This window comes from Serratia sp. HRI (assembly GCF_010119335.3).
Classification (GTDB): domain Bacteria; phylum Pseudomonadota; class Gammaproteobacteria; order Enterobacterales; family Enterobacteriaceae; genus Serratia; species Serratia nevei.
Genome location: NZ_CP083690.1, coordinates 2,060,541 through 2,290,472 on the forward strand (window position 1 = coordinate 2,060,541; position 229,932 = coordinate 2,290,472).

Here is a 229,932-nt window from a genome sequence, read left to right on the forward strand (position 1 = left end):
GTGCTGCCTGCCGCTCATCCCGGCGTTCCCCAACGGTTTCACCGCCGCCCGCACCGCCCGCAGCGGCCCCGCCGCCTCGCCGGCGCGCAAGCTGTGCGCCGTGCTGGCGGTGCTGACCTTTTACATCAGCCTGAGCGCGGTCTGGACCTTTATCGGCGGCATCGCCGCCGGCGCCGGGCTGTCGCCGGCCCACAGCGGCCAGGTGCTGGCCGTCGCCACCTTGCTCGGCATCGCCGGCGCGGGGGCTGCGGCGCTGATCGGCGTGCGCTTCGGCGGCGCACGCCTGATCGTGCTGGGGTACGCCCTGCTGCTGGCCAGCGTGGCGCTGCTGACAGGCCAACCCCTGCTGCTGCGCTTCGCCCTGGCCGCTCTACTGTTCAAATTCACCTGGACCTTCGTGCTGCCGTTCATTCTGGCGCGGGTCGCCGGGTTGGATAACGACGGCAAGCTGATGAACGGCATCAACCTGGTGATCGGCGGCGGCATGGCCATCGGCCCGACGCTGGCCGGCTCTCTGATCGAATTTTCCGGCGGTTTCAACGCCTTGCTGTTCGGCGCGCTGGGCTGCGCGCTGCTGTCGCTGCTGTTGATTTCGCTGGCTTCACCGCGCGGACCGCGCCGTATAACAGGAGGAGAAAGGTGAAAAGAACAACCGGTTTCTTGTTTGATGAGCGCTGTTTCTGGCACAGCACCGGCCTGCACGCCACCACCCTGCCGGTCGGCGGCTGGGTGCAACCGCCTTCGGGCGCCGGCCACGCCGAGTCGCCGGAAACCAAACGGCGCATGAAGAACCTGATGGACGTGTCCGGCCTGTCGCGCCGGCTCACCCTGCTGAGCGCCGAACCGGCGACGGAAGAAGACCTGCTGCGCATTCACCCCGCCCACTACCTGCAGCGTTTCAAACAGGTGAGCGACAGCGGCGGCGGCCTGCTGGGAGAGGAAGCGCCGCTGGGGCCGGGCAGCTATGAAATCGCCAAGCTCTCCGCCGGGCTGGCCTGCGCGGCGGTGGAGGCGGTGCTGCAGGGCGAGCTGGATAACGCCTATGCGCTGTCGCGTCCGCCGGGCCACCACTGCCTGCCGGATCAATCGATGGGCTTCTGCTTCCTGGCCAATATTCCCATCGCTATCGAGCGCGCCAAGGCCCGCCATGGCCTCGGCAAGGTGGCGGTACTCGACTGGGACGTGCACCACGGCAACGGCACCCAGCACATCTATTGGCAGCGCGGCGACGTGCTGACGCTGTCGCTGCATCAGGACGGCTGCTTCCCGGCGGGCTATTCCGGCGAACGGGATCGCGGTGAAGGCGCCGGGGCAGGCTGCAACGTTAATGTGCCGATGCTGGCCGGCGCCGGCGACGACGGCTACCTGCACGCCATGCGGCGCATCATCATCCCGGCGCTGGAAAAATTCGAGCCGGAGCTGATCATCGTCGCCTGCGGCTACGATGCCAACGCCCTCGATCCGCTGGCGCGCATGCAGCTGCACAGCGACAGCTTCCGCGCCATGACCGCGCTGGTGCAGGACGCCGCCGACCGGCTGTGCGGCGGCAAGCTGGTGATGGTGCACGAAGGCGGCTACGCCGAATCCTACGTGCCGTTCTGCGGGCTGGCGGTGATGGAACAGCTGAGCGGCGTGCGCACTGAAGTGCAGGATCCGCTGCTGGCGTTTATCCAGCAACAGCAGCCGCGCGACGCCTTCAACCGCTTCCAGCGCGAAGCGCTCGACGAGCTGGCGCGCCAGTTCGGTTTGTAACCTCCTCTCTGCGGGCGCCGCACCCGGCGCCCCTGACAACCTCGCCGCCAGCCGCTACGCTGAAGGGCAACCCTACCACCATGAGAACAATAACATGTCCGAACAAACCGTCAGCTTTATCAAAGGCCGTCACGGCGACATCGCCGTGCACGACTGGGGAAATGACCAGCCGCGCTATCTGGCGCTGCTGATACACGGCTACGGCGAGCATCTCGGCCGTTACCAATACGTGGCGCGCACGCTGCAGGCGCAGGGCGCGCGGGTGTTTGGCCCCGACCATCTCGGCCACGGCCTGTCGCAGGGCGAACGCGTGCTGATCGAGGATTATGACGCCGTGGTCGACGACGTGCAGCGCGTGGTCAGCCATTTCCGGCAGCAATACTCCACCTTGCCGCTGGTGGTGATCGGCCACTCGATGGGCGGCATGATCGCCACCCGCTACGTGCAGCGGTACGGCGAGGAGGTGCGTGCGCTGGTGCTGTCCGGCCCGCTGCTTGGCGACAGAACGGCGATCTCCGATCTGGCCGAACTGCCGACGCTCCCCGACGCGCCGCTGGATACCGCCACCCTGGCGCGCGATCCGGCGGTCGGCGCGGCGTATCAGGAAGATACGCTGGTGTGGCACGGGCCGTTCAAGCGCCCCACCCTGCGCGCCATGCAGCGGATCCTCGCCGCCATCAACGCCGGGCCGAGCTTCGGCGCGCTACCCACGCTGTGGATCCACGGCGACGACGATCGGCTGGTGCTGATGAGCGAAACGCAAACCGCGCTCGATCGTCTGCGCGGCGACGATTTCGAGCGGATGATCAATGCGGGCGGGCGGCACGAGAGCTTTAACGAAACCAATAAGGATCAAATCCTCAAGCGGGTGACCGATTTTATTGCGCGGGCGTTAGGCTAAGGCGTTCCCCCTCAGCGGGCCGAGGGGGGCATGACGGCGTCAGCCTTCGACGATGGCGAGGTAGTGTTTGACGAAGCGATCCGAGGTGATGTCCCAGCGCACCGGGGTGCCCTTCTCGACGAACCAGGAATCGCCTGCCTGATACTGCACCGATTCGCCGGTGCGTTCGTTGGTCAGGGTCGCGCAGCCTTCCCACACCGTGGCGTGCTCGGCAAACGGATACTCCATCACGAAGCTGCCGCGGGTGCAGCTGAACACGCCGCAGTTCAGGTTGTCGGTCGGTTCGCCGAAAATGCTGGCCACGCCGACGTTTGGCGTGCCAGCGATCACCGTGGCGCCCAGGTTGCTGACGCTGCCGATCTCCAGCAGTTCCGGCAGCGGTTGTTTAAGCAGTAACGGTTTCATGTGATTCTCCTCTGAGGGTTAACGGCGGCCTTTCCAGTAGCCGGATGTCTGGTGCCAAACCTTACCGGCGGTGGTCATCACCCGCCGCAGCTTGTCCTTGCCGAAGATGTTGACGTGCGGGATCGAGCTCATCAGATCGTAACGATCGGATCCTTCGCTCATGCCCTCCGCCAACACCTTGCACACGATGTGGCTCGGCGTCACGCCGAAGCCGGAGTAGCCCTGTACGTAAAACACATTATCGCGATCCGGCAGCGTGCCAATCTGCGGGAACAGGTTGGCGCTGCAGCACAGCGGGCCGCCCCAGGCCAGATCGATCTTCACGTCTTTCAGGTACGGGAACACCTTCAGCATCAGGTTGCGGTTCCAGGCCTTGAGATCCGACGGGAAATATTCGATCAAGCGGGTGGCGCTGCCGAACAGCAGCCGGTTTTCGTTGGTCACCCGGTAATAGTCGATCACCGGGCGGATGTCGCTGTAGGCGCCGCGGATCGGGCTGATCTGGCGGATCAGATCGTCAGACAGCGGCTCGGTGGCCAGCTGGAAGGCGTAGGTATTGATGGTCTTGCGGTAGATCTGCGGCTCCATGCCGTTGAGGAAGCCGTTGCAGGCCCACAGCATCTTGTTGGCGCGTACCGAGCCCATGGCGGTACGCACCGTGATGCGCGGGCCATACTCCACGTTGAGCACGCTGCTGTTCTCGAAGATTTTCACCCCGTAGCCGCTCAGCGCCTTGGCCTCGCCCAGCAGCAGGTTGAGCGAATGCACGTGGCCGCCGCCCATGTGTTTCAGCGCGCAGGTGTAAGCGTCGGAGCCCACCACCTGCTTCACCTCCGCCCCTGTGTAGAGCTCAATCTCCTCCTGCGGCGCTACCGCCTTGAACTCCTTCAGCCAGCCGCGCAGGGTCTTCTCCTGGCGCGCGTTGCTGCCGAGATAGCCGTAGCCGAAGCAGAAGTCGGCGTCGATGTCATATTTCTTGATGCGCTCGCGGATAATGCCGGCGCCGAGGTTGCTGATTTTGAAGATGGTTTCCAGCCCGGCCGGGCCAACGTGGCGCTTGATCTTCTCCAGATCGTGGCCGATGCCGGCCATCACCTGGCCGCCGTTGCGCCCGGTACCGCCGTAGCCCAGATAGCGGCCTTCGAGAATGGCGATGTTGGTGATGCCCCTCTCAGCCAGCTCCAGCGCGGTGTTGATGCCGGAGAAGCCGCCGCCGATGATCACCACGTCGACGTCCAGATCCTCTTCCAGCGTCGGGAAGCGCAGATCGTATTTTTTGGTCGCCGCGTAGTAGGTTAAGGACTCGATTTCGTTGTTCACTGCCGCACTCCCGATTGCCTATGCCATGACATCAGATTATCGGGAGGCGGCAGCCGTGCCGCTATGTCCCCTTAGGGACATTCGTCCCCTTCATCTTTCAAACTACAGCGTTGTTGGCTGCTGACGTTCACCCCAGTCACTTACCTAAGTAAGCTCCTGGGGACGCTCGTCCTGGCCGCCTGGCTGTAGCTTGAAAGCTATAGGGGATAGATCGATACATTCACGCGCTGCGGCGCTGCGGGGCGGTCAGCAACAGGCTGAACAGTTCGGCCTGCGAGCCGATGTTCAGCTTGCCGTAGATGTTCTTGCGGTGATTTTTTACCGTGCCGAGGCTGATGAACAGCCGGTCGGCAATCTGCTGCGAACCGCAGCCGGCGAGGATCAGATCGACGATCTCGCGCTCGCGCGGCGTCAGCAGATAACGCGCCTGCGCGCCATCGTCGTTCCCCGTGTCGGCCTCGGCCGGTGCCGCCACCACTTCGCCATGCAGCCGCGCCACGCTTTTCACCAGCGTCAGCGCGCTGCGCAGATCCGCCCGCTGCGGGTAGCGCACCGCCACCGTGCGGCGCGCCGAGCCGAAGAACACCCCCAGCCCGCGTTCCGGCGTCAGCTGCAGCAGCACGCCGGCCTCATCGTGCCAGCCGGTCTTGCGATAAAAATTACGGTAATAGTCGCTGTGATAAAACCCGCAGGGCGCCAGCTGGCGCAGCGTCAGCACCTCGCCTTCGCCGCCGTCGTTCAGCGCGCGGTAAAACGGATCCTGCAGATAGGCGCCCTGTTGGTAGATCTGGTTAACCGCATCGCTGTTTTCCCGCTCGGTTTTGATCAGGCAGCGCGGCGGCCGGCCGCGTTCGAAGGCATAGACGATAGCGTTGTCGAAGGCGAAAAACCCTTCCAGCCAATTCAATAGGCTGGGATAAAAGCGCGGGCTGGCCACCGCATCGATCACCGCAGACAAGCGTTCAAGCTGAATATCCATACCCGCCTCGCCATTATTAATACATTAACAATCTACCGATTTCGGATGGGGTTGGCCGCACGACGGCCGGTACTGTTAAAAAAAGCATCCAGCGCGCCGAAATGCAAGAACGCGATCGTTTACATGTTAAACAACTCACAAGTTGCCGCAGCGGGGAAAGCGGTGGCCGCTCCGCGCCCGCTGGCTTATGCTGTGGCATCGCGCCCTGCAACGCCGTCAAGGAGACCTCATGTCCGTCAGCCACATCATCGCCAACCGCCAGACCTGGTTCGGCCACGGCAGCATCCAACAGCTGCCGCCGTTGCTGCTTGCCGATCCGCAGCCGACGCTGCTGTTCAGCTGCCGATCTTTTCTCAACGGTCCGGTGTACGCCGGCCTGCGCGAATCGCTGACGCCGCTGCTCATCGGCACCGAGATCGTCAGCCACGAGGCGTCGCCGCAGGAAATAGACGCCTGGGTAGCGCGCTGGCGCGGCCAGGCACGGCGCGTGGTGGCCATCGGCGGCGGCAGCGTGCTGGATGCCGCCAAGGCGTTCTCCGCGCTGGTGGAGCATCCGCTGCCGACGCTGCGCTATATGGAAAAAGTGGGCGACAGCAAAATCAGCGGCGCCACCCTGCCGCTGATCGCCATTCCTACCACCGCCGGTACCGGCAGCGAGGTGACGCAGAACGCGGTGATCACCGACACCCAGGTCAGCAAAGTGAAGGCCTCGCTGCGCCACAATAACTTCGTGCCGCACACCGCCATTCTCGATCCGCAGCTGCTGGCGGGCGCACCGGACAAGGTGCTGGCCTACTGCGCCATCGACGCCTTCACCCACCTGTTCGAGGCCTATCTGTCGAAAACCGCCGGCGCCATGACGCGCGACATGTCGCTGAGCGGCATCCGCCACTTCCTCGCCGCCTGGCCGGCGCTCAACCGCAGCGACGCGGCGCGCGAAGCGATTATGCAAGCTTCGTACCTTGGGGGGCTGACGCTGAGCGCCGCCGGGCTGGGGGTGATCCACGGCATCGCCGGCGAGATCGGCGCGCTGCGCGACTACCACCACGGCCAGGTCTGCGGCCGCCTGCTGCTGCCGTTCCTTGCCCTGCTGGAAAGCAGCGAACAGCCGCAGCAACGCGCGCTGATGGCCGAGCTGGCCGCGCGCCTGTACCCGCACTGGCAGGGCAGCCCGGAGAGCTACCTGACCGATTTCATCACCCGCCACGCCATCGCGCCGTTCTGGCAGAACGATTTGCCGATTTCCCGCCAGGAACTGGCGGTGGCGCTGGAGAAATCCAACAGCAAGAATTCCTGGATCGACTATGCGCCGGCACAGCGGCAACGGATGATCGAAGAGGCGTTTCGCGTCGAATGATGATATCTACCCTAAATAGTTGGCGCGGCATCCCGGCGGCAAGAGGTGGCTCGCCAGGAGCTTACTCAAGTCAGTGACTGGCGTACGCACTCGCAGCCAACACAGATGCAGTTTCAAGTATGACGGGTATAATCAGATCAACGCACTAGCAGGAGTTAAGGAAATGGGCATCATCGGCTGGATCTTCGCCGGCATCGCGGTCGGCATCCTGGTCGGCGCGCTGATCAGAATCTTCGGCAAGAAGAAAGAGCAGTAAGCGTCACGCTGTTCCGTGGGCCGCCAGCAGGCACTCATGGAACAGCTTCACCACCCGCTGCGGCACCGGCGAGCGGCGCAGCACGCTGGAGTATTCGCAGTGATAGCGGAACAGCGCCGGTTTGATCGCCCGCATCATATTCTGCGCCACGAAAAACGCCGCGTAGTGATCCGGCAAAAAGCCGACGTATTTGCCGGACAGGATCAGCGTGGCGATCGACTCCTGCGCGAACCCCGTTGCCTTGCGATGCAAATGTTGCTGCAGGCTCAGTTCCATATTCGGCGAATGGTAGCCTAATCCGGCGAAGGCATAATTGTGCAGCAGATCCCAATTTAACGTTTCATGGGGGGCGGAAAATAATTCATGCTGCGCGCCGCAATATAAGAACATCCTCTCACTGAATAACGAATGATAAGATAAACTTTCCGCGCTGCGGTGCATGGGAATAACGCCAACCTGAAATTGCCCGTCAATGACGCCGCGTTCAATGGTATTAATCGGCTCCACGTACATTTGCAAAGAAACCTCCGGCGCACGCTCACTGAATAACGCAATGGCCCGGCCGATCTGCGCCTGTGGATTGCTGACCGTATGGTCGAATATCGCCACGTGCAGCTGCCCGCCCATGCGCTGGTGCACCTCGTCCACCCCGCGCCGAAACGCCTCAGTGGCCGCCAGCAGGTTGACCGTTTCCTGGTAGATCAACAGCCCCTCGTCGGTGACCGCAAAGCCCTCGCGCCCGCGCTGGCACAGCGTCAGGCCCAGCCGCTGCTCCAGATCCTTGATGTGCTTGCTGATGGTCGACAGGCTGATGTTCAGCTCCAGTTCGGCGGCGCTCATGCCGCCGCAGTCGACCACGGCCTTGAATACCCGCAGCAAACGCAGATCCATATCCGACAATTGCCCTAACAGCGCGCGCTTTTTTACTTGCATAAAACCTTAAGTAAGTTTCGACATATGATTATTCACAGTAGAGAACAAGCGGTACATAGTCAATTTCGCACAACAATTCGTTAACAACTCGGTTTATTTCATTAATCGCTCTTATTTTCCTGTTCGGAGGAAAACATGGCCGCTGAAAATCACCCGCTAAATAGTCTCGATGCCGAAGGGTTAGAGGCCCATTGGATGCCTTTTACCGGCAACCGTAATTTTAAAGCGCAGCCGCGCATCATTACTCAAGCCGCGGGAGCGTATTACACCAGCCATGACGGCAGAAAGATTTTCGACGGCCTGTCCGGACTGTGGTGTTGCGGATTGGGGCACGGCCGGCAGGAAATCACCGACGCCGCCCAGCGCCAGCTGGCGACGCTGGATTACTCACCGGCGTTTCAGTTCGGCCACCCGCTGTCGTTCGAACTGGCCAACAAGATCAAGGCACTGACGCCGGCGGGGCTGGATTACGTGTTCTTCACCGGCTCCGGATCGGAAGCGGCGGACACCTCGCTGAAAATGGCGCGCGCTTACTGGCGCGCCAAAGGCCAGGCGGGCAAAACCTGCTTTATCGGCCGGGAAAAGGGCTATCACGGCGTTAACTTCGGCGGTATCTCGGTCGGCGGCATCGCCGGCAACCGCAAGACGTTCGGCGCCGGCGCCGAAGCGGACCACCTGCCGCACACCCTGCTGGCCGGCAACGCCTTTTCGCGCGGCATGCCGCAACAGGGGGCGGAGCTGGCGGAAGAGCTCAACCGCATCATCGCGCTGCGCGACGCCTCAACGATCGCCGCGGTGATCGTCGAACCCTTCTCCGGCTCCGCCGGGGTGATCGTGCCGCCGGTCGGCTACCTGCAGCGCCTGCGCGAAATCTGTACCCAGCATGACATCCTGCTGATCTTCGACGAAGTGATCACCGCCTTCGGCCGCTGCGGCGCGATGACCGGCGCCGAGGCGTTCGGCGTCACGCCGGACATCATGAACATCGCCAAACAGGTGACCAACGGCGCGCAGCCGATGGGCGCGGTGGTGGTGCGGCCGGAGATCTACCACACCTTCATGAACGGCGGCGAGCCGGACTACCAGCTCGAATTCCCGCACGGCTACACCTACTCCGCCCACCCGGTCAGCTGCGCGGTCGCGCTGGCGACGCTGGACATCCTACAGCGCGAACAGATGGTGGAGCGCGTACAGGCGCTGGCGCCCTACTTCGAGCGCGCGGTGCACAGCCTGCAGGGAGCCAAACACGTCGCCGACATTCGCAACATCGGCCTGGCGGCCGGCATTACGCTGGCGGCGCGGCCGGGCGAACCGGCGCGGCGCCCCTTCGACGCGGCGATGCGCTGCTGGGAAAGCGGATTTTACGTGCGCTACGGCGGCGACACCCTGCAGCTGGCGCCGCCGTTCATCAGCAGCGAAGCGCAGATCGATGCGCTGATCAACGCCGTGGGCGACGCCCTCAACGCCACCGAATAAGGAGAGAACCATGACCATTACCCATTGGATCAACGGCGAGCCCGCCGTCGGCGGCGAACGCAGCCAGCCGGTTTACGACCCGGCCACCGGCCAATCGGCGCAGGAGGTGCAGCTGGCCGACCGCGCCACGGTGGAGCGCGCCATCGCCGCCGCCGAACAGGCCTATCCCGCCTGGCGCGACACCCCGCCGCTGAAGCGCGCACGCATCATGATGAAGCTCAAGGATCTGCTGGAGCAGCACGCCGATGCCATCTGCCAACTGATCACCGCCGAGCACGGCAAGGTGCTCAGCGACGCCCTGGGCGAACTGCAGCGCGGCATCGAGAATATCGAATACGCCGGCTATGTGCCGGAACTGCTGAAGGGCGAACACAGCAAAGAGGCCGGCCCGGGCATCGACAGCTGGAGCGAGTTTCAACCGCTGGGGGTGGTGGCGGGCATCACGCCGTTCAACTTCCCGGCGATGGTGCCGCTGTGGATGTGGCCGATGGCGGTGGCGTGCGGCAACACTTTCGTGCTGAAGCCTTCCGAGCGCGTGCCTTCCGCCGCGCTGTATATCGCACGGCTGGCGGCGGAAGCCGGGCTGCCGCCGGGGGTGCTCAACGTGGTCAACGGCGATCGCGAAGCGGTGGAGACGCTGCTGCATGACGGGCGCGTCAAAGCGATAAGCTTCGTCGGTTCGACGCCGGTGGCGGAACACATCTATCACACCGGCTGCGCGCAAAACAAACGGGTGCAGGCGCTGGGCGGCGCCAAGAACCACGCGGTGGTGCTGCCGGACGCCGATATCCCCGGCGCGGTCGGCGCGCTGATGGGTGCCGCCTTCGGCTCCTGCGGCCAGCGTTGCATGGCCATCCCGCTGGTGGTGGCGGTGGGCGACGGCACCGCCGACGCGCTGATCGCCGGGCTGCGGCAACAGATGGCCGCCATGCGCGTCGGCCCCGGCAGCGACAACCGCAACGACATGGGGCCGCTGGTGACCCAACAGCATTATCAGAAGGTAAAAGGCTATATCGATCAGGGCGTGGCCGAAGGCGCCGAGCTGCTGGTGGACGGCCGCGAGCTGAGCGTGATCGGCGCCGACGGCCGCCCCAGCCAGGGGTATTTCCTCGGCCCGACGCTGTTCGATCGCGTAACGCCCGGCATGCGCATCTATCAGGAGGAGATCTTCGGCCCGGTGCTCGGCGTGGTGCGCGCGGCGTCGCTGCCGGAGGCGATGGCCTTGATCGACGCCCACGAATACGGCAACGGCACCTGTCTGTTCACCCGCGACGGCGAAGCGGCGCGCTACTTCTCCAGCCGCATTCAGGTCGGCATGGTGGGGATCAACGTGGCGCTGCCGGTGCCGGTGGCCTACCACTCGTTCGGCGGCTGGAAGCGCTCGCTGTTCGGCGATCTGCACGCCTACGGCCCGGACGCCGTCAGGTTCTACACCAAACGCAAGACCGTGACCCAGCGCTGGCCGGCCTCCGGCGATGCCCGGCGCGCCAGCTTCAGCTTCCCGTCGGGACAGGGGTAATCCCAGCATAACGAAAAGTCCCTTCCGGGGAAGTTCGCTTCCCCGGTATTTCCACGCGCTCCATTTCATCTTTACGCAGGACAACAGAGTCGCCCTTCTGGCGGCAACAACAATTCACCCAAGCGTTAATGGAGTAGTTCCCAATGAAAGAGTCCGCCCCTGAACACACCTTCAAAGGCAATCTCAGCGTCCTCGACGTGGTGATGATCACCGCGTCCGGCGTGACGCCGGCCAGCTCCATCTTCGTCATCGCCCCGCTGGCGATCGCCAGCGCCGGCAGCGGCGCCTTTCTGTCGTTTCTGATCGCCGCCTGCGTCGCCGCCGCCATCGCGCTGTGCTATGCCGAGCTCGGCGCCGCACACCCCAGCGCCGGCGGTGAGTACAGCATCATCAAGCGCCTGTTCGGCACCCTGTGCGGGTTGCAGACCTACCTGTTTATCCTCAGCGCCTCGCTGTTCGTGCCGGCGGTGCTGGCCACCGGCGCGGTGCCCTACCTGAACACCGCGCTGGGCACTCAGTTCGACGCCTCGACCGCCGGCATGCTCACCGTGCTGGTCGGCGGCATCTGCGCCATTTTCAACATCAAGGCCAACGCCCTGCTGACCGGCGCCTTTCTGGTGGTGGAAGTGGCGGTGCTGGCGCTGATCGCCTGGCTCGGCTTCAGCCACCCGCATCAGAGCACGGAGATCCTCACCGCGCCGGTGATGCTGGACGCGCAGGGCAGCCTGGCGCCGGTGTCGCTGCCGCCGATCGTCGCCATGGTCGGGGTCGCGCTGTTCTCCTACAACGGCTACGGCGCGGCGGTGTACATGGCAGAAGACATGCGCGAACAGGGTAGGCCGATGGCGATCGCGATCATGCTGACGCTGGTCATCGTAGTGCTGGTGGAACTGGTGCCGTTCACCGCCCTGCTGATCGGCTCGCCGTCGCTGACCGAGATGGCCAAACAGGCCGATCCGGTCGGCTATGTGGTCACCCAGCTCGGCGGCCCGACGCTGGCGCGGGTGGTAAGCGGCGCGATTTATCTGTCGGTGTTCAACGCCATCATCGCCATCGTGGCGCAGTTCAGCCGCATGATGTTCGCCAGCGGGCGCGACGGTTTCTGGCTGCCGACGTTTAACCGTGCGCTGAAAATCATCCACCCGCGCTTCGGCACCCCCTGGATCGCCACCCTGCTGTTCGGCGTGCCGTCGGCGCTGCTGGCGTTTTGCTCCGATCTCGAATCGCTGACCTCGTTCACCGTGATCCTGCTGCTGCTGGTGTACATCATCATGGCGGTGGCGGCGCTGATCAGCCGCCGTCGCCGCCACTTCCACCACCCGTACCTGATGCCGCTGTGGCCGCTGCCGGTGGTGGTGGCGCTGCTGTGCTGCCTGTACGTGCTGTGGACGATTTTGATCGCCAGCAGCCTGAAAGACTTTATTATCATTGCCGGCATTATCGGCTTCGGGCTGGCGCTGAACCATCTGCGCGGCCGCCAGACGGCGCCCCTCGCCGCCCCCTCAATAGAAGGAGAATAACCATGACGCAGCGCGCTCAGGATCTGGGCATTATCATCGGACAGGGCACGCCCGGCCCGCTGAACGCCATCACCGACGTGCCCGGCGTGCGCGTTGGCCATGCCAGCATTCATGCCGATTTGGCGGACGGGCGCAGCGTGCGCACCGGCGTGACGGTGATCGAACCGCGCCCCGGCTCCGCCCGCCACGCCCCCTGCTTTGCCGGCGTGCACGTGCTGAACGGCAACGGTGACGCCACCGGCCTGGAATGGGTGCGCGAAGCGGGCCTGCTGACCAGCCCGATCGCCTTCACCAACACCCACAGCGTGGGCGTGGTGCGCGATGCGCTGATCGCGCTGGAGCGTGAAACGCTGCCCGCAGGCGACAACGCGGTGTATTGGAATATGCCGGTGGTGATGGAAACCTTCGACGGCCTGCTCAACGACATCAACGGCTTTCACGTCAAGGCCGAGCACGTGCGCCAGGCGCAGCAGGCGGCCAGGGGCGGCTTGCCGCAGGAAGGCGCGGTCGGCGGCGGCAGCGGCATGATCTGCCATGAATTCAAAGGCGGCAGCGGCACCGCGTCGCGTCGCCTGCCCGCCGATCAGGGCGGCTGGACGGTGGGCGCCATCGTGCAGGCCAACCACGGCAAGCGCGAGTCGCTGCTGGTCGGCGGTTACCCGGTAGGCCGGCATCTGGGCCATCTCCCCTCGCCGTTCACGCCGCAGTTACCGCATCCCGGCATGGGCTCCATCGTGGTGGCGCTGGCGACCGACGCGCCGCTGCTGCCGCACCAGTGTGCGCGGCTGGCGCAGCGCGCCAGCATCGGCATCGCCCGCACCGGCGGCGGCACCGAGGATTCGAGCGGCGACATTTTCATCGCCTTCGCTACCGGCAACGACGGCCTGCCGCCCGCCGACTACGCCAATAAAGGCGCTTTCACCACGCCGCTGCACATGGTGAACAACGACTACATTTCGGCGCTGTTCGCCGCAGCAGCGGAAGCGGTGGAGGAAGCGATCGTGAATGCGTTGCTGGCAGCCAATAGCGTGAGCGGCAACGGCCACCGGGCGGAAGGGTTGAGCGCCGAGCAGCTGGTGACGGCGCTGGAGAAGGCCGGCTGGCGTCGGTAAAAACACAGGGCACGGGGATTAACCGCGCCCTGCTTATCAGGATTCGCCGCCCGGCTTGGGCGTCGGGTAGTCGTAATCCAGCCGCAACGGTTCGGCGTAGACGCTGTTCCACAGCTGTTGGTACAGCTGGTCCAACCGCCCGCTCATCGCCGCACTGTGCATCACCAGCTCCAGATTGCGCGAGTTGTCCAGATAGCCGCCGGTCCAGTTGCTGGTGCCCACCCAGGCAATCTCATCGTCGATGGTCATCAGCTTGCTGTGGATCACGCGGGCAAACGGAATGAAGCCGCTGCTGGCCGGTGGTATGGTCACCACTTTGATCTGCACGTTCGGCACCAGCGCCAGGCTCTTCAGCCAGGCGATATCCGGCTTTTTGGTGTTCCAGTTGGCCACCATCAGTTCGATCTGCACCCCGCGCGCCGCCGCGCTGCGCAGCGCGTTGTCGATCACCGCGTAGAAGGGGCGACTGCGCTCCGGGCCGAACGACAGCGGCGCGTAGTCCATCACCTGCACCCGCACCCGCCGTTTGGCGCCGGCCAGCAAGCGCGGCAGCTCGGCCTGCGAGTCGATCACCCCCGCCGGGTTGTAGGCGCGCGGGCTGGCCACCAGATAGTTGCCCTGCGGCGGCGCCGTCGTCGGCGAATCGGGCAGCGGCGCCACCGGCTTATCCTGCGCCAGCAGCGCCTGCGCCTGCCAATCCTGCTCGAAGATCGCCTGGATCTGCCCCACCACCTTGGCGTCGCTGATGCGCAGCCCGGTTTCGTGAATATGCTCCAGCGCGCGCCAGTCGAAGTTCTGGCTGCCGACGAACGCCTGCTCGCCGTCCACCAGCAGATACTTGGCGTGCAGGATGCCGCCGCTCAGCTTCTGGTAAGGAATAATGCGCAGCTCCAGATTGGGGATCGCCTTCAGCTGTTCCAGCGTCTCGGCGGTAGAAATGCGAATGCCCTTATCTTCCACCAAAAAGCGGATTTTCACCCCGCGTTCGCCGGCCGCCTTCAGGTGCTGCAGCACGCCGTCCAGCAGCGAACCGTCCTGATTCGCCACGTAGAACTGCCCCAGATCGATACGGGTTTTCGCCGCGTCGAACATCTCGCGCCACACCTCGGCGGTGTTGCGCAGGTCGTCGGCCTGCAGCGCGGTTTCCACCGGTGCGGTGTACACCAGCTCATAGCCGGGAATCGCAAAACGCGCCGCAGCGCTCTGGCTCAACATCAACAAACAACCGCCCCACAATGCCGTATAAAGGCGGCCGAGCGGCCGCCGTACTGGATGGCCATTAGGCATAGCGCGGCGCTCCGCTGTCAACCCATTGTTCGCCGCTGCCGCTCTCCGGGCGGCTGGCCGGTTGGCCGGCGCGGATCAACAGCACCTTCAGCAGTTCGTTGATGCGCTCCATGCGGCTCTGCAGGAAGTTGTTGGCCACCAGGCACAGCAGCGCGATGGCGATGCCGAGGCCAGTGGCATACAGCGCGGTGCCCATCCCGGCCGACACCAGGCTCGGCTCGGACACCCCCGAGGCGGCCAGCGCCTTGAAGGTTTCGATGATCCCCATCACGGTGCCCAGCAGCCCCAGCAACGGCGCGGCGGTGACCACGGTTTCCAGCAGCCACAGGCCGCGCGCCATCGGCGGCTTGCTCAGCAGGTACTGGGCGTCGATCAGATCGCCGATCGCCTCGCGGTCGCCGGCGCGGTGCTTCTGCGCCAATACCGGCGCGATCACCGCCATCGGCAGGCTGTTGCGCTGGGTCAGCTCGTCAGGCAGATCGGCGGCGCGACGCACGTCCGGCGTCAGCGCCTGCTCCAGCCGGCGCGCCTGGCGCTGGGTATAGGCGAAGTACAGCGTGCGTTCGATGATGATCACCAGCGCGATCGCCAGCGCGGCGTACATCACGTAGAAAATAATGTCGTGCAACAGATTGGCGTCCATACAGGGCTCCTCTTCCCCGCCGCCCGTCAGGCGGCGGGATATTCAGTTAAAAGGTGGCTTCCAGCGAGACGCTGAAGGTGCGTTCTTCGCCGACGTTGTAATACGGCGTGCTGGCCTTCACGCCGCCGTAAGGCGCCGCGTTAAAGGTGGTAGTGCGCACCGAGGTCAGGTATTCCTTGTCAAACAGGTTGCTGATGCCAAAGCGCAGCGCGGCGCTTTTGACGATTTTCTTGTCCACCGGCAGATGCACCCCCGCCGCCAGATCGAACACCGTGCGGCCGCCGATCTTCTCGTCGTTGGTCAGATCGCCGTAGAACGAACTGACGTACTTGCCGCTGACGCTGCCGTAATACAGCCCGTCGTCATAACCCAGCGTCATGTTCAGCAGGTTTTTCGGCACGTTCGGCACCTCTTTGCCGGAGGTCGGCAGCGGCAGCCCGCCGTTGCTGACAATGTCGCTCTTCTGCTTCGACTCGGTGTAGGTATAAGAGGTGTAGTAGTTGAAGTTATGCGGCAGTTGGCCGCTCCACTCCAGCTCCAGCCCTTTGTTCTCCACGTTGCCGATGTTCATCATCTCGTAGTCGCCGGCCGAGTTGGTGGTGGAGATTTGGCGATCGCTGTAGCGCATGTAAAACAGCGTGGCGCTCAGCAGCATGTCTTCCTGCTGGAAACGCCAGCCCAGTTCGTGGTTCCAGCTCAGTTCCGGCTTGGTGCTGAGCGAGTCGCCGACGTTGTACAGCACGTAGTTTGGCGGCGTGCGCATGTTGCGCGTCAGGTTGTAGAACACCTGGTTTTCCTGATTCACCTTATAGCTGGCGCTGAAGTTCGGCAGGAATTCATGATAGGTGGCTTTGCGCTTCTCCGGCACGTTGTACAGGCTGCCGCGGTTGTCCCCTTTGCGCTCCACGTACTGATAGGCCAGGCCGCCGACGAAGGTCCAGTCCGGCGTGGCGAACCAGGTGTCCTGCAGCCACACCTTCTGCGCTGGGGTGATGGTGTACTGGTTGCGCCCCTGAACGGTGTTGCCGTTGGCGTCCTTCACCTGATCGGATCCGCCCGGCTGGCCCCAAATCTGCGACGGGTTACCGTCGCCCTTGATGCTGATGAACGGCTGGGTCTGCAGCTGACGCGCGCGCTCATACCAGTAGCCGACGTCCAGGCTGTGCTGCTCGTTGATGTCCCACTTCAGCTTGGTGGTGATGCCCGGCCGCCAGGTTTGGGTCCACGACGGGCGGTAATAGGTGTTGGATTTCAGGTTGCTGAGATCGTACTGCCCGGCCTTGCTGGAGGTGTTGGACAGCACCGACGCCGTCTGGCCGTTGAAGCTGCCGCCGTTGCCCCAGTAGTAATACGGCTGCAGAGTCAGCGACAGGTTATCGCGCAGCTGCAGCTTCTGGGTGAACGACAGCGTGAAGTTTTCGAACGGGTTGCGTTCAATCTTGTAATACTTGTTCAACTGCCCTTTGTTGTTGTACTCCGGCGTGGTGGCATAGTCGGTGTCACGGCCGTCGTTTTCGAACTGCGCCTTGCTCAGGGTGTTGTAGTTGGTGTTGTTCTGGCGGTTGTACTTCATCACCAGATTGCTGCTGTTGCCGTTGCCGTCTTCATACAGCGAGTTCATCTCGAACTTGTCGGAGTACAGCCGCCCCTCGCCGCGCCACTTCTTCGCTTCGGTGTGCGAATAGGAGAGCCAGTTGCTGAAGCCGTTGTACTCGCCGGTGTCCAGGCGGGCGAAGGTTTTGCTCAGGCTGTTGCTGCCCAGCGTTTGCTTGACGAAACCGCCGAAGTCTTTCGCCGGGCGGCGCGTTACCAGGCCGATGTTGCCGCCGCTGGAGCCGATATGCGGGCCGTCCGCTTCGGAAGACCCCTGGGTGACGAACACCTCTTCCAGGTTTTCCGCATCGCCGAGCAGGTTCGGGTACACCGCGTAGTTGCCGGAGTCGTTGATCGGAATGCCGTCCATCGACAGGCCGATCTGATCCGAGTTCATGCCGCGCATGGTGTAGTCCACGCCGCTCAGGCCGCTGGCGTCATTGCTGTTGACGTTCAGGCCCGGCGTGTATTTCAGCTTGTCGATGGCGTTGGCCGCCGACGGCATTTTGTCCATCGCCTCTTTGGTGACGGTGGAGCGCGCCTTGGCGCTGTCATCCTGCACCATCATGCCGCCGCCGAGCGACTGCCCCTTGACGCTGATGGTGCCGACATCGGTGGCGTCGGCCGCCAGCGCGACACCCGGCAGCATCGCCGACATCACCGCCAGATAGATCCCAGAACGATTAAACGATTTCATTGTGTGCATCCCATAAAAATCAAACGATTAACCCTTGCGCTAAGGCGCCTGATAATTGAACGTTGCGGTAAATCTTTTGGTTGTTTGCCCGGCGAACGCCTCGCTCGGGAACGGCTTCACTGAACTGATGCTTTGCAGGCTGCTCATCGCCGCGCGGTTCAGCAGCATGCTGGCGGCTTTGTTGGCGATGCCGGAAGAGAGCACCCGCCCGCTGCGATCGACCTCCAGCCACACTTCGACGTTGCCCTGCGGGCGCTCGAGCGAGGCCTGGCGACCGCTCGGGTAGCGCTTGCGCTGTTCCAGCTCGCGGCGCAAGGCCAGCAGATAGCCGTTTTCAATCGCCTGCGCGTTCACCTTCGGCGCCACCGGGGCGGCCGGGGCGGGCTGCGCCGCCGGTTTGCTGACCAGCGCGCGCGGGGCGGCAGGCGCCGGCGTCGCTTTAGGCTTCTCTACCGGTTTGGTTTTCTCCTTCACCGGTTTGGGTTTGGGCTTCGGCTGCGGTTTCGGCACCGGCTTGGCTTCCACGATCGGTTCCGGCGCCGGCACCACCGGTTCGGGGATCGGCTCCGGCTCGGGCGGAGGCGGTTCGGGCTGGGGGTCCGGCGGCGTTTGCGGTTGAGGTTCAGGCGCCGGTTCAGGCTCCACCAGCGCCAGTTCGATGGCGGTTTCGTCGTAGCGCGGCTGGATCTTCAGCGCCGCCTGCTGGCTGGCGAACAGCAGGCAACCGGCGACAATCAGCGCCGGCAGCCAGCTGAAAAGATGACGTGAGCGATAGAGCAGATACATGTCACAGCTTCCGTGTCGCGATGGAGACGGAGAGAAAACCGCCCTGGCGCAGGTTGTCCATGACCGCCACCAGCCGCTCGACCGCCACGCCCTTGTCGCTGTTGACGATGATGGTGGTGGTCTGGTTGGCCTGCTGCTGTTGCTTCAGCGTATTAACCAACGCGCCGAGCGCGATCGGCTGGCCATCCAGCTGCAGCTGCTCGTCGGCCCCCAGCGTGACGATCGCTTTTTTCTGCGGTTTCAGCTGCTGCGCGCTGCCGGCAGACGGCAGCTGCGTTTTCAGCCCGAGCGCCGGAATGACGTTCAGGCTGATCAAGACGAAAAACACCAATAAAAACATCATCACGTCGATCATCGGGATCAGCTCGATGTGCGCTTTATTCTTTTTCGGTTCGTTCCAGTTACGCATGACACTCCCTCCCAAAAGCGAAGCAGCCAATATAGGAGGGGTTTGTTTACCTTTTGTTACGCTTGTGTGATCTTATTTTCACAGTGTGGATTTTTTGCGAGAATTCTTTCAATGACGGGAGCCGAGCGCGGAGATATAACCCATTAATTAGTTATAGTTTTTAATGGAATAATCACAGGGCGGACGCATTCGCCTAACGGGTAGCAGAGCCTGAAATGTGAAAATAGTGACAGCCACAGCGGGCCCACGGCAACGACAAGAGGAAATCGCCTCAGCCCGTCCGCAATAAGGGCATGATGGGTTCTCCAGTGATATCGCCTTTTTTAACCAAGAACATTCTCAACCCCTGTCATAAAAATATCGACAAAAAATAAATATTCGCATATATAACCAAACAATATTTCTCATTGGATATATTATTGCCAACAGATTATCAGCTGTTATATTTTTAAAGTGAAATAGCGCTACGGCGTTATTTTCGAATTTAATCAAACCCACTAAGTCACCCTTTTATTTATAAGGATTGTATATGAAAGTACTTAGTCAATATGAAGAACAGTACGTTAGCGGTGGCGATCTGAACGCGGCCTGGGATGGGCTGCTGGACGGCGCTATGACCGGCGCGCTGATTGCAGGCAAATCCGCAGGCGCAGGTGGCTTTATTGCCGGTGCCGTCGGCCAACTGGTCGGCACCCTCATCGGCGGCGTTGCAGGCGGTGTGGGGCTGGGGCTTTATGGCCTGACGCATACGCAGCAGGAAGTGGCGGACTACGCAAAACATTTCCGTGAAACTATCGGCTCCACCTCGACCTCAGTCGGCGGCAGCCTGTAATAGAAATAAAATGGCCGCCGACACGGCGGCTATTTTATTTCTGACGCGCGGGGAATAAAAAAACCGTTAATCACGGTGACGCGCCCGGCGTAAATATCCTGACAGCACTTCAGGCCATAAAAAAGACGCCCGCAGGCGTCTTCTTGGCATTGTCACTGAAGCCCGAGGCGATCAGTTCACTTTCACCGGCATACCGGAACGGGCCTTGATCGCCGCGTCCACTTCGCTCTGGTTGACGCCGGCGTCCATCAGCACTTTGCCGACCGGCGCGGAGATGGTCAGCGGCACCGGATCTTTCGATTGCAGCTGCTCTTCGTTGGCCGACAGCGGGTTGTGCACTTCCACGTAGCGCGAGCCGTCCGGTTCGACGGTGGCTTTCATCGGTTCGTTGATGAACTGCACGCGGGTGCCGACCGGCACTTTCTCGAACAGGTACTTGATGTCGTCGGCGCGCAGACGCACGCAGCCGTGGCTCACGCGCAGGCCGATGCCGAAGTTGGCGTTGGTGCCGTGAATGGCATACAGGCGGCCGACATACAGCGCATACAGCCCCATCGGGTTATCCGGGCCGGCCGGGAACACCGCAGGCAGGATTTCACCGTCGGCTGCATATTCGGCGCGCATCTTGGCGGTCGGCGTCCAGGTCGGGCCGTCTTTCTTGCGTTGTACGGTGGTGGTCCAGTTCAGCGGGGTGTCTTTACCCAGCTGGCCGATACCGATCGGCAGCACCACCACGGTGTTGGACCCTTTCGGGTAGTAGTACAGACGCATCTCGGCGCTGTTGATGATGATGCCTTCACGCGGCGCGTCCGGCAGGATCAGCTGCTGCGGGATGGTCAGGGTGCTGCCGGCCTTCGGCAGGAACGGATCCACGCCCGGGTTGGCCTCCAGCATGTTGCTCAGCCCCATCTGATACTGGGCGGCGAAGCTTTCCAGCGGCAGTTTGCTGTCTTCCGGTACGGTGATTTGGATATTCTCGCCCACCAAACGGCTGTCTTTTGGCGGCAGCGGGTAGACGACGGCGAAGGCAGCCTGGCTGAATGCAACCAGTGCCGTAAACAGGGTTAATAACGCGCGAATGCTCATTTTCATCTTCGTGTTGGTCAAGGCCACTGGCGATTATGGATATCGGTTTCTACGGCCACTTTACCCCGTTGCATTTCAGCCGGCAGCCAACGGCGCTGCGGCCTGAAAAACCAGGGGGGATTTGACCGGATGCGCATTATATGTGCACATCAATCAAAGTGTGAACCATTACCGATGTAATATCGCAATTTTTTGTAACCTGACGCGCCACGAAGGCGACTTTTTGCGAGAACCGCCGCCTAACCGGCGGCGGCCAACGCTTCCACCCGCCGAATAGGGATCAGATATTCGCAGCGGATCGCCGCGCCGCCGAGCGGGCAGCTGCCCTCCTGCGCCGGGTAGAAACGCTCGATATCCTGCCCCGGCCGGCGGACGGCGTTCATCTGCGGCATCGCGGTGTCGTACAGCCGCACGATAAAGTTTTGTAACCCTTCCGCCTGCCCTTGATAGGTGAAGCGGGCATACTCCCCCTGTTCGATAGTCACCCGCTCCCCCATCGCCCCTTCGTCCGGCAGAGCGGCGGTATAGGCCATGCGCGGATTACCCCGGCGTTGCCTGTCAACCTCCAGACTGGTGAGGCCGTATACCACCTCCGGCAGCGCCTGCGGCTGCAGCAGCTGCCGCCAGGCGTGGCGGCGCAGCTCGCACTTGGAAGCCGCCAGCTGCCCCAGCGTAAAGCTGCGGCGCTGGGTGTTGCCCACCAGCTGCATGGCGGGCAGCGTCACGATGTCGGCCTGCGGCAACGGCGTTTCGGTCAGCCGCAGCGGCGGCTGCAAGCCGTAGCTCGACCAATCCTGGCTGCGGCGATAGCTGGCCGGCGGCAGACCGAACTGTTTGCGGAAGCAACGGGTGAAGGTCTGCTGCGAATCGAACTGGTAAGTATCGGCGATGCAGGCCACGCTGGTGCCGGTCAGGCGCAGTTCGCGCGCGGCGGCGGTCAGCCTTCTGCGGCGGGCGTAAGTGCCGAGAATATGGCCGGTATGTTGCTTGAACATCCGCTGCAAATGCCACTTGGAGTAGCCGGACTTGGCGGCAATGTCGTCCAGCGTCAGCGGCTGATCCAGGCTCTGCTCGATCCAGGCCAGCAGCTGTTCAATCACCTGTTGCTGGTGCATGGTATTCCCCTTATTTTAACAATAACGTCTGCGCCAATACCCGCCCTGCGGCTGCATCGGCGGCCACCAGCACCGGATAACCCCAGAACTTGGCGCCGTATTCGGCGAATTCTTCCGCCGCCGCGCGTTTGGCGTCGTCCGGTTCCAGCATGATCATGCCTTTCACCCACAGCTTCAGCGCCTCGCGGTTATCGCGTTTCCACAGCGCGACCTGGGTGCGGGCATCGCGGTCATGTTCTTGTTCTTCATCGCCGACGCTGCGGTCGGTCATCAGGACAAAGGGTTCGGCGCGCGCCAGCAGCGCGCTGAATTCGGCCAGTTCGGCCTGGGTATCGCGCCCGTTTTGGCGCATCCATACCAGCGGAAAATCGGCGGTATCCAATGACATAATCAGTTTCCTCAGGAAAGGGTGTAGGACTGGCGCTTACTTTATCGGCACCGGCGCTAGACCACATTGCGCAATCAGGACATAATACTTTTCAATTCCGCCAAATTGAGAATTATTCTCATGAAAGTACAGATCCCCCGCCACTGTCTGGATATCGATCAGGTGCCACGCCCGCTGTTTGCCCTGCAAGGTTCGACCCTCGAACAGGACTGGGAAGTGGAGCCGCACCGCCATCAGAAGGCGCAGCTGATCTACACGGTACGCGGCATGATCCGCTGCGAAGTGGAAAACGGGCTGTGGCTGGTGCCGCCGCAGTGCGCGCTGTGGATGCCGGGCAACGTGTTGCACAACGCCCAGGGGGCCGGCTCCACCGAGGCCTACTGCCTGTTCGTCGATCAACATGCCGCCGCCGGTCTGCCGCAAAACTGTTGCACGCTGTCGGTCTCGCCGCTGCTGCGCGAGCTGCTGCTGCAGGCCAGCACCTTCGAGCCGCTCTACGACGAACAGGGCGCCGAGGGGCGCCTGACGGCGGTATTGCTGGACCAGCTGGCGGCCGCGCCGATCGAGAACCTGCATCTGCCGGTGTCCGACGACGCGCGCATTCGGCAGTTGACCGAAGGCATGCTGAGCAGCCCGGCGGACAAATCCACCCTCGGGCAGTGGGCGCAGCGCATCGGCATGAGCGAGCGTTCCCTCAGCCGCACCTTGCAACAGCAGATGGGCATGAGCTTCGGCCACTGGCGGCGCCAGCTGCACGTGATGCTGGCGCTGCAGCGCCTGACGCAGGGCGAGAGCGTACAGACGGTGGCGCTGGATCTGGGCTACGAGAGCGCCAGCGGCTTCGTCACCATGTTCAGAAAGGCGGTAGGCAAACCGCCGGCGCGCTACCTGGCAGAGCGCAACGCCTCTGGAGAGACCCTGGGCGGCACAATTACCATGTGAAAAAGCCGGCGCAGACGCCGGCTTGAAGCAGGTGAGAATCAGAAGTCGTAGAACACCGTAATCCAGGTGGAGTCCGGCTCATTGTCGCTGCTGTTGGCCAGCGTGCGCTCCACATACACCGACAGACCATAACCGATGGTGGTGCCCGCGCCGAGGTAAACGTGGTTGGCATGATACGCCTCGTCCCCCTTCAGCCGCAGCGAGTCCGCCGCCACGTAAGGCTGGATCGATTTGAGGAACGGCTTGTCGATATTGAAGGTGTAACCGACGAAGCCTTCCAGCCCGTAGCCGTCACCGGCGAAGAAGTGCGACAGCGTGCGCTGGCGGGTGCTCGGCACATAGTCTTTGTAGTAGCTGGCGGTGCCGACGATGTACCAGTTGTTCGGCTGCCAGGTTAACGCGGTGCCGGACAGCTGCTGGTGATAATCCTTTTCGCTGTACAGATTGTCTTTGATCTTCGCGTCGGTATAACTGTAGGCCGCGCTGAAGGTGAAATCCTTCGTCACCTTGTAATCGAAGCCCAACCCGCCCCCGCCCTTGCGGCGATAAATCAGATTATCCGCGGTGTGCAGATCGTCTTCCGGTAATAAATAGTTGGCGTACAGCGTTACCGGCCCGAAATCATTGGTGTACTTGATGCTGTTTTTCGGTTTATTGCCGCCGTCGTAGTCGCCGGAAATACCGATGCCGGTGCCGCCCGCATGGCCATCGTTATCCCAGACGTCGCTTTTTATGCCGACCACCGAATAATAGATGCCGTATTGATGGCCGTAGGTCAGGGTGCCGTAACGATCGTCTTTGAAACCGGCGTACAGCTGGCGCTGATAGTCGCGCTTGCCGTCTTCGTTATAGTGCCCGTCCCAGCTGAGCGCGTGCGCCAGATCGACGCCCCACTCGTAATAGCCGATGATCGAAGTGTCCTGCGTCAGCGCATAGTCGCCGCTGAAGCGAAAACGCGTGCCGCCGTCGTGGCCGTTTTTGTCATAGCCCGGCTCCGGGCCGTTATTGAAGATCCACTCGGGGCGAATGCTGCCGCCCACTTTTATACTGAGCGGCGCCAGCAACACATTGGCAGGAAATAACGACGGAGCGCGTTGCGCGCTCCGAGAGAGAATTCACTACTGCGCCAGCCAACCGCCGTCCATGTTCCAGGCGGCGCCGCGTACCTGCGCCGCCGCATCGCTGCACAGGAACAGCGCCAGCTCGCCGAGCTGCTCTGGCGTGACGAACGCTTGCGAAGGCTGCTTCTCCGCCAACAGCTCATCGCGCGCCCGCTGCGGGTCGGTCCCGGCGGCAATGCGTTTGTCGATCTGCTGCTGCACCAACGGCGTCAGCACCCAGCCGGGGCAAATGGCGTTGCAGGTGACGGGCGTGCGCGCGGTCTCCAGCGCCAGCGTCTTGGTCAACCCCACCACGCCATGCTTGGCCGCCACATAGGCCGACTTGTCTTTCGACGCCACCAGCCCGTGCACCGACGCCACGTTGATGATGCGCCCCCAGTTGCGCTCGCGCATCCCCGGCAGCGCCAATCGGCAGGTGTGGAACACCGCCGACAGGTTGATGGCGAGGATGGCGTCCCATTTCTCCACCGGGAACTGATCCAGCGGCGCCACGTGCTGAATGCCGGCGTTGTTTATCAGAATGTCCACGCCGCCGAACTCGCGTTCTGCATAGTCCATCATGTCCGCTATCTGGGCCGCATCGCCGAGATCGGCGCAGTGATACCCCGGCGGGGCGCCCAGCCGCGCGACCTGCGCCTTCGCCGCTTCCACATCGCCGAAGCCGTTGAGGATCACGCGCGCGCCGGCGGCGGCCAGCACGGACGCAATCCCGAGGCCGATGCCGCTGGTCGAGCCGGTCACCAGCGCGGTTTTGCCTTGTACACTCATGGTATCGCTCCTTTAAACAATGCCGGTCAGGTAGAACACGCCGACAACGAACAGCACTGCGGCGCTCTTGATCAGGGTGATGGCGAAGATGCCGCCATAGGCCTGCCGGTGGCTAAGGCCAGTGATCGCCAGCAGGGTGATCACCGCGCCGTTGTGCGGCAAGGTGTCCATGCCGCCGCTGGCCATCGAGGCCACCCGGTGCAGCACCTCCAGCGGAATCTGTGCCGCATGGGCGGCGGCGATAAAGCTGTCGGACATCGCCGCCAGCGCGATGCTCATGCCGCCGGAGGCCGATCCGGTGATGCCGGCCAACAGGGTGACGCTGATCGCTTCGTTCAGCAGCGGGTTGGGGATCGCCGACAGCGCCTGCGACAGCACCAAAAAGCCCGGCAGCGCGGCGATCACCGCGCCGAAGCCGTATTCAGAGGCGGTGTTCATCGCCGCCAGAATTGCGCCGCCGACCGCCGTCTTGCTGCCTTCCGCCAGCCGGCCGCGAATATTGCGAAAGCCGAACGCCACCACCAGCAGAATACCCGACACCAGCGCCGCTTCCACCGCCCAGATGGCGGTGATCTTCGCCACGTCGGTGGTGATCGGCTTGGCCAGCCCCGGCAGCGTCAGCTCGTGGCTGGCGCCGTACCACTGCGGGATCCAATGGGTGAAGCCAAGGTTGAATACCCCGACCAAAATCAACGGCAGGATAGCGATCAGCGGGTTCGGCAAGTTGATGTCGTCCGGGGTTTCCGGCTCGTTCAGCAGATCGGTACCGTACCCTTCTCCCTTCAGCTGCGCCTTGCGCCGCTGGCGTTCAAGATACAGCAGACCGACCGCGATGATGAACAGCGAGCCGATCAGCCCCAGCCAGGGCGCGGCCCAGGCATTGGTGCCGAAGAAGCTGGTCGGGATGATGTTTTGGATCTGCGGCGTGCCCGGCAAGGCGTCCATGGTGAAGGAAAAGGCGCCGAGCGCCACGGTGGCCGGGATCAGCCGCTTGGGGATACCGCTCTGGCGGAACAGCTCGGCGGCGAACGGATAGACCGCGAACGCCACCACGAACAGCGACACCCCGCCGTAGGTCAGCAGCGCGCACACCAGCACGATCACCGGAATGGCGTGACGCCGGCCGAGAATGCGGATCGCCGCCGCGACGATCGAACGGGAGAAGCCGGACAGCTCGATCAGCTTGCCGAACACCGCCCCCAGCAGGAACACCGGGAAGTATAGCTTCACGAAGCCGACCATCTTCTCCATAAACAGCCCGGTGAAGGTCGGCGCCACCGCGCCGGGATCGGTCAACAGCACCGCGCCCAGCGCGGCGATCGGGGCGAACAAAATCACGCTGTAGCCGCGGTAGGCGGCCAGCATCAGTAATCCCAGTGCTGCCAGGGCAATCAAAACGCTCATCGGTCACCTCTTTCCCCTGCGTCTTTCGTGCCGCAGCGTTGTTGCCAGCGTGCGTTCTCCCCTGTCACTTACTTAAGTAAGCTCCTGGGAATTCACGCGCTTGCCGCCTAGCTGCAACCCGAAATCCATTGGGGTGGTTGTTGTTATTGTCAGGTACGGCGTGCGAAATTACGGTTTCAGCGCAAAGCGCAGCTGATGCGCCCGTCGCCGTTGAATGCGTTCCCTGCGTGCGTCATCCCAAAGATAAAATCCCCGGCCGCTGCGCTGGCCGGTATCGCCGCGCTGCAGCCGCTGTTCCACCAGCGCCATCATCTCGTCGCCGGTCGCCAGTTCCGGGAACAGGTGGCGAGCGATGTCCGCCACCGTCGGCAGCCCGGTCATGTCGGCGGCCTCCAGCGGGCCGACCATGGCGTAGCGCCGCCCCAACGAGGCGCGCATCACCTGATCCACCACCTCGGCGCTGGCGATGCCGGTGTGGACGATGTGCAGCGCCTCACGCAACACCGCAAACTGCAGCCGGTTACCGACAAACCCCGGCGCGGCGCGCTCCAGCAGCACCGCCTCCAGCGCCATCCCGCCGAGCAGCGCCTGCACCGCCGCCAGATGGCGCGGATCGGTGGCACGGCCGGGCACAATCTCCACCAGCGGGATCAGGTGCGGCGGGTGCCAGAAGTGGGCGATCAGCAGGCGCTGCGGATAGATCATGCGCGCCGCCAGCTCGTCCGGCGGCAGGCCGCTGGTGTTGCTGGCAATCACCGCGTCGTCGGCGATCAGCCCTTCCAACTGCTCATACAGCGCGTGCTTCAGCTCGAGCCGTTCCGGGATCGCCTCGATAAGCAGCCGGGCGCGCGCTACCGCGTTCAGATCGCCGGTCACGCGCAGCCGCGCCAGCGCCGCTTCGCGTTCGCCGCGATCGAACTGCCCGACGTCGCTCAGCTCGGCCAGAATGCCGCTCGCCACTGCCGACGCTTCCTCCCGGCGCTGCGGATCCGGTTCATACAGCAGCACCTCATGGCCGTGGCGAATAAAGTGGGTGGCGATGCCCACCCCCATCAGCCCGGCGCCCAGTACCGCATAGTCAGATGACTGCATCGTGCCTTCCTCGGTTGTTTACGGGCGCTCTACCGCCAGCGCCACGCCCTGCCCGCCGCCGATGCACAGCATCGCCAGCCCCTTGTTCACCTCGCGGCGCTGCATTTCGTACAGCAGCGACACCAAAATGCGGCAGCCGGACGCGCCGATCGGATGCCCCAGCGCGATCGCTCCGCCGTTGACGTTCACCCGCTCCGCCTCCCAGCCCAGTTCTTTGCCCACCGCCAGCGCCTGCGCGGCGAAGGCTTCGTTGGCTTCGATCAGATCGACCTCCTCCAGCCGCCAACCGGCTTTTTCCAGGCAGCGGCGCGCGGCCGGCGCCGGGCCGATGCCCATGATCGCCGGATCGACGCCCGACGAGGCGTAACCGGCGATGCGCGCCAGCACCGGCAAACGCAGCGCGGCGGCTTTTTCCGCGCTCATCAGCAGCACCACGGCGGCGCCGTCGTTGAGCGACGAGGCGTTGCCGGCGGTCACCGTCCCCTCCTTGCGAAACGCCGGGCGCAGCCGCGCCAGCGCCTCCAGGCTGGTGTCGCGCGGCTGTTCGTCGCGCTCTACCCGCAGCGCTTCGCCCTTCGGCTGCGGCACCGTCACCGGCGTGATCTCCTGCGCGAAACGCCCGGCCAGCTGCGCCGCCTGCGCCTTCTGCTGCGAGCGCAGCGCGAACCGGTCTTGTTCTTCTCTGCTGATGGCGTATTTCTCCGCCAGGTTCTCGGCGGTGATGCCCATGTGGTAGTCGTTGAACGCGTCCCACAGGCCATCGTGGATCACGCTGTCCACCATCTGCGCGTGACCGAGACGCAGACCGGCGCGCGCGCCGGTCATCAGGTAAGGCGACCGGCTCATGCTCTCCTGGCCGCCGGCGATCACCGCCTCGGCGTCACCGCTGCGGATCGCCTGCACCGCCAGATGCACCGCCTTCAAACCGGAGCCGCACACCTTGTTGATGGTCAGCCCCGGCGTCGTAGAGGGCAGCCCGGCATTCAGCGCGGTCTGGCGCGCCGGGTTCTGCCCGCAGCCGGCGGTCAGCACCTGGCCGAGGATCACTTCATCGATCTGCTGCGGCGCCACCCCGCTTTGTGCCAGCAGCCCTTGCACCGCCGCCGTGCCCAGTTCCACCGCCGTCAGCGGCGCCAGCGCGCCGTGAAAACTGCCGACCGGCGTGCGCGTCGCCGCCACAATCACCACTTCACGTTGTTGCACATTCACCTCCCGTTTCAGAAACGCATTTCCGGCACTTGCTCCGGCACGATCAGCCGGCCGGCGGTTTTGGCGACAATCTCCGCCACGCTGACGCCCGGCGCGCGTTCGCGCAGCACGAAGGCGCCGTCTTCAATTTCCAGATAGGCCAGATCGGTCAATACCTTGCGGATGCAGTTGGCGCCGGTCAGCGGCAGCGTGCAGCGCGGCAGCAGCTTGGACTCGCCGCCTTTCGCGGCGTGGGTCATCACCACGATGATGTTCTCCGCCCCCGCCACCAAATCCATCGCGCCGCCCATGCCCTTGACCATCTTGCCGGGGATCATCCACGAGGCGATGTTGCCCTCGACGTCCACTTCAAACGCCCCCAGCACGGTCAGATCGACGTGGCCGCCGCGGATCATGGCGAACGACTGCGCCGAATCGAAGATCGACGCGCCGAGGCGCGCGGTGACCGTCTGCTTGCCGGCGTTGATCATGTCGGCGTCCAGCTGCTGCTCGGTCGGGAACTCGCCCATCCCCAGCAGGCCATTTTCCGACTGCAGCATCACGTCCATGCCCGCCGGCACGTAGTTGGCCACCAGCGTCGGGATGCCGATGCCCAGGTTGACGTAGTAACCGTCCCTCAGCTCTTGCGCCACGCGCTGCGCCATTTGTTCACGGGTAAGCATGCGAATTCTCCTTATGCCCGCAGGGTGCGTTGTTCGATACGCTTTTCGAAGGTGCCCTGGATCAGCCGATCGACATAGATGCCGGGGGTGTGGATCGCCGCCGGATCCAGCTCGCCCGGCGCGACGATCTCTTCCACTTCCACCACCGTGATGCGCCCGGCGGTCGCCATCAGCGGATTGAAGTTCTGTGCGGTGTGGCGGTAGATGACGTTGCCGAAGTGATCGGCCTTCCAGCCTTTCACGATGGCGAAATCGCCGGTGATGGCGGTTTCCATGATGTAAGGGCGGCCGTTGAACTCGCGCACCTCTTTGCCTTCGGCGATCGGCGTGCCGTAACCGGTGGCGGTGAAGAACGCCGGGATACCGGCGCCGCCGGCGCGGATCTTCTCCGCCAGCGTGCCCTGCGGCGTGAGATCCACCTCCAGTTCGCCGCTGAGCGCCTGCTGCTCGAACAGCGCGTTTTCGCCGACGTAAGATCCCACCACCTTGCGGATCTGATGGGTTTCCAGCAGCCGCCCGAGGCCGAACCCGTCGACGCCGCAGTTGTTGGAGACCACCGTCAACCCGCGCACGCCGCGCCGGCGGATCTCTTCGATCAGGTTTTCCGGGATGCCGCACAGGCCAAAGCCGCCCGCCAGCACCGTCATGTTGTCCGTCAGGCCTGCCAGCGCTTCCTGGTAGCTGCCGACGCGTTTGTCGAGCCCTGCCATATCGTTGCCCCTGCATGTTGCGGCGCAGGGCGAAATGCCCTGGCTTGCGTGAGGGCATCTTCAGGTCACAAAAATGATTTGTTAATTTTGTTTTTATGCCACATTCATTTAGAATTTTTATCAATCATTCGTTAACCGACAATTAACAAAGAGTTAACGCCAGCCAAAATGAAAATGAGCATCAAACAGTTACGCGCGTTTTTAGCGGTAGCTCACACTCTGAACTTCGCCCAGGCCAGCGAGCGGCTGAATATTTCTCAGCCGGCGCTCAGCCTGGCGATCCGTGGATTGGAGGAGGCGCTTGGCGGGCCGCTGCTGCTGCGCACCACCCGCCGGGTGACGCTGACGCCGGAGGGCGAAAGCTTCTTCCCGATGGCGCGCCAGCTGCTGGCGGATTGGGACAACGCGGAAGAGGCGATGCGCCAGCGCTTCACCCTGCAGATGGGCAAGGTGGCGATCGCCGCCATGCCGTCGTTCGCCGGCAACCCGCTGCCGCCTATCCTCAAGGCGTTTCGCGATCGCTACGCCGGCATCAACGTGGCGGTGCACGACGTCATCAACGAGCAGGTGTTTGAAATGATCCGCGAAGGGCGGGTGGAGATGGGCATCGCCTTCGAGCCGGAGCCGAGCGACACCCTGCACTTCACCCCGCTGTGCCGCGATCGCTTTCTGGCGGTGGTGCCGAAGGATTCGGCGCTGGCGCGCAAGGCGCAGGTAAGCTGGAAGGAGCTGCTGACGCTGGATTTCATCACCCTGCAGCGGCCATCGGCGGTGCGGCTGCTGCTGGAGCAGGAGCTGGCCCGCAGCGGGCGAACGCTGGAGGTGGCGTTTGAAAGCCACCAGCTGGTGACGGTCGGGCGCATGGTGGCCAACGGCCTCGGGGCCAGCGCGGTGCCGGCGCTGTGCGAGAAACAGATGGATGAGCTGGGGGCGGTCTGCGTGCCGCTGATCGGCCCGATTATCGAACGGCGCGTGGGCCTGATCCGCCTGGCGCAGCACCAACTCTCTTCCGCCGCGCAGGCGCTGGCGACGGTAATCGAACGGGAGATGGCGGGGAGTGGCGGGCAGCCTGCGCTTAAACCGTAAACCCGACGTGCTTGCCGCCCGGCAGTTCAATGTCCAGGCGCAGCGTGCCGCCCATCGCTTCCACGTAGCGTTTCAGGGTCGAAATTTTCAGCTCATTACCGCGCCCTTCGATGGCCGCGACCGAAGGCTGAGAAATGCCCAGCGTTTTCGCCAGTTCCTGTTGGGAAATATTCAACGCTTCCCGCAGCTGATGCAGGTGCGTTTCAAACAGCATCTCTTCGGCCATTTCTTCGATACGCCGGCGGCTCTCCGGGGAGCGGGAGGCCAGCAGTTGCTTTAGGGTGCTCATGGGTTACTCCTTGAAAACTCTTTACGTTGTCATTACCGTCCACATGGCATCGCCAGATTATAGATTGAAATCTATATAAACGATAGACTGGAATATATAATTCTCTCCAGACCGCCATTGGCGTTTTGCCTAGCAGCTGGCAAAAGAAAGTGGTTATTGCCTTACGGCTTGAACAGGGGATGCAACGAGAGACGGGAACAGCGACATCAGCATCGGAAAGAGATGAAAACATGCGGGTTTGGCGAGGTAATAAAGCACGCAACCCGGTTTTTTATTTATGAATGAATATAAAAATAATAAAGTCATTCCCCATATCAATCAATTAATTACGCCAAACACACTTTTGCCTTTCCGTCTTGTGAGCGAACGCAAAAGATTGTGACAAAGTGGGTTAATCATGTCTGAACTTTCGTTATGGTGTTTTTTCATGTTTTAACGGATTAAAACCATGGCCACAACTCACGGAAAGTCAAGAAAGCTTACGGCCGGTGAAATCACATTGGCCAGGCAGCTCTACAAAAATGCTGTCGATTACTCACGCGTTCGCGTCCATAACGGCAGTTATTTCCCCTTCGGCTTACAGCATGAAGATACGGCCGTAACACCAAATGGCACGCTCTATTTTATGCCCAAACACTTCAAAGAAGACTTTGCCACGGCAAACGCCTACGATCAGCATTGGTTTATCCATGAAATGGCGCATGTCTGGCAATATCAATTAGGCATGAACGTACGCCTGCGCGGGTTGGCTAGTTGGGCGGTGTCCTATCAGTATTCCTTGCCCAATTATCATCTTCTATCCGATTATGGAATGGAGGCGCAGGCAAGTATCATTGCAGACTATTTCTATCTCACTAAATTCGGGCGCAATGGCTTTCAAGTAATCACCAACTACAGCGGCATTATTGGGCCAGACATCAAAAAACGTTATGAATGGGTATTGCGAGCTTTCCTGAACAATCCAAAGAACCGGAACACCTTGCTATGACAAAACTTTATCTCTCTTTACTGTGCGCACTGCTACTGAACGGCTGCCAATCCACTCAGCCCTGGTACCATCCGTTGGATGTCTCGCTCAAAGACAACCAACCTTGCTTTGCCGTGCCTATCAACAGCGTTCGCCGCGGCGACAGCCTGCAAAACCGGGGGGTGATCGTCTCACGACAGGAACAACAGCAATGGCATATCGTCTGGGCCTCACCAGAAGTCACTCCGTTGCCCGACCTGAAACCGGGACAATGCGCCACTTATCCGCAGGTAAACTGGGCTGCGGGAGAATACTCGGTCTTGCTCGGCGTCTCGATGAATAACGACACGGAAAGGCGTAAATACATGAGAACCTTTACTTTAAACATCGAGCGTAATGGAAAGGCACAATTACATAGCAATCATTAAGCTACCCATCATTGCATTTTCAGATGATACTTCGGCCGTGAACAGGAGTGCGCCAAGATCGCGGTGAAGGGATACAGTCATTTTGCGGCAAGTACTGCGGCGGGGATTTGGGTAGGGAATGCAGGTGCAGGTCTTGCGATTGCAGCCTGTTCAATTGTGTTAGGTGCAGCAACAGCAGGAACAGGTGCGATCGTTTGTGGTATCGCTGGAGCCGCTATAGGCGGCGCAGCAGGATCCACACTGGGTGGCATGGGTTCCGATTATTTGACGACGTTAGTGGTAGGTGAATGATGAAATTTATCGTCATATCGTGTTTGATATTGCTGGTTTTAAGCGCCTTCATCCAGTTCATTGGTTACCGTCGCCATAAAAAAGAGTTTGATGCTTTCTATCAACGTTACGCTGGCAGCGGACATTTTATTCCGCCCTACGTCGCCTTTGCCGATAGCCTCGGCATGCTTGGAACCTCATTGAAAGCACAGTGGTTTCTTTGGATTCTGAAAAGGAAAAAAATAAAAATAAGGGATCAAGTTTGGCTCGATGCGAAAACCTACGATTTCGTGCAAAAAACCGCCTCTCCTGAGCTACAGAAGTGGCTGGCGATGGACTTTATACTTTTGCTCGTAGAAGCCATTATTACCACCGTGGGCTGTATTTTTATTTATCTCATCAAAATCAGCGTATAAAAATGATCAATTATATTGAGCCTTACATAAAAGAGATAAAACTCTTAGTGGTATTACTATTCTTTCTTTTCCTTCTTATCGCTATTATCCAATTTATTTACTATCGACTTCATAAAAAAGAGTTTGATCTCTTTTATCAACACTATGTGGTGAGTAAACACCCTGTTCCACTTTTTGTCGTGATAGCGGACAACCTTAACTTCATCGGTGTTTCACTAAAAGCCCAGTGGTTTCGTTGGATTTTGAACAACCGGAAATTAAAACTGACTCGCAACGTTTGGCTAAGTCCCAAAACCTACGATTTCGTTCGAGCAGCTACATCACCAAGGTTAAAAAATTGGATCCGTAATGATTTCAGATTATTAATGTTACAAGGAGCACTCTTAATCATCATGTGTCTCCTGAACTATCTCCTGAAGTCGGTCTAATCCCCCTCCATCGCCTGCACCGCCGCCTTCTGCGTGGCGCGCTGATATAAGCACAGCTCCCTGCCCGGCTGGTTTTTCATAAACGGCTGCGGGTAGAGCCCGCCGATAAACAGCGCCGAATAGCCGACGTCATCGCCGTAGTGAACGATCGCCCCTTCCACCCTGGCGTTTTTTAGCCCGCTGGCTTTCAGGCAGGCGGCGCGCATCGCCCTTTCGCTCTCGGCCCACGCCTGTGGGGAAGACGCGGTGGCGTTGAATGCGGCCAGCGCGGCGATAAGCAGCCCTATTTTCTTCATCGTTATCTCTCCTTCAACGGCCCGTCTCGCCAGTATAGACCGTGCCGGCGCGGCCAACCCGCCAACGCCGCCGCACTCTTTACGGCATTTTTATTCCGCGCCCCGTTAACGTTACGGCGTTTTTACAGACAGTTTTTGCCGCCGCAGATACCCTTTTCACATCGCCGCTATGGCCTCACAAGAGAGTTGTCTCATGCGTTTATCCCTGCCTCTGGCCGTGACCGGTCTTCGTTCTGGAGCGCGCCATGCATGCTAATATCATCGGCTTCAATCCGCTGCTGGCGGAGCTGCCCGCTTCGCCAACGCGCGCCTTCCACAAAGAGCTGGAACACTACCTGCAGCGTTATCCACAGACCGAACAGCTGGATATTTATCTGCACGATCTGAACGGCCAGCTGCGCGGCAAGCGGCTGCCAATCGCCGAAGCCTTTGGGCTGGAAAAAGGCTGCTACTTCCCGCTGTCGATCTACGCCCTGGATCTGCACGGCCGGGTGATTGAAGAAAGCGGGCTGGGACAACGGGCGGGCGAGCCGGATCGGCTGTGCCTGCCGGTGCCCGGCACGCTGCGCCCCTGCGCGCGCGATCCCGAACGCCACGCTCAGCTGCTGCTGACGATGCAAAACGCCGACGGCGGCGCCTGCGAGCTGGAGCCGCGCGTGGTGCTGCAACGGGTGCTGAAGCGCCTGCACGAGCGCAACTGCTTCCCGGTGGTGGCGGCCGAACTGGAGTTCTACCTGCAGGATCCGCAGCGCCCCGCCGAGGCGGAAACCTGCCCGACGCAGAGCTTCGCGGTGGATGCGCCCGAGCGCCACCATGCGCTGCTGAGCGACATCGAACGGCACGCGCGCCTGCAAAACCTGCCGTTGACCGGCGTGGTGGCCGAAGCCGCCTCCGGCCAATACGAGCTGAACCTGCATCACAGCCGGCGCGTGCTGGAAGCCTGCGACCAGATCATGGCGCTGAAGCGCCTGACGCGGCAGATTGCCGAGCAGCATCATCAGCACGCCTGCTTTATGGCCAAGCCCTGCGCCCACGCCGCCGGCAGCGGGCTGCATTTTCACATCAGCCTGCAGAACGAGCACGGCGAGAACCTGCTGACCGGCGCGCCGGGTGAACTGAGCGACAACATGCAGCAGGCGATGGCGGGCATGCTGGCGCTGATGCCGGCGTCGATGGCGATCCTGGCGCCCAACATCAACGCGTTTCGCCGCTTCCGCCCCGGCATGCACGTGCCGCTGCGCGCCTCCTGGGGCCACAACAACCGCACGGTGGCGCTGCGCCTGCCCTGCGCCGACAGCGCCAACCAGCGCATCGAATACCGCCTGGCCGGCGCCGACGCCAACCCCTATCTGGCGCTGGCGGTGATGCTCGGCGGCCTGCTGCACGGGCTGGAACAGCCGCTGCCGCTGCCGCCCGCCGCCAACGGCTGCGAGAGCGACAACGCCGCGCCCTTGCCGCTCGGCCAGCAGGAGGCGCTGGCGCTGTTCCGCCACAGCGATCCGCTGCGCGAGCTGCTCGGTCCGGCGTTCTGCACCCTGTGGCATACCTGCAAAAGCGCCGAACTGCGCCGCTTCGAGGAACAGGTCACCGCCGCCGAACTCGGCTGGATGCTGTAACCACCCGGTTCATTAACCTAAGGATAATCATGAATATGCAACCGCAACGGGCGCCCGTGCAGCCGCTGCTCTGCTGGCGCAAAGGCGTTTTTCATATCAGCACCGATCGGCAGTTGTTGGATATCGAGGCGATCCAGCGTTTCCTCAGCCTGCCGGATCGGGCGGCGGCCGAGCGCCTGGTGCACCACGGCCTGTGCTTTGGCCTGTACCGCAAGCGCCACCTGCTCGGTTTCGCCCGCATGGTGACCGATTACGCCACCTTCGCGTCGGTGAGTGAACTGTTCGTCAGCGCCGAATACCGCGGCATCGGGCTGGGAAGCTGGCTGACGCGCTGCTGCCTGGCGCATCCGGCCTTGCGCGGCCTGCGCGTCACGCTGCCCGCTCTGCAAGCGCCCTGGCGCGCCGATGGTTCGGCGCACGCCCTGCGCGCCCTTCACTGATAAGGAGGCCCCCATGTCTCGTTTGGTGCTGATTTCCAACAAGCAGTGCGACGGTAAGGATCTGGCCTGCGCCGGCCAGACGCTGGCGGCCGACGCCGAGCCAGGGCTGTGGCTCGGCTGGAACGGCGACGTGCAGAATTTCGCGCAGCGCCCGATCAGTTGCCGCCAACGCGCCGGTTACGATCAGGTGACCTTTCCGCTGTCGATCGAGGAGTTTCGCCGCCACTATCAGGGCTATTACCACGACGGCCTGTGGCCGGTGTTCCACAACCAGCCGGAGAAGGCGCATTTCACGCCGGAAAACTACCGCGCCTACCGGCAGCTGAACCGCCGGTTTGCCGATATCGCCTGCGAGCACCTGTGCCCCGGCGACACCGTCTGCATCGACGACTACCAGCTGCTGCCCTGCGCCCAGGCGCTGAAGGAGCAAGGGCTGCTGAACGCCTGCGCGTTCTTCTTCCACCTGCCGTTCCCGTCGGCGGCGCTGCTGCGGCGCATCCCGGAACATCGCCAGCTGATCGCCTCGCTGCTGTTCTACGATCTGATCGGCTTTACCACCACCGACGATCGCAACGCCTTTCTCAGCTGCCTGGCGGCCGAGTTCCCGCTGGAGATGCTGCCCGACGATCAGATCCAGGCCAACGGGCATCTGTTCGCCACCGGTATTTTCCCCGCCGGCATCAACGGCAGGCAGGTTTATTGATTTACGGCGGCGCGCCCCCTTCAGGCGCGCCGTTTTATTTCGCCGCGATTTATTTTTACCGCCTTTATTGCCATCACCATGCGTTATTTCATTTTCCGGATATAGCGATTAAAAAATGAATATTTATCCTGTTACACATCAACCGTAAAAACCCTATTCCGCCAATTGCTTTTTATTGGCGAAACACATTACCCTCTCCCTGCCATATTTAAACCGAGGAGGGCCCCATGGGCGATGAAAGTTTTAGTTTTACGCTAATGCTATTGGGCGTCTTTCAGTAATGCCATCCAGGTTGCATTCTGAAAGACACGGAATGCGGCAACCGCTCCCCTTCTGACGGCCTTTCCCGCTCTGCCGGCCCACCCATCGCCCCGCTGCGAAAACAACGTCTGTCTCAACCGCTACGGCGGTATTTATCTGGTGTCGCCGGGCCTATTACCCGAGCGCCGACGGATTTCTTATGGGAAAAATAAGGTATTGCGTTATGCAAAATAACCGGGGTACATCTATTTTCAGAAAGTCTTATTTAAACGACTTTATCGTTATCGCCATCGGTGTTTTTTTCATTGCCTTTTTTATTCGTGCCTGGGGTGACATGCACGGTGACTTCAATGAACAAAACGTCTCTGCCATCAGTCTTGATGCCTGGAACCTGCTTTATTATTCGCTCAGAACCAGCATGCGCTTTCTCCTCGGCATGGCCTGGTCGCTGCTGTTTTCTGTGGTATTCGCCGTGCTGGCCGCGCGCTATACGCCGCTGCGCCGGGTGATCCTGCCCTTCGTCAACTTTATGGAGTCGGTGCCGCTGGTGGGGTTCCTGACCTTCACGACCGTGTATTTTCTCAACCTCTACCCGCACAGCGTGATGGGGCTGGAGTGCACCGCCATCTTCGCGGTGTTTACCGGCCAAGCCTGGAACATGATGCTGACGCTGTATCAGACGCTGCGCATCGTGCCCAAGGAGCTGGATGAAGCCGCACGCAGCTTCAATTACAACCCGTGGCAACGCTTCTGGCGGCTGGAATTCATCTATTCGGTGCCGGGCCTGCTGTGGAACGCCATGGTGTCGCAATCCGCCGCCTGGTTCGCCCTGGTGGCCTCCGAAGCCATTCCGGTCGGCGATCGCTCGGTCGAACTGCCCGGCGTCGGCTCCTACATCGCCGAAGCGCTGGCGCAGCAAAACGTGCCGGCGATCCTGTATGCGATCGTCGCGCTGGCCGCCAACATCGTGCTGCTCGATCAGCTGGTTTTCCGCCCGCTGGTGCGCTACACCGCGCGCTTCAAATACGAAGACGTCACCGCCAGCCGGCCGCTCGGCAATCCGTGGTTCTACAACAGTCTGGCCTTTTCGCACGTCGGCGCGGCGCTCGGCCGCACGCTGCGCGCGCTGGCTGACCTGTGGCTGTTCAAGCTGCCGCGGCTGTGGTACGCCCTCGGCCTGCACCGCCTGTTTCGCCTCGCCGCCAAAGGCAATTGGCTGTGGCGCAGCCTGTGGTATCTCGGCGTGGTGCTGGCCTGCGTCTGGTTCGGTTACCGGCTGTGGGAATACTTCCCCAAACAGTACTTCGCCATGCTGCCGGAGTGGATGCTGCTCACCACCGCGCGCGTGGCCGCGGCCATGCTGCTCAGCGTGGCGATCTTCACGCCGCTGGGGGTGTGGATCGGCCTGAATCCGCGCCTGGTGAAGATCTTCCAGCCGATCATCCAGATCCTGGCGGCCATTCCGCCCAACATTTTCTACCCGCTGATCGCCGCCTTCATCGCCATTTATCATCAGGATCTCGGCTGGTGGGCCATTCCGATGATCATGCTGGGCACCCAGTGGTACGTGTTGTTTAACGTGATCGCCGGCGTTTCCGCCATTCCGACGCAGATCACCGAAGTCAGCGAAACCTTCGGCCTGCGCCGCTTCCGCTGGTGGCGCTACTACATGCTGCCGGCAATTTTCCCCTACATCGTGACGGGCATCATCTCCGCCGCCGGCGGCGCCTGGAACAGTGCCATCGCCGCCGAGGTGATCCAGTGGGGCAGCACCCCCCTCAGCGCCACCGGGCTGGGCGCGTTCATTTCCGTGGTCACCGACGCCGGCAAGAACCCGGAGTCTGCGCTGGGCTGCGCCGCCATGTGCGCGCTGGTGGCGCTGTGCATCATCTTCGTCTGGCAACCGCTGTATCGCATCGCGGAAACCAAATTCAAATATGACTGATCAAGGGGGAACCACATGGTGACTCAAGAGGTAATTATCAGCGCCCGCCGGCTGAACAAGACGTTTATCGGCGAAAACAAGCGCCCCAAACCCGTGCTGCGCGACGTGACGCTGACCGTACACGCCGGCGAGTTCGTCACCATTCTGGGGCAATCCGGCTCGGGCAAGTCCACGCTGCTGCGCATGCTGGCCGGGCTGATCCCAGCGGACAGCGGTACGCTCACGCTGGCGGGCAAACCGGTCGACGGCCCGAGCGCCAACGTCGGCATGGTGTTTCAGTCCTACGCGCTCTATCCCTGGCTAACGGTGTACGACAACATCGCCTTCGGGCTGCTGGCGCAACGGCTGCCGCCGCAGACGATCGCCGAGCGGCTGGGGGCGCTGCTGCGCCTGGTGGGCCTGACCGGCTATGAGCACGCCTGGCCGCGCGAGCTCTCGGGCGGCATGCGTCAACGGGTGGGCTTCGCCCGGGCGCTGGCGGTAGAGCCCGACCTCTTGCTGCTGGACGAACCCTTCTCCGCCCTCGATATCTTTACCGCGCAAAAACTGCGGGGCGACCTGCTGGCGCTGTGGGGAGACAACCGGCTGCGCACGCGCGCCATGGTGATGGTGACGCACGACGTCGAAGAAGCGGTGCTGATGTCCGATCGGGTGCTGATCCTGGACGCAACCAGCAAACGGATCGACGACGAATTCAGCGTCAATATCCCGCGTGCGGCGCGCAACCGGGAAAGCCTGCGGCACCTCACCGATCGGATCCGCAGCTGCCTGTACAAAAAAATCGCGCAAGCGCAATCGGCCGGTTAACGGCCCTGTTTTCATCCACTTGGGGAACTGAAATGAACCATAAAAGCGTGCTGATGACGCTGCTCATCCTGCTGCCGGCCGCCGCCAGCGGCGCGGAAATCGTCAATAAGGACGGCAATAAACTGGATCTGTACGGCCAGCTGAACGGCGTGCATTACTTCAGCAGCGACGCCGACAATAACGGCGACCGCTCCTATACTCGCTTCGGTTTCAAAGGCGAGACGCAGATCGGCGACGCGCTGACGGGGTATGGCCAATGGGAATATCAGGCAGGGCTCGATCAGCCGGAGAGCGCCGGGCCGGGTGACAGCTATACCCGCCTGGGCTTTGCCGGATTGGCGTTCGGCCCCTGGGGCAGCCTGGATTACGGCCGCAACTACGGCCTGCTGTATGACGTGGCCGGCTGGACGGACGTGCTGCCTGAATTCGGCAACGACAGCTACGAAGCGGCCGACAACTTTATGACCGGCCGCGCCAACGGCCTGCTGACCTACCACAATCGCAGCCTGGGCGGCCTGGTCGACGGCCTGGATCTCGGCCTGCAATATCAGGGGAAGAATCGGGGGGACGACGCTCAACGGGCGAAGGATATCCAGACGCAAAACGGCGATGGCTACGCCTTTTCCGCCACCTACGACACCGGCGTGGGGCTCAACGTTGGCGCCGCCTACGCCAACTCTGCGCGCACGCTGGCGCAACAGCGCTTCGGCCTGGCTGACGGCGATCGCGCCCGGGCCTGGACCCTGGGGCTGAAATACGACCAGGACAACCTCTACCTGGCGGCAAGCTACGCGCGTACCGAGAACATGACCTACGTCGACGGCGATCGCTACGCCGGCTTCGCCCCCCGCGCGGACGCTATTGAGGCGGTCGCGCAGTATCACTTCGATTCCGGCGTCACGCCCTCGCTGGCCTACCTGCAAACGCGCGGCCGCAACCTGCCCGGCATTGGCGACGCCGATCTGGTCAAATACCTGGATCTGGCGCTGAACTACAGCTTCAACGCCAACATGTCGACCTACGTGGAGTACAAACTCAACCTGCTGCAACGGCAGAACGCTGTCGGCGCCGGCGCCGACGACATCGTCGAAACCGGCATCATGTATCAGTTCTGATCCCCATCCCGGCCGGAGGACGCTCTCCGGCCGGTTCATGATTTAACTTTCGCCCGCCCCCTTATTCTCTCGTTTAACTCAGGTTTATATTTCCATAAAATGATGCCTATATTCATTCTGGCACTTTCTGTTTACGCCCCGTTTAATGAATAAAGAAAATCTTTCCCGCATTCATATTAAATTACATTTTGCCGCCATAATTCGGCGTAACCACATTGAATAACAGGCTATGGCACGCGTATTATGGCCACACGAAAAATAACGGGAGAATGATATGGACGGCGACAGTCGGTTGTTTATTTTATTGTTGGAATCGCTGAGGTCACAGGAGCAATAGTCATCCCATTGCATCCTGAAAGTGTCAGGATATGCGTCAGTTACCACATCCCTTCGCTTTACCCCTTCAGCGCATGGCCTCCGCGCATGCCGCACCGGCACGCCCGATGGGCTAACCCCTCCAGCATAAGCGTATTAACAGTCCGATAACGGTCAGGCTTATTTGCACCCGCATTTATTTTACACCTGCCCGGCGATAACTATCGGCCCTTTTTCCATGCCCATATTTTTAATTGGGTGGAGACGGATCATGATGGTAAAAAAAACCACGCTGCTGACGGTCAATAACGTCAGCAAAAGCGTTCAGCCTACCGGTAAAGAAAAACGTCTGGTGCTGAATGAAATCAATTTGCGCCTTTACGACAACGAGGTCGTCAGCATTTTGGGGCAGTCCGGCTCGGGTAAATCCACCCTGCTGCGCATGCTTTCCGGCCTGATCGCGCCGGATCTGGGCACCGTGATGCTGGGGGATAAAAAAGTCTCGGGGCCGAATCCGCAGATCAACATGGTGTTTCAGACCTTCGCCATTTTCCCGTGGCTGAACGTCTACCAAAATATCGCCTTCGGGCTGCAGGCGCAGGATCTGCCGCCGCAGGTGGTCGACGCCCAGACGCTGAAAATGCTCGATCTGGTCGGGCTCACGCCCTACCGCGACGCTTACCCGCGCGAGCTTTCCGGCGGCATGCGCCAGCGGGTCGGCTTCGCGCGCGCGCTGGCGGTAGAACCGATGCTGCTGTTGCTGGACGAGCCGTTTTCCGCGCTGGACGTCTATACCGGCGAACACCTACGCAGCGATCTGCTGCGTATCTGGAGCACGCGCCAGATCAAAACCCGCTCCATCGTGCTGGTGACCCACAGCGTAGAGGAAGCGGTGATGATGTCTGACCGCATCCTCCTGCTGGGCGCCGGCACCCTCGACGGCTGCTATCACATCACGCAGCGCCGCGAGGCGCGCACCCGCGAGGGGATGCAGCCGCTGACGGACAAAATCAGCGAGACGCTCAGCCGGCAGATCGCCGCCGCGCACTGAGCGCCGCCCTGGCCTGGCGGGACGGATCCCGCCAACTTAACTACCTGTTTATCAAGAGTTACCCCGCCACGGGTGGCTCATGATAAGCGGATAATACATCGAGTTATTATCATGCATTTCATTCATACACTGCTGACGCTGCTGACCGCGTCCGTCCTGGGCGCCGCCATCGGCTACGAAAGACAGTTCCGCCAGCGCACCGCCGGGCTGCGCACCAATACGCTGGTGGCCACCAGCGCGGCGATCTTCGTCCACCTGGCCATGACCATCGACGGCAGCGGCGGCGCGGTGCGCGTCATCTCCTACGTGGTCTCCGGCGTCGGCTTTCTCGGCGCCGGGGCCATCATGAAAGAAGGGATGAACATCCGCGGCCTGAACACCGCCGCCACGCTCTGGGGCTCCGCGGCGGTCGGTGCCTGCGCCGGCTGCGGCCTGTACGGCGATGCGCTGGCCGCCACGCTGTTCGTGCTCGCCGCCAACACCCTGTTGCGCCCGCTGGTCAATATGGTCAACAAACAGCCCTTCAATGACGTTAACGGCGAGTCTACCTACCAGATTTGCGTCATTGCCTTCGAGCATGAGCAGCGTGAGGCGCTGGCCAAATTCAAACAGGTGCTGCAAGGGGAAAACTGCTTTATCTCACATCTGGATATCGAACCCTTTGGCGACGACGACGTGGAGATCACCGCCACGCTGATGCCGGCCTCCGTCACCACGCCGGTGCTCGACCAGACCATCAATAAATTGCTGAACGACAGCATGATGAAACAGGCCTATTACAGCCGCATCGCCGGCTCCGGCTGATGCCGTTCACTTCCAGGGAGATCAACCATGAAAACCATGCCGAAGCTGGCGCATCTGACGATGTTCAAAGACATTGTCCACTGTGGAAGCTTGCACGAGGCCGCGAAAAAGCTGGCCATCTCGCAGCCGACGCTCAGCCGGGTGCTGAAAGAGCTGGAAATGACCGTCGGCGCGCGGCTGCTGGAGCGCAGCAACCGCGGCGTGCGCCTGACGGCAGTCGGTGAGCTGTTTTACCGGCGGATAGACGCCGCCACCAATCAGTTGCTCAACGCGTTTGACGAGCTGCGCGGCCTGAGCGCTGACGGCGAGAAGCGCCTGCGGGTGGGGATGAGCGTCGATCCGCTGCTGTGCTACTTGCCTCAGGTGCTCGAAGGCTTCAACCGCCGCTACCCGCATACCCGGGTGACGGTGGTGGAAGACGGCCCGGAAGGCCTGCTGGCCCGGCTGCGAAACTGCGAGCTGGATTTGGCGGTCAGCAGCCTGAACGGCGCGGCGGGCGGCGCCGATCTGGCCATGCAGGCGTTGAAAAGCGAGCGCTTCTCGCTCTATCAGGGAGGCGATCTTACCGCAGCCGGGCAGCCGCCGGCCGAGGCCAAATGGGTGGTGCCGCGCTCCTGCTCGGTGGGGCATGCCGCCATCCGCGAGATCGCCGAACGCTACACGCCGCATGGCCAGATCGTCGAGACCGACTCCTTTCTGGCGACCTGGTGCCTGGTCAGGCAGCAAGGCTATATCGCGCTGCTGAGCGATCGGGTGGTCGCACACTACGCCCCGCAGCTGCACCTGCAGAAAATCCCGACGCACGAGATCGACATCAGCGCGCGCTTTTACGTCTTTACCCGCCATGAGCCGGCCACGCCGCCGCTCAGCGCCGCGTTTATCCACCTGCTGCAGGCCATGCAGACGGTTTGAGGAGACAGGCTGCTGCCCGCCGGCGGCCGACTCTCTGGTTCAGGCCGCCAACCGCTCACCCCGCCAATCCAACCGTTCACCCGGCGGATCTGACCGCTGACCGAAATACGCCTGTCTTCCCCCCTTACCCCCGGCGATGATGAGCTGTTCCTAAACCCGCCTTACCTCGGGAAAGACGCTACGGCTCACCGCGCCACTCTGACATCTCTTACAAGCGGATGAGTTCATTCATATTTTGCAGACTGGAATTAAGGATACCTCATGAAACGAGAGGGGATTTTAAAGCACATTCCGTGGATGCTGCTGGGGATACTCGGCGCAGCCTGCCTCGGCGTGGTGGCGCTGCGCCGCGGCGAACACATCAGCGCGCTGTGGATCGTCGTCGCTTCGGTGGCGGTGTATCTGGTGGCCTACCGCTACTACAGCCTGTACATCGCCACCAAGGTGATGAAGCTGGACGCCGGCCGCGCCACTCCGGCGGTGGTCAACAACGACGGCCTGAACTACGTGCCGACCAACAAGAACGTGCTGTTCGGCCACCACTTCGCCGCCATCGCCGGCGCCGGGCCGCTGGTGGGGCCGGTGCTGGCCGCGCAGGTCGGCTACCTGCCCGGCACACTGTGGCTGCTGGGCGGCGTGGTGCTGGCGGGGGCGGTGCAGGACTTTATGGTGCTGTTCATCTCCTCGCGCCGCAACGGCGCCTCGCTCGGTGAGATCATCAAAAAAGAGATGGGGCCAATACCGGGCACCATCGCGCTGTTCGGCTGCTTCCTGATCATGATCATCATCCTGGCGGTGCTGGCGCTGATCGTGGTGAAAGCGCTGGCGGAGAGCCCGTGGGGGGTGTTCACCGTCTGCTCCACCGTGCCGATCGCGCTGTTTATGGGCATCTACATGCGCTACCTGCGCCCCGGCCGCGTGGGTGAAGTGTCAATCATCGGCATCGTGCTGCTGGTGGCCGCCATCTGGTTCGGCGGCGTGGTGGCGCACGACCCGTACTGGGGCCCGGCGCTGACCTTTAAAGACACCACCATCACCTTCACGCTGATCGGCTACGCGTTCATCTCCGCCCTGTTGCCGGTATGGCTGATCCTGGCGCCGCGCGACTACCTGGCCACCTTCCTGAAAATCGGCGTGATCGTCGGGCTGGCGATCGGCATCGTGATCCTCAACCCTGAGCTGAAAATGCCGGCGGTGACCCAGTTCGTCGACGGCACCGGCCCGGTGTGGAAAGGCACCCTGTTCCCGTTCCTGTTCATCACCATCGCCTGCGGCGCGGTCTCCGGCTTCCATGCGCTGATCGCCTCCGGCACCACGCCGAAGCTGTTGGCCAATGAGACCGACGCGCGCTTTATCGGCTACGGCGCGATGCTGATGGAGTCCTTCGTCGCCATCATGGCGCTGGTGGCGGCTTCCATCATCGAGCCGGGCCTGTACTTCGCCATGAACACCCCGCCGGCGGCGCTGGGCATCACCATGCCGGACCTGCACCGCCTGGGCACCGAAGACGCGCCGATGATCATGGCTTCGCTGAAGGACGTGACCGTGCATGCGGCGGCGGCGGTCAGCTCCTGGGGCTTCGTCATCAGCCCGGAACAGATCCTGCAGACCGCCACCGACATCGGCGAACCTTCGGTGCTGAACCGCGCCGGCGGCGCGCCAACGCTGGCGGTGGGCATCGCCCACGTGTTCCACCAGATCATTCCGGGCGCCAACATGGGCTTCTGGTACCACTTCGGCATTCTGTTCGAGGCGCTGTTCATCCTGACCGCGCTGGACGCCGGCACCCGCTCCGGCCGCTTTATGCTGCAGGATCTGCTGGGCAACTTCGTGCCGTTCCTGAAGAAAACCGACTCGCTGGTGGCTGGTATTATCGGCACCGCCGGCTGCGTCGGGCTGTGGGGCTACCTGCTGTATCAGGGCGTGGTGGATCCGCTCGGCGGCGTGAAGAGCCTGTGGCCGCTGTTCGGCATCTCCAACCAGATGCTGGCCGCCGTGGCGCTGGTGCTGGGCACCGTGGTGCTGATTAAGATGAAGCGCACCCAATACATCTGGGTGACCGTGCTACCGGCGGTGTGGCTGCTGATCTGCACCACCTACGCGCTGGGGCTGAAGCTGTTCAGCGACAACCCGCAGCTGGAAGGCTTCTTCTTCCTGGCCGGTGAGTACAAACGCAAGATCGCCGAGGGCGGCGCCGAGCTGAGTGCCCAGCAGATCGCCAACATGAACCACATCGTGGTGAACAACTACACCAACGCCGGGCTGAGCATTCTGTTCCTGCTGGTGGTGTACAGCATCATCTTCTACGGGGTGAAAACCGCGTTGGCGGCGCACAAGAACCCGAAACGCACCGACCAGGAAACGCCTTACGTGCCGGTGCCGCAGGCCGCGCACGCCGACGGCGTAACTGAGGGGGAGGTCAAAGTTTCGACCCAGCATTGATGTGATTTAACGGATACCCTGCATAATGAAATCAGTTATGCAGTACCGACATGAAAGCTAACCGGTACCCAAAGGATTTCGGGCCGCAGCAAGGCGGCAAGTGAGCGAATCCCCAGGAGCTTACTCAAGTAAGTGACTGGGGTTCGGGAGTGCAGCCAACACCGCTGCGGTTCGAAAGACGAAGGGTAAGCAGGGTATTTGGGAGAAAGGAACTATGTTCGGAAATCTCGGCCAGGCGGGTAAGTATCTCGGGCAGGCGGCGCGCATGTTGGTGGGCGTGCCTGACTACGATACCTACGTCCAGCACATGAAAGACAACCACCCGGACAAGCCGGTGATGACCTATAAAGAATTTTTCCGCGAGCGCCAGCAAGCGCGCTACGGCGGCGACGGCAAAGGCGGCATGCGCTGCTGTTAACCCGCAGTCACAAGGACCCGTATGAAACCCATCGCAGTCACCATCCTGACCGGCTTTTTGGGCGCCGGCAAAACCACCCTGCTGCGCCACATCCTGAACGCCGAACACGGCTATAAAATCGCGGTCATCGAGAACGAGTTCGGCGAAGTGCCGATCGACGACGCGCTGATCGGCGATCGCGCCAGCCGCATCACCACGTTGAGCAACGGCTGCATCTGCTGCAGCAAGTCCAACGAACTGGCGGACGCGCTGCTGGATCTGCTGGACGGCGTCGACAGCGGCCAGCTGGCGTTCGATCGGCTGATCATCGAATGCACCGGCATGGCCGATCCCGGCCCGATTACCCAGACCTTTTTCTCGCACGAAATCCTGTGCGAGCGCTTCCTGCTGGACGGCATCATCACCCTGGTGGACGCGGCGCACGCCGACCAGCAGCTGAGCCAGTTCAGCATCGCTCAGGCGCAGGTGGGCTACGCCGACCGCCTCCTGCTGACCAAAACCGACGTGGCGCCGGACTGCGAGGCGCTGATCCAGCGGCTGCAGCGGATGAACGCCCGCGCGCCGGTCTACAAGGTGACGCACGGCGATATCGATTTGAGCGTGCTGTTCGACATCGAAGGCTTTACGCTGAACGACAAACTGAACCTGACGCCGCCCGCCCCGCTGTTCCGCCGCATCCCGCAGCCGCAGAGCGACATCCGCTCAATTGTCGTGACGCTGGAGCGCCCGCTGCCGCTGATGCAAATCTCCGACGTGATGGAAGGCCTGCTGCTGGAATACGCCGACAACCTGCTGCGCTACAAAGGCATTCTGTCTATCGAAGACGAGCCGCGCCGCCTGCTATTCCAGGGCGTGCAGCGGCTGTATAACGCCGACTGGGATCGGGAATGGCTGCCGGAGGAAGAGCGCAAGAGCACGCTGGTGTTTATCGGTGTGGATTTGCCGGAGGAGGAGATCCGGGAGCGGATTGGAGAGTTGGGGTAAGCAGGGTTTGACTGTTGGGGCCTGTGGGTGAGCTCCAACGACTTGCCTGCGTTTGAGCCGTTCCCGCTTTTGCTCTGCCTTTCGTTACCACCTAGCAAAAAACGCTCAAGCGGCGGCCAGTTTTAGCGGGCCACCGCAAGCAGCACGTATCCCCCCCCCTTCGGTGATTATTTATTCGCATGATAGCGAATAGCACTGAAGAACGCGCCGATACTAGTCATTATCCATTTTAAAATAGAGAATAATTTTAAAACGAGGCTACATAATCCTCTTTTTTACGCAACCCATAGCCCCTCCCTATGCAAGGCATACTGTGCTTCTTAAGATGTTAAAATAACAACCTGGTGTAATAGAACGACACCTGCTCGTATATTCTGAAATGAGGATAATCGCTCAGCAAGCCCAGGTAATATTATCTATTTCTCAAAAAGTGAAGGTAAACGGCGGCGGTAGTGACGCATTACGCTAATATACCCAGCAAACGCAGGCCACCTATTTCAATTAAGAAATACTTTTTGGCAACTACCGCTTGAGACAACGCGCCGTTTTTTCACGAATAAATAAGGTGACTAGATAAACCATGCGTAAAGAACTGGATTTGAAAATGCTCTATTTCTTTCGTGCTCTCTATCTGAGCGGCAATGTCTCTTCGGCTGCCGATCAGTTAGATCTGAGCCAACCTTCGGGTAGCCTGCTGCTTAAGCGCTTGCGGGAAGAGTTTAACGACACGCTGTTTGTCAGGGTCGGACAAAAGATGGCGCCCACACCGGGTGCGCAGCAGGCATTTGCCACCATATCTACGATTTTAGATCTGCTGGATAATCAGCTCATGAGCTCATTGCCTTTCGATCCCCGCACCAGTCAGCGAAGCTTTACCATCGCAATGGCTGATATAAGCCAAATTGCTCTGGTTCCCCGCCTGCTTGATATATGTAAACGCCAGGGGGCCACCCAAATTAAATTTGCCATCAGGCATATTGATGACAATATTTACTCCGCGCTAGAGTCCGGCGACGTAAACCTTGTAATCGGTTATCTAATCGATATTCCGGAAAGTTTTTACCAACAGAGGCTGTTTGATGAACACTATGTTTGTCTGAGCAGCACGACACATCCGCGTATCAGACAAGCACCAACACTGGCGTCATGGCTTAAAGAACAACAGGTCATGGTGCAGTGGGACGGTACCGGGCATGCAGAGATGGAACGCTATCTGGCACGCAGTGGCATTCAACTGCGCACTAAAATGCTGCTCCCTAGCTTCTTGGGCGTGGGAAACATTGTAGCCAGTACTGAGTTGCTGGCGACGGTTCCCGAACAAGTTGCCACCTGGTGTGCGGCGGCATTTTCATGTGTTGCCTGGCCATTACCCATGCCCTGCCCCTCTTTCACCATTCGCCAGGTATGGCACCAGAGATATCATCACGACCCGGGTCTGATCTGGCTACGCCAACAATTAGCTCAACTCACTCAGGCAGGGTGAAGACTCGACGGGCATTACCGTACGCAATACTCTGTTTAACATCGGCGTCCAGGATTAATGGATCGAACCAATCAGCCGCCTGGCACATATCCTCATAAGGATAATCAACAGAAAACATGACCCGATCCTTTCCCATCACTTCAATGGCGTTATGCAGGGCACTGGTCGTGAAGTGACCACTCGTCGTGACGTAGAAATTATTCGTCAGGTAATCCGTTAAGGGGTGCTGGTTGATTCCCAGACCGATGCCCTCAAACTGTTTTTCCAGACGATGAGCCGTGCGCGGTAACATAAATGTCAGCCCCTCCCCAAGATGCCCAAGGATAATGGTAATATTCGGATAGCGATCGAATAATCCGCTCATCATCAGACGAATCGCGTGTACTGCGGTTTCCGTTGCAAAACCCCAGGCTGAACCGACCAAGCTTTCATAGCCGCGATAAATTCCACAGGCGGCAGGCAGTGGCTCCCTGGGATGCAGATAGACAGGCACATTAAGTTCACTCACTTTCTGCCAAAATACTTCTACCGCAGGATCATCCAAATAGCGCCCCTCCTCGGTGCCGTTCATATTGGTATAACCGTTGATCAATGCCCCCTTCATACCCAGCTTTTTCACCGATCTTTCCAGTTCATCCGCAGCCGCCTGAGGATTTTGTAGCGCCACCGTCGCAAAAGCACTGAAACGATCGGGATGAGGCTGAACAAAATATTCGGCAATATAATCGTTGGTGCGGGTTACGAAATGAGTTGCCGCAGCAGCATCAAGAATCGACTGCGCCCCCGGCGATGTCAGTGACAAAATAGCATGACGAATGCCACAAGCATCCATATCCTTTAAGCGCAGTTCGGTTTCCAAAAGGCGTTTTTCAACATTATCCATATAATGACGGCCATTTCGCAGCGCTTCGCTTTTTGAATCCCACAAGCGATTATTTTCCTGGGTAGAAACATGTTCTTCTAAAGCAATTTTACCTTTCATGAGTGATACCTCGCATTCGGGATGACATTCCTGAGACTACGACGAGTTACGCCTGTCGGCTATATAGCAAAACTGATAGCCATCATTAAAATTCTATATAAAAGAACTGCATTGCCGGCTGTTTTAACCATCTCGATCTCAGCGATGTTAACGCCTCAAAACTCGTAGACCTGGCCGCCCTCTCTGCCGAATAGGCGGAAGGGCGATGCCACGGGGTGATGCTGTTTGGCCATTTACTGCACAAGCACCCGCAGCCGGATGCCGAAGGCTGGGAGCGGATGAATCGCTATCTCAACGGGACGCACTGATTGGGGGCGACATCCCGCAGCGGATCGAAGAATTTGAACGTGCGGCTCTGCGCCTCATCCAATCGGTAGATCGAGATGCCGGCAAGCAGGAAGGTAAATGCAAGGGGGGAGATCCGTTTCATTTTGCCTCGGCGTTACCTGCTGCCCCGTGTGATATTTTCAATTTCGTAAGCGCCGTTGAGCTTTTTCACTTTGAAGTGGGCAATAAAGGCCCTGCCGGAAATATCCTGCAGGTTTCTGCGCTTCTCAATCGGCACAAAATTTAGCCTCATGCTATAGATATGATTTTCCTGAAACGGGTAATCGTTCTGCGCAACGCAAATGCCATTTTTCAGTTCCTGATTCACCACCTCAATCAATTTCTCATCCGTATCACCAGTGAGATAGAGCGTATCTTGCCTCTCGTTTTCCTTTGGTGACGGAGAGATGCAGATGTCGCCATTCGCTTTAGCATGGGCAAAGATAGGGATATCTGGCGCATAGCGCTGATCGAGACGATCGCCTGTGCAGGCACTTAACAATATCGATCCTGCAATGACCAGTAAAAAATTAGCTTTCATCATATTCCATTATTTATAAATCTTAATGAAGAAATATTATCCTTGAATGGATGACCGATAATTCAACGCAAAGATGATATGCCGAATTGCGAGGTACATTCCAATCCTAAAAGTAAATAAACTGTAATTCCATACAGCTTATTTTTTCCTTTTACTGATAACGTTATAGTTTTTCCGCTGCGGCAAAATCCGCAGCCGGAGTTAGCGTTCCGAATCCCCCAACCCTGTTCGAATATGGTATAAATTCGAGCATGCCGATGCGCACCCAAACAATGGTGGCTCGGACGGTGCTTCCTCCGGGAAGGCCGGTATCCGTTGGGGCCGGTACGCTAACGCCGTTCGAGCTACCACCCGAGTTTAGCGTCTCTTCTGGTAGCGGTATTTCTCTCCCAATGGAAATAGCCGATATGGAAAACACAAACTTACCCAACGCTTCTGAAACCATCCCCAACACCCTCACCCTTTATCGCCAACTGTTTAACCACCTCGATCTCAGCGCTTTTAACCCTTCAGAACTTTTAGACCTGGCCGCACTCTCTGCCGAGCAGGCGGAAGGGCTGTGCCACGGCCTGATGCTGTTCGGCCATTTACTGCAAAAGCACCCACAGTTGGATACCGAGGGCTGGGAGCAGATGAATCGCTACCTCAACGCCACGGCACATCTGGTTCCTGCGCTTTGTAACCTGTATGGGCGAGCGTTGCGGGAGATGGAAACCTGCGGCTAACGTAAATGGCAATCAGGGCGATGCCTGCACTCGTCGCCCTTCCCACCCACGATTTCCAATAGATCTGACTGACATATCACAACAAAAGCATTCATCAAGTTAGGCATTTCCTCCCCTACCTGGCATAGTTAACGCATTCGGTAAATCGATGAGTTAACTGCTGGGTATTGATGCATACTGCACTCGTCAGCAAGCACATTGCCCAGAGCCTACTCGGCAATGTGAGGGAGTGGTTTTGGCAACTGCAATAGAGGCGTTATCTTCAAAAGAATCCGTTTTAAAAGCCATCGAAGAATATAAAAAACTTGGCCGAGATGAATTCTTAAAACAACATAAAATTAAGCGATTTAAAAAATACACCCTTCATTATAATGGCGAGAATTACGATATCCGCGGCATTACCGCTAGAGCATACAGTGAGCAGAATGGTTATCCGTTTAAGGGAATCAACGCCGATAGCGGAACGGAAAAAGCCATCCAATTTCTCAAAGACCTCGGTTTTGAGATCGTCGAAACACCGCATCCTTTTGAGATACTGGAAAAAGACGAAGTTTATAAACGTAAATACCTCCACGACCTCTATGGAGGGCAAGAACAGGGCGGAATATCGACACCTAAAGAATTCCCCGTGATCTTCATTTTCACCGGCGAGACTGGCGAAACTCATGGGTACAAAGATGGATGGTCTAACAACGACCACTTCTCCTACACGGGAGAAGGCCAGAAAGGTAACATGCAGTTTACCAAAGGCAATAAAGATATCCGCGACCATAAAGAGAATGGTAAGGATATACTTTTATTTGAATATAACAAAAAACGTACGGGCGTGAAATTTGCTGGGCTATTTGAGTGTGATTCATGGAACTACGCTGAATGTAAAGATACCCAAGAAAACATGAGGCAAGGGATAATTTTCAATCTATTCCGTGTATCTTCTGCCCAAGATTCTGCTCATGAGATTATCTCATCAGAAGTAGGCCAGAAGGAGGAGAGTTTAGAACAGTTGCGCGCAAAGGCTATAAAGTCTTCAGAGATATCAGGCCAGCGCCAACAAAGCGACAGCAAAAAATCCTGGTTTAAACGCAGCGAAGACGTAAAAAAATACGTGCTGAAGCGCGCCAATGGCATCTGTGAAGCCTGCGATCAGCCGGCACCGTTCAAGAAAAGAAATGGTGCCCCCTACCTTGAACCCCACCACACCAAGCGCCTAGCCGACGAAGGCCCCGATCACCCGCAGTGGGTGGGCGCCATCTGCCCAACTTGCCATCGACGGATTCATAGCGGGGTGGATGGTAAAGAGGTGAATAAGCAGCTGATGGTGAAGTTGGAGTTGAAAGAGGCTGCATATAAATAGCCAGCATTAATACAATGCTTTTAGGACCGAAACACCCCGTGTTGCCTTTTGAAAAGATAATCCTAGATAAAGGGATTATCTTTTCCCCACATCATTTTCTGCCCACACTTTGCAGAGATCTGATACGGAACAACCCATAACCTGAGTGTGTCTGAAAATGCGAAATGCTGGCGTACTGGGTGATTGAAGTCATCGTGCGCAGGATAAATTAAATACATATCTCCTGAGCCACCAAGATACTTTTGGCCATAGGCAAACATTTGGTAGAGATCGGATTGAGCAATGCCATAGAGAGGTTTTTCCTGCGAGTTGTTATTAATCAGCTTCCATTTGGTATCTAGCACCATTTTGGTACTGACCGGATGACGTGATTGAATCAACAAATCTGGGCGCAGCTTAAAACAGTCCTTCTCACCATGTTTAACCAACGAATAACTCGCTGCCTGAGGCTTCACCTTGAAGCCATCCGGCAATTCGTCAGCAAGCGTTGACGCGACAAAGGACTCAAATACCGCCTCCATCGGGAACAAGAGTGACAACGCTTTAGCATCGCCCTGTAGAGCACTGGGGCTCATACCCTGCAATATCAACTGCGCCCACGCCAAAGGCTCGTGGTAATGAGCCATACCGCGTTCCAAACGCAAACTCGATATGTCACCTTTTATATCTCTACTCGACGGGATACCATCAAAAGCAAAACGTAATTCCTGTAACCAACGTTGATTATCAGAGGACAGGCTCAGGTTACCCAACTGATAAAGTGCAGAATGTAATAGCCTATTGGCCGCACAATCAGGTAAATAATCATCGTAATCAAGATAGAATTTATGACGGTTCACTACGTTATGGCGTAACTGCGCTGACAGCATCAACTTGCCCTTCATAAAGGGCAAGTTAGCCTGTTCTTTCACGTAATCTGACCGCAGTCCCTGCTTAAGTAGCTGGCTAACGCTATGCAAAAACTGGTTGATAAAGATCTCCAGTAAGGGCATTCGTTGCGCATGAACTGAAGCCTGCTGGGTTTGAATATGCCTAAATCCAGACAGATGACTTAGCATAATCAGTAGCGTTTCGCGCGCTTGCTCTAACGTAAGGTTTTTGCCTATCTTGGGCAGGATCTCCAGTTGCAGGCCATAGGGGGTATAGAGTATCCCTGCGTAATTCTGTACCTGTAGCAATCGGCGCCCAGAACGTGAGGTAAGCTTAAGCAGCTGGCTTCCTTTCTCACTGGTTAGGCTAATCGATTCTAAATAGTCAAAAACCTCAGGAGGAAGAGGAACAGCGCCAACCAGCGACTCTTTTTCAACGCCTAACAGGTCATACTCAAAAACAGAGATCACCTTACCCATTTTGTACAGCCTGGGTAGCTTCTTCAGGTTGATAGATCGCACGGTAAGCCTGTGGCAAATCCCAGACTTCATGCTCAAACGCCTTCAGTTCGTAGGCGGTTGATTGCTGATCGTGGCGCCGTAAACCATGATCGGCACCAAAAAGAATCTCCAGATCGTCGCTTTGCTCCATCACGAATTGGAGGCTGTCGTTTTGTTTCTGATTATCTGCCAGCACCAAACGGATTTTGTTCCAGTCATCAAAGAAGTATTCCTGCAATAAGGGGATGATCTTCTTCTGGAAGGCCGCCTTCAGCTGTTTAAATGCCAAGTCTTCATCCTTCGCATCACAGGCTTTTTTAACTGGCATAAAGAAGGCATGCCCTAAGGTATGCTCACGATCGTAGAGCGCCTCAATTCGGCTATTAATCTTCTCTAACAAAGACTCAAGCTCAATGCCCTTTACTTTCGCCCCGCTGAGCAATGAAAGATCCGGCATCATCTCAATAAAATCGAACCGGCGACGCAATGCGGTATCCATCAGCGCTAACGAACGGTCCGCGGTGTTCATTGCACCAATAATGTCTACGTTGCCAGGAACGCTGAATACTTGGCCGCTATAAGACAGCTGCAAACTCATTGCATTGCTCATCCCAGCCCGCTTGTCGATTTCTATAAGAGAAATCAGCTCGCCGAAAATTTTGGAGATATTGCCACGATTGATCTCATCAATAAAAATGGCATAGCGATGCGCAGGATCGGCCTTGGCCCGCTGGCATAACCGCATGAAAATACCCGGCTCTATGGGGTAAGAAATATTCCCATTGTCATCTGCACGGGCTCGCATCCCTTCAATAAACTCTTCGTAACCATAGGATTGGTGGAAGGTGACTGCGGCAAATCGCTGAATAGCCTCTGCGGTTTGTGGGCCTCGTTTTAACTCATCATAAAGTGAGATAAGGTCTTCCACTTGTTCTAGCTGCGGCTTAACCAGGAACCACTCACTCTCTGCCGTTTTATTGAAAATCGCGGGCTCACGGCGGCTTTTATATTCAACCGTAGTAGACTCTGGCACGGTAAAGGATTGCAGCGTTGCCCACGCAGTTTGCGATAGATTACTGCTGCGGCCATTCAGTAGAGCTTTACGCTGGAACCAAGGATGCTCAATCAGCAAACGAACTTTGGCTTTTCTATTAAGATCTAACAAAACTAACGCAGTCACCTGCATCCAATTCAGCATTTCGAGACGAGAATCTAACCAAGCATCATAGTCCGCGGAGGCCGCTTGGGTAGTGTACTCCTTCATCTTTTGCTGCAAGACGAAAGTCTTCCCGGTGCCCGGTGGACCAAAGTAGATAGCGTTAACAGGTGAGTGCTGCGGTATCTGCGGGCTCACGACTTTATGGCTTTCTACGGCAAGATGGTTAGCCACTTCCTGTTGCTTCTGCTCGCCATCGCGCTCACGCAGCAATTCGTAAAGATGCCAGATCGCCATGTTGACATGGTAAGGGTCCGCATCTGGTAACCGAGCGTTAATCGCATTCTTCAGTTCATGGTTTTTTTGCAGCCAATTTCCGGTAAGCGTGAGCGCCAGGGAAAATCGATCATTCAGAAACATCGCCGCTTTGGTAAATGCATTCTCGTCCACCGTGCTGGTGCAGGTTGCCGGTGTAAACGCCGCAAAGACGCGATTCCGCAAGCTCCAATACATGCGCTTGAGCAGCCCGCTCTCCTTGGCTTGCTGCAAAGCGGCTTCTACATATTGGTAAGTTTGTTCATCAGGCTGGCGACGAATACGCTCGGTCAGCTCTCTGAATAACGGTAGGCTTTGTTGGAATTCAGCCAACGATGGAACGCCCTGCCGGATACTGGCAATACCGTTGTCACGCTCGTACCAAAGCCGTTTAACCAGATCATCCGTTTCGGGCTCAGAAAATGTTGGCGTTTGCTGAAGTGACGCCGTGAATTCACGGTAACGACGATCCCACTCTGAATGCGAATAGTCTTTATATTCGGCCAGAGAGCCGATCATTTCATCGAAAGTCAGCTTACCTGCTTCAATATCGGCAACGATATCCATCACGAAATTCCTATACTGTGACATTTTAGGGGGAAGCTCCCTATAACAACTAAGCCAAAGCGGCTCCCGTTTTAAGCACCTTTGAGCATATCAAACACCACGCGGGCAAATCCCCTGGCGAGTTCAGGGTTGGACAGGTACTGCACCATCATCTCATGCTGGGCTTCATTGCTGTCCATCACGGCATCATCGATCGCTTTCGGGAAATCACCCAGCATCGCCTGTTCACGCGTATTGTTAGCGATCTGCGTCATCACCGCCTGGTTTTCCGATAGTTTGTCACGCACGGTAAAGGCGTAGTTGATCATGTCTTTATCGCTAAGATTATCCGTAACAAACAGATCATTCAGGCGCGCCAGAATATTGGACAGAAACTCTTCTTTCTTGTCCTTTGGCTTCGCGGTACCAATATCGTTACCCGGTGTGATTTGGTATTCTTCCGCATCTTCCTGCAGTTTCAGATGTTGTTCATGAAGCTTCGACAAGCGGTAATGGCTCATATCCACATTACTTAAATCAATCTCATCGTCTTCAATACGCTGTTCATGCAGCAACGGGCGAAGATGCCGTGCGAACAGGCTCAACTTCTCAAGGCTCTTGTCATCGTAATCTACGATCTGCGACATAAACTCATAAAAACGAACGAAGCTACCGAGATCTTTTTTGAAGATATCCAGCTTGTCTTTTTCCTGTTTGCACGTCTTAAAGCTGTTTTCTGCATTAGTTATCAGCACCACATCGCCGGTCTTCTTGGTGCGTTCAAACATCTCTTTAGCCAACACATAGGCATCAATCGCTGAGGTATAACGGTGCTTCCAGCGTTCAACCGCCGGCTTGCAGATATTACTTATTGCAGCATTGGATTTGTTCTTGGTGAAGAACGCTTCGCAGAACTGCTCCACTTCATTCCACAGGAAAATGCCGCTGGAGCGAAGTTTCTCGAACAGCTCAAAGACTAACTGCGGATCGCTGACATCGGTCAATTCAGCCGTTTGGTAGTAAGGCTGAAATGCCGCCAGAATATCGTCCGGCTCATTATAGAAATCGAGTACAAAGGTTCCCGATTCCTTTTTCCCTGGATAAGTGCGGTTGAGCCGCGAAAGCGTCTGGACACATTCCACGCCGCCAAGCGCTTTATCCACATACATGGCGCATAGCTTGGGTTGGTCAAAACCGGTCTGGAACTTATTCGCTACCAACATCACCTGGTAATCATCAGTATCAAACGCTTTTCGCATGTCCCGGCCTTTCAACCCAGGGTTCATATTGATTTCAGTAAACTTCTGGTTCAGTAACGCAAGGCTATTGTGGTCGCTTTCATAGAATTCCACTTCACCGGAAAATGCCACCATGGCATTGATCTTCTGATAGTTGTTCTCAGCGAGATATTTATCAAAGGCCAGCTTGTAACGCACCGCGGCTTTACGGGAGCTGGTGACTACCATCGCCTTAGCCTGCCCCCCCAACAGATGCATCACATGCTTACGATAGTGCTCAACAATCACCTTTACCTTCTGCGAAACATTATGCTCATGCAACGCAACCCACTGATTCAGTTTGACCTTTGCTTTATTGCTGTCGACTTCCCGATCGGGATCGTCCAGCTTCTGCAGAAGTTTATAGGCCACCTTATAATTGGTGTAATTCTTCAGGACATCGAGAATGAAGCCCTCTTCAATCGCCTGCCGCATGGAATAGACGTGAAATGCTTCCGGCTTATTGGTTTTTGAGGCAGGTTCAAATGGGTTAGGACGACGGCCAAATAGCTCTAACGTTTTGGCTTTTGGCGTGGCGGTAAAAGCATAGTAGTTGAGATTGTTGCTGCCTTTACGTGCGGCGACGGTGGCATCGAGAATATCTTCCGAGGTCATCACCACATCGTCATCCGTCTCCTCCGTCATCAGTACTTCTTTCAACTGACGCGCCGTAGAACCGCTCTGAGAAGAGTGCGCCTCATCAGCAATCACCGCATACTTACGCTGCTTAAGGCTGACGCTGTTTTCAATCGCCTTCAGCACATGCGGGAAGGTTTGAATGGTAACGATAATAATTGGCTGCGAGTTTTCCAGCGCGCTAGCCAGCTTCTCTGACTTTGAGCCGTCACCTTCTTTATTGTTGATACGGCCGACCACCCCATCTTGATGCTCAAACTGGTAGATGGTGTCTTGGAGCTGATCGTCCAGCACGGTACGGTCCGTCACCACAATCACCGAGTGGAACTGCTTCTCGCCATTTTCATCGTACAGGCGGGAAAGCTGATGGGCCGTCCAGGCGATAGAGTTGGATTTGCCCGATCCGGCACTGTGCTGAATCAGGTATTTATTGCCAGTCCCTTCCACCGTGGCGGCGGTGATCAGTTTGTTCACCACATCCCACTGGTGATAGCGCGGAAAAATCAGGCTCTCGCTTTTGTACTTCAGGCCAATGGCATCTTCTTTTTCTACGATTTGCAGATGCACAAAACTCGCGAGAATTTTCAGCAGATTGTCCGGCAGTAGCACCTCATTCCACAGGTAGCTGGTGGCGTAGTCGTTGGCATCTTCCGGGATGTCGTTCCCCGCACCGCCGTCGTGAGTGCCTTTGTTAAATGGCAAGAAGTAGGTTTTATCACCGTCGAGTTTGGTCGCCATAAACACTTCATACTGACTGACGGCAAAGTGCACCAGTGCCCCGCGTTTGAAAGTAAGCAGCGGCTCAGGTTTGTTGGTAACGGGATCCTTTGGCAAACGCGTTTTCTTATATTGAGTAATGGCGTTTTGCACTGCCTGCTTAAACTCAGACTTCAGCTCCAACGTTGCTACCGGCAAACCGTTGACGAACAGCACCAGATCGATACGCCATTTTTTCGCTTTTGTGCCCGCTTCTTCAAATGCCGCTTTCGAAGCGTGCGGGCTATACACCAGTTCCGGCACAATACGGCAGATATTCTGCTGATAGCACGCGAGCGTTTCCGGATTGAGGCTATGCTCCGGCTTAAACTGACACAGGGAAAACCGGGCGTTATGGCTTTTGATCCCGTGCCGCAGCACGCCAAGGGTGCCGTAAGTACGCGACAGCATATCGGTAGCGTTGATATCCGCTTTTCTCAGCTGAGCGACCAGCGCATCGAGGAAGTGGCGTTCGGTATCGGTAGGATAAACCTTTGAAAACTTTTCCCACTCCTGCGGCTGCGTGGTTTGCACAAAGGTCAACGCATCCTGCGAATATAGAGCGCGTTCACGATCGTAGCCGTCGCCCTTACCAACAATCCAACCCGTTTCGACCATCTGAGCAATCATTTCATTTTGGAAAATCTGTAGTGGCATAGTGAATTTGGCCACCTGATTAAATCGCGTGATAGGATCACGCCCTCATAGACAGGTGGAAAAATGACCGAAAAACACAGACCCTCTTTTAGCCCCGAATTCAAACTTGAAGCGGCCCAACTGGTCACCGAAAAGGGATACAGCACCCGAGAGGCTGCGGAGGTCATGGGCGTCAGCCATAGCGCCATGCGGACCTGGGTGAAACAGCTTAGGAGTGAGCGCCAAGGCATCAGTCCCAAGGCCTCGCCGCTGACGCCAGAACAACAAAAAATCCGAGAATTAGAGAGAAAAATCAAACGGATAGAAGAGGAAAAAGAAATTTTAAAAAAGGCTACCGCTCTCTTGATGTCGGACTCCCTGAACAATTCTCGCTAGTCGAGCGACTCAAGAAGAGCTTTAGCGTCAAACGCATCTGCGATGTATTCGGGATCCATCGCAGCAGTTATAAGTACTGGGCGGCGCGTCCTCAAGCCATCTCTTCGGAGAAGGTAAAGCTGCAAGCCGAAGTCCGTAAGGCCCACAACGACAGCAAGGGCTCAGCGGGTGCCAGGACGATTGCAGACATTGTCACGTCCCGCGGCCAGTCTTTAAGCCGCTATCGGGCAAGCAAACTGATGAAGGAGCTGGGGTTGGTCAGTTGCCAGCCACCCAAGCATGCTTACAAAAAGGCGCATCAAGAGCATGTTGCCATCCCTAACCTATTGGATAGGCAGTTCGCGGTGACGGCGCCGAATCAAGTCTGGTGTGGTGATGTGACCTACATCTGGACCGGAACGCAATGGGCCTATCTGGCGGTGGTGCTGGACCTGTTTGCCCGCAAGCCAGTGGGGTGGGCGATGTCGTTGTCCCCGGATAGCGAGTTGACCAGCAAGGCATTGATGGTGGCTTTTGAGGCCCGAGGCCGACCCAAGGGGCTACTGTTTCATTCTGACCAGGGAAGCCATTACACCAGCCGTCGATTCCGGCAGCAGCTTTGGCGCTACCAGATCAGACAGAGCATGAGCCGACGCGGTAACTGCTGGGACAATGCTCCGATGGAGCGATTGTTTAGAAGCTTAAAGACCGAGTGGATGCCCACGACCGGTTACCGCAGTGTTAACGAAGCCAAACAGGCAATCACGGATTATCTGGTGGGCTACTACAGCCAGGTTAGACCGCACTCCTACAATGGTGGTCTGACACCGAATGAATCCGAACGATTGTTCTGGTTAGAGCATAAGACCGTGGCCAATTTTTCTTGACCACTACAATCCGCTCTTTGGTGGTGTCCATACTCATGCGGTGGTCTCCTGTGGCTCCTCAACGTCTTGCATATCAGGTGCAACCCAGTCGCGTACGTCGATTTTACCGGTGACGGCGGCGGAGATTAGGGCGGTTCGGCGTTCTTGTATCAATGTAATGAGTTGGGACGCTTGCGAAATTAGAAGGTCTAATTTACTCACAGTGGCCGTAATAAATTCTGATATTTTAAATTGTTCAGTAACTGGAGGAACTGGAACACAAAAATTAGACAATGTTCCCAAATAAATTCCCGGCTGTGCTGAAAAACCAGCATTTTCCCAAAGTAAACTTTGAAAGTCTTTCGATTCAAAAACATAGCTTAGATGCTGAGGGTGAATTAATTTAGTTGTTCTGAAAACTCCCAAGCTTCTCTGAATATGGAATGAGTCCATTTCTGGAACAAGTGCAACCTTACCTAGAGTTGCTCCTACGATGGCCAGTAACACATCATCCTTTTTAGGAACGAATGAAGAACATAGCGATTTATAATCCTTATGCGAGATTTGTGAGTCATCATCCCTGAACTGAAACACACCGCCAACAATATTCCTTACACTTAGCAAAGGAATGCCATTATCTACACGTGGTGGTGGCAAGTGAGTTCCATCTTTAATTAATGCGCAGATGTACTTTAAGGGCATTACCCTCCAATGTTCAGGCACCTCTCCTAACCATTCAACACCAGAATCTTTCATCGGCACATCAGGGTTTAGCCCTTTGGTAACGGCATGGCTAATCACTGCCTGGCGTTTTTCCTTCAGCAGCTCAATAAGTTGTTTTTGCTTCTCAATCAGCTTATCGATTTTTGCAGTTTCGTGATCAAGGAAACTTAATATAAGTTGCTGTTCAGAAATACCTGGCAAAGGCAAGTACAAACCTCTAATAATACCTGAGTTCAACCCAAGCATTATAGACCCTTTACCCTGAATTTTAATTTGATGCTTGATTTCAGGAGATTCATCAACTAACAGTTTAAAAAAATTAGGGACAATTAATTTATTATTAACCCGCACACGAATTAAGTGTGAATCGATAATTCCTTTTTCAGCGTTATGAGGAACAATTTCACATTTTCCGCTCGTCCCCATCATGGTGATCAAAATATCACCAGGGAATACTTCATAGACTTCCATTCCTTTAAACTTATTAAAACTTATCCTTCTTTTCCCTAGTGAAAAATCACGTTTTATAACATTCTCTTGCCCATACACTTGCACACCATCGTCAACCATATCCTCTAACTTTAGTGCACTGCCGAAAGGTCCTATTTTTGTACCTTCCGCACCATCTTTAAGTAAGTATCTGACTTGTTTTAACTCCCAATGAGAAGGTAATTGCACTAACCCTTCAGTATTGGTGCAATTATACTCGGGATAAGCTCTATATTTCTTCAATCCAACCATCAGGAATGGACCTCCTGCAGCAGCTTCATAATCTCGGCGCTAACGGCGTCCAGATCGGCATCAATTTCTTCCAGCGGGCGCGGTGGCTGATAGACGTAGAAATGGCGGTTAAACGGAATTTCATAACCGACAATGCCAATTTCACCGTCTTTCGCGTCACGCTTATCGGCATTAATCCAGGCATCCGCCACGTGCGGCAACACTTCTGCTGTGAAGTAGCTTTCAATCAGTTCACTGGTGGAAACGGCGGGATTTAACGGTACGTTCTCGTTATCACGCAGCTCGCCATCCTGCTCGAACTCCACCACTTTGCCTTTGTACTCAAATGCGCCGTACAGCGGCTGGGCAGCCTCTTTCAGAACCTTTTTTACCACTGGCTCAGCATCCGGGTTCTTAGTGGTAATCGCATCGATAAACTGTTTGTTCTCTTTGGCATCCAGCTTCACACCAGCCGTTTTGATTGCCCCTTTCAGGATCAGCTGGAACTGATTGAAATCGTTGCTCACCAGCGTTTTTCCACCGGCCTGAGCGCCTAATGCTGCCTGAATTTGCTGAGCTTTAGCCATCAATGCACGCTGTGCCAGCCACAGCTTGCTGTCGAGCAGATCTTTAATCTGCTTCTCCTTCAGCTCGGCAAATTCTGCTTTGATAATCGTTCGGGCTTCTGCTTCGATATCGGAGAAATCGCCATAGTTTCCGTCATGCCACTGTGCCGAAAACTCTTCGTACAAACGCTCCATGGGAGCGTTAAACGGCTTCGGTGCAAAGCGCAGCGTGGCAATCGCTTCATCGGTGACCTGTGCAGATAAGCGCAAAGGGCGCTCAATGGTCAGGCGACGATAACCAAAATCGGTGCTGTTAAAGATTTTGCTGGCGAAGGTTTTCGGCGCTTCGGTTTTAGAGCTGGTAGATTGGCGCCCACGGTTGGATTTTTGTTCTGCCGCTTTTTCCATCCCAAGTTCTTCAAGCGGGGTGGCATCCACCACCTCAAAATCACCAAAGGTGCGGGTGATAAGCTTGATATCGTCCTCGCCCATCAGATTGCGTTTAGAACCCAGCGATTTTCGCATCTTGCCGCACAGGTTAGTGCCATCAATCAGTTGCACTTTACCTTTACGCGCTCGCGCTTTCTTGTTCGACAAAATCCAGACGTAGGTCGCAATGCCAGTGTTGTAGAACATATCGGTCGGCAATGCGACGATCCCTTCCAGCAAATCTGCTTCCAGAATATAACGGCGAATCTCACTCTCACCACTGCCTGCCCCGCCGGTAAACAGCGGTGAGCCGTTGAGGATGATCCCGATACGCCCACCATTGTTTACGCTACCATCCACATTGTGACTGTCGCGCATTTTGCTGATCAGGTGCATCAGAAACAGCAGCGAACCATCAGAGACACGCGGTAAGCCTGGGCCAAAGCGCCCGTTAAAGCCTTTCTGCTGATGTTCGTCGTTAATCTCACCTTCAATCTTTTTCCAATCCACGCCGAAGGGGGGATTTGAAAGCATATAATCGAACTGCTCCTGCGGAAGCTGATCGTTAGAAAGCGTATTGCCCAACTTGATACGGCTGACATCCTGGCCTTTGATCAGCATATCGGCTTTACAGATAGCGTAGGACTCGGGGTTCAGTTCCTGGCCAAAGGCACGCATCACGGCTTTGGGATTCAGTTCGTGCACGTATTCCATACCCGATGAGAGGAAGCCCCCCGTGCCGGCGGTGGGATCGTAAATGGTGCGGATAATACCCTCTTTAGAGAGTGCCTCATCATCTTCCATGAATACCAATGAGGTGGTTAAACGCACGATATCGCGTGGGGTAAAGTGCTCCCCTGCCGTCTCGTTAGAGCTCTCCGCAAAACGACGGATTAACTCCTCAAACACCAAGCCCATATCATGGTTAGAAATCGCTTTAGGGCTCAGGTCGGTGGTGGCAAATTTCTTAACGACTTTGTATAGCAGGTTGGCATCTTCCAGCAGGCCGACAAACTCACTGAATTTAAAGTGTTCAAAGATTTCACGCGCATCTTTAGAGAACGACTGCACGTAGTTCTCTAGATTGGCCTTGATGTCGTTCTGCCCCATCTTGCCGAGATCCATTGGCGACGTGTTGAAGAAAGACAGCCCTTTGGTCGCACGCAACAGAAACTTCTCTCGCCCTTCTTCCGGTAGAGGGCTGGCCTTCAGTTTCTCCGCCTCTGCCAGCACCGCTTCTTTGGTGCCCGCCAGCACACACTCAAGGCGACGCAACAGGGTAAACGGCAGGATCACCCGCCCGTACTGGGATTGTTTAAAATCACCGCGAAGCAGATCGGCAACCGCCCAGATGAAAGCAGCCGTTTGAGAGAAATTTGTGTTAGCCATATCAATAACCTGAAAGGGGACGTGTAAAGATGGGTAGATTATACATGAATCAATACTGCTTGCTGTGACATCGGCGGTGCGTATAGATCTTAACCAGATCCCAGAGACCGACGCTTGAATAACACCATCTTCCCTCCTGCCCTCCCCTAGCATATCTATCAAACAAAAAATAGTTACAACCATCTTTATTGGCAAGATCAATAATTCAAGTGAATAACTAGAAGTTGTTGATATTTTAATCCTTATGTAGCATAAATTTGGTTCCACACTTGAAGGAATTTTTTTGAGAAGGATTTCACATAATGAGTTATGTCCCTTTTAAAGCACCTAGCAAGAAACTGATTATATCTGTTCTTTCATCCTCCGCATTCATTACCGGACTAACCATCGCAGTTATATGGTTATACCTTTTTAATTTAGACAGACTAGATATATTCTATGATGCTATTAGCGCTCGTTCAGCTATAGCCGTGATATTTGGCTTTACCATAATATCAACTCTTGGTTTTAGCACGTTAATTTTTTCTTCTTCATTTATTATAATACTGATCTTTTCTAACTATAAAAATGAACTAGGGAAACAACACAGCACAGTTCATGGATTTTCTAACGTTGGATTATTTAATAATCTAGGTTCATGCATTCTGTTGATCACATCTTTTATTGTTTATAATTACTCAATAGCAAATGGGTACGTATGTACTATACTTTTCATTGTCGCATCTTTACTTTTGAGCTATTACATTACTTATGTAAAAATCATAAAGCCAATTAAAATAACTCATCAAAGCAACAGCGAAATAAAAGGCAGAATAGGTAAAAGGTCGATGATATTTTTATTACCTTTGTCACTACTTGCCCCTGCTATTGTACAAATACTTCCTCTTTTGTTCTTACTAAGCCAGCTAGAGTTTACAGACGGCAGTAGCGATTTTGCTCAACTGGCTTTACTTGCTGCCGTAGCTCTAACATTTTCCACCTTAAGTATTCTACCTGGCACTATTTATATAAATGAAGGCTTTGTTGAATAAATCGAACTTTTGCTGAGTTGAAGGATCAGATCACACATCTTCCCGACAACGCAGACCGTTCCGTGGCAAAGCAAAAGTTCAAAATCACCAACTGGCCCACCTACAATAAAGCCCTCATCAACCGTGGCTCCATAACTTTCTGGCTGGATGATGAAGCTATTCAGGCCTGGTATGAGTCGGCAACGCCTTCATCACGAGGCAGACCTCAGCGCTATTCTGACCTTGCCATCACGACTGTGCTGGTCATTAAACGCGTATTCAGGCTGACCCTGCGGGCTGCACAGGGTTTTATTGATTCCATTTTTACACTGATGAATGTTCCGTTGCGCTGCCCGGATTACACCAGTGTCAGCAAGCGCGCAAAGTCGGTTAATGTCAGTTTCAAAACGTTCACCCGGGGTGAAATCGCGCATCTGGTGATTGATTCCACCGGGCTGAAGGTCTTCGGTGAAGGCGAGTGGAAAGTCAAAAAGCATGGCCAGGAACGCCGCCGTATCTGGCGTAAGCTGCATCTGGCAGTTGACAGCAACACACATGAAATCATCTGTGCAGACCTGTCGCTGAACAATGTGACGGACTCAGAAGCCTTCCCGGGTCTTATCCGGCAGACTCACAGAAAAATCAGGGCAGCATCGGCAGACGGCGCTTACGACACCCGGCTCTGTCACGATGAACTGCGGCGTAAGAAAATCAGCGCGCTTATCCCTCCCCGAAAAGGTGCGGGTTACTGGCCCGGTGAATATGCAGACCGTAACCGTGCAGTGGCTAATCAGCGAATGACCGGGAGTAATGCGCGGTGGAAATGGACAACAGATTACAACCGTCGCTCGATAGCGGAAACGGCGATGTACCGGGTAAAACAGCTGTTCGGGGGTTCACTGACGCTGCGTGACTACGATGGTCAGGTTGCGGAGGCTATGGCCCTGGTACGAGCGCTGAACAAAATGACGAAAGCAGGTATGCCTGAAAGCGTGCGTATTGCCTGAAAACACAACCCGCTACGGGGGAGACTTACCCGAAATCTGATTTATTCAACAAAGCCATAAATGAAAAGAAGAACGGTGGTATGCTTCACTCCATTATTATTATATTAGTATCAATCCCAACAGCCTTAGTTGTTTTATCCATGATATTCAGACCAATACCAAATATGATTATAAATCTAACAATGAATCTATCTGGTATTAGTGACTGGCGTATCCATCAGTTTTACATCAAAGAAGAAACTCACCCTCATACCATGTTTAATGGTCTATTATGGAATACGAGATATTTTCAAAACATACCTAGTAGATTCTTTATCACTGGCGTTAGTGTATTCACTTTAGGTAATAAACAACTAATTTGCCCAACAACAATCATACAAGCTAGAGCGGAAAGTTTAAAACTAACGGTTGATGACATCAATAAACATGATGAGAAATTAGTCAAGTTAAAAGCATCCGCGATGAATTGCATTCCATTTAACAAAGGTGAGATCCATGTTTGGGACTCACCCATTCTAGAGCCAATTTATTATGAAAAGATAAAAATAAAAAATGAAAACAGCATGATAAAACTGATGCAATCATTAAAATGACAACATCATAATTACAGCTCTCTAAACAAACCTTATGAGGGCTGTTACTACCACTCGAAAAATCAATCAATTAACTAGTAAAGTAAAATTTAAGATATTAATATGGAAATAACTAATAAATATTTTCATCTATAACGAGTCAACCAGAAATCATATAATTAAAACCTAATTCGATTCCAACACAACCTCCTCACCCCGTTTCCACACGATAAACCCGGCCTCATAAGGATGCAAAGGCGTACTGACAATAATACTGTATCCTTCACCGGGTATAAAATCATACTCATCGACTCCAGGAACACACTTCCCCGGTTCCAATGCAACAGGCGTGTTAACATATGATTTTTCATAGTCATAATTATCATTGCCATACTGCCATATGGCTACCTTCAGAAGGCTCTCCTCTCTTTCCATGTCATTCCTATCGACAAAAATGCAGATCTTGCTGCCAGCAACAGTTGCTTTTGCCGGGCGTAAATTGACTTTATCCCCCATAGGGCAACCAGAGATAAAAAGAGGAATAAAGAGTAAGAGGATTTTTTTCATAGTGGCAGCCCTGCGATTCCTATTACAGGTTGTAATTTCTATAGAAATAATGAATTACTCTCATGATAATCTTTAGTTAAAACATCTCATTGCAATCTAATCGGGCCTCAGCATCATGTTTTCACCCTTCTTCATCACAACAAAACTGGTTCGATACGAATTCAGCGGTGTTCTTACCAACACAGTGTATCCTTCACCGGCGATAAAATTAAACTCACCGATACCTGGAACACACTTGTTGGCCTCCAACGTTACCGGGTTGTAGGCATATGACTTTTCGTAAACATAGTCATCACTACCCTGCTTCCAGATGGCGATATTCAGTATGGATTCGTTTTTTACGATATCGCTCTCATTAAAAAAAACGCAGACGTTACCGTCTACGATCTTACTTTGTGCTTGATAGAGATTAAACCTGTCACCGGTTGGGCAACCCGAGATAAAAAGAGGAAAAAGAAGGAATAAATATTTTCTCATAATGGCAGCCCTGCGCTTCTGATTATGGGGTTAAATTGTGACAATGTCCTTCTGTCCACTATCCCGATGAGTTTCCTGTTTGGCAAGCGGAAGAAGGTATTCGCCCCATATCTCTTGAGAATGAAATAGTCTGAAATTATCGATGCTTGCTGTTCCATGCTGTAGTGGCGCAGCAAAGGTTTATCAAGCCGATATTGATAACTTACCGCCCAACTGAGAAGCCCACGGGCGCGTACCCACATGCCCTTCTGGTGCTGCCAAACGTGTACCATCTCATGAATAAAAAGATGCTGCGCTTCAGGATCTTGGCTCGCATAATCTCTTTCATAAAGTGACCTACGAAAGTACAACTCCCCATTCGGGCTCATCGCCGTGTACTGATTCTGCAATCCAAACGGCAGATAGCTGTCGCAGTGAACCAACACGGTCTGATAGAAAATGGTGCTGCCAAACACTGAACGCGCCAGATTGACTTCGCCCGGCGTTAACGCCCGCGTGATCCCTTCCTGTTGTGGCTCCATCCTGGAACTCCTTGATCCGAAAGGGTTCAATGAAACGCCATTTTAGCCTTTAAGGTCAATCAGATAGGCCTTAGGAAAGCATCAGGAAGATCCGGTTTTTACTGAAATGGGAAATACGTCAATACAAAGTAAAGTGGGTAGGTAATTGCGGCAGGCAGATTCCAGGCACAAAAAAACCACCTTTCGGTGGCTTCTTGTTCGCGCGGTACTTAATGGTGCGAAGGCCGGACTCGAACAATTACATAATACAATGAAATATATAAAGTAATTATAATTCATTCGAGATTATGCCCCTTTTTGTGCCCCCAGCATAAATCCCGTGATACATCAGAAAATTAATCCTTCCCCCCTGCATTTTCGACCAATATTCAATCAGATAAAAGATTTCGGTTTGGTTCCGTCCTACGAACCCAAACCGGAAGCGCAACTGAGTATAAATTGTCACGGGTATTTTCTGAACACAACGTTCTCTTTCTTGGAGGCTGAAAAAAGATTTATAGAAAAACTGGTCACACTGTTCAATTTTTAATTTAGTTGTTTAAAAACAATAACTAACCTTGATTAGTTGGTGATGAGTTTGCCCTGACTGGTCACTTACAGTGAACAGTAAGACCCAAAAATGCAAAATACCGGCCTGAACCGATGATTTATTGCACGGCGGGTGAGCAACAGTGAGAAGTTTAATACAGAGAAAAGGCCTGCAATGCAGGCCTGAGTAGTCACCGCTACGGGGTTCCCCGGTGTTGGGTGTATGCGGTTTGTACAGGACGACTATAAGCGGCTCCACACAACAGCGTCCAATGGGTTCGGAAGATCAATAAAAGCCTATTGATCGGCAGAAACGATCGTGACGCCATTCGCTTAGCACATTTCACACTTGGGGAGCCAGTCAGCTTCACAGTCTTCGCTCAATATCAGATTGGTCTGCATCCCCTGATTGGTCTTGCGTTTCAGCAGCGCTATTTCGTACTCATGCAGGGTTTGCGGAACCGCACGCCCGAACGCGGTCAGATTTGTGCCCCGGGCTTCCATGTAAGAGAGGTACGCGTGATACAGGTATTTGCGTGGGTTCGCCGGGGTAATGTTGGCATTACCGATATACAGGCCATCGGGCGCACTGACCGCCAGCAGGTAACCGCAAAAATCGACCAGCGGATCAGCACTGCGTTTAATCTCCAGCGCTTCATCGGAGTTCTGTTGCGCTTCCAGCAATGCGTGGGCCCCATCAGGCATGGCAGAACGCTGTGAGCACAGGAATAATAGCACGATGAATTTAAATGATTTAATTCAACAATGAATTATACACCAACATATACACAATTTTTTGCCCCCCGAACTGTACCATTACAGACAGTGCAGGAGATCGTGATGATCCAGATACAATATTCCCGCATGTTGTTCCCAGACCGGCCTAATACGCCAGAAAAAAATATTTATAGAAAAACTGGCCATACTGTTCAATTTTAAAATAATCCTTTTAAAAACAATAAATTGACAGCGAACACTGAGTTAGAAGTCTGCATGAATCGCTCATCAAGAGTGAACACTCCGAACCATAATGGAATAGCGCTTTTTTCAGTAAAAGTGCACTATAGATAACCTACCATAATGAGAGACCATAAAATGCCATCTAATCCAATTGAAAATCCAACATTCAATATCACAGAAAATACCCCCCCTCTTAATTTCGTCACGCCTGAGATGTTTGGTGCCGTAGGAGATGGTGTTGCGGATGATACGGCGGCAGTGCAATCCGCGATAAACTCTGGAAAAGCCGTTATTTCTTCAAATCGATATCGACTTACCTCATCTATTCAACTATCAGAAAATAATTTCATGGGGTTGGGAATGACCACTGTTTTTGATGTGGATCATTCAGGGCATGGTTTTATTATGCCAGTGAAAACCGGCAGGGGTGTGAAGCTGATTTGCGGTTTTAGGTTAATATCAACCGCCAGTAAACCAAAAACAAAGTATGCATTTTTCTTTCCAGGCACAGCCCCCGGAGCTACGAGCATTTCTTACACCAGTGGTTATACATTCAGAGACTTAGAGATTGGTGGTGGGGGAGCATTTGGCGGCGGGTTTTTCTTAAAAGATGCCTTTAGAGTCAATATAGATAATGTAGGCATGACTTCGGTGGCAAACCCTATCCATGTCGCCGGCAGCACGTTGCAGTTAACGGTAAGTCATACCATTGCAAACAGCGACGGTGCCGACTTCGCCGCATTTGGCAGCAGTATCGGCTGGTGGATGACGGCTGAAAACTATGGGGGATTGGGGGTGCATATGCCGGAGAATATCAAATTTATAAATTCATCCGTGGTCGGCTATGATTACGGTGCAATCACAATAGGCAGCATGGTTAGATTGGACAATCCAGATATAGACTATGCCGGAGTGATAGGATGGCGCTATGATGGCGGTAACCATCATGTAATGAATGGCGGGTATATTGCGACCAATAACACGACAAAGCCATTTTCTGGAGTCAACATACAAACGGTCACTCCTGGCCAGGCCGGCGTCGAAGTGGTGAACTCAGTTATCACGTCATACCGTGGCGGAATGCCTGCGGGGAGTTTTGCAATTGTTGCCGGAGACTCTGACACTAATCATCAGGGAGGCATGGTGATCTCGGGCGTCAAGATTACCGGAGCGGCAAATTCATGGACATCTGGCGTACGTTCAGCATCAGCAAGATCGCTAAGTTTATCTGGATGCCAGATTGATAAGGGATCTCTGTCAACCAACGATGCGATTTCTGTCAGCAACCAAATGAATATTAGCATCACATCATGCGATGCCGGAACGGCTAACATAGTTTATGGGGCGCCCGCCAAAAATGCCGTTGGCGTCATCGAATGCAACGTCGCCACTGTAATAAGCACGGGTGTTGGCACAGCATCTAATTTCCGTGTGTTTGCCAACACCCCTCAATAGATTAAGCCTAAGGCAGGAACGGAAGCCAGCCCTTTTCATCAGAAAGCTTAATTACAATTACGCCATTTTCTGAATAAACTGAACCGTCACGTGGCCAGTTAGGTTTAACCATTATATCACTCAGCAGGCTTTTCACCTCCTGTTCATTAGCTGGCTCTGCATTGCAGATTTTATAATGGTTAAGAAATGCGACAGCTCTTAAATAGTTACCACCATCCCACCAGAAGAACGACTTTCCAAATGTATCCGAACGCAAATTCATGGTATTGTTTTTATCATAACCCCCATGAATATAAATTTTAGCCCCATCACAGGCTTTCCCAATTTCACCAATTCTTTGTTTGATTTCTTTCGCCATTAATACATCATTTTCTCTAACTTCAACATCATAAGAGAATAATTTATTAACGAAAAATATATTAGTGCAGATCACTAATGCAGCAATGGCGCTTAGCGTATTGTTTTTCTCTTTATATGTCAAAACCAATATATAAGAGAAAGACATAGCAGCGCCGCATGCAACAAACAACCTGGGAGGTGATGAGCTTCCGGATATGACGATAAATGAGAAAGTAATAAAGATAACAATCAATGACAACAAAGCAATTGTTATATACTTACCGTCTTTTGATTTTGCATATAAAAAAACACAGTATAAGGTAGCAATTAACAATATAACCAGTGTAGTTCCACCATAGAACTGTAATCCAACAATAGCTCTTAGAAATCCGTTTACCACAGTCAAAAAATAATGAAAACCACCATCGGAAAATGACATGTATGATGAAAGATAGCCATCCGCATTGACATTGAAATGTTTTTTTACAATTAATGAAATAACGGCATACAAAATCAATGAAATTAACGCTGACGATGCCCCTTTAGCAATCCCTTTAATTAAATCCCTGAGGTTTATCTCGTCCCTTGCCAGCATTATGGTGTAATAGGCAACAATAACCACAGCAAGGTATGAAATAAGAGTTTGATAGATCCCAAGTGATAGTGCTATCAATATTGATGCAGCAATAAACCCCAGATAGCCTGACCTGGAAACCAGGATAAGTGCTGATATCGTGCACATCAATACACCTAGAGAAAACGTATCCGATTGATTTAAAAATTCAAGCTGATACGCCAACTGAGGTGATGTAATAAATAATAACAGGGCAAATGCAGAGTGGAAAGGTGATAATCTGAAAATCTTGCAGAAAACCATCGCCGCAATACAAATTAAAATTACTGATATCAACGGCGTCAGAACGGGTAAAAAAGGTTCTGGCAGAAAATAATTGCGTAAAAAAGCATGGAACCATCGCCCGAGAGAGACGGTCTGATAGAAATTGTTGGTGAACTCTCCATCAATATTAAGCGTAGACCTATATATGTAGTTACCATATGTGAATACGGCGCCTAAAAATGACGCAACAATCATTATCAAAAATGATCTTAGATTATTAGTTCTCACCCTTAACTCCATTTTTATTTTTTTCTATATATCTTGGGCGTTTCTTACTTTCCAGGTATATTCTGCCTATATACTCGCCCAGAACACCAATGCCTATTAGCTGAATACCACCTAGGAACAGAATAGAAACTAAAAGTGATGGATACCCTCTAACTGGATTACCAAAAATCAAGGTGTCAAAAATCATCCAGAAACCATAAAAGAAGGATAACGCTGCCACTCCCAATCCTATGTATGTCCAAATACGCAATGGCAAGGTGGAGAACGATGTAATGCCTTCCAATGCAAGATTCCAAAGCTTCCATCCATTAAACTTTGAAATACCTGCTACCCTTTCGGCTCTGCTGTACTCCACTATCTCTATGTTGCCGCCAACCCAGCTAAGAATACCTTTCATAAAAAGGTTACGCTCTGGAAGGCGTTTTATATTTTCTACTACCTCCCTGGACATAAGGCGAAAATCACCTACGTTTTCTTCTATTTTAGGCGAGCTTATTTTGTTATGGAGTTTATAGAACCAGGCTGCAGATTTTCGTTTTAATCGGCTATCGCTCGATCTGTCAGTGCGCTTTGCCAGCACCATATCAGCGCCCGCGTGCCATTTCTCTATCAACTGAGGTATTACGCTAATTGGATCCTGCAAATCAACATCGATAGGTATTACGGCATCACCGGAAGCTCTCTCAAGCCCGGCAAAAAGTGCCGGCTCTTTACCAAAATTGCGCGTGAAGGTAATAGTGCGAACGAGAGGATCAGAGATTGCCAGGGCATTAATAATCGACTCAGTGGCGTCTTTACTTCCATCGTTAATGAAAACTATCTCTATGACATATTTAGAAAGCGCTTTCGATTCTCGAACGCTGGTATAAAAAATCGGAATGGCCTCCTCTTCATTAAAGACAGGAACGACAAGGGAAATTTTCATCTCTTTTCCTTGAATACTATGTACTTAGAGTAAACGTATCCGCAAATCAAACTTATAGCGGAAAAACTAATTAAAGTAATCCATGGTGTGATTGTGTAATGGTCTGCCATATAGCCCGTGAGGATACTTAAAAAACCCATAAACGCTACATACAACACATATCGCGTGGTAGTTGCCGTCGATTGAAATGTCACTTTCGTATTCACGAAGAAAGAGAAGGTGACGGCAATGCAGAAGGCTACGAAGTTGCTCAAAGCCTGATCGGCACCGAGGTACCTGAGCATGCAGAAGAAAACTGCCCAATGAATAGCGGTGTTAAGCACACCAACGGCGGCGTACTTGAAGAATTTCTTGTCCATTAGACCATCCATGAAAAACGAAGGGACAGATCCTAGCATTTTTAATGTTTCTGGCAAGACCTAGTAAACGTTTGGTCTGGATTTGCAACAAAAATTGTCATCGCCAAAACTCGTTTCAAAACAGCGCAGCGGCCCAGCCCACGCCTCTGCATCACACATGCTATAGTAACTTCGGTATATAAACCACGATCCTATACTGAAGCGTAAGTGATTATTCGTTCCTGACAGCCCGTTGAATCCGCATTTCCACTCACTGAACACCGATCGGTGCTACATCACCAATTCCGCCGAGCCACTTAACCAGTAGCCCGTTACGCGCTCAAAAACGTAACGGGTTCCCAGCAGGTAGTTCCGTGAAGCAGGTAGTGTGGTTGGCGATACCAGCGATATCGCCGAGCGGAGAGATTGGCGCCTGGCGTGCCACACTACCAACCGAATAACCGCCCCATCGTTGCCGACTCGGCGTTCTCTGCACGCTGACAACTACTCAGGTCCAATCTTCATAACCGCTGTCATGGATCCAGACAATACAGCCAGGGCATTCCTCTGTCAGAAACCAGAATCCGTCGAAGGCATCAGCGTCCATTTCTTCTTGATTTTTGGGAAATCTCTCGCGATACAGTGCAATCTGCTCAGCGACACTTCCCTCCAAGAATTTGCCTCGGCTGGCCAGCTTGATCTTCCCGTCTTCGAGTAAACGTTGAAGAAACGCAAAGAAATATTCTTTTTTCTCTTCAAAAGGGAAGGCATCATTCCAAATGTCCTCATCTGGGCAACTCACCCCCCAAAGCGCATCAATGGCCATTCCTTCCAACGTATATGCTCTTTCTTCATATAATGAATCTGAGATTATTGGTTTCATTCTAATCACCTGAATTTTATTTCAACTTTCTTTACTTTCTGCCCTACAGCGTCTCCAACACTTGATTTGCCAACTATATCAATAGTCCAGCGCGCCTTTGTTTGCTCCTTGCTATCTGAATACTCCCTCAGATTGATAGTGACACCATCTTTCTTTGCATAATAAACCATGCCCTGTGGTGTGTTTTTCGCTTCCAAAGGCACCGTACCAGCCAGCGATTGGGCATAGTCGATGATTTCTTGTCTTGACAATTTTTCCGTCGCAAAAACTTTGGTCGTTCCGGACTTGTTGCCTCCCCCCTCGCCCAGCACCTGCTCAAACTGCTGGCCAAACACGCTCAGCTTACTTTCGCTCTGTTTCGGGTCAAATACTTTAACCAGCTGATCGGTGCTGGTCTTCTGCAGCGCCTGCAGCTTTTCTGCCGCCTGCGCCGACAATCTGGCGTCAGCCGCGGTTTGCGCTTTTACCAAATCCGCAACCGGCTGGGTGTTGAACACTCGGCTCTTCAGCGATTCATCAACGGTCTTCACCGTTTGCTGCGCCAGTGTTTTCGCCGCGTCCTGCGTTTTTCCGACAACCAGCGTGGTTCCGGAGGCGATGGCCCCGGTACCGATGACCGCATCTGGCGCCGCGATATCGGCGGCATAAATTCCTGCCTGGTTCAGGCACAGGGCCGGGTTGGTCTTGCAACCCGTGATAACCAGTCGGGCGGCCGCAACCAGCTCCGGGGCGGCGCCCAGCAGCGTTAAGCCACCGGCCGTCAACACTATGCCGCCGCCGCCAATCACGGCAACCGCAGCCGCACCCTCGCGGCGGGCAGCCACGCGCTTCGCCGCCTCCGTATCCCCATTGCCCGCCGCCAGAATATCTCTCTGGTTGTCCAGTGCAAACTGCATGAACATATGGTCGGTCATGTTGTAGCGATAGACCGACTGCGCGCTGTCCGCGGCACTGTAGGTGCCTTCTGGCGTATGGGTGGTCAGCGCCCCGGTCAGCGCGCCGATAACACGTGCTGTCTGCTCTTTAGCCTCGTTGCCGTTTAGCGCCTCTTGCAAGCGCAATATCTGACGCTCTTTCTCATTGAGATTGGCCGGTTCGAACAGCGTGCTTTGCATAATCACCCCGGCCAGCTCCGCCGCCAGTGCTCCAGCCGCTGCTCCTTTGCCGTCACCCTTGCCGATTTCCGCACTGATGCCCGCCAGCACCGCATGACTGACCGATTTCCCGACCACGCCCAACACATCCCCGTTATCCCCTATCAGGTGGGCGCCTTCGGCCTGCACCTGGCCGCCGATATTCGCCAGCAGCGCGTTGGTCAGGTTGTCTTTGAAGCTGCCGCCGTTGATGGTGGTATTGAGGCTCGAGCTGATAATGGATTGCCCCGCCACCCGCTGCGCCACCTTGCCCCAGTCTTCATTGTTTAAGACCGGCAAGCGGGCCTTGTCGGCCGGCACATCCAGTTTCAGCACCATTTCATCGAACCCGGCCAGCGCCCCGCCTATCGCCATTGCGGTAACCACCGACTTAACGCTGCCGCTACTACCCAGCGCTTTCAGAGTTTTCGATAAATTTCCCTGGTTTTCCACCAATGCCACCGCAGCCTGGGACATCAGGCTCGTCATCCCCGCATAGGCAGAGCCGTACACTGCGCTCGCGCTTGCCCCGGCCGCGCCGGTGGCGGTAACGGCCGAGCTGCCCGCCGCAGCCGCCAACCCCGCACCTGCCGTTACCGCCGCCGCCGCAATGGCTATCACCGCCGCTACGGCCGGGTTCAGGCTCTGGCTTTTATAATCCCAGCTGTCGTAGGCATCCTTAACCACGCTCCACTGCACGTCGCCGCGTTGATTAAGGCCCTTCAGCCATTCCGTGCCCGGGCTATTGCCCATCGCGTTAATGGCGCTTTGCAACGCCTGGCCATTTTGCGCCTTCACATCGGCAGTCACGCCCTGAGCGGCATCAATCGTCAGCTTGCCCCCGGTGTAAATGTTCGGCAACAACCAGGTGGTTTCGGTATAACCTTTATCGGCCTGTTTGATGAAAAAGCCTTTGGAAATCGAAACGGTCTGTTCAAAAGAGGTATTTTTTACCGCGCGGAAATTAATTTTCCCGTTAGTGCTGGTCAGCCTGGCGTTTTTGCCTGCTTCTATTTTGCTGGCTTCATAGGTACTGTCGTCACGGCTCAACAGGTTGATGTCGCCGCCGGCGCTAAACTCGGTCACTTTGTTGGTCACATCGTGACGCGTCTGGGTGACCTCTTTCTTAGTGATGCAAAAAGACCATTTGCTGCAGGTCTTCTTTTTATCTTCATAGTGGTTAAACTCTTCCACCGCCTGCGCATAGAGATAGCCGCCTTTGGCCGTGACATCCAGCGTGCCTTTTGCCAACAGCCTGGTACCTTGAAACAGAATGCTGCCGTTCGACAGCAGGGTCAGCAGCCCGCCGCTGTTCAGTACGCTGCTCTGCTGCGTCACCGATTCGCTATAATTTCCGTCACCGCTATGCTGGGTGCGGTTTTTGACCGCCTCAAAGGTCAATGGGCCGTTAGCGGCGATGTACATATTGCCGCCGGAAGAAAAGTCGGTGCCATAGGCGGCGATATTGCGATTGGCAACCAGCGACATCGCCCCCTCCGCCCGCAACAGCGTGGTCAGGTGCCGAATATCCAGATCGTTCTCACCGGAAGCACTATGAGTATACTCAACGGCGGCCAGCCACAGATTACCTGTCATAATATCGAGGTTTTTGCCGGCATGGACGGTAGCCCCCTGCAATCCCATATCTCTGGCAGAGTGAAGGAGAATACTCCCCCCAGCAGTAACTCGGCTTCCGCGTTCAGGCGTTTGCGATTCGGGAAACAGGCTCGCGTAAGGCGGCGTATCTCTGGGGTTCAAATCGACGTTATGCCCCGACACAATGCTGACATCTTGCCCTGCAGTCACGCGCGCGCCGCGCATATCAAGGTAGCCATTACTGCTCAGAGTAATGGAGCCGGAAGCGCTCAGATTGCCCGGCGCATTCAGCGCATCGTTATACCGCTGCTGAACCGCCGCCTGGCTGCCGGGTTCCATTTTTGTGTAGTCCAGCAACCCATTACTCCGCCAAACCTTAAGTCCACTGCCGGCGTTTATCGTGATATTTTTGCCGTCAGCCAACACGCTGTCCAGCAGGAGCACATCCTGCCCGGCCTGAATCGTCAGATCTCCGCGCGCATACAGGCTGCTAAACCAGCGGCTGCCATCAGCATTAAAGAAATGCGGCCCCGCACTGGTTACCGAGTAGACCGGCCCATTGCGGCTGAGCAGCGTAATATCCAGGGCATTCACATTGCTTTGCCAGAGGTCTATGTTGTTTATCGCCGTCATTGCAACGGAATTACCCGCTTGAATAACCCCCTGTTGAAGGGCGATATTATTGTCGGCAAGCAGGGTGACATTTTCTTTCGCCACAACCACATCCGACAGTTTAATGGTGCCGGCCTTCAGTAAGACGTTTTTAGCAGATAAGGTTTCACTGCGGGGAATAACCGTAACTTCAGCAACCTGAACAGGATCATAACCCAGCGGGGTGTCAATATTGATGGTGCTGTTGAAGTCCGCCACCAGGTTGCCGCCGGCAACCAGCGTGGCATTGATATCCCCATCAGCACGCCAGCTGCGCGCGGAAGCACCCGGCTGAATAAAGCTGATGGCGGGCAGAATACCGTTTCCTTCCTTGTGTTTGCTGTACGCCTCGCCGTCTGTCGCGAAATGTATATGATTGCCGAGCGTCCCCAGCGACTGGCTTTTTACCACCAGATTGTCCCCGGTGAGGATAAGGTCCTTCGCGGCACGAATATCACTCAGATGGTTAATCAGCGTGGACGCATTGGCATACAGGTTTCCGCCGGACGCGATACGTCCGGGCGCAGATATCCCCTGAATAACCGTTTTTGTTGTCCCGTTATTGAACCACCGGTCCTGCGACGCGTTCCATCTATCTGCACAGGCCATATCGCCAGTGCTACACCAGCCGGCGCCGAAATATTGACTCATCGCCCGCGTGAGCGAATCTCTGTACGCATTCCCATCCCCGATATTGCCCGACGCACGGGCCTGATAGATAGCATTGAGCAGGTTGATACCGTCGCGCTCACCCGTATCCGTTTGCTCTCCCAGGTTAAGTACGTCAACCGTGTTATCCAGCTTCTGAGTGCGTATTACCAGGTCGCCGCCGTTGGTCTTGAGAGTGGCCGAGCGGTTCTCGATCAGGGTCGATTTATTGCCCTGCGCATCCTTCTGGATCCACAGGTTGTTATTGGCGTGGATTTTGGTGTCTGAGCCCACGTTACGCACCGTATCGCTGAACACGCGAATATCGCGGCTGGCGGTAATTTGCCCTGCGTTAGTCAGCATCTGGCTTGCCAGCGTAGCGTCCTGATCGGCCTGAACGGTGGCACCCGGTGCGACGAGCATGTCTCTGGCGCTGACGTTAAGGTCAGTCTTGCTGCGCGTGGCACCAGCCAGGGTGATTTTACCGTTCACGTTCAGCGTGATGTCACGCTGATTGGTGATAAGATCCTTCAGGTTAACCCCTACCCCATCCTCATTGGCCACCAGGCGGATTTTGTTGGCATACATACCGCCCAGCGCTCTGGTATCTACCGCCAATTGAGGTTTGGCCCCTTCGCCAGCTATCGGGGTGACCATGCCATCCTTAAAGCTGATGCGGTTGGCGCCCTGGGTCAGCGACAGGTTTTTCGCTTTGATTTGCCCGTTCAGCTCTGTGGCGCGGCTGATGATATCGACATAATCCTGCGCGCTGCCGTCCAGGCCTTTTCCACCGATGGTGACTAGGCCTTTTTTGACCTCCAGCGCCTCCAGCGCGCCCTGCTTGTCGAACTGCGGTTTGCCGGTGGTCAAGGTCACGCCCGGCGCATTGATAAATCCACAGCCGTCGCAGCTGATGCCGTTGGGGTTGGCTATCATCACGTTGGCCTTATTGCCGAACACCTCAAGCTTGCCCTGCAGCTCGGAACGGCTACCGCCGGTGACTTCGTTGATGATCAGCTCAGCGGCCTTGCCTTTGAGATTGCCGTTGGCATTCAACTGCCCGGCCAACTGCGACTGACCGGCGGCGGTGGCGTTGTTCAACACCGCGCCGGGCGCGGCGACATTGAAATCCTGATAACTGTTGTGCGAGATGCCGGCGCCGTTTGGCGTGGCAATATTGACTACCGGCACGTTGCCCTGTTGTATCTGGGTATTGCCGTTGGCGGCGTTGATGCCGGCGGCGAAGGCCGGGTGCAACGGCTGCAGCGCCGTCAGATAGATCAGCAAATAGCTGGCGCCGCGCGCCAGCGGGTGATTAAGCTTATCCACTCTTCACTCCTTTGAAAGGATGTTGGTTTTCAGGCGCCTGCCGGCGCCGATGCTGTGCGCTGGCGTTATAACGTGACGGTGGCTTGCCAGTAGGCCACCCAAAGATCGGGCTTCAGGCTGCTCGGGTGCGTCAGCGGCTTGCCGACGGTGAACGACTGGTTGAACCATCGGCTGTTCAGCGCCGCGCCGAGCGCTACGCCGGTAACGTTGCCGCCGTCAATTTTTCCGGCGCGCCCCTGTACCCAGCCGGAGTCCAGCGCGCCGATCAAAGCAAGTTCTCCCAGCCCCGGCTGCGTCATCAATTGCCAGTTGAGCTCATTGCGCCAATAAGCGCCGCGATTGCCGGTCAGGTACTGTTCCTTGAATCCGCGCACCGAGTATTGCCCGCCTACGGAAATACGCTCGCTGGCGTACAGATTGTCCGCACTGGTTTGGCCATAGGCCGAAGTCAGGTAATACAGCGAAGGAGTCAGTGGATAGAAATAGCTGGCGCTGAGGCTGAGCTTGCGAAACTCGCTGCGCGGGGCGTCGGTATGGCGCGGGTCATCCTCTGTCGCGCCCAACATGGAAAGGCCATGGCTTATCGTCGGGTTCAGCGTCAGATAGCCGCCTCCCGCGGTTGCACTGTAATTTCCGCCCAGGCTAAATACGCTGAGCGTTGGGCTACTGACCGCCAGGCGCTCACCCGCCAGGCGGTTTCCGTGCGCCGCCGCGTCAGCCCGATATCGATGGCAAACTTGCGCGTGCCGTCTCGCAACAGCGTGCGGCTAACGCCCAAGCGCTGGGTTTGGCTGTTGCCCTGATAGCGATAAGTTTCGCCATTAAAAGGCAGGTTCTGGAAAAAATCATTCCAGGCATACTGGTAGCTGAACAACCAGTAGCCGTAAGGCAAAGTCAGGCTGCCGTTCAGGCTGCGGCTGCGATGGCTACGGCTGAAATCGTCGTTACGCGCGGCGGACAGCGACCACTGCTCGGCAAGGTGTAGCGGGTTGTCCAGCGTCACGCCGGCATTCATCTGCCCGGTACCGGTGTTTTTCTGCCCGCTGTTGTCCGCCCCGGCGGAAACCGCGACGGGCCAACGCGCAGAGCTGCGCTGCAGCACCACCCGTGAATACCCCGCATGCGCACCGGGCTGGATATCGATGTTCACCTGCTGCGAAGGCAAGCGATTGAGCTGCTCCATGCCCTGTTCAATATCCCGCAGATTCAATACCTCACCGGCCATGCCGGGGAACGCCATGCCCAATGCCAGTTTGCTTTCGCCATCGAGAGTAATGGATTCGATCCGCCCTTCGCTGGCGCTGATGGTCAGCATGCCGGCAGAAATATCTTGTTCTTGCAGATAGGCCTGAGAGGTGACATAGCCGCGTTGCAAATAGGCATTGGTGGTTTCACGCACCAGGCGATTGATGGCGCTCAACGTCAGGCAACGCCCCTGGTAGGGTTTGGCCAGCCGGGTTTTTACCGACCAGGAAAGATGTTCGGCCCCCTGAAACCTAATCTGCCGCACAAGCTGGCAGGCTTCACCAGCGGCGGCAGGGGCCGGCAAGGGTAAGGCCGGCAGAGCAACGTTGTTTTGCAACGCCTCACGCTGCTGCTGTGTTTGATCTAGTAAAGCTTTTTGCTGGCGCTCAATGTCATTTTGGTCAGCAGGGCTAACAAATGCCGACGCAGCCCGCACCTCCAAACCACCACTCATTGCAAGTAGCCAAGCTCCCATGATGAACCAACATCCTTTGTCGATACGCAATCAGTCCTCGTTGACATTCAATCACACACAAGCTGAAAAGTGTAAATAATAACCAACAAATGTCTAGTTAATTATATTTTACAACTAAGAGGTGGATTTTCATCTTCTTCTAATGTGGGTTAGTAAAATGAAATGCAGGTCGATGCAGATCTGAGCATTTATAAACGCTGGTCACTACACCTAAGGTCGGACTCATGTAGTGCCTTAACTTATTAATAATAATTTTCCTGCACAATGGATTATCACATCTCCGTGAAAAAAAGATTTATAGAAAAACTGGTCACACTGTTCACTTTTTATTTTAGTTGTTTAAAAACAATAAATTAACCGTGATTAGTTGGTGATGAGTTTGCCCTAACTGGTCACTCACAGTGAACAGTCAGCCCCATAAATGCAAAATACCGGCCCGAGCCGGTGATTTATTGCGCTGTGGGTGAGTGGCAGGGAGAGGTTTTAGACAAAGAAAAGGCCTGCAATGCAGGCCTGAGTAGTTACCGCTACGGGGTTCCCCGGTGTTGGGTGTATGCGGTTTGTACCGCTCGACTATAAGCGGCCCCGCGCAACAGCGTCCAATGGGTTCGGCAGATCAATAAAGGCCTATTGATCGGCCCGGCCGATCGACCCGTTTATCGTCACACCGCCCCGCACTTCGGCAGCCAGTCCGCTTCGCACTCTTCACTCAATATCAGGTTGGTTTGTATTCCCTGCTTGGTGCGGCGTTTCAGCAACGTGTGTTCGTACTCTTTCAGCGTCTGCGGCACCGCCTGGCCGAACGCCGTCAGGTTCATCACGTGCTGATAGCCCCGTGCGGCCATAAACGACAGGTAGGCGTGGTACAGATAGCGGCGCGGGTTCGGCGGGGTGATGTTGGCATTGCCGATCATCATCCCTTCCGGGGTACCCAGCACCGTCAGGTAACCACAAAAATCGACCAGCGGATCGGCATGCCGTTTGATTTCCAGGGCTTCCGCCGAACTCTGCTGCGCCTGGAGCAGTACACGCGCATCATTCGGGTTGGCGAAGCGTTGCATCAGGTGACGCACAATCACAGCCAGCTCTTCGGTGATCTTCGCCAATAGCAACGGGTCGCGCTCTTCGGGGGCGATAGCTTCCGGGAACGGCAAAATAACCCGGCGGCGCGAGATGCCGCCGCTGCGGTCGCTGAACTGCATCGGGTTGTTGTTCACCGCCAAAATCACCGCTGAAATGTGCGTGGAGTAAGGGGCACGGTGTTTCGGATCGATAGCCACCGCATCGCCGCCGGTGATGGCCTTGATGCCCGCACCGTCACCGCTCCACTTCTCCTGGTCAGGCAGGATAATCAGCGAGAACCCGACCACAGCGGCGCGCTCGCGCGCCGACTCCAGGTTGTCGATGGTGGCCGAGGTGGTGTTGTCACTACCTGCCAGCAGCCGGGCGATGGCCGCCATCACACTCTTGCCGCTGCCGCCGGGGCCGGTCACTTCGAGGAACAGCTGCCAGTCGTAGCGGTTGGCCAGCACCATAAAGAGTGCCGCGAGGATACGCGCCTGTTTGTCGTGATTGCCCCCGGCGGCCCGCGTCAGCCATTGCCAGAAGTGCGGCGCATGGTCGGCCAGATTCTCCCCGGCGCGCGGCGGGGTGTAGTCCACGCTGTTGACGGTGCGCAGCCAGTGCTCTTGCCGGTGGGCGCTGAACTGCCCACTAACGGTATCGAATACCCCGTTACGAAAGCCTATCAATCGGCGGGCAGGCTCGCCCATCTGCGGCACCATCAGCTTGAGGGTGTCCAGGATGCTGTTGATACCGGCGGCGGAGAACGGCGCGCGTACCTTCTGGAACAGTGCAGCAATCTCTCGGCTCAGCTGTCGGTGTGGCAGCACCTGCCAGGCGCCGCGCGTATAGCGGCACAGCTCTTCCCCCACCGGCGGCACCGCCAGGGTATTGCCGTAGTGCTCGGCCAGCAGTTCGGCTTTCTCGCTGGCGCTCATGGCTTTCAAATCGGCATCGCTCAGCGTGTCGAACGGGCTGGGCTGTGGTGACTGGCTGAGCGCCTGGAGCTGGGCGCGCGTGGTCTCAATTCCCTGATTACAGTAGACGTCGTTCCAGTCGCCCTCTGTGGGCGGCAGTGCCGGAGTGCCGCCGGTGAGTGTGGCCGCCTCGGCGGCGCGGATCTGCCCGGTGCCGCTACGGTCATTATCGGCCGCCAGCAGCAGCCGCGCGTCCGGGTAGTGGCTGCGTAGCTGCTCCGCCACCGCCGCCAGGTTATTGGCGCTGAGCGCCACGCACACCGTCTCACCGGTCAGGCGATGCACGGTGAGACCGGTGGCGTAGCCCTCGGTGAGCCAGATAACCGCGTTGTCCGCCCCACTCAAGATGTGGCAGGCGGCTTTCACCTGCCCGCCTGCCAGCATGCGTTTGTCTCCGCTGGCGTTAATCAACTGCACGTTGACCACCTCGCCTCCGGCATTGTGCAGCGGCAGCAACAGGTCGTCGGGCTGGAAGGTGATACCGCCGACGCGCAGCGGCTGACCGTGCAGGGTCAGGGTTTCTGCCTCCGGCCAGCCTTTGGCGCTCAGGTAGGCGTTGCCGGTCTGGGGCCGGGCAGCAGCCACCAGAGCCTGTGCCTGTCGCGCGGCCTTGCGCTGGGCCTCGGCCTTGTCTTGCCCGCCGGTCTTCTGTGATGCATGGCCGGTCTCAGCGGCCGGTGGCAAGGCGCTGGCGTTCTCCCCCATCACGGCGGCCACCTGTTCGGCAGCGGCCCGGGCAGACAGTGACAAGGCCTTTTCCACCAGGTTGAGGCCGTCACCGGCCCCGCACTGATTGCAGAACCAGGTGCCGCGCCCGCCCTGGTTGTCAAAGCGGAAGCGGTCTTTACCGCCGCAGGTCGGGCACGGCTGCGGCTTGCCGTTCGGCTGCAAGGCGATACCGAGAGCCGGGAGTATCACCGGCCAGTGGCCGGTGGCGGTGCGTACGGTCTGGGAAACGAACTGGGCGCTCATCCTTTCTCTCCTCAGTGTACGGTGGCGTTCTGTGCCGCCGACAGGCGCTCGCAGCACAGCTCGTCCATCATCTTTTGCCCCAGCGCGGTCAAGCGCGGTGCGGCCACCAGAACGTCCGGCTGCACCATGTCGCTCAGCATGGTGCACGCCATGTCCATGCCGTCATCCACGCCGTACTGCCGCACAAAATGTCCCTCCAGGCGCAGGGCAATCGTCATCTGCAGCTCGTCCAGCGTGTACCCGAGGCTCACCCGGTAAAAGGCGCAGGTATCCAGATAGGCTTGCGCCACGGCGCGGCGGAAAACGGCGGTACGGACTTCAATCGGTAAACAGGATGAGGTATTCATGCGGCGGTGGCCTCCATGCGGGCAAGGATTTGGGTTTCACAGGTGTTGACGACGTGGCCGAGCTGATCGGTCAGCAAGGCAATGACCGAGGCAAACGATGCCTGTTGCACGGCATCGGGGCGCTGGCCGCCGAGGTCGAGGGTGTCCAGCAAGTCGAGGAACAGCACGCCGGTGGCGTGCGCATGCTGAAGACGCAGAAAATCGGCGTGCGGGATTGGGTAATGGGTGTCGCGGTAGTAGCGGTCGGCCAGGGTGTTCATGCTGCCGCCTTAACCGGCAGACGACCGGCAAAGGACAACACGTAATCACGGGCCAGCAGGCGGCGGGCGTTGTGCTCAGAATCCGCCACCGTGCGCAGCATGCACGGGGTTGCCGTCAGGGCAGTACGGCGAATGGCCGCAAACAGGAAACAAAATTCAGGGTAAGTCGGGGTGAGGGTCGTAGCCATGGTGGCAGCCTCCAGCAAGTATTGGTTATTGCTACCACCGAAGTTTCCACGCTTATGGGTGGTAGCCCAGACGGGGGTGGAAATACCGGCCTTACTGGAAACCGGCCTGACCGAAGTCAGCCCCGCCTGAGCCACCATTGATTGACTGCTGCGATAGCATAACATCCACCGCGCAAAAAATGAGCGAGCAAAGGCTGCGACGAAAAAAAACACGCTAGGCGCGTGTTGTGTCGCCAGTAAGTTACACGGGTTTCCACGCCCGGCTGCCGATTTTGCGGCAGCGGGAGGACTATAGCGCAGGGCCGGACAGGGGGGCAAGCCGTAAGACACCCCCGGACGTTCAATCGATCGCATAGTGATCAACAGTCGGTCAATTGGTCGTTGCGGGTATCGGCAGCCGCGCAGGTCAGCGGCACCGGCCCGGCACGGAACAGGCGCGGCTGAGCCTGGCGACTCGCCAGACGAATAACGCCATGTTTTTCGCTGCGGTGCTCCGGCAAGACGACGCCAGGCTCTTTACGCTGCAACAGGATAGCTTCCGCAATAAACAGTGCGTCGTTGTCGCTCAGGGTAAAGTGCTGGCGACCCAAGGTTAACTGCATCATGCGGCAGCCTCCTGGTGACGGTTGGCGATACGTTCGTCCATCCACTGCTCGACCTCGGAGGCCAGCCAGGCGACGTTTTTACCGCCGAGGGAGATCTGGGCCGGAAACTGCCGGCGACTCATCATCTCGTACACGGTGGAGCGGGACAGGCCGGTGGTGTAAAGCACTTCCGGCAAGCGAATAAAGCGCTCGCGCGGGGTGTAGCCATTTTGAAACACCGGCGACGGGGTGGATGGAGAGGGGGTGGAAACGGTCAACATAAAACGCTACCTCTTTGTGTCCGGCCAACGCTGGCCGGGACTGTGTGAACTTCGGTAGCGCCCTATTATGTGAATATTTACCGGGGTAGCAACAAGGTGTTGTTGTGTGGTGGAACAGATTTTATGATTATTTTTCAATCAAGTGGACATATTGGCCTATATTGGCCTTTATTGACCTTTGTTGGCAAACCGGCCGAAAAGCCTGAGCGATGGATGGACGGTTGATTAATAGGGGAAAACCGCCAAATACCGCTAGCCAGAGAAAAGGTCGTTTTGGGCCGGGTGAACAGTAGTGAACACTGGGTGAAGAGTTTGGCGAGAACTATTCACCACCTTATCCTCTGATTTATCTATATTTTTTATTTAGGTGAACACTAGTGAATAGTTTTAGTTAAAACTAAAAATGGCTTGATGGTTTTCTCATCAATGCTCAAGGCGGTTGTCCTGGGGGCAGTCCAACCGGGATGAATGGGGATGTTGTACGGCAGTCAGCAGAATAGCTTCACATTGACTGACACCGGAGACATGACCATGAGCACCACCGCCTTACCGAAATACATCACCGATAAACTGCACGCCCTGCGTGACGCTCGCGCAGCCCACGACAAAAACTACCAGGCGTTGACCGACGTCGTGACAGGCATTGCCCGCTGCCACCAACAGAAGAAAGACACCGAAGTGCAGAGCCAGAGCCAGAGCCAGAGCCAGGAGGCAGAAAGCCAGTGGCGCACCCTGTTTCGCAAACTGCGCGGAGAAATGACGCCGGAACGGCAAGCGCAGCACCACAGTCGGATTTCCAAGCGGGAGTTGGCGAAAGAGTTCGACGGCTTGATTGAGGAGATGGAGCTGGACAAAATGCAGCTTCACCTCAACTGCGGCGGCACAGCCCCGAAGATGGTGAACGCGCACAAAGACGCCCTCACAACCTTCGCTGACCATGCAATGGGCCAAGCCGTGGATGCGCTGAGCCAGGCGCTTATCAGCCCTGAGATTATCAAGGCCTGCGCGCTGGCGAAAAAGGCTTATAGCGTTTATGGGGATGACCCGGTGAAAGCGATTGAACAACAGCTGCTGGGAACGCTGCGGGGCCATATTAACGCTGCCACGGCAATGCAAAATATCGATCACCCGGTGCTGAATGAGATTGGCCTGACGATACCGGAACAAACCGGCGTATTGCGGGAGCGACAAAGATGCCCGATGCGCCAGATGCAAGGGGTAACAGAATTAACGGAAAAACGTCAACGCATGCAGCAGAAAGGGGCCAAATCATGATGCGCTGCCCGCTGTGCACCCATGCGTCCTATACCCGCACCAGTCGCTATATCACAGAGCGGACGAAAGAGGCGTATTACCAATGTCAGAGCCTGACCTGTTCTTGCACATTCAAGACGGCGGAAAGCGTCGATAAAATCCTGTGCCAGCCGATACAAGCGCAACCGGTCGATGAGAACGCCTTGCCACCACCGGAGAAACGGACATTGAACCGCTATCGCCGCTACAACAGCAATCCTACCCTGCACTAAGCGCCCTCCTCAGCCCCGCAGCTCTCGACAGCATCGCGGGGTATTTCTCTTTCGCCTCACCCAAAACAGCCTTTTTCCTGGCTAGCCAGCCACAAATTGCGCGTGCATGCATAGGGTGCATGATTTTGCATGCAAGAAAAAGCACTTTTCATCCCCTGCCACACCAGTACTGGCGCAGCCTGCGGCCGTTCATGCAACTGCATGAAAAGCGACACATGAAGTGCGCAGGCGAGGCGGGGGTAGTATTGCGCGCCAGCGGTAATATGCGTATTTAGTTTCGCGGCCTGAGTGCATCGTCACGCTTCACTAGTTCGCGGTAATGTCAGCGAGTGATACAGTAACGTTCAAGGGAGAGAAGTACTAATGGGGTGGTCAGATGAGGGTGAGCAAAGGATGGACGGCAGAGGAGCTCGGCCATTTAAACTTTCTAAGGTATAGCTTTTTAGCAAATCACCGATCTCCTTGGACATACCTTCACATCCGTCCTTCTACACTGTGGCGCCCAGAGTCCATCGATATTACTTGTTGATCGTGTCCTATAGGCTGTACTGTAACAACACTGCCTCACCACCTATTCGATAAAAGCATGTAAGGAGAACTGATGGAAGGGAAAAATTACACTTCTGAATATCTATTAATTTTCTCAGAAGAAAGAAAACTAATGCAAAATGAGGAAGATTTAATAAGAGGCCTTCAACTTAATCAAAACTTGAAGATTGAAAAGAAAGGTTCTAACAACACCATCACATTTCAGAATATTGAATTCACCCTAAACGTAAAAAAAATAAAATCCAAAAATGAAGCTTACCGTAGTTATGTCATTGACGTTTGCAATACAAATAAGGTTGCAGATGAGAAAGAAAAATTAGCAGTAAGAGACTTAAATAAAGAAATTATTGCTACAATTAGAGAACTACAACATTCACAGCTAAATACACTCAGAGATGACTTGGCAACCGAGTTTTCAATTGAGGGCTATAAACACATACATGAAATAGAAAATAAAATGAGGAAATTAATCACCATCTTTATGTCTACAAAAGTAGGCCTGGAATGGATTAAATCAAACATACCACAAGAAGTTATCGACTCAATAAAAAATAAAGATATAAAATCTGAAACTCAATCACTAAACACTTTCCTTTCAGAAACGGATTTCATTCAACTATCCAAATTCCTATTTGATAAATATAGCACAATCAAAACAGCCGATGTACATCGCATATTAAACAGCACAAAAAAAACCATTGACGTTGAGAAATTAATGGACTTCGTTCCTAAAAGCAACTGGCAGCGATATTTCTCCCCAGAGGTTTACTCGGAGAAGACCGATTCCAAAGAGCGAAACAAAAAAGAAGAAAAACTCATTGATGATTGGGAATCCTTGTATGACCTTAGAAATAAGGTTGCACACAATCGATTTATTACCTACGAGGAAATGAAACAAATTATCAGTAAAAAAAATGACATCAATGAAGTCATCAATGAAGCATTTAATGCTATTGAGGAAATAGAGATAACTGAGCAACAAGAAGAAGAAATAAAGTCAGAATTAAAGACAACTATTCATGAGAAAACTGGCGAAAGTGTAGACATAAGTAAAAACGAAGACCCAGAAAATAAGCCTGTTGATAAAAAACTGATGACTGACGGTGAGCATCACATAAGAAAGCTAACAAGATATATGTATATGAACATACATGATTCATACAAAAAAGAACTAAGGAAATACAGAAGTAAATTAAACAAAGCGGTGGAAAATTACAAGTCATCACCTGACAACACCCTTACATATAATTTATTAGAACTTGAGTTAAATCGAGTCAAGGATTATTTAAAGACATTAGCCTCTGTTATTTAATGTCAAAAAAAGGGGCGCGACGCCCCTTTTTTTTATGAAGGGAGCCAACCCTGCGTGACATTAAATCATTTGGCGAATTCATAAGGAGATACTAACTTAATTTTATTCTCATCAAGATAATCAGCCCACCACTGCACCATCAATCTACGCTCATCTAGATGCACAGAAGTATGAATATAAGCTGCTCGCACATTATTGCGTTCAGAGTGACTTAACTGACGTTCTATCGCATCATCGCTCCACAACCCAGACTCACCTAAAGCACCGCGTGCCATCGTCCTAAAGCCATGACCGCACACCTCGGTTTTAGTGTCGTATCCCATTGCACGCAGTGCATTATTCACCGTGTTTTCGCTCATGACTTTATCGGGGTCATGATCGCCGGGAAACAACCGCTTGTTTTCTCCGCTCAAAGTCCTTAGCTTCTCCAACAAAACCAACGCTTGGCGGCTTAGCGGGACGATATGCTCTTCTTTCATCTTCATGCCACGGTGTGAGTAGCGTACACCTTTGATTTCTTCACGCTGCGCCGGTATGCGCCAACAAGCTTTATCAAAATCGAACTCATCCCAGCGGGCGAAACGCAGCTCACTAGAACGCACAAAGGTGAGTAATGAAAGCTCTACGGCGATGCGTGTCATGAGACGTCCCCGATAAGCGGCAAGCCGTGCGAGAAACTCAGGGAAACGATGAGGCGGCAATGCCGGATAATGCCGAGCTTTGGTTGTTGCCAATGCTCCGGCCATGTCGCTGGCAGGATTAGAATCAATGTAATCGTTCTGAACTGCATAACGCATAATGGCCGTAACACGTTGCTGTAAGCGCTGCGCTACGTCGTGCTTACCGCTGGCGTCAACGGCCTTAATCGCTGCTAAAAGATGGCTGGTTTTAAGACCACGAATATCAGCTGCACCAATGCGCGGGAAAATATACAGTTCCAAATAACGAAGCACTCTCGCTCGGTGATCTTCACTCCAACGTTTGTTGTTGGCATGCCATTCTCGGGCAATGGTCTCGAACGTGTATGCGCCCGCAGTTTCAGCCTGAGCTTCCCTTTCTTCTGCTTTTGGATCCAATCCTTGTACCAACAGCTTTTTGGCTTCGTCTCTTTTGCTACGAGCTTCGGCAAGACTGACCATCGGCCAAACACCGAAAGCAAGCCGATCCTCTTTTTTATCGTTAGGGCGGCGGTACTTCATTCGCCAATACTTGGAACCTTTCGTCGTAACCTCGAGATACAAACCGCCGCCATCGGCCATTTTGTAGGTTTTCTCTTTGGGCTTTGCGGTCTCGACCTGGCGGGCGTTTAGCTTCATTTTGGGGGCACATTTTCAATCGAAGTGGAGATGCCCCCAATTATGCCCCCAGTGCCCCCTGGATTTCAACGGACAGCCTCGGACAACGGCGGACGCCAGAAAGGCCACTCTTATTGATTTTAAAGTATTTTTTGGACTTCGTCGGACGACTACGGAAGGGGGAATGGTGCCGAAGGCCGGACTCGAACCGGCACGTATCTCTACGGTTGATTTTGAATCAACTGCGTCTACCGATTTCGCCACTTCGGCACTGAAGTAGTATGCGGAAAACGGGTGCATTATACCTTTCAGCGATCCGCGTGCAACACTTATCCGTTGTTCAATGAGTTAAGTGTTGAAAAAAGCGCCGCAGCGCACGTTTGCCTGCCTTTCCTCGCCGCTTTCCCGCCCCGCCTGCTTCACAAGCCTTGTGGCGCATCACATTAATTATCACAAGATAGTGTTGCACGACAAAACGCCGATAAAACCCAATAACAAACAATTAATCATAAAGTTAAATAACGAAACCACCCCAACCCCCACGCCGGCATTTGTGATAACTGTCGCTTACTTGTTAATCGCGATGGTTGAAGATGTTCCTCCATAACAAAAAATAACAGCTCCTGTGGCCCCTGCCGCCGCCGGGGCCACAGGAGCGAACATGATCCCGTCCGAACGCCGCGATTACATCTATCGCTATGTGCATGAATACCAGCTGGCGAGCATCAGCGCGCTGTCGGAGCTGATGAGCGTCTCCCACATGACGGTGCGGCGCGATATCCGCGTGCTGGAAGAGCAAGGCAAGGTGGTCAGCGTCAGCGGCGGCGTGCGCCTGAGCGAGGCGCTGCGCCAGGAGCTGGCCTATTGCGAGAAGGCGCAGCTGCACCACCGCCACAAACGCGAGATCGGCAAATACGCCGCCGGCTTGGTGGAAGACGGTCAGGTGGTCTATCTGGACGCCGGCACCACCACCTTCGAGATCGCCCGCAGCCTGGCGGAGCGTTTCAATCTGACGGTAGTCACCAACGATTTCTCCATCATCCAGCACCTGATGAATCGCCCGCAGCTCAGCCTGTTCCACACCGGCGGCCAGGTGGATCAGCGCAACTACTCCTGCGTCGGCAACAGCGCCGCCATGCTGTTGCGCAGCCTGAATATCGACGTGGCCTTCATCAGCACCAGCTCCTGGGATCTGGAGCACGGCCTCTCCACGCCGCACGAGGAGAAGGTGCTGGTCAAGCAGGCGCTGCTGGAGGTCGCCCGCCGCCGGGTGCTGGTCTCCGACAGCAGCAAGTACGGCAAATACGGCATGTTCCGCGTCTGTCCGCTGGAGGCGCTGAGCGACATCATCTGCGACGCCGCGCTGCCGCCGGAGGCGCAGCAGCTGCTGCGCGAGCGCGGTCTGCAACTGCACAACGTCCAACTCTGATAACAACAACGCTAGGGAAAGGAGCACCATATGAACATCGTCATCACCGGCGGCGCCGGTTTTCTCGGCCAGCGGCTGGCGAAAGCGCTGCTGCACGGCAGTTGCCCGCTGGCCTTCGACACGCTGATCCTGGCGGACATCACCCCGCCGCCCGCCCCGCTGCCGGATACGCGCCTGCAGTGTCTGGCGCTCGATCTGTCGCAGCCCGGCGCGGCGGAGCGGCTGATCGATGCCGACTGCGGCGTGCTGTTCCACCTGGCAGCCATCGTCAGCAGCCATGCGGAGAGCGATTTCGATCTCGGCATGCAGGTCAATTTCGACGCCACCCGCCAATTGCTGGAAGCGGCGCGCCACCGGGCGCCGGGCATGAAGTTCATCTTCACCAGTTCGCTGGCGGTGTTCGGCGGCGAGTTGCCGCCGGTGATCGACGATCGGAGTGCGGTCACCCCGCAATCCTCCTACGGCGCGCAGAAGGCGATGTGCGAGCTACTGATCAACGACTATGCGCGCAAAGGCTTCGTCGATGGCCGCGTGCTGCGCCTGCCCACCATCAGCGTGCGGCCGGGCAAGCCGAACAAGGCGGCATCGTCGTTCGCCAGCGGCATCATCCGCGAGCCGCTGCACGGTGAGCCGGCGGTGTGCCCGGTAGACGCCGAGCTGGCGCTGTGGCTCTCCAGCCCGGCTGCGGTGGTGAGCAACTTCATCCACGCCGCCACGCTGCCCGCTTCGGCGTTCGGCGCGCTGCGCACGCTCAACCTGCCCGGCATCAGCGTGCGCGTGCGGGAGATGCTCGAAGCGCTGCGCACGGTGGCCGGTGACGCCGTCGCCGCACGGGTGCGATTCGAGCCGGACGCCGCCATCAACCGCATCGTCGCCGGCTGGCCGGGCGAGTTCGACACCCGGCGGGCACAGCAGCTGGGCTTTATCGCCGATGAAAGCTTCGAGCAGGCGATCCGCGCCTTTATCCGCGACGACATGCCGCAAGGCGGGGGCTGATCATGGCGATGTATACCCCAATCATCGGGCTGGCGGTGGCGGTGTTCGCACTGATCTTCCTCGTGCTGCGCACCCGCGTGCATGCGCTGATCGCCATGCTTATCGCCGCCTCCATCGCCGGCATTACCGGCGGCATGGGCGCCACGCAAACCGTCGACGCCATCACCAAGGGCTTCGGCTCCACGCTCGGCAGCATCGGCATCGTCATCGGGCTGGGGGTGATGATGGGCCGGGTGCTGGAGGTCTCCGGCGCCGCCGAGCAGATCGCCTACAGCTTTATCAAGTGGCTGGGCAAAAGGCGCGAGGAGTGGGCGCTGGCCATCACCGGCTATATCGTCAGCATCCCGATTTTCGTCGATTCGGCGTTCGTCATCCTTTATCCGCTGGTCAAGGCGCTGGCGAAAAAGGGCAAGCGCAACCTGCTGACGCTCGGCGTCGCGCTGGCCGGCGGGCTGATCCTCACCCACCACGCGGTGCCGCCGACGCCGGGGCCGCTGGGCGTAGCGGGCATCTTCGGCGTGGATATCGGCGCCATGATGCTGGCCGGGCTGGTGCTGGCCATTCCCTGCGTGATCGGCATCGTGCTGTATGCGCGCTGGCTGGGCGCGCGCTACCCGGACTTTATGCCGCAGGAAGAGGAAGCGCCGCAGGATCTGCGCGCCGCGCATCAGCAGTATCTGGCGGAGAAAGAGGGCAAGGCGCTGCCGAGCCTGATGCTGTCGCTGCTGCCGATCCTGACGCCGATCGGGCTGATCTTCGTCAACGCGGTCAACAATATGCTGGCCAAGCGCGAGGGCATGGGCTGGCTGGCGGAAAGCCTGTGGGGCCAAAGCTTCGCGTTTCTCGGCTCGCCGATGATCGCGCTGGCGATCAGCGTACTGTTGGCGGTGTACACCCTGATGCCGCACGCCAATAAACACGACACGCTGGAGCGCCTGGAAGAAGGCCTGCAGACCGCCGGCATCATCCTGCTAGTCACCGGCGCCGGCGGCGCGCTGGGGGCGGTATTGCGCGAGAGCGGCGCCGGCACGCAGCTGGCGGAGCAGGTTGCCGGGCTGCCGATCTCGCCGGTGCTGATCCCGTTCGTCATCGCCACGCTGGTGCGGGTGATACAGGGATCCGGTACGGTGGCGATGATCACCGCCGCCTCGATCTCGGCGCCGATCGTCAGCCTGCTGCCCGGCGTCAATATGCTGGCGGCGGCGCAGGCGGCCACCCTGGGCGCGCTGTTCTTCAGCTACTTCAACGACAGCATGTTCTGGGTGGTCAACCGCATGATGGGCATCAAGGACGTGCGCCAGCAGATGATGGTGTGGTCGGTGCCCACCACTATCGCCTGGGCCATCAGCCTGTGCGGCGTGGTGTTGCTGGACTGGCTGCTGTAACGCTTCCCCCCCCAACGTCAACCCCAGGGCGCGATCTGTTAGATCGCGCCCTTTTTTCTTCTCCCTTTCACGCCCCTCACCACAAAACCGCAGATCCGATCACAATTTCACCAAATGCTGATTTTAAAGCCATATGAAAGAGAATAAGGTAAATAAATAAAATCAAATGAAAACAAAAGAAGGATAAACGCAATGAATGAAACAACCAGACGCATGGCCAGGTTGATCGATCTGAGCGCGGTGCAGGCCACCAATACCGAGCAAGACGTGCGCCACTGCGCCGCGCTGGCCAGCCGCTATCGCATCATCTCGGTGCACGTGCTGCCGTGCTGGACGCGTTTCCTCAGCACTTTGCTGCCGGAGCGCGGTCAGGCGGACGTGATGATTGGCGGGCCGGTCGGCTTTCCCGGCGGTGGGCAGACTACCGACCTCAAGGTGCAGGAGGTACGCCAGCTGATCGCCGAGGGCGCGCGCGAGGTCGATATGGTGGTGAACATCGGCAAGGTGCTGTCGGGGGATTACGACTATGTGCGCGAAGATCTGCGCCGGGTAGTCGAGGCCGCCGCGCCGGTACCGGCCAAAGTCATTCTGGAGACGCACTATCTGAACGAGCAGCAGATCCGTCGGGTGTGCGATATCGCCGTCGAGGTCGGCATGGCCTGGGTGAAAACCTCCACCGGCTGGGCGCCGACCGGCGCCACGGTGGAGAAAGTGGCGATCATCGCCGATCAGTTGCGTGGCCGCATCCAGATCAAAGGGGCCGGCGGCATTCGCGATCTGGACACGGTGCGCGCGTTGTATCGGCTGGGCGTACGCCGCTTTGGCATGAGCGCGGCGGCCACCCAGCGCGTGCTGGAGCAGCTCGAACAGGATCCAGGCCTGTTCCCGGAACTGAACGATAACTAAATCCTGCGCGATCCCAGCGCACGCTTCTGCGGGTGGCCCGCGCCATCCGCCACGGGAGTGATAACAATGAAAGATTTACTTCTTACCCTTGATATCGGCACCGGCAGCACCCGCGCCGGGCTGGTCGCCAACACCGGGAAAATCCTTGGCTTCGCGCAGCGCGAGTACGAACAGATCACGCCGCAGGCCGGTTGGTCTGAACAATCGCCTTCGCTGTGGTGGCAGTGCGTTTGCCAATGTACGCAGGAGCTGCACGCGCGCTACGCCGAATACTGGCCGCGTATCGCCGCCGTCGGTGCCTGCGGGCAGATGCACGGCACGGTTTTGCTCGATGCCGACGGCGAGCTGGTCGTCGATCGCGCCATGCTGTGGAACGACAAACGCGCGCAGCCGCAGGTGGCGCGCTTTAGCCACCAACAGCCGCCGCAGCCCTGGCTTGAACTGTTGAACAATCCCCCCACCGCCGCCTGGCCGGCGTTCAAGCTGGCCTGGCTGCGCGAGCATCACCCATCGCAGTGGGAACGCATCGCCACGGTGTTGATGCCGAAGGATTACGTCAATTTCCGGCTCTGCGGCGTACGCGCCACCGATTACAGCGAAGCCTCCTGTTATTACCTGATGGACAGCGCCACGCTGCAGTGGTCGCCAGAGGCGCTGCGGCAGTTCGGGCTGCGCGCCGATCAGCTGCCCGCCATCCATCTTTCCAGCGAGGTGATTGGCCACATTACGCCCGCAGCGGCACGCGTGACCGGTCTGCCGCCGGGGGTGCCGGTGGTAGCGGGCACGGCGGATATGGCCGCTACCCTGCTCGGTTCCGGCGTCTATCAGGCCGGCATCGCCTCCGACAGCACTGGCTCCTCCACGCTGCTCACCGTGGTCTCGGAACACCCGCTGCTCTCCGCCGGCGTCAACAACCTGCACCTGGCCAACTCGGCCTGGGGCGGTTTTACCCTGCTCGACGCCGGTGGCGACGCCATGCGCTGGGCGCGTTCGGCGCTGAGCGCCGGCCAACTCAGCCATCAGCAGATGCTCGATATGGCGGCCGAGGTGCCGCCGGGTGCCGAGGGGCTGCTGTTCCTGCCCTACCTGACCGGCGAGCGGCTGGCGGAACACACCAACTCGCGCGCGCAGTTCTTCGGCCTGCAGCGCAAGCATAGGCAGCCGCATCTCTACCGCGCGGTGCTGGAAGGCGTAGCGCTGGCCTCCCTGCGTAATCTGCAGCAGCTCAGGCGCCACGCACAGGAGCCGGAGGCAATGATCGCCTCCGGCGGCGGCGCACGCAGCCCGCTGTGGCTGCAGATCAAGGCCTCGGTCTATAACCTGCCGCTGCTGCAGACGCGCAATCAGGAGAACGGCACCACCGGCTGCGCGATCGTCGCCGGGGTCGGCGTCGGGCTGTTCAGCAGTTTTGCCCAGGGGGTGAGCCGCACCGTCAGCATCGAGCGCGAATTTACCCCCGATCCACGCCAGCACGAACACTACCTGCGCTGCTTCGAGCTGTTCGAACAGCTCTACCGCCAGGCGCAACCCCTCTACGAACAGCTTGACGTTATTAGCTCGTTCTCTTTTTCTCCGGATGAAGGAACACCGCAATGAGCGACTCTCTGATTAACAAGGGCGACATCGCGCAGCACGCCGCGGCCGAAAGTATCGACCGCAGCGCCTATCTGCCCGCCACGCCCTGGCTGCAACTGATGCTGGTCTGCTGCCTGTTCGCCCTGTGGGGCATGGCCGGCAACCTGAACGATATTCTGATCGCCCAGTTCAAAAAAGGCTTCGATCTGTCGGATACCCAGACCGCGCTGGTGCAATCGATCTTCTTCCTCGGTTACTTCGTAATGGCGCTGCCCGCTGCGGCGGTGATCAAACGCTACTCGTACAAGGTGGCGATCGTGATCGGCCTGTGCCTGTACGCACTCGGCTGTTTCCTGTTTATTCCTGCGGCGCAGATCATGACCTATGGCGCCTTCCTGGCCTGCCTGGGGGTGATCGCTACCGGGCTGTCGTTCCTGGAAACCTCCGCCAATACCTATTCCAGCCTGCTGGGGCCGCTGGAAACCTCCACCCAGCGCATCAACTTTTCGCAGATCTTCAACTCGCTGGGGATCATTTTTGGCGTACTGATCGGCCAGCAGCTGGTGTTCGGCAAAAACGATCCCAGCCACGCCGAGCTGCTGCAGATGCCACCGGCGGCGGCCGAAGCGGCACGCACCCAGATGGTGTCGCAGGTGGTCACACCTTATCTGATCATCGGCAGCGTGCTGATCGTGTTGGCGCTGATCTTCGTGGCGGTGAAATTCCCCGCCTGCAAAACCCAACGCTCGCACCAGGGAGCGGGCAAGCCGCTGATGCAATCGCTGAAGATCCTGCTGGCGCTGCCGCGCTTCCGATTGGGGGTGCTGTCGCAGTTCCTGTATGTCGGCGCGCAGGTAGGACTGTGGAGTTTCACCATTCGTTTTGTACAGATGATTGAACAGGGGGCAACCGAGCATTCGGCCACCTACGGGCTGCTGGCCACGCTGGTCTGTTACTCGGCCGGCAAGGTAGTCACCACCGCGCTGATGAAAAAGTTCAGCCCGGCGCGGTTGCTCGGCGTGTTCTGTTCGGTATGCGTGCTGCTGTTGCTGCTGGCCGTCAACATCCAAAGCCTGCTGGCGGTGGTGGCGATCATGGGCGTCAACTTCTGCATGGCGCTGTGCTGGCCAACCAACTTTGGCCTGACGATCAAAGGGCTGGGCGAAGAAACTCAGGTGGCCGGTTCGATCGTGGTGATGTCGATCATCGGTGGCGCGGTGGTGCCGTTAATCATGGGCATCATCTCCGATCTCAACGGCGGCGATATGCAGATCGCCTTCGCAGTACCGCTGGTCTGCTTCGCCTACGTCGCCTTCTATGGCTTCTACTGCGCGCGCAAGGGGATTTGATATGGCACACCGGATTAACGGGTTGATGCACGTCGGTCTGCGCTGCGCCGATATCGAACGAGCCGCCAGCTTCTATCGTTCACTCGGTTTCGAACCCCGACAAACGCTGGCGCTCGGCGGCCCCGTCGCCGTACAGTTTTTGCAGTTGGGTGAGCTAACGCTGGAGTTATACCAGCTACCTGACGAAGGGCTGACTCGCCCCGCCAGCGCCTATGGTATCGACCATATCGCTTTGCGGGTCACTGATCTGGCAGCCACGCAGCGTTGGCTGGCGGAGCTGGGGTATCCGGTGATTGAAGGGCCGACGCTGCAGCCCAGCGGTGCCAACGGCGTGCGTTATCTGATGATCGCCGGGCCGGACGGTGAGCGGGTGGAGTTCAGCCAACCGCTGTAATGTTTCTTCCCACATGGCACAAGGCCCGATGGCGGTTATAAGCCATCGGGCCTCATTCGCTTTTTTGTCAGCTCGCGAGCCTTTACCGCCATAGCCATGCACCTTATCGGCCATCGCCTACATTTCCTTAATCCCCCTACCAGACAGCGCCAAATAATCCCCAACCGCAATGGCAACACTGCAAATAATTGCATATCCATGTGTCAGCCAATAAAGAGTGAGTTTGCTTAACATTCCGAGAACACTATTTTTTCATTGATGAATATCAGGCAGGAAATAAAAAATCGTAATAGCGTTCGCAAAGGCGAAAGAGTAATTCTATTAGATGAGCTTTATCTTAAATCACCAGAAAATAGCGTACATACCTAACAAAATGGCTAGTTAATACCTAAAAACCAGCTGAGATCGCTTGCCTATGCGGAGTTAATAGCTTTAAGATAGTGCAAGAAAATTTTCCCTGGTGTTGGCCAATATTGGCAACCTGGCCCTACGCGGTCAGGTTTTTTTTTGTATTTTTTATCAAAACATTACCGGGGAAGTGTATCGCCTTGACGGGTGGGAAACCAGTTAGACTAAAGTACAGTCCCTCACTAGACCTTTATCAGTTCAGTCTGGTTATTATTTCACATCGTAGAGATCGGGACCGGTACTCTATTACTTCCTTCTCTAGAATCACCACGGTACCAAATCAATACCGGCTGCCGCCTGTCATTCCCTGAATCGAAAGAATCTATTTCCTATCCAGTATTTTCTACCTTTAGGCTTATCTCGGCTGATTTGGCTCTGCCTGGTCGCCGGCGCAGCCTCCCACCGAAACGCCAGCCGCGAGCCTGCTTGCGCATCACTCCACCGGTTTAATCAGCCGCAGCTCCATCCCCAGGCGCACGGCATGTCGGGCATTCGTTACCCCCAACTTTTTGACTATGTTGGACATATGAAACTTGATGGTGCCGGTCTTTATGCCCAGGATCATCGCCGTTTCCTGGTAGGTTTTACCCACGCTGGCCCAATAGAGGATTTCGTTTTCTCTGTCGGTAAAGCGGGCGTTACGCTCCAGGGATGCGGCATTTTTTTCTGACAGTGGGGACAGCGCCAGGTACGACTCATGGATTGAGGCCAGCAATACCGAAATATCACCTTTACGATCGGTGAGTGCCTGGATGGCTTCCGCTCTCTGCTCAACGTTGAAGGCAAAGGAAAGCGTGACGAGATTGTCGTTGTAATCATGCAGCACAAAGGTATAGCCGTGCGTTACGCCAAACTCGCGGGCCTGTTCGAACAACTCGGGAAAGTGCAGCCCCGCGTCAGCCATGATTTGCTCGTCCCAGGCGAAAGGGGTCAGGCGGTTGCGGGCGGTAAGCACCACCGGATCAATATACTGCAACCCCTGCTCTTGATACTTTTTTACCCATTCACTCGGGTAGTTGGTAACCCCAAAGATGCAGGCAATGTCTTTTTTGGATAACACTACATACGCCCACAGGAGATCGCCTAACTCCCCCAACGCCGCTTCCAGGCGCTTGCCGATAATGTTGCTGAGATTATATTCATCTTCCATTGGCTGTCAGCTCCCTCTGCCCAACCTACCGCTGAACTGACTATACCAAAAAGGATCGACGCGCCGTAACCTTCGCACCTTGCACGGATAACGCCCGGTGGAATATTGCCAGCGGCAGCCGGCAAGCGCTTTGCCTGCCGCCGATACGCGGGGTATATTAGCCGCACGTCCATTGTGCCTGTCAGGAGTGAATGAGTGAGCATGTTCGCAGAAGAGCGCCAGGAAAAACTCCTCGCCATTCTCAAGGAGAAGCGCAAGCTCTCCGTGGGGGAAATGAGCTCGCGCTTTAACGTCTCCGGCGCCACCATCCGCACCGATCTGCGCATTCTGGAAGACGCCGGTATGCTGACACGCACCCACGGCGGCGCCATTCTGCGCACCCGCGCCAGCTTCGAGGTCGGTTCCGATCAGCGTGAAGAGGTGAACCTCAGCGCCAAGGAGCAAATCGGTCAATTGGCCGCCGGCCTGGTGGAAGACGGCGACATCATCGTATTGGACACCGGCACCACCACCCTGCAGATCGCCCGCCATCTGCGCCAGCGCCGCAACCTGACCGTGGTCACCAACGATTTCATGATCGCCAAGAGTCTGGAAGACGTCGAATCGATCCAGATCATCCTGCTGGGCGGCATCGTCAAAAAGGGTTATCACTGCGCGGTCGCCATCAGCGGCCGTTCGCTGCTGGATACGCTGAACATCGACAAGGCGTTTATGGGTACCAACGCATTGTCGCTGAAACAGGGCGCCTGCGTGGCCGACATCATGCTGGCCGAAACCAAGCGCGCGATGGTGGAACATGCCAATCAGGTGATCGTGGTGTGCGATCACTCCAAGCTGAGCAACACCTCGCTGGCGCAGTTCGCCTCCCCTGCCCAGATCGACACTCTCGTGCTGGATCGCCTGCCGGAAGACGCGCAGGCCTATCAGGATGCCGGCATCGCGCTGCTGAGCGTCGGCTGATCCCTCAACAAAAAAGGCGCGGCCCCGCGGCCACGCCTTTCTTCACTACCGATCGCCCCGCTACTTGCGTTTGAGCAGCATATACACGCTGATCAGCAGGAACAGCATGCTCGGCAGCAGCGCACCCAGCACCGGCGGCATGCTGTAGACCATGCTCAGCGGGCCGAAGATCTGATCCAGCACGTAGAACAGGAAGCCGAAGCTGATGCCGGTCACCACGCGGATGCCCATCGGCACGCTGCGCAGCGGGCCGAAGATGAACGACAGCGCCATCAGCATCATCACCGCCACCGACAGCGGCGAGAAGATTTTGCTCCACATGTTGAGCTGGTAACGGTTGGATTCCTGGCCGCTCTGCTTCAGGTACTTCACGTAGTTGTGCAGCCCGCTGATGGAGAGCGAATCCGGATCCAGCGCCACTACGCCCAGCTTGTCCGGGGTCAGGTTGGTTTTCCATTCGCCGGTCAGCGTCTGGGTACCGGTCACCTGTTTCGGGTTGGTCAGATCCGAGGTGTCCACCTGCGAAAGCTGCCACAGGCCGTTCTCGAAGCTGGCGGTGGCGGCATAGCGCACCGTCTCGAGGCGACGCTGGTCGTTGAAGTGGTAGATGTTCACGCCGGAGAGTTCTTTATCACCGGAGACGCGCTCGATGTAGATGAAGTCGTTGCCGTCCTTCGCCCACAGCCCGCTCTTGGTGGAGAGCAGCGAGCCGCCGTACATCTGCTGGGCGCGGTAGTTGCGCGCCATCTGCTCGCCCTGCGGCGCCACCCACTCGCCGATCGCCATGGTCAGCAGCACCAGCGGAATGGCGGTTTTCATCACCGAGCCGGCGATCTGCAGGCGGGTGAAGCCGGAAGCCTGCATCACCACCAGTTCACTGCGCGTCGCCAGTTGGCCCAGGCCGAGCAGCGCGCCAAGCAGCGCCGCCATCGGGAAGAAGATCTCGATGTCTTTCGGCACGCTCAGCAGGGTGTACATGCCGGCGCTCAGCGCGGTGTACTCGCCCTGGCCGACCTTGCGCAGCTGATCGACGAACTTGATGATGCCGGACAGCGACACCAGCATGAACAGCGTCATGATGATGGTGTTGAAAATCGTTTTACCGATATACCGGTCTAATACGCCAAACATCAGGCCGCTCCTCTCAGGCGTGCGCGCAGCTTGCGCATCGGCACGGTATCCCACAGGTTCAGCGCCAGCGCGATCGCGAAGTAAACGCCGTTAACCAGCCACAGCCACAGCATCGGATCCAGCTTGCCCTTGCCGGCGTTGGAGCGCAGCGAGGTCTGCAGCAGGAAGAAGATCAGATACAGCAGGATGGCCGGCAGCATGCTCAGCACGCGGCCCTGGCGCGGGTTCACCACGCTGAGCGGCACCACCAGCAGCGCCATCAGCGCCACCGACACCACCAGCGTCAGGCGCCAGTGCAGCTCGGCGCGTGCGTCCGGATCGTCGGATTCCCACAGCGTCTGCATCGACATCTGTTCGGATTCGGTGTTGTCCGCCGCCACGGTGCGATGGCCAATCACCGCCTTGTAGTCGGTGAAGTCGGTAATGCGGAAGTCGCGCAGCAGCGCGGTGCCTTCAAAGCGGGTGCCCTTGTCGAGCGTCACCACCTGCGAACCGTCTTTCTGCTGCACGATGTTGCCGTGCTCGGCCACCACCACCGACGGGCGTTGGTTACCGTTCGGCCGCAGCTGCGCCAGGAACACGTCGTTGAAGGTACTGCCCTTCACGTTGCCGATAAACAGCACCGCGTTGCCGTCCTGCGAGGGTTTGAACTGCCCTTCCGCCAGCCCGGCGATGCTCGGGTTGGCCTTGGCTTCGTTCACCACCACGTCCTGATAGCGCGAGGCCCAGGGGCCGGCCCAAAACACGTTCACCGCCGCGACCGCAGAGGTGAACAGCGCCAGGATCATGGCGGCGATAATCAGGGTGCGTTTGCCCAGCCCACAGGCGTGCATAACGGTGATTTCGCTCTCGGTATACAACCGCCCAAGCGTCATCAGCAAGCCGAGAAACAGGCTCAAAGGCAGGATGAGCTGCGCCATTTTCGGCACGCCCAACGCGAGCAGGGAGAGTACTAAGTTTGTCGGGATATTGCCGTCCACCGCGTCGCCCAACACCCTGACCAGGTTCTGACAAAAGAAGATCAGAAGCAGGATGAACAGGATGGCGATTTGGCTCTTGAGCGTTTCCCGTACCAGATATCTTATGATGATCACGCTTATTACGCCTGTGAAAACTTGTCTTTTTGCAGGAAAATCGATAATTTCATCGTTAATCCGCCATTTATTCTCATCATATGGCAACCTTCACAGCTAAAATAGTATTACAACATCAAGCCGTTTGGGTGTCCTATAGGAACTTGCTTATAGTCGCCAAAACAGAGCAATTTATGCCGTTCAGGTTAACATAATCCGTTAACTCAAATGGCAGGAGATCGTTACGGAGTCGGTTATTCTAGCCGTAGCGTCCGCCTTTGTCTTTAAGATTCAGGAGAGTGCATGGAGTTCAGTGTAAAAAGCGGTAGCCCGGAAAAACAGCGCAGTGCCTGTATTGTAGTCGGCGTTTTCGAACCGCGCCGCCTGTCCCCTATCGCAGAACAACTCGACAAAATCAGTGATGGTTATATCAGCGCATTGCTGCGCCGTGGCGAACTGGAAGGCAAGGTCGGGCAGACGCTGCTACTGCACCATGTGCCCAACATTCTCTCCGAGCGCATCCTGCTGATCGGCTGCGGCAAAGAGCGCGAGCTCGATGAGCGCCAATACAAGCAGGTGATCCAGAAAACCATCAATACCCTCAACGACACCGGCTCGATGGAAGCGGTCTGCTTCCTGACCGAACTGCACGTGAAAGGCCGCAATACCTACTGGAAAGTGCGTCAGGCGGTAGAAACCGCCAAAGAGACGCTCTACACCTTCGATCAGCTGAAAAGCAACAAGGTGGAGCCGCGCCGTCCGCTGCGCAAAATGGTGTTCAACGTGCCGACCCGCCGTGAGCTCACCAGCGGCGAGCGCGCCATCCAGCACGGCCTGGCGGTGGCTTCCGGCATCAAGGCAGCCAAAGATCTCGGCAACATGCCGCCGAACATCTGTAACGCCGGCTACCTGGCCTCGCAGGCCCGCCAGCTGGCGGACGCCTTCAGCACCCACATCACCACCCGCGTCATCGGCGAACAGCAGATGAAAGAGCTGGGCATGAACGCCTATCTGGCGGTCGGCGCCGGTTCGCAGAACGAATCATTGATGTCGGTGATGGAATATAAGGGCAACCCAAATCCGGACGCTAAGCCGATCGTGCTGGTCGGTAAAGGGCTGACCTTCGACTCCGGCGGCATCTCGATCAAACCGGCCGACGGCATGGACGAGATGAAATACGACATGTGCGGCGCGGCGACCGTGTACGGCGTGATGCGCGTGGTGGCGGAGCTGAACCTGCCGCTGAACGTGATCGGCGTGCTGGCCGGCTGTGAAAACATGCCGGGCGGCCGTGCTTACCGTCCGGGCGACGTGCTGACCACCATGTCCGGCCAGACCGTCGAGGTGCTCAACACCGACGCCGAAGGCCGTCTGGTGCTGTGCGACACCCTGACCTACGTCGAGCGCTTCGAGCCGGAGCTGGTGATCGACATCGCCACCCTGACCGGCGCCTGCGTGATCGCCTTGGGCCATCACATCACCGGCCTGATGTCGAACCACAATCCGCTGGCACACGAGCTGCTGGGCGCTTCCGAGCAGGCCGGCGACCGCGCCTGGCGCCTGCCGATGGCCGACGAGTACTACGAGCAGCTGGACTCCAACTTCGCCGACATGGCGAACATCGGTGGCCGCCCTGGCGGCGCCATCACCGCCGCCTGCTTCCTGTCGCGCTTCACCCGCAAGTACACCTGGGCGCACCTGGATATCGCCGGCACCGCCTGGCGCTCCGGTAAAGCCAAGGGCGCGACCGGCCGCCCGGTGGCGCTGCTGTCGCAGTTCTTGCTCAACCGTGCAGGCCTGAACGGCGACGATTAAATCTGAGCGGTAATTCAGGTATAATCCCAAGGGGCACAGCATGCTGTGCCCCTACATTTTTTATCGGCAGCGGTGGATCCTTAATGAAACAGGCGACGTTTTATTTGCTCGACAACGCGGAACCGTCAGGCGCGCTCAGCGCCCATGAGGCCGTGGCCTGCGCCGTTGCCGCCGAACGCTGGCGTGCCGGCAAGCGGGTGCTGATTGCCTGCGAGAGCCAAGAGCAGGCCCAGCGGCTGGACGAAGCGCTGTGGCAGCGCGAGCCGCATGAATTCGTGCCGCACAACCTGGCCGGCGAAGGGCCGCACTACGGCGCGCCGGTGGAACTGTGCTGGCCCGGCAAGCGCGGCAACGCCCCGCGCGACCTGCTGATCGCCCTGCTGCCGCAGTTTGCCGATTTTGCTACCGCTTTCCATGAAGTGGTAGACTTCGTTCCTTACGAAGACACTCTGAAACAGTTGGCGCGCGACCGTTACAAGGCCTATCGCAGCGTCGGCTTCCATTTGACCACGGCTACGCCGCCAACTCACTGAATACGATAAAGAATGGAAAAGACAAACAGTCAGCTCGACACCGCATACGACCCAAAACAGATCGAACAGAAGCTGTACGATCACTGGGAGAATCAGGGTTACTTCAAGCCGAACGGCGACACCAGCCAGGAAAGCTTCTGCATCATGATCCCGCCGCCGAACGTCACCGGCAGCCTGCACATGGGCCACGCGTTCCAGCAGACCATCATGGACACCATGATTCGCTATCAGCGCATGCAGGGTAAAAACACCCTGTGGCAGGCGGGCACCGACCACGCCGGCATCGCCACCCAGATGGTGGTAGAGCGCAAGATCGCCGCGGAAGAAGGCAAAACCCGCCACGACTACGGCCGTGACGCGTTCATCGACAAAATCTGGCAGTGGAAGGCGGAGTCCGGCGGCACCATCACCCGCCAGATGCGCCGTCTGGGCAACTCCGTGGACTGGGAGCGCGAGCGCTTCACCATGGACGAAGGCCTGTCGAACGCGGTGCGCGAAGTGTTTGTCCGTCTGCACAAAGAAGACCTGATCTACCGCGGCAAGCGCCTGGTGAACTGGGATCCGAAGCTGCGCACCGCCATCTCCGATCTGGAAGTGGAAAACCGCGAATCCAAAGGCTCCATGTGGCACCTGCGCTACCCGCTGGCCGACGGCGCGAAAACCGCCGAGGGCAAAGACTACCTGGTGGTCGCCACCACCCGTCCGGAAACCGTGCTGGGCGATACCGGCGTGGCGGTCAACCCGGAAGATCCGCGCTATAAAGACCTGATAGGCAAAGAGATCATTCTGCCGCTGGTCGGCCGCCGCATCCGCATCGTCGGCGACGAACACGCCGATATGGAAAAAGGCACCGGCTGCGTGAAGATCACCCCGGCGCACGATTTCAACGACTACGAAGTCGGCAAACGCCACGGCCTGCCGATGATCAACATTCTGACCTTCGACGGTGACATCCGCCAGGAAGCGGAAGTGTTCAACACCCTGGGCGAAGTCTGCACCGACTACTGCAACGAGATCCCGGCCGAGTTCCGTGGCCTGGAGCGCTTCGCGGCGCGTAAAGCGGTGGTTGCCGCCTTCGATAATCTGGGCCTGCTGGACGAGATCAAACCGCACGACCTGACGGTGCCTTACGGCGACCGCGGCGGCGTGGTGATCGAGCCGATGCTGACCGACCAATGGTACGTGCGCACCGCGCCGCTGGCCAAAGTGGCGGTGGAAGCGGTCGAACAGGGCCAAATCGAGTTCGTGCCGAAGCAGTACGAAAACATGTACTTCAGCTGGATGCGCGACATTCAGGACTGGTGCATCTCGCGTCAGCTGTGGTGGGGCCACCGCATCCCGGCCTGGTATGACGTGAACGGCAAAGTCTACGTGGGCCGCAGCGAAGAAGAAGTGCGCAGCGAGAACAACCTGGGCGCCGACGTGGTGCTGACCCAGGACGAAGACGTGCTGGACACCTGGTTCTCGTCCGGCCTGTGGACCTTCTCTACCCTGGGCTGGCCGGAGCAGACCGAGGCGCTGAAAACCTTCCACCCGACCAGCGTGATGGTCAGCGGCTTCGACATCATCTTCTTCTGGATCGCGCGCATGATCATGCTGACCATGCACTTCATCAAGGATGAAAACGGCAAGCCGCAGGTGCCGTTCAAGACCGTCTACATGACCGGTCTTATCCGCGACGACGAAGGCCAGAAGATGTCCAAGTCCAAAGGCAACGTGATCGATCCGCTGGACATGGTCGACGGCATCTCGCTGGAAGAGCTGCTGGAAAAACGCACCGGCAACATGATGCAGCCGCAGCTGGCGGAGAAAATCCGCAAGCGCACCGAGAAGCAGTTCCCGAACGGCATCGAGCCGCACGGCACCGACGCCCTGCGCTTCACCCTGGCGGCGCTGGCCTCGACCGGCCGCGACATCAACTGGGACATGAAGCGCCTGGAAGGCTACCGCAACTTCTGTAACAAGCTGTGGAACGCCAGCCGCTTCGTGCTGATGAATACCGAAGCGCACGACTGCGGCTTCAACGGCGGCGAGAAGGTGCTGTCGCTGGCGGATCGCTGGATCCTGGCCGAATTCAACCGCACGGTGAAAGCCTACCGCGAAGCGCTGGACACCTACCGCTTCGATCTGGCGGCCAACATCCTGTACGAATTCACCTGGAACCAGTTCTGCGACTGGTATCTGGAGCTGACCAAGCCGGTGGTGAGCAACGGTAGCGAAGCGGAACAGCGCGGCACCCGCCACACGCTGATCACCGTGCTGGAAGCGCTGCTGCGCCTGGCGCACCCGATCATTCCGTTCATCACCGAAACCATCTGGCAGCGCGTGAAGCCGCTGACCGGCACGACCGCAGACACCATCATGCTGCAGCCGTTCCCGGCCTACGACGCCGCGCTGGAAGACGAGCAGGCGCTGAACGATCTGGAGTGGATCAAGCAAACCATCATCGCCGTGCGCAACATCCGCGCCGAGATGAACATCGCGCCAAGCAAAGCGCTCGACGTGCTGCTGCGCAACTGCAGCGCCGACGCCCAGCGCCGCGTGCAGGAGAACCAAAGCTTTATCGCCCGTCTGGCGCGCCTGGAATCCATCGCGCTGCTGCCGACCGGTGATAAAGGCCCGGTCTCCGTCACCAAGCTGGTGGACGGCGCCGAGCTGCTGATCCCGATGGCCGGTTTCATCGACAAGGACGCCGAGATCGCGCGCCTGGCGAAAGAGATGGGCAAGCTGGATGCGGAAATCGCTTCGATCGAAGGCAAGCTGGCGAACGAAGGCTTCGTGGCGCGCGCGCCGGAAGCGGTGGTCGCCAAAGAGCGCGATCGTCTGGCGGCCTGCAAAGAAGGCAAAGTGAAGCTGCAGGAACAGCAGGCGACTATCGCCGCGCTGTAATCCACCGGCTCACGCCAACGCCTGAAAAACAGCGGGGTCTTCCCCGCTGTTTTTTTATCGCCGTTGCATCCGGGCCGGGTTAGATGTTATTACAAGATATTACTGCTGCAGGGACGCCGCCGGGAAATAACCCCCGGCGCGTTTCGTGCTGCGATAAAAACGAAAAACGAACGTGGTCTCTTTCAATGGCGAGTGTAAACATGACAACAGCAACCCCGGCGCGCCTGCTGGTGCGCCCCATCACGGCGGAAGACAATCCCGCCATTGCTCACGTCATTCGCGAAGTCTCCGCCGAGCACGGCCTGACGGCGGATAAAGGCTATACCGTCTCCGATCCCAATCTGGACGCCCTGTATCAGCTCTACAGCCTGCCGCGCAGCGCTTACTGGGTGATCGAGGTGGACGGCCAGGTCGCCGGCGGCGGCGGCATCGCGCCGCTGCAGGGCGGCGCAGACGATATTTGCGAATTGCAGAAGATGTATTTCCTGCCGGTGTTGCGCGGCAAGGGATTGGCGAAACGCCTGGCGCTGCAGGCGCTGGATTTCGCCCGCCAGCACGGCTTCCGCTGTTGTTACCTCGAGACCACCGCCAGCCTGACGCAGGCCGTTGCGCTGTACGAACACCTGGGCTTCGAGCACATCGACCACGCGATGGGCGCTACCGGCCACGTCGATTGCGAAGTCACCATGCTGAAAACGCTGTAATTGCCCCCGTCTCTCTATCATGGCGCAGCTTGCTGCGCCATTTTATTAATATCGCAATCAATCAGTAAAACTCGCTATAACGCCTTTTTTCAAGCAGATAAACTGACGTTAAAAACCACCATGTAAATTTAATGTGAAGTTCGTTAATAAATTAACGATCGCAAATTGACCGTTTTTCCCCCCGCGTTACTCTGCCAGTATCCCAATCGCGCACGGAGAGCTGTCATGTCGGAAAATACCTTTGATTACATCATCGTCGGCGCCGGTTCCGCCGGCTGCGTGCTGGCGGCGCAGCTGATCCGCCGCACCCAGGCGCGGGTGCTGCTGCTGGAAGCCGGCGGCGACGACAATAACCTGTTCATCAAAATGCCGGCCGGGGTGGCCAAGATCATCGCCAAAAAGAGCTGGCCCTACGAGACGGAACCGGAACCGCACGCCAACAACCGCCGCATGCAGATCGCACAGGGCAAGGTGCTGGGCGGCAGCAGCTCGGTCAACGGTATGATCTACCTGCGCGGCCAGCCGCAGGACTACGACGACTGGGCCGAACGCTACGGCTGCACCGGCTGGAGCTACCGTGAGGTGCTGCCCTATTTCAAACGCGCCGAGGCCAACGAAAGCCTGTCGGACGACTACCACGGCGCCGACGGGCTGCTGCCGGTCAGCGAAAACCGCTACCGCCACCCGCTCAGCATGGCGTTTATCCGCGCCGGCCAGGAGCTGAACCTGCCCTATCGCAACGACTTCAACGGCGACAGCCAGCACGGCGTCGGTTTCTACCAAACCACCACCCACAACGGCGAACGCGCCAGCACCGCCCGCACCTACCTGAAGGCGGTGCGCGACGAACGGCGGCTGGTGGTGAAACTGAACGCGCTGGCGCATCGGCTGACCTTCGAAGGCAACGTTACCACCGGCGTGGTCTACAGCCAGAACGGCGGTGCGGAAGTGACCGCGCGCGCCACCAAAGAGGTGATCGTCAGCGCCGGCGCGGTCGGTTCGCCGAAGCTGCTGATGCTGTCCGGCATCGGCCCGCGCGACCACCTGCAGCAGCTGGGCATCGAGGTGCGGGCGGATCTGCCGGTGGGCAAAAACTTCCACGACCATCTGCACATGTCGATCAACGTCAGCACCCGCGAACCGATCAGCCTGTTCGGCGCCGATCGCGGCCTGCAGGCGCTGAGCCACGGCGCGCAGTGGCTGGCGTTTCGCAGCGGCGTGCTCTCGTCCAACGTGCTGGAAGGCGCCGCCTTCACCGACAGCCGGGGCGATGGCCGCACGGACGTACAGATCCACTTCCTGCCGATGCTGGACAACTGGGACGACGTGCCCGGCGAGCCGCTGCCGAACATTCACGGCTTCACGCTCAAGGTCGGCTACCTGCAGCCGAAGGCGCGCGGCGAAGTGCTGCTGCGCAGCTGCAACCCGCGCGATCCGGTCAAGCTGCACGCCAACTACCTCGGCCACCCGGACGATCTGGCCGGCAGCGTGCGCGCGGTGAAGTTCGGCCTGGGCTTCCTGCAAACCGCGGCGCTGAAGCCGCTGATCAAAGATCTGCTGATGCCGCAGCCGGAGTGGACGCGCGACGAGGCGCAGCTGGAAGCCTTCGTGCGCAACTTCTGCAAGACGGTGTATCACCCGGTGGGCAGCTGCCGCATGGGGCCGTCGCCGCAGGACGCGGTGACCGATCCGCAGCTGCGGGTGCATGGTTTTGAACGGCTGCGGGTGATCGACTGCTCGGTGATGCCGCAGCTCACCAGCGGCAATACCAATGCGCCGACCATCATGCTGGCGGAAAAGGCGGTGGATCTGTTGCTGGGCGCGCCGCAGTAAGGGTGCGCCTCAACCTCAGGCGGCGGCGGGCACGCCGCTGTGGAAACGCAGCTCGCTGTCCGGCGACAGGATCAGCTCAGCCTCGAGGCGGCCGAAATGCGCCACCCGTTCGCTGATGTCGCCGCCGGCGATCTGTTCCGCCAGCGTCAGGTAGTCCTGATAATGGCGCGCTTCGGATCGCAGCAGCGAGACGTAAAAGCGGTTCAGCTCGTCGTCCAGGTGCGGCGCCAGCTTGGCGAAGCGTTCGCAGGATCGCGCTTCGATGTAAGCGCCGCAGATCAGTTTGTCGATCAGCGTTGCCGGATCGTGGGTGCGGATCTCGCGGATCATGCCCTTGGCGTAGCGGCTGGCGGTGATCTTGCGATACGGGATCCCGCGCGCCTGCATGATCTCCAGCACCTGCGAGAAGTGATGCAACTCTTCCTTGATCAACAGCACCATGCGATCCGCCAGATCCTGGCCGTAGGCCGAGCCGTTTTTCGGCAGGATCTTGCGGGTGAACTGGCCCTGGCGGAACAGCGTGTCCGGCGCGCCCTGCGCCTCGTGCAGAAACGCCTCGTAAGGGCGCAGCAGCGCCAACAGCGCGTCGCCGCTCTCTTTGTCCGCCACGTAGCGGCGGATCAACCACATGCCGGTCTGCGCGGCCTTCAGCTCGCACACCAGGTGGTCAGTCAGCAACAGCTGCAGGTTTTCCGGACGGCGCGCGGCATCAATCCAGGCGTCGGGAGTTTCACAGTGCAGGAAGCTTAAAATCGGGGCTAACAGGGATTGGTATGTCATGGCGTTTATCAGGGGCCGGCGAGAGCCGGCCCAAGTGAATAAGCGGGGTTAATCAGTGGCGTTTACCGTCGTCGTCTTCGTCGATGTAGTCGCCGTCTTCGTCATCCTCACCGTCTTCACCGTTCGGATCTTCGAAGTAGGTGCCCCAGCCGTCGTAATTGACGCCGCAGCGTTCCGCCAGCGCCACCAGCTGCTCGACCTGAGCGTCGATCAGCTCGGCGTTCAGGCCGACTTCGCTGATCACATCGCAGCACATCACCATCGAACCGTCTTCCACTTCCAGCTCTTCGGCGTCGGTCACTTCGTAGCCCAGCTTGAAGGCTTCAACGGCGGCCTGCTCCAGAACCTCAAATTTCTCGGCGGACAGATGGTGCTCGATGGTGTAGAGCGCGTCCGGATCGCTGCCGTCTTCCAGCAGTTCTTCGATGATCAGGCGGGTCTCTTCACGTTGTTCTTCCAGCAATTCGCGGTTTGCCATGCCTATATCCTCAAGTCAAATGGCCTTCATTCCTTCTATTTTCACACACCGCCGACATTGCTTCCACGATAAACGTGAAAGATTTCCTCGTCGGGGTTGAAATTGAATATTCATACATATAAAGTGAATTTTAATTCAATTAAACAATCAGGGAATCGGACTATGAGCACCGGCAATGCGTTATACCAACGTCACTTTCTGAGGTTAATGGATTTCACCCCAGCCGAGCTGCAGGCACTGCTGCGGCTTTCGGCCGATCTGAAGCAGGCCAAGAAGCAGGGGCAGGAACAGCGCCGGCTGCAGGGCAAAAACATTGCGCTCATCTTCGAAAAAGACTCGACCCGCACGCGATGCTCTTTCGAAGTTGCCGCATTCGATCAGGGCGCGCAGGTGACTTACCTCGGCCCGAGCGGCAGCCAGATCGGCCATAAAGAGTCGATGAAAGACACCGCTCGGGTGCTGGGCCGCCTGTACGACGGTATTCAGTATCGCGGCTACGGCCAGGCGCTGGTGGAAACCCTGGCGGAACACGCCGGCGTGCCGGTGTGGAACGGCCTGACCGACGAGTTCCACCCCACCCAACTGCTGGCGGATCTGCTCACCGTACAGGAGCATCTGCCGGGCAAGGCGCTGAGTGAAGTGAAACTGGCGTACGTCGGCGACGCGCGCAACAACATGGGCAACACGCTGCTGGAAGCCGCCGCGCTGGCGGGCATGGATCTGCGGCTGGTGGCGCCGAAGGCCTGCTGGCCGCAGCCGGAGCTGGTGGCCGAGTGCCAGGCGCTGGCGCAGCAAACCGGCGCGAAACTCACCCTGACCGAAGACATCGCAGAAGGGGTGCAGGACGCCGACTTCCTCTACACCGACGTCTGGGTGTCGATGGGTGAACCAAAAGAGACCTGGCAGGAGCGTATCGCGCTGCTGCGGCCGTATCAGGTCAACATGGCGATGCTGAAGTTGACCGGCAACCCGAACGTGAAGTTCCTGCACTGCCTGCCGGCGTTCCACGACGACCAAACCACCCTCGGCAAGCAGATGGCGCAGCAGTACGATCTGCACGGCGGCATGGAAGTGACCGACGAAGTGTTCGAATCGGCGCACAGCGTGGTGTTCGATCAGGCGGAAAACCGGCTGCACACCATCAAGGCGGTACTGGTCGCCACGCTGAGCGAAACCCTCTGACACGCCTCCCCTCCGCCCTGGCGCCCCCGGCCAGGGCGGCTAATATATTCCTGGAATATCAAATAGCGGATTGGCCTTTGCCCGCCGCGGGCAAAGGTTCTACCGTGACAGGCCGACGGCACCCGCGCCGTAAAAACCAACGATAACAAACCGTTCTCAGCGCCGCCTGGCGGCGCCTTCAGGGGATACACACCGATGAAAGCCAAACTCTTGCCGCTGTTCCTGCTCGCCGCCCTGCCCGCCGCCGCGTTAGCCGCCACGCCGCCGAATACGCTGGTGGTGGTGCAATCGCTGGATGACATCGTCAGCCTCGATCCGGCGGAAGCCAACGAACTCTCCAGCATCCAGACGGTGCCCAGCCTCTACCAGCGATTGGTGCAGGCGGATCGCGACGATCCGGCCAAGGTGGCGCCGGTGCTGGCGGAAAGCTGGCAGGGCGATGCGGCGGCCAAAACGCTGACGGTGAAACTGCGGCCGCAGGCGGCGTTCGCCTCCGGCAACCCGCTAACCGCCGACGACGTGATCTTTTCCTACAGCCGCGCGATCAAAATGAACAAATCGCCGGCGTTCATCCTCAACGTGCTCGGCTGGCAGCCGGACAACATTGACGCGCAGCTGAAGAAGATCGACGAACATACCGTGCAGCTGCGCTGGACGGCAGACGTCAGCCCGGCGGTGGCGCTGAATATCCTCTCGACGCCGATCGCTTCGATCGTCGACAGCAAGGCGGCGCTGGCCAACGTTAAAGACGGCGACTTCGGCAACGCCTGGCTGAAAATGCACTCCGCCGGCAGCGGCCCGTTCAAGATGCGCGTCTATCAGCCGCACCAGGCGATCGTGCTGGACGCCAACCCCACCACGCCGGGCGACAAGCCGCAGTTGAAAAACATCATTATTAAAAACGTGCCGGATCCGGCCACCCGCCGCCTGCTGATCCAGCAGGGCGACGCCGATATCGCCCGCGAACTGGGCGCCGATCAGACCGACACGCTGAAAAACCAGCCGGGCGTCAAGGTGCTGGAGATCCCGTCCGCCGAGCAAAACTACCTGGTGTTCAACACCGGCAACGGCGCCAATCCGCTGCTGAACAACCCGGCCTTCTGGGAAGCGGCGCGCTACCTGGTGGATTATCAGGGCATCACGAAGGATCTGCTGAAGGGCCAATACTTCGTGCACCAGAGCTTCCTGCCGGTCGGGCTGCCGGGCGCGCTGGAGACCAACCCGTTCAGCTACGATCCGGCCAAGGCGAAAGCCATCCTGGCCAAGGCGGGCATCACCCACGCCGCCTTTACGCTGGACGTGGAGAACAAGCCGCCGTTCATCACCATCGCGCAGGCGCTGCAGGGCAGCTTCGCCGCCGCCGGCGTGAAGGTAGAGCTGCTGCCGGCCGCGGGCAGCCAGGTTTACTCCCGCGTGCGCGCCAGGCAGCATCAGGCGGCGATCCGCCTGTGGATCCCGGATTACTTCGACGCCCACTCCAACGCCAGCGCCTTCGCCTACAACGACGGCAAAAGCAGCACGGTGGCCGGGCTGAACGGCTGGCAGATCCCGCAGTTGAACCAGCAGACGCTGGCGGCGCTGGCCGAAGCCGATCCGGCCAAGCGCCGCGCGCTGTACACCGCCATGCAGCAGGAGCTGCAGCGCAGTTCGCCTTACGTGTTTATCGATCAGGCCAAAACCGAAGTGGTGCTGCGCGACAACGTCAAAGGCTACCAGCAGGGGCTGAACGCCGACATGGTCTACTACGATCGCGTCAGCAAATAGCCGGCGGGCGGCCATCGCCGGCCAATCGATTGCGGGGCGGCAAAAAACGGCGTTTTAGCGCTTGCAGTGGCGAAAAGCGCGAGTATAATGCGCCACAATTTGCCAGGAGAAAGCATGAAAAACGACGTTTGTTTTGTTAGCCACAATCGACAAAACCGACTGCCTATCGGCGGCCAGCTGCCGTTGTTTCTCCTGTTGCTAAACCGATCGTTTCAAGCCCCTCATTGAGGGGCTTTTTTTTGCCTTGAGAATATCCCAAAGTCCCGCGCCACGGGCACGCGTCGAGGAGGAGTGAAAAATGGCCAACCCGCTGTATCACAAACACATCATCTCTATTAACGATCTCAGCCGCGAGGATCTGGAGCTGGTGCTGCGCACCGCCGCCGGTCTGAAAGCCAACCCGCAGCCGGAACTGTTGAAACACAAGGTGATCGCCAGCTGCTTCTTCGAAGCCTCGACCCGTACCCGCCTGTCGTTCGAAACCTCGATGCACCGCCTCGGCGCCTCGGTGGTGGGCTTCGCCGACGGCAGCAACACCTCACTCGGCAAGAAAGGCGAAACCCTGGCCGACACCATCTCGGTGATCAGCACCTACGTGGATGCCATCGTGATGCGCCATCCGCAGGAAGGCGCGGCGCGCATGGCCGCTGAATTCTCCGGCAACGTGCCGGTGCTCAACGCCGGCGACGGCGCCAACCAGCACCCGACCCAGACCCTGCTGGATCTGTTCACCATCCAGGAAACCCAGGGCCGCCTGAACAACCTCAGCATCGCCATGGTCGGCGACCTGAAGTACGGCCGCACCGTGCACTCGCTCACCCAGGCGCTGGCCAAGTTCGAAGGCAACCGCTTCTACTTCATCGCCCCGGACGCGCTGGCGATGCCGGCCTACATCCTGAAAATGCTGGAAGAGAAAGGCATCGAGTACAGCCTGCACAGCAGCATTGAAGAAGTGGTGCCGGAGCTGGATATTCTCTACATGACCCGGGTACAGAAAGAGCGCCTCGATCCGTCCGAGTACGCCAACGTGAAGGCGCAGTTCGTGCTGCGCGCTGCGGATCTGGCCGGCGCGCGCGCCAACCTCAAGGTGCTGCACCCGCTGCCGCGCATCGACGAGATCGCCACCGACGTGGATAAAACGCCGTACGCTTACTACTTCCAGCAGGCGGGCAACGGCATCTTCGCCCGCCAGGCGCTGCTGGCGCTGGTGCTCAACGCAGATTTGGCTCTTTAAGGGGGAACCGCCATGACTCACGACAACAAACTGCAGGTCGAAGCGATCAAATGCGGCACGGTGATCGACCACATTCCGGCGCAGATCGGTTTCAAACTGCTGACGCTGTTCAAGCTGACCGCCACCGACCAGCGCATCACCATCGGCCTGAACCTGCCCTCCAACGAGCTGGGCCGCAAGGATCTGATCAAGATCGAGAACACCTTCCTGACCGAGCAGCAGGCCAACCAGCTGGCGATGTACGCACCGAAGGCCACGGTAAACCGCATCGATAACTATGAAGTGGTGCGCAAACTGACCCTCAGCCTGCCGGATCACATCGACGGCGTGCTGACCTGCCCGAACAGCAACTGCATCAGCCGCAGCGAGCCGGTGGCGTCGAGCTTCAGCGTGAAGCCGCGCGACGGCGAAGTGCACCTGAAGTGCCGCTACTGCGAGAAAGAGTTCGAGCATCAGGTGGTGTTGCAGGCCGACTGAATTCTGCCCTTTTAGCGGGAGCGGCGCTGTTAATCTGCGCGTCACTCCCTATAATGGATGCCTGAAAATAACTCTACCCACGTTGCTACCCACCGAATTTTACGCTGCGGCCGACCGCGCGGCGGCGTGAAAGACAACGGGTCTATCAGGAGAAAACATGTCACGTAATATCAGCACTGAACTCGCCCCGGCAGCCATTGGTCCTTACGTGCAGGGCGTTGATTTGGGCAGCATGATCATCACTTCCGGCCAGATCCCGGTCGATCCGAAAACCGGCGCCGTCGCCGACGACGTGGCCGCTCAGGCGCGCCAGTCGCTGGAAAACGTCAAAGCGATCGTCGAAGCCGCCGGCCTGATCGTTGCCGACATCGTGAAAACCACCGTGTTCGTGAAAGACCTGAACGACTTCGCCACCGTCAACGCCGCGTACGAAGCCTTCTTCACCGAGCACAGCGCGCCGTTCCCGGCCCGCTCCTGCGTGGAAGTGGCGCGTCTGCCAAAAGACGTGAAGATCGAAATCGAAGCCATCGCCGTGCGTCGTTAATCGACACGCACGCGAATCACGGCCAGTGCAGACTGGCCGTTTTTATTGATAAGAATTTTATTAATTCAATTAATTTATAGCGATAGCGTAATATCGCTCACATTTACAATTCCACAATAAAAATACGCCTATAATTGTTTTTCACCCGGCCGGGTCATTGCTGTTTCATTTCTTTCACCCCGTGAATAATGACAGGAGATAACCATGGCACCTAGCGTATTGGATTATTTTATCCGACAGGTTTCCCGTTATCCGGAAAAAACCGCCATCGTCGGCGATAATAAACACCTGACCTACCGTCAATTGGATGAAGCCAGCAGCGCACTGTGCACGCGCCTGAAACAGGAAGGGGTTCGGCCCGGCGATGCCGTGCCGCTGGTCGCGCAGCGTACGGTGGAATTGCCGATCGGCATGATGGCGATCGCCAAGGCCGGAGCCTGCTATATTCCCATTGACGCCCGCTATCCCGAGCGGCGCATTCGCAATATTATCGAACAAAGTGGCTCACCGATAATTCTGTTCAGCAATCATGAAATTCATAAAAGTATCGCCACTCCCTCACGTAAAACCCTTTCCATTGATAATATTTCCCTGAATAAAGATTACGAAGCTCTATTTCCCCCGCCAGACTCCGACGCGCTTGCCTATATTATTTTCACCTCCGGCACCACCGGTACGCCTAAAGGCGTGATGATTGAACATCGTTCGCTGTTAAACCTGCTCCTCTGGCATAACCAACGGTTCGCTATGGATGAACACAGCCGCTCCACGCTGATTGCCGGCGTCGGTTTTGACGTGGCGCAATGGGAAATCTGGGCGCCGCTGATCTGCGGCGGCACCCTGTATCTGCCGCACGAGGAGACCCGCCTGCAGCCGGACGCATTGCTGGCCTTCTTCGCCCGTCATCGCCTCACCCACGCCTTTGTCCCTACGGTATTGGTGCCGGAGGTCATCGGCGCGCCGCAGCCCGCCGGGCTGGCGCTGAAATACCTGTTCACCGCCGGTGAAAAGCTGAACCCAGTCACGCTGCGCGGCATCGGCTATGCAGTGGTGGATTACTACGGCCCGACGGAGGCCACCATCTTCGCCACTTACAACCGCGTGCGCTGTGCGACGCAGAACCCGCCGTCCACGATTGGCCGGCCCATCGCCGATACCCAGGTCTTCATCCTCGACGAACGGCTGCAGCCGGTTGCCGACGGCGAACCTGGCGAGCTTTGCATCAGCGGCACCTGCCTGGCGCGCGGCTACCTGAACGCCCCGCAGCTGACCGCCGAACGTTTTGTCACTTCGCCGCACATCGGCAGCCAACGCCTGTACCGCAGCGGCGATCGGGCGCGCCGCTTGCCGAACGGTGAGATTCAGTTCCTCGGGCGCCTCGACGCGCAGATCAAAATCCGCGGCAATCGCGTGGAGCTCGGTGAAATCGGCAGCCTGATGACGCAGGTCTCCGGCGTAAAAACCGCCATCGCCCTCGTCAATCAAACGGACAATCCGAGCGACAAGCGGATCCTGGCGTTTTTGACCGGTGAAGATCCCGGCGGCGATCTCATTGCACGGGTTAAACGGCAGCTTCAGGATCAGCTACCCGCCTACTCTCTGCCCGCCGAGTACCGGCATCTGGATCGGTTGCCGATCAACGCCAACGGTAAAATCGACCAGGCAGCGCTGTTGGCCCTGGCGCCCGAGGCTCGGCCGGCCCCTGCTGAACCGCTCGACGGCCACCAGCGGATCGTCGCCGATCTGTGGCGCACGCTGCTGAAAGTGGATCATATCCGCGCCGACGATGATTTTTTCGCGCTGGGCGGACATTCTCTGATGGCGGCCAGGTTAGCGACAGATTTGGGTAAAGCGTTCGCGGTCAAAAGCTATGTGCATGACATCTATGAATATCCGAGCCTGGAGCAACTGACGCAGGCGATGTTGCAGCGCCAGGAGAGCAAGCCTCGGCGTCAAGACGGCGATCCGACACGCGCCCTGCAGGATGATGTCTTTCTGCCGCCAGGCATCACCATCAACCCGACGTTCGATACGCGGCAAATCAGCGCCCCGCGCGCCATTTTACTGACCGGCGCCACCGGTTTCGTCGGTGCACATTTGCTGGCCGAGCTGCTGCGCACCACCGACGCCGCACTGTATTGCCTGGTGCGCGACGGCGCCGAAACGCCGCCGATGCGGCGGCTGGAAGCGGTGCTGCAGCGCTACCGGATCGCGCTGAACGCCAGCCAGCACGCGCGCATTCATATCGTGCCTGGCAACGTCGCGGAACACGACTTTTCGCTGACGCCTGCGGCCTACAGGGCGTTAAGCCAAGATATCGACCTGGTTTACCATTCGGCCAGCGCGGTGAATTTTATCCAGCCCTATTCCTACATGAAGCGCGACAACGTGCAGGGCCTGCGGGAAATCATTCGCTTCGCGGCCCATACCCGCACCAAACCGCTGATGCTGCTGTCCACCATCTCCGTATACAGCTGGGGGCATCTGCATACCGGCAAGCGGGTGATGCGTGAAAACGACGATATCGATCAAAACCTGCAGGCAGTAAGCCGCGATATCGGCTATGTGCGCAGCAAATGGGTGATGGAGAAGATCGCCGATCTGGCGGCGGCGCAGGGCCTGCCGCTGATGACCTTCCGCCTGGGCTACGCCACCTGCCACAGCCGCACCGGCGTCAACGCCGATTATCAATGGTGGGGGCGGCTGGTGAAAACCTGCATCAGCAGCGGCACAGTGCCGGATCTGCGGGATCTGCGCGAAGGATTGACCACGGTAGATTACATGACGCAGGCCATCGCCCACGTCTCTCGCAACCCGCAGGCGTTGAGGCATAAATTCAACCTGATCCACCAGGGCGACAATAACCTGACGCTGCGCGAGTTTTTCAGCCTGCTGGAGCGCGAGTTCGGTTATCGTTTCCACCCTCTGCCTTTCGCGCAGTGGCGGGCGCAATGGGAAAACGACAGCGACGCGCCGCTGTACCCGCTGCTCAGCCTGTTCAAAGATCCTATGGTAGACGAGCTATCGACGGTGGAGCTCTATCAAGACACCTATCGGTGGGATTGCAGCAACCTGCAACGCTTCCTGCAGGGCAGCGGCATCGATGAGCCGCACTTCACCCGCCAGCTGCTGCTGAATTACCTGCAGCACGCCATCGGGTATGCGCCGCTTTCGCTACGAGCGTAACAAAACCGGGGCTCAGCTCGTCGAGCCCCGTCACCCTCACTCCATTTTAAGCCCGCGCAGCAGCGCCTCCAGCGGGTACACCGCCGCAATCACCACTTCGTCGCGCGTCTGCGCCGCCGCATCCAGCCGGCGCTGCGCTTGCTCTGCCTCGGCCCGGCTCAGCGGTTTGCCCTGCTGATGGCGATCCAGCAGCGTTAAGCCCAGCGTGGCCAACGCATCGACGTCCTGCGCCACCGGCGCCAGATCGCGCAGCGTGCGGTTGCCCGCGATCGCCGTCTGCAGTGCCGCGCCGTTCGCCTGCCAACGCTGCAGTCGTTCGCGCAGCGCCTGCGCCGCCGCCTTATCGCGCTTATCCTGCAACAAGGCCGCGACCTGGGCATGCATGTCGCGCACCGCGCCGCTCTCCGGCGGCAGCGCATCGGCAAAGCGGTTCAGCGGTTCGAACTGGTGATAGTTGCCGGCCTGGAACTTCAGGTGCTGGCGGGTGTAATACTGCGCCGGCTCCACCGCCTCGGCCAGGATCTGCAGCGGCAGGATCTGCACGCTGTTGCTCAGCCGGGTGAATTCACGCGCCGTTTCCGCGTGCTGCTGCAGGCCGACCGACACCACCGACCAGGCGTCGATCGCCGCCAGCCGCCGGTACATGTTGCTTTCGTCGGTGACGTCCTGCGCCGACCACAGCCGCTCCGCCACCGCGAAGGCGCGCGGCCACAGCTTGAGATCGAGCAGCGGCGCGCGCACGTTTTCCGCCCACAGCGCCGCTTCGCCGCCGAGCATGTTGGCCTGCCCTTTCTCGTCCGGCACCACCGGCATCTTGCCCGCCGGCACCGCCGCCAGCTTGTCGCCGCGGGTGGGGTAACGCACGTTGCCGACCAGCGTATAGCCGCTGAGCTTGTCCTGCTGCAGCGTGAACACCGGCCGCGTGTCGCCCATCCAGGTATCGACCCGGAACGTCACCTGCTGCGGCGTGCGCCAGACGATGTCGTGCACCGCGCGGCGCGACTTGCCATTGAAATCGATAAAGCCGCGCCAGCCCTGCTTGCCCTCGATCAGCGTGAAGCTGCCTTCCACCGCGCTGCCCTTCAGGCGCGGCATGCTGAAGCGCCAGCTTTGCGCCTGCTCGCCGGGCTGCACCGCCGTCTCGACCCCCAGCGGCTGCGGCAGAATTTCATTGCGGTAGTGATAGGCGGTACTTTGCGGCTGATCGAGATAGAAACCGGTGGAGAGAATGCCCTGATAGCCGTCCTGCGCGCTGGCGCCCAGCGAGTCTTGCCCCTGCCAGGACTGAATGACGATCGAACGCGGCAGCGACGGGTGGTAGATCTCGTCCCAGCCGACCATCTGTCGCTGGTGCTTCTCGAGGATCTTTTCCAGCTTCTGGTTGAAGTAGGCCTGCAGCGCATGGGTATCCGCCAGCCCGTTCTGCTGCATAAACGCCTGAATCGACGGCGACGCCCGCCACTGACTGGCGTCAACTTCGTCGCCGCCGATGTGCAGATAGGGATCGGGGAAGATCGCCGCTAGCTCGCCGACGATCGTGTCGACAAACTGATACACCTCGTCGCGGGTCGGATCGAGCGTCGGCTTATGCACGCCCCACTCGCGCTCCATGCGATACGGCCCCGGCGCGCTCATCAGGTCGGGATAGGCCACCGCGATGCTGGAGGCGTGCCCCGGCATGTCGATCTCCGGCACCACGCGAATGCCGCGCGCCGTGGCGTAAGCCACCACCTGCCGCATCTGCTCGCGGGTGTAGAACTGGCCGTCGCCGGCCTGCTGTTGCAGTTTGGGGTAGTGCTCGGAGGCGAAGCGCCAGCCCTGATCGTCGGTCAGGTGCCAGTGGAACACGTTAAGCTTGGCCGCCGCCATGCCGTCGAGCTGACGGAGAATGTCCGGCAGCGGCAGGAAATGGCGCGCCGAATCCAACAAGACGCCGCGCCACGGGAAGCGCGGCACGTCGCGGATATCCACCAGCGGCAGGAAGGTGTTTTGCCCGTCGGTCTGCAGCAGCTGCAGCAGGGTTTCCATCCCGTGCAGCGCGCCGAAGCGAGTGTTGGCGGTCAGCGTGGCGCCCTGCGGCGTGACCGCCAGCCGGTAACTTTCGTCGCTTCCCGGCAGCGGCTGCGCCGCCATCCGGTCCTTGATCACCACCTTGATCGCCGCGCCGCCCTTCGTTTCACCCGCCGGTGCCAGCGTCCAGCCGGTCTGCAGTTCGATACGCTGGCGCCAGCGCGGCAGCGCGTCGCCCAAGTCGTCACCCTGGACGCTTAACGACAACTGGTGATCCAAAATCAGCTTGCCCGCCGGTTGCGTCACCTCCACCTGCTGCGGCCAGGGCATCAGCGGCAGATCGCCGGCCGGCTGCGCCAGCGCGCCGCAAGAAAACCATAACGATGAAGCCAGTAGCGTATAACGGAAAGGTCTGTGCATCGGAAATTCCTCAGAGGAAAAAAACAAAATATCCCCAATGAATTTCAAACCACCGCTAGGCGGCAAGCGCCCGCATCCCCAGGCGCTTAGGTCTGCTAAGTCACTGGGGGGCGGGCGTACAGCCAACAACGCGGTGGCTTGAAAGGCGCAGGGGAAAACAGCCAACGCTGTAGATAAAGACTCAGCACAGAACAGATGTCCAACCGTTGCGGTGAAAAAGCGGACGGGATCACAGTTGCCCCCTCCCGGCCGGAGGGGGCGAGCGGGTTATTGCCAGCCGTAGCGGCGCACGAACCAGCCTTTCACGCACTGGGTCAGCACCATGTAACCGGCGAGGATCAGCACCAGCCACGGGAAGTAGCCGAGCGGCAGCGCCTGCAGCTGCAGGAAGCCGGCCAGCGGCGAGAACACCAGGCCGATGCCGGTGGCGATCACCGCCAGCGTCATGATGCACAGCGGCCAGGACGGGCGGCTCTGGATAAACGGAATTTTGCGCGTGCGGATCATGTGCACGATCAGCGTTTGCGACAGCAGCCCTTCCACGAACCAGCCGGACTGGAACAGCGTCTGCATTTCCGGCGTATTGGCCTTGAATACCCACCACATCAGGCTGAAGGTCAGCACGTCGAAGATCGAGCTGATCGGCCCAAAGAACACCATAAACCGCCCCAAATCGGCGGAGTTCCAGCGCTGCGGCTGGGTGATCTGATCGTCGTCGACGTTATCGAACGGGATGGCGATCTGCGAGATGTCGTACATCAGGTTCTGAATCAACAGGTGCAGCGGCAACATCGGCAGGAACGGCAGGAAGGCGCTGGCGATCAGCACGCTGAACACGTTACCGAAGTTGGAGCTGGCGGTCATCTTGATGTATTTGAGCATGTTGACGAAGGTACGGCGCCCTTCGATCACCCCCTGCTCCAGCACCATCAGGCTTTTTTCCAGCAGGATGATGTCCGCCGCTTCCTTGGCGATGTCCACCGCCGAATCGACGGAGATGCCGATATCGGCCGCGCGCAGCGCCGGCGCGTCGTTGATGCCGTCGCCCATAAAGCCCACCACGTGCCCCTGGCGGCGCAGCAGTTTGACGATGCGCTCCTTGTGCAGCGGCGTCAGCTTGGCGAACACAGTAGTGCGCGCCGCCGCCTGCGCCAGCTGCTCGTCGTCCATCTGCTCGATCTCGCTGCCGCGCAGCAGGTGCTCGGCCGCCAGCCCGACGTCACGGCACACTTTGGCGGCCACCAGCTCGTTGTCGCCGGTGAGGATCTTCACCGTGACGCCGTTCTGTTTCAGCGCCGCCAGCGCCGGCGCGGTGCTCTCCTTCGGCGGATCGAGGAAGGCGACGTAGCCTTCGAGGATCAGATCCGACTCGTCCGCCACGCCGTATTCGTGGGTCTGCGCCGGCAGGATCTTGTTGGCCACCGCCACCACCCGCAGCCCCTGCTGGTTGAGATCGTCGGTGATGCGGCGAATGCGCACCAGCAGCGCCTCGCTGAGCGGGATCACCTCGTCTTCATGGCGCACGTGGCTGCAAATCGCCAGCATCTCTTCCAGCGCGCCCTTGCACACCAGCTCGTGATACTCGTTGTCCTTGGCTACCACCACCGACATGCGACGGCGCACGAAGTCGAACGGGATCTCATCCACCTTGCGGTAGTGCTGCAGCGCTTCCGGCTGCTGATTTTGCTCCGCGCAGCTCAGCACCGCCACGTCGAGCAGGTTTTTCAGGCCGGTCTGGTAGAAGCTGTTCAGCCAGGCGTAGCGCAGCACCCGCTCGCTGCTGGCGCCGAACACGTCGGTATGGCGCTCCAGTACGATCTTGTCCTGGGTCAGGGTGCCGGTCTTGTCGGTGCACAGAATGTCCATGGCGCCGAAGTTTTGGATGGCGTCCAGGCGTTTGACGATCACCTTCTGGCGCGACAGTTTCACCGCCCCTTTGGCCAGCGTCGAGGTGACGATCATCGGCAGCATTTCCGGCGTCAGCCCGACCGCCACCGACAGCGCGAACAGCGCCGCTTCCCACCAGTCGCCCTTGGTGTAGCCGTTGATCAGCAGCACGATCGGCGTCATCACCAGCATAAAGCGGATCAGCAGCCAGCTGACCTTGCTGATACCGCTCTGGAAGGCGTTCGGCTGCTCATCCTGGCTGGTGACGCGCTGCGCCAGCTGGCCGAAATAGGTGTTGCCGCCGGTGCCGATCACCATCGCCAGCGCGGTGCCGCTGACCACGTTGGTGCCCATGAAGCACAGGTTCTGGCAATCGAGCGGATCGGCCGCCAACGTCTGCGGCGCCGCGGATTTTTCCACCGGCAGCGATTCGCCGGTCAGCGCCGCCTGGCTGATGAACAGATCCTTGGCCGACAGCACGCGCAGATCCGCCGGGATCATGTCGCCGGCCGCCAGCTTGATGATATCGCCCGGCACCAGCTGCGCGATCGGCAGCTCCACGTGCTCGCTCTTGCCGGTGAGCGCATCGCTGCGGATCACCGTGGCGGTGTTGCTCACCATGGCCTTCAGCGCGTCGGCCGCCCGGTTGGAGCGTGCCTCCTGGATGAAGTTCAGCAGCGTGGAGATCAGCACCATCAGCGCGATCACCAAGGCGCCGGTCAGATCCTCGGTGGCATAAGAAATCATGCCGAGCGCGGTCAGCAGCAGGTTGAACGGGTTGCGGTAGCAGTGCCAGAGGTGCTGCCACCAGGCCTCTTTCTGCTGATCGTCGATGACGTTCTCGCCGCAGCGCTGGCGCACCTGCTCCGCCTCATGGGCGGTGATGCCTTCCGGGTGGCTGTGGAAACGCTCAAACAGCTGCATCGTCTCTGCGGCGGCGCATTCCAGCCGCTGCTGCGCCAGGCCGGCCGGCATATCGCGCGCAGCGCCGCCGACGCTGTCCAGCAGGCTGTCGCGGCGCACCAAACGGCGCGGAAGGCCGCGGGCGAACAGGCCCAGCAGCTGACGGGGGAGTTTTTTCAGTTTCATGGTTCGCACCTCGTCGCCCGGTGCCTCACGGCAGCGGGTAAACGGGGATCGTCATCGGCCGGGCGGATGGCGGGCACGCCAAAAAGCCTCTGCCAATGCAGATCCTTATTCTTTTTTTCAGCAGCAGGAGCGAACGACGAAGCGCGCGCCACCGGTTACCGTGTGTACTTCACCGGTAAAACAGCAGCGCCAGGCGGAGAGGTTTTACCGGTGAACCGAGTGAGTGTCTAAAGCAGTCGGGTCGGGGTCCATATGGGGTATAACCTCCGGTAAAGGGAAAAACAGAGCGGCACGAGCGGCCGTTCATCGCAATGTCACAATCCCGTTTTGCATCAAGATCCGCGTCGGAAAATGAGCTATGCTGACGGGCATTGTTTTACAGGCCTTTATGTTACGCCTGTCCACTTCAACGAAAAGTAAACCATGCAAAACCGGCTGACCATCAAGGACATCGCACGCCTGAGCGGCGTAGGCAAATCCACCGTCTCACGCGTGCTGAACAATGAAGGCAGCGTGAGCCCGCAAACCCGCGAACGGGTGGAAGCGGTGATCCGTCAGCAAGGGTTTACCCCCTCCAAGTCGGCGCGCGCCATGCGCGGCCAGAGCGACAAGGTGGTGGGCATCATCGTTTCCCGTCTCGATTCACCGTCGGAAAACCAGGCGGTGCGCACCATGCTGCCGCTGCTGTATCAGCAGGGCTTCGACCCGATCGTGATGGAGAGCCAGTTCGAAACCCGCCTGGTACAGGAGCACCTGCACGTGCTGCACCAGCGCAACGTCGACGGGGTGATCCTGTTCGGTTTCACCGGCCTGACTGCGGCGATGCTCAAACCGTGGCAGGAAAAAATGGTGGTGATGGTGCGTGAATACGACGGCTTTTCGTCCGTCTGCTACGACGACGCCGGCGCGGTGAACCTGCTGATGGACCGCCTGCACCAGCAAGGGCACCGGCATATCGGCTATCTGGGGGTGCAGCTCAGCGACGCCACCACCGGCCAGCGCCGCTATCAGGCCTACCTCGACGCCTGTGAACGCCTCAAGCTCACGCCGCGCGCCACGCTGGGCGAGCTGAGCTACCAGAGCGGTTTCCAGCACGCCGCCGAAGTGATCGACTCGCACACCAGCGCGCTGATCTGCGCTTCCGACAGCATCGCCCTGGGGGCGATCAAATACCTTCAGCAACAGCCGGCGCACGCCATTCAGGTGTGCGCCATCGGCAACACCCCGCTGCTCAGCTTCCTGTTCCCCGATACCCTGTCGGTCGAGTTCGGCTACGGCAGCGCCGGCCTGCTGGCGGCGCAGCAGCTGCTGGCGCAGCTCAGCGGCGAACAGGGGATCCGCCGCCTGGTGGTGCCCAGCAAACTTTCCTGACGAACTGCTTGGAATTTGACCATTTTTTGTCATTTTGTGATCCTCGCCCCAAACAGGGAACGTTCCCATTTCATTCAAAAAGCCGAGTGGCTAAGCTTTGATCATTACTCAGTCAACACCTCTGCAGGTATCCCATAATGAGCAAAGTAAAACAGCAGGATATTGATCGCCTGATTGTTTTGGTCGGCGGCCGCGAGAACATCGCCACCGTCAGCCATTGCATTACCCGGCTGCGTTTCGTCCTCAATGACCCCAGCAAGGCCAGCCCCAAAGAAATCGAAGAGCTGCCGATGGTCAAAGGTTGCTTCACCAACGCCGGGCAGTTCCAGGTGGTGATCGGCACCGACGTCGGCGACTACTATCAGGCGCTGATCGCCAGCACCGGCGTCAACGAGGCCGACAAAGAACAGGCCAAGGTCGCCGCGCGCCAGAACATGACCTGGACCGAGCGCACCATCTCCCACTTCGCCGAGATCTTCTTCCCGCTGCTGCCGGCGCTGATCAGCGGCGGTCTGATCCTCGGCTTCCGCAACGTGATCGGCGACATCCCGATGTCCGGCGGCCAAACGCTGGCGCAGATGCACCCGGCGTGGAAAACCGTTTACGACTTCCTGTGGCTGCTCGGTGAAGCGATCTTCATGTTCCTGCCGGTGGCCATCTGCTGGTCGACGGTGAAAAAGATGGGCGGCACGCCGGTGCTCGGCATCGTGCTGGGCGTCACCCTGGTATCGCCGCAGCTGATGAACTCCTACCTGCTCGGCCAGCAAACGCCGGAAGTGTGGAACTTCGGCTGGTTCGTTATCCAGAAAGTCGGCTATCAGGCGCAGGTGATCCCGTCGATCCTGGCGGGCATGGCGCTGGGCTGGATCGAAACCCGGCTGAAAAAGATCGTCCCCGACTATCTCTATCTGGTGGTGGTGCCGGTGGTTTCGCTGCTGCTGGCGGTGTTCCTGGCGCACGCGCTGATCGGGCCGTTCGGCCGCATGATCGGCGACGGCGTCGCCTGGGCGGTGAAAGCGGTGATGACCGGCAGCTTCGCCCCGGTGGGCGCCGCGCTGTTCGGCTTCCTGTATGCACCGCTGGTGATCACCGGCGTGCACCAGACCACGCTGGCCATCGACATGCAGATGATCCAGAGCATGGGCGGCACCCCGGTATGGCCGCTGATTGCGCTGTCCAACATCGCGCAGGCCTCGGCGGTGCTCGGCATCATCATCATCAGCCGCAAAGCCAACGAGCGTGAAATTTCAGTGCCGGCGGCGATGTCCGCCTACCTCGGCGTGACCGAACCGGCGATGTACGGCATCAACCTCAAATACCGCTTCCCGATGCTGTGCGCGATGATCGGCTCCGCCATCGCAGGCCTTATCTGCGGCCTGGACGGCGTGATGGCTAACGGCATCGGCGTCGGCGGCCTGCCGGGCATCCTGTCTATCAAGCCGCAGTTCTGGCTGATTTACTCGCTGGCAATTCTGGTGGCGATCGTCATCCCGCTGGTGCTGACCATCATGGTCTACAAGCGCAAGGCCGCCCGCGGCGAGCTGCCGGTTTAATTGACGCAAAATACGCAACATGAATGTAGGGGCTGGAAATACCCTATAGCTTTCGAGCTGCAGCTAGGCGGCAAGGGTGCAACAAATCGGTCGGGAACCGATTTGAACAGCGCCTGCGCTGGCCCAAAGGGCGAGCCTCCGGACGAGGCTCGTAATCCCCAGGAGCTTACTCAAGTAAGTGACTGGGGTGCAGCGCCAGCAGCCAACAACGCTGCAGTTTGAAAGATGAAGGGTACGGGCCCGTTGTCACGATTCAAAGGTATACAGCTATGAGCAACCCAACCCCCTGGTGGCAGAACGGCGTCATCTACCAAATTTATCCGAAGAGTTTTCAGGACAGCACCGGCAACGGCTACGGCGATTTGGCCGGCGTGACGCGGCGGCTGGACTATCTGCAGGAGCTGGGCGTCGACGCCATCTGGCTGACGCCGGTCTACGTATCGCCGCAGGTGGACAACGGCTATGACGTGGCGGACTACTGCGCCATCGATCCGGCTTACGGCACCATGGTGGACTTCGAACAGCTGGTCGCCGCCGCCCACCGGCGCGGCATCCGCATCGTGATGGACATGGTGTTCAACCACACCTCGACCGAGCACCCGTGGTTCAAGGCCGCGCAGGATCGCCACAGCCCGTATCGCCAGTTCTACGTCTGGCGCGACGGCGAGGGGGATACGCCGCCGAACAACTGGCGCTCCAAGTTCGGCGGCAACGCCTGGCAGTGGCACGCCGACAGCGGCCAGTACTATCTGCACCTGTTCGCCACCGAGCAGGCGGATCTCAACTGGGAACACCCGCCGGTGCGCGAAGAGCTGAAGAAAGTGTGTCAGTTCTGGGCGGACAAAGGCGTCGACGGCCTGCGCCTCGACGTGATCAACCTGGTGTCCAAGCAGCAGGACTTCCCGTCCGACAGCCAGGGCGACGGCCGCCGCTTCTACACCGACGGCCCGCGCATTCACGAGTTCCTGCAGGAGATGAGCCGCGACGTGTTTCAGCCGCGCGGCCTGATGACGGTGGGCGAGATGTCCTCCACCACGCTCGAGCATTGCCGGCAGTACGCGGCGCAGAGCGGCGAAGAGCTGTCGATGACCTTCAACTTCCACCACCTGAAGGTGGACTACGCCGGCGGCGAAAAATGGACGCGGGCGGCGCCGGATTATGTGGCGTTAAAGCAGATCTTCTGCCACTGGCAGCAAGGAATGCATAACCGCGCCTGGAACGCGCTGTTCTGGTGTAACCACGATCAGCCGCGCATCGTGTCGCGCTTCGGCGATGAAGGCGCACTGCGGGTGCCGGCCGCCAAAATGCTGGCGATGGTGCTGCACGGCATGCAGGGCACGCCTTATATCTACCAGGGTGAAGAGATCGGCATGACCAACCCCGGCTTCCGCGCCATCGAGCAGTACCGCGACGTGGAAAGCCTGAACATGTACGCCGAGCTGAGCGCCCAGGGCCGCAGCGACGCCGAACTGCTGGCGATCCTGGCGGACAAATCGCGCGACAACGGCCGCACGCCGATGCAGTGGAGCGCCGCGCCGCACGCCGGTTTCACCACCGGCACGCCGTGGATCGGCTGCGCCGAGAACTACCCGCAGATCAACGCCGACGCGGCGCTGGCCGATCTCGACTCGGTGTTTTACGCCTACCGCCAGCTGATCACCCTGCGCAAGCAGTATCCGCTGCTGACCCACGGCGACTATCAGGATCTGGCGCCGGATCACCCGGCGCTGTGGTGCTATCAGCGCAGCTGGAACGGCCAGCGCCTGCTGGTGGTGGCCAACCTGAGCCGCGAACCGCTGGCCTGGGCGGCGGAAGGCGTGGAAGCCTCCGCCCAGTGGCGCCCGCTGATGAGCAACTACAGCGACTCGGCGGATCAGCCGCAGGCGCTGACGCTGCGGCCGTTCGAAGCGGTGTGGTGGCTGCTCGAAGACTGACCCCGCAGGGCGCGGCGAGCGCTGCGCCCTACAATGTCCCCATCAGCGCCACCACCCCGGCGGCCGCTTGCGCCAACTGCTCATCGCTCATGTCGGTCACGCCCTGCACCAGATGCGGCGGCAGATAATCCATGCCGGTCAGGTTAGCCAGCGCGTGGAACGGCAGCAGCAGATCCTGCACCGGATAGCGGTTGTAGCCTGCCGGCGTGTAGGCCTGCGCGTTGCCGCCGGTGCTCACCACCAGCTGCAGCGGCTTGCCGTGCAGTTTGGTGCCCTCGCTGCCGTAGGCGAAACCATAGGTTAATACCGCGTCCTGCCATTCGCGCAGGATCGCCGGCGAGCTGTACCAGAAAAACGGGAACATCATCACCACCGCATCGTGGCTTTCCAGCAGTGCCTGTTCGCGCGCCACGTCGATGCGGTAATCCGGGTAAGCGCGGATCAGCTCGTGCACGGTCACGTTAGGCAGCGGGCGCACGGCCTCGATCAGCGCCTGGTTGATGCGCGACTCGTCGGGGGTGCGGTGGGCGGTTAACACTAAAATGCGTGACATAAATGATTCCTTGAACGTAAAGAAGATGAGGCATTTTTCCATTTCTGCCGCTTCGGGTGTAGGCTGTTCAAGGTCACTTCAATTTCAACCGAAAGTATCAACCACTATGTCGCTGCCCTTTGACGTGCACCGCCTGCTGCCGGCCTTCCTCGCCGCCGCGCAGGCGCAAAATTTCTCCGCCGCCGCCCGCCAGCTGGGCGTCACGCCGGCGGCGGTCAGCAAAAATATCCGCGCGCTGGAAGAGAAGCTGGCGCTGCGGCTGTTTCAGCGCAACACCCACAACGTGCTGCTGACCGACGAGGGCAAAGCGCTGCTGGCGCAGGTGGCGCCGCTGTGGCAGGCGTTGGCGGCGACGCTGGAAAGCGCCGGCGGCGAACGGCAGGCGCCGGCCGGGGTGGTGCGCGTCACGATGATCCCCGGCTTCGGCCGCCAGATGCTGATGCCGTTGATCCCGCAATTTCTGGCACGCTACCCGCAGATCGATCTCGATCTGTCGCTGGATGCCCGGGTGGTGAATCTGGTGGGCGAAGGCTTCGACGTCGGCATCGGCAGCCGGGTCGATCCCGACAGCCGGCTGGTGGCGCGCCCGCTCTACCCGATGCACATGGCGCTGGCGGCGTCGCCCGACTATCTGGCACGGCACGGTGAACCGCAAACGCCGCACGACCTGCTGCGGCACGACTGCCTGCGGCACCGCAACCCCAGCAACGGCCGCCACGTCAAATGGCAGCTGCGCCATCAGGGCGAAACGCTGGCGCTGGATTTGAACGGCCGATTGGTGGTGAGCCGCCCGGAAATGTTGCTGGATGCGGCGCTGGCCGGGCTGGGCATCGTCAACCTGGCGCGCTGGTACCTTGAAAAGCACTTCGAGCAGGGCACGCTGCGGCCGGTGCTGGCGGAGTGCTGGCCGCGCCCGGTGCAGCTGTGGCTCTATTACGCCTCGGCGGATCTGCCGCCGCGGGTGCGCGTCTGGGTGGATTTTCTGCTGGAACATTTTCGCGATCGGCCGGCGGGCGATTGACGACTGTTCAGCTTGCGCACGCTCTTCCGTTTTCCTTGTTCTACATCAAAAGAATCTCGCCAATATCTATATATAGTGCATTAAGAATTGCGAACACCTATATATAGTAGTTATCCACAAAATCATCCACACGCCGCCACAGCCCTTGCGCGCTGCGGCTTTGCCCTGTGGATAAGCGAAATTTGACGGTTGCTCGCCACGCCAGGCGGGTATGAACGCTCCCTCGGGGAACAAGGAGTACAACGTGAAACCAGTAGTGATTAAGCGGGACGGTTGCCAGGTACCTTTTGACGAAGCGCGCATCGCGCAGGCCATCGAGCGCGCCGCGCTGGCGGTGGGCGTGGTCGACGCCGACTACTGCGCCACCGTCGCCCGCGTGGTCGCTCAGCGCATGGAGCAGCAGCCGCGCGTCGATATCCACGAGATCCAGCAGGCGGTGGAAAACCAGCTGATGGCCGGCGAGTACAAGCAGCTGGCGCGCGCCTATATCGAATACCGCCACGATCGCGACGTGGCGCGCGAGCTGCGCGGCCGCCTGAACCAGGAAATTCGCGGCCTGGTCGAGCAGAGCAACCGCGCGCTGCTGAACGAGAACGCCAACAAGGACAGTAAGGTGATCCCCACCCAGCGCGACCTGCTGGCGGGCATCGTCGCCAAACACTACGCTAAACAGCACATCCTGCCGCGCGACGTGGTGCTGGCCCATGAACGCGGCGAAATTCACTACCACGATCTCGACTACTCGCCGTTCTTCCCGATGTTCAACTGCATGCTGATCGATCTGAAAGGCATGCTGACCAACGGCTTCAAGATGGGCAACGCCGAGATTGAGCCGCCGAAGTCGATCTCCACCGCCACCGCCGTGACCGCGCAGATCATCGCCCAGGTCGCCAGCCATATCTATGGCGGCACCACCATCAACCGCATCGATGAAATCCTGGCGCCGTTCGTCGACGAGAGCTTCCGCAAACACCTGCAGGTGGCGGAAGAATGGCAGATCCCGGACGCCAAAGGCTATGCCATGGCGCGCACCGAGAAAGAGTGTTACGACGCCTTCCAGTCGCTGGAGTACGAGGTCAACACCCTGCACACCGCCAACGGCCAGACGCCGTTCGTCACCTTCGGCTTCGGCCTCGGCACCAGCTGGGAGTCGCGCCTGATCCAGCGCTCGATCCTGAAAAACCGCATCGCCGGGCTGGGCAAAAACCGCAAGACCGCCGTGTTCCCCAAACTGGTGTTCGCCATCCGCGACGGCCTCAACCACCAGTACGGCGATCCGAACTACGACATCAAACAGCTGGCGCTGGAGTGCGCCAGCAAGCGCATGTACCCGGACATCCTCAACTACGATCAGGTGGTGAAAGTCACCGGCTCGTTCAAAACGCCGATGGGCTGCCGCAGCTTCCTCGGCACCTACGAGCAGGACGGCGAGCTGGTGCACGACGGCCGCAACAACATCGGCGTCATCAGCCTCAACCTGCCGCGCATCGCGCTGGAGGCGATGGGCGATGAGTCGCGCTTCTGGGCGCTGCTGGATCAGCGCCTGCAGCTGGCGAAAAAGGCCCTGATGACGCGCATCGCCCGGCTGGAAGGCATCAAGGCGCGGGTGGCGCCAATCTTGTACATGGAAGGCGCCTGCGGCGTGCGGCTCAAGGCCGACGACAACATCGCCGACATCTTCAAGAATGGCCGCGCCTCGATTTCGCTGGGCTATATCGGCCTGCACGAGACCATCAATGCGCTGTTCGGCGGCGAAAATCACGTGTATGACGACGAGGCGCTGCGCGCCAAAGCGGTGGCGATCGTCGCGCGCCTGCGCGCCGCCGTCGACGCCTGGAAAGACGAGACCGGCTACGGCTTCAGCCTCTACAGCACGCCGAGCGAAAACCTGTGCGATCGCTTCTGCCGGCTGGACACCGCCGATTTCGGCGTGGTGCCGGGCGTCACCGACAAGGGCTATTACACCAACAGCTTCCACCTCGACGTGGAGAAGAAGGTCAATCCGTACGACAAGCTGGACTTCGAAGCGCCCTACCCGCCGTTGGCCAGCGGCGGCTTCATCTGCTACGGCGAATACCCGAACCTGCAGCACAACCTGAAGGCGCTGGAAGACGTGTGGGACTACAGCTACAGCCGGGTGCCTTACTACGGCACCAACACGCCGATCGACGAGTGCTACGAATGCGGCTTCACCGGTGAATTCTCCTGCACCAGCAAGGGCTTCACCTGCCCGAAATGCGGCAACCACGACTCGGCCAAGGTCTCGGTCACCCGCCGGGTGTGCGGCTATCTCGGCAGCCCCGATGCCCGGCCGTTCAACGCCGGCAAGCAGGAAGAGGTGAAACGCCGGGTGAAACACCTCGGCAACGGGCAGCTCGGCTGAAAAGCGCCGTGCAACCTAGGCAGAAACCTGTTCATCAGGCGTGATTGTCGCAGCCGGTTTGCCTTCGGCCAGCGCGCACCAACCGGAGCGTACACGCAGTACGTGAGGATTGGCAGCACTGCCCGGAGGCAAAATGGCCAGTAAAATAGCCTGATGGGCAGGCCTCACATGAATTATCACCAGTACTACCCGATCGACGTCGTCAACGGCCCCGGCACCCGCTGCACGCTGTTTGTCGCCGGCTGCGTGCACCAGTGCCCCGGTTGCTACAACAAAAGTACCTGGCGGCTCAACTCCGGCCAGCCGTTTACCCCGGCGCTGGAAGACCGCATCATCGCCGATCTGAACGATACGCGCGTGCCGCGCCAGGGGCTGTCGCTCTCCGGCGGCGATCCGCTGCACCCGGCCAACGTGCCGAGCATCTTAACGCTGGTGAAACGGGTGCGCGCCGAGTGCCCCGGCAAGGATATCTGGCTGTGGACCGGCTACCGGCTGGCGGAGCTGGACGCGCAGCAAATGCAGGTGGTGGACAGGATCAACGTGCTGATCGACGGCAAGTTCGTGCAGGATTTGAAAGACCCGGCGCTGATCTGGCGCGGCAGCAGCAACCAGGTGGTGCATAGGTTGCGTTGACAACGCTAGTTTGGAAATTTCTCACGCTGGTGGGCAATCGAGAAAACCTTAATAACATCATCGACGATGATATACACCAGCAACAGGGAGGCCTTGTTAATTAGCAACTTACGTGCCTTCCCATACCAAGGCTTACCTAACTCAGGATGATCCAGCAGACGCTTTACCGCTTTATCTATCTCGTTATCAGCCTGCACTGCCGCCTGTGGATTGAAAATATAAAGAAACTCAAAAATACGTTCCCTGTCCCGTTGCGCTGCATTATCCCATTCGATACGCATAACGATCCCTATTTTCGGTCGTATTTCGCTCTAATTTTTGCCTTAAAGGCATCCATGCTTTCTTCAACTTCTTGTTGGCTAAGGTAGACAGCATTACCCTCATGCAGACGGGAAAAAGCTGCATCCACCTTATCTTTCAACCAATTTTCGTGCTCCTCCGCGGCCCGTTGCTCATCAGCCATTTGCTCCGCCAAGCGGCGGCAGGCTTCACTCAATGTCGTTCCTTTAGCTTCCGCGGCCTTTTGCGCCAAACGCTTGGTTTCATCTTCGATGCGAAACTGGATGCGACTTTCCATCTTTGCTCCTCCTGCAATCACACGATGGCGACACTAAATCTTGAACAGAAACGTTAGCACATTTGTGACAACGATATCGAGATAAACGGTCGTTTTTCGAACATTTTACACCAACCCCATCCCCACCACGCCAGTCAGTGCGCCGCACAGCGCCACCAGCGCCGCCGTCAGGCACAGCGCCCGGGCGGAGAAGGCTTTGTTGAGCATCAGCAGCGAAGGCAGGCTGACCGCCGGCAGGGTCATCAGCAGCGCCAGCGCCGGGCCGGCGCCCATGCCCGCCAGCATCATGGTCTGCACGATCGGGATTTCCGCCGCGGTGGGGATAACGAACAGGCAGCCGACGATCGCCAGGCCGATGATCCACAGCAGGCTATTGTCAACGGCGCCGTCGGCGTGTGGGAACAGCCAGACCCGCGCCGCCCCCAGCGCCAGCACCGCCAACACGTAGATCGGGATGGTCGACCAAAACAGCGCCCACAGCGCTTTGCCCCAGCGGGCGAGGAACGGCCGCTCGTCGCTCTGCGTCGTCATCAGCGGCGGCTGCGGCGCGGCGGGCTGCGGGTCGTTGGCGGTCACGCGCTGCACCAGCCAGGCGATGCCCAGCACCATCACCACGCCCGCCACCAGGCGGATGGCGGCGAACGGCCAACCGAGCACAAACCCCATAAACACCAGCGTCGCCGGGTTCAATACCGGGTTGGCGAGCCAAAAGGCCAGCGCGGCGCCGCTGGATACCGACTGGCGGCGCATGCCGGCGGCAACCGGTGCGGCGCAGCAGGTGCACATCATGCCCGGCAGCGCGATCAGCGCCCCCAGCACGGTGCCGGAAAAACGCCGGTGGCCGAGCGTGCGCGCCAGCCAGTCGCGCGGGATCAGCACCTGCACCAGCGAACCTAGCAGTACCCCGAGCAGCGCCGCCTTCCACACCGCGGTGAAGTAGACCAGCGCGTACTGCCAGGCCGCTAGCCAGGGGCTGGCGGCGCCGTCGGCCAGGATCGATTTGCCGATCGAGTGGCTGTCCGCCGCTACGAACGCTTTGCCGTAGTAAGGCTGCCATTTGACGTAGTAGAGGCCGACGGCCACCACCAGCAGAAACAGGATCGGTTTCCACAGCGGCCAGGCGCGTGGGGCGTGTTCAGGGGCGTTCAGCGGTTGCGGCATGGTAGCGGCCAGAGTCAGTCAACAGTGGCGCCAGCATAGCGCGCCGCCGCCGCCCGTGCACGCCCGGGCTGTCCTAAATAGTTCATCTGTTCGCCACCGCCGCGTAACGCGATTGTCATCTGCGCCCGGCACCATGATGCCAACTTGAAAACCACAGGGTAGACGCACGATGAAACGCACCGCTTCCGCCTTCATCGCACCGCCATCGGCATGACGAGGTTTTTATTATGATGGAGTTATCTAGACATCCGACCACTTACCCCACCCGCTATCAGCAGATCGCCGCACAGCTGGAACAGGAGCTGCGCACGCAGTACCGCTGCGGCGACTACCTGCCTTCGGAACAGCAGCTGGCCGAGCGTTACCAGGTCAATCGCCACACGCTGCGCCGCGCGGTGGATCAGCTGGTAGAGCGCGGCTGGCTGCAGCGCCGCCACGGCGTCGGCATTCTGGTGCTGATGCGGCCTTACGACTACCCGCTGCACGCCAACACCCGCTTCAGCCAGAACCTGTTCGAGCAGGGCAGCCACCCCACCAGTGAGCGCTTACTCGCTGTCTTGCGCCCGTGCAATGGGCATGTTGCCAGCGCACTCTCGCGGGAAGAAGGCGAAATGGTGATCCACCTGCGCACCCTGCGCCGGGTCAACGGCGTGCCGATGAGCGTGATCGACCACTATCTGCCCGATCTGGACTGGTGGCCGGCGCTGCAGCAGTTCCACAGCGGTTCGCTGCACCAGTTTATCGAACAGCACCTGCAGCAGCCGCTGACCCGCCGCCAGACGCGCATCAGCGCGCGCCGCGCGCAGGCCAAAGAGAGCCGGCTGCTGGAGATCGCCACCCACGCGCCGCTGCTGTGCGTGCGCACCCTTAACGTCCGCAGCGGCGGCGAAGACGTGGCGGAATACTCCGTCAGCCTGGCCCGCGCCGACATGATTGAACTGACGATGGAGCACTGAATGCAAGCCTTAGAGTCGAGACAACGCTGGATGTCGGTGCTGGCACACAGCCGGCCCGAGCAGCTGCGCAGCCACTGGCAGGCGCTGAACCTCAGCCCGGGTTACCGCAGCATCCGCGCGCCGGAGATCGGCCTGGCCCAGCTGCAGGGGCGCATGGGCGCCACCGGCCGCCGCTTCGTGCTGGGGGACATGACGGTCACTCGCGCGGTGGTGCAGCTGGACAACGGCGGCTACGGCTACAGCTATATCGCCGGGCGCGACAAGGCGCACGCCGAGCTGTGCGCGCTGGCCGATGCGCTGCTGCAACAGCCGGAACACGGCGAACGCCTGCAACAACAGCTGATTGCGCCGCTGGCCGCGCTGCAGCACGAACAGCGCCAGCTGCGCGCCCGGGCGATCGCCGCCAGCCGGGTGGATTTCTTTACGCTGGTGCGAGGGGATTAAGCCATGAGTTTATTGACCGGTTTTGAGCAACCGATAGACCAATCGCAGCACGCTTTCCGTTTGATTCTTAAAGCGTTGAGCGAACCGGGCCACCGGGTGACGCTGCCGAACGGCCCGGCCTGGGCGCCGCTGAACGCCGCCAGCACCGCCGCGCTGCTGACGCTGGCCGATCAGGAAACGCCGCTGCAGCTGTGCGCTGTGCTTAAAAGTGAGCAAGTGCTAACAAACATTCGTTTTCACAGCGGTGCGCCGCTGGCCGCCACGGCGCAGGAGGTCTGTTTTGCCCTGTTCGATGGGCACGTGCAGGCCGCCGATCTGCAGGCGTTGCCGCACGGCACGGAAATCTCGCCGGAGTTCGGCGCCACGGTCATCGTGCAGCTCGGCGAGCTGGTGAACGGCACCGCGCTGCGCCTGACCGGCCCCGGCATCGAGAGCCAACGCCTGATTGCGCCGCGCCTGCCGCCGGCGCTGCTGGATTATTTGGTCAACCGCCCGCAGCGCTTCCCGCTGGGGCTGGATATTTTGCTGACCTGCGGCGATCGCCTGCTGGCGATCCCGCGGACCACCCGCGTGGAGGTGTGCTGATGTACGTAGCGGTAAAAGGGGGCGAAAAAGCCATTGAGGCCGCCCATCAGCTGCAGGAACAGCTGCGGCGCGGCGACGACGCGCTGCCGGCGATCGGCGCGGAACAAATCGAACAGCAGCTGGGGCTGGCGGTGGATCGGGTGATGACCGAAGGCGGCATCTACGATCGCGAGCTGGCGGCGCTGGCCATCAAACAGGCCAGCGGCGATCTGGTGGAGGCGATCTTCCTGCTGCGCGCCTATCGCACCACCCTGCCGCGCCTGGCGGTCAGCGAGCCGCTGGCCAGCGAAAACATGCGGCTGGAGCGGCGCATCTCGGCGGTTTACAAGGACTTGCCCGGCGGGCAGGTGCTGGGGCCGACCTACGACTACACCCACCGGCTGCTGGACTTCGCGCTGCTGGCGGAAGGCGAGGCGCCGCGCGCGCCGCAGGCCGACGAACCGCTGCCGGACAACTGCAGCCACGTGTTCGATCTGCTGTGCCGCCAACAGCTGGCGCGCGAGGAACAGGACGACGGCAGCACGCCGGACGACATCACCCGCAATCCGCCGGTTTACCCCTGCTCGCGCTCAGCGCGCCTGCAGCAGCTGGTGCGCGGCGACGAAGGTTTTCTGCTGGCGCTCGGCTACGCCACCCAGCGCGGCTACGGCCGCAACCACCCGTTCGCCGGCGAGATCCGCACCGGCCACGTTTCGGTGGAGATCGTGCCTGAAGAGCTCGGTTTCGCCATCGATATCGGCGAAATCCTGCTGACCGAGTGCGAAATGGTCAACGGCTTTGTCGATCCAAAGGACCACCCGCCGCACTTCACCCGCGGTTACGGGCTGGTGTTCGGCCGCGCCGAACGCAAGGCGATGGCGATGGCGCTGGTGGACCGCGCATTGCAAAGCCCGGACTACGGCGAAGGCGTCGCCGGCCCGGCGCAGGACGAAGAGTTCGTGCTGGCCCACGCCGACAACGTCGAGGCCGCCGGCTTCGTCTCCCATCTCAAGCTGCCGCACTACGTCGACTTCCAGGCCGAACTGGCGCTGCTCAAGCGGCTGCGACAGGAATACAGCGAGCGTCAGGAGGCCCGCGATGAGTGAAGTATTGACCGGCTATAACCTCGGTTATCTGGACGAGCAGACCAAGCGCATGATCCGCCGCGCCATCCTCAAGGCGGTGGCGATCCCCGGCTATCAGGTGCCGTTCGGCGGCCGCGAGATGCCGATGCCCTACGGCTGGGGCACCGGCGGCATTCAGCTCACCGCCAGCGTCATCGGCCGCGCCGACGTGCTGAAGGTGATCGACCAGGGCGCCGACGACACCACCAACGCGGTGTCGATCCGCCGCTTCTTCCAGCGCGTCGCCGGGGTGGAAACCACCGAACGCACGCCGGAGGCCACGCTGATCCAGACCCGCCACCGCATTCCGGAAACCGCGCTGCGCGAAGACCAGATCCTGATCTATCAGGTGCCGATCCCGGAGCCGCTGCGCTTTATCGAACCACGCGAAACCGAGACCCGCAAGATGCACGCGCTGGAGGAGTACGGCGTGATGCAGGTGAAGCTGTATGAAGACATCGCGCGCTACGGCCACATCGCCACCACCTACGCCTACCCGGTGAAGGTCAACGATCGCTACGTGATGGATCCGTCGCCGATCCCGAAATTTGACAACCCGAAAATGCACATGATGCCGGCGCTGCAGCTGTTCGGCGCCGGGCGCGAGAAACGCATCTATGCCCTGCCGCCGTTCACCAAGGTGGAGAGCCTGGACTTCGACGACCATCCGTTCAGCGTGCAGCAGTGGGACGAACCCTGCGCGCTGTGCGGCTCGCGCCACAGCTACCTGGATGAGGTGGTGCTCGACGATCGGGGCAACCGCATGTTCGTCTGTTCGGACACCGACTACTGCCGGCAGCAGCTGGCGCAATCTTCGCAAGAGGCTCAGCACTGATGACTTCCCCCCCTTTGAGCACCCCCCCGCTGCTGTCGGTGAACCGGCTCACCCACCTGTACGCCCCCGGCAAGGGCTTCAGCGACGTGTCGTTCGACATCTACCCCGGCGAAGTGCTGGGCATTGTCGGCGAATCCGGCTCCGGCAAAACCACGCTGCTGAAATCGATCTCGGCGCGGCTGGCGCCGCAGCGCGGGCAGATCCTTTATCGCCCGCAGGCGGGCCAGGAGCAGGATCTATACGCCATGGCGGAGAGCGATCGCCGCCGCCTGCTGCGCACCGACTGGGGTGTGGTGCACCAGCACCCACTCGACGGGCTGCGGCCGCAGGTCTCCGCCGGCGGCAACATCGGCGAGCGGCTGATGGCCATCGGCCAGCGCCACTATGGCGACATTCGCCGCCAGGCCGGCCAGTGGCTGGAAGACGTCGAAATCCCGCTGTCGCGCCTCGACGATCTGCCGACCACCTTCTCCGGCGGCATGCAGCAGCGGCTGCAGATCGCCCGCAACCTGGTGACCCACCCCAAACTGGTGTTTATGGATGAGCCGACCGGCGGGCTGGACGTATCGGTGCAGGCGCGCCTGCTCGATCTGCTGCGCAACCTGGTGGTGGAAATGCAGCTGGCGGCGGTGATCGTCACCCACGATCTCGGCGTAGCGCGACTGCTGGCCCACCGCCTGCTGGTGATGAAACAGGGCGAAGTGGTGGAGAGCGGCCTGACCGACCGGGTGCTGGACGATCCGCACCACCCCTACACCCAGCTGCTGGTTTCTTCGGTGCTGTCGTAACCCAAGGCGATAACAGATGACTATGCAAATCCGAGTTGAACATCTCAGTAAAACCTTCGTGCTGCACCAGCAGTACGGCACCCGCCTGCCGGTGCTGCACGACGCCAACCTGACGGTCCACGGCGGCGAATGCGTGGTGCTGCACGGCCACTCCGGCAGCGGCAAATCCACCCTGCTGCGCTCGCTGTACGCCAACTACCTGCCGGACAGCGGCCATATCTGGATCAACCACCAGGGCGACTGGCTGGACATGGTCAGCGCCGACGCGCGCCAAATTCTGGCGGTGCGCCGCCATACGCTGGGCTGGGTCAGCCAGTTCCTGCGGGTGATCCCGCGCATCAGCGCGCTGGAGGTAGTGATGCAGCCGCTGCTGGAACAGGGCGTCGAGCGCGCCGAGTGCCGTGAACGCGCCGAAGCGCTGCTCGCTGCGCTCAACGTGCCGCAGCGCCTGTGGCCGCTGGCGCCGTCCACCTTCTCCGGCGGCGAGCAGCAGCGGGTAAACATCGCGCGCGGCTTTATCGTCGATTACCCCATTCTGTTGCTGGATGAACCGACCGCCTCGCTCGACAGCCGCAACAGCGCGGCGGTGGTGCAGCTTATCGAACGCGCCAAGGCGCGCGGCGCGGCGATCGTCGGCATTTTTCACGATGAAGGCGTTCGCCAACAGGTCGCCGACCGGCTTTATGACATGCAGGCGCCGCAGGCGCTGGAGGCCCTCTGATGATCGTCAATAACGTTAAGCTGGTGCTGGATGACCAGGTGGTGCAAGGCTCGCTGGAGATGCAGGACGGCGTGATCCGCAGCTTCACCGACGGCCCGAGCCGGCTGCCGCAGGCGCTGGACGGCGACGGCGGCTGGCTGCTGCCGGGGCTGATCGAGCTGCATACCGACAACCTGGACAAGTTCTTCACCCCGCGTCCGAACGTTGACTGGCCGGCCCATTCGGCGATGAGCAGCCATGACGCGCTGATGGTGGCCAACGGCATCACCACTGTACTGGACGCGGTGGCGATCGGCGACGTGCGCGACGGCGGCCACCGGCTGGAAAACCTGCAGAAGATGATCGACGCGGTGATCCACAGCCAGCGCGCCGGGGTGAACCGCGCCGAGCACCGGCTGCACCTGCGCTGCGAGCTGCCGCACGAGAGCACCCTGCCGCTGTTCGAACAGCTGATGGACAAGCCGGGCGTGTCGCTGGTGTCGCTGATGGACCACTCGCCGGGCCAGCGCCAGTTCGCCTCGCGCGAAAAATACCGCGAATATTATCAGGGCAAATATCACCTCAACGACCAGCAGATGAGCGAGTACGAGGAGCAGCAGGTCGCCCTGTCCGCCCGCTGGGCCGCGCCGAACCGCGAGGCGATCGCCGCCCACTGCCGCGCGCGCCGCATCTCGCTTGCCAGCCATGACGACGCCACCGCCGCGCACGTGGCCGAGTCCTGCGCGCTGGGCAGCGCCATCGCCGAATTCCCCACCACCGAGGCGGCCGCCCGCGCCTCGCACCAGCAGGGCCTGCAGGTGCTGATGGGCGCGCCGAACATCGTGCGCGGCGGTTCCCACTCCGGCAATGTGGCGGCGCACCACTTGGCGGCGCTGGGGGTGCTGGATATTCTCTCTTCCGATTATTACCCGGCCAGCCTGCTGGACGCGGCGTTTCGCCTCGCGGCGGACGAGCGCAACGCCTACGATCTGCCCCAGGCGGTGCGCATGATCACCCGCAACCCGGCGCGGGCGCTGGATCTGCAGGATCGCGGCACCCTCGCCGAAGGATTGCGGGCGGATCTGGTGCTGGCGCGGCCGCACGGTGAGCACGTTTACGTGCAGAACGTGTGGCGCCAGGGCAGGCAGGTGTTCTGATGGCGCGGCTCATCTACCTGATGGGGCCTTCCGGCGCAGGCAAGGACAGCCTGCTGGCCGCGCTGCGGGCCGACGCCGACAGTGCGCCGCTGGTGGCGCATCGTTACATCACCCGGCCGGCGGACGCCGGCTGCGAGAATCATATTGCGCTGAGCGAACCGGAATTTCTGCGCCGCCGCGCCAAGGGGCTGTTCGCGCTCGACTGGCAGGCCCACCAACAGCACTACGCGTTCGGGATCGAAGTGGATCTTTGGCTGCTGCAGGGGATCGACGTGGCGGTCAACGGTTCGCGCGCCCACCTGCCGCAGGCGCAGCAGCGCTATGGTGCGCAGCTGCTGCCGGTGTGTCTGCAGGTCAGCGCCGCGATCCTGCGCCGGCGCCTGCAGGATCGCGGGCGAGAAAGCGCCGAACAGATCGAGCAGCGGCTGGCGCGGGCGGCGGAATATCAGCAGAGTCTGCCCGCCGGCTGCCGGGTGCTGCACAACGATGGCCCACTCGACGACACCCTGGCGGCGCTGCTGGCGCTGCTGCCTACCGCCACCCGACAAGCTCAGGACGCGACGCCATGAACGACTTTGCCCAGCCGAAAATCGGCGACAACGTGACCCTTAACCGCACCCGGCTCGGCCAATATGTGCATCTGGCCGACGATGCGATCCTGGAAGAGGTGGAGATGGGGGACTACTCCTACACCGCCGGGCACAACCAGATCTTTTACGCCACTATCGGCAAGTTCGTCTCCATTGCTTCCTATGCGCGCATCAATCCCGGCAACCACCCGACCTACCAGCGCATCGCGCAGCACCACTTCACCTATCGCGCTTCCGAATACGGGCTGGGGGAAGACGACGCGGCGTTCTTCGACTGGCGGCGCGAGCACCACGTCACCGTCGGCCACGACGTGTGGATCGGCCATAACGCCATCCTGATGCCGGGCGTCAGCGTCGGCAACGGCGCGGTGATCGGCAGCGCGGCGGTGGTCACCAAGGACGTGGAGCCTTACAGCATCGTCGCCGGCGTGGCGGCCAAAAAGATCGGCATGCGCTTCGACGATGCGCTGATAGAGCGTATCGAACGCAGCCAGTGGTGGCACTGGGATCACGCCACGTTGCAGGCGCGGCTGGCGGATTTTCGCGACATCAACCGCTTTGCGCAGAAGTACCTTTAACGGAGGGGAGCGATGCAACTGACCTTTCTCGGCACCGGCGGCGCGCAGCAGGTGCCGGTGTTCGGCTGCGACTGCCTGATCTGCCAACGGGCGCGGCGCGAGCCGGCATTTCGGCGGCGAGCGTGCAGCGCCATGCTTAACTATCAGGGGGAAACGACCTTATTGGATGCGGGATTGCCGGCTTTGGAGCGGCGGTTTTCGGCGGGGCAAATTCAACGTTTTTTACTGACACATTACCACATGGATCACGTTCAGGGGTTATTTCCTTTGCGTTGGGGGTGCGGAAATTCCATTCCGGTGTATGGCCCGCCGGATGAACAGGGCTGCGATGACCTGTTCAAACACCCCGGCATTCTGGCGTTTCAGCCGCCGCTGGCGCCCTTTGCCACCGTCGAGCTGGGCGGCATGCGCATCACCCCGCTGCCGCTGCAACACTCCAAACTGACCCACGGCTATCTGATCCAGGCGGCGGGCGCTGCGCTGGCCTACCTGACCGACACCGTCGGCCTGCCGCCGGCCACCGCCGACTATCTGCAAAACGTGGCGCTGGATCTGCTGGTGCTCGATTGCAGCCTGCCGCCTCAGCCGCAGGCGCCGCGCAACCACAACGATCTGACCCGCGCGCAGGAGACGCAGCGGTTGCTGCAGCCCAAACGCACGCTGCTGACGCACATCAGCCATCATCTCGATCTGTGGCTGCTGGACAACGAGCTGCCCGCCGGGCTGGAGCTGGCATTCGATCACCTCAGCGTCAGCCTCGGTAGCAGTGCAGCCGATCCGACTCCAGCACCCTGACCCCTTCGCCCGGCGTGAACGCCTGTTGCAGCAGCGTTTGCGCCACGTCTTTGGCTGAGACGGCGCGCCATTTGCCGGGCAGCAGCCTGAACAGCGGCAGCGTGAGGCGCTCCATCAGGCGCGGCGCGGGGCGATCCCCCACCAGCATGGAAGGCCGCACCAGCGTCAGGCGCGGCCAGTGCTGTTCGCGCAGCGCCTGCTCCATCTCGCCTTTGGTGCGGTTATACAGGAAGGTGGAATCCGCGTTGGCGCCCAATGCGCTCACCACCAGACAGTGCTGCGCCCCCAAACGGAGGCCGGTCAGCGCGCTCTCCACCACCAGTTGATAATCGACGTAGCGGAAGGCATCGGCGCTGCCCGCCGCCCGGCGGGTGGTGCCCAGGCAGCAGAACACCAGATCAACCGGCTGCTGCAGGCTACTCAGCAGCTCGAACAGCGCATCGCCGACCGGGTTGGTCAGCTTGCCGTGCGGCGGCAGCGGCGTGCGCGTCGGCGCCACGATGGCCGTTATCTGCGGATCGCTTTGCAACAGCTGCAACAACTCTCGCCCCACCAGCCCGGTTGCGCCGACTAACAGTGCTCGCGCCATGCAATCTCCCGTTGTAATCAATACGTCGACTTAAAGTATAGACCGCGCCCAATGCAGCTTCTTGCCGAAGCCGAGGGTGTTGTCGGTCATCTTCACCTCGTGCAGATCCAGCCGCCAAACCGAGGCCTTCATCGCCCTGGCGATCGGGAAACGCTTGCAGTAACGCGCGCGCGCCGCCTCGGCTTCTTCGCCGCTCAGCAGCACCGCCTCGGCGCGATACTGCACACCGCGGATCAGCGCGATGCTTTTCGGCTTCGGCGCGATGGTGCCGACCACCCGGCCGTTGTTCAGCATCAGCCCGCCGTGGCGGGTGTGCGGTTCGGTCATCAGCCACAGCGCCATCGCCGCGGCGTCGAACACGTAAAAACAGTTGGCGCACCACATGTCGAGGCCGTCGCCGGCGCACAGCGTCAAGACGTGTTGTTTGCCGATGAAATCCGCAATCTGCTGCCGTTGTTCTGGGGTATTCAAGGTTGCTCGCCTCCCTGTTCACTCGCCTCATCTTACCCTGCGTTGTTGAGGCGAGTCACAAATAACGATAATCATCAAAAACCAAAAGTGAATACAAAAACACAATAAATGCATTTTTATTAATTTAAGCCCGAAGCGGATTTATAACATAAAAAATACAAGACGGATTTATTTGATCGTTATGCAACCGGTTAATCGCGCGATTTTATTTTTCCTATCCTGACGGCATGCAAAATTAGCGCACCACCCCGGCACCGATTAGCAATTCGTTTACATGCCCGTTGGCCCGCCTGAACGCTGTTTATGCAACCCACTGCATAACAGGTGAATAGTTATTTATAAACACCGGCATTTATGTGACTTTCATCACGATTTTTAGCCCACCTTGCGTTAAAATAGCGCCATCTTTTCACTCAGCAAGGTGGATTAGAAAATGGAAAACAATAACCGAAAAATGGCGCATATCAGGCGCACAACCCATATTATGATGATGGCTCATCGCAGCTGCTTTAGCTTCGCATTCTTCAACTACAGATAACCCTCCCCCTCGCTCTTACACCGTTGATAAGAGTGTCATTGCGTTTTTAATTATTCTCCGCACACCGGTGATAATATCTCTTTCTCGCTAGCCGGGAAGGACACGCAATTCATTCTTAATTTCGGCCAAGCGCATCCAAGCTAAATAAAACAGCGAACACAGTTAATGCCTTTCGGCATCGCTGGGTTCTCACACACCTTTATTTTCGTGAAGGCGTTAACGGCAAATGGAATTATTTGCCGGCGGACTGCCTTTGCCTGAAGAATGAGAAAAATGAAAAAATTAAAAATTGCCGCCAACACCCAAACCCTCGGCTGCTTTGAAACAGAACGCGACATCGTCGATGTGCATCACAGCGATTTTAATGACGTCGCTGCCATCGTGCTGTCGGTAGACGACGTCACGCAGGGTATGTTGGCGCGCATCGAAGAGCACGGCCTGAACATTCCGCTGTTCGTCGCCGTCTGCTGCGAAGAAGAGCTGGATAACGCCGTACTGCCGGCGCTGCACGGCGTGTTTGAGCTGTGCGGCAAGAATACCCAGTTCTACGGCAAACAGCTGGAGGCCGCCGCCGCCAAATATGAGAGCGAGCTGCTGCCGCCGTTCTTCAACACGCTGACGCAATACGTAGAAATGGGCAACGCCACCTTTGCCTGCCCCGGCCACCAGGGCGGCGAGTTCTTCCGCAAACACCCGGCGGGCCGCCAGTTCTTCGACTTCTACGGCGAAACGCTTTTCCGCTCCGACATGTGCAACGCCGACGTCAAACTGGGCGATCTGTTGATCCACGAAGGCGCGCCTTGCGCCGCGCAGCAGCACGCCGCCAAGGTGTTCAACGCCGACAAGACCTACTTCGTGCTCAACGGCACCTCGGCCTCGAACAAGGTAGCGACCAACGCCCTGCTGACGCGCGGCGACCTGGTGCTGTTCGACCGCAACAACCATAAATCCAACCACCACGGCGCGTTGATCCAGGCCGGTGCCACGCCGGTGTATTTGGAAACCGCCCGCAATCCATTCGGCTTTATCGGCGGCATCGACGCGCACTGCTTCGACGAACGCTACCTGCGCCAACAGATCCGCGAAGTGGCGCCGGAACGCGCCAACGAAGCCCGCCCGTTCCGCCTGGCGATCATCCAGCTCGGCACCTACGACGGCACCATCTACAACGCCCGCCAGGTGGTCGACAAGATTGGCCACCTGTGCGATTACATCCTGTTCGACTCCGCTTGGGTGGGCTATGAGCAGTTCATTCCGATGATGAAAGACTGCTCGCCGCTGCTGCTGGAGCTGAACGAGAACGATCCCGGCATCATCGTCACCCAGTCGGTGCACAAACAGCAGGCCGGCTTCTCGCAAACCTCGCAGATCCACAAAAAAGACAGGCACATCAAGGGCCAGAGCCGCTACTGCAACCACAAGCGCTTCAACAACGCCTTTATGCTGCATGCCTCCACCAGCCCGTTCTATCCGCTGTTCGCCGCGCTGGACGTCAACGCCAAGATGCACGAGGGCAAAAGCGGCCAGCGCCTGTGGCAGGAGTGCGTGCGCGTGGGGATCGAAGCGCGCAAAATGCTGCTGGATACCTGCACGATGATCAAACCGTTCGTGCCGGATCAGATCGACGGCAAGCCGTGGCAAGCCTATGACACCGCGGCGATGGCCAACGATCTGCGTTTCTTCAACTTCGTACCCGGCGAAAAATGGCACGCCTTTGAGGGCTATGCCGAATCGCAGTACTTCGTCGATCCGTGCAAACTGCTGCTCACCACGCCGGGCATCGATACCGCCACCGGCAGCTACAGCGAATTCGGCATCCCGGCGACCATTCTGGCCAACTACCTGCGTGAAAACGGCATCGTGCCGGAAAAATGCGATCTCAACTCGATCCTGTTCCTGCTGACGCCGGCGGAAGACATCGCCAAGATGCAACATCTGGTGGCCCTGATCGCCCGCTTCGAGAAGCACATCGAGCAGAACTCTCTGCTCAGCGAGGTGCTGCCTGCGGTCTATAAAAACCACCAGCAGCGCTACAAAAACTACACCATCCGCCAGCTGTGCCAGGAAATGCACGACCTTTACGTCAGCTACGACGTTAAAGAGCTGCAAAAAGAGATGTTCCGTAAAAGTTATTTCCCGCGCGTGGTGATGAATCCGCAGGACGCCAATACCGAGTTCGTGCGCGGCAATGTGGAATTAGTCTCGCTGGCTAAAGCCGAGGGCCGCATCGCCGCCGAAGGCGCCCTGCCTTACCCGCCGGGCGTGCTGTGCGTGGTGCCCGGTGAAATTTGGGGCGGCGCCGCGCAGCGTTATTTCCTGGCATTGGAAGAAGGCATCAACTTATTGCCGGGATTCGCGCCGGAATTGCAGGGCGTTTATATCCAACAGGATGAGGACGGCTGGAACCGCGCTTACGGCTACGTCATGAAAAATTAAACACCTTACGGGGCGGCGATGATTCTCGCCGCCCGGATCGCATCCTAAAAGAGAAAATGATCATGAGTAAGTCCAATAATAAAATGGGGGTCGTGCAATTAACGATCCTGACCGCCGTGAATATGATGGGTTCCGGCATAATTATGCTGCCGACCAAGCTGGCCGAAGTGGGCACGATTTCGATCGTTTCCTGGCTGGTGACCGCCGTCGGCTCGATGGCGCTGGCCTACGCCTTCGCCAAATGCGGCATGTTCAGCCGTAAATCCGGCGGCATGGGCGGCTACGCCGAATACGCCTTCGGCAAATCAGGCAACTTTATGGCGAACTACACCTACGGCGTTTCGCTGCTGATCGCCAACATCGCCATCGCCATTTCCGCCGTCGGCTACGGCACCGAGCTGTTTGGCGCTACGCTCAGCCCGCTCGGGATCTGTATCGCCACCATCGGCGTGCTGTGGCTGGCAACCGTCGCCAACTTCGGCGGTGCGCGCATCACCGGCAAAATCAGCGGCATCACCGTCTGGGGCGTGATCATTCCGGTGGTGGGCATCTCGGTCATCGGCTGGTACTGGTTCAGCGGCAGCGCCTACGTCGCCGCCTGGAACCCGCATCAGGTGCCGACCTTTGAAGCCATCGGCGCCTCGATCTCGATGACCCTGTGGGCGTTCCTGGGGCTGGAATCCGCCTGCGCCAACACCGACGTGGTGGAAAACCCGGAGCGCAACGTGCCGATCGCCGTACTGGGCGGCACCCTCAGTGCGGCGGTGATTTATATCGTTTCGACCAACGTGATCGCCGGCATCGTGCCGAACATGGATCTGGCCAACTCCACCGCCCCGTTCGGGCTGGCGTTCTCGCACATGTTCAACCCGACGGTCGGCAAGATCATCATGGCGTTGATGGTCATGTCCTGCGTCGGCTCGCTGCTCGGCTGGCAGTTCACCATCGCTCAGGTGTTCAAATCCTCCGCCGACAGCGGCTTCTTCCCGAAAATCTTCTCCAAGCTGAGCAAGGCCGACGCGCCGGTTAAAGGCATGCTGACCATCGTCGTCATCCAGAGCGGCCTGTCGCTGATGACCATCAGCCCATCGCTGAACAAGCAGTTCAACGTGCTGGTGAACCTGGCGGTGGTGACCAACATCATCCCTTACATCCTGTCGATGGCGGCGCTGGTCATTATTCAGAAAGTGGCGAAGGTGCCGGACAACAAGGCGCGCATCGCCAATATCATCGCCGGCATCGGCGCGCTGTACAGCTTCTACGCGCTCTACAGCTCCGGTGAAGAAGCGATGATGTGGGGCGCCATCGCCACCTTCCTCGGCTGGACGCTGTACGGCATCGTCTCGCCGCGCTTCGAGCTGGCGGGTAAAAAGGGGTAAAGCGGTAGGGCACCGGCGGCCGGGGATGGGATTGTGATGGGCGATATCACCCCATCACAACCTTGGCCAGCCGACGCGCTCTGTCGCCCACGTCGCTCTAGTGACTGGAATCACTCACTCTCTTTCTTACGCTCAGGCTTTATTATCAGTAAATCCAAGCCACCAAGCATAATCCCTGTTCACTACCGCAATGCATAAATAAAAAAGTATCGAAACATCATTGATACCACTTATATAAATCCATTCAAAACAGCGTCCCCTCTTCGTCATCCAATGCGCGAAAATGCCCCGCCATAAATAAAACCCTTTATTTAATATAACATTAGGATGATTAATGCCGTTTTACAGGGGATGTATTTCCCGTACTCCTAAGCACTTTCTATCATCTGCTCTACTTTCCGACAGTGCTATGATCATCGTTGGTTTAAAATCAATCACCGGTTCATCATCGGAATAAACGGCCAATTATTCACCCCGGAAGCCACGTGACGAGGTTTATATGAAAAACAATGAAAAACTCATTGTGAAAGCAGAAGAGACTCAACTGCCAAAAGATGTGGTTTATGCATTCTTGATGAACACTTCAAAGGAAGACGTCACCCATGCCGCCATGCATCTTATCGATGAAAACGCGGTTTATACTTCACTGAATTTTGAAAACAAAGAGCTCAAACAGATCGAGCCCTGGGCGGGCACTTCCCAAGGGCGACAGGTTTACATCGATACTTTTTCAAATGTCGGAACTTACTGGGAGATAAACGACTTCACGATCGGTGACATTCTTGCCGACGGAGGCACCGTGGCCGTATTTGGTCAATTCACCTATACCTCAGTAGCGTTAGGCCATCAGTTCACCTCTCCTTTCGCAATAAAAGCGCAGGTCAAAGACGGAAAAATCGTTTATTTCCAGTTTATGGAAGACACCTATGCTTCCGCGGCTTCATTCCGCGTCAGTGGCGAGTGGACGATTCAGCATCATAAAGGGGAAGAAAACAAATTTACCGTGGGTGTAAAATAACCCTTTATCGTCAAGACAGAATAAACAAACCGTTCCGCCAGTGGTGAAATCCATCGTTAAATCGTGACAAAATAGAGATACCGCGCTTGGCTATGGCGGCCTGATGTCGTTTCTACCCTTGCACAGGACCCCAATGATGGACTTGCCCCACTGGCACCTCTATATGCTGCGTTTACCGAGCGGCATGCTGTATACCGGCATCACCACCGACGTGGCGCGCCGCCTGGCGCAACATCAAGCCGGCAAAGGCGCCAAGGCGCTGCGCGGTAAAGGGGAGCTGACGCTAGCGTTTCACTGCCAGGTGGGGGATCGCTCAACGGCGCTGAAGCTGGAATACCGCGTCAAACAGCTGAGCAAAATACAAAAAGAGCGGCTGGTGAATCACCCGCCGCTGTCGTTGGCGTATTTGCTTCCTGGTTAACAGATTTCATTACGTGGTTTTTTCCTCCCCCTGCATTTCAAAGCTGCCTATGTGATTGCGAGCGTTCAATTGTTCCTCCCCGCTGACGCGGGGAACACCTGCTGTGCGATATCAACAGCGATCTTATCAACGGTTTATCCCCGCTGGCGCGGGGAACACTATTGTCATAACGCCGGATGCAATGCGATCTACGGTTTATCCCCGCTGGCGCGGGGAACACCTGCGCCTTCTCAGAGAAAGCCCGGATTTCGTCGGTTTATCCCCGCTGGCGCGGGGAACACTTGCCGCGTATGGGGTTCAACTGGTGCTGGCGCGGGGAACACTTCGATGGTGCGCGGGTTGTACAGCGTGACACCGGTTTATCCCCGCTGGCGCGGGGAACACTTTATATAGCCCTATCAAGGGTCTCATAATCGCGGTTTATCCCCGCTGGCGCGGGGAACACCAACTCGGCCTGACGCAAAAAGAATTGGCGGCCGGTTTATCCCCGCTGGCGCGGGGAACACGCGGTAAAGGCTGCTTCGTCGTCTTCTTCCTCCGGTTTATCCCCGCTGGCGCGGGGAACACACCATCACGCGGCCTGTCATGTGAAACGCCAGCGGTTTATCCCCGCTGGCGCGGGGAACACTGTAACAGCCCGTAATAGCGCGATAATCGTGCCGGTTTATCCCCGCTGGCGCGGGGAACACTCCTCCAAAGCGCCCGATGCAACATCCATCAACGTTTTATCCCCGCTGGCGCGGGGAACACGTGAAGACCAACCCATATTTCTACCGCGTCACCGGTTTATCCCCGCTGGCGCGGGGAACACGCGCAGCTTCAGGTAACGGTCTGCGCCGGTGCCGGTTTATCCCCGCTGGCGCGGGGAACACGTGAAGACCAACCCATATTTCTACCGCGTCACCGGTTTATCCCCGCTGGCGCGGGGAACACGCGCAGCTTCAGGTAACGGTCTGCGCCGGTGCCGGTTTATCCCCGCTGGCGCGGGGAACACCGACGAAATCAGAAATCCGCTGGCTGCAATGCCGGTTTATCCCCGCTGGCGCGGGGAACACTACTGGGTATCTATTTAGTTTCATTACGCCACCGGTTTATCCCCGCTGGCGCGGGGAACACCTAAAATGGCATGGACACAATCTTGCCCAATACGGTTTATCCCCGCTGGCGCGGGGAACACATTTAGACCATTGCCAGGGGCAACCGAGAATCCGGTTTATCCCCGCTGGCGCGGGGAACACACTGAGAAATGGGATCGCGTATATACCCAAGCCGGTTTATCCCCGCTGGCGCGGGGAACACGGATACCGAATCTTTCAACCCAGTTAGCGCGCCGGTTTATCCCCGCTGGCGCGGGGAACACGCGCTCGATGGGGAGACGTTGGTTTTTCCGAACGGTTTATCCCCGCTGGCGCGGGGAACACATAAAAAGCAGTGGCCCGCCGCGTGCAATCAGCGGTTTATCCCCGCTGGCGCGGGGAACACCGTTTCAGCAGATCCACATTGCCGTAAAGCTGCGGTTTATCCCCGCTGGCGCGGGGAACACTTCGCCCCTAAGCGCCACCACGGCAAACACCTCGGTTTATCCCCGCTGGCGCGGGGAACACCCGGCGTTAACCGGCGATATAAACGCAGCCCGCGGTTTATCCCCGCTGGCGCGGGGAACACGTTCACCAGATGGATCCCAATAATTACCGCCACCGGTTTATCCCCGCTGGCGCGGGGAACACTGTACCCATCCCAGTCGCCGCCATATTCGTACTGGTTTATCCCCGCTGGCGCGGGGAACACTGAGCGAGTCTGGTTTCGATGAAATGCCGATACGGTTTATCCCCGCTGGCGCGGGGAACACCGATCTTACAGTGGCGGCAATGTTACGTTGACCGGTTTATCCCCGCTGGCGCGGGGAACACATGGCCACGCATGACTGCTGGCGCACAACCTACGGTTTATCCCCGCTGGCGCGGGGAACACGCCTGAGAACGATATCGTTCGCTCAAAAGCTGACGGTTTATCCCCGCTGGCGCGGGGAACACATCTGGCGCTGCGCCGGCGTCATGGCCACGGCCGGTTTATCCCCGCTGGCGCGGGGAACACTTACAATCACCGCACAAGAGGTTTAGTCCAGGCGGTTTATCCCCGCTGGCGCGGGGAACACTCACTGGCACTGACGTCATGGCCGCCTTGGGGCGGTTTATCCCCGCTGGCGCGGGGAACACGCGAACTGCGCACCGACATTTCGGCCAGTTCGCGGTTTATCCCCGCTGGCGCGGGGAACACCAGCAGGATATCAACAAGCGAGCTTCCAAGGCCGGTTTATCCCCGCTGGCGCGGGGAACACTCTTAGAGTATATGGTTGAATTAAAATGTATTTTTAAAGACCTTAAATCCTACCAAATATTTTCGCCTTCTGAAAAAACACAACCATTTGATTTATAATCAAATTTTGAAATACACTTCGGTGAAATCCTTTTCCACCAAATTAAAATTAATTATCAACAAGTTAAAAGCGATTAAACGGCGCCGAAAAAGCCACTTCGCCGCTGACGCCATTCAGGGCGTCTTCCGCCAGCGAGTAGACCTGGAACGCGCTTTCCGTGTCCGGCCAGCGACAATGCAGGCCATAGGCGGCGGCCGGTTTAAAACCGAAGCGGCCGTAGTAAACAGGATCGCCCAGCACCACCACCGCGGCGTAGCTGAATTCGTTCAGCGAATCCAAGCCTTCGTAAACCAGCTTTTCAGCCAGCCCCTGGCGGCGCAGGCTTTCGTCTACCGCCAGCGGCGCCAGCGCCACCCATTGTCGGTCTTCGCCGGCCACGTCTACCGGGCTGAACGCGGCGTAACCCACCACCCCGCCTTCGTCGTCAGTGGCGACCACGCCCAGCGTCAGCAGGCCGTCTTCGCGCAGCTGCTGCACCAGATCGGCTTCGTCGTCGCGGCCAAAGGCGCGGCGCAGCAAGGCATCGATGCCCGCCGCATCTACCGGTATCTCTACGCGGATCAGCATGATACCGCCACACGGGAAGCCGGCGCCGTGCCCTCCTGCAACCCTGCTTCGACAAAATCAGCCAACTGCAACAGCCCCATGCGCAGCGGCGCAGGCATGCTTTCCAGCTCGATGGCGTCCATCAAATTTTTCACATACAGGCCCAATTCGGTATCCCCTTCAATCTGCAGCCGACGCTGAAAGAACAGCGTATCCGGATCTTGCTTGCGCGCCGCGATCAGGATCAGATCGTTGGCGTCGCCGCTGAAGCTGACGTCCGCTTCGGCGTGCTGGCTGACCACCAGTTTGTCGTTTTCTACCGTCATAAACCATTGTAGCGCCAGATCGCGAACTTCGATCTTCAACCAGCGCGATTCGAGAAATTCCAGATCGCCATCCGCCAACGCCTGGCGGAACTGCCAGCTCAGCACCTGTTGCAGCAGCTGGCGCTGCAGGGCGAACGGCGTGAATTTCAGCGGGATGCGCAGCAGCGACGGCCCCTGGCGCACAAGGCGTGCTCGTAGTTGTTCCAACACGGTCATCCACTCCTTTCAATACGGACTACCGCTATTTTGCCACACTGCCGCGCGGCTTCAGCGGTCTATATCAACAAATAGTGCATTTCACCGCCATGTTTATCAATACGCCATAAGCTGCCCCAAATCAAAACCTGTGTGCGCCCCTTTGCCTAAAATGGCCTCCCCGATTCGCGTTTGCCGGCGGAACACCGCCTTCGGCAACCTTTAAAGACAGCGTGCGCCCGGCCGGGCGCACGGCTAAGCCAGGATAAATCTATGGAGCTGCTTTGTCCCGCCGGCAACCTGCCGGCCCTGAAGGCCGCGGTGGATAACGGCGCCGACGCCGTTTACATCGGTCTGAAAGACGATACCAACGCGCGCCACTTCGCCGGCCTCAACTTCACCGAGAAAAAGCTGCAGGAAGCGGTCGATTACGTGCATCGCCACGGCCGCAAGCTGCATATCGCCATCAACACCTTCGCCCATCCCGACGGCTACGCCCGCTGGCAGCGCGCGGTGGATATGGCGGCCCAGCTGGGCGCCGACGCGCTGATTCTGGCGGATCTGGCGATGCTGGAATACGCCGCCCAGCGCTACCCGCAGCTGGAGCGCCACGTTTCGGTGCAGGCCTCCGCCACCAACGAAGAGGCTATCCGTTTCTACCAGCGCAACTTCGAGGTGGGCCGGGTGGTGCTGCCGCGCGTGCTGTCGATGCATCAGGTGAAACAGCTGGCGCGCACCAGCCCGGTGCCGCTGGAAGTGTTCGCCTTCGGCAGCCTGTGCATCATGGCCGAGGGGCGCTGCTATCTCTCTTCCTACCTGACCGGCGAGTCGCCGAACACCGTCGGCGCCTGTTCGCCGGCGCGGTTCGTGCGCTGGCAGCAAACCCCGCAGGGCATGGAGTCGCGCCTGAACGACGTACTGATCGACCGCTATCAGGATCATGAAAACGCCGGCTACCCGACGCTGTGCAAGGGCCGCTATCTGGTGGACGACGTGCGCTACCACGCGCTGGAAGAGCCCACCAGCCTCAATACGCTGGAGCTGCTGCCGGAGCTGCTGGCCGCCAACATCGCCGCGGTGAAGATCGAAGGCCGCCAGCGCAGCCCGGCTTACGTCAGCCAGGTAGCGCGCGTCTGGCGCCAGGCGATCGACCGTTGCCAGGCCGATCCCGCCGCCTACCGCGCCGACGCCGCCTGGATGGAGACGCTGGGCGCGATGTCCGAGGGCACCCAAACCACGCTGGGCGCCTATCACCGCAAATGGCAGTAGCCGGAGGAAACATGAAATACGCACTGGGGCCGGTACTCTACTACTGGCCAAAAAACGACATCGCGGCGTTCTATCAACAGGCGGCGGAGAGCAGCGCCGACATTATTTATCTCGGCGAGAGCGTCTGCACCAAGCGGCGCGAGATGAAGGTCGGCGATTGGCTGGCGCTGGCGCGCGAAATCGCCCGCAGCGGCAAGCAGGTGGTGATCTCCACGCTGGCGCTGCTGCAGGCGCCCTCCGAGCTGAATGAGCTGAAACGCTATGTGGAGAACGGAGAGTTCCTGTTTGAAGCCAACGATCTGGGCGCGGTGAACATGGCGGCGGAACGCGGCCTGCCGTTCGTCGCCGGTCATGCGCTGAACTGCTACAACGCCTATACCCTGCGCCTGCTGCGCCGCCAGGGCATGATGCGCTGGTGCATGCCGGTCGAACTTTCACGCGACTGGCTGGCCAACCTGCTGGCACAGTGCGACGAGCTGGGCTTCCGCCACGATTTCGAGGTGGAGGTGCTGAGCTACGGCCACCTGCCGCTGGCCTACTCGGCGCGCTGCTTCACCGCCCGCTCGGAAAACCGCGGCAAGGACGAATGCGAAACCTGCTGCATCAAGTATCCGCAGGGCCGCATGATGCGCTCGCAGGAACAGCAGCAGGTGTTCGTGCTCAACGGCATCCAGACCATGAGCGGCTACTGCTACAACCTCGGCAACGAGCTCCCGAGCATGCAGGGACTGGTGGACATCGTGCGGCTGTCGCCGCAGGGTGCCGAGACACTGGCGCAAATCGATGCCTTCCGCGCCAACGAACGCGGCGAGCAGCCGCTGGCCTTGACCGACCACGCCGACTGCAACGGCTACTGGCGCCGCGTGGCGGGGCTGGAGTTGGTGTCTTAGCGAGGTAAGCGCCGGCGGCGCTCTGCCGCCGGTATCGGTTTACGCCGCACGTTTTCTCCTGTTTTATCTGCAGCATGGCTCACCTGGCCGCCTTCAATCCCACACATTACGCACCGTTATCTGTCTTGTTCACTGTGAATCCTTGATTAATTCATTTGAATGAATTAATTTTTTGAGTGACATTCCATAAATGAGATGAGGAGTAACGAGATGCTGACACGCCCTGAACCGTTATCTCTGGCCGAGCGCGACCGCCGCTGGCAGCTGGCGCGGGACATTATGCAGACGGAAGACCTTGCGGCCCTGATCGTATACGGCGACCGAGAAGCCGCCGCCCCAGCCGGTTTCGCACCAGATTGCTACTTCACCAACGACCGTCCCGGTTCGATCGTCGTTTTCGTCGGCGATGAATCGCCGCGCATCTACACCTTCGCTTCGATGATGGTCGCCGACCACTTGCAGGCCTCGTTGCGCGGCGATCTGCAATGGATCGGCGCGGAACAGCTGTTCGTCGGTAAAACCGGTCGCGATGTCGGCGCCTGGCTGGCCGAGCGCCGTTTAGCGGGAACCCGCATCGGCATCATCGGGCTGGAACCCTATCCCCCCTTCTACTTCGACGGCGCCATGCCCGCTCGCACGCTGCAGGGGTTGACGGAGGCGCTCCCAACGGCCAATTGGATACCGGTCTACCGCGAATTCTTCCGGCGCGCCTCGGTAAAAAGCGAGGAGGAATTGCGGCTGGTGCGCTATGCCGCACACATCGGCGAAACCATGAGCGAAACATTGCGTGCCACCGCCAGACCCGGCGTTTCCGAAGCCGATCTGGTGGCAGCAGTGACGGCAACCTGCTTCTCAATGGGCGGTTATACAGCAGAGCTGCTGTTGGGATCCGGCCCCGAATACGTCGGTTGGGGGCCACCTGCCTGGCAATATCGCGCCCAGGCGCCACGGGTTCTGCAAGAAGGCGATTTGGTGTTGTCGGAGATCTTCGCCCTGTACGGTATGATGGAAACCCAGCATCAGGCCGCTATCGCCATCGGCGAGGTACACCCCGATATTCTGCACGCTGCGGCGATCGCCAGAGCGAGTTATGAGGCGGGATTAGGCGCGCTGCGAACGGGTAACACCTTCGGCGATGTGGTCGACGCCATGGAGCAACCGTTGCTGGCCGCCGGCTGCTGGCACGTGCATCCGCTGATCCATAGCCTTAATCCCTATGGCCCGGTCGGTTTCGGCACCGCGCCCGGCATCGAGTCTCTCCCCGAAGCCGCCCGCTATGCGCAGCTCAGGCGTTTGCCTACCGTGGGGCGTGAACTGCCGCTGCAAGCAGGCATGTGCTTCGCTTTTGAACCCAGCTGTGCTTTCGGCAGGCATATGGCCAACCTCGGCGGTACGGTATTGGTCGGTGAAACAGGCGGCGTGGCACTGAATGAGAACTCAACCCGGCTGATGTTCGCAGGCGGCTCACATCGATAATCAGGAGACAATGTTTCAATGCAGAATCAGGACAGGCTCAATGAGCGTACCCGCGAAACCCAGGAACGTCTTATCCGGGCAGGCTTGAGCCTGTTCAGCAAACATGGACTCGAAGGCGTGCGCACCCGCCAACTGGCCGAAGCGGCGGGGGTGAATCAGTCCGCCATTCCCTATCATTTTGGCGGCAAGGAGGGCGTCTATCTGGCAGTGCTGGAACATGTAGCCGGTAGCATTGTCGCCCATTTAGCCTTGCCGCGCCGCCTGCTCGCCGGGCAAACGCCGGCGGAAGCATTACGGACATTGATGCAAGATTTCGTCACCGCCTTGCTGGGCTCGGAAACCTCTGCGGCAAGCAGCCTGTTGTTGGCGCGAGAACAGCTCCAGCCCAGTGCCGATTTCGATGCCCTGCATACCTGTTTATTCTCACCGCTGCATCACACCGTGAGCGAACTGGTCACGGCGATCCGCAGCGACCAACCTGACCTGAAAGAGAATATCCTGCGCGCGCACGCTGTTCTCGGCCAGGCGTTGTCCTTCGCCGTCGCGCGCGAGGCGCTATTGCGAAGGCTGGGAGAAAACGCGCTGTCGCCACAGGAGATCGCGCAGATCGCCACTCTGGTTGGCACGATGTCAGTCGCCGCCGCGCAAGGCTGAACGCGGCGGCGTTAGTTACGCCCGTCGCTTCCTGAACATCCCGCGCAGCGCCACGCTGTTGCGCAAGAAGCCGACGCCGAAGCCCAGCAGGGTGTAGACCACGCCGAGCACCAGCATCATCATCACGTCACCCCACACTTCGTTCAGCGACAGCCCCATCTGGTTGACGCCGGCGATCGCCTTGGTGCCCCAGGTGGAGGGAATGCTGTACGAGATGGCGCGCACCCAGGCCGGCATCGACTGCAGCGGCCAGATGGTGCCGGACAGGTAGAAGATCGGCGTGGTGATGAACGCCAGCGTCAGGTAGATCATCTCGACGCTGCGCAGGCACTCGGTCACCAGCTTGCCCAGCCCCAGTACCGCCAGCAGGAACGGGAAGGTCAGCAGCAGCAGTTCGGCGATGTTCGCCGTCTGCCGATAGCCCAATACCCACGGCCACAGCACGAACAGCACGATCGACAGGAACAGCCAGATCGGCAGCAGCGCCGTCAGCCCGCCGAGGTGCGCCGCCAGCGGCGCCTTGCCGCCGGGCATGCTCTTCATGGCGATGTTGACGCGGATACAGGCGATCAGCAGCGAGTGCTGCAACAGCATCACCAGCAGGCCGGGGAAGATGATCGCCGCAAAGCTGATGCCGGGGTTAAACACGTCCAGCGTTTGCCCCAGTATCGGCGTCAGCAGTATCTGCGCCTGCCGTTCGCTGAAGCCGCTGCGCAGCAGCAGCCCGTTGTTGTACTCCGTCAGCAGCTGCTGATAGGCCGCCACCACGTCCTGTTGGATCTGGCCGTTGGCCAGGCGGTTGGTGGCGTCGCCGTACACCGGCACCACGATGTTCTGCCCGCTGAGGATTTTCTTCTCCAGATCCACCGGCATGATGATCACCGCAAACAGCTTGCGCCAGCTGAGATCGCGCTGCGCCTGCTCCAGACTGTCGTAGGTTTCAATCGCGATCTTGGAGGTGGCGTCCAGCTGGCGGATCAGCTGGCGGCTGGCGGTGCTGTGATCCTGATCGACCACCCCCACCGGCAGATCCCACACCGTGCGGTTGGCGTACACCATGCTCATGATGCACAGCGACAGGATCAGCATCAGCCACACCGGCCGCTCCAGCATGCCGAGCAGCACCTTAACGAAGGTTTGCCAATAGAGCTTCATCCGGCGTTCCCCTCTTTTGCCAGCCGTGCCGGCAGACGATTGCGCACCAGCAGCGCGGCCACCAGCGGGTAAACCGCCAACAGCGCACACACGCTGAAGATGGCGCTGGCGTGCACCTGCCGCAGGAACACGTCGAACATCGCGTACAGCGCGTGGGTCAGCGGTTCGACATTGGAAATGATGCGCGCCGGAAGCGGCATCGACAGCTCAGGCACCGCCATGCCGGAGAAGGTCATCGCGATACTGACCAAAATACCGATCAGGCTGTACGCGGTGATGGTACTGCCGGTAAAGGTGTACAGCAGCAGGCCGATGCTCTGCGCCGCCATCACGTAGAACAGACCGATCAACAGCATAAACAGTGGATTGCCGCTGACGCGGGCGTCAAAGATGCCCACCAGCGCCGCGATCTCGACCATCAGCAGGGTGGTGAAACACAGCGTGTACGGCGCCAGCTTGCCGAGCAGCGCCAGGCTGAACGGCTTGGCCTGCAGCAGCGACTTGCTGCGCGCCAGCACGTAGATCATGCAGGTCACCGCGAACAGTTGCAGCAGATGGATGGTGGCGGCGAACTGCTGGTAATAGATATAGCTGCCGCTGGCGTTGAACAGGCTGCCGTAGGAGAGCGTCACGTCCGCCAACGGCGGCAGCGTTTTGCCCATCTCGGTGGCGATGATGCTGCGGGTGTTGGCGTTGATTTCGTTCATCAGGCCGCCAAAATCCTGGGTGGAGTACAGCCCGGCGCCGTAGAACAACGCATTGTAGTACATCACCACGCTCGGCTGTTTGCCCGACAGCGCGTTGGCCTCAAGGTCCGGCGGGATATACAGCAACGCGTAATCCTGCGCGCTGCGCAGGCGGCTCAGCGACTCCGGTAACCCACCGCCGTAAGCCTCAACGTGGGCGTGCGAACCGGCGTCCAGCCGACGCGTCAGCGATTTGGACAGCGGGCTGTGATCGCTGTCCACCACCGAGACCGGCAGATCGAGCAGCGTGCCTTCGGAGAAGTTGCTGCTGATCAGCACAAACAGGATCAGCGGAAAGATCCAGCTCAGCCAGTGCACCACCGGGCTGCGAAAGGCGACGCGACACTCTTTGTCGAACGCGTGACTGAAGCAGCGCCAGCCGGCCCTTACTCTTTCCATTGCCATAAGGTGCTCATCCCCGGACGCAGGCCGTCCACCGGCTGTGACGGATACAGGCGCACTTCGAAGGTTTTCAGGTCGAAGTCGCCGGTGGCGCGGGTGGCGCGTTTGGTGGCGTAATCCCCCAGCGGCGCGATGTAGCGCACTTCGGTGTCGATCATTTTGTCCTTCAGCGCCGGCACCCGCAGTTTGACCTTGTCGCCTTTGCGCACGTGGGCCAGGATGTCTTCGCGCAGGTTAAACACGAAGTAGGCGTCCGGCACCCGGATCAACGTCACCAGCGGGCTGCCGGCGTTCAGCAATTCGCCCACTTCGGCCGGGATCGGCCCCACTTCGCCGTCTACCGGCGCTTTCACCTGCAGATCGTCGCTCTGCGCCTGGATCTGCAGCAGATTCTCTTCCGCCGCCCGCAGCGCCGCCGCATATTGCTGCCTCTGCTCGACACGGTCGCCGTTGATGCCTTCATCCAGGTTGGCTTTGGCCGCCTGCACCTGCTGGAAGGCGGTGTCGCGCGACCGGCGCGAAGCGTCCAGCTCGGACTTCGAGATATAGCCTTTGCCGGCCACGCTCAGGTTGCGGTTGTAGTCGTTTTGCGCATTGCGGTACTGCGCCTCGGCCTGCGCCAGGTTGGCGCGCAGGTTGCGGATGCTCTCTTCACGGGTGCCGTGCAGCGACAGCTCGAGCTGCGCCTTGGCCTCGTCGCGCGTCGCCTGTGCGGAACGCAGTTGCGCCATCAGTTCGGGGCTGTCGAGTTGAATGATCAGCTGGCCGCTTTTCACGTCGTCGCCGCGTTCGATCAGGCGTTCAACGACCCGGCCTTTCGCCTTGGATGCGACGATCACTTCGGGGGCATCCACTTCACCCTGCAGCAACAGATCCTGATTGTGCGCGCGGAACAGGATCGCCAATGCGATCGCCGCCAACATCAGCAACAGGGTAAACAGCGTCTTTTTTTTCATTATGTCAGCTCCCGGAACGGTAAGCGGCGGGCGGGGATAATCATTTCCATGTCTCAAATTGCTCCAAAAAACACCATTGCACTCATGAGGATATCACAAGCACATATCTCCTCTTTTATAACTATAAATTGGATTATGCTTTTAACACTAAAAAGCATCTTTTTTTCGGCCTTTTAGTATGCAGACTCCTGCAATCGCCCTTTAAGCGATCCACTCTCTGATGGACGATGTCATGATTGAACACACTGCCGTACCGCTTTCGGTACTGGATTTATCGCCAATCCCGCAAGGGGCCAAGGCGCGCGACGCTTTCCACTGTTCGCTGGATTTGGCGCAGCACGCCGAACGCTGGGGCTACCGGCGCTACTGGCTGGCCGAGCACCACAACATGACCGGCATCGGCAGCGCCGCCACCTCGGTGCTGCTGGGCTATCTGGCCGCCGGCACCCAGAGCATTCGCCTCGGCTCCGGCGGCGTGATGCTGCCGAACCATGCGCCGCTGGTGATCGCCGAACAGTTCGGCACGCTGGAGTCGCTCTATCCGGGGCGCATCGATCTGGGGCTTGGCCGCGCGCCCGGCACCGATCAGCGCACCATGATGGCGCTGCGCCGCCACCTGTCCGGCAATGTGGATACCTTCCCGCGCGACGTGCAGGAGCTGCAAAATTACTTCTGCGACGCGCAGCCCGGCCAGCCGGTGCAGGCGGTGCCGGGCCAGGGGCTGCACGTGCCGCTCTGGCTGCTGGGTTCCAGCCTCTACAGCGCACAGCTGGCGGCGCAACTCGGCCTGCCGTTCGCCTTCGCCTCGCACTTCGCCCCGGATATGCTGTTCCAGGCGCTGCAGCTGTACCGCGAGAACTTCAAACCGTCCAAACAGCTGGCGCAGCCGCACGCCATGGTGTGCGTCAACGTCGTCGCCGCCGACAGCGATAGCGACGCGCGCTTCCTGTTCAGTTCGATGCAGCAGCAGTTCATCAATCTGCGCCGCGGTTCGCCCGGCCCGCTGCCGCCGCCGGTGGATAACATCCACGCGCTGTGGACCGCCGGCGAGCAATATGGCGTCGAGCAGGCGCTGCGGATGTCGATCGTCGGCGATGAAAAAACGGTGCGCCACGGGCTGCAAACGCTGCTGCGTGAAACCGATGCCGACGAGATCATGGTCAACGGCCAGATCTTCGATCACCAGGCGCGGCTGCGTTCGTTCGAGATTGTCGCCGGGGTGCAAGGCGACGTCGTGAAGGGATAAAACGCGAAAAGGCGGTGGGGAACCCCACCGCCTCGGCGTTAACGCTGGATCAGATAGCGGATGGTCGGCCCGTCCTGCTGGATATCCAGCACCTTGTAGCCGTGGTTGCGCGCGTCGAGCGGAATGTTGTTGATCGACTGCGGGCAATCGCTGATCACCTCCAGGATTTCCCCCGGCTTCAGCTGCGGCATCGCCTCCAGCGTCGCCACCGCCGGGTACGGGCAAGGCTCACCCAGCATGTCCAGCCGGTAGTCCGGCACTATCGTCATCTCTTTCATGGCAGGCTCCTCAAATTCACCACCTGCGCCTCAGGCCGGGCGCGGAAAAAGCGTTTCTCCCACCACAGCATGGCGGCGAAGGCCAGCGCCAGCAGCAGATAGGTCACCAGCAGGCCACCAATTGGGCCGAAGGTGTCGAGCAGGTTGATCTTGTCGTAGTCGGTCGCCAGCGCCGGCGCCAGATCGTCCCAGTAATAGGCCAGCAGCGTGGCGCCGATGATGTTGCCCAGCCCCACCCACCAGTAGTGCACCTGCCCTTCCACCGCGCGGTACATCCAGCCGGTCTCGCAACCGCCGGCCAGCACGATGCCGAAGCCGAACAGCAAGCCGCCCAGCACCGCATTCGGGCCGGCCCACATGATCTTCGGCGCCACGCCAAGCTGCACGTAGCTGAAGATGCCGATGGCGCTCACCGCCATGCCGATGATGATGGCTTTCGCCATGTGGGTGCGGCCGGTGATCCACAAATCGCGGAACGCCGAAGTGAAGCAGATCTGCGCACGCTCGATCAGCAGACCGAAGCCGATGCCGAACAGCATGGCGATGCCGAGCTTCGGCGCATCGAACAGCGTCCACAGCGACCAGGCCACCGTCAGGCCGAAGACGGCCATGCCCAGCCGGAAGCGGCGGCGCGCCTGCTCAGGTTTCTGCGTCAGCGGCGCGGCGGCCTTCACCTTTTGCAATTTTACCGGGATGCGGAACATCGGCAGCAGCGTGAATTTGGCGCCGAAGTAAGAACCCACGGCGGTCGCCAGCGCGAAGAACCAAGCGTGCAGCGAAAACTGAGGAATACCGGTGAAGAACGCCGCCAGGTTACAGCCCATCGCCAGGCGCGCGCCGAAGCCGGCGATAATGCCGCCCAGCAGCGCCTGCACGATGCGAATGCGGTGCTGCGGCTGGCGTAGCTTGATGTTGTTGGCCCACAGCGCGGCGGCGATGCAGCCGGCGAACATGCCGATGATCATGCGCCCGTCGATACGCTCCAGCGGCGTGCCCTGCAGGCCGATAACCTTGAAATAGCCCCACTGCTCGGGGTGCAGGCCGAACCACTGCAGCACATGGCCGCCCCAGCGGGTGAACTCGCCGGTCACCGCCCAGAAAGTGCCGGTCATGCCAAAGTAGTAGGTAGAAAGGATCCCGGCGGCGATCACCGCCGGCAGCGGCGCCCAAAAGCGCACCAGGTATTGAGATTTGAACTGCTGCCAACTCATGGCATCTCCCGTGCATATCATCCGTAAGAAAAAACCTTATGAATGATACGCCATTCAGGGACGTTTGACGGCAACTTTCAGGCATAAAAAAACCAGCCCGCAGGCTGGTTTTTCAGAGCGATTCACCGCGAACGGTGAATCAGCGATTACGCGTCGCCGAAACGACGACGTGGTGCAGCAGGTGCTGCGTCATCACGGCGTGGCGCCGGCTTACCGTCACGGTTGAAGTTACCGCCACGACGCTCGCCGCCGTTGCCGCCTTCACGACGTTCACCGAAGGAACGACGTGGGCCGCCTTCGCGACGTTCGCCGTTGAACGGACGACCGTTACCACGACGCTCGCCACCGTTGCCACCGTCACGACGCTCGCGACGTTCGAACGGCTGCGCATCGCCCAGCAGCTGCATGTTCATCGGCTTGTTCAGGATGCGGGTGCGAGTGAAGTGATTCAGGATCTCGCCCGGCATGCCTTTTGGCAGCTCGATGGTGGAGTGGGAGGCAAACAGCTTGATGTTACCGATGTAACGGCTGCTGATGTCGCCTTCGTTAGCGATAGCGCCAACGATGTGACGGACTTCTACGCCATCGTCACGGCCCACTTCGATGCGGTACAGCTGCATTTCGCCAACGTCACGACGTTCGCGACGCGGACGGTCGCCGTCACGGCTATCACGGCTGTCGCGACGGTCGCCACGATCACCGCGACGATCGTCACGGTCGTTGAACTCGCGGCGCTGACGCGGCTTGAAGACCGGATCCGGCGGCAGGATCAGCGGACGTTCTCCCTGTGCCATTTTCAGCAGCGCTGCGGCCAGGGTTTCCATATCCAGCTCTTCTTCCGGCTGCAGTTTGGTCAGCAGTGCGCGGTACAGATCCAGATCGCTGCTTTCCAGCTGCTGCTGAACTTTTGCGGCAAACTTGGCCAGACGACGCTCGCCCAGCAGTTCTGCGTTCGGCAGTTCCACTTCCGGGATGGTCAGCTTCATGGTGCGTTCAATGTTGCGCAGCAGGCGGCGTTCGCGGTTTTCCACGAACAGCAGCGCGCGGCCGGCACGGCCCGCACGACCGGTACGGCCGATACGGTGAACGTAAGACTCGGAGTCCATCGGGATGTCATAGTTGACAACCAGGCTGATGCGCTCAACGTCCAGGCCACGGGCCGCAACGTCGGTCGCGATCAGGATATCCAGACGACCGTCTTTCAGGCGCTCCAGGGTCTGCTCACGCAGCGCCTGGTTCATGTCGCCGTTCAGCGCAGCGCTGCTGTAACCGCTGCGCTCCAGTGCTTCGGCCACTTCCAGGGTCGCGTTCTTGGTACGGACGAAGATGATCGCCGCGTCAAAGTCTTCAGCTTCCAGGAAACGCACCAGCGCTTCGTTTTTACGCATGCCGTAGACCGACCAGTAGCTCTGGCTGATGTCCGGACGGGTGGTCACGCTGGACTGGATGCGCACTTCCTGCGGCTCTTTCATGAAGCGGCGGGTGATGCGACGGATCGCTTCCGGCATGGTGGCGGAGAACAGCGCGGTCTGATGTTCAGCCGGGATCTCAGCCATGATGGTTTCTACGTCTTCGATAAAGCCCATGCGCAGCATTTCGTCGGCTTCATCCAGCACCAGACCGCTCAGGTTAGAGAGGTTCAGGGTGCCGCGCTTCAGGTGGTCCAGCAGGCGGCCTGGGGTACCCACAACGATTTGCGGGCCCTGGCGCAGAGCGCGCAGCTGCACGTCGTAACGCTGGCCGCCGTACAGGGCTACCACGTTGACGCCGTTCATGTGTTTGGAGAAATCGGTCATCGCTTCGGCAACCTGAACCGCCAGTTCGCGGGTCGGTGCCAGCACCAGGATCTGAGGTGCTTTCAGGTCTGCCTGCAGGTTGTGCAGCAGCGGCAGCGAGAACGCTGCAGTTTTACCACTACCGGTCTGTGCCATGCCCAGCACGTCGCGGCCGTTCAACAGGTGAGGAATACACTCAGCCTGGATCGGAGATGGTTTTTCATAGCCCAGATCGTTCAGGGCGGAAATGATTGGAGCAGACAGCCCCAGATCAGCAAAAGAGGTTTCAAACTCAGTCGTCATGTACACGTGCCTCATTAATAATGGCAGCCAGTCTACATAACTCGTCGAGAAAATTTTCAGTCATTTTCATTGAAAAGTGTGAACCGGCTCAAATTAGATTATAAAACGAACAAAAAAGCCCTCGCCCGTGAAGGCGATAACTTTGGTTAAAAACCAATGTCCATCAGGCTGATAGGTGTTCGTCAGCTATTGCTGGTCCGATTCCGATAGGTCGTCTTGCTCTTGGCCCAAAAGCGCCAATTCCAACAATGCATAGCGGTGCTCAACGAAGTTGTGAACGTTGTTAGACACCGTCAGTTTGAACAGCGCCGAAGCGGTGTCCTTGTCCCCCAGACTCAGGTAGTGTTTACCCAAATAGAAGTCAGTTTCACTGAGATGCTCAGCGAGCGAAGTGTTATCCGTTGCATCTGCCTTGAGGCGTTCCATCAGCGTTTTTTCGCTGATCTTGCCCAGGTAGAATTCGACAATATTCCATCCCCATTGCCCTCTGTCCGCTTTGTCATAGCGCTGCTGAAGCGCTACCTCGGCCTTCTTGGGATCGATTTCTCGCTCCACCAGATACAGCCATAACGAACGGAAGGGATCGTTTGGGTCGTCTTGATAAAACGCCTGCAGATCATCCTGCGCCAACGGGAAGCGGCCGCCATAATACAGTGCGATGCCCCGGTTTAAACGCGCGTAATTGTAAGTTGGATCAAGCTCTAGTACAGAATCAAACGCTTCATAGGCAGCATCAAAATTGCCTGCCTGCGTTAAGTAAATGCCCAGGTAGTTGAAAACTTCCGGCATGTCGGGACGTATCGCCAGCGCCTGCGAGAAATCATTGCGCGCTAATGCACGTAACCCGAGGCTATCATACAGCACACCGCGCTCATATAAAAGCTGTGCGCGTTCGTCGTCCGTCAGTGCCCGGCTGGCAAGAATTTGTTCCATGCGCGCCAGGATCACTTCCTGCTGCAACGTTGGCTGCAACGGGATTGCCAAAACTTCGTCTTTACGCCAATCATGGTTGCTGCATCCTGCCAGCATGAGTGCTGTCGCAACGTAACACCAGCGCAAGAAAGGCTTCATTTCCCACTCCCGAAGACAAACATTGGATGAACGTCCTGTCCTCCGTTTGCTAATACGCGGGCATCCTACCCGCGCGATACGAACAGCTCCCAACCCCATGGCGGGGAGCTGTAAAACTATCTATACAGTTATTCTGCTTCAGGCGCAGGTGAACCCGCTTCCGGCGCCATCGCTTCTTTGATGCTCAGACGCACGCGGCCCTGACGGTCAACTTCCAGCACCTTAACCGGCACTTCCTGACCCATCTGCAGATAGTCGGTCACTTTCTCGACGCGCTTGTCGGCGATCTGAGAAATGTGTACCAGACCTTCTTTACCACCGCCGATAGCGACGAACGCGCCGAAATCAACGATACGGGTCACTTTACCCTGGTAGATACGGCCCACTTCGATCTCTGCCGTGATCTCTTCGATACGACGGATAGCGAATTTCGCTTTCTCACCGTCGGTCGCAGCGATTTTAACTGTACCATCATCTTCGATTTCGATGGTAGTGCCAGTCTCTTCGGTCAGTGCGCGGATAACGGAACCGCCCTTACCGATCACGTCTTTGATTTTATCCGGGTTGATGCGGATAGTATGAATACGCGGTGCGAATTCGGAGATATCGCCGCGCGGGGTGCTGATAGCCTGTTCCATCACGCCCAGGATGTGCAAACGTGCGCCCTTGGCCTGGTTCAGAGCCACCTGCATGATTTCGCGGGTGATGCCTTCGATTTTGATGTCCATCTGCAGCGCGGTGATACCGTCGCGGCTACCGGCCACTTTGAAGTCCATGTCGCCCAGGTGATCTTCGTCACCCAGAATGTCGGACAGAACCACAAAGTTATCGGCTTCTTTCACCAGGCCCATCGCGATACCCGCAACGGCAGCCTTGATTGGCACACCGGCGTCCATCAGCGCCAGAGACGCACCGCACACAGAAGCCATGGAAGAAGAACCGTTGGATTCGGTGATTTCAGACACCACGCGAACGGTGTACGGGAAATCTTCTGGTTTAGGCATCATAGCCAATACGCCGCGTTTCGCCAGGCGACCGTGACCGATTTCACGACGCTTAGGTGAACCGACCATGCCGGTTTCGCCCACGGAGTACGGAGGGAAGTTGTAGTGGAACAGGAAGCTGTCGGTCTTTTCGCCCATCAGCTCGTCCAGGTTCTGTGCGTCGCGCGCGGTGCCCAGGGTCGCGGTAACCAGCGCCTGAGTTTCGCCACGGGTGAACAGCGCGGAACCGTGGGTGCGCGGCAGTACGCCGGTGCGCACATCCAGGCCACGGATCATGTCTTTTTCACGGCCGTCGATACGCGGCTCGCCACGCAGTACGCGGCTGCGCACCACGTTTTTCTCGACGTTGCCCAGGATGTCTTGAATTTCAGAGGCATCCAGAGTCTCGTCCTGCGCCAGCAGGGTTTCAACGACGCTGTCTTTGATCGCGTCAACCTGAGCGTAGCGCTCTTGTTTTTCGGTGATGTGGTAAGCGTCGCCCAGGCGAGCTTCGGCCAGTTCAGCCACGCGCGCGTGCAGCGCTTCGTTGACCGCAGGCGCCTGCCAATCCCACTTCGGCTTGCCGGCTTCGGCAACCAGCGCGTTGATGTTTTCGATAACCACTTGCTGCTGGTCGTGGCCGAACACCACGGCGCCCAGCATCTGGTCTTCGCTCAGCACGTCCGCTTCGGATTCAACCATCAGCACCGCACCTGCGGTACCGGCAACCACCAGGTCCAGACGGCTTTCTTTCAGTTCGTCAGTCGTTGGGTTCAGCACGTACTGGTCGTTGATGTAACCCACGCGCGCTGCGCCGATTGGGCCGTTGAACGGAATACCGGACAGGCTCAGGGCTGCGGAAGCACCGATCATCGCAACGATGTCCGGGTTCACCTGCGGGTTAACGGAAACCACGGTCGCGATCACCTGAACTTCGTTCAGGAAGCTGTCCGGGAACAGTGGGCGGATCGGGCGGTCAATCAGACGGGAAGTCAGCGTCTCGCCTTCGCTCGGACGGCCTTCGCGACGGAAGAAGCTGCCCGGGATACGACCGGCGGCGTAGGTACGCTCTTGGTAGTTAACGGTCAGCGGGAAGAAGCTCTGGCCCGGCTTGGCTTTTTTCTGGCCAACCACGGTAACGAATACGGCGGTATCATCCATGCTCACCATAACGGCGGCGGTGGCCTGACGAGCCATCATACCGGTTTCGATGGTGACGGTATGCTGGCCATACTGGAATTTGCGAATGATCGGTGTCAGCAAAATTATATCCTTGATAAGCGGCGCGCAATCGCATTGACGACTCGACACGCCTGTGACTCGATTTGCCTTCTCACTACATCCTCGCGACTAATGACAATCCTTATCTCAGGCGGGAGATAAAGCCTCTCATTAGCCGCGCGAACCTCTGTAACGGAAGAACCTGTTTGGAAACATCAGTAATACATTAACCTGATTTGCTTATGCTTCCTAGAAGAAAGGGGCCAAAATAGGCCCCTTTCCACTGAAACTTGCTAGATTAGCGACGCAGACCCAGACGCTCGATCAGGCTGGTGTAACGTGCTACATCTTTACGCTTCAGGTAGTCCAGCAGCTTACGACGCTGAGAAACCATACGTAGCAGACCACGACGGCTGTGGTGATCTTTTTTGTGCTCGGAGAAGTGGCCTTGCAGATGGTTGATCTGCGCAGTCAGCAGGGCAACCTGAACTTCGGTAGAACCGCTGTCGTTAGTACCACGACCGAAATCAGCTACGATTTGAGCTTTAGCTTCAACACTTAGAGACATTGTAATACTCCAGATTATAGATAATAAAAACAGGCGCCGATCTCTAATTCAGCAACCCAATGCATAAGCTGCGCCATTCTACTCTTAGCGCAGTGCGATCGCAAGGTGACGCAGTGCCCCGCCGTCAGTCGAAATGCTCGACCACCAGGCGGCGCGGCGCCACGCGACCGTCCTCGGCAATGTCGCCAACGCCGATGAATTTCCGCTCTTCACCCTCGGTGATACGCACCATGCCGGAAGCCGGCGCGCCGGCCACTTGCACCGGTTGCCCCTGCTTGACATAGCCCGCCACCACCGGCAGCAAATTCACTTCCGGATAGTTCTCAACCGGGCTGTCCATCGGCATCAGCAGCGGATCGAGCAGTTCGCCGGGTGCGATGTCTTGTTCCTGCGCCTGCGCCAGCAAAGCGTTCAGCTGTTCCAGCGTCACCATGCGCGCGATCGGATAAGTCGCCACCTGCAGGCGGCGCAGATAGATCACGTGCGCGCCACAGCCCAGCAGCTCGCCGAGATCGTCGGTGATGGTGCGGATGTAGGTGCCTTTCGAGCAGTGGATCTCCAGCTCCAGCTCATCCCCTTCCCAGCGGATAAACTGCAGCTCGTACACCGTGATGCTGCGCGCTTCGCGCGGCACTTCAATCCCCTGGCGCGCATACTCGTAGAGCTTCTTGCCCTGGTATTTCAGCGCCGAATACATCGACGGCACCTGCTGGATATCGCCGCGGAAGGTGTCCAGCGCCGCGTCGAGCTGCGCCTGGGTAAAATTCACCGGGCGCTCCTGCACGATCTGGCCGTCGGCGTCGGAGGTATCGGTGCGCTGCCCCAGCTTGGCGATCACCCGATAACGCTTGTCGGAATCGAGCAGGTATTGCGAAAACTTGGTCGCTTCGCCCAGACAGATAGGCAGCATGCCGGTCGCCAACGGATCGAGCGCGCCGGTATGGCCCGCCCGGTTGGCGTTGTACAGGCGTTTTACTTTTTGCAGCGCATCGTTGGACGACAAACCCTGCGGCTTGTCCAGCAACAGCACGCCGTGGATATCACGGCCGCGGCGACGAGGGCGACTCATTAATCCTCCTTGTCATCGCCTGAGGCGGAACGGCGCTCGGCGTCGTTCTTCACCACGTTGGTCACCAGGTTGGACATGCGCATGCCTTCCACCAGGGAGTTGTCGTAGGCGAAGGTCAGCTCCGGCACCACGCGCAGGCGCATCGCTTTGCCCAGCAGGGTGCGGATGTAGCCGGAAGCGTCCTGCAACGCTTTAATGCCGTTGGTGACCAGATCCGGATCGTGGTTCTCGGTCAGCACGTTCAGGAAAGTGACGTAAACCTTGGCATACGCCAGGTCGCGGGACACTTCCACGCCGGAAACGGTCGCCATGCCGACGCGCGGATCTTTCACTTCACGCTGCAGAATGATCGCAATCTCTTTCTGCATCTCTTGCGCCACGCGTTGACCGCGGCTGAATTCTTTTGCCATTTTGGATTCTCCAGACAAATCGGGGGGCACAAAGGCCCCCCGTAAACAGATATAAGCAGATGTGCAATCGTTAAGCGATGGTGCGTTGGATCTCAATGATTTCGAACACTTCGATCATGTCGCCGACGCGCACGTCGTTATAGTTCTTAACGCCGATACCACATTCCATGCCGTTACGGACTTCGTTAACGTCATCTTTGAAGCGGCGCAGGGATTCCAGCTCGCCTTCATAGATAACTACGTTGTCGCGCAGTACGCGGATTGGGTTGTGACGCTTGATGGTCCCTTCGGTAACCATACAGCCGGCGATAGCGCCGAACTTAGGCGATTTGAACACGTCGCGCACTTCGGCCAGGCCGATGATCTGCTGCTTGTATTCCGGCGCCAACATACCGCTCATCGCCTGCTTCACTTCGTCGATCAGGTTATAGATCACGGAGTAGTAACGCAGATCCAGGCTTTCCGCTTCGATTACGCGGCGCGCAGAAGCGTCGGCACGCACGTTGAAGCCCAGGATGATGGCGTTGGAAGCCGCAGCCAGCGTCGCGTCGGTTTCGGTGATACCACCTACGCCGGAGCCGACAATCTTCACCTTCACTTCATCGGTGGAGAGTTTCAGCAGCGAGTCGCTGATCGCTTCGCAAGAACCCTGTACGTCGGACTTCAGTACGATGTTCAGCTCGGACACTTCGCCGTCGGTCATGTTGGCGAACATGTTTTCCAGCTTGGACTTCTGCTGACGCGCCAGTTTGACTTCGCGGAATTTGCCCTGACGGTACAGCGCCACTTCACGCGCTTTCTTCTCGTCGCGCACCACGGTCGCTTCGTCACCCGCTGCAGGCACGCTGGACAGACCCAGGATTTCCACAGGGATAGACGGGCCGGCGGAGGTCACTTCACGGCCCAGTTCGTCACGCATCGCACGCACACGGCCGTATTCGAAGCCGCACAGGACGATATCGCCCTTGTTCAGCGTACCTTCCTGAACCAGCACGGTAGCCACAGGGCCACGGCCTTTATCCAGGAAGGACTCGATCACCACGCCGCTCGCCATGCCGCTGCGAACCGCTTTCAGCTCCAGCACTTCGGCCTGCAGCAGGATAGCCTGCAGCAGCTCGTCAATACCGGTACCGGCTTTCGCGGACACGTGGACGAACTGCGCTTCGCCGCCCCACTCTTCCGGCATAACGCCGTACTGAGACAGTTCCTGCTTAACGCGGTCCGGATCGGCTTCCGGCTTGTCAATTTTGTTCACCGCAACCACCAACGGCACCTGCGCCGCTTTCGCGTGCTGGATAGCTTCGATGGTCTGTGGCATCACGCCGTCGTCGGCCGCCACCACCAGAACCACGATGTCAGTCGCCTGAGCACCGCGAGCACGCATCGAGGTAAATGCGGCGTGGCCCGGGGTATCCAGGAAGGTGATCATGCCGTTCTCGGTTTCTACGTGGTAGGCACCGATGTGCTGGGTAATGCCACCGGCTTCGCCCGCCGCCACTTTGGTGGAGCGGATGTAGTCCAGCAGAGAGGTTTTACCGTGGTCAACGTGGCCCATGATGGTCACGACCGGCGCGCGCGGCTCGGCCGCAGCGCCCGTATCACGGTCGCTCATCAGCGCTTCTTCCAGCTCGTTTTCACGGCGCAGGATAACTTTGTGGCCCATCTCTTCGGCAACCAGCTGTGCGGTTTCCTGGTCGATAACCTGGTTGATGGTGGCCATGGCGCCCAGCTTCATCATCACTTTGATGACCTGAGAACCTTTTACCGCCATCTTGTTGGCCAGCTCGGCCACGGTGATGGTTTCGCCGATCACCACGTCACGGTTAACCACCTGCGCAGGCTTATTGAAGCCCTGCTGCAGAGCGCTAGGCTTGCGTTTGCCTTTACCGCCACGGGTAACGGCACGCGCTTCTTCGCGGTCCGCTTTGGACTCGGACAGCTTGTTGCCTTTCTTCTGCTTGGTGGCTTTGCCGCCGCGGGTGCGGCTGCGACGATCGCCTTCAACTTTGGCGTCGTTCTCGTCTTCTGCGGCACGGGCGTGCTGAGAGGTGGTCACGTGATAGTCGGCGCTTTCAACCGCGGCGCTTGCCGCGTCTGCCTGGGCCCACTTCTCGCCGTTCTCTTCGGCCATGCGACGGGCTTCTTCTGCCACGCGCTTGGCTTCCTCTTCAACCTTGCGGCGCACTTCCTCTTCCGCTTTGCGTTTCAGTTCAGCGGCTTCGGCTTCACGGCGTGCTTTTTCCGCCTGAGCTGGCTTGGTCATTTCGTCGGTATGTTGATTGGTCACTTTTTCTTTTTCCGCTGAATTACGCTTAGCAATCTCCGCGGCCTCACGTTTGGCTTGCTCTTCGGCAGCGCGCTTCGCTTCCGCTTCGCGTTTTGCGAGCTCTTCCGCTTCGCGCCGTGCCTGCTCTTCCGCTTCACGCTGTGCCTGCTCTGCCGCTTCAGCCAACTGGGCTTCCTGCGTATCGCGATTTACATAAGTGCGTTTCTTGCGGACCTCAATTTGCACCGATTTACTTTTACCGCCGGTGCTCGGGATATTCAAGGTGCTGCGCGTTTTGCGCTGCAAAGTGAGTTTACCCGGCGCGCTGCCGTGTTCACGGTTCAGGTGCGCCAGCAATGTTTCTTTTTCTTGCTGGGTAACAGAGTCCGACTCGGACTTGTTGATCCCTGCATCAGCAAACTGCTGTACCAGGCGATCAACCGGAGTCTGAATCTCTGCTGCCAGCGATTTTACGGTTACATCTGTCGTCATGCTGTTCCTTCCTGCTACAGTTATTACGCGTTGTCGCCAAACCAACAGATATTGCGTGCAGCCATGATCAGCTCACCGGCTTGCTCATCGCTAAGCCCTTCAATATCAGCCAGATCGTCAACACCCTGCTCGGCAAGATCTTCCAGCGTACAAACCCCACGCGCGGCCAGTTTAAAGGCCATGCTGCGCTCAAGACCCGGCAGGTTGAGCAAATCGTCGGCCGGTTTGTTGTCGCCCAGGCTTTCTTCTTGTGCCAGGGCCAGCGTGGTCAATGCAGCTTTGGCGCGTTCGCGCAATGCTTCAACCGTATCTTCATCCAGACCGTCGATTTCCAACAGCTCTTTGATCGGCACGTAGGCCAGCTCTTCCAGCGTGGAGAAGCCTTCTTCAACCAGTACGGTGGCGAAATCTTCGTCGATATCAAGATACTTGGTGAAGGTATCAATAGCGGCATGAGCCTCGGCCTGGTGCTTGGCCTGCAGGTCGTCCGCCGTCATCACGTTCAGTTCCCAACGATCGTCACCGCGGTGTTGTTTCAGCAGCTGGGAAGCCAAACGCACGTTTTGGCCGTTACGGCCGATCGCCTGCGCCAGGTTGCTGGCTTCAACGGCGATATCCATGGTGCAGTTATCTTCGTCTACCACGATCGACGCGACGTCGGCCGGCGCCATGGCGTTGATGACGAATTGCGCTGGGTTGTCATCCCACAGGATGATGTCGATGCGTTCGCCGCCGAGCTCGCTCGACACGGCCTGAACGCGCGCACCGCGCATACCTACGCAGGCACCGACCGGGTCGATGCGCTTGTCGTTGGTTTTCACTGCAATTTTCGCGCGGGAGCCAGGATCGCGGGCTGCCGCTTTAATTTCAATCACTTCTTCGCCGATTTCCGGCACTTCGATGCGGAACAGTTCTTTCAGCATTTCCGAACTGGAACGGCTGACGAACAGCTGCGCGCCGCGAGCTTCAGGACGCACGGCGTACAGTACGCCGCGAATGCGGTCGCCCGGACGGAAGTTTTCGCGCGGCAGCATGTCTTCACGGCCAATCACCGCTTCGGCGTTGTTGCCCAGATCCAGCGCGATGCTGTCACGGTTCACTTTCTTCACCACGCCGGTGACGATCTCACCTTCGTGTTCACGGAAAGCGTCAACCACCATCGCACGCTCGGCTTCGCGCACTTTTTGCACGATAACCTGCTTGGCGGTTTGGGTGGTGATGCGGTCGAAGGTCACGGATTCGATCTGATCTTCAACATAGCCGCCGAGCTCGATGCTCGGGTCTTCAAACTGAGCGGCTTCCAGCGTGATTTCACGCGTTGGCTGAGTCACTTCATCTACGGCGACCCAACGGCGGAAGGTATCGAAATCGCCGGTTCTGCGGTCAATGCTGACGCGCACGTCGATTTCCTGCTCGTATTTTTTCTTGGTTGCGGTGGCTAATGCAGTTTCCAGCGCTTCGAAAATCTTCTCGCGCGGAAGGGATTTTTCATTGGAAACTGCTTCAACAACAGCCAGAATCTCTTTGTTCATCCTAGTTGCCTCTTCCAAACTTTAAAAGTGGGGTACCAGGTTCGCTTTCTGGATGTTGCTCAGCGCGAACACTTCATCTTTCCCTTCCACAGTAACCGTGATCATCTCGCCTTCGACAGACTTGATAATACCCTGCCACTTGCGACGGTTTTGTACCGCCATGCGCAGGACCAGGCTGACTTCTTCACCGAGGAAACGCGTATAGTGCTCTGCGGTGAACATCGGGCGATCAAGGCCAGGAGAGGAGACTTCCAAGTTGTAAGCGACCGTGATTGGATCTTCGACGTCCAATACAGCGCTGACCTGGTGGCTGACATCAGCGCAATCATCAACATTGATGCCGTTATCACTATCAATATAGATGCGGAGCGTCGATTGGCGCGCACGAATGAATTCGATGCCTACAAGCTCAAAGCCCAACGCTTCTACCGGTGCCGAAAGCATCTCTGTTAACTGTTGCTCTAATGTGGACAAGCCCACCCCCAAGACATAAAAAAAGGGCTAAATAGCCCAGTGATTCTGTTGCCAAATAACAAAAAACCCCGAAAAATCGGGGCTTTATGCAACTGGACCCTGTTTGCCGCTAGGCGGCCTCGGTACAACTTTCGAGCAAGTGTCATTTTCAAATGTTGATCGAGAAAAGCGGGTTTCAATCGAAAAGTGTATTTGAAAATAAACACTTAAAGGAAAGTGGTTGCGGGGGCCGGATTTGAACCGACGACCTTCGGGTTATGAGCCCGACGAGCTACCAGGCTGCTCCACCCCGCGTCCGAAAACGTGGCAAATACTACGCCGATAATCGCAAAATTGCAAGTTATCTCTGGGATTTGGTACCGAGGATGGGACTCGAACCCACAAGCCCGTTAGGGCACTACCACCTCAAGGTAGCGTGTCTACCAATTCCACCACCTCGGTACTGATTCTTACTGCTAACGGCCGTTGTTCTTTCGAGTTCACAACCACCGTTTTCAAACTTTGTTGCGGCTTACTGCGGGATATCGCTGCTCGGCTTGGCAGGTGCTGCCGGCGCGGTTGTCTGCTCAGTTTTCACTGGCTGACCCAGGTTTTCCCACTCGCTGCCTTTCTTGCTTTGGTTGCTGCTGAGGTTGCCCAGAATCAGGCTGATGACGAAGAACAGCGTCGCCAGCACAGCAGTCATGCGGGTCATAAAGTTACCGGAACCACTCGAACCGAACAGCGTGCCTGATGCACCTGCTCCGAAAGAGGCTCCCATATCAGCGCCTTTACCTTGCTGCAGCATAATCAGAGCGACCAGCCCGATTGAGATCAGCAGGAAAATTACCAGAAGAGCTTCGTACATAGTAGTACCCGTATCCTTGCGGCCTCACCGCATGCCAAATGCTTCACACTCATCAAGCAGGCGTTTTTATAAACTGCCTACTGAAGCGGGTGTGAATACTAACCAAAGCCGCCAACCCGCGCAAGGGCAATTTGCAGCCGCCGGCGCGTTTGCGGAAAAAAACGCCAACAATCGCCTCTTCGGGCTCAGCTTTGCCGAGCCCGGCGGCTAACTGTCTGTTTTAACCTGCGGATTTCACCGCGTCGGCGATGCGATGTGCCAGCGCGGTCACCTGCTGTTCGTCCTCGCCTTCCACCATCACGCGGATCAGCGGTTCGGTGCCCGATTTGCGCAGCAGCACCCGGCCGCGGCCGGCCAGTTCGGCTTCCACCTGCTCGGCGACTTTACGCACCGCGTCGGACTCCAGCGGATTGTGATCGCCGGCGAAGCGCACGTTGACCAGGATCTGCGGCAGCAGCTTCATGCCGCTACACAGATCATGCAGGCTCATGTGGTTGCGCACCATGGCGGTCAGCACCTGCAGCCCGGCCACGATGCCGTCGCCGGTGGTGGTTTTGTCCAGCAGGATCACATGGCCGGAGTTTTCCGCACCGATGCGCCAGCCCAGCTCCTGCAGCTTCTCCAGCACGTAACGGTCGCCCACTTTAGCGCGAGCGAACGGAATGCCCAGCTGTTTCAGCGCCAGCTCCAGCCCCATGTTGCTCATCAGGGTGCCGACCGCGCCGCCGCGCAGCTGGCCCTGACGCAGGCCTTCACGGGCGATGATGTACAGGATCTGATCGCCGTCCACCTTGTTGCCCAGGTGGTCGACCATCATCACGCGATCGCCGTCGCCGTCAAACGCCAGGCCCACGTGCGCTTTTTCCTTCAGTACGCGCTCCTGCAGCTGACGCACGTCGGTGGCACCGCATTTTTCGTTGATGTTCATGCCGTCCGGCTCAACGCCGATGGCGATCACCGTGGCGCCCAGCTCGCGCAGCACGCTCGGCGCGATGTGGTAAGTCGCCCCGTTGGCGCAGTCGACCACGATTTTCAGCCCCTTCAGGCTCAGCTCGCTCGGGAAGGTGCCTTTGCAGAATTCGATGTAGCGGCCGGCAGCGTCGATGATGCGGCTGGCTTTACCCAGCTCGGCGGACTCCACGCAGGTCAGCGGTTTTTCCATCTCGGCTTCGATCGCTTCTTCGACGTTGTCCGGCAGCTTGGCGCCGTCGATCGAGAAGAACTTGATGCCGTTGTCATAAAACGGGTTATGCGACGCGGAGATGACGATGCCGGCTTCGGCGCGGAAGGTGCGCGTCAGATAAGCCACCGCCGGGGTGGGCATCGGCCCGGTGAAGGAGGCGGACAATCCTGCGGCCGCCAGGCCGGCCTCCAGCGCGGACTCCAGCATATAACCGGAGATGCGCGTGTCCTTACCGATGATGATCTTGCGCGAACCGTGACGCGCCAGCACTTTACCCGCCGCCCAGCCCAGCTTCAGCACGAAGTCCGGCGTGATGGGGCTGTCCCCAACCTTGCCACGGATGCCGTCGGTGCCAAAATATTTGCGCTCGCTCATGTCTTTACTGTCCCTTAGCTGAAAGTGTTGCCTCGACGACACGCATCGCCTCGACGGTTTCTTTAACGTCATGCACTCTGACAATCTGCGCGCCCTGCATCGCTGCGATCACCGCGCAGGCCACGCTGCCGATAACCCGTTGATCCGGCGGCACGTTCAGCAGTTGTCCTATCATCGATTTGCGCGACATGCCGACCAGCAGCGGCAAACCGAAACGATGAAACTCCGACAACCGGGCCAGAAGCTGATAGTTGTGCGCCAAATTTTTACCGAAACCGAAGCCTGGGTCGAGCAGCAATTTCTGATTTGTTATCCCCACCTCGTTGCAGCGCCGAATATGGTGCTCGAAAAACGCCTGAACGTCAGCGATCAGATCGTCGTAGTGCGGCGCCTGCTGCATAGTGCGCGGCTGCCCTTGCATGTGCATCAGGCAAATCGGCAGGCCGCTTTCCGCCGCCGCCGCGAGAGCACCCGGCTCCTGCAGCGAGCGAATGTCGTTGATCAGGTGTGCGCCGGCGTGTGCCGATTCGCGGATCACGCCCGCTTTCGAGGTATCGACCGAGATGAAGACTTCGAAGCGCTGCGCCAGCGCTTCCACTACCGGCACGACCCGTTCCAATTCTTCCTCTTCACTCACCTCCGCCGCCCCCGGCCGGGTCGATTCACCGCCGATGTCGATCATCGTGGCACCGGCCGAAATCAGCGCATGCGCGTGCAGCAGCGCCTGGTTCAGTGTGTTGTGGCGGCCGCCGTCGGAAAACGAATCCGGCGTCACGTTGAGGATACCCATCACCTGCGGATGGGAGAGGTTGAGCGTCATGTCGCGCACGGTTAACTGCATGGTTGGTCCACCTTACTGTTGCCTGGTTCACTGCCCGCCGGGCAAAAAAAAACCCCGGCGTACCGGGGTTTGATGTTATTACACAGCCGCTGTTACTTGTCGAGCTGTTCAGACATGGTGTTGCCCGGCGTTGGGGTGCGCGGCTCATCTACCGGCGTCGGGGCTTTCGGGGTGCCGCCGTTGTCGGAACTGTTACCTTTGTTCGCATCGTCCCAACCTGCCGGCGGACGCACGTCTTTGCGGTTCATCAGATCGTCGATCTGCGGCGCATCGATGGTTTCGTACTTCATCAGCGCATCCTTCATCGAGTGCAGGATGTCCATGTTTTCCATCAACAGCGAGCGAGCACGCGTGTAGTTACGCTCGATCAGCGACTTCACTTCCTGGTCGATGATGCGCGCGGTTTCATCCGACATGTGCTTCGCCTTGGCCACGGAACGGCCCAGGAACACTTCACCCTCTTCTTCCGCATACAGCAGCGGCCCCAGCTTCTCGGAGAAGCCCCACTGGGTCACCATGTTGCGGGCGATGGAGGTCGCCACTTTGATGTCGTTCGACGCACCGGTAGAGACTTTTTCCGGCCCGTAGATGATCTCTTCCGCCAGACGACCGCCGTACAGGGTGGAGATTTGGCTCTCCAGCTTCTGACGGCTGGCGCTGATCGCATCCCCTTCAGGCAGGAAGAAGGTCACGCCGAGCGCACGGCCACGAGGAATGATCGTCACCTTGTGTACCGGATCGTGTTCAGGAACCAGGCGGCCAATGATGGCGTGGCCCGCTTCGTGATACGCGGTCGACTCTTTCTGCGCTTCGGTCATCACCATGGAGCGACGTTCCGCACCCATCATGATCTTGTCTTTGGCTTTCTCGAACTCCACCATCGACACCACGCGCTTGTTGCCGCGGGCGGCGAACAGCGCCGCTTCGTTGACCAGGTTAGCCAGGTCGGCACCGGAGAAGCCCGGCGTACCGCGCGCAATGACGGAGGCGTCGATATCGGCAGCCAACGGCACGCGGCGCATGTGCACCTTCAGGATCTGCTCACGGCCACGCACATCCGGCAGCCCGACCACGACCTGACGGTCGAAGCGGCCCGGACGCAGCAGCGCAGGGTCAAGCACGTCCGGACGGTTGGTGGCCGCGATGACGATGATGCCTTCGTTGCCTTCGAAACCGTCCATCTCAACCAGCATCTGGTTCAGGGTCTGTTCGCGCTCATCGTGACCGCCACCCAGGCCGGCGCCACGCTGGCGGCCGACGGCGTCGATTTCATCGATGAAGATGATGCACGGCGCGGCTTTCTTCGCTTGTTCGAACATGTCGCGCACGCGGGATGCACCCACACCAACGAACATTTCGACGAAGTCGGAACCGGAAATGGTGAAGAACGGCACCTTCGCTTCGCCGGCGATCGCTTTCGCCAGCAGCGTTTTACCGGTCCCCGGCGGGCCAACCATCAGCACGCCTTTCGGGATCTTGCCGCCCAATTTCTGGAAACGGCTCGGCTCGCGCAGGTATTCCACCAGTTCGCTCACCTCTTCTTTCGCTTCGTCACAACCGGCGACATCGGCGAAAGTGGTTTTGATCTGGTCTTCCGTCAGCATGCGGGCCTTGCTCTTGCCGAAGGACATCGCGCCCTTGCCGCCGCCGCCCTGCATTTGCCGCATAAAGAAGATCCAGACCCCGATCAGCAACAGCATCGGGAACCAGGAGATAAAGATAGAAGCCAGCAGGCTCGGCTCTTCAGGCGGCTCGCCGACCACTTTCACATTCTTCGTTAACAACGTATCCAGCAACTTAGGATCGTTGACAGGGATGTAGGTCGTGTATTTGTTACTGTCTTTCTTGGTAACGTTAATTTCACGTCCGTTGATTCGCGCTTCGCGAACCTGGTCCTGGGTCAGTTCGGACATGAAGGTAGAGTAATCCACCCTACGGCCATTCGACTCGCTGGGCCCAAAGCTCTGGAATACAGACATCAACACTACCGCGATGACTAACCAGAGAATTAGGTTTTTCGCCATGTCACTCAAGGGATTAACCTCATCTTACAACTGTGTTAACAAACAGCGTTAGGGTACTACAGTTTGCGCCCTGTCGCTACAATGTACACTTCGCGCGAACGAGCGCGGGAAGCGTCTGGCTTACGAATCTTAACCTTCGTAAACAGGGAGCGAATTTCCCGTAGGTACTCGTCAAAGCCATCTCCCTGGAACACCTTCACCAGGAAACTTCCGCCTGGTGCGAGGACATCACGACACATATCCAGCGCCAACTCCACCAGATACATCGACCTTGGAATATCGACCGCCGGGGTGCCACTCATATTCGGGGCCATATCGGACATGACCACCTGAACCTTACTCTCACCTACTCGTTCCAACAGCGCCTTCAGCACCAGTTCATCACGAAAATCGCCCTGAAGGAAATCGACGCCAACGATAGGATCCATTGGCAAAATATCACAGGCGATGATGCGCCCGGTACCGCCGATTTGGGTGACCACATACTGCGACCAGCCGCCCGGTGCGGCGCCGAGATCAACCACGGTCATGCCCGGTTTGAACAGTTTGTCGCTCTGCTGTATTTCATCAAGTTTAAACCAGGCACGGGAACGCAGTCCCTTTTTCTGTGCCTGCTGTACATATTTATCGCTAAAGTGTTCTTGTAACCAGCGACTGGAGCTAGCCGAACGCTTTTTATTAGCCATCTCGTTTTCCAACTATCATAAAAAGAGTCTTATGTCAGGGTCGCTGCTCACGTAGACTCACACCGGTGAAGACCGATTTGGTGATATACATGAGATGGCGGTAGAATGTACCGTTTTCAATCCCAACTTAAGCAAAAAAGACAATGAATCTGAATAACAAACAAAAACAGCACCTGAAAGGCCTGGCGCATCCGTTAAAACCGGTGGTGATGCTGGGCAATAACGGTCTTACCGAAGGGGTGCTGGCTGAAATTGAACAGGCTCTGGAGCATCATGAGCTGATCAAGGTGAAAATCGCCGCTGAAGATCGCGAAACCAAAACCCTGATCGCCGATGCTATCGTGCGTGAAACGGGCGCCTGCAATGTGCAAGTTATCGGCAGCACGCTTATTCTTTACCGCCCGTCGAAAGAGCGCAAGATCAGTCTACCGCGTTAATAACCATCAGGTTAACGAAAAGGTGCCATGCGCCTGACGAAGATAAAAGGCCGCTTGCGGCCTTTTTCCTATCTTTACAAAACGTTGGCGCATTAATGACCAACGGCCTCGATCAGAGATACTCAACCTTCAGGATCTCATACTCGACGTCGCCGCCAGGGGTTTTGATCACCACCACATCGTCTTGCTCTTTGCCGATCAGGCCGCGCGCCATCGGCGAGTTTACCGAAATCAGATTTTTCTTGAAATCGGCCTCATCGTCGCCAACGATGCGGTAAGTCACTTCTTCTTCACTGTCCAGGTTCATCACCGATACGGTGGCACCGAAGATCACCCGGCCGGTGTTCGGCATCTTGGTGATATCGATCACCTGAGCATTGGACAGCTTGGCTTCGATTTCCTGAATGCGGCCTTCGCAGAAACCCTGCTGTTCGCGGGCGGCGTGGTACTCGGCATTCTCTTTCAAATCGCCGTGCTCGCGCGCTTCCGCGATGTCCGCAATGATTTTCGGACGGCGCACGCTTTTCAGATATTCGAGCTCTTCGCGCAGTTTTTCAGCGCCAAACAAGGTCATCGGAATTTGGTTCATCGTATAAATACCTCTAAATCTTTCCTGTTCAAATAACCGTCATCCTGACGTATTCGTATGAAAACACGGTTGGCATACCGCCACCCGCCTCCAGGCGACAAACAAAAGAAACCTGACTCGGAACGGGGCCCAAGCCAAGATCGATTTTGCATTTTGATACGCATTTTAGCCTAGAGTTCCTTGAGGGTCATCGTTTACTTTTTCCCTGATTGCACCGTAGTATGACGGCACGTTATCCAGCTGTTATCCCGAGATTATGCGTTTTTCACGAATTGTCAGTGCATTGGCTTGCGCATTTGTTCTGAATGCGAATGCGGCCCCGGTTGAAGAGTACACACAATATCTGCCTGATGGGGCCAACCTTGCCCTGGTCGTTCAGAAGATCGGCGCCGGCGCGCCGACGATCGATTACCACTCTCAGCAGATGGCGCTGCCGGCCAGTACCCAAAAAGTGCTGACGGCGCTGGCTGCGCTATTGCAACTCGGGCCCGATTACCGTTTCACCACCACGCTGGAGAGCCAGGGCGATATTCGCGACGGCGTGCTGCGCGGCAACCTGATCGCCCGCTTCAGCGGCGATCCGACCTTCAAACGCCAGAGCCTGCGCAATATGGTGGCCGTCCTGAAGAAACAGGGCGTGCGCCAAATCAGCGGCGACGTGCTGGTCGACACCTCGGTCTTCGCCAGCCATGACAAAGCGCCCGGCTGGCCGTGGAACGATCTGACGCAGTGCTTCAGCGCGCCGCCGGCCGCCGCCATCGTCGATCGCAACTGTTTCTCGGTCTCGCTCTATAGCGCGCCGAACCCGGGTGACATAGCGTTTATTCGCGTTGCCTCCTATTATCCGGTCAATATGTTTAGCCAGGTGCGCACCCTGGCGCGCGGCTCTGCAGACGCACAGTACTGCGAACTGGACGTGGTGCCGGGCGAGCTGAACCGCTTTACCCTGACCGGCTGCCTGACGCAGCGCAGCGAACCGCTGCCGTTGGCCTTCGCGATCCAGGACGGTGCCAGCTATGCGGGCGCCATCCTGAAAGACGAGCTGACGCAGGCCGGCATCCAGATCGACGGGCATTTGAAACGCCAGACGCGCCCTGGCATCACCGGCACGGTGATTGCGCAAACCCAGTCGGCGCCGCTGCACGATCTGTTGAAGATCATGCTGAAGAAATCGGACAATATGATCGCCGATACCGTCTTCCGCACCATCGGCCACGAACGCTTCGGCGTGCCGGGCACCTGGCGAGCCGGTTCCGATGCGGTACGGCAGGTGCTGCGCCAGAAGGCCGGCATCGATCTGGGCAATACCATCATCGCCGACGGTTCCGGCCTGTCGCGCCACAACCTGCTGGCGCCGGCGACCATGATGCAGGCGTTGCAGTACATCGCGCAGCATGACAACGAGCTGAACTTCATCTCGATGCTGCCGCTGTCCGGCTATGACGGCACCTTGCGCTACCGCGGCGGCCTGCACGAAGCCGGCGTCGACGGCAAAGTGTCGGCCAAGACCGGCGCGCTGCAGGGCGTGTACAACCTGGCGGGCTTCATCACCACCGCCAGCGGCCAGCGCATGGCCTTCGTGCAGTATCTTTCCGGCTACGCCGTACCGCCGGAAGATCAGAAACAGCGCCGCGCACCGCTGGTACGCTTCGAAAGCCGCCTGTATCGGGATATTTACCAAAACAACTGAGGATCGTCATGAAGCTGTTGGTCGTTGAGGATGATGAACTGCTGCAACAGGGGCTGGCGCTGGCGCTGACCGGCGAAGGCTACGTCTGCGACTGTGCCGCAACGGCGGCGGAGGCCAACAGCCTGCTCATCACCAGCCAATACAGCATGGTGATCCTGGATCTCGGCCTGCCGGACATGGACGGCGCCGCGTTGCTGCGGCAATGGCGCCGCCAGCAGATCGATCTGCCGGTGCTGATCCTGACCGCCCGCGACGCCCTGGAAGATCGCGTCGACGGGCTGGACGCCGGCGCCGACGACTACCTGGTCAAACCCTTCGCGCTGGTCGAACTGCAGGCACGCGTGCGCGCCCTCCTGCGGCGCTACCAGGGCCACAGCGACAATCTGATGCAGGTGGATGACCTGCAGCTGAACCTCTCCAGCCAGCAGGTCTACCTGCAGCAGCAGCCGGTGGAGGTTACGCCGAAAGAGTTCGCCATTCTGGCGCGTCTTATCATGCGCGCCGGCCAAACGGTCAACCGTGAACTCCTGCAGCAGGATCTCTACACCTGGCAAGACGATTTGGGCTCCAACACGCTGGAAGTGCATATCCACAACCTGCGCCGCAAGCTGGGCAAGGATCGCATCCGCACCGTGCGCGGCATCGGCTACCGTCTGGAACCTTCTTCATGATCAGCATGCGCCGCCGCCTGCTGCTGATGCTGGCGCTGATCCTGCTGGTCACGCAGCTCATCAGCGCCTTCTGGCTGTGGCACGAAAGCCAGGAACAGATCAGCTTCCTGGTGGACGAAACCTTGTCCGCCAAAGTGCGCAGCGAGCGCGTCGATACCGAGATAGCCGAGGCCATCGCGTCGCTGCTGGCGCCGTCGCTGATCATGATGATCGTCACGCTGCTGGCGTCATTCTGGGCCATCAGCTGGATCACCCGCCCGCTCAACCAATTGCAGCAGCGGCTGGAAAAGCGCTCTGCCGATAACCTGACGCCGCTGCCAATCAACAGCGACAGCCTGGAAATGGTGGCGGTCACCAATGCGCTCAATCAGCTGTTCTCGCGGCTGGACAACACCATCCAGCAGGAACGCCTGTTCACCGCCGACGCGGCCCACGAGCTGCGCACGCCGCTGGCCGGCATTCGCCTGCATCTGGAACTGATGGAGAAACAGGGCGTCAAAGGCAGCCAGGCGCTGATCGCCCGCATCGATCAGCTGATGCACACCGTTGAGCAACTGCTGATGCTGTCGCGCGCCGGGCAAGACTTCGCCAGCGGTCATTACCAGCATTTCGATTGGGTGGCCGATGTGATTCAGCCGCTGCAGGAAGAACTCGGCGAAATGACCGCCCAACGCGCGCAGACGCTGGACTGGCAATTGCCGGCCACCGCTGCGGTGAACGGCGATCCGGTGCTGCTGCGGCTGCTGCTGCGCAACCTGGTCGAAAACGCCCACCGTTACGGCCCGGAAGGCGGCGCGATACAGGTGCGGTTAACGCCGCAGGACAGCGGCTATCTGCTGCAGGTCATCGACGATGGCCCGGGGATCAAGGAAGAGATGGTCGGGGAGCTGACGCAGGCATTCCGCCGCCTGGATCAACGCTACGGCGGCAGCGGGCTGGGCTTGAATATCGTGATCCGCATCGTGCAGTTGCACCAGGGGCGTTTGACGCTGGAAAACCGCCGCGATGCCCGCGGCCTGGACGCCCAGTGCTGGCTGCCGGAAAAAGCGCTCAAATAACAAGGGCCCAGCGTTGCTGAGCCCTTTATCACCGAATTACTTCTGGTAAATGATTTCGACGCCTTCGTCGTCGTCTTCGTCCCAGTCGTCATCCCAGTCATCTTCTGCTTCGGCTTCCACTTCCGCGATTTGCTCGCGGTGGTAGTCATCCCACATGAATTCGACTTTTTCCGGCGCGCTTTCTTCGATCGCCATCGCTTTCGGCTGGGTGTTGATGAAGTTCATTACGTCCCAGCACAGCGCGTTGACGCCTTCGCGGTTGGCGGCGGAGATCATGTAGTACTTCCCTTCCCAGCCCATGCCTTCCACAATCGCCTTGGCGCGTTCGGCGGCTTCTTCCTCACCAATCACATCAATTTTGTTGAACACCAGCCAGCGTGGCTTCTGCGCCAGATTTTCGCTGTATTGGTTCAACTCGTTGATGATGACTTTGGCGTTTTCCACCGGATCGGATTCGTCGATCGGCGCGATGTCCACCAGGTGCAGCAGCACGCGGCAACGCTCCAGGTGTTTCAGGAAGCGAATGCCCAGGCCCGCGCCTTCGGAGGCGCCCTCGATCAGCCCCGGAATGTCGGCGACCACAAAGCTCTGCTCGTGGTCCATACGCACTACACCCAGGCTCGGCACCAGCGTGGTAAACGGATAGTCGGCCACCTTCGGCTTGGCGGCGGACACCGCGCGGATGAAGGTCGATTTGCCGGCGTTCGGCAAGCCCAGCATGCCCACATCGGCCAGCAGCAACAGTTCCAGCAACAGGTCGCGCGCTTCACCGGCGGTACCCAGCGTCTTCTGACGCGGTGCACGGTTGACCGAAGATTTGAAACGGGTGTTGCCCAGGCCATGCCAGCCGCCCTTGGCGACCATCAGCTTTTGCTCGTGGCGGGTCATGTCGCCGAGGATCTCGCCGGTGCCCTGATCCTTCACGCGCGTGCCGACCGGCACCTTGATGATGACGTCTTTACCGCGTTTACCGGTACAGTCGCGGCTCTGGCCATTCTGGCCGCGCTCGGCGCGGAAAGACTTCTCAAAACGGTAGTCGATCAGGGTGTTGAGGTTCTCGTCCGCCAGCAGGTAGACGTCGCCGCCGTCGCCGCCGTCACCGCCGTCAGGCCCACCGTTGGGGATATATTTTTCGCGGCGGAAGCTGACGCATCCGTTGCCGCCGTCGCCTGCAACGACCAGAATCGCTGCTTCATCTACAAACTTCATTTACCGTCTCCGTAAATCATTCACCGGGCTGCTTCAAAGGAGCAACCAGGGGGGGTTCTGCCCGTCGCGGCCACCACCGGTGACCAATTGCGGAAAACATGGCGCCCGCCACGACCACAAACGCGCCAACATAGCCGACGACATTCAACGTCGGCGCGGCGAATGCCTGGGGCCAGGCCAACGCCAATAAATCTGAAAACAGCAGGGTAAACAGCGGGGTCAGCGTCACCAACGCGCTCACCTGCGCCGCCTGCCAGCGCGCCATCGCCTCTGCCAACGCACCGTAGCCGATCAGCGTGTTGGCGCCGCAAAACAGCAGGCACGCCAATTGCCAGCCGCTAAGCTGGAAAATCACCTCGGGTTTGGCCAGAGGGAACAACGCTATCGCACATAAAGTGTACAACATAACCAGGATCTGCGGCGAAGCCAGTCGGCGCAGCAATACCTTCTGCGCCACGCCGTAGCTCACCCAAACCATCGCCGCACACACGCCCAGCATAACGCCCAGCGTGTAGTCCGTCAGCCGGGTGAAGATCTCTATCAGACTGACGTTGAAAAACAGCATCAACCCGCCGATCAGCATCAGGGCGCCTATGACCTGGGTGATACGCATGCGTTCTTTTAAAATCAGCACGCTGGCGAACATCATGCCCACCGGCGACAGCTGGCCAATCACCTGCGACGCCGTCGGGCTCAGGTATTGCAGCGAGGAGCTGAAGAACACAAAGTTGCCCAGCAGCCCCGCCGTCGCGATCGCCAACAGCAGCAGCCAGCGCGGCTGGCGGAACATCGTCAGCGGCGGCAGCTTGCCGCGCACCGCGAGGATCGCGCCCAAACCGATGGCGGCCATGGTAAAGCGATACCAGACGACGGTAAACGGCTCCATCACCGTCAACACTTCTTTCATCGCGATCGGCAACGCGCCCCAGCAAACCGCCGTGGTTAACGCCAGGGAAATACCAACGCCGACCTGCTGCTTCGTATCCATATCACCTTCGCCAACGCTGAGAGGCCAACCCCCAGGCAGCCCATAAATGTAAAAAGCCCCGCAACAAATTGCGGGGCTTACATCTATTTCGTAAGGCTCGAAAAATTATTCAGCTTCGATGCTGATGAATTTACGATTGCTCGGGCCTTTAACTTCGAATTTGACTTTACCGTCTTTCAAAGCAAACAGAGTGTGGTCTTTGCCGCAACCCACGTTGGTACCAGCGTGGAATTTGGTGCCGCGCTGACGAACGATGATGCTGCCTGCCAGTACTGCTTCGCCGCCAAAGCGTTTTACGCCCAGACGTTTAGCTTCTGAATCGCGACCGTTACGAGTCGAGCCGCCAGCCTTTTTGTGTGCCATTAATCCGCTCTCCTAACTTAAGCGCTGATGCCGGTGATTTTAACGTCAGTGAACCACTGACGGTGGCCCTGCTGCTTACGGTGGTGCTTACGACGACGAAACTTAACAATCTTAATTTTCTCGCCACGACCGTGAGCAACGACTTCAGCTTTGATCTTGCCGCCATCGACGAAAGGAACGCCGATTTTGATATCTTCGCCATTAGCGATCATCAGAATCTGGTCAAACTCAACCGCTTCACCAGTTGCGATGTCCAGCTTTTCCAAGCGAACGGTCTGACCTTCGCTTACTCGGTGTTGTTTACCACCACTTTGGAAAACCGCGTACATATAAAACTCCGCTTTCCGCGTGCCCGACTGTGTTAGTTCAGAGCGCGCTATAAATATTCACAATAGGGCGCGAATTCTACGCAAAAAAGCAGCGCATGACAAGAGCAGAATAAGACCAGAAGGAGAAAAAAGAAGAAAAAAAGCGCAGTTTCTTTCGTGGCGTTTATCTGAACCGTTTTTCAAGTACAATCATAGGGACAGTTACCGCCATGTACCGATGTGAGCAGCGATCTCAACGCGGTGAAGAGAAACACAGCTGAAAAAAACACAATGAACCTAGATCAAATTACCGAGTTAACCGCGCAAGATATGGCGGCCGTGAACGCAACAATTCTCGAACAGCTGAATTCCGATGTCACGCTCATCAATCAGCTTGGCTATTACATTATCAGCGGTGGCGGTAAGCGCATCCGGCCGATGATCGCCGTCTTGGCGGCGCGCGCGTTGGGCTATGAAGGCAACAAGCACGTCACCGTCGCCGCCCTGATCGAATTCATTCATACCGCCACGCTGCTGCATGACGACGTCGTCGACGAATCGGACATGCGCCGCGGCAAAGCCACCGCCAACGCGGCGTTCGGCAACGCCGCCAGCGTGCTGGTCGGCGACTTTATCTATACCCGCGCCTTCCAGATGATGACCAGCCTGGAATCCCTGCGCGTGCTGGCGCTGATGTCGGAGGCGGTCAACGTCATCGCCGAAGGCGAAGTGCTGCAGTTGATGAACGTGCACGATCCCGACATCAGCGAAGAAAGCTATATGCGGGTGATCTACAGCAAAACCGCCCGCCTGTTCGAGGCGGCAGCGCAATCGTCGGCGATCCTGTCCGGTGCCAGCGCCGAACAAGAGCAGGCGCTGCAAGACTATGGCCGCTACCTCGGCACCGCTTTCCAGCTGATCGACGATCTGCTCGACTACAGTGCCGACGGCAGCACCCTGGGCAAAAACACCGGCGACGATCTGAACGAAGGGAAACCGACCCTGCCGCTGCTGCACGCGATGCACAACGGCGACGACGCGCAGCGTGACATGATCCGCGGTGCGATTGAGCAAGGCAATGGCCGTCATCTGTTAGAGCCGGTACTGCAGGCAATGCAACAATGCGGTTCGCTGGAGTACACCCGCAAACGCGCCGAGGAAGAAGCCGACAAGGCGATCGCCGCGCTGCAGGTCTTGCCGGCATCGGAGCACCGTACGGCGCTGGAGGGCCTGGCCCATCTGGCGGTGCAACGCGACTTTTAAGAAATAAATATTTCTTAAAATCCATCAGGCCCGCGTATGCGGGCCTGCCTAGCTATTGCTCTCTTCGTCGATGCGCGCCAACAGGCCACCGATCCCTTCCCGCATCAGGAAAGCCACCATTTTCTCGCGCTCGCTCTCCGTCAAATGGTAGTAATACTCGATCCAGACCGCCAACGGATCCTGACGCTCTACGTCATATACCGCCCCATCCTCCTTCAGCACCAGCAGGTTACGCACGTTTGAAGGCAGGCTGTCGATATGGTACTCCAACGCTTTTCCCTGCACGCCTTTACGCCTGCGGCTGATCCAGCCTTCGCGCCGGGCCATCAGATTAATTCCCTGTGGTGAGGAAGGTAATCCTGCGATGCCTGTCAGTTCCTTGGCGGCAAACCACTCGTTTTTCATGGCCATCATCTCTGGGCAATAGTGGGCAACGTCATTTTTGGAAATTACTTGGGTATTTTTTTGGAAATTTAATGGTATTCTGGTTTCTTAATAAGCGATTCACGTCGTGCAAACGCCTAACCTTGACCCGTTAGTTATACCACTAACGCAACTTTGGCTAATCAGAAAAGGAATGTAAACATGAATTCAAGGAACCCAGATTGGCATCCGGCAGATATCATCGCGGCGCTCCGCAAGCAGGGCACCACGCTGGCGGCAGTGTCGCGCAAGGCCGGATTAAGCTCATCAACGCTGGCCAACGCGCTGTCGCGCCCGTGGCCAAAGGGGGAGTGGCTGATCGCCGAAGCGATAGGCATCCACCCTTCGGAGATCTGGCCAAGCCGCTATTACGATCCGCGCAGCGATTGCCTGCTGGATCGCAAGGCACGCATCAAATCGTGAACGCGGGGCAAAAAAAACCGCCGGAACAGCGTCCGGCGGCGTTTATCGGCTGACTATCGGCAACGATCAGTTATTGATGAACTTCTCGCCCAGCTCGATATCTTTGTGCAGCACGTCCAGCATCTCGTTCAGCGCTTTCTGCTCGAAGGCGCTCAGGGTGCCGATATCTTTGCGCTCTTCAACGCCGTTTTTGCCCAGTACCAGCGGCTGTGCGAAGAAGCGAGCGTATTTGCCGTCGCCTTCAACGTAAGCGCATTCCACTACGCCTTTCTCGCCCTGCAGCGCACGCACCAGAGACAGACCGAAACGTGCGGCCGCCTGGCCCATAGACAGCGTTGCAGACCCGCCGCCGGCTTTGGCTTCCACCACTTCGGTGCCGGCGTTCTGAATGCGTTTAGTCAGATCCGCCACTTCCTGATCGGTGAAGCTCACGCCAGGGATCTGCGACAGCAGAGGCAGGATGGTCACGCCAGAGTGGCCGCCGATGACCGGCACGTTCAGCTCTTCCGGCTGCTTGCCTTTCAGCTCGGCCACGAAGGTGTTGGAACGGATGATATCCAGCGAAGTCACGCCGAACAGTTTGTTCTTGTCGTAAACGCCGGCTTTTTTCAGCACTTCCGCCGCGATGGCGACCGTGGTGTTAACCGGGTTGGTGATGATGCCGATGCAGGCTTTCGGGCAGGTTTTCGCCACTTGCTCAATCAGGTTACGCACGATGCCGGCGTTAACGTTGAACAGGTCAGAACGATCCATGCCCGGCTTACGGGCCACGCCGGCGGAAATCAGCACCACGTCCGCACCGTGCAGAGCCGGGGTCGCGTCTTCGCCGCTGAAGCCTTTGATTTTAACTGCGGTTGGGATGTGGCTTAAGTCGACGGCAACGCCTGGGGTAACGGGGGCAATGTCGTAGAGAGAGAGTTCAGAACCTGAAGGAAGCTGGGTTTTGAGTAGAAGGGCGAGGGCCTGGCCGATACCGCCAGCAGCACCGAGAACTGCAACTTTCATCCTATACTCCTTTATTATCTTAAATATATAAAGCGCCGTGAATGTGTTGGTTACGGACCTTAAGTTATTACACCTTTAAAAACAATAAATTAGCCAATTCTTGCCTGCAGGTGTAATAAAACGGCCGCTGTCGCGCCCATTTTAGATTAAATCGCTTACGCATGAAGGGCATAGCGCACATTAATCAAAAATAGTGCGAGGTTATTCACGAGCAAGTTAACCGGCCGTTACATTACACCCTTACGCAACATCAGAACAACATCATTTTAATAACATTTTATTTACCACCGCAGGCCGATTTTCCGTCGTCAAAAGGGCATATTCATCGCTGCCGGATTTTGTTAAAATGCCGTCCTTTCCTCGCCGCCCGGTCATGTTTATTTTCTTTGGGTCGGCCTTTGTTGCATAAAAATTCATCTATATGCATAATCATGACTTCCACTATCAACATTCCACGGTGCAAAATGCGTAATCCCGCAAAACAGGAAGATCTGATCAAGACGTTCAAAGCGTTATTGAAAGAAGAAAAATTCAGTTCTCAAGGCGAGATCGTTTTGGCGCTGCAAGAAGAAGGCTTCGAAAACATTAACCAATCCAAAGTATCGCGCATGCTGACCAAGTTCGGCGCGGTACGTACGCGCAATGCCAAAATGGAAATGGTGTATTGCCTTCCTGCCGAACTCGGCGTGCCGACCACCACCAGCCCGTTGAAGAATCTGGTGCTGGACGTCGACCATAACGACGCCGTCGTGGTGATCCACACCAGCCCGGGCGCCGCGCAGCTGATCGCTCGCCTGCTCGACTCATTGGGTAAATCCCAGGGCATCCTCGGCACGATTGCCGGCGACGATACGATTTTCGTCACCCCGTCCAACGGCTTTACCGCTCAGAAACTGCATGAAGCTATTTTGGGCGTGTTCGAGCAAGAGCTGTGAAACCTGGCGCTAACAAAGTGCGGCTGCAGCCTGCACTTTGTTAGCGCTTCTTTAACAACCCCCGCGTTACCTTCCCTGCCTTCAACCGCGTTTAACACTGCGTTTTTATCCCTCAGCAACACATTTCCATGACATCTCCATGTAACCAGCAGTACCCACTGTGATCTTCCGCACTTTTGGTCAAAAGCACTTACCTCATTGAAATTACATAAATTTAGCATCAAAAGATCGTTTTATGAGCGTTTTTTATTCCTTATGGTTATAAAAAATAAGGATCATGTGGTTAAAGTTTCACTAGAAACTGTTAGCGGACTATTAATTTTTAGCGTTACTAGCTGTATACTCATTTTCGTGAACTGAATCACAGTTCGTTGGAACTGATAAAAAAATACGATGAGGTGAGATGATGAAAATTAAAACTACCGTTGCAACCCTGAGCGTTCTGTCCATGCTTTCATTTGGTGCATTTGCAGCACAATCTGTTGACGCAACTCAGGCCGCAAAACTGCAGCCGGCCGGTGTGATCACCGTGAGCGGCGTTGCCGCTGCGCCTTCCGACATTCGCCAGGCGCTGTCCGACAAAGCTGACGCCAAAGGGGCGACCGCTTACCGCGTGATCGAAGCCCGCAATGACGGCAACTTCCACGCGACCGCTGAAATCTACAAATAAGTACCGGCATTACCCGGCAACGGGCAATACATCTCTGGAATCAAACGCTGTCGTAACGGCCTTCAAGAATAAAAATCGCTGCCAAGCCCTTCCAGGCTGTTATGACCAAGGATCGCTATCATGAACATGAAAACTACTGTTGCTGCACTCGGCCTGCTGTCTGTCATCTCCTTCGGCGCTTCTGCCGCCCAGCTGGTGACTAACGATCAGACCGCCAACCTGCAATCTATCGGCACCATTACCGTCAGCGGCATCGACGGCGCGCCGACCGACATTCGCCAGGCGTTATCTGAGAAAGCCGACGCGAAAGGCGCGACCGCCTACCGCGTGATCGAAGCGCGTAATGAAGGCAACTACCACGCCACCGCCGAGATTTACAAATAACAACTCTGGGAACGGCTTTGCAGAGCTGATTACCCTCGTCACTGCCACTGCCGAGTTCTGACGCAAACGCCGATTTCCCAGAGACCCTCTCGTCGTCCTATCCGACGAACCCCGTTGCCCTCGCTCGCGAGGGCTTTTTTATGGTTCATCGCGCTTTACCGGGGAACGCTGCTTTGATTTTCAGGAAGAAGTAAGCGTTATCCCGGTATCCATAGGCCATCCGCTTCATCACTTTTATCTTATTGTTCATCCCTTCCAGCACGCTGGTATTCAACCTGTGTCTGGCACTCGCGATGATGCCACCGGCATACCCTTTCAGTTTCTCGGCGAAGTGTTGCAACGCCTTGATTCCGCTTTCCTGAGACTGCCTGTACCAGCTTGTCCAGCGCCTCCATGCCTCTTGTTCACTCGGGGCGTACCACAGTTCTTTCAGCGCGGTTTTCATCAGCCAGACCACATTCAACGGCTGATTCGCCTCCAGCAACTCCGTGAGCTTTACCTCATGCCCTTCGGGCAGGTTTTCTGGGTTGCGCAGCAGCAGCCAGCGGCTGCGTTTGATGACCTGACGCGATTTTGGGTTATCACGGAGTTGATTGGCCTGGTCGACGCGGACCCGGTCGATAACCTCCCGGCCATACTTTGCCACCACATGGAACAAGTCATAGACCACTTCCGCCTGCGGGCAGTGATGCCTGACCTCCAGGTCTAACGCCGTATTCATATCCATGGCGACAGACTGGATAGCGGCACAGCCTTCAGCGCCCAGCCAGACGAAGAAGGGGCGGAAGGCCGCTCTGCTGCGGCCTTCGCCCACCCACAACACCTGTTGCGTATCCGCATCCATCACCACGGTGGCATAACGATGTCCTTTGAACAGGGCGAACTCATCCATCACCAGACGGCGGAGGGTATGGCGCTGCGGCTCTGTCCGTTCCCGCAGCAGACGCCGGTAGTCGATATTCTTGACCGTATGCCAGTGCAGGCCGGTGAGTTGTGCAACGTGCTTAATCGGCAGTAAACGGACCAGTGACTCAACCCATACGGATAGTGTCGTGGTATATCTCTGGCGTTCAGGCAACCAGCTGATTTTTTCGGTGGTGACCCCGCAATGGGGGCAACACAGGCGCCGGACGGGGACGTTGAGCCAGACGACCCAATCGAGCAGCTGGCGTTCACGCACTCGGCGGAAGGAAACATCATGCACAACAGGCACCCGCCGCTCACAACGACGACAACAGGGCATGACGGCAGCGTCAGGCTGGAGCTGGATAAGCAGGGAGTTGGCAGAAGGATGCGAGAAGGAATTGACGATAAAGCCTTCCCAGAACAGGGAGCAAAGGTTAGCATTCATAGTGACGGCAGTTTTGAAAGTTTAGGGTGTGTTTTGGCGAATACAAACCTAAACGTTCTGACTGCCGTTTTCTATTGGTTCACGCTAAAGCGCGATGAACCTTTTTTATGGGCGTAAAAGTAAAAAAGGCCGCGAATGCGACCCTTGATGTGACTGATGCAGCTGAGCGATCAGTAGGTGACTTTCGGTTCCTGCTTTTTCGCCAGCGCGTCCAGCAGACGATCGTGAATGCCGCCGAAGCCGCCGTTGCTCATCACCAGAATGTGATCGCCCGGCTGTGCGGTTTTCACCACCATGTCCACCAGCGTGTCGAGATCCGCGCTCCAGTGCGCCGGCTGCACGCAGGCATCCGCCACTTCCGCCACCTGCCACGGAATGTGGTGCGGCTGGAACAGGAACACTTCGTCGGCGCGGCCGAGCGAAGGCGCCAGATCGTTTTTGCTGATGCCCATTTTCATGGTGTTGGAGCGCGGTTCCAGCACCGCCAGAATGCGCGCCGTGCCGCCGACCTTGCCGCGCAACGCGGCCAGAGTGGCGAGGATCGCCGTCGGATGGTGTGCAAAGTCGTCGTAAACCGTGACGCCGTTGGCTTCGCCACGCAGTTCCAGACGGCGGCGGGCGTTGATGAAATCGCCCAACGCGCGGCAGGCGTCCGCCGGCTGTACGCCAACATGACGGGTGGCGGCGATGGCCATCAGGCCGTTATGCATGTTGTGCTCGCCCACCAGCGCCCAGTTCACTTCGCCGACCTGTTCGCCGTCGAGGAACACCGCGTAATGGCTGGCATCCGGCGTCAACTTCTGCGCGCGCCAGGTGCCCTCTTCCCCCACCAGCTCCTGCTCGCTCCAGCAGCCCATCGCCATCACCTGCTTCAGGTGGCTGTCGTTGTCCGGCAGGATGATCTTGCCTTTGCCCGGCACCAGGCGCACCAGGTGGTGGAACTGTTTCTGGATGGCTTTCAGATCGTCGAAGATATCGGCGTGATCGAACTCCAGGTTATTCATGATCAGCGTGCGCGGGCTGTAATGCACGAATTTGGAGCGCTTGTCGAAGAACGCGCAGTCATACTCGTCGGCCTCGATCACAAAGAACGGGCTGCCGCCTAGGCGAGCCGAAACGTCGAAGTTGCCGGGCACGCCGCCGATGACGAAGCCGGGCTGGTAGCCGCAGGCCTCGAGGATCCAGGTCGCCATGCCGGCGGTGGTGGTTTTGCCGTGGGTGCCTGCAACCGCCAGTACCCAGCGATCGCGCAACACGGCGTCGTGCAGCCACTGTGGGCCGGAAACGTAAGGGATGCCACGCTCCAGCACCGCCTCCACGCACGGGTTGCCGCGCGTCATGGCGTTGCCGATGATCACCAGATCCGGCGCCGGATCCAGCTGGGCTGGATCATAACCCTGAATAAGATCGATCCCCTGGTTCTCCAGCAGCGTGCTCATCGGCGGATAGACGTTGGCGTCCGAACCGGTGACGTCATGCCCCAGTGAGCGCGCCAGCATCGCCAACCCGCCCATAAAGGTGCCACAGATCCCAAGAATGTGAATGCGCATAGGTTTCTCATGTGAGTGCATCGAATGTCGGCATATTCTAACGCTCAGAATCGTCCAGAAGAAATGGATTTGCCTATGAATGGCGCGCATCTTTGGGCTACACTGCACGCGAAAACGTTGGCGGTTTGTTAACAGGCCGCTATCCATCCGTAGATTCAGGGATTGTGTCATGAAAACGTTAGGCGAATTTATCGTCGAGAAACAGCACGACTTCTCTCACGCCACCGGCGAGCTGACCGCGTTACTTTCTGCAATTAAACTGGGCGCCAAAATCATTCACCGCGACATCAACAAGGCCGGCCTGGTTGATATTCTGGGAACCAGCGGGGTGTCCAACGTACAGGGCGAAGTTCAGATGAAACTGGACCTGTACGCGAACGAAAAACTGAAAGCGGCGTTGAAAGCGCGTGGTGAAGTTGCGGGTATCGCTTCCGAAGAAGAAGATGAAATCGTGATATTCGACGGCGAGCGAGCTGAAAATGCCAAATATGTCGTTTTGATGGATCCGTTGGACGGTTCGTCCAACATCGATGTCAACGTCTCGGTCGGTACGATTTTCTCTATCTACCGTCGCATCACGCCGGTCGGCACGCCGGTGACCGAAGAAGACTTCCTGCAGCCGGGCAGCGCCCAGGTCGCAGCGGGTTATGTGGTTTACGGTTCGTCCACCATGCTGGTGTACACCACCGGTTACGGCGTCCACGCCTTTACTTACGACCCGTCTCTGGGCGTATTCTGCCTCTCCCACGAGAAAGTGCGCTTCCCGGCGAGCGGCAACATGTATTCCATCAACGAAGGCAACTACATCAAGTTCCCTCTCGGCGTGAAGAAATACATCAAGTACTGCCAGGAGCAGGATGAAGCGACGCAGCGCCCTTATACCTCGCGCTACATCGGTTCTCTGGTGGCGGATTTCCACCGCAACCTGCTGAAAGGCGGCATCTACATCTACCCAAGCACCGCCAGCCACCCGCAAGGCAAGCTGCGTCTGCTGTACGAATGCAACCCGATGGCGTTCTTGGCCGAACAGGCCGGCGGTAAGGCCAGCGACGGCAAAAACCGCATTCTGGACATCACGCCGGTGAAACTGCACCAGCGCGCGCCATTCTTCGTCGGCACCAAGTCGATGGTAGAAGACGCAGAACGTTTCATCGCCGAAAACCCGGACGAGTAACGCGTTCTTTGCAAGGGTTCGGCGCCGCGCCGAACCCTTATCGCCTTACAGCTTGAACACCGCCATGCTCTGCGCCAGCAGCTGAGCCTGATCTTCCAGCGAGCGCGTCGCCGCCGCCGACTCTTCCACCAGTGCCGCATTCTGCTGCGCCACCTGATCCATCTGCGCCACCGCCAGGTTCACCTGTTCGATGCCGCTGCTTTGTTCGCGCGTCGCCGCCGAGATCTCACGCATCAGCGCCGTGACCCGGCCCACTTCGCCGGTGATGCCGCTCATGGTCTGCGCCGCCGACTCCACCATCTGCTCGCCTTCCTGCACCCGGTTTTGCGACGCTTCGATCAACCCTTTGATCTCTTTCGCCGACTGGGCGCTGCGCTGCGCCAGATTGCGCACTTCGCCGGCCACCACCGCGAAACCGCGGCCCTGTTCGCCGGCACGCGCCGCCTCTACCGCCGCGTTCAACGCCAGGATATTGGTCTGGAAGGCGATGCCGTCCATCACGCTGATGATGTCGGCGATGCGGCGCGAGCTGTCGGTGATCGCCTGCATCTTGCTCATCACCTGGCTGACCACATCGCTGCCCTGGTTGGCGATATCGGACACGCTCAGCGCCAGTTGGTTGGCCTGCTCGCAGTTCTCGGCGTTCATTTTCACCGTCGAGGTCAGCTGTTCCATGCTGGCGGCGGTCTCTTCCAGCGAAGCGGCCGATTCTTCGGTGCGCTGCGCCAGGTGCAGGTTGCCGGCCGCCAGTTCGCGTGAACCGGTGTCGATCTGGCTGCTGGCGTCACGCACTTTGCTGACCGAACTGGCCAGCGCCTGCTGCATGCGCTGCATCGCCCGCACCAGGCGGCCCATCTCGGTATCGCCCTCGCCGCGGATCTCATGGGTCAGATCGCCGCCGGCGATGTGTTCCAGCTGCGCGATGGACTCGTCCAGCGGGCGCAGAATGATCACCCGTAGCGCGAACCAGGCCAGCACCGCCAGCAGCACGCTCAGCAGGCCCGCCACCACGATCAGCGAGATCTTGGTGCTGGCGTTGTTTTCCGCGTCATACACCTGCTGCGCGCCAAGCTTCATCGCGAAGCTGCGGAAATCGGTGAGATCCTTTTCGAACGCGATGCTCAGCGCGGAGATGCGCGTTTCCTGAATGTGATAATACTCATCGATCTTGCCGGCCTTGATGGCGGCGGCCATCGGCTTCACGCCCTGCTCCAGATAGGCGCGGTAGCTGTTTTGCAGGCGGTTGGAGAGTTCACGGCCGCGATCGGTCACGGTGCCGACGCCGACAAAGCGCGCCATTTCCTTGTTCGACTGCTCGAGGTAACCGTAGATGCGGCCCACGGTGGCGTCGGAGACATCGACCTGGCCGATCTCCCGTTGGCGCACCGCCAGCGAAGCGGCGGTTCGGGCGCGCAGCGTCAGGTTGGAGCTGTTGGCCAGCGAGCCCAGCTCTTCGCCGAGGATCTGGTTAAGGGTATGGATCGAACGCGATCCTTCGTTAATCGCGTTGACGCCAATAACGCTGACCATGATCAGCAGCATGGTCATCAGGCTCAGCAGGGCGATCAGCCCAGCCTTCACCGTAATCTTTTTTAGCATGAGTTCTTCCCGGCTTCAGAATAGTGAGATCAGACGTAGTAGGGGTGGCAAAACGCGGAGCCAGCTTTGCCGGCTCATTATTGTTTGTTGAAGTTATCGGCAGGCGAAGGCAAAACTTCATGCTGCGGCGGGATTAATCTGGAAATTCTCCGTGCGCCGGCACGCAGGGTTTTCAACGATGAAAAGGGCAGGAAATCGCAAAAGAGTCCGCTATAATAGCCGCCACTCCATTTCTGGTTTGATGATTAAAGGAAACCGACATGAGCTTGAATCTGGTCCCTGCTGGCAAAGACCTGCCGGAAGACATCTACGTAGTAATCGAAATCCCGGCCAACGCCGATCCAATCAAATACGAAATCGACAAAGAAACCGGCGCGCTGTTCGTTGACCGTTTCATGTCCACCGCGATGTTCTACCCGTGCAACTACGGCTACATCAACCACACCCTGTCTCTGGACGGTGACCCGGTTGACGTGCTGGTCCCAACCCCATACCCGCTGCAGCCGGGCTCCGTGATCCGCTGCCGTCCGGTTGGCGTGCTGAAGATGACCGACGAAGCCGGTGAAGACGCCAAGCTGGTTGCGGTACCGCACAGCAAGCTGACCAAAGAGTACGATCACGTGAAAGACGTGAACGACCTGCCGGAACTGCTGAAAGCCCAGATCGCTCACTTCTTCGAGCACTACAAAGATCTGGAAAAAGGCAAATGGGTGAAAGTGGAAGGCTGGGCAGACGCTGCCGCGGCTAAAGCGGAAATCATCGCCTCCTTCGAACGCGCTGCCAAGAAGTAATGCCAGCCGCCGTCCGATGAAAAAACACCGCTCATTGAGCGGTGTTTTTTTTCTTACTGCTCGTCGAGACGCTTCAGCCAGTCGCCGCTGGTAATCCGCGGGTAACCGTCCACGCTGTGTTTGTACAGGTAGATCCACGCACTCCCATAAGGCGTCTGAATCAGCTCGCGCTTATAGTCCTTGGTGTTGCTTTTCAGTTCGTCCAGCTCTGCCAGAATCGATGAGTTAATACGATACACCTCGCAATGTATCGTGCCCTCTCCAGGGATCGCCGCCGGGTAATGGCCCAGATTATAAATCTGATAGCCTTCGAGCTCGTGCTCGCCGAGCCATTGGGCGTTGGTCATCCAATGGCTGTTTCCCTGTTTGCGCCGTAAACTGCCGTAGACAATTATTCGCATCGCTAAAACTCAAACTGATAGAGCAAATCTAATGCCTGGTCGAGACCAGACACCGCTTCAAGATACAACTTAGGCATCAGGCGATAACGCAACGTCAGCGTGGCCAGCGAGTCGAAAATGCCCACCCCATATTTTACTTGTAAGCCTGGGAGGACATAGCCGCTCACGACAACCTGGGAATTGTCGCCAACCCCCTGAGTGTCCAGAGCCAAATTACTCACGCCGAATGCCTCGCCGATTTTACCCACAAGTTGACCACTTTGTGCAACCCCCATGCCGATTAACATCGAGGTCATGGCGTTGCCGTCGGCGCCGGAGCTGCTCAAGCCCTGGCCGCGCAGCAGATAAGACAAGGCTTCCTGCTGCGATTTGGCCGGATCGGAGAACACTTCCAGCTTCGGCGCATCTGCCAGGCCAGTCACCCGCACGCCGGCGGTCACATCGTCCTCGGTGGATTCCGGGTTACGGATCGCCTCGATATTCAGCAGCGGCTGATCCGGCGGGCCGGAGAACATCAGCTGCCCTTTACGCACGATCAAATCCTGACCATAAGCATGGAATCGGCCGGAAGGGATGTCAATCTGGCCGTTGAGGCCCAGCCCTTTCTTGTCCTGTACCACTTTCAAATCGCCCTTCAGGCGGGCCTTGAGGCCGAACGCGTCCAGCCGCACGTCGTTGCCGACGTGGATCATCAGATTGCTGTTGATCGGGATCGACGCGGTCTTAGGTTGAATCGGCTTCAGCTGGTCGTCCAGCATCACCTCGTCGGAAGAGACGCCCACCGCGCTTTCCGGCAGCTCCTGCACCGTGATGCGCGCCCAGGGAATGTCGACCTTACCGTTGAGCGAGAACAGCTGCGGCGTGGCTTCAAACACCAGATCCGGCGACACGTCGATGCGGATCATCGGCGGCACCGTCACCCGCAGCTTGTCGCCCTTGGCGGCAATGCGCGCACGCCAGGCGTTGATATCGCGCCAGTCGGCATCGCCCGCCAGATTCAGCTGGCCGCGCGTGGTGCTGAGCAACCCTTCCAGCGTCGAGGTCATGCCGTTGAAATTCACCGCCAGCCGCGCGTCGGTCATGTCGAACGGCATCCAGTGCCCCTGCACCTTCGCCCGATCCAACGCCAAGCGCCCGAACACCAGCGGCTTCTGCGCGCTGCCGCCCAGGCGCAGGTTGGCGTTCAGCATGCCCGCCGCACTTTCGCCCTTCATCAGCGCCGGGTTGATCAGCGCCAGCGAGATGTTGGTGATATTGACGTTGCCGCTGATGGTGCGCCGCACCTGCGGATCCGCCACCTGGATATTGCCGTCAAACTGGCCGTTGTTGGTCAGTTTGATCCGCCAGTCGGCCTGCGCGCGGCCGTTATTCAGGCCGGCGTTGAGGGTCAGCGTATCGAAGGCGATCGGCAGCGCGTTGCCCTGCACCTGCTGCACCACCTTGACGCCGTTGCCGGCCAGCGTGACTTTCGCCTCCGGCAGCGCGCCGCCCGGCTTCCAGCTGACATCAGCCCGGCCGGTGAACACGCCGCTCAGGGCGGTGTCCGGGCCGAGGAACGGCTTGATCATCGCCAGGTCGAACCGGTTGAGCACCACGCTGGCCTGGCCGCTCTGGCCGGCTTCAATGGTCTTAGGCACGCACAGCTCGGCGTTCGGGTTCTGCCAACAGTGCGGCCCGACGCTGATTTTCTGCTCGGTGTTCAGGTAGTCCAGCGCGATGGCGCGCGTCAGGCGCCATTCCCCGACCGGCGTATCGAAACGGGTGTTGTTCAGATTGCCGCGCCAGCGCTGCTGCTGACGATCGAAGCTGCCCTGCAGCGCCAGCTGGCCGGAGACCGGCTTGCCGTCAATCTTCAGCTGCAGCTGGTGCTGCTTCTCGCTGCCTTTGGCGTCGAGGGTCAGCAGGCTGACCTCCAGCGCATCCTGCTTCAGCTGTTCGACGCGTACCGCTAACTGCCCCTGGATCTGATCCGTGGAGCGCACGTCGCCATCGATCTTCACGCGGTTGATGCGCAGCGCCTGCCACTGCAAGCCGGAAGCGGTCAAATCCGCCAGCAGCTGCGGCGCCTGCAGATTGCCGCGCAGCTTCAGCATCCCTTTGGCGGTGCCCCCCAGACCCGGCAGCGCGCCGTCCAAACGCGGCGCGTCGATGTTGGCGTCCAGGTTCCAGCTCTTCTCGTCCAGCTGCCCTTTGACGTTCAGCTGGTTGCGCCCCAGCGCCAGATCGATGCCGGGGATTTTCCACTGCCCCGCGGCGTTACCGCTCAGCGTGCCGCGCGCCGTGACCTTATTCTGCTTCACGTTGCCGTCCAGCTGCAGCACCGGCACCTGCAGCTGCCAGCTGCCGCCGTGCAGGCTGCCGCGCGTGGTGATCTTGCCATCCAGCTTCGCCGGCCATTCCGGCCACTGCTTGGCGGTATTGATGCCGCTCAGCGTCAATTGCGAGGTCCAGCTGATGGCCTTGCTCCAGTCCACCAGCGCGGTAAGATCGGTATTGCCCTGCAGCGCCGCCAGCCGCAGGCGCTCCAGCTTGAACTGCTCGACGTTGCCTTTGCCGTCCAGCGTCAGCACCGCCGGCGGCAGATCCTGGCCTTTCAGATTGGCGCGCGTCGACAGCGCGTAGTCGGTCGCCTTGCCGTTAAAGCGCAGGCGGAAATCGTTGACCTGATACTGCGCCTCGCCGCTCAGCGGCCATTTCAACTGCTTGCTCTGCAACGTCAGCGCCAGCGGCAGGCCGGCTTCGGCCAGCCGGGTTTGCACATCGAGCTGGGCGCCGACCGGGCCGGACAGGTTCAGCGCCACGTTCAGCTCGTCACGCAGCCCACCGCCGATGTTCAGCTTCACCTTCTCACCTTTCAGCGGTTCGATATTCAGCGCGCTGTTGGCGGTCAGGGCCACCGGCCAGTCGCCGGTCAGGGTTGCCTGCCCCTGCACCGACAGCGTGCCCTGCGGCGACTTCACGTCGAAGTTGTCCAGCTGGATATGCTGATCCTGCGTGCTGGCCTGCAGTAACAGGCTCGTGATTAGTACGTCGGTATCGCCGGTCAAGCGCAGCTGCTCGCCGCGGATCTCTTTGACGGTGATATCCAGCGGCAGGCGGATGTCCGGCAGATCCGGCAACAGCGGTTTGGCGAACAGTTCTTTCAGCGTTTCGCCCAGCGGCTTCTCTTCCGGCTGAGGTGCCGGCTTCGCCGCGTCGGTAACCTGCTCGCCGACCTTTTTCGCCACCTCGACCGCCGGCTGCACCGCTTCCGGCAGCGGGTTTTGCGGGGTTTTCGGCAAGGCGATCAGCAGCGATCCGATCTTGGTCGGCATCAACGTCAGCGCGCGCTCTTGCCACTGCGCGCCGGTGCGGAACTCGGCCAGAGAGATGGCGGTGTCGTCGACGGTGACCTTGACGTTGTTCAACGCCAACAGGCGCAGCGTGATGGGGTAAGGCGTGCTGAGATTGGTGGTCGGCTCACTGCTCTCCTCCACCGGCGCGGAAGGTGCCATCTCTTTGGTGTTCACCGCCACGTCCACATCCTGGGCGGACAAGGCATTGACGCACAGCGAGCTGCGTTTAAAGCAGGACAGGTCAAGTGAGAGATGGAACTGCCCGGCGTTGACCGTCACGCCCGGCATCTGATATTTCACGCCCTTCAGCGTCAGATCGCGCCAGCCGCCGCTGACGCCGGCGATCTCCAGCCCCGGCACCCAGCGCGCCGCGCCGTTGATGACCATATGCAAACCGGTGGTGGTGCCTATCAGGAAGGCCAGGCCGCCGATCAGCAACAGCAGAACGACCAGAAATCCGAGACAAATCTTTTTAACCAGGCTCATAGTTCAGGCCCCAAACCGATGTAGAACTGCATCCCGTGGGTGTCCTTGTCTCCCACAGGCGCGGCGATATCCAGCTTCACCGGCCCCACCGGCGACTGCCAGCGCACGCCTACGCCGGCGCCGGTCTTGAAGTTGCTTTTCTTGATATCGTTCACCGCTTCACCGGAGTCAACGAACATTGCCCCCCACCATTTGCCGGTCACGTTGTACTGGTACTCCAGCGAGCCGGTCAGCATCTTGGAGGCGCCGGTCAGCTTGCCGTCGTCATCGCGCGGCGAAATGTCTTTGTACTTGTAGCCGCGAATACTGCGGTCACCGCCGGCGAAGAAGCGCAGATCCGGCGGCACCTTGTCGAAATCGTTGGTTTCGATCCAGCCCACCTGGCCGCGCGCCACGAAACGGTGCTTGTCGGCCAGTGTGCGGATCCACACGTTCTGCGCCTGCATCAGCGCGAAGTCCACGCCGGAACCCCAGGAGGTGTCGGACACGTCGATAGAGTAGCGCTGGCTGTCGCCCCAGGTCGGCATCAGGCCACCGCGCGAGCGGGTGCGGTTGAAGCTGACGCCGGGATACAGCAGCATGGTGGTGTTGCTGACGCTACCCTGGGTAAAGTTATCCCAGCGCCAGGTCAGGTTGATCGCCCGCTGCCAGCCGCTGGAGAGATCCCAGTTGCGCGAGGCCACCACTTTGGAGGTGACGGACTTGGTGTCGTTAAGATTGACGTTCTTGAGGCCGCCCCGCAGCAGGTAATACTGCTCCAGCGGGTTCTTGAGCAGCGGGATCTTGTAGGTCAGATCCAGCTGCTGCTCCGGCGCCGACACGCTGGCGCTGGTTTCCAGGCTATGCCCGCGATCGTTGAGCCAGGGCTTTTTCCAGGTGCCTTTCACCCGCGGGCCGACGTCGGTGGAGTAACCGATACCGGTCTCGACGGTGTTGCGCGTGCGCGGCGTCACCAGCGCGTCCAACGGCAAAATCTTGTTCTCTTTGGCATCATTGAAATCAGGGGATACCACCACCGAGTTGAACCAGTTGGTGGCGGACAAACGGCGGTTCAGCTCGGCCAAATCCTCCGAACTGTAGTAATCCCCCTGATGAAAGGGCACCAGATTTTGCAGATAGTCTTCGCGGATTTGCGAGCCGGTGAATTTCACCTTGCCGAAGCGGTAACGTTCGCCGCTGTTGAAATCGATATCCCAAAACGCCTTGTGCAAATCTTCGGCCACGCCGAGCTGGCTTTTGGTCATATCGGCATCGAAATAGCCTTTGCGCAGCGCCAGGCCGGTGAGCGAGCCTTTGAAACTGTCATACTTGCCGTGGTTGAGGATCTCGCCGATGGTCGGCCGGTCCTTCTTTACCAGCGCCAGGTAGTCCTCATCGGTCTTCGCGCCGCCTTCCAGCACGATGTTGGCGCTGGCGATACGCACCGGTTCGCCCGGATTGACCTTGGCATGCAGCACCGGGCGCGACATCCCCGGCCGAATCGTCCAGCGTAAATTCGATGGTCGGCTGGTAATAGCCGAGCGCGCGCAGCCCCTGGCGCACCGCCTCATCCACCCGTGCGCGGAAGCGACCGTCGGTGCCGACCTCTTCAGGCGTGATCGACGACAGGCGCACCCGAACGTTTTTTTCCAACTCTCCGCTTAACCCTTCCACCTGCAACCGCACGTTCGCTGCGTAGGCTGCAGGTGCCGCAAGCAACACAGCTATCAAGCACATGACCGGGTACTTTGGCACGTGTTCTCCTTATTGATTTTACTTTCCTGTTATGGTGTTCGCTCCGGGGCCAGGGCAGACTCCGTGCTATCATGACGGCAGCCCTCTTCAGCCTTGTTCCGGACGCCGCCCGCCGCGCTTTGCCACCGCCGCGCAACAGGCGAATTCTTCACTTTTGGCGCTCAAAATACTGCGTTAAGCTTATACATAAACCCAACTTGCCACTTATTGTGGGCAAAGACGCGGTGAGATACAACCGAACCGCCCCCATGTAGGGTCAATTCTTACTGTGACAACAGGAGTCAACCGTGGTGCCATTTTTTGATAAATCACAAACCGTCGATAAGGCAAGCGCGCTGCCTGGCCGCACCACGCCAATGCCTGTCGCAACGCTCAACGTGGTCACCGAACACTCGATGACCCAGGTGCCGGCAGGCATGGAGGTGGCGATCTTCGCCATGGGCTGTTTCTGGGGCGTCGAGCGCCTGTTCTGGCAGCAGCCGGGCGTCTACAGCACCGCCGCCGGCTACAGCGGCGGCTACACGCCAAACCCGACCTACCGCGAAGTGTGCAGCGGCCAGACCGGCCACGCCGAAGTGGTGCGCGTGGTGTTCGATCCGCAGGTCGTCAGCTACAAACAGCTGCTGCAGGTATTCTGGGAAAATCACGATCCGGCGCAGGGCATGCGCCAGGGCGGCGACGTCGGCACCCAGTACCGCTCGGCGATTTACACGCTGAGCCCGGAGCAGCAGGCCGAGGCGGAAAGCAGCCTGCAGCGCTTCCAGCAGGCGATGGACGCAGCGGGCGACAAGCGCGTCATCACCACCGAGATCGCGCCGGCGCTGCCGTTCTATTACGCGGAAGACGATCATCAGCAGTACTTGTTCAAAAACCCGGAAGGCTACTGCGGGCTGGGCGGCATCGGCGTTTGCCTGCCGCCGCAGGGCTGATCCGATGCCGGCCGGCGGCACTTTTTTAACCGCTGGCGGCCCCTGTGGGGCAACTGCTATACTATGCGGGCCGCTTCTGCGGCCCGATAGCTTCCCTTCTGGTTGTTATCGCTGCTTTTTTTACTATGTACTACCCTTCCTCAAGAGCGCCGGCATCCCGTCGGCACGTATGGATAGATTATGTTAAACAGTATTTTACTGATTCTTTTTCTGATCGCGGTGAGTGCGTTTTTCTCACTGTCGGAAATCTCTCTGGCCGCCTCGCGCAAGATCAAACTGAAGCTGATGGCAGACGAAGGCAACGTCAACGCAGCCAGAGTGCTTAAACTGCAAGAAACCCCGGGCATCTTCTTCACCGTGGTGCAGATCGGCCTGAACGCCGTGGCCATCCTCGGCGGTATCGTCGGCGACGCGGCGTTTTCCGGCACCTTCCAACAATTCTTCATTAAATTCCTGTCGCCCGAACTGGCGGAACAGGTCAGCTTCATCTGCTCCTTCGTGCTGGTGACCAGCCTGTTTATCCTGTTCGCCGATTTGACCCCGAAGCGCATCGGTATGATTGCACCAGAGACGGTCGCCGTCCGGATCATCAACCCGATGCGTTTCTCCATCATGATCTTCCGCCCGCTGGTGTGGTTCTTCAACGGCATGGCCAACCTGATCTTCCGCATGTTCAAGCTGCCGATGGTGCGTAAGGACGACATTACCTCCGACGACATCTACGCGGTGGTGGAAGCCGGTGCCCTGGCGGGCGTGCTGCGCAAGCAGGAACATGAGCTGATTGAAAACGTGTTCGAACTGGAATCGCGCACCGTGCCGTCTTCGATGACCTCGCGCGAAAGCGTGGTGTACTTCGACCTGCGCGAAAGCGAAGAGAGCATCAAGGAGAAGGTCTCGACCCATCCGCACTCCAAGTTCCTGGTGTGCGACGGCCATATCGATCAGGTGGTCGGCTACGTCGATTCCAAAGACCTGCTGAACCGCGTGCTGGGCAACCAGAGCCTGGTGCTGAGCAGCGGCGTGCAGATCCGTTCGGCGCTGATCGTGCCGGATACGCTGACGCTGTCCGAAGCGTTGGAAAGCTTCAAGACCGCCGGCGAAGACTTCGCGGTGATCCTCAATGAATATGCGTTGGTGGTAGGCATCATCACCCTTAACGACGTGATGACCACGCTGATGGGCGATCTGGTTGGCCAAGGCCAGGAAGAGCAGATCGTGGCGCGCGACGAAAGCTCATGGCTGATTGAGGGCGGCACGCCGATCGACGACGTGATGCGCGTGCTGGACATCGACGAGTTCCCGCAGGCGGGCAACTACGAGACCATCGGCGGCTTTATGATGTATATGCTGCGCAAGATCCCGAAACGCACCGACTTTGTCAAATACGCCGGCTACAAGTTCGAAGTGGTGGATATCGACAGCTACAAGATAGACCAGCTGCTGGTCACCCGGCTGAGCGACAAACCGGCGGCGGTACTGCCGAAAGCCCCGGAAGACACCCCGGCGGCTTGACGCCAGCCGGCAAAAACATCAGCGGCCCCATCGGGGCCGCATTTTTTTATCGCTGTCAGCGTAGTGTTCAGCCAAACTCGGCCTGCAACAGCAGCACCTGGCGGTTCACTTCAGACATCACGCTGAAATGGCGCTTGTCACGAATCTTCGGCGGCAGGATTTTCCCCTCGTCGAATTCAAATGCGCCCACGTCCTTGATATACAGCCTTCCGCGAAACAGGGTCTTAACGTACTTTGCCACTTTCAAAGGGTTATAACGCTGGAAGATTCTCATTCTTTTACGCTCCTCCCGTTGATCCATGCGCTCAGCGAGCCGCCAAAGGTGGCAGCCTCGAAATTCAGAACGCAACTTGATTGCATGTAGTAGACCCAGTAAAGACCAGAACGTTCACTTCTGCCCGGTGATCTACGCTGGATTTACACTTTTTGACAGAATTGTATATGATAATTTATAACGTTTTCAGTATATCCCTTCAAAATCTGATGATTAGCGAACCAAGGGAAAATCTGCGATCCGGTTAACAGGACAGACCTCTTATCACATCCTATGCTTTAGGCTGTCGAAGTGCTGTCGCACAAATTCCACTCATTACAAGGAGAAAGCATGAAAACAAGTCGCATGCTGATGGTATCCCTGCTGCTCGCCCCGCTTTTCGCTTCCGCGCACAACTTCCAGCTCCAGCAGCGCGTGTCGCCGGTCGGCGTCAGTGACAAAGGAGAGCTCAATTACGCTGACGGTAATTTTAGCTACCAGAACTGGAACAGCGCGCAGCTCAGTGGAAAAGTGCGAGTGATACAACATATTGCCGGCCGCAGCTCCGCCAAAGACATGAACGACCCACTGATTGAAGCGATCAAGAAGGCGAAGCTACCACACGATCGTTACCAAACGACGACAATCGTCAACACCGACGATGCCCTGATGGGCACCGCGATGTTCGTGCGCAGCAGCATTGAGGACAGCAAGAAGGAGTTCCCGTGGTCGCAGTTTATCGTCGACAGCGACGGCAACGTGCGCAAGGCCTGGGATCTGCAGCCGAAAGGCTCAGCTATTGTGGTGCTGGATAAGCAAGGGCGCATTCAGTTCGCCAAAGACGGCGCGCTGACGCCGGAAGAGGTGCAGCAGGTGATGTCCAAGCTGCACCAGCTGTTGGCGAACTAACTCAGAACAGCGACACCCGGAAGCCGGGGTTGAGGAAAGATTCACGCGGGGTATAGAGCAACGGCTTGCCCTGCCAATCGTGAATTTGCGCCCCGGCGGCCACCGCCACCGCATGCCCTGCGGCGGTATCCCAAATGTTGGTCGGCCCGAAGCGCGGATAGAGCTGCGCCTTGCCTTCCGCCACCAGGCAGAACTTCAGTGAGGAGCCGACGGACACGGTCTGGTGCTCACCCAGCTGCTGCAAATAGTCTTTCAGTTCGTCGTCGATATGCGAGCGGCTCACCACCACCAGCGGCGGATGCGCGTTGCTGACGCCGATCGCCTGCCGCACGCCCTTCTCTTCTTTCCAGGCCTTGCCGCGCTCCGCCAGATACAGCACGTCGATCGCCGGGGCGTACACCACCCCCATCACCGCCTGCCCGTCTTCAATCAGGGCGATATTGACCGTGAACTCACCGTTGCGGTGCAAGAACTCTTTGGTGCCGTCCAACGGATCGACCAGCCAGTAACGCGTCCAGTTGCGGCGCTCTTCCCACGCCGGCGGATCTTCTTCCGACAGCAGCGGCACCTCGGGCGTCAGCGCCGCCAGGCCGCGCTTGATGATGTGATGTGCCGCCAGATCGGCCGCCGTCACCGGTGAATCATCGTTCTTCTGTGCGACATCAAGCGGTTGTTCACCGTCGTACACCGCCATGATCGCCGCCCCCGCCTCGCGGGACAGTTGGCAAATTCGCTCTAACATCATGCACCTCAACTCTGCATCTCCGTGGGAAATTTCCCCCTGTCTCTGCTAGCAGACTAGTTTTTTTTACGCCGAATATCCATCTCAACCGGCTAACCCCCGGGAATTCATCAGATCTTGTTGGGCACAACTGTGAACTTCCCCGCGTTACCTGCCGCCGTTTTCTGCCACACTTCACAGTTTGCTGTGGCAAGCAATGTTAATTACATTTCCCTCTGCGATAACACTCGAATAATGAAATGGAGAGAGCCCAAAATGATGAAGCATCCCCTGACGCTGTCCGCGCTTGCGCTGCTGGTGTGCGCCTCGGCGCAGGCGGCCACCGTCGACCTGCGCGTGCTGGAAACCACCGACCTGCACAGCAACATGATGGACTTCGATTACTACAAGGACACGCCAACCGATAAATTCGGCCTGGTGCGCACCGCCAGCCTGATCCAGCAGGCGCGCCAGCAGGCTACCAACGCGGTGTTGGTGGACAACGGCGACATCATTCAGGGCAGCCCGCTCGGCGACTACATGGCGGCCAAGGGGCTGAAACCGGGCGACGTGCATCCGGTCTATAAGGCGATGAATACGCTGGACTATGTGGTCGGCAACATCGGCAACCATGAATTCAACTACGGGCTGGACTACCTGAAAAACGCCATCGCCGGCGCCAAGTTCCCGTATATCAACGCCAACGTCATCGACGCCAAAACGCAAAAACCGCTGTTCACGCCGTACATCATCGTCGATACGCCGGTGAAAGACCGCGACGGCAAGGCGCATACGCTGCGCATCGGCTACATCGGCTTCGTGCCGCCGCAGATCCTGGTGTGGGACAAGGCTAACCTGCAGGGCAAGGTGACGGTGGACGACATCACCGCCACCGCCAAACGCTACGTGCCGGAAATGCGTAAACAGGGCGCCGATCTGGTGGTGGCGATCCCACATTCCGGGCTGTCCAGCGAGCCTTACAAGGCAATGGCGGAAAACTCGGTCTACTACCTCAGCCAGGTACCGGGCATCGACGCCATCATGTTCGGCCACGCCCATGCGGTGTTCCCGAGCAAGGACTTCGCCAACATCAAAGGCGCGGATATCGATAAGGGCCTGCTGAACGGCGTACCGGCGGTGATGCCGGGCCAATGGGGCGATCATCTCGGCGTGGTCGACCTGCAGCTCAACAACGATAGCGGTAGCTGGAAAGTGACCGCCGCCAAAGCGGAAGCACGGCCGATCTACGACAAAGAGAACAAGAAATCGCTGGCGGCGGAAGATGCCGCGCTGGTGAAGGTGTTGGCGGACGATCACAAGGGCACGCGCGAGTTCGTCAGCCAGCCGATCGGCAAATCCGACGGCAACATGTACAGCTATCTGGCGCTGGTGCAGGACGATCCGACGGTGCAGATCGTCAACAATGCGCAGAAAGCCTACGTTGAACATTACATTCAGGGCGATCCGGATCTGGCCGATCTGCCGGTGCTGTCGGCGGCGGCGCCGTTCAAGGTCGGCGGCCGCAAGAACGATCCGGCCAGCTTCGTCGAAGTGGAAAAGGGCCAACTCACCTTCCGCAACGCCGCCGATCTCTATCTCTACCCCAATACCCTGGTGGTGGTGAAGGCCAGCGGCAAAGAGGTGAAAGAGTGGCTGGAGTGCTCCGCCGGCCAGTTCAACCAGATCGACGTCAACAGCGCCAAGCCGCAGGGCTTGATCAACTGGGACGGCTTCCGCACCTATAACTTCGACGTGATCGACGGCGTCAATTACCAGATCGACGTCAGCCAGCCGGCGCGCTACGACGGTGAATGCCAGCTGATCAACGATAAGGCAGAGCGCATCAAGCAGTTGACCTTCAACGGCAAGCCGATCGATCCGAACGCCACCTTCCTGGTCGCCACCAACAACTACCGCGCCTACGGCGGCAAATTTGCCGGCACCGGCGACAAACATATCGCCTTCGCTTCGCCGGATGAGAACCGTTCAGTGCTGGCGGCCTACATCAGCACCGAAACCCAGCGACACGGCGCGGTGCATCCGCAGGCGGACAACAACTGGCGTTTGGCGACCTTCAGCAGCCAGCAGCCGCTGGATATCCGCTTCGAGACCTCGCCGTCGGACAAAGCGACGGCGTTTATCAAGGAGCACGCTCAATATCCGATGACCGCCGAGGGCAATGACCGCATCGGCTTCGCGGTGTATCGCATCGATCTCAGCGCGAAATAATCACCCGGCCGGGGCCTCACCCCGGCCACCTTCTCTTCGATTTTCCCGCTGGCGCGCCCTTTAAATCGCATTTAAAATGCACGTTATAAGATTCCTTCGTTTAAAGAGGCACTACCATGGATTACCGCAATCAATCCCTTGGCGCGCTCGCTATCGCCATTCCCCGTGCATCCCGTCTGTTTCGCCAGCATCAGCTGGATTTCTGCTGCTGCGGCCGGCAATCGCTGGCACGCGCCGCCGAGCGCAGAAGGTTAGATATCGACAGGCTGGAAAACGAACTGGCCGCCCTGGCCGCCACGCCGGAGCCAAGCCGGGACTGGCGCACGGCGCCGCTCGGTGAGGTGATCGACTACATTCTGCCACGCTTTCATCAGCGGCACCGCGAGCAGCTGGCAGAACTGGTGCTGATGGCGGAAAAGGTCGAACGCGTGCACGGCGACAAGCCCAGCTGCCCGCGCGGGTTGGCGAAGCAGCTGAACCGGATCCGCCTGGACCTGGAGAATCACATGATGAAAGAGGAACAGATCCTGTTCCCGCTGATCAAACAGGGCATGGGGCCGCAGGCCGCCGGACCGATCTCGGTGATGGAGCATGAACATGACGAGGCGGGTGAGCAGTTGGAAGTGGTGAAGTTCCTCACCGATAACGTCACGCCGCCGGAGGGCGCCTGCACCACCTGGCGAGCGCTGTACACCGGCATCGACGAGTTCATCGGCGATCTGATGGAGCACATCAGCCTGGAAAACAACCTGCTGTTCCCGCGCGCGCTGCGCGGCGCATAAAATAAGGGCGCCACGAAGGCGCCCAGAGCAATCCTCGGTGGGATTACAGGATTTCCAGCAGCTCGACGTCGAACACCAGCGCGCTGAACGGCGGGATGGACGCGCCAGCGCCACGCTCGCCATAGGCCAGGTTGTGCGGGATATACAGCTGCCATTTGGAGCCGACCGGCATCAGGGTCAGCGCTTCGATCCAGCCTGGGATCACGCCGCTGACCGGGAATTCTGCCGGCTGGCCGCGCTCAACCGAGCTGTCGAAGACATCGCCGTTGATCAGACGACCGGTGTAGTGCACACGCACGCGATCCTGACGGGACGGGATCGGGCCGTTGCCCTGCTCCAGCACGGAGAACTGCAGGCCGGACTCGGTCAGCGTCACGTCGTCGCGCTTGGCGTTGTCGTCCAGGAATTTCTGGCCTTCAACGGCCATCGCCTGCTGGCGCTCGCGGCGCACCGCGTCCGCACGCTCGTGGATTTCACGCAGCGCACGGTGCACCACGTCTACCGGAACCGCCGGGGCATTCCCTTCCAGCGCGTCACGCAGACCCGCCAGCAAAGCTTCCGGTTGCAAACCTTCCAGCCCGGACTCTTGCAGCTGCTGGCCGACCTGTAAACCAATCCCGTAACTTGCTTGCGCTTCAACGCTGTCAAAAGAAGGGGTTGTCATGGGGTTTTCCTTAAGTCTGTAAAAAGTCGAAAGCGCAGCATAACAGCGCGTCAATGTCGGGTAAAATCTTGTATGGAGAATGATGACTTTTGTCGTAGAAAAAGAAACAATAACCTTCTGTTAACGCCCGCAGCCGCAAACCGCGGCTCTGCCGCTCAGCTGCCTTTCGCTTCAATCAGTTAGCGGACTATACTGAAAGCAGGATATCGGGCAGGCGGGGCGCTTGCCGCGCCGCGCTAATTACTACGCCGTCGAAGAGAGGTCACCATGGGCAGAATCGCGCCCAGGAGAAGGAAAACCACCCGCATCTACCAGCCGCTGCTGCGCACCTGGCTGAATGTCAGCCAGCGCCTGAAACCGGGCGCCGCACCCACGTCTGAAGGCGCGGAACCGCCATCGGAGCCACCGCCGGCCAACGACAAAATGCAGCAGGTCAAAGCGCTGCTGGCCAAAGTCTGGCATCTGCCGGACGGTTTCCATTGGATGGAGCCGCTGCCCTACTTCCACCGCCGCTGGGTGCTGATCTTCGGCATCATCCTGCTGCTGGCCCTGCTGTGGCCGTACTCGCCCGAAAGACAGCCGTTCCCGGTTTCCCAGCAGGAAACCAGCGTGCCGCTGCAGGCCGATCTGCAAAACGGCGGCACCACGTCTGCCAACGAACCAACGCCGGCGGGCAACTGGCAGCGTTATCAGATCCAGCCCGGCCAGACCCTGGCCCAGCTGTTTCGCGACAACAATCTGCCGGTGAATGAAGTGTTCGCCATGGCGCAGGTGGAAGGCGGCGACAAGCCGCTGAGCAACATGAAAGCCGGCCAGGAAGTGCGCATCGAACGCGACGCCAACGGCGTGATTAACGCGCTGTCGGTCACCACGGTGGACAACAGCCAGGCGCTGTTCCGCCGCCAGGCCGACGGCAGCTACCGCCGGGAACGCTAATCCCTACAGCTGCGCCAGCAAAAACTCGCGCAGCACCACACCCTGGTTGTGCTCGGTATCTTTGCTGCCATACAGCAGCGTCAGCGTTTGCCCCTGCCGTAACAGCGCCACCAGCGGCTGCCAGGCGTCGTTGGCCGCCAGCTGTTGGCGGTAACGCGCCTCGAAGACCGCCCACTGGTCGGTATGCTGATGGAACCACTTGCGCAGTTCGTCATCCGGCGCCACCTGTTTCAGCCACTGCACGCCCGTCAGCCGCTCCTTGCTGATGCCGCGCGGCCATAGCCTGTCTATCAGATAACAGTGTTCCGGCGCCGGCGCGCTGAAATCATAAACCCGCTGTAGCGTAATCTTTGCCATCGCACGCTCTCCTTTTCATCCCGTCTTCAAGCGTAGCGCGTTTTGCCGGGCGCAGAAAAGCAAAACGCCAGCGCGAGGCTGGCGTTTTAACCGGGTTAACAGCAGCGTAAATTACGCTTCTGCAACCACAACTACATTCAGCTGTGCGAACACGTCGCTGTGTACCTGGAAGTGCACTTCGTGCTCGCCAGTGGTACGCAGAACGCCGTTCGGCAGACGAACTTCACTCTTGGCAACTTCAACGCCTGCCGCAGTCACTGCGTCAGCGATGTCGCGGGTGCCGATAGAGCCGAACAGTTTACCTTCGTCGCCAGATTTGGAAGCGATGGTGACTGAACCCAGTTCGTTGATCTTGGTTGCGCGAGCTTCAGCAGCAGCCAGAACGTCAGCCAGTTTGGCTTCCAGTTCAGCACGGCGTGCTTCGAAGAACTCAACGTTTTTCTTGGTAGCAGGAACAGCTTTGCCCTGTGGTACCAAGAAGTTACGAGCGTAGCCCGCTTTAACGTTAACTTGATCACCCAGGCTGCCCAGGTTTGCTACTTTATCAAGCAGAATAACTTGCATTACCTTATCCTCTCAAAGTCGTTAATGGACAGTGGCCGATTACTGATGACGATCAGTGTACGGCAACAAAGACAGGTAGCGCGCGCGCTTGATAGCACGGGCCAGCTGGCGCTGATATTTTGCACGAGTACCGGTGATACGGCTCGGTACAATTTTACCACTTTCGGTGATGTAGTTTTTCAGCGTAGCGATGTCTTTATAGTCAATCTCTTGAACGCCTTCCGCGGTGAAACGGCAGAACTTGCGACGACGGAAATAACGTGCCATTTGGCTAGTCTCCAGAATCTATCAATTCAATCTGCTCGGCATGCAGAACCAATTTGCTCAGCCCGTTGCGCCCTTGATGGCAGCTTACAAAGCCTTGCACGGTAATCTGACTGCCGACCGTTAATCTTTGAGTTAGTGCTTGTGACTGTTGTCCGCTGACAACCACGGGCATTCGGCACCATGCTTGTCTGCTGAATCCGGCTTCCGTCTGCTGCGAACGGTGCTCTAGCACAAATTGGCAGTGCGGTATCCCGGAAGGACTCACTTTTCGAACCGGCGCCTTGCACACAGTGCCCGACAAAACCAGACGATTAGCCGTCACGGCGGCAATTACTCTTCAGAATCCCCAGCATCTGCATCATCTGCGGTTTCGTTAGCGAAGTCTTCGCGGCGATCGCCACGACGTTCGTCTTTCGCTTTAACCATCGGAGATGCTTCAGTTACCGCGTGCTTAACGCGCATAACCATGCTGCGGATAACGGCGTCGTTGAAGCGGAAGTTAGTTTCCAGCTCATCGATCGCTTCCTGCGGCGCTTCAACGTTCAGCAGAACGTAGTGAGCTTTGTGCAGTTTGTTGATCGGATAAGCCAGCTGACGGCGGCCCCAGTCTTCCAGACGGTGAATCTGACCTTGCGCGTTAGTGATGGTAGCACTGTAACGCTCGATCATGCCCGGAACCTGTTCGCTTTGGTCAGGATGGACCATAAAAACGATTTCGTAATGACGCATCGAATTGCTCCTTACGGATTATTCAGCCTCCTGTCAGGGTCAACCGCGGCCCATGGAAGCAAGGAACGTGTTTAGTGTGCGGCTGAAAAATGACGCGTAATCATACTGACGCAGGGCGGGAAACTCAAGGACTGCGTGGGTTTTATTCGCGTTAATGCGAGGCGCTATGGGAAATAGCACGATTTGCTCGTGGGAGAACCTATGTACGCCGATCCATCGGTTTCAAAAATCTTTCAATGAAATCAGCGCTGAGTCACAAATCTATTTCACTTTTTTTGAAAGAGGTCATCAAAAGCCCCCGCTTTTTAATCCGCCACAACGGACTAAAATTAACCATATCCGCCGCAGACAGCGCGACGAAAGAGATTTCAGGTTATTCAATGCAGATAAATGACTTTTTGCCGCAGCGACATTCGCTGTCAGGCCGTAACGGCAAAGGGTTAAGAGAGGCACTATGAAACGCATCATTCTCGCAACGGCGCTGGCCGCCCTGTTTTCCGCCAACCTAATGGCCGCAACGGAGATCACCTCGCACCAGGCCGATCAACGCCAGAGCGTCGGCTTCGTCACCCTGAACCAGAACGTGGTTTCGCCGGATGACGCCAGCAGCCAGGTCAGCAAAATCGCCGATCAACGCGGCGCAAGCTCTTATCGCATCATCGCCCTGCACGAACCGGGCGACAACAGCACGATGCACGTCAGCGCCGAGCTGTACCGCTAAAAACGCACGCCACGCCAGGGAAATCCCCAGGGCTTCATCAGAAAGCCCGTTCAGTCCGTACCGGAGCGCCGCCCGTTGGGCGCTCCGCTTCCCTCATCAGAGTTTGAGCAGCACCGGCATGCTGAACGCCTTGCCCGGATTATGTAATTGCAGCGCCATCTGCAGATAATTTGTCCGCGTTTGCAACAGCTCGGCGCTGCCCGTCAGGGTCGCCCGCTGCTCGAACGAGAGCGTATCGGCCGTTGCGGCGTGAGTGGCTGCCGCTTTCGGCGCGGAGGCAAACAGCGCCGTCATGTTATGCACCGTCTGCGCGGTGATGCGCGACAGCGGATTCGCCTGGTTTTGCCGCGCCTTGCCGTCGGCGGCCCCCAACATCTCGCTGAAGGCCGCTGAGTTAAGCTCAGCGCGCGCTTTCATCGTTCCCATTAAACCGGCCGTACTGCCGATGCTTTTTATCATGCCCTCTGCTCCTTGTTGCCCTGAAAGAATTCACGCTGACATTCTCCCCTTCATTCGGCCAAACGATGGCCGAAACAGCAGGCACAGAGCGGTGCAATTCCAGGCATCGTGCCCGGCGGAGCATTACAGCTCGCGGCGGAAGAAGTCGGCCGTGGCGGACAGCGCCAGCGGCGTGATTCGGTGCTTCACCCCCGGTTCGATAAGCGACGTCAAACGGCCGTCCGCGCCTTGCTGCCGCAGTTCAGCCGCCAAACGCAGGCTGTCCGCCGCCGGCACCACGTCGTCCGTCTCGCCGTGCCACAGCAGCAGCGGCCGCCCGGCGATCGCCGCCAAGCGCCCTTCCAGCTCATACTCCGCCAGCACGGCGGTGCGCGCCGTAAACGCCGCCGGCGAGAGGGCCTCGCCCTCTTCGCCCAACGGCGGAAACAGCGTTTGCGCCAGCGCACGGTAATAGCCGGAACCCATCAGGCTGACGGCCGCCCGGATCCACGGGAAGCGCGCAAAGGCGCCAAGCGCGGTCATGCCCCCCATAGAGGCGCCGGCGACGCCGATACGCCCGTCGGCAATCAGGCCGAGCCGCTCGAAATGCGCCTTGATCTGCGGCAGCTCGTCGATATTGCTGCGCAGGATCTCCCAAAACGTGGCCAGACGCCGCGCCTCATCGCCGTCGAACCGCTCGCCGTGCCGATCGGCATCCGGCAATACCACCCGAAAACCGGCGCGCGCCAGCGCATAGGCGAAGTACGCGTACACCTCTTTCGACGAGGTATAGCCATGACAGAAGAACACCGTCGGCAAAGGCCGGTGATAGTGCCCTGCGGGGACCGCATGGATCACCGCAATATCGCCCGCCCGCTCGTCATGAATTTCAATCATCCGTTCATCCTCAACTCACCTGTTGGCATTCATCATGACAAACTTGCGCCAGCCAGCGTTAGCTCAATCTGTTCCAGCTTAATTGCGTTACACTGAAGCCATCGTACCGGCTCTTTCGAGGTCACCATGACGCTTGTCCGCACACTCATCGCCCTGACGCTGGCCGCACAGCTTTCCGCCTGCGGCATCATGACCACCACGCCGAAGCCGCCGCCACCGCCCACCGCACAGGCGCAGGAGATCGTCCGCGCGCAGACCGCCGAGCTGGTGAAGATAGGTACCGTCACCGCCGTGGTGCGCGGCAGCCCGATGGACGTGGAAGCGGAGATCCAGCGCAAGGCCACCGCCGCCGGCGCCCGGTATTACGTGATCATCATGAACAGCGAAACCATCGTGCCGGGCCAATGGTATTCCCAGGCGATTCTGTATCGGTAAGGCGGGGGGTTTTTAAGCAGATTTACACTGGCTTTGCACAGGCTGAAGTAGGGTGTTGCACACTGTCGGACAGCATGCCGCATGTTGCGGATGCGATTCAGGATCTGACGAAGGGGAACGCCATGAAACGCTCCACCGCACTCACCTCCCTCCTGCTTTCAGTAGGGCTGCTCAGCACCGGCGCACAGTCCGCCGAGCTGGCGCCCGCCGATCGCGTGACGCCGCTCAGTGAAATCGCCGAGATCACCTTTAACGATCTGCCCGGTTCACCGCAGGAGGCGGAGCAGGCCATCGCTCGCACCGCCGGCCAACACGGCGCCAGCTATTACCGCATCCTGCGGATGGAAGAACAGGCGCACCCGCTTGGCTGGCGCGCCTCGGCCATCTTATACCTTTAGTAGCTCATGCAAGCCGCATTCAACACGCCGCCGCTGACGGAGACGCCCCCCAGGAAAATCCCGGCGGCCAGGTGGTTCGCTTCGATCTTGTCGCTGATGCGCGGCATGTAGATCTTCACGGCCGCGAACAGCAGCAGTTGCACCACCAGCGCCACTACGCCCCACAGCAGGTAATCCAGCAGGCTGATCGAGTTGATCGCCGCGCTGGCCAACGGGATCACATACCCCAGGCAAGCGCCGATGAAAGCAAAGGCGGCGGATTGATTATCGGCCTTGATCAGCGCCCATTCGTCGTGCGGAGTGATGCGGGTATAGACGAACAGAAACACCAAAATCATGGCGAAACCGCTGAAGAAATAAGAGGCGAATGCCGCCAACGCGCTGAGAATATCCATGTGCATTTTCCTGTCAGAGTGAGGCTGAATTAAAAAGGTTTTCGCCGCCGCGCGCCACCCTTTTCCCTAACCGCCGATAGCGCGGTTGAGCAGCAGTTCGCACACCCCGGCCGACAGCAGGCTCTCGCCGCGGTGATCCAGCGTCAGGTGGCACCAGGCGTCGGCTATCTGCGGGCTGGCGTGCTGCAGCAGCTGCGCGGCACAGCACAGGTCGAACAGCTGCTGGGTCAGCAGCCGCCCCATCTCTTCACGCGGTTGCCGCGCACGCTGCTGCCACTGCCGCCAGGCGTGATCGAACAAGCGATTCTGGCCGCGCACCGGCTGCAGCTCGAACTGCAGCATTTCGAGCGCGCCCGGCAGCTTGTGCAGGCTGCGCAACACGTCCAGACACATGATGTTGCCGGAACCTTCCCAGATGCTGTTGACCGGCATCTCGCGATACAGGCGCGGCAGCTCGCTCTCTTCGCAGTAGCCGATACCGCCCAGCACCTCCATTGCCTCGGCGATGAACGGCATGCCCTGGCGACAGATGCTGTATTTCGCCGCCGGGGTCAGCAGGCGGCTGTAGATCAGCTCGCCCTCATTGCTGCGGCTTTCCCAGGCGCGGGCCAGCCGGAACAGCAACGCGGTATGCCCTTCCAGCCGCAGCGCCATGCGCGCCAAAACCTGGCGCATCAGCGGTTGTTCGATCAGGAGCTTGCCGAACGCCTGCCGCTGCAGCGCATGATACAGCGCCACCGACAGCCCGCGGCGCATCAGGCCGTGGCTGCCGAGCGAGCAGTCGAAACGGGTCAGGCCGCCCATCTTCAGGATATGCCGCACGCCGTCACCCTCATCCCCCAACAGCCAGGCGGTGGCGTCCTGAAACTCCACTTCGCTGCTGGCGTTGGAGCGGTTGCCCAGTTTGTCTTTCAACCGCTCCAGGCGAATGGCGTTGCGGCTGCCGTCCGGCAAAATGCGCGGCAGGAAGAAACAGGACAACCCGCCTTCGGCCTGCGCCAGCACCAGGTGCGCATCGCTCTGCGGTACCGAGAAGAACCACTTGTGCCCCACCAGCCGGTAGGCTTCACCCGGCCCGCGCGCGCCGAGCGGCACGGCGGTAGTGGTATTGCTCAAAACGTCGGAGCCGCCCTGCTTCTCCGTCATGCCCATGCCGATCAGCAGGCCGCGCTTTTGCCCGCCCGGCAGCAGATGAGCGTCATAACGATCCGACAGCAGCGGCGTCAACCAGGAGCGAAACTCGGCCGGCAACGCCTGCAGCAACAGCGGCGTAGCGCCGAAGGTCATGGTCACCGGGCACAGCGTACCGGCCTCAACCTGCGCATGCAGCATAAAGCGCGCGGCGCGCGCCACGAAGGAACCGATGCGCGCATCCTCCTGCCAGGGCAGGTTGTGCACCCGGTTGGCGATCAGCCCCTGCATCAGGATATGCCAGGCGGGGTGAAAGCGAACGTCGTCCAACCGCTGGCCGGTGGCGTCGTAGCGCAGCAGCTCCGGCGGATTGGCGTTGGCCAGGCGGCCCAGCTCCAGCGACTCCTGGGTGCCGAGCTGCTGGCCCAGCGAAGCCAATACCTCGGCGTCCCAGCCGCCCTGCTCGCGCTGCAACGCTTCGCGCAGCGGCGTATCGGAGAGAAACAGGTTGCTGTTGCCCAGCGGCTTGGGTTGGTTAAAAACGGTGTGCGTAGTCCAGACCATGAGAGTGCTCCCTGAGAAAAGCGTCAGGAGTAAGTATGGTCGGCGCAGAGATTTCTGCCGAAAGCGGGATCACAAGAGGGGGAATTAACGGGGGCTCAGGGCCCCCGTCAGGAGGATCAGCCGCGCTGACGCACCGCTTCGAACAGGCAGATGCCGGTGGCGACCGACACGTTCAGCGAAGAGACGGTACCGGCCATCGGGATGCTGATCAGCTCGTCGCAGTGTTCGCGGGTCAGACGACGCATGCCTTCGCCTTCCGCGCCCATCACCAGCGCCATCGGGCCGGTCATTTTGCTCTGATACAGCGTATGGTCGGCTTCGCCGGCGGTACCCACCACCCAGACGTTCATTTCCTGCAGCAGGCGCAGCGTGCGCGCCAGGTTGGTCACGCGGATCAGCGGCACGCTCTCGGCGGCGCCGCAGGCCACTTTCTTGGCGGTGGCGTTCAGCTGGGCGGAACGGTCGCGCGGCACGATCACCGCATGCACGCCGGCAGCGTCGGCGCTGCGCAGGCAGGCGCCGAGGTTATGCGGGTCGGTCACGCCGTCCAGCACCAGCAGGAATGGCGTTTCCACGCTCTCCAACAGGCCCGGCAGATCGTTCTCCTGATACTGACGCCCTTCGCGCACCCGGGCGATGATCCCCTGGTGCACCGCGCCTTCAACCTTGTCATCCAGCCACTGGCGGCTCGCCACCTGGATCACGATGCCGGTCGCTTCCAGCTCGGCGATCAGCGGTTGCAGGCGGCGATCTTCACGGCCTTTCAGGATAAACACTTCCAGGAAGCGTTGCGGATCGCGCTCTAACAGGGCTTTGACGGCGTGAATGCCGTAAATAATTTCGCTCATGATGCTCTTTTAAATTCGTGCGGCCGGCGATAACCGGCCGATGGTAACGATGTGCGGCAGGTTAAGCCTGCTCGGCACCTTTCTTCTTGGCTGCGCGTTTGGCTTTGGTCGCCGCCGCGATTTTCCGCGTTTTGTCGGACGCTTTCTTGGCTTTCTTCTTCGCCTTCTTCACGTTGTCCGCGGGTTTGGCGTCATCCTGCTTGCGGAAGGCGCTGTCCGGTTCGAAGTTGGCCGGCGGTTTGCCGCCGCGGCGCTTGCCGCGCCCCGCGCTACCGTTGTCGCGCAGCGTGCGCTGGCCGCCCTTCTTGGCGCGATCGCGTTCGGTTTTGCCTTCACCGCGCGCTTTGCGGGTGCTGGACACCAGCGCGAAGTCGATCTTGCGCTCGTCCATGTGCACCGCGTCCACGCGGATCTCCACTGTATCTCCCAGGCGATAGACCGTGCCGGAAGACTCGCCGATCAGGCGCTGGCCGATATTATCGTAGCGATAGTAATCATTATCCAGCGTTGATACGTGCACCAGCCCGTCGATGAACAGATCGTTCAGGCGCACGAAGAAGCCGAAGCCGGTCACGCTGGAGATGATGCCACTGAACACTTCACCGACGTGATCCTGCATGAAGTCGCACTTCAGCCAGTCGGCGACGTTGCGCGTCGCTTCGTCCGCGCGGCGCTCGGTCATCGAGCAGTGTTCGCCCAGCTGCAGCATCTCTTCGAATTCGCTGTGCCAGCCGCCGGTCGGCGTCCAGCGCTCTTTCGGCTCGCCGTGTTCTTTGGCCAGCTGATATTTGATCGCGCGGTGCAGCGCCAGATCCGGATAACGGCGGATCGGCGAGGTGAAGTGGCCGTAAGACGCCAGCGCCAGGCCGAAGTGGCCGCGGTTTTCCGGATCGTAAATCGCCTGCTTCATCGAACGCAGCAACATGGTTTGCAGCATTTCGTGGTCAGGGCGCTCGGACACTTCATCCATCAGCACCGCATAGTCCTTCGGCTGCGGCTTGTTGCCGCCGCCCAGCGTCAGCCCCAGCTCGCTCAGCACGCTGCGCAGCGCGGATATGTGGTCGTCGCTCGGACGATCGTGCACGCGGTACAGCGCCGGCTCGTTGCGTTTCTCGACAAAGCGCGCGGCCGCCACGTTGGCCATAATCATGCACTCTTCGATCAGCTTGTGGGCGTCGTTGCGCACCGTCGGCTCCACGCGCTCAATGCGGCGTTCGGCGTTGAAGATGAATTTGGCTTCTTCGGTTTCAAACGCGATGCCGCCGCGCTCGGCGCGCGCCTTATCCAGCACTTTATACATCGCGTGCAGCTCTTCCAGGTGCTTGACCAGCGGATGGTAGTGCTCGCGCAGCTCCTGATCGCCCTGCAGAATGTGCCACACCTTGTTATAGGTCAGGCGAGCGTGCGAGCTCATCACCGCTTCGTAGAACTTGGCCGTGGACAGGCGCCCCTGGGCGGAGATGGTCATCTCGCACACCATGCACAGGCGATCGACCTGTGGGTTCAGGGAGCACAGCCCGTTGGACAGCACTTCCGGCAGCATCGGGATCACCTGCGACGGGAAGTACACCGAGTTGCCGCGGCTGCGCGCTTCATCGTCCAGCGCGGTGCGCGGGCGCACGTAGTAACTGACGTCGGCGATCGCGACCCACAGGCGCCAGCCGCCGCCACGTTTTTTCTCGCAGTACACGGCGTCATCGAAGTCGCGTGCGTCTTCACCGTCGATGGTGACCAACGGCAGCTTGCGCAGATCGACGCGGCCCTTCTTGGCCGCTTCCGGCA

210 protein-coding genes, 3 tRNA genes, 3 pseudogenes and 1 CRISPR repeat array (2 of these 217 running past the window's edge) are annotated in these 229,932 nt (G+C 58.6%); of the genes and pseudogenes, 106 read left to right on the forward strand and 110 right to left on the reverse strand.

Going from position 1 to position 229,932, the window contains the following annotated elements:
• The 3 genes from GF111_RS10020 to GF111_RS10030 form a co-directional block, all read left to right on the forward strand.
• Positions 1-643, forward strand: the 3' portion of a protein-coding gene (locus GF111_RS10020; RefSeq protein ID WP_102779609.1) for an MFS transporter. 545 nt of this gene lie to the left of the window's left edge; the window shows 643 of its 1,188 coding nt (coding positions 546-1,188); the start codon falls outside the window, past its left edge; it ends in the stop codon at positions 641-643.
• Positions 640-1,752, forward strand: coding sequence for a class II histone deacetylase (locus tag GF111_RS10025; RefSeq protein WP_047729069.1), 1,113 nt, complete (start codon positions 640-642; stop codon positions 1,750-1,752). The genes GF111_RS10020 and GF111_RS10025 overlap by 4 nt, the downstream gene beginning before the upstream one ends.
• 94 nt (positions 1,753-1,846) lie before the next feature.
• On the forward strand, positions 1,847-2,653 hold the full coding sequence (locus GF111_RS10030; protein ID WP_147191737.1) for an alpha/beta fold hydrolase: 807 nt from the start codon (positions 1,847-1,849) through the stop codon (positions 2,651-2,653).
• A gap of 39 nt (positions 2,654-2,692) precedes the next feature.
• On the opposite strand, the gene GF111_RS10035 is transcribed toward GF111_RS10030, so the two are convergent.
• From GF111_RS10035 to GF111_RS10045, 3 genes are all read right to left on the reverse strand, one after another.
• Positions 2,693-3,058, reverse strand: a complete 366-nt coding sequence (locus tag GF111_RS10035; protein ID WP_047729073.1) for a cupin domain-containing protein — start codon at positions 3,056-3,058, stop codon at positions 2,693-2,695.
• A gap of 18 nt (positions 3,059-3,076) precedes the next feature.
• Positions 3,077-4,378 (reverse strand): FAD-binding oxidoreductase, encoded by a 1,302-nt coding sequence (locus tag GF111_RS10040; protein WP_038878391.1) that lies wholly within the window; start codon positions 4,376-4,378, stop codon positions 3,077-3,079.
• 220 nt (positions 4,379-4,598) lie between these two features.
• Positions 4,599-5,357, reverse strand: coding sequence for a helix-turn-helix transcriptional regulator (locus GF111_RS10045; protein WP_147191739.1), 759 nt, complete (start codon positions 5,355-5,357; stop codon positions 4,599-4,601).
• Positions 5,358-5,586: 229 nt separating this feature from the next.
• On the opposite strand from GF111_RS10045, the gene GF111_RS10050 reads away from it, so the two are divergent.
• Complete coding sequence (locus GF111_RS10050) at positions 5,587-6,714, forward strand: iron-containing alcohol dehydrogenase (protein ID WP_147190926.1); 1,128 nt, start codon at positions 5,587-5,589, stop codon at positions 6,712-6,714.
• Between the two features lie 259 nt (positions 6,715-6,973).
• Here GF111_RS10050 and GF111_RS10055 read toward each other — a convergent pair whose 3' ends face one another.
• Complete coding sequence (locus GF111_RS10055) at positions 6,974-7,903, reverse strand: LysR family transcriptional regulator (RefSeq protein ID WP_038878382.1); 930 nt, start codon at positions 7,901-7,903, stop codon at positions 6,974-6,976.
• A gap of 135 nt (positions 7,904-8,038) precedes the next feature.
• On the opposite strand from GF111_RS10055, the gene GF111_RS10060 reads away from it, so the two are divergent.
• The 4 genes from GF111_RS10060 (at position 8,039) to GF111_RS10075 (ending at position 13,530) form a co-directional block, all read left to right on the forward strand.
• Positions 8,039-9,379, forward strand: coding sequence for an aspartate aminotransferase family protein (locus GF111_RS10060; protein WP_055317234.1), 1,341 nt, complete (start codon positions 8,039-8,041; stop codon positions 9,377-9,379).
• A 10-nt stretch (positions 9,380-9,389) separates the two neighbouring features.
• Positions 9,390-10,898: a CoA-acylating methylmalonate-semialdehyde dehydrogenase gene (locus GF111_RS10065; RefSeq protein WP_147190924.1), complete on the forward strand. Its 1,509-nt coding sequence runs from the start codon at positions 9,390-9,392 to the stop codon at positions 10,896-10,898.
• Between the two features lie 143 nt (positions 10,899-11,041).
• Positions 11,042-12,418, forward strand: a complete 1,377-nt coding sequence (locus tag GF111_RS10070) for an APC family permease (protein WP_038878368.1) — start codon at positions 11,042-11,044, stop codon at positions 12,416-12,418.
• Positions 12,419-12,420: 2 nt separating this feature from the next.
• Complete coding sequence (locus GF111_RS10075) at positions 12,421-13,530, forward strand: P1 family peptidase (RefSeq protein WP_055317563.1); 1,110 nt, start codon at positions 12,421-12,423, stop codon at positions 13,528-13,530.
• A 36-nt stretch (positions 13,531-13,566) separates the two neighbouring features.
• Here the strand turns inward: GF111_RS10075 and GF111_RS10080 are convergent, their stop codons facing one another.
• From GF111_RS10080 to GF111_RS10100, 5 genes are read right to left on the reverse strand one after another with little or no spacing between them, the layout of a single operon-like run.
• A complete protein-coding gene (locus GF111_RS10080; protein ID WP_147190922.1) occupies positions 13,567-14,817 on the reverse strand; it encodes a phospholipase D-like domain-containing protein in 1,251 nt (416 codons plus the stop codon).
• Entirely contained in the window at positions 14,810-15,460 is a 651-nt protein-coding gene (locus GF111_RS10085) for a MotA/TolQ/ExbB proton channel family protein (RefSeq protein ID WP_019454931.1), read from the reverse strand. The genes GF111_RS10080 and GF111_RS10085 overlap by 8 nt, the downstream gene beginning before the upstream one ends.
• 46 nt (positions 15,461-15,506) lie before the next feature.
• Positions 15,507-17,750, reverse strand: a complete 2,244-nt coding sequence (locus GF111_RS10090) for a TonB-dependent receptor (protein ID WP_147190920.1) — start codon at positions 17,748-17,750, stop codon at positions 15,507-15,509.
• 39 nt (positions 17,751-17,789) lie between these two features.
• Positions 17,790-18,536, reverse strand: coding sequence for an energy transducer TonB (locus tag GF111_RS10095; RefSeq protein WP_147095444.1), 747 nt, complete (start codon positions 18,534-18,536; stop codon positions 17,790-17,792).
• 1 nt (position 18,537) lies between these two features.
• Positions 18,538-18,945 (reverse strand): biopolymer transporter ExbD, encoded by a 408-nt coding sequence (locus GF111_RS10100; RefSeq protein WP_055317561.1) that lies wholly within the window; start codon positions 18,943-18,945, stop codon positions 18,538-18,540.
• 529 nt (positions 18,946-19,474) lie between these two features.
• Here GF111_RS10100 and GF111_RS10105 point away from each other — a divergent pair.
• Positions 19,475-19,777 (forward strand): hypothetical protein, encoded by a 303-nt coding sequence (locus GF111_RS10105; protein ID WP_033651388.1) that lies wholly within the window; start codon positions 19,475-19,477, stop codon positions 19,775-19,777.
• Between the two features lie 171 nt (positions 19,778-19,948).
• Here GF111_RS10105 and GF111_RS10110 read toward each other — a convergent pair whose 3' ends face one another.
• The 3 genes from GF111_RS10110 to GF111_RS10120 all read right to left on the reverse strand — a co-directional run bounded on the left by GF111_RS10110 (position 19,949) and on the right by GF111_RS10120 (position 22,366).
• Positions 19,949-20,869, reverse strand: a complete 921-nt coding sequence (locus GF111_RS10110; RefSeq protein WP_038878352.1) for a L,D-transpeptidase family protein — start codon at positions 20,867-20,869, stop codon at positions 19,949-19,951.
• A gap of 233 nt (positions 20,870-21,102) precedes the next feature.
• Positions 21,103-21,978, reverse strand: a complete 876-nt coding sequence (locus GF111_RS10115) for a helix-turn-helix domain-containing protein (protein ID WP_033652832.1) — start codon at positions 21,976-21,978, stop codon at positions 21,103-21,105.
• Between the two features lie 10 nt (positions 21,979-21,988).
• A complete protein-coding gene (locus GF111_RS10120; RefSeq protein ID WP_038878350.1) occupies positions 21,989-22,366 on the reverse strand; it encodes a hypothetical protein in 378 nt (125 codons plus the stop codon).
• 120 nt (positions 22,367-22,486) lie between these two features.
• Here GF111_RS10120 and GF111_RS10125 point away from each other — a divergent pair, with 120 nt between their 5' ends.
• Positions 22,487-23,308, forward strand: a complete 822-nt coding sequence (locus GF111_RS10125) for a helix-turn-helix transcriptional regulator (RefSeq protein WP_147190918.1) — start codon at positions 22,487-22,489, stop codon at positions 23,306-23,308.
• Positions 23,309-23,346: 38 nt separating this feature from the next.
• Here the strand turns inward: GF111_RS10125 and GF111_RS10130 are convergent, their stop codons facing one another.
• The 7 genes from GF111_RS10130 to GF111_RS10160 all read right to left on the reverse strand — a co-directional run bounded on the left by GF111_RS10130 (position 23,347) and on the right by GF111_RS10160 (position 30,274).
• Positions 23,347-24,423: a porin gene (locus GF111_RS10130; protein ID WP_370633552.1), complete on the reverse strand. Its 1,077-nt coding sequence runs from the start codon at positions 24,421-24,423 to the stop codon at positions 23,347-23,349.
• 3 nt (positions 24,424-24,426) lie between these two features.
• Entirely contained in the window at positions 24,427-25,197 is a 771-nt protein-coding gene (locus GF111_RS10135; protein ID WP_047729095.1) for a 3-hydroxybutyrate dehydrogenase, read from the reverse strand.
• Positions 25,198-25,209: 12 nt separating this feature from the next.
• Positions 25,210-26,601 (reverse strand): GntP family permease, encoded by a 1,392-nt coding sequence (locus tag GF111_RS10140; RefSeq protein WP_055317670.1) that lies wholly within the window; start codon positions 26,599-26,601, stop codon positions 25,210-25,212.
• A gap of 168 nt (positions 26,602-26,769) precedes the next feature.
• A complete protein-coding gene (locus tag GF111_RS10145) occupies positions 26,770-27,693 on the reverse strand; it encodes a 3-hydroxyacyl-CoA dehydrogenase family protein (RefSeq protein ID WP_147190916.1) in 924 nt (307 codons plus the stop codon).
• An 18-nt stretch (positions 27,694-27,711) separates the two neighbouring features.
• Positions 27,712-28,896, reverse strand: a complete 1,185-nt coding sequence (locus GF111_RS10150) for an acetyl-CoA C-acetyltransferase (RefSeq protein ID WP_094460575.1) — start codon at positions 28,894-28,896, stop codon at positions 27,712-27,714.
• 14 nt (positions 28,897-28,910) lie between these two features.
• The gene (locus tag GF111_RS10155; RefSeq protein ID WP_025305151.1) at positions 28,911-29,564 is read right to left on the reverse strand and encodes a CoA transferase subunit B; all 654 of its coding nucleotides are present in this window, start codon (positions 29,562-29,564) and stop codon (positions 28,911-28,913) included.
• Between the two features lie 11 nt (positions 29,565-29,575).
• Positions 29,576-30,274: a CoA transferase subunit A gene (locus tag GF111_RS10160; RefSeq protein WP_004933280.1), complete on the reverse strand. Its 699-nt coding sequence runs from the start codon at positions 30,272-30,274 to the stop codon at positions 29,576-29,578.
• Positions 30,275-30,442: 168 nt separating this feature from the next.
• Here GF111_RS10160 and GF111_RS10165 point away from each other — a divergent pair, with 168 nt between their 5' ends.
• Complete coding sequence (locus GF111_RS10165; protein WP_047729103.1) at positions 30,443-31,360, forward strand: LysR family transcriptional regulator; 918 nt, start codon at positions 30,443-30,445, stop codon at positions 31,358-31,360.
• Here GF111_RS10165 and GF111_RS10170 read toward each other — a convergent pair.
• Complete coding sequence (locus tag GF111_RS10170; RefSeq protein ID WP_047572825.1) at positions 31,350-31,649, reverse strand: helix-turn-helix domain-containing protein; 300 nt, start codon at positions 31,647-31,649, stop codon at positions 31,350-31,352. The genes GF111_RS10165 and GF111_RS10170 overlap by 11 nt on opposite strands.
• Before the next feature lie 448 nt (positions 31,650-32,097).
• On the opposite strand from GF111_RS10170, the gene GF111_RS10175 reads away from it, so the two are divergent.
• From GF111_RS10175 to GF111_RS10185, 3 genes are all read left to right on the forward strand, one after another.
• A complete protein-coding gene (locus GF111_RS10175) occupies positions 32,098-32,637 on the forward strand; it encodes a hypothetical protein (protein ID WP_047572830.1) in 540 nt (179 codons plus the stop codon).
• Positions 32,634-33,044 (forward strand): putative T6SS immunity periplasmic lipoprotein, encoded by a 411-nt coding sequence (locus GF111_RS10180; protein WP_147191983.1) that lies wholly within the window; start codon positions 32,634-32,636, stop codon positions 33,042-33,044. Before GF111_RS10175 ends, GF111_RS10180 begins: the two co-directional genes overlap by 4 nt.
• A gap of 290 nt (positions 33,045-33,334) precedes the next feature.
• Positions 33,335-33,730 (forward strand): hypothetical protein, encoded by a 396-nt coding sequence (locus tag GF111_RS10185; protein WP_025305147.1) that lies wholly within the window; start codon positions 33,335-33,337, stop codon positions 33,728-33,730.
• Between the two features lie 424 nt (positions 33,731-34,154).
• Here the strand turns inward: GF111_RS10185 and GF111_RS10195 are convergent, their stop codons facing one another.
• Positions 34,155-34,454 (reverse strand): hypothetical protein, encoded by a 300-nt coding sequence (locus GF111_RS10195; protein WP_147191318.1) that lies wholly within the window; start codon positions 34,452-34,454, stop codon positions 34,155-34,157.
• Positions 34,455-34,699: 245 nt separating this feature from the next.
• On the opposite strand from GF111_RS10195, the gene GF111_RS10200 reads away from it, so the two are divergent.
• The 13 genes from GF111_RS10200 to GF111_RS10260 all read left to right on the forward strand — a co-directional run bounded on the left by GF111_RS10200 (position 34,700) and on the right by GF111_RS10260 (position 49,750).
• Positions 34,700-36,070: a glutamine synthetase family protein gene (locus GF111_RS10200; RefSeq protein WP_147191320.1), complete on the forward strand. Its 1,371-nt coding sequence runs from the start codon at positions 34,700-34,702 to the stop codon at positions 36,068-36,070.
• A gap of 29 nt (positions 36,071-36,099) precedes the next feature.
• The gene (locus GF111_RS10205) at positions 36,100-36,510 is read left to right on the forward strand and encodes a GNAT family N-acetyltransferase (protein ID WP_055317676.1); all 411 of its coding nucleotides are present in this window, start codon (positions 36,100-36,102) and stop codon (positions 36,508-36,510) included.
• 13 nt (positions 36,511-36,523) lie between these two features.
• Entirely contained in the window at positions 36,524-37,213 is a 690-nt protein-coding gene (locus GF111_RS10210; protein ID WP_049202373.1) for a trehalose-6-phosphate synthase, read from the forward strand.
• Positions 37,214-37,808: 595 nt separating this feature from the next.
• Positions 37,809-39,419, forward strand: coding sequence for an ABC transporter permease subunit (locus tag GF111_RS10215; protein ID WP_224217834.1), 1,611 nt, complete (start codon positions 37,809-37,811; stop codon positions 39,417-39,419).
• A gap of 15 nt (positions 39,420-39,434) precedes the next feature.
• The gene (locus tag GF111_RS10220; RefSeq protein WP_110593553.1) at positions 39,435-40,226 is read left to right on the forward strand and encodes an ABC transporter ATP-binding protein; all 792 of its coding nucleotides are present in this window, start codon (positions 39,435-39,437) and stop codon (positions 40,224-40,226) included.
• 32 nt (positions 40,227-40,258) lie between these two features.
• Positions 40,259-41,341 (forward strand): porin, encoded by a 1,083-nt coding sequence (locus GF111_RS10225; protein WP_147191322.1) that lies wholly within the window; start codon positions 40,259-40,261, stop codon positions 41,339-41,341.
• 586 nt (positions 41,342-41,927) lie between these two features.
• On the forward strand, positions 41,928-42,707 hold the full coding sequence (locus GF111_RS10230) for an ABC transporter ATP-binding protein (RefSeq protein ID WP_147191324.1): 780 nt from the start codon (positions 41,928-41,930) through the stop codon (positions 42,705-42,707).
• A gap of 111 nt (positions 42,708-42,818) precedes the next feature.
• On the forward strand, positions 42,819-43,511 hold the full coding sequence (locus tag GF111_RS10235) for an MgtC/SapB family protein (protein ID WP_019453282.1): 693 nt from the start codon (positions 42,819-42,821) through the stop codon (positions 43,509-43,511).
• 27 nt (positions 43,512-43,538) lie between these two features.
• Positions 43,539-44,423, forward strand: coding sequence for a LysR family transcriptional regulator (locus tag GF111_RS10240; protein WP_048232562.1), 885 nt, complete (start codon positions 43,539-43,541; stop codon positions 44,421-44,423).
• A 261-nt stretch (positions 44,424-44,684) separates the two neighbouring features.
• On the forward strand, positions 44,685-46,865 hold the full coding sequence (locus GF111_RS10245; protein WP_047729127.1) for a carbon starvation CstA family protein: 2,181 nt from the start codon (positions 44,685-44,687) through the stop codon (positions 46,863-46,865).
• A gap of 214 nt (positions 46,866-47,079) precedes the next feature.
• On the forward strand, positions 47,080-47,283 hold the full coding sequence (locus GF111_RS10250; RefSeq protein WP_004953088.1) for a YbdD/YjiX family protein: 204 nt from the start codon (positions 47,080-47,082) through the stop codon (positions 47,281-47,283).
• A gap of 21 nt (positions 47,284-47,304) precedes the next feature.
• Positions 47,305-48,267: a GTPase gene (gene yjiA / locus GF111_RS10255; RefSeq protein WP_147191326.1), complete on the forward strand. Its 963-nt coding sequence runs from the start codon at positions 47,305-47,307 to the stop codon at positions 48,265-48,267.
• Positions 48,268-48,847: 580 nt separating this feature from the next.
• Entirely contained in the window at positions 48,848-49,750 is a 903-nt protein-coding gene (locus GF111_RS10260) for a LysR family transcriptional regulator (RefSeq protein WP_038878277.1), read from the forward strand.
• Here GF111_RS10260 and GF111_RS10265 read toward each other — a convergent pair.
• The gene (locus tag GF111_RS10265; protein WP_038878276.1) at positions 49,734-50,732 is read right to left on the reverse strand and encodes an amidohydrolase family protein; all 999 of its coding nucleotides are present in this window, start codon (positions 50,730-50,732) and stop codon (positions 49,734-49,736) included. The two genes, GF111_RS10260 and GF111_RS10265, sit on opposite strands and share 17 nt — an antisense overlap.
• A 442-nt stretch (positions 50,733-51,174) precedes the next feature.
• The gene (locus GF111_RS10270; RefSeq protein ID WP_148940256.1) at positions 51,175-51,600 is read right to left on the reverse strand and encodes a putative T6SS immunity periplasmic lipoprotein; all 426 of its coding nucleotides are present in this window, start codon (positions 51,598-51,600) and stop codon (positions 51,175-51,177) included.
• A 407-nt stretch (positions 51,601-52,007) separates the two neighbouring features.
• Here GF111_RS10270 and GF111_RS10275 point away from each other — a divergent pair, with 407 nt between their 5' ends.
• Positions 52,008-52,325 (forward strand): hypothetical protein, encoded by a 318-nt coding sequence (locus GF111_RS10275; protein WP_147192054.1) that lies wholly within the window; start codon positions 52,008-52,010, stop codon positions 52,323-52,325.
• 229 nt (positions 52,326-52,554) lie between these two features.
• Positions 52,555-53,679, forward strand: a complete 1,125-nt coding sequence (locus tag GF111_RS10280) for an HNH endonuclease (protein WP_370633543.1) — start codon at positions 52,555-52,557, stop codon at positions 53,677-53,679.
• 62 nt (positions 53,680-53,741) lie between these two features.
• Here GF111_RS10280 and GF111_RS10285 read toward each other — a convergent pair whose 3' ends face one another.
• From GF111_RS10285 to GF111_RS10295, 3 genes are all read right to left on the reverse strand, one after another.
• Positions 53,742-55,028, reverse strand: a complete 1,287-nt coding sequence (locus GF111_RS10285; RefSeq protein ID WP_047729141.1) for an McrC family protein — start codon at positions 55,026-55,028, stop codon at positions 53,742-53,744.
• Entirely contained in the window at positions 55,021-57,087 is a 2,067-nt protein-coding gene (locus GF111_RS10290) for an McrB family protein (RefSeq protein ID WP_047730798.1), read from the reverse strand. Before GF111_RS10290 ends, GF111_RS10285 begins: the two co-directional genes overlap by 8 nt.
• A gap of 71 nt (positions 57,088-57,158) precedes the next feature.
• Entirely contained in the window at positions 57,159-60,392 is a 3,234-nt protein-coding gene (locus tag GF111_RS10295) for a type I restriction endonuclease subunit R (RefSeq protein WP_154724284.1), read from the reverse strand.
• Positions 60,393-60,455: 63 nt separating this feature from the next.
• On the opposite strand from GF111_RS10295, the gene GF111_RS10300 reads away from it, so the two are divergent.
• Both GF111_RS10300 and GF111_RS10305 read left to right on the forward strand, forming a co-directional pair.
• Entirely contained in the window at positions 60,456-60,767 is a 312-nt protein-coding gene (locus GF111_RS10300) for an IS3 family transposase (RefSeq protein WP_047722173.1), read from the forward strand.
• Complete coding sequence (locus tag GF111_RS10305) at positions 60,671-61,633, forward strand: IS3 family transposase (protein WP_224217850.1); 963 nt, start codon at positions 60,671-60,673, stop codon at positions 61,631-61,633. Before GF111_RS10300 ends, GF111_RS10305 begins: the two co-directional genes overlap by 97 nt.
• Before the next feature lie 33 nt (positions 61,634-61,666).
• On the opposite strand, the gene GF111_RS10310 is transcribed toward GF111_RS10305, so the two are convergent.
• Both GF111_RS10310 and GF111_RS10315 read right to left on the reverse strand, forming a co-directional pair.
• Positions 61,667-63,076 (reverse strand): restriction endonuclease subunit S, encoded by a 1,410-nt coding sequence (locus GF111_RS10310; RefSeq protein ID WP_053056838.1) that lies wholly within the window; start codon positions 63,074-63,076, stop codon positions 61,667-61,669.
• Positions 63,076-65,439 (reverse strand): class I SAM-dependent DNA methyltransferase, encoded by a 2,364-nt coding sequence (locus GF111_RS10315; protein WP_047729146.1) that lies wholly within the window; start codon positions 65,437-65,439, stop codon positions 63,076-63,078. Before GF111_RS10315 ends, GF111_RS10310 begins: the two co-directional genes overlap by 1 nt.
• Positions 65,440-65,741: 302 nt before the next feature.
• On the opposite strand from GF111_RS10315, the gene GF111_RS10320 reads away from it, so the two are divergent.
• The 3 genes from GF111_RS10320 (at position 65,742) to GF111_RS10330 (ending at position 68,049) form a co-directional block, all read left to right on the forward strand.
• Positions 65,742-66,470: a hypothetical protein gene (locus GF111_RS10320; RefSeq protein ID WP_154235518.1), complete on the forward strand. Its 729-nt coding sequence runs from the start codon at positions 65,742-65,744 to the stop codon at positions 66,468-66,470.
• A gap of 17 nt (positions 66,471-66,487) precedes the next feature.
• Entirely contained in the window at positions 66,488-67,456 is a 969-nt protein-coding gene (locus GF111_RS10325) for an IS5-like element IS903B family transposase (RefSeq protein ID WP_000654805.1), read from the forward strand.
• An 80-nt stretch (positions 67,457-67,536) separates the two neighbouring features.
• Positions 67,537-68,049 carry a hypothetical protein gene (locus tag GF111_RS10330; RefSeq protein WP_154235519.1) on the forward strand — a complete coding sequence of 171 codons (513 nt, stop codon included), beginning with the start codon at positions 67,537-67,539 and terminating at the stop codon, positions 68,047-68,049.
• 165 nt (positions 68,050-68,214) lie between these two features.
• Here the strand turns inward: GF111_RS10330 and GF111_RS10335 are convergent, their stop codons facing one another.
• The 4 genes and pseudogenes from GF111_RS10335 to GF111_RS10350 all read right to left on the reverse strand — a co-directional run.
• On the reverse strand, positions 68,215-68,595 hold the full coding sequence (locus GF111_RS10335) for a putative T6SS immunity periplasmic lipoprotein (RefSeq protein WP_047729148.1): 381 nt from the start codon (positions 68,593-68,595) through the stop codon (positions 68,215-68,217).
• Between the two features lie 96 nt (positions 68,596-68,691).
• Positions 68,692-69,072, reverse strand: coding sequence for a putative T6SS immunity periplasmic lipoprotein (locus tag GF111_RS10340; protein WP_224217837.1), 381 nt, complete (start codon positions 69,070-69,072; stop codon positions 68,692-68,694).
• A complete protein-coding gene (locus GF111_RS10345) occupies positions 69,069-69,593 on the reverse strand; it encodes a type IV secretion protein Rhs (RefSeq protein WP_147192006.1) in 525 nt (174 codons plus the stop codon). The genes GF111_RS10340 and GF111_RS10345 overlap by 4 nt, the downstream gene beginning before the upstream one ends.
• 861 nt (positions 69,594-70,454) lie before the next feature.
• Positions 70,455-70,838, reverse strand: a pseudogene (locus GF111_RS10350) (winged helix-turn-helix domain-containing protein); the annotation flags it as partial.
• A gap of 378 nt (positions 70,839-71,216) precedes the next feature.
• Between GF111_RS10350 and GF111_RS10355 the strand changes: the two are divergent.
• Positions 71,217-72,536, forward strand: a complete 1,320-nt coding sequence (locus GF111_RS10355; RefSeq protein ID WP_144349882.1) for a hypothetical protein — start codon at positions 71,217-71,219, stop codon at positions 72,534-72,536.
• Between the two features lie 7 nt (positions 72,537-72,543).
• Here the strand turns inward: GF111_RS10355 and GF111_RS10360 are convergent, their stop codons facing one another.
• From GF111_RS10360 to GF111_RS10415, 12 genes and pseudogenes are all read right to left on the reverse strand, one after another.
• Positions 72,544-74,001: a glucosyltransferase domain-containing protein gene (locus GF111_RS10360; RefSeq protein WP_162420237.1), complete on the reverse strand. Its 1,458-nt coding sequence runs from the start codon at positions 73,999-74,001 to the stop codon at positions 72,544-72,546.
• Positions 73,991-74,926: a glycosyltransferase family 2 protein gene (locus tag GF111_RS10365; protein ID WP_047729161.1), complete on the reverse strand. Its 936-nt coding sequence runs from the start codon at positions 74,924-74,926 to the stop codon at positions 73,991-73,993. The genes GF111_RS10360 and GF111_RS10365 overlap by 11 nt, the downstream gene beginning before the upstream one ends.
• The gene (locus tag GF111_RS10370; protein WP_047729164.1) at positions 74,923-75,285 is read right to left on the reverse strand and encodes a GtrA family protein; all 363 of its coding nucleotides are present in this window, start codon (positions 75,283-75,285) and stop codon (positions 74,923-74,925) included. Before GF111_RS10370 ends, GF111_RS10365 begins: the two co-directional genes overlap by 4 nt.
• 487 nt (positions 75,286-75,772) lie before the next feature.
• Positions 75,773-76,147, reverse strand: coding sequence for a DUF596 domain-containing protein (locus GF111_RS10375; RefSeq protein WP_047729166.1), 375 nt, complete (start codon positions 76,145-76,147; stop codon positions 75,773-75,775).
• Between the two features lie 5 nt (positions 76,148-76,152).
• Positions 76,153-81,504, reverse strand: coding sequence for a DUF637 domain-containing protein (locus tag GF111_RS10380; RefSeq protein ID WP_047729167.1), 5,352 nt, complete (start codon positions 81,502-81,504; stop codon positions 76,153-76,155).
• A gap of 65 nt (positions 81,505-81,569) precedes the next feature.
• Positions 81,570-83,224, reverse strand: a pseudogene (locus tag GF111_RS10385) (ShlB/FhaC/HecB family hemolysin secretion/activation protein).
• Positions 83,225-83,886: 662 nt separating this feature from the next.
• A complete protein-coding gene (locus GF111_RS10390) occupies positions 83,887-86,235 on the reverse strand; it encodes a primase-like DNA-binding domain-containing protein (protein WP_147191579.1) in 2,349 nt (782 codons plus the stop codon).
• Positions 86,236-86,246: 11 nt separating this feature from the next.
• Positions 86,247-86,582 carry a DUF5375 family protein gene (locus tag GF111_RS10395; protein ID WP_076741054.1) on the reverse strand — a complete coding sequence of 112 codons (336 nt, stop codon included), beginning with the start codon at positions 86,580-86,582 and terminating at the stop codon, positions 86,247-86,249.
• On the reverse strand, positions 86,579-86,842 hold the full coding sequence (locus tag GF111_RS10400; RefSeq protein WP_016928972.1) for a hypothetical protein: 264 nt from the start codon (positions 86,840-86,842) through the stop codon (positions 86,579-86,581). The genes GF111_RS10395 and GF111_RS10400 overlap by 4 nt, the downstream gene beginning before the upstream one ends.
• Positions 86,839-87,384: a host cell division inhibitor Icd-like protein gene (locus GF111_RS10405; protein ID WP_147191577.1), complete on the reverse strand. Its 546-nt coding sequence runs from the start codon at positions 87,382-87,384 to the stop codon at positions 86,839-86,841. The genes GF111_RS10400 and GF111_RS10405 overlap by 4 nt, the downstream gene beginning before the upstream one ends.
• 5 nt (positions 87,385-87,389) lie before the next feature.
• Positions 87,390-87,635, reverse strand: a complete 246-nt coding sequence (locus GF111_RS10410) for a hypothetical protein (protein WP_147191576.1) — start codon at positions 87,633-87,635, stop codon at positions 87,390-87,392.
• The gene (locus GF111_RS10415; RefSeq protein WP_147191574.1) at positions 87,632-87,895 is read right to left on the reverse strand and encodes an AlpA family transcriptional regulator; all 264 of its coding nucleotides are present in this window, start codon (positions 87,893-87,895) and stop codon (positions 87,632-87,634) included. The genes GF111_RS10410 and GF111_RS10415 overlap by 4 nt, the downstream gene beginning before the upstream one ends.
• Before the next feature lie 531 nt (positions 87,896-88,426).
• Between GF111_RS10415 and GF111_RS10420 the strand changes: the two genes are divergently transcribed.
• From GF111_RS10420 to GF111_RS10430, 3 genes are all read left to right on the forward strand, one after another.
• Entirely contained in the window at positions 88,427-89,170 is a 744-nt protein-coding gene (locus GF111_RS10420) for an NAD-dependent aldehyde dehydrogenase (protein WP_147191572.1), read from the forward strand.
• On the forward strand, positions 89,167-89,421 hold the full coding sequence (locus tag GF111_RS10425) for an ogr/Delta-like zinc finger family protein (RefSeq protein WP_147191570.1): 255 nt from the start codon (positions 89,167-89,169) through the stop codon (positions 89,419-89,421). Before GF111_RS10420 ends, GF111_RS10425 begins: the two co-directional genes overlap by 4 nt.
• A 601-nt stretch (positions 89,422-90,022) precedes the next feature.
• Positions 90,023-91,282, forward strand: a complete 1,260-nt coding sequence (locus tag GF111_RS10430) for a HEPN domain-containing protein (protein WP_047729177.1) — start codon at positions 90,023-90,025, stop codon at positions 91,280-91,282.
• Positions 91,283-91,347: 65 nt separating this feature from the next.
• Here the strand turns inward: GF111_RS10430 and GF111_RS10435 are convergent, their stop codons facing one another.
• Both GF111_RS10435 and GF111_RS10440 read right to left on the reverse strand, forming a co-directional pair.
• Positions 91,348-92,598 carry an integrase arm-type DNA-binding domain-containing protein gene (locus GF111_RS10435; RefSeq protein ID WP_224217838.1) on the reverse strand — a complete coding sequence of 417 codons (1,251 nt, stop codon included), beginning with the start codon at positions 92,596-92,598 and terminating at the stop codon, positions 91,348-91,350.
• Positions 92,599-92,762: 164 nt separating this feature from the next.
• A tRNA-Leu gene (locus GF111_RS10440) sits at positions 92,763-92,847 on the reverse strand.
• 82 nt (positions 92,848-92,929) lie between these two features.
• Between GF111_RS10440 and GF111_RS10445 the strand changes: the two genes are divergently transcribed.
• From GF111_RS10445 to GF111_RS10480, 8 genes are all read left to right on the forward strand, one after another.
• Entirely contained in the window at positions 92,930-93,184 is a 255-nt protein-coding gene (locus tag GF111_RS10445) for a hypothetical protein (RefSeq protein WP_147191558.1), read from the forward strand.
• 54 nt (positions 93,185-93,238) lie between these two features.
• Positions 93,239-94,006, forward strand: coding sequence for a DeoR/GlpR family DNA-binding transcription regulator (locus GF111_RS10450; protein WP_033636886.1), 768 nt, complete (start codon positions 93,239-93,241; stop codon positions 94,004-94,006).
• A gap of 30 nt (positions 94,007-94,036) precedes the next feature.
• A complete protein-coding gene (denD, locus tag GF111_RS10455; protein ID WP_055317390.1) occupies positions 94,037-95,002 on the forward strand; it encodes a D-erythronate dehydrogenase in 966 nt (321 codons plus the stop codon).
• Entirely contained in the window at positions 95,002-96,387 is a 1,386-nt protein-coding gene (locus GF111_RS10460) for a GntP family permease (protein ID WP_074027173.1), read from the forward strand. The genes denD and GF111_RS10460 overlap by 1 nt, the downstream gene beginning before the upstream one ends.
• A gap of 192 nt (positions 96,388-96,579) precedes the next feature.
• Entirely contained in the window at positions 96,580-97,293 is a 714-nt protein-coding gene (deoC, locus tag GF111_RS10465; RefSeq protein WP_061872297.1) for a deoxyribose-phosphate aldolase, read from the forward strand.
• A 66-nt stretch (positions 97,294-97,359) separates the two neighbouring features.
• The gene (locus tag GF111_RS10470; protein ID WP_147191556.1) at positions 97,360-98,889 is read left to right on the forward strand and encodes an FGGY-family carbohydrate kinase; all 1,530 of its coding nucleotides are present in this window, start codon (positions 97,360-97,362) and stop codon (positions 98,887-98,889) included.
• Positions 98,886-100,217: an L-fucose:H+ symporter permease gene (gene fucP, locus GF111_RS10475; protein WP_162419871.1), complete on the forward strand. Its 1,332-nt coding sequence runs from the start codon at positions 98,886-98,888 to the stop codon at positions 100,215-100,217. Before GF111_RS10470 ends, fucP begins: the two co-directional genes overlap by 4 nt.
• A gap of 1 nt (position 100,218) precedes the next feature.
• A complete protein-coding gene (locus GF111_RS10480) occupies positions 100,219-100,611 on the forward strand; it encodes a VOC family protein (RefSeq protein WP_162419872.1) in 393 nt (130 codons plus the stop codon).
• Positions 100,612-101,452: 841 nt separating this feature from the next.
• Here GF111_RS10480 and GF111_RS10485 read toward each other — a convergent pair.
• Positions 101,453-102,169: a LuxR family transcriptional regulator gene (locus tag GF111_RS10485; protein WP_047729189.1), complete on the reverse strand. Its 717-nt coding sequence runs from the start codon at positions 102,167-102,169 to the stop codon at positions 101,453-101,455.
• 201 nt (positions 102,170-102,370) lie between these two features.
• Here GF111_RS10485 and GF111_RS10490 point away from each other — a divergent pair, with 201 nt between their 5' ends.
• Positions 102,371-103,129 carry a DeoR/GlpR family DNA-binding transcription regulator gene (locus tag GF111_RS10490; protein WP_047729191.1) on the forward strand — a complete coding sequence of 253 codons (759 nt, stop codon included), beginning with the start codon at positions 102,371-102,373 and terminating at the stop codon, positions 103,127-103,129.
• Positions 103,130-103,189: 60 nt separating this feature from the next.
• Here the strand turns inward: GF111_RS10490 and lptG are convergent, their stop codons facing one another.
• Positions 103,190-104,260: an LPS export ABC transporter permease LptG gene (lptG, locus tag GF111_RS10495; protein WP_019453290.1), complete on the reverse strand. Its 1,071-nt coding sequence runs from the start codon at positions 104,258-104,260 to the stop codon at positions 103,190-103,192.
• Positions 104,260-105,354, reverse strand: coding sequence for an LPS export ABC transporter permease LptF (gene lptF / locus GF111_RS10500; protein ID WP_016929274.1), 1,095 nt, complete (start codon positions 105,352-105,354; stop codon positions 104,260-104,262). The genes lptG and lptF overlap by 1 nt, the downstream gene beginning before the upstream one ends.
• 282 nt (positions 105,355-105,636) lie before the next feature.
• Here lptF and pepA point away from each other — a divergent pair, with 282 nt between their 5' ends.
• From pepA to GF111_RS10525, 5 genes are all read left to right on the forward strand, one after another.
• A complete protein-coding gene (pepA, locus tag GF111_RS10505) occupies positions 105,637-107,148 on the forward strand; it encodes a leucyl aminopeptidase (protein ID WP_033636874.1) in 1,512 nt (503 codons plus the stop codon).
• An 83-nt stretch (positions 107,149-107,231) separates the two neighbouring features.
• Positions 107,232-107,681: a DNA polymerase III subunit chi gene (locus GF111_RS10510; protein ID WP_019453292.1), complete on the forward strand. Its 450-nt coding sequence runs from the start codon at positions 107,232-107,234 to the stop codon at positions 107,679-107,681.
• Between the two features lie 12 nt (positions 107,682-107,693).
• Positions 107,694-110,570: a valine--tRNA ligase gene (locus GF111_RS10515; RefSeq protein ID WP_147191343.1), complete on the forward strand. Its 2,877-nt coding sequence runs from the start codon at positions 107,694-107,696 to the stop codon at positions 110,568-110,570.
• 200 nt (positions 110,571-110,770) lie between these two features.
• The gene (locus tag GF111_RS10520; RefSeq protein ID WP_004933360.1) at positions 110,771-111,274 is read left to right on the forward strand and encodes a GNAT family N-acetyltransferase; all 504 of its coding nucleotides are present in this window, start codon (positions 110,771-110,773) and stop codon (positions 111,272-111,274) included.
• 225 nt (positions 111,275-111,499) lie between these two features.
• A complete protein-coding gene (locus GF111_RS10525; RefSeq protein WP_047729195.1) occupies positions 111,500-113,107 on the forward strand; it encodes a GMC family oxidoreductase in 1,608 nt (535 codons plus the stop codon).
• Between the two features lie 15 nt (positions 113,108-113,122).
• On the opposite strand, the gene miaE is transcribed toward GF111_RS10525, so the two are convergent.
• Both miaE and rraB read right to left on the reverse strand, forming a co-directional pair.
• Positions 113,123-113,887 carry a tRNA isopentenyl-2-thiomethyl-A-37 hydroxylase MiaE gene (miaE, locus tag GF111_RS10530; RefSeq protein ID WP_015376459.1) on the reverse strand — a complete coding sequence of 255 codons (765 nt, stop codon included), beginning with the start codon at positions 113,885-113,887 and terminating at the stop codon, positions 113,123-113,125.
• A 52-nt stretch (positions 113,888-113,939) separates the two neighbouring features.
• Positions 113,940-114,365 (reverse strand): ribonuclease E inhibitor RraB, encoded by a 426-nt coding sequence (gene rraB, locus GF111_RS10535; protein WP_025305115.1) that lies wholly within the window; start codon positions 114,363-114,365, stop codon positions 113,940-113,942.
• Between the two features lie 162 nt (positions 114,366-114,527).
• On the opposite strand from rraB, the gene argF reads away from it, so the two are divergent.
• From argF to GF111_RS10565, 6 genes are all read left to right on the forward strand, one after another.
• Positions 114,528-115,547 (forward strand): ornithine carbamoyltransferase, encoded by a 1,020-nt coding sequence (gene argF / locus GF111_RS10540; RefSeq protein ID WP_038879014.1) that lies wholly within the window; start codon positions 114,528-114,530, stop codon positions 115,545-115,547.
• Positions 115,548-115,742: 195 nt separating this feature from the next.
• Positions 115,743-117,311: an ABC transporter substrate-binding protein gene (locus GF111_RS10545; protein ID WP_038879017.1), complete on the forward strand. Its 1,569-nt coding sequence runs from the start codon at positions 115,743-115,745 to the stop codon at positions 117,309-117,311.
• Between the two features lie 298 nt (positions 117,312-117,609).
• Complete coding sequence (pyrB, locus tag GF111_RS10550) at positions 117,610-118,545, forward strand: aspartate carbamoyltransferase (RefSeq protein WP_064290792.1); 936 nt, start codon at positions 117,610-117,612, stop codon at positions 118,543-118,545.
• A 12-nt stretch (positions 118,546-118,557) separates the two neighbouring features.
• Positions 118,558-119,022 carry an aspartate carbamoyltransferase regulatory subunit gene (gene pyrI / locus GF111_RS10555; protein WP_038879023.1) on the forward strand — a complete coding sequence of 155 codons (465 nt, stop codon included), beginning with the start codon at positions 118,558-118,560 and terminating at the stop codon, positions 119,020-119,022.
• A gap of 157 nt (positions 119,023-119,179) precedes the next feature.
• Positions 119,180-119,566, forward strand: coding sequence for a 2-iminobutanoate/2-iminopropanoate deaminase (gene ridA / locus GF111_RS10560; RefSeq protein ID WP_004933379.1), 387 nt, complete (start codon positions 119,180-119,182; stop codon positions 119,564-119,566).
• A gap of 204 nt (positions 119,567-119,770) precedes the next feature.
• A complete protein-coding gene (locus tag GF111_RS10565) occupies positions 119,771-122,752 on the forward strand; it encodes a non-ribosomal peptide synthetase (protein ID WP_147190593.1) in 2,982 nt (993 codons plus the stop codon).
• Positions 122,753-122,788: 36 nt separating this feature from the next.
• Here GF111_RS10565 and GF111_RS10570 read toward each other — a convergent pair whose 3' ends face one another.
• Both GF111_RS10570 and mgtA read right to left on the reverse strand, forming a co-directional pair.
• Positions 122,789-125,182, reverse strand: a complete 2,394-nt coding sequence (locus GF111_RS10570) for a beta-N-acetylhexosaminidase (protein WP_147190594.1) — start codon at positions 125,180-125,182, stop codon at positions 122,789-122,791.
• 267 nt (positions 125,183-125,449) lie between these two features.
• Positions 125,450-128,158 carry a magnesium-translocating P-type ATPase gene (gene mgtA, locus GF111_RS10575; protein ID WP_147190596.1) on the reverse strand — a complete coding sequence of 903 codons (2,709 nt, stop codon included), beginning with the start codon at positions 128,156-128,158 and terminating at the stop codon, positions 125,450-125,452.
• Positions 128,159-128,581: 423 nt separating this feature from the next.
• Between mgtA and treR the strand changes: the two genes are divergently transcribed.
• The 3 genes from treR (at position 128,582) to treC (ending at position 133,016) form a co-directional block, all read left to right on the forward strand.
• On the forward strand, positions 128,582-129,529 hold the full coding sequence (gene treR, locus GF111_RS10580; protein ID WP_047729209.1) for a trehalose operon repressor TreR: 948 nt from the start codon (positions 128,582-128,584) through the stop codon (positions 129,527-129,529).
• Between the two features lie 137 nt (positions 129,530-129,666).
• Positions 129,667-131,082, forward strand: coding sequence for a PTS trehalose transporter subunit IIBC (gene treB, locus GF111_RS10585; protein ID WP_147190597.1), 1,416 nt, complete (start codon positions 129,667-129,669; stop codon positions 131,080-131,082).
• A 269-nt stretch (positions 131,083-131,351) separates the two neighbouring features.
• The gene (gene treC / locus GF111_RS10590) at positions 131,352-133,016 is read left to right on the forward strand and encodes an alpha,alpha-phosphotrehalase (protein WP_134267375.1); all 1,665 of its coding nucleotides are present in this window, start codon (positions 131,352-131,354) and stop codon (positions 133,014-133,016) included.
• A 28-nt stretch (positions 133,017-133,044) separates the two neighbouring features.
• Here the strand turns inward: treC and GF111_RS10595 are convergent, their stop codons facing one another.
• The gene (locus GF111_RS10595; RefSeq protein ID WP_047729213.1) at positions 133,045-133,569 is read right to left on the reverse strand and encodes an NAD(P)H-dependent oxidoreductase; all 525 of its coding nucleotides are present in this window, start codon (positions 133,567-133,569) and stop codon (positions 133,045-133,047) included.
• A 106-nt stretch (positions 133,570-133,675) separates the two neighbouring features.
• Between GF111_RS10595 and GF111_RS10600 the strand changes: the two genes are divergently transcribed.
• The 3 genes from GF111_RS10600 (at position 133,676) to nrdG (ending at position 137,606) form a co-directional block, all read left to right on the forward strand.
• Positions 133,676-134,590 (forward strand): LysR family transcriptional regulator, encoded by a 915-nt coding sequence (locus GF111_RS10600; protein ID WP_048232521.1) that lies wholly within the window; start codon positions 133,676-133,678, stop codon positions 134,588-134,590.
• A 244-nt stretch (positions 134,591-134,834) separates the two neighbouring features.
• Entirely contained in the window at positions 134,835-136,973 is a 2,139-nt protein-coding gene (gene nrdD, locus GF111_RS10605; RefSeq protein WP_004933403.1) for an anaerobic ribonucleoside-triphosphate reductase, read from the forward strand.
• A 168-nt stretch (positions 136,974-137,141) separates the two neighbouring features.
• Entirely contained in the window at positions 137,142-137,606 is a 465-nt protein-coding gene (nrdG, locus tag GF111_RS10610; RefSeq protein WP_033636852.1) for an anaerobic ribonucleoside-triphosphate reductase-activating protein, read from the forward strand.
• 5 nt (positions 137,607-137,611) lie between these two features.
• Here the strand turns inward: nrdG and GF111_RS10615 are convergent, their stop codons facing one another.
• From GF111_RS10615 to GF111_RS10625, 3 genes are all read right to left on the reverse strand, one after another.
• A complete protein-coding gene (locus GF111_RS10615) occupies positions 137,612-137,887 on the reverse strand; it encodes a type II toxin-antitoxin system RelE/ParE family toxin (RefSeq protein WP_147190599.1) in 276 nt (91 codons plus the stop codon).
• 8 nt (positions 137,888-137,895) lie between these two features.
• Positions 137,896-138,183, reverse strand: a complete 288-nt coding sequence (locus GF111_RS10620; protein ID WP_013811307.1) for a type II toxin-antitoxin system RelB/DinJ family antitoxin — start codon at positions 138,181-138,183, stop codon at positions 137,896-137,898.
• 105 nt (positions 138,184-138,288) lie between these two features.
• Complete coding sequence (locus GF111_RS10625; protein WP_147190601.1) at positions 138,289-139,344, reverse strand: permease; 1,056 nt, start codon at positions 139,342-139,344, stop codon at positions 138,289-138,291.
• A 227-nt stretch (positions 139,345-139,571) separates the two neighbouring features.
• On the opposite strand from GF111_RS10625, the gene phnF reads away from it, so the two are divergent.
• The 11 genes from phnF to phnP are packed head-to-tail and all read left to right on the forward strand — an operon-like array spanning position 139,572 to position 147,875.
• Positions 139,572-140,300 carry a phosphonate metabolism transcriptional regulator PhnF gene (phnF, locus tag GF111_RS10630; protein ID WP_015376439.1) on the forward strand — a complete coding sequence of 243 codons (729 nt, stop codon included), beginning with the start codon at positions 139,572-139,574 and terminating at the stop codon, positions 140,298-140,300.
• Positions 140,301-140,744 carry a phosphonate C-P lyase system protein PhnG gene (gene phnG, locus GF111_RS10635; RefSeq protein ID WP_019453314.1) on the forward strand — a complete coding sequence of 148 codons (444 nt, stop codon included), beginning with the start codon at positions 140,301-140,303 and terminating at the stop codon, positions 140,742-140,744. It begins immediately after the preceding gene.
• A 3-nt stretch (positions 140,745-140,747) separates the two neighbouring features.
• Positions 140,748-141,329, forward strand: coding sequence for a phosphonate C-P lyase system protein PhnH (phnH, locus tag GF111_RS10640; protein WP_147190602.1), 582 nt, complete (start codon positions 140,748-140,750; stop codon positions 141,327-141,329).
• A complete protein-coding gene (locus GF111_RS10645) occupies positions 141,329-142,414 on the forward strand; it encodes a carbon-phosphorus lyase complex subunit PhnI (protein ID WP_033636846.1) in 1,086 nt (361 codons plus the stop codon). Before phnH ends, GF111_RS10645 begins: the two co-directional genes overlap by 1 nt.
• Entirely contained in the window at positions 142,407-143,267 is an 861-nt protein-coding gene (locus GF111_RS10650; RefSeq protein ID WP_004933420.1) for an alpha-D-ribose 1-methylphosphonate 5-phosphate C-P-lyase PhnJ, read from the forward strand. Before GF111_RS10645 ends, GF111_RS10650 begins: the two co-directional genes overlap by 8 nt.
• A complete protein-coding gene (gene phnK, locus GF111_RS10655) occupies positions 143,267-144,055 on the forward strand; it encodes a phosphonate C-P lyase system protein PhnK (RefSeq protein ID WP_147190603.1) in 789 nt (262 codons plus the stop codon). The genes GF111_RS10650 and phnK overlap by 1 nt, the downstream gene beginning before the upstream one ends.
• Before the next feature lie 16 nt (positions 144,056-144,071).
• Entirely contained in the window at positions 144,072-144,776 is a 705-nt protein-coding gene (gene phnL, locus GF111_RS10660; protein WP_047729228.1) for a phosphonate C-P lyase system protein PhnL, read from the forward strand.
• Positions 144,776-145,912, forward strand: coding sequence for an alpha-D-ribose 1-methylphosphonate 5-triphosphate diphosphatase (gene phnM / locus GF111_RS10665; protein ID WP_047729229.1), 1,137 nt, complete (start codon positions 144,776-144,778; stop codon positions 145,910-145,912). Before phnL ends, phnM begins: the two co-directional genes overlap by 1 nt.
• On the forward strand, positions 145,912-146,481 hold the full coding sequence (gene phnN / locus GF111_RS10670) for a ribose 1,5-bisphosphokinase (protein ID WP_048232511.1): 570 nt from the start codon (positions 145,912-145,914) through the stop codon (positions 146,479-146,481). Before phnM ends, phnN begins: the two co-directional genes overlap by 1 nt.
• Positions 146,478-147,080 carry a DapH/DapD/GlmU-related protein gene (locus tag GF111_RS10675; RefSeq protein WP_015376431.1) on the forward strand — a complete coding sequence of 201 codons (603 nt, stop codon included), beginning with the start codon at positions 146,478-146,480 and terminating at the stop codon, positions 147,078-147,080. Before phnN ends, GF111_RS10675 begins: the two co-directional genes overlap by 4 nt.
• A 12-nt stretch (positions 147,081-147,092) precedes the next feature.
• A complete protein-coding gene (phnP, locus tag GF111_RS10680; RefSeq protein WP_033641671.1) occupies positions 147,093-147,875 on the forward strand; it encodes a phosphonate metabolism protein PhnP in 783 nt (260 codons plus the stop codon).
• Here phnP and GF111_RS10685 read toward each other — a convergent pair.
• Together GF111_RS10685 and GF111_RS10690 are read right to left on the reverse strand one after the other, a co-directional pair.
• Positions 147,832-148,464, reverse strand: coding sequence for an NAD(P)H-binding protein (locus GF111_RS10685; RefSeq protein ID WP_048232508.1), 633 nt, complete (start codon positions 148,462-148,464; stop codon positions 147,832-147,834). The two genes, phnP and GF111_RS10685, sit on opposite strands and share 44 nt — an antisense overlap.
• Positions 148,465-148,494: 30 nt before the next feature.
• The gene (locus tag GF111_RS10690) at positions 148,495-148,935 is read right to left on the reverse strand and encodes a YhbP family protein (protein ID WP_033648653.1); all 441 of its coding nucleotides are present in this window, start codon (positions 148,933-148,935) and stop codon (positions 148,495-148,497) included.
• 433 nt (positions 148,936-149,368) lie between these two features.
• Here GF111_RS10690 and speFL point away from each other — a divergent pair, with 433 nt between their 5' ends.
• From speFL to GF111_RS10715, 5 genes are all read left to right on the forward strand, one after another.
• A complete protein-coding gene (gene speFL, locus GF111_RS10695; RefSeq protein WP_004933443.1) occupies positions 149,369-149,473 on the forward strand; it encodes a leader peptide SpeFL in 105 nt (34 codons plus the stop codon).
• 273 nt (positions 149,474-149,746) lie between these two features.
• A complete protein-coding gene (gene speF / locus GF111_RS10700) occupies positions 149,747-151,909 on the forward strand; it encodes an ornithine decarboxylase SpeF (RefSeq protein ID WP_047729236.1) in 2,163 nt (720 codons plus the stop codon).
• Between the two features lie 62 nt (positions 151,910-151,971).
• Positions 151,972-153,288 (forward strand): putrescine-ornithine antiporter, encoded by a 1,317-nt coding sequence (gene potE, locus GF111_RS10705; RefSeq protein ID WP_028127578.1) that lies wholly within the window; start codon positions 151,972-151,974, stop codon positions 153,286-153,288.
• A 499-nt stretch (positions 153,289-153,787) separates the two neighbouring features.
• Positions 153,788-154,306, forward strand: coding sequence for a nuclear transport factor 2 family protein (locus tag GF111_RS10710; protein WP_047729238.1), 519 nt, complete (start codon positions 153,788-153,790; stop codon positions 154,304-154,306).
• A gap of 136 nt (positions 154,307-154,442) precedes the next feature.
• The gene (locus tag GF111_RS10715) at positions 154,443-154,727 is read left to right on the forward strand and encodes a GIY-YIG nuclease family protein (protein ID WP_047730801.1); all 285 of its coding nucleotides are present in this window, start codon (positions 154,443-154,445) and stop codon (positions 154,725-154,727) included.
• 294 nt (positions 154,728-155,021) lie between these two features.
• A CRISPR array of direct repeats spans positions 155,022-157,065; the repeat unit is 29 nt; unit sequence CGGTTTATCCCCGCTGGCGCGGGGAACAC.
• Between the two features lie 162 nt (positions 157,066-157,227).
• Here the strand turns inward: GF111_RS10715 and GF111_RS10720 are convergent.
• Both GF111_RS10720 and GF111_RS10725 read right to left on the reverse strand, forming a co-directional pair.
• Complete coding sequence (locus GF111_RS10720; RefSeq protein WP_055317713.1) at positions 157,228-157,731, reverse strand: GNAT family N-acetyltransferase; 504 nt, start codon at positions 157,729-157,731, stop codon at positions 157,228-157,230.
• On the reverse strand, positions 157,725-158,252 hold the full coding sequence (locus tag GF111_RS10725; RefSeq protein ID WP_170310532.1) for an SCP2 domain-containing protein: 528 nt from the start codon (positions 158,250-158,252) through the stop codon (positions 157,725-157,727). Before GF111_RS10725 ends, GF111_RS10720 begins: the two co-directional genes overlap by 7 nt.
• A gap of 252 nt (positions 158,253-158,504) precedes the next feature.
• Here GF111_RS10725 and GF111_RS10730 point away from each other — a divergent pair, with 252 nt between their 5' ends.
• From GF111_RS10730 to GF111_RS10745, 4 genes are all read left to right on the forward strand, one after another.
• Positions 158,505-159,500 (forward strand): peptidase U32 family protein, encoded by a 996-nt coding sequence (locus GF111_RS10730; RefSeq protein WP_060434795.1) that lies wholly within the window; start codon positions 158,505-158,507, stop codon positions 159,498-159,500.
• 11 nt (positions 159,501-159,511) lie between these two features.
• The gene (locus tag GF111_RS10735) at positions 159,512-160,390 is read left to right on the forward strand and encodes a U32 family peptidase (protein ID WP_147191507.1); all 879 of its coding nucleotides are present in this window, start codon (positions 159,512-159,514) and stop codon (positions 160,388-160,390) included.
• Positions 160,391-160,600: 210 nt separating this feature from the next.
• Positions 160,601-161,866 carry a Xaa-Pro peptidase family protein gene (locus GF111_RS10740; protein ID WP_038879110.1) on the forward strand — a complete coding sequence of 422 codons (1,266 nt, stop codon included), beginning with the start codon at positions 160,601-160,603 and terminating at the stop codon, positions 161,864-161,866.
• Between the two features lie 18 nt (positions 161,867-161,884).
• Positions 161,885-162,520, forward strand: coding sequence for a CerR family C-terminal domain-containing protein (locus GF111_RS10745; protein ID WP_038879112.1), 636 nt, complete (start codon positions 161,885-161,887; stop codon positions 162,518-162,520).
• Positions 162,521-162,535: 15 nt separating this feature from the next.
• Here GF111_RS10745 and GF111_RS10750 read toward each other — a convergent pair whose 3' ends face one another.
• The 3 genes from GF111_RS10750 to GF111_RS10760 are packed head-to-tail and all read right to left on the reverse strand — an operon-like array spanning position 162,536 to position 165,779.
• The gene (locus GF111_RS10750) at positions 162,536-163,675 is read right to left on the reverse strand and encodes an ABC transporter permease (protein ID WP_033648660.1); all 1,140 of its coding nucleotides are present in this window, start codon (positions 163,673-163,675) and stop codon (positions 162,536-162,538) included.
• Positions 163,672-164,826 (reverse strand): ABC transporter permease, encoded by a 1,155-nt coding sequence (locus GF111_RS10755; RefSeq protein WP_055317296.1) that lies wholly within the window; start codon positions 164,824-164,826, stop codon positions 163,672-163,674. Before GF111_RS10755 ends, GF111_RS10750 begins: the two co-directional genes overlap by 4 nt.
• Positions 164,808-165,779: an HlyD family secretion protein gene (locus GF111_RS10760; protein WP_033638900.1), complete on the reverse strand. Its 972-nt coding sequence runs from the start codon at positions 165,777-165,779 to the stop codon at positions 164,808-164,810. The genes GF111_RS10755 and GF111_RS10760 overlap by 19 nt, the downstream gene beginning before the upstream one ends.
• Before the next feature lie 232 nt (positions 165,780-166,011).
• On the opposite strand from GF111_RS10760, the gene GF111_RS10765 reads away from it, so the two are divergent.
• Positions 166,012-167,025 carry a luciferase-like monooxygenase gene (locus tag GF111_RS10765; protein ID WP_186766891.1) on the forward strand — a complete coding sequence of 338 codons (1,014 nt, stop codon included), beginning with the start codon at positions 166,012-166,014 and terminating at the stop codon, positions 167,023-167,025.
• 38 nt (positions 167,026-167,063) lie between these two features.
• On the opposite strand, the gene yedF is transcribed toward GF111_RS10765, so the two are convergent.
• The 19 genes from yedF to rlmE form a co-directional block, all read right to left on the reverse strand.
• On the reverse strand, positions 167,064-167,294 hold the full coding sequence (gene yedF / locus GF111_RS10770; protein ID WP_170310509.1) for a sulfurtransferase-like selenium metabolism protein YedF: 231 nt from the start codon (positions 167,292-167,294) through the stop codon (positions 167,064-167,066).
• 5 nt (positions 167,295-167,299) lie between these two features.
• Entirely contained in the window at positions 167,300-168,514 is a 1,215-nt protein-coding gene (gene yedE, locus GF111_RS10775; protein ID WP_102780061.1) for a selenium metabolism membrane protein YedE/FdhT, read from the reverse strand.
• Between the two features lie 146 nt (positions 168,515-168,660).
• Complete coding sequence (locus GF111_RS10780) at positions 168,661-170,592, reverse strand: DEAD/DEAH family ATP-dependent RNA helicase (protein ID WP_038879128.1); 1,932 nt, start codon at positions 170,590-170,592, stop codon at positions 168,661-168,663.
• Positions 170,582-170,662 (reverse strand): protein YrbN, encoded by an 81-nt coding sequence (yrbN, locus tag GF111_RS26745; protein ID WP_099032700.1) that lies wholly within the window; start codon positions 170,660-170,662, stop codon positions 170,582-170,584. The genes GF111_RS10780 and yrbN overlap by 11 nt, the downstream gene beginning before the upstream one ends.
• A gap of 116 nt (positions 170,663-170,778) precedes the next feature.
• Entirely contained in the window at positions 170,779-171,663 is an 885-nt protein-coding gene (gene nlpI / locus GF111_RS10790) for a lipoprotein NlpI (protein ID WP_004933495.1), read from the reverse strand.
• Between the two features lie 128 nt (positions 171,664-171,791).
• Complete coding sequence (gene pnp / locus GF111_RS10795) at positions 171,792-173,909, reverse strand: polyribonucleotide nucleotidyltransferase (RefSeq protein ID WP_047729246.1); 2,118 nt, start codon at positions 173,907-173,909, stop codon at positions 171,792-171,794.
• 256 nt (positions 173,910-174,165) lie between these two features.
• Positions 174,166-174,435, reverse strand: a complete 270-nt coding sequence (rpsO, locus tag GF111_RS10800) for a 30S ribosomal protein S15 (protein ID WP_004933502.1) — start codon at positions 174,433-174,435, stop codon at positions 174,166-174,168.
• Positions 174,436-174,559: 124 nt separating this feature from the next.
• Positions 174,560-175,504: a tRNA pseudouridine(55) synthase TruB gene (gene truB, locus GF111_RS10805; protein WP_038879133.1), complete on the reverse strand. Its 945-nt coding sequence runs from the start codon at positions 175,502-175,504 to the stop codon at positions 174,560-174,562.
• Entirely contained in the window at positions 175,504-175,914 is a 411-nt protein-coding gene (gene rbfA / locus GF111_RS10810) for a 30S ribosome-binding factor RbfA (RefSeq protein WP_004933508.1), read from the reverse strand. Before rbfA ends, truB begins: the two co-directional genes overlap by 1 nt.
• A gap of 70 nt (positions 175,915-175,984) precedes the next feature.
• On the reverse strand, positions 175,985-178,672 hold the full coding sequence (infB, locus tag GF111_RS10815; protein ID WP_004933511.1) for a translation initiation factor IF-2: 2,688 nt from the start codon (positions 178,670-178,672) through the stop codon (positions 175,985-175,987).
• A gap of 23 nt (positions 178,673-178,695) precedes the next feature.
• Positions 178,696-180,204 carry a transcription termination factor NusA gene (gene nusA, locus GF111_RS10820; protein ID WP_019453340.1) on the reverse strand — a complete coding sequence of 503 codons (1,509 nt, stop codon included), beginning with the start codon at positions 180,202-180,204 and terminating at the stop codon, positions 178,696-178,698.
• 21 nt (positions 180,205-180,225) lie between these two features.
• A complete protein-coding gene (gene rimP, locus GF111_RS10825; RefSeq protein WP_028127574.1) occupies positions 180,226-180,678 on the reverse strand; it encodes a ribosome maturation factor RimP in 453 nt (150 codons plus the stop codon).
• Between the two features lie 217 nt (positions 180,679-180,895).
• Positions 180,896-180,972, reverse strand: a tRNA-Met gene (locus tag GF111_RS10830).
• Between the two features lie 60 nt (positions 180,973-181,032).
• Positions 181,033-181,119, reverse strand: a tRNA-Leu gene (locus tag GF111_RS10835).
• Positions 181,120-181,189: 70 nt separating this feature from the next.
• On the reverse strand, positions 181,190-181,525 hold the full coding sequence (secG, locus tag GF111_RS10840) for a preprotein translocase subunit SecG (RefSeq protein ID WP_004933519.1): 336 nt from the start codon (positions 181,523-181,525) through the stop codon (positions 181,190-181,192).
• Positions 181,526-181,745: 220 nt separating this feature from the next.
• Complete coding sequence (gene glmM, locus GF111_RS10845; RefSeq protein ID WP_047729249.1) at positions 181,746-183,083, reverse strand: phosphoglucosamine mutase; 1,338 nt, start codon at positions 183,081-183,083, stop codon at positions 181,746-181,748.
• 4 nt (positions 183,084-183,087) lie between these two features.
• On the reverse strand, positions 183,088-183,924 hold the full coding sequence (gene folP, locus GF111_RS10850; protein ID WP_038879140.1) for a dihydropteroate synthase: 837 nt from the start codon (positions 183,922-183,924) through the stop codon (positions 183,088-183,090).
• Positions 183,925-184,016: 92 nt separating this feature from the next.
• Positions 184,017-185,948: an ATP-dependent zinc metalloprotease FtsH gene (gene ftsH, locus GF111_RS10855; protein WP_004933529.1), complete on the reverse strand. Its 1,932-nt coding sequence runs from the start codon at positions 185,946-185,948 to the stop codon at positions 184,017-184,019.
• A gap of 56 nt (positions 185,949-186,004) precedes the next feature.
• A complete protein-coding gene (rlmE, locus tag GF111_RS10860; protein ID WP_004933533.1) occupies positions 186,005-186,634 on the reverse strand; it encodes a 23S rRNA (uridine(2552)-2'-O)-methyltransferase RlmE in 630 nt (209 codons plus the stop codon).
• A gap of 143 nt (positions 186,635-186,777) precedes the next feature.
• Between rlmE and yhbY the strand changes: the two genes are divergently transcribed.
• Positions 186,778-187,071: a ribosome assembly RNA-binding protein YhbY gene (yhbY, locus tag GF111_RS10865; RefSeq protein WP_004933536.1), complete on the forward strand. Its 294-nt coding sequence runs from the start codon at positions 186,778-186,780 to the stop codon at positions 187,069-187,071.
• A gap of 112 nt (positions 187,072-187,183) precedes the next feature.
• Here the strand turns inward: yhbY and greA are convergent, their stop codons facing one another.
• Entirely contained in the window at positions 187,184-187,660 is a 477-nt protein-coding gene (gene greA / locus GF111_RS10870; RefSeq protein WP_004933539.1) for a transcription elongation factor GreA, read from the reverse strand.
• 256 nt (positions 187,661-187,916) lie between these two features.
• On the opposite strand from greA, the gene dacB reads away from it, so the two are divergent.
• The 3 genes from dacB to pmrB are packed head-to-tail and all read left to right on the forward strand — an operon-like array spanning position 187,917 to position 191,079.
• Positions 187,917-189,350 (forward strand): serine-type D-Ala-D-Ala carboxypeptidase, encoded by a 1,434-nt coding sequence (gene dacB / locus GF111_RS10875; protein WP_060433569.1) that lies wholly within the window; start codon positions 187,917-187,919, stop codon positions 189,348-189,350.
• An 8-nt stretch (positions 189,351-189,358) separates the two neighbouring features.
• Positions 189,359-190,021: a two-component system response regulator PmrA gene (gene pmrA, locus GF111_RS10880; RefSeq protein ID WP_019453348.1), complete on the forward strand. Its 663-nt coding sequence runs from the start codon at positions 189,359-189,361 to the stop codon at positions 190,019-190,021.
• Positions 190,018-191,079 carry a two-component system sensor histidine kinase PmrB gene (gene pmrB / locus GF111_RS10885; RefSeq protein ID WP_060433567.1) on the forward strand — a complete coding sequence of 354 codons (1,062 nt, stop codon included), beginning with the start codon at positions 190,018-190,020 and terminating at the stop codon, positions 191,077-191,079. Before pmrA ends, pmrB begins: the two co-directional genes overlap by 4 nt.
• 36 nt (positions 191,080-191,115) lie before the next feature.
• Here the strand turns inward: pmrB and cgtA are convergent, their stop codons facing one another.
• The 4 genes from cgtA to rplU form a co-directional block, all read right to left on the reverse strand.
• Positions 191,116-192,288: an Obg family GTPase CgtA gene (gene cgtA / locus GF111_RS10890; protein ID WP_004933553.1), complete on the reverse strand. Its 1,173-nt coding sequence runs from the start codon at positions 192,286-192,288 to the stop codon at positions 191,116-191,118.
• A 16-nt stretch (positions 192,289-192,304) separates the two neighbouring features.
• Positions 192,305-193,276, reverse strand: coding sequence for a DMT family transporter (locus GF111_RS10895; protein ID WP_055311901.1), 972 nt, complete (start codon positions 193,274-193,276; stop codon positions 192,305-192,307).
• Positions 193,277-193,381: 105 nt separating this feature from the next.
• Entirely contained in the window at positions 193,382-193,639 is a 258-nt protein-coding gene (gene rpmA, locus GF111_RS10900) for a 50S ribosomal protein L27 (protein ID WP_004933559.1), read from the reverse strand.
• Positions 193,640-193,656: 17 nt separating this feature from the next.
• On the reverse strand, positions 193,657-193,968 hold the full coding sequence (gene rplU, locus GF111_RS10905) for a 50S ribosomal protein L21 (protein ID WP_004933561.1): 312 nt from the start codon (positions 193,966-193,968) through the stop codon (positions 193,657-193,659).
• 270 nt (positions 193,969-194,238) lie between these two features.
• Between rplU and ispB the strand changes: the two genes are divergently transcribed.
• Positions 194,239-195,210 (forward strand): octaprenyl diphosphate synthase, encoded by a 972-nt coding sequence (ispB, locus tag GF111_RS10910; protein WP_047729263.1) that lies wholly within the window; start codon positions 194,239-194,241, stop codon positions 195,208-195,210.
• Between the two features lie 48 nt (positions 195,211-195,258).
• On the opposite strand, the gene GF111_RS10915 is transcribed toward ispB, so the two are convergent.
• The gene (locus tag GF111_RS10915; RefSeq protein WP_038879765.1) at positions 195,259-195,615 is read right to left on the reverse strand and encodes a DNA-binding protein; all 357 of its coding nucleotides are present in this window, start codon (positions 195,613-195,615) and stop codon (positions 195,259-195,261) included.
• Positions 195,616-195,795: 180 nt separating this feature from the next.
• Between GF111_RS10915 and GF111_RS10920 the strand changes: the two genes are divergently transcribed.
• Entirely contained in the window at positions 195,796-196,056 is a 261-nt protein-coding gene (locus GF111_RS10920; protein ID WP_038879152.1) for a helix-turn-helix transcriptional regulator, read from the forward strand.
• A 66-nt stretch (positions 196,057-196,122) separates the two neighbouring features.
• Here the strand turns inward: GF111_RS10920 and mdh are convergent, their stop codons facing one another.
• Entirely contained in the window at positions 196,123-197,061 is a 939-nt protein-coding gene (gene mdh / locus GF111_RS10925) for a malate dehydrogenase (protein WP_004933569.1), read from the reverse strand.
• 464 nt (positions 197,062-197,525) lie between these two features.
• On the opposite strand from mdh, the gene argR reads away from it, so the two are divergent.
• From argR to yhcN (GF111_RS10940), 3 genes are all read left to right on the forward strand, one after another.
• On the forward strand, positions 197,526-197,996 hold the full coding sequence (argR, locus tag GF111_RS10930) for a transcriptional regulator ArgR (RefSeq protein ID WP_004933572.1): 471 nt from the start codon (positions 197,526-197,528) through the stop codon (positions 197,994-197,996).
• A 406-nt stretch (positions 197,997-198,402) separates the two neighbouring features.
• Entirely contained in the window at positions 198,403-198,666 is a 264-nt protein-coding gene (gene yhcN, locus GF111_RS10935) for a peroxide/acid stress response protein YhcN (RefSeq protein WP_038879766.1), read from the forward strand.
• A 120-nt stretch (positions 198,667-198,786) separates the two neighbouring features.
• Positions 198,787-199,050, forward strand: coding sequence for a peroxide/acid stress response protein YhcN (gene yhcN, locus GF111_RS10940; protein WP_004933578.1), 264 nt, complete (start codon positions 198,787-198,789; stop codon positions 199,048-199,050).
• Positions 199,051-199,195: 145 nt separating this feature from the next.
• Here yhcN (GF111_RS10940) and GF111_RS10945 read toward each other — a convergent pair whose 3' ends face one another.
• The gene (locus GF111_RS10945; RefSeq protein ID WP_071845311.1) at positions 199,196-200,401 is read right to left on the reverse strand and encodes an ISL3 family transposase; all 1,206 of its coding nucleotides are present in this window, start codon (positions 200,399-200,401) and stop codon (positions 199,196-199,198) included.
• Positions 200,402-200,571: 170 nt separating this feature from the next.
• A complete protein-coding gene (gene mpl, locus GF111_RS10950; protein ID WP_033636810.1) occupies positions 200,572-201,951 on the reverse strand; it encodes a UDP-N-acetylmuramate:L-alanyl-gamma-D-glutamyl-meso-diaminopimelate ligase in 1,380 nt (459 codons plus the stop codon).
• Positions 201,952-202,120: 169 nt separating this feature from the next.
• Between mpl and fbp the strand changes: the two genes are divergently transcribed.
• Entirely contained in the window at positions 202,121-203,125 is a 1,005-nt protein-coding gene (gene fbp, locus GF111_RS10955; RefSeq protein WP_004933587.1) for a class 1 fructose-bisphosphatase, read from the forward strand.
• 45 nt (positions 203,126-203,170) lie between these two features.
• Here fbp and GF111_RS10960 read toward each other — a convergent pair whose 3' ends face one another.
• On the reverse strand, positions 203,171-204,724 hold the full coding sequence (locus GF111_RS10960; protein WP_038879153.1) for a methyl-accepting chemotaxis protein: 1,554 nt from the start codon (positions 204,722-204,724) through the stop codon (positions 203,171-203,173).
• Positions 204,725-204,984: 260 nt separating this feature from the next.
• Between GF111_RS10960 and ppa the strand changes: the two genes are divergently transcribed.
• Complete coding sequence (ppa, locus tag GF111_RS10965; RefSeq protein ID WP_004933594.1) at positions 204,985-205,515, forward strand: inorganic diphosphatase; 531 nt, start codon at positions 204,985-204,987, stop codon at positions 205,513-205,515.
• 53 nt (positions 205,516-205,568) lie between these two features.
• Here the strand turns inward: ppa and GF111_RS10970 are convergent, their stop codons facing one another.
• The 3 genes and pseudogenes from GF111_RS10970 to GF111_RS10980 form a co-directional block, all read right to left on the reverse strand.
• On the reverse strand, positions 205,569-205,916 hold the full coding sequence (locus tag GF111_RS10970) for a gamma-glutamylcyclotransferase (protein ID WP_033648686.1): 348 nt from the start codon (positions 205,914-205,916) through the stop codon (positions 205,569-205,571).
• A 2-nt stretch (positions 205,917-205,918) separates the two neighbouring features.
• Positions 205,919-209,737, reverse strand: coding sequence for a translocation/assembly module TamB domain-containing protein (locus GF111_RS10975; protein ID WP_055311892.1), 3,819 nt, complete (start codon positions 209,735-209,737; stop codon positions 205,919-205,921).
• Positions 209,734-211,453: pseudogene (locus GF111_RS10980) on the reverse strand (autotransporter assembly complex family protein). The gene GF111_RS10975 and the pseudogene GF111_RS10980 overlap by 4 nt, the downstream one beginning before the upstream one ends.
• A 305-nt stretch (positions 211,454-211,758) precedes the next feature.
• Between GF111_RS10980 and msrA the strand changes: the two are divergent.
• Both msrA and GF111_RS10990 read left to right on the forward strand, forming a co-directional pair.
• Entirely contained in the window at positions 211,759-212,400 is a 642-nt protein-coding gene (gene msrA, locus GF111_RS10985; RefSeq protein ID WP_043139288.1) for a peptide-methionine (S)-S-oxide reductase MsrA, read from the forward strand.
• 180 nt (positions 212,401-212,580) lie between these two features.
• Positions 212,581-213,912, forward strand: a complete 1,332-nt coding sequence (locus tag GF111_RS10990; protein ID WP_038879165.1) for a hemolysin family protein — start codon at positions 212,581-212,583, stop codon at positions 213,910-213,912.
• 67 nt (positions 213,913-213,979) lie between these two features.
• Here GF111_RS10990 and GF111_RS10995 read toward each other — a convergent pair whose 3' ends face one another.
• Positions 213,980-214,186: a DUF1107 domain-containing protein gene (locus GF111_RS10995; RefSeq protein WP_019453363.1), complete on the reverse strand. Its 207-nt coding sequence runs from the start codon at positions 214,184-214,186 to the stop codon at positions 213,980-213,982.
• Between the two features lie 330 nt (positions 214,187-214,516).
• Between GF111_RS10995 and GF111_RS11000 the strand changes: the two genes are divergently transcribed.
• Positions 214,517-215,074 carry a YtfJ family protein gene (locus GF111_RS11000; RefSeq protein ID WP_038879169.1) on the forward strand — a complete coding sequence of 186 codons (558 nt, stop codon included), beginning with the start codon at positions 214,517-214,519 and terminating at the stop codon, positions 215,072-215,074.
• A 1-nt stretch (position 215,075) separates the two neighbouring features.
• On the opposite strand, the gene cysQ is transcribed toward GF111_RS11000, so the two are convergent.
• Positions 215,076-215,816, reverse strand: coding sequence for a 3'(2'),5'-bisphosphate nucleotidase CysQ (cysQ, locus tag GF111_RS11005; protein ID WP_047730802.1), 741 nt, complete (start codon positions 215,814-215,816; stop codon positions 215,076-215,078).
• 255 nt (positions 215,817-216,071) lie between these two features.
• Here cysQ and GF111_RS11010 point away from each other — a divergent pair, with 255 nt between their 5' ends.
• Both GF111_RS11010 and ytfE read left to right on the forward strand, forming a co-directional pair.
• The gene (locus GF111_RS11010) at positions 216,072-218,024 is read left to right on the forward strand and encodes a bifunctional 2',3'-cyclic-nucleotide 2'-phosphodiesterase/3'-nucleotidase (RefSeq protein WP_047729274.1); all 1,953 of its coding nucleotides are present in this window, start codon (positions 216,072-216,074) and stop codon (positions 218,022-218,024) included.
• A gap of 116 nt (positions 218,025-218,140) precedes the next feature.
• A complete protein-coding gene (gene ytfE / locus GF111_RS11015) occupies positions 218,141-218,806 on the forward strand; it encodes an iron-sulfur cluster repair protein YtfE (protein ID WP_147190276.1) in 666 nt (221 codons plus the stop codon).
• A 43-nt stretch (positions 218,807-218,849) separates the two neighbouring features.
• On the opposite strand, the gene fklB is transcribed toward ytfE, so the two are convergent.
• Positions 218,850-219,470: an FKBP-type peptidyl-prolyl cis-trans isomerase gene (fklB, locus tag GF111_RS11020; RefSeq protein WP_004933618.1), complete on the reverse strand. Its 621-nt coding sequence runs from the start codon at positions 219,468-219,470 to the stop codon at positions 218,850-218,852.
• A gap of 267 nt (positions 219,471-219,737) precedes the next feature.
• Between fklB and GF111_RS11025 the strand changes: the two genes are divergently transcribed.
• Positions 219,738-220,406, forward strand: coding sequence for an OapA family protein (locus tag GF111_RS11025; RefSeq protein WP_047729278.1), 669 nt, complete (start codon positions 219,738-219,740; stop codon positions 220,404-220,406).
• Between the two features lie 3 nt (positions 220,407-220,409).
• Here the strand turns inward: GF111_RS11025 and GF111_RS11030 are convergent, their stop codons facing one another.
• The 5 genes from GF111_RS11030 to rpsF form a co-directional block, all read right to left on the reverse strand.
• Positions 220,410-220,763 carry a DUF488 domain-containing protein gene (locus GF111_RS11030; protein ID WP_038879181.1) on the reverse strand — a complete coding sequence of 118 codons (354 nt, stop codon included), beginning with the start codon at positions 220,761-220,763 and terminating at the stop codon, positions 220,410-220,412.
• A 111-nt stretch (positions 220,764-220,874) separates the two neighbouring features.
• The gene (rplI, locus tag GF111_RS11035) at positions 220,875-221,327 is read right to left on the reverse strand and encodes a 50S ribosomal protein L9 (protein WP_004933629.1); all 453 of its coding nucleotides are present in this window, start codon (positions 221,325-221,327) and stop codon (positions 220,875-220,877) included.
• A 39-nt stretch (positions 221,328-221,366) separates the two neighbouring features.
• Entirely contained in the window at positions 221,367-221,594 is a 228-nt protein-coding gene (gene rpsR / locus GF111_RS11040; protein ID WP_000135199.1) for a 30S ribosomal protein S18, read from the reverse strand.
• 4 nt (positions 221,595-221,598) lie between these two features.
• On the reverse strand, positions 221,599-221,916 hold the full coding sequence (priB, locus tag GF111_RS11045) for a primosomal replication protein N (RefSeq protein WP_004933632.1): 318 nt from the start codon (positions 221,914-221,916) through the stop codon (positions 221,599-221,601).
• Between the two features lie 8 nt (positions 221,917-221,924).
• Positions 221,925-222,323: a 30S ribosomal protein S6 gene (gene rpsF / locus GF111_RS11050; protein ID WP_004933634.1), complete on the reverse strand. Its 399-nt coding sequence runs from the start codon at positions 222,321-222,323 to the stop codon at positions 221,925-221,927.
• A 236-nt stretch (positions 222,324-222,559) separates the two neighbouring features.
• On the opposite strand from rpsF, the gene GF111_RS11055 reads away from it, so the two are divergent.
• Together GF111_RS11055 and GF111_RS11060 are read left to right on the forward strand one after the other, a co-directional pair.
• Positions 222,560-222,781, forward strand: coding sequence for a hypothetical protein (locus GF111_RS11055; RefSeq protein WP_134267422.1), 222 nt, complete (start codon positions 222,560-222,562; stop codon positions 222,779-222,781).
• Positions 222,778-223,044 carry a DUF1471 domain-containing protein gene (locus tag GF111_RS11060; protein ID WP_038879189.1) on the forward strand — a complete coding sequence of 89 codons (267 nt, stop codon included), beginning with the start codon at positions 222,778-222,780 and terminating at the stop codon, positions 223,042-223,044. The genes GF111_RS11055 and GF111_RS11060 overlap by 4 nt, the downstream gene beginning before the upstream one ends.
• A 96-nt stretch (positions 223,045-223,140) precedes the next feature.
• Here GF111_RS11060 and GF111_RS11065 read toward each other — a convergent pair whose 3' ends face one another.
• Both GF111_RS11065 and yjfP read right to left on the reverse strand, forming a co-directional pair.
• Positions 223,141-223,503 (reverse strand): hypothetical protein, encoded by a 363-nt coding sequence (locus tag GF111_RS11065; protein WP_038879194.1) that lies wholly within the window; start codon positions 223,501-223,503, stop codon positions 223,141-223,143.
• A 123-nt stretch (positions 223,504-223,626) separates the two neighbouring features.
• The gene (gene yjfP, locus GF111_RS11070) at positions 223,627-224,379 is read right to left on the reverse strand and encodes an esterase (RefSeq protein WP_038879196.1); all 753 of its coding nucleotides are present in this window, start codon (positions 224,377-224,379) and stop codon (positions 223,627-223,629) included.
• A 126-nt stretch (positions 224,380-224,505) separates the two neighbouring features.
• On the opposite strand from yjfP, the gene bsmA reads away from it, so the two are divergent.
• The gene (gene bsmA, locus GF111_RS11075) at positions 224,506-224,814 is read left to right on the forward strand and encodes a biofilm peroxide resistance protein BsmA (protein ID WP_038879199.1); all 309 of its coding nucleotides are present in this window, start codon (positions 224,506-224,508) and stop codon (positions 224,812-224,814) included.
• Between the two features lie 122 nt (positions 224,815-224,936).
• Positions 224,937-225,212: a DUF1471 domain-containing protein gene (locus tag GF111_RS11080; protein ID WP_033638652.1), complete on the forward strand. Its 276-nt coding sequence runs from the start codon at positions 224,937-224,939 to the stop codon at positions 225,210-225,212.
• Here GF111_RS11080 and GF111_RS11085 read toward each other — a convergent pair.
• The 4 genes from GF111_RS11085 to rnr form a co-directional block, all read right to left on the reverse strand.
• Complete coding sequence (locus GF111_RS11085) at positions 225,209-225,607, reverse strand: DUF350 domain-containing protein (protein ID WP_015376394.1); 399 nt, start codon at positions 225,605-225,607, stop codon at positions 225,209-225,211. The genes GF111_RS11080 and GF111_RS11085 overlap by 4 nt on opposite strands.
• A 66-nt stretch (positions 225,608-225,673) precedes the next feature.
• On the reverse strand, positions 225,674-227,302 hold the full coding sequence (locus GF111_RS11090) for an isovaleryl-CoA dehydrogenase (RefSeq protein ID WP_147190278.1): 1,629 nt from the start codon (positions 227,300-227,302) through the stop codon (positions 225,674-225,676).
• A gap of 116 nt (positions 227,303-227,418) precedes the next feature.
• Positions 227,419-228,150 (reverse strand): 23S rRNA (guanosine(2251)-2'-O)-methyltransferase RlmB, encoded by a 732-nt coding sequence (gene rlmB / locus GF111_RS11095; RefSeq protein ID WP_038879203.1) that lies wholly within the window; start codon positions 228,148-228,150, stop codon positions 227,419-227,421.
• A gap of 61 nt (positions 228,151-228,211) precedes the next feature.
• A protein-coding gene (rnr, locus tag GF111_RS11100) for a ribonuclease R (protein ID WP_015376392.1) crosses the window boundary here: on the reverse strand, positions 228,212-229,932 show its 3' portion. 754 nt of this gene lie beyond the right edge of the window; the window shows 1,721 of its 2,475 coding nt (coding positions 755-2,475); its start codon lies beyond the right edge, outside the window — the gene reads right to left on this strand; it ends in the stop codon at positions 228,212-228,214.

Excerpts from the sequence above, each read along its gene's own strand:
- ppa (WP_004933594.1), top strand. The coding sequence starts at position 204,985 with ATGAGCTTGAATCTGGTCCCTGCTGGCAAAGACCTGCCGGAAGACATC.
- GF111_RS10160 (WP_004933280.1), bottom strand. The coding sequence starts at position 30,274 with ATGGCAGGGCTCGACAAACGCGTCGGCAGCTACCAGGAAGCGCTGGCA.
- GF111_RS10915 (WP_038879765.1), bottom strand. The coding sequence starts at position 195,615 with ATGAAAAACGAGTGGTTTGCCGCCAAGGAACTGACAGGCATCGCAGGA.
- rplU (WP_004933561.1), bottom strand. The coding sequence starts at position 193,968 with ATGTACGCGGTTTTCCAAAGTGGTGGTAAACAACACCGAGTAAGCGAA.
- GF111_RS10405 (WP_147191577.1), bottom strand. The coding sequence starts at position 87,384 with ATGCGATCGATTGAACGTCCGGGGGTGTCTTACGGCTTGCCCCCCTGT.
- GF111_RS10135 (WP_047729095.1), bottom strand. The coding sequence starts at position 25,197 with ATGAGTGTACAAGGCAAAACCGCGCTGGTGACCGGCTCGACCAGCGGC.
- GF111_RS10990 (WP_038879165.1), top strand. The coding sequence starts at position 212,581 with ATGTTAAACAGTATTTTACTGATTCTTTTTCTGATCGCGGTGAGTGCG.
- rpsO (WP_004933502.1), bottom strand. The coding sequence starts at position 174,435 with ATGTCTCTAAGTGTTGAAGCTAAAGCTCAAATCGTAGCTGATTTCGGT.
- ridA (WP_004933379.1), top strand. The coding sequence starts at position 119,180 with ATGTCACGTAATATCAGCACTGAACTCGCCCCGGCAGCCATTGGTCCT.
- mgtA (WP_147190596.1), bottom strand. The coding sequence starts at position 128,158 with ATGAAACTGAAAAAACTCCCCCGTCAGCTGCTGGGCCTGTTCGCCCGC.
- GF111_RS11065 (WP_038879194.1), bottom strand. The coding sequence starts at position 223,503 with ATGATAAAAAGCATCGGCAGTACGGCCGGTTTAATGGGAACGATGAAA.
- phnG (WP_019453314.1), top strand. The coding sequence starts at position 140,301 with ATGCAAGCCTTAGAGTCGAGACAACGCTGGATGTCGGTGCTGGCACAC.
- GF111_RS10155 (WP_025305151.1), bottom strand. The coding sequence starts at position 29,564 with ATGCTTACCCGTGAACAAATGGCGCAGCGCGTGGCGCAAGAGCTGAGG.
- GF111_RS10355 (WP_144349882.1), top strand. The coding sequence starts at position 71,217 with ATGCCATCTAATCCAATTGAAAATCCAACATTCAATATCACAGAAAAT.
- GF111_RS10960 (WP_038879153.1), bottom strand. The coding sequence starts at position 204,724 with ATGCTAAAAAAGATTACGGTGAAGGCTGGGCTGATCGCCCTGCTGAGC.
- argF (WP_038879014.1), top strand. The coding sequence starts at position 114,528 with ATGAGCACCGGCAATGCGTTATACCAACGTCACTTTCTGAGGTTAATG.
- GF111_RS10110 (WP_038878352.1), bottom strand. The coding sequence starts at position 20,869 with ATGAAAATGAGCATTCGCGCGTTATTAACCCTGTTTACGGCACTGGTT.
- GF111_RS10275 (WP_147192054.1), top strand. The coding sequence starts at position 52,008 with ATGGAAAACACAAACTTACCCAACGCTTCTGAAACCATCCCCAACACC.
- pmrB (WP_060433567.1), top strand. The coding sequence starts at position 190,018 with ATGATCAGCATGCGCCGCCGCCTGCTGCTGATGCTGGCGCTGATCCTG.
- nlpI (WP_004933495.1), bottom strand. The coding sequence starts at position 171,663 with ATGAAGCCTTTCTTGCGCTGGTGTTACGTTGCGACAGCACTCATGCTG.
- GF111_RS11055 (WP_134267422.1), top strand. The coding sequence starts at position 222,560 with ATGAAATCAGCGCTGAGTCACAAATCTATTTCACTTTTTTTGAAAGAG.
- GF111_RS10545 (WP_038879017.1), top strand. The coding sequence starts at position 115,743 with ATGAAAGCCAAACTCTTGCCGCTGTTCCTGCTCGCCGCCCTGCCCGCC.
- bsmA (WP_038879199.1), top strand. The coding sequence starts at position 224,506 with ATGACGCTTGTCCGCACACTCATCGCCCTGACGCTGGCCGCACAGCTT.
- GF111_RS10645 (WP_033636846.1), top strand. The coding sequence starts at position 141,329 with ATGTACGTAGCGGTAAAAGGGGGCGAAAAAGCCATTGAGGCCGCCCAT.
- GF111_RS10490 (WP_047729191.1), top strand. The coding sequence starts at position 102,371 with ATGTTCGCAGAAGAGCGCCAGGAAAAACTCCTCGCCATTCTCAAGGAG.
- GF111_RS10485 (WP_047729189.1), bottom strand. The coding sequence starts at position 102,169 with ATGGAAGATGAATATAATCTCAGCAACATTATCGGCAAGCGCCTGGAA.
- GF111_RS10105 (WP_033651388.1), top strand. The coding sequence starts at position 19,475 with ATGAAAGTACTTAGTCAATATGAAGAACAGTACGTTAGCGGTGGCGAT.
- GF111_RS10750 (WP_033648660.1), bottom strand. The coding sequence starts at position 163,675 with ATGAAGCTCTATTGGCAAACCTTCGTTAAGGTGCTGCTCGGCATGCTG.
- GF111_RS10320 (WP_154235518.1), top strand. The coding sequence starts at position 65,742 with ATGAGTTATGTCCCTTTTAAAGCACCTAGCAAGAAACTGATTATATCT.
- GF111_RS10045 (WP_147191739.1), bottom strand. The coding sequence starts at position 5,357 with ATGGATATTCAGCTTGAACGCTTGTCTGCGGTGATCGATGCGGTGGCC.
- rpmA (WP_004933559.1), bottom strand. The coding sequence starts at position 193,639 with ATGGCACACAAAAAGGCTGGCGGCTCGACTCGTAACGGTCGCGATTCA.
- yjiA (WP_147191326.1), top strand. The coding sequence starts at position 47,305 with ATGAAACCCATCGCAGTCACCATCCTGACCGGCTTTTTGGGCGCCGGC.
- GF111_RS10085 (WP_019454931.1), bottom strand. The coding sequence starts at position 15,460 with ATGGACGCCAATCTGTTGCACGACATTATTTTCTACGTGATGTACGCC.
- GF111_RS10095 (WP_147095444.1), bottom strand. The coding sequence starts at position 18,536 with ATGTATCTGCTCTATCGCTCACGTCATCTTTTCAGCTGGCTGCCGGCG.
- secG (WP_004933519.1), bottom strand. The coding sequence starts at position 181,525 with ATGTACGAAGCTCTTCTGGTAATTTTCCTGCTGATCTCAATCGGGCTG.
- GF111_RS10065 (WP_147190924.1), top strand. The coding sequence starts at position 9,390 with ATGACCATTACCCATTGGATCAACGGCGAGCCCGCCGTCGGCGGCGAA.
- yrbN (WP_099032700.1), bottom strand. The coding sequence starts at position 170,662 with ATGAAAATGACTGAAAATTTTCTCGACGAGTTATGTAGACTGGCTGCC.
- GF111_RS10210 (WP_049202373.1), top strand. The coding sequence starts at position 36,524 with ATGTCTCGTTTGGTGCTGATTTCCAACAAGCAGTGCGACGGTAAGGAT.
- GF111_RS10270 (WP_148940256.1), bottom strand. The coding sequence starts at position 51,600 with ATGAAAGCTAATTTTTTACTGGTCATTGCAGGATCGATATTGTTAAGT.
- GF111_RS10330 (WP_154235519.1), top strand. The coding sequence starts at position 67,537 with ATGCTTCACTCCATTATTATTATATTAGTATCAATCCCAACAGCCTTA.
- GF111_RS10220 (WP_110593553.1), top strand. The coding sequence starts at position 39,435 with ATGGTGACTCAAGAGGTAATTATCAGCGCCCGCCGGCTGAACAAGACG.
- rpsR (WP_000135199.1), bottom strand. The coding sequence starts at position 221,594 with ATGGCACGTTATTTCCGTCGTCGCAAGTTCTGCCGTTTCACCGCGGAA.
- GF111_RS10230 (WP_147191324.1), top strand. The coding sequence starts at position 41,928 with ATGATGGTAAAAAAAACCACGCTGCTGACGGTCAATAACGTCAGCAAA.
- GF111_RS10295 (WP_154724284.1), bottom strand. The coding sequence starts at position 60,392 with ATGCCACTACAGATTTTCCAAAATGAAATGATTGCTCAGATGGTCGAA.
- phnN (WP_048232511.1), top strand. The coding sequence starts at position 145,912 with ATGGCGCGGCTCATCTACCTGATGGGGCCTTCCGGCGCAGGCAAGGAC.
- GF111_RS10415 (WP_147191574.1), bottom strand. The coding sequence starts at position 87,895 with ATGTTGACCGTTTCCACCCCCTCTCCATCCACCCCGTCGCCGGTGTTT.
- GF111_RS10725 (WP_170310532.1), bottom strand. The coding sequence starts at position 158,252 with ATGACCGTGTTGGAACAACTACGAGCACGCCTTGTGCGCCAGGGGCCG.
- ftsH (WP_004933529.1), bottom strand. The coding sequence starts at position 185,948 with ATGGCGAAAAACCTAATTCTCTGGTTAGTCATCGCGGTAGTGTTGATG.
- GF111_RS10195 (WP_147191318.1), bottom strand. The coding sequence starts at position 34,454 with ATGAAGAAAATAGGGCTGCTTATCGCCGCGCTGGCCGCATTCAACGCC.
- GF111_RS10285 (WP_047729141.1), bottom strand. The coding sequence starts at position 55,028 with ATGGGTAAGGTGATCTCTGTTTTTGAGTATGACCTGTTAGGCGTTGAA.
- rlmE (WP_004933533.1), bottom strand. The coding sequence starts at position 186,634 with ATGGCTAATAAAAAGCGTTCGGCTAGCTCCAGTCGCTGGTTACAAGAA.
- GF111_RS10525 (WP_047729195.1), top strand. The coding sequence starts at position 111,500 with ATGTCGGAAAATACCTTTGATTACATCATCGTCGGCGCCGGTTCCGCC.
- treB (WP_147190597.1), top strand. The coding sequence starts at position 129,667 with ATGAGCAAAGTAAAACAGCAGGATATTGATCGCCTGATTGTTTTGGTC.
- pmrA (WP_019453348.1), top strand. The coding sequence starts at position 189,359 with ATGAAGCTGTTGGTCGTTGAGGATGATGAACTGCTGCAACAGGGGCTG.
- GF111_RS10235 (WP_019453282.1), top strand. The coding sequence starts at position 42,819 with ATGCATTTCATTCATACACTGCTGACGCTGCTGACCGCGTCCGTCCTG.
- GF111_RS10595 (WP_047729213.1), bottom strand. The coding sequence starts at position 133,569 with ATGTCACGCATTTTAGTGTTAACCGCCCACCGCACCCCCGACGAGTCG.
- mdh (WP_004933569.1), bottom strand. The coding sequence starts at position 197,061 with ATGAAAGTTGCAGTTCTCGGTGCTGCTGGCGGTATCGGCCAGGCCCTC.
- GF111_RS10675 (WP_015376431.1), top strand. The coding sequence starts at position 146,478 with ATGAACGACTTTGCCCAGCCGAAAATCGGCGACAACGTGACCCTTAAC.
- GF111_RS11060 (WP_038879189.1), top strand. The coding sequence starts at position 222,778 with ATGAAACGCATCATTCTCGCAACGGCGCTGGCCGCCCTGTTTTCCGCC.
- yhcN (WP_004933578.1), top strand. The coding sequence starts at position 198,787 with ATGAACATGAAAACTACTGTTGCTGCACTCGGCCTGCTGTCTGTCATC.
- GF111_RS10650 (WP_004933420.1), top strand. The coding sequence starts at position 142,407 with ATGAGTGAAGTATTGACCGGCTATAACCTCGGTTATCTGGACGAGCAG.
- GF111_RS10290 (WP_047730798.1), bottom strand. The coding sequence starts at position 57,087 with ATGGATATCGTTGCCGATATTGAAGCAGGTAAGCTGACTTTCGATGAA.
- GF111_RS10165 (WP_047729103.1), top strand. The coding sequence starts at position 30,443 with ATGAAAATGAGCATCAAACAGTTACGCGCGTTTTTAGCGGTAGCTCAC.
- GF111_RS11090 (WP_147190278.1), bottom strand. The coding sequence starts at position 227,302 with ATGGTCTGGACTACGCACACCGTTTTTAACCAACCCAAGCCGCTGGGC.
- GF111_RS10115 (WP_033652832.1), bottom strand. The coding sequence starts at position 21,978 with ATGCACCAGCAACAGGTGATTGAACAGCTGCTGGCCTGGATCGAGCAG.
- GF111_RS10245 (WP_047729127.1), top strand. The coding sequence starts at position 44,685 with ATGAAACGAGAGGGGATTTTAAAGCACATTCCGTGGATGCTGCTGGGG.
- greA (WP_004933539.1), bottom strand. The coding sequence starts at position 187,660 with ATGAACCAAATTCCGATGACCTTGTTTGGCGCTGAAAAACTGCGCGAA.
- GF111_RS10730 (WP_060434795.1), top strand. The coding sequence starts at position 158,505 with ATGGAGCTGCTTTGTCCCGCCGGCAACCTGCCGGCCCTGAAGGCCGCG.
- fucP (WP_162419871.1), top strand. The coding sequence starts at position 98,886 with ATGAGCGACTCTCTGATTAACAAGGGCGACATCGCGCAGCACGCCGCG.
- GF111_RS11085 (WP_015376394.1), bottom strand. The coding sequence starts at position 225,607 with ATGGATATTCTCAGCGCGTTGGCGGCATTCGCCTCTTATTTCTTCAGC.
- rbfA (WP_004933508.1), bottom strand. The coding sequence starts at position 175,914 with ATGGCAAAAGAATTCAGCCGCGGTCAACGCGTGGCGCAAGAGATGCAG.
- GF111_RS10370 (WP_047729164.1), bottom strand. The coding sequence starts at position 75,285 with ATGGACAAGAAATTCTTCAAGTACGCCGCCGTTGGTGTGCTTAACACC.
- lptG (WP_019453290.1), bottom strand. The coding sequence starts at position 104,260 with ATGTTTGGCGTATTAGACCGGTATATCGGTAAAACGATTTTCAACACC.
- GF111_RS10145 (WP_147190916.1), bottom strand. The coding sequence starts at position 27,693 with ATGCAGTCATCTGACTATGCGGTACTGGGCGCCGGGCTGATGGGGGTG.
- argR (WP_004933572.1), top strand. The coding sequence starts at position 197,526 with ATGCGTAATCCCGCAAAACAGGAAGATCTGATCAAGACGTTCAAAGCG.
- GF111_RS10625 (WP_147190601.1), bottom strand. The coding sequence starts at position 139,344 with ATGCCGCAACCGCTGAACGCCCCTGAACACGCCCCACGCGCCTGGCCG.
- GF111_RS11010 (WP_047729274.1), top strand. The coding sequence starts at position 216,072 with ATGATGAAGCATCCCCTGACGCTGTCCGCGCTTGCGCTGCTGGTGTGC.
- GF111_RS10180 (WP_147191983.1), top strand. The coding sequence starts at position 32,634 with ATGACAAAACTTTATCTCTCTTTACTGTGCGCACTGCTACTGAACGGC.
- pepA (WP_033636874.1), top strand. The coding sequence starts at position 105,637 with ATGGAGTTCAGTGTAAAAAGCGGTAGCCCGGAAAAACAGCGCAGTGCC.
- deoC (WP_061872297.1), top strand. The coding sequence starts at position 96,580 with ATGAATGAAACAACCAGACGCATGGCCAGGTTGATCGATCTGAGCGCG.
- GF111_RS10395 (WP_076741054.1), bottom strand. The coding sequence starts at position 86,582 with ATGAATACCTCATCCTGTTTACCGATTGAAGTCCGTACCGCCGTTTTC.
- GF111_RS10710 (WP_047729238.1), top strand. The coding sequence starts at position 153,788 with ATGAAAAACAATGAAAAACTCATTGTGAAAGCAGAAGAGACTCAACTG.
- GF111_RS10480 (WP_162419872.1), top strand. The coding sequence starts at position 100,219 with ATGGCACACCGGATTAACGGGTTGATGCACGTCGGTCTGCGCTGCGCC.
- cysQ (WP_047730802.1), bottom strand. The coding sequence starts at position 215,816 with ATGTTAGAGCGAATTTGCCAACTGTCCCGCGAGGCGGGGGCGGCGATC.
- fbp (WP_004933587.1), top strand. The coding sequence starts at position 202,121 with ATGAAAACGTTAGGCGAATTTATCGTCGAGAAACAGCACGACTTCTCT.
- yhcN (WP_038879766.1), top strand. The coding sequence starts at position 198,403 with ATGAAAATTAAAACTACCGTTGCAACCCTGAGCGTTCTGTCCATGCTT.
- GF111_RS10780 (WP_038879128.1), bottom strand. The coding sequence starts at position 170,592 with ATGACGACTGAGTTTGAAACCTCTTTTGCTGATCTGGGGCTGTCTGCT.
- GF111_RS10895 (WP_055311901.1), bottom strand. The coding sequence starts at position 193,276 with ATGGATACGAAGCAGCAGGTCGGCGTTGGTATTTCCCTGGCGTTAACC.
- GF111_RS10080 (WP_147190922.1), bottom strand. The coding sequence starts at position 14,817 with ATGCCTAATGGCCATCCAGTACGGCGGCCGCTCGGCCGCCTTTATACG.
- GF111_RS10760 (WP_033638900.1), bottom strand. The coding sequence starts at position 165,779 with ATGAAAAAAAAGACGCTGTTTACCCTGTTGCTGATGTTGGCGGCGATC.
- GF111_RS11030 (WP_038879181.1), bottom strand. The coding sequence starts at position 220,763 with ATGGCAAAGATTACGCTACAGCGGGTTTATGATTTCAGCGCGCCGGCG.
- GF111_RS10185 (WP_025305147.1), top strand. The coding sequence starts at position 33,335 with ATGAAATTTATCGTCATATCGTGTTTGATATTGCTGGTTTTAAGCGCC.
- rplI (WP_004933629.1), bottom strand. The coding sequence starts at position 221,327 with ATGCAAGTTATTCTGCTTGATAAAGTAGCAAACCTGGGCAGCCTGGGT.
- GF111_RS10175 (WP_047572830.1), top strand. The coding sequence starts at position 32,098 with ATGGCCACAACTCACGGAAAGTCAAGAAAGCTTACGGCCGGTGAAATC.
- GF111_RS10335 (WP_047729148.1), bottom strand. The coding sequence starts at position 68,595 with ATGAAAAAAATCCTCTTACTCTTTATTCCTCTTTTTATCTCTGGTTGC.
- GF111_RS11000 (WP_038879169.1), top strand. The coding sequence starts at position 214,517 with ATGAAAACAAGTCGCATGCTGATGGTATCCCTGCTGCTCGCCCCGCTT.
- GF111_RS10260 (WP_038878277.1), top strand. The coding sequence starts at position 48,848 with ATGCGTAAAGAACTGGATTTGAAAATGCTCTATTTCTTTCGTGCTCTC.
- GF111_RS10520 (WP_004933360.1), top strand. The coding sequence starts at position 110,771 with ATGACAACAGCAACCCCGGCGCGCCTGCTGGTGCGCCCCATCACGGCG.
- GF111_RS10035 (WP_047729073.1), bottom strand. The coding sequence starts at position 3,058 with ATGAAACCGTTACTGCTTAAACAACCGCTGCCGGAACTGCTGGAGATC.
- GF111_RS10070 (WP_038878368.1), top strand. The coding sequence starts at position 11,042 with ATGAAAGAGTCCGCCCCTGAACACACCTTCAAAGGCAATCTCAGCGTC.
- denD (WP_055317390.1), top strand. The coding sequence starts at position 94,037 with ATGAACATCGTCATCACCGGCGGCGCCGGTTTTCTCGGCCAGCGGCTG.
- GF111_RS10755 (WP_055317296.1), bottom strand. The coding sequence starts at position 164,826 with ATGGCAATGGAAAGAGTAAGGGCCGGCTGGCGCTGCTTCAGTCACGCG.
- GF111_RS10225 (WP_147191322.1), top strand. The coding sequence starts at position 40,259 with ATGAACCATAAAAGCGTGCTGATGACGCTGCTCATCCTGCTGCCGGCC.
- fklB (WP_004933618.1), bottom strand. The coding sequence starts at position 219,470 with ATGACAACCCCTTCTTTTGACAGCGTTGAAGCGCAAGCAAGTTACGGG.
- GF111_RS10340 (WP_224217837.1), bottom strand. The coding sequence starts at position 69,072 with ATGAGAAAATATTTATTCCTTCTTTTTCCTCTTTTTATCTCGGGTTGC.
- GF111_RS10720 (WP_055317713.1), bottom strand. The coding sequence starts at position 157,731 with ATGCTGATCCGCGTAGAGATACCGGTAGATGCGGCGGGCATCGATGCC.
- rraB (WP_025305115.1), bottom strand. The coding sequence starts at position 114,365 with ATGGCAAACCGCGAATTGCTGGAAGAACAACGTGAAGAGACCCGCCTG.
- pyrI (WP_038879023.1), top strand. The coding sequence starts at position 118,558 with ATGACTCACGACAACAAACTGCAGGTCGAAGCGATCAAATGCGGCACG.
- GF111_RS10030 (WP_147191737.1), top strand. The coding sequence starts at position 1,847 with ATGTCCGAACAAACCGTCAGCTTTATCAAAGGCCGTCACGGCGACATC.
- GF111_RS10200 (WP_147191320.1), top strand. The coding sequence starts at position 34,700 with ATGCATGCTAATATCATCGGCTTCAATCCGCTGCTGGCGGAGCTGCCC.
- GF111_RS10170 (WP_047572825.1), bottom strand. The coding sequence starts at position 31,649 with ATGAGCACCCTAAAGCAACTGCTGGCCTCCCGCTCCCCGGAGAGCCGC.
- GF111_RS10240 (WP_048232562.1), top strand. The coding sequence starts at position 43,539 with ATGAAAACCATGCCGAAGCTGGCGCATCTGACGATGTTCAAAGACATT.
- miaE (WP_015376459.1), bottom strand. The coding sequence starts at position 113,887 with ATGACATACCAATCCCTGTTAGCCCCGATTTTAAGCTTCCTGCACTGT.
- GF111_RS11080 (WP_033638652.1), top strand. The coding sequence starts at position 224,937 with ATGAAACGCTCCACCGCACTCACCTCCCTCCTGCTTTCAGTAGGGCTG.
- potE (WP_028127578.1), top strand. The coding sequence starts at position 151,972 with ATGAGTAAGTCCAATAATAAAATGGGGGTCGTGCAATTAACGATCCTG.
- pyrB (WP_064290792.1), top strand. The coding sequence starts at position 117,610 with ATGGCCAACCCGCTGTATCACAAACACATCATCTCTATTAACGATCTC.
- GF111_RS10060 (WP_055317234.1), top strand. The coding sequence starts at position 8,039 with ATGGCCGCTGAAAATCACCCGCTAAATAGTCTCGATGCCGAAGGGTTA.
- GF111_RS10215 (WP_224217834.1), top strand. The coding sequence starts at position 37,809 with ATGCACGGTGACTTCAATGAACAAAACGTCTCTGCCATCAGTCTTGAT.
- GF111_RS10745 (WP_038879112.1), top strand. The coding sequence starts at position 161,885 with ATGCAGAATCAGGACAGGCTCAATGAGCGTACCCGCGAAACCCAGGAA.
- GF111_RS10510 (WP_019453292.1), top strand. The coding sequence starts at position 107,232 with ATGAAACAGGCGACGTTTTATTTGCTCGACAACGCGGAACCGTCAGGC.
- phnK (WP_147190603.1), top strand. The coding sequence starts at position 143,267 with ATGACTTCCCCCCCTTTGAGCACCCCCCCGCTGCTGTCGGTGAACCGG.
- glmM (WP_047729249.1), bottom strand. The coding sequence starts at position 183,083 with ATGAGCGAGCGCAAATATTTTGGCACCGACGGCATCCGTGGCAAGGTT.
- GF111_RS10975 (WP_055311892.1), bottom strand. The coding sequence starts at position 209,737 with ATGAGCCTGGTTAAAAAGATTTGTCTCGGATTTCTGGTCGTTCTGCTG.
- GF111_RS10250 (WP_004953088.1), top strand. The coding sequence starts at position 47,080 with ATGTTCGGAAATCTCGGCCAGGCGGGTAAGTATCTCGGGCAGGCGGCG.
- GF111_RS10410 (WP_147191576.1), bottom strand. The coding sequence starts at position 87,635 with ATGATGCAGTTAACCTTGGGTCGCCAGCACTTTACCCTGAGCGACAAC.
- GF111_RS10315 (WP_047729146.1), bottom strand. The coding sequence starts at position 65,439 with ATGGCTAACACAAATTTCTCTCAAACGGCTGCTTTCATCTGGGCGGTT.
- GF111_RS10420 (WP_147191572.1), top strand. The coding sequence starts at position 88,427 with ATGAGCACCACCGCCTTACCGAAATACATCACCGATAAACTGCACGCC.
- GF111_RS10735 (WP_147191507.1), top strand. The coding sequence starts at position 159,512 with ATGAAATACGCACTGGGGCCGGTACTCTACTACTGGCCAAAAAACGAC.
- GF111_RS10300 (WP_047722173.1), top strand. The coding sequence starts at position 60,456 with ATGACCGAAAAACACAGACCCTCTTTTAGCCCCGAATTCAAACTTGAA.
- nusA (WP_019453340.1), bottom strand. The coding sequence starts at position 180,204 with ATGAACAAAGAGATTCTGGCTGTTGTTGAAGCAGTTTCCAATGAAAAA.
- speF (WP_047729236.1), top strand. The coding sequence starts at position 149,747 with ATGAAAAAATTAAAAATTGCCGCCAACACCCAAACCCTCGGCTGCTTT.
- GF111_RS10140 (WP_055317670.1), bottom strand. The coding sequence starts at position 26,601 with ATGAGCGTTTTGATTGCCCTGGCAGCACTGGGATTACTGATGCTGGCC.
- phnL (WP_047729228.1), top strand. The coding sequence starts at position 144,072 with ATGACTATGCAAATCCGAGTTGAACATCTCAGTAAAACCTTCGTGCTG.
- folP (WP_038879140.1), bottom strand. The coding sequence starts at position 183,924 with ATGCAGTTAACCGTGCGCGACATGACGCTCAACCTCTCCCATCCGCAG.
- GF111_RS10615 (WP_147190599.1), bottom strand. The coding sequence starts at position 137,887 with ATGCGTATCGAATGGGATAATGCAGCGCAACGGGACAGGGAACGTATT.
- GF111_RS10345 (WP_147192006.1), bottom strand. The coding sequence starts at position 69,593 with ATGGAGCCACAACAGGAAGGGATCACGCGGGCGTTAACGCCGGGCGAA.
- GF111_RS10565 (WP_147190593.1), top strand. The coding sequence starts at position 119,771 with ATGGCACCTAGCGTATTGGATTATTTTATCCGACAGGTTTCCCGTTAT.
- GF111_RS10435 (WP_224217838.1), bottom strand. The coding sequence starts at position 92,598 with ATGAAGCTAAACGCCCGCCAGGTCGAGACCGCAAAGCCCAAAGAGAAA.
- GF111_RS10310 (WP_053056838.1), bottom strand. The coding sequence starts at position 63,076 with ATGGTTGGATTGAAGAAATATAGAGCTTATCCCGAGTATAATTGCACC.
- GF111_RS10450 (WP_033636886.1), top strand. The coding sequence starts at position 93,239 with ATGATCCCGTCCGAACGCCGCGATTACATCTATCGCTATGTGCATGAA.
- GF111_RS10400 (WP_016928972.1), bottom strand. The coding sequence starts at position 86,842 with ATGAACACCCTGGCCGACCGCTACTACCGCGACACCCATTACCCAATC.
- phnF (WP_015376439.1), top strand. The coding sequence starts at position 139,572 with ATGATGGAGTTATCTAGACATCCGACCACTTACCCCACCCGCTATCAG.
- GF111_RS10600 (WP_048232521.1), top strand. The coding sequence starts at position 133,676 with ATGTCGCTGCCCTTTGACGTGCACCGCCTGCTGCCGGCCTTCCTCGCC.
- truB (WP_038879133.1), bottom strand. The coding sequence starts at position 175,504 with ATGAGTCGCCCTCGTCGCCGCGGCCGTGATATCCACGGCGTGCTGTTG.
- GF111_RS10470 (WP_147191556.1), top strand. The coding sequence starts at position 97,360 with ATGAAAGATTTACTTCTTACCCTTGATATCGGCACCGGCAGCACCCGC.
- phnM (WP_047729229.1), top strand. The coding sequence starts at position 144,776 with ATGATCGTCAATAACGTTAAGCTGGTGCTGGATGACCAGGTGGTGCAA.
- treR (WP_047729209.1), top strand. The coding sequence starts at position 128,582 with ATGCAAAACCGGCTGACCATCAAGGACATCGCACGCCTGAGCGGCGTA.
- phnH (WP_147190602.1), top strand. The coding sequence starts at position 140,748 with ATGAGTTTATTGACCGGTTTTGAGCAACCGATAGACCAATCGCAGCAC.
- treC (WP_134267375.1), top strand. The coding sequence starts at position 131,352 with ATGAGCAACCCAACCCCCTGGTGGCAGAACGGCGTCATCTACCAAATT.
- GF111_RS10920 (WP_038879152.1), top strand. The coding sequence starts at position 195,796 with ATGAATTCAAGGAACCCAGATTGGCATCCGGCAGATATCATCGCGGCG.
- ytfE (WP_147190276.1), top strand. The coding sequence starts at position 218,141 with ATGGATTACCGCAATCAATCCCTTGGCGCGCTCGCTATCGCCATTCCC.
- ispB (WP_047729263.1), top strand. The coding sequence starts at position 194,239 with ATGAACCTAGATCAAATTACCGAGTTAACCGCGCAAGATATGGCGGCC.
- GF111_RS10375 (WP_047729166.1), bottom strand. The coding sequence starts at position 76,147 with ATGAAACCAATAATCTCAGATTCATTATATGAAGAAAGAGCATATACG.
- dacB (WP_060433569.1), top strand. The coding sequence starts at position 187,917 with ATGCGTTTTTCACGAATTGTCAGTGCATTGGCTTGCGCATTTGTTCTG.
- rpsF (WP_004933634.1), bottom strand. The coding sequence starts at position 222,323 with ATGCGTCATTACGAAATCGTTTTTATGGTCCATCCTGACCAAAGCGAA.
- speFL (WP_004933443.1), top strand. The coding sequence starts at position 149,369 with ATGGAAAACAATAACCGAAAAATGGCGCATATCAGGCGCACAACCCAT.
- GF111_RS10715 (WP_047730801.1), top strand. The coding sequence starts at position 154,443 with ATGGACTTGCCCCACTGGCACCTCTATATGCTGCGTTTACCGAGCGGC.
- GF111_RS10995 (WP_019453363.1), bottom strand. The coding sequence starts at position 214,186 with ATGAGAATCTTCCAGCGTTATAACCCTTTGAAAGTGGCAAAGTACGTT.
- yjfP (WP_038879196.1), bottom strand. The coding sequence starts at position 224,379 with ATGATTGAAATTCATGACGAGCGGGCGGGCGATATTGCGGTGATCCAT.
- GF111_RS10970 (WP_033648686.1), bottom strand. The coding sequence starts at position 205,916 with ATGCGAATAATTGTCTACGGCAGTTTACGGCGCAAACAGGGAAACAGC.
- rlmB (WP_038879203.1), bottom strand. The coding sequence starts at position 228,150 with ATGAGCGAAATTATTTACGGCATTCACGCCGTCAAAGCCCTGTTAGAG.
- GF111_RS10205 (WP_055317676.1), top strand. The coding sequence starts at position 36,100 with ATGAATATGCAACCGCAACGGGCGCCCGTGCAGCCGCTGCTCTGCTGG.
- GF111_RS10515 (WP_147191343.1), top strand. The coding sequence starts at position 107,694 with ATGGAAAAGACAAACAGTCAGCTCGACACCGCATACGACCCAAAACAG.
- GF111_RS10425 (WP_147191570.1), top strand. The coding sequence starts at position 89,167 with ATGATGCGCTGCCCGCTGTGCACCCATGCGTCCTATACCCGCACCAGT.
- GF111_RS10090 (WP_147190920.1), bottom strand. The coding sequence starts at position 17,750 with ATGAAATCGTTTAATCGTTCTGGGATCTATCTGGCGGTGATGTCGGCG.
- GF111_RS10430 (WP_047729177.1), top strand. The coding sequence starts at position 90,023 with ATGGAAGGGAAAAATTACACTTCTGAATATCTATTAATTTTCTCAGAA.
- GF111_RS10050 (WP_147190926.1), top strand. The coding sequence starts at position 5,587 with ATGTCCGTCAGCCACATCATCGCCAACCGCCAGACCTGGTTCGGCCAC.
- yedF (WP_170310509.1), bottom strand. The coding sequence starts at position 167,294 with ATGACGATAGTGCCGGACTACCGGCTGGACATGCTGGGTGAGCCTTGC.
- GF111_RS10365 (WP_047729161.1), bottom strand. The coding sequence starts at position 74,926 with ATGAAAATTTCCCTTGTCGTTCCTGTCTTTAATGAAGAGGAGGCCATT.
- GF111_RS10740 (WP_038879110.1), top strand. The coding sequence starts at position 160,601 with ATGCTGACACGCCCTGAACCGTTATCTCTGGCCGAGCGCGACCGCCGC.
- GF111_RS10265 (WP_038878276.1), bottom strand. The coding sequence starts at position 50,732 with ATGAAAGGTAAAATTGCTTTAGAAGAACATGTTTCTACCCAGGAAAAT.
- GF111_RS10945 (WP_071845311.1), bottom strand. The coding sequence starts at position 200,401 with ATGAATGCTAACCTTTGCTCCCTGTTCTGGGAAGGCTTTATCGTCAAT.
- GF111_RS10055 (WP_038878382.1), bottom strand. The coding sequence starts at position 7,903 with ATGCAAGTAAAAAAGCGCGCGCTGTTAGGGCAATTGTCGGATATGGAT.
- cgtA (WP_004933553.1), bottom strand. The coding sequence starts at position 192,288 with ATGAAGTTTGTAGATGAAGCAGCGATTCTGGTCGTTGCAGGCGACGGC.
- yedE (WP_102780061.1), bottom strand. The coding sequence starts at position 168,514 with ATGAGTTGGCAGCAGTTCAAATCTCAATACCTGGTGCGCTTTTGGGCG.
- GF111_RS10570 (WP_147190594.1), bottom strand. The coding sequence starts at position 125,182 with ATGCACAGACCTTTCCGTTATACGCTACTGGCTTCATCGTTATGGTTT.
- mpl (WP_033636810.1), bottom strand. The coding sequence starts at position 201,951 with ATGCGCATTCACATTCTTGGGATCTGTGGCACCTTTATGGGCGGGTTG.
- GF111_RS10390 (WP_147191579.1), bottom strand. The coding sequence starts at position 86,235 with ATGAGCGCCCAGTTCGTTTCCCAGACCGTACGCACCGCCACCGGCCAC.
- nrdG (WP_033636852.1), top strand. The coding sequence starts at position 137,142 with ATGAATTATCACCAGTACTACCCGATCGACGTCGTCAACGGCCCCGGC.
- yhbY (WP_004933536.1), top strand. The coding sequence starts at position 186,778 with ATGAATCTGAATAACAAACAAAAACAGCACCTGAAAGGCCTGGCGCAT.
- GF111_RS10620 (WP_013811307.1), bottom strand. The coding sequence starts at position 138,183 with ATGGAAAGTCGCATCCAGTTTCGCATCGAAGATGAAACCAAGCGTTTG.
- GF111_RS11025 (WP_047729278.1), top strand. The coding sequence starts at position 219,738 with ATGGGCAGAATCGCGCCCAGGAGAAGGAAAACCACCCGCATCTACCAG.
- GF111_RS10765 (WP_186766891.1), top strand. The coding sequence starts at position 166,012 with ATGATTGAACACACTGCCGTACCGCTTTCGGTACTGGATTTATCGCCA.
- GF111_RS10685 (WP_048232508.1), bottom strand. The coding sequence starts at position 148,464 with ATGGCGCGAGCACTGTTAGTCGGCGCAACCGGGCTGGTGGGGCGAGAG.
- GF111_RS10125 (WP_147190918.1), top strand. The coding sequence starts at position 22,487 with ATGAAAGTACAGATCCCCCGCCACTGTCTGGATATCGATCAGGTGCCA.
- GF111_RS10120 (WP_038878350.1), bottom strand. The coding sequence starts at position 22,366 with ATGTCATTGGATACCGCCGATTTTCCGCTGGTATGGATGCGCCAAAAC.
- GF111_RS10075 (WP_055317563.1), top strand. The coding sequence starts at position 12,421 with ATGACGCAGCGCGCTCAGGATCTGGGCATTATCATCGGACAGGGCACG.
- infB (WP_004933511.1), bottom strand. The coding sequence starts at position 178,672 with ATGACGACAGATGTAACCGTAAAATCGCTGGCAGCAGAGATTCAGACT.
- GF111_RS10100 (WP_055317561.1), bottom strand. The coding sequence starts at position 18,945 with ATGCGTAACTGGAACGAACCGAAAAAGAATAAAGCGCACATCGAGCTG.
- phnP (WP_033641671.1), top strand. The coding sequence starts at position 147,093 with ATGCAACTGACCTTTCTCGGCACCGGCGGCGCGCAGCAGGTGCCGGTG.